At 53.1% G+C, this 230,686-nt stretch carries 206 protein-coding genes, 6 tRNA genes and 1 riboswitch (2 of these 213 running past the window's edge); of the genes, 97 read left to right on the top strand and 115 right to left on the bottom strand.

What is annotated here, in order from left to right:
- Positions 1 to 749: the 3' portion of a ferritin-like domain-containing protein gene (locus AC3CB2_RS07070; RefSeq protein ID WP_352929739.1), read on the top strand. Its footprint begins 136 nt before the window's first position; 749 of the gene's 885 nt are visible here — the last part of the coding sequence; its start codon lies beyond the left edge, outside the window; it ends in the stop codon at positions 747 to 749.
- Between the two features lie 94 nt (positions 750 to 843).
- Positions 844 to 2,130, top strand: a complete 1,287-nt coding sequence (locus tag AC3CB2_RS07075; RefSeq protein ID WP_352929736.1) for a M23 family metallopeptidase — start codon at positions 844 to 846, stop codon at positions 2,128 to 2,130.
- Positions 2,131 to 2,206: 76 nt separating this feature from the next.
- Here AC3CB2_RS07075 and prfB read toward each other — a convergent pair.
- The 3 genes from prfB to AC3CB2_RS07090 form a co-directional block, all read right to left on the bottom strand.
- Positions 2,207 to 3,338, bottom strand: a protein-coding gene (prfB, locus tag AC3CB2_RS07080; RefSeq protein ID WP_128647353.1) for a peptide chain release factor 2 whose coding sequence is annotated in 2 segments (ribosomal slippage) — positions 2,207 to 3,268 and positions 3,270 to 3,338 — 1,131 coding nt in all. Because the reading frame shifts where the segments join, the coding sequence is not laid out codon by codon here.
- Between the two features lie 151 nt (positions 3,339 to 3,489).
- A complete protein-coding gene (locus tag AC3CB2_RS07085) occupies positions 3,490 to 5,940 on the bottom strand; it encodes a penicillin-binding protein 1A (RefSeq protein WP_352929733.1) in 2,451 nt (816 codons plus the stop codon).
- Between the two features lie 267 nt (positions 5,941 to 6,207).
- A complete protein-coding gene (locus AC3CB2_RS07090) occupies positions 6,208 to 7,464 on the bottom strand; it encodes an N-acetylmuramoyl-L-alanine amidase (protein ID WP_352929730.1) in 1,257 nt (418 codons plus the stop codon).
- Positions 7,465 to 8,267: 803 nt separating this feature from the next.
- On the opposite strand from AC3CB2_RS07090, the gene AC3CB2_RS07095 reads away from it, so the two are divergent.
- Positions 8,268 to 11,336, top strand: a complete 3,069-nt coding sequence (locus AC3CB2_RS07095; RefSeq protein WP_352929727.1) for an Rne/Rng family ribonuclease — start codon at positions 8,268 to 8,270, stop codon at positions 11,334 to 11,336.
- A gap of 64 nt (positions 11,337 to 11,400) precedes the next feature.
- Here AC3CB2_RS07095 and AC3CB2_RS07100 read toward each other — a convergent pair whose 3' ends face one another.
- Positions 11,401 to 12,543 (bottom strand): pyridoxal phosphate-dependent aminotransferase, encoded by a 1,143-nt coding sequence (locus tag AC3CB2_RS07100; RefSeq protein WP_352929724.1) that lies wholly within the window; start codon positions 12,541 to 12,543, stop codon positions 11,401 to 11,403.
- Positions 12,544 to 12,728: 185 nt separating this feature from the next.
- Between AC3CB2_RS07100 and AC3CB2_RS07105 the strand changes: the two genes are divergently transcribed.
- The 5 genes from AC3CB2_RS07105 to aat all read left to right on the top strand — a co-directional run bounded on the left by AC3CB2_RS07105 (position 12,729) and on the right by aat (position 18,088).
- Entirely contained in the window at positions 12,729 to 14,171 is a 1,443-nt protein-coding gene (locus tag AC3CB2_RS07105) for a M48 family metalloprotease (protein WP_008547240.1), read from the top strand.
- A gap of 50 nt (positions 14,172 to 14,221) precedes the next feature.
- On the top strand, positions 14,222 to 14,965 hold the full coding sequence (locus AC3CB2_RS07110; protein ID WP_014285981.1) for a DsbA family protein: 744 nt from the start codon (positions 14,222 to 14,224) through the stop codon (positions 14,963 to 14,965).
- Positions 14,966 to 15,490: 525 nt separating this feature from the next.
- Positions 15,491 to 15,985, top strand: a complete 495-nt coding sequence (accB, locus tag AC3CB2_RS07115) for an acetyl-CoA carboxylase biotin carboxyl carrier protein (protein ID WP_008547175.1) — start codon at positions 15,491 to 15,493, stop codon at positions 15,983 to 15,985.
- A gap of 14 nt (positions 15,986 to 15,999) precedes the next feature.
- Positions 16,000 to 17,367, top strand: a complete 1,368-nt coding sequence (accC, locus tag AC3CB2_RS07120) for an acetyl-CoA carboxylase biotin carboxylase subunit (protein WP_008547084.1) — start codon at positions 16,000 to 16,002, stop codon at positions 17,365 to 17,367.
- 31 nt (positions 17,368 to 17,398) lie between these two features.
- A complete protein-coding gene (gene aat, locus AC3CB2_RS07125) occupies positions 17,399 to 18,088 on the top strand; it encodes a leucyl/phenylalanyl-tRNA--protein transferase (RefSeq protein ID WP_352929719.1) in 690 nt (229 codons plus the stop codon).
- A 15-nt stretch (positions 18,089 to 18,103) separates the two neighbouring features.
- Here aat and AC3CB2_RS07130 read toward each other — a convergent pair whose 3' ends face one another.
- The gene (locus AC3CB2_RS07130; RefSeq protein WP_008546745.1) at positions 18,104 to 18,649 is read right to left on the bottom strand and encodes a DUF2155 domain-containing protein; all 546 of its coding nucleotides are present in this window, start codon (positions 18,647 to 18,649) and stop codon (positions 18,104 to 18,106) included.
- Between the two features lie 391 nt (positions 18,650 to 19,040).
- On the opposite strand from AC3CB2_RS07130, the gene AC3CB2_RS07135 reads away from it, so the two are divergent.
- Positions 19,041 to 21,017 carry a mechanosensitive ion channel family protein gene (locus tag AC3CB2_RS07135; protein ID WP_352929716.1) on the top strand — a complete coding sequence of 659 codons (1,977 nt, stop codon included), beginning with the start codon at positions 19,041 to 19,043 and terminating at the stop codon, positions 21,015 to 21,017.
- Positions 21,018 to 21,073: 56 nt separating this feature from the next.
- Here AC3CB2_RS07135 and AC3CB2_RS07140 read toward each other — a convergent pair whose 3' ends face one another.
- From AC3CB2_RS07140 to AC3CB2_RS07155, 4 genes are all read right to left on the bottom strand, one after another.
- Entirely contained in the window at positions 21,074 to 23,911 is a 2,838-nt protein-coding gene (locus AC3CB2_RS07140) for a valine--tRNA ligase (RefSeq protein WP_352929713.1), read from the bottom strand.
- Positions 23,912 to 24,118: 207 nt separating this feature from the next.
- Positions 24,119 to 24,772, bottom strand: a complete 654-nt coding sequence (locus tag AC3CB2_RS07145; RefSeq protein ID WP_352929711.1) for a PopZ family protein — start codon at positions 24,770 to 24,772, stop codon at positions 24,119 to 24,121.
- Positions 24,773 to 24,994: 222 nt separating this feature from the next.
- Positions 24,995 to 26,362 carry a TolC family outer membrane protein gene (locus AC3CB2_RS07150; protein ID WP_352929708.1) on the bottom strand — a complete coding sequence of 456 codons (1,368 nt, stop codon included), beginning with the start codon at positions 26,360 to 26,362 and terminating at the stop codon, positions 24,995 to 24,997.
- Between the two features lie 459 nt (positions 26,363 to 26,821).
- Positions 26,822 to 27,481, bottom strand: coding sequence for a protein-L-isoaspartate O-methyltransferase family protein (locus AC3CB2_RS07155; protein WP_008546544.1), 660 nt, complete (start codon positions 27,479 to 27,481; stop codon positions 26,822 to 26,824).
- Between the two features lie 301 nt (positions 27,482 to 27,782).
- On the opposite strand from AC3CB2_RS07155, the gene AC3CB2_RS07160 reads away from it, so the two are divergent.
- Positions 27,783 to 27,856 (top strand) — tRNA-Cys (locus tag AC3CB2_RS07160).
- 67 nt (positions 27,857 to 27,923) lie between these two features.
- Here the strand turns inward: AC3CB2_RS07160 and AC3CB2_RS07165 are convergent.
- Positions 27,924 to 29,033, bottom strand: a complete 1,110-nt coding sequence (locus tag AC3CB2_RS07165) for a phytanoyl-CoA dioxygenase family protein (RefSeq protein WP_352929705.1) — start codon at positions 29,031 to 29,033, stop codon at positions 27,924 to 27,926.
- A 54-nt stretch (positions 29,034 to 29,087) separates the two neighbouring features.
- Between AC3CB2_RS07165 and AC3CB2_RS07170 the strand changes: the two genes are divergently transcribed.
- The 4 genes from AC3CB2_RS07170 to cbiB all read left to right on the top strand — a co-directional run bounded on the left by AC3CB2_RS07170 (position 29,088) and on the right by cbiB (position 33,263).
- On the top strand, positions 29,088 to 29,933 hold the full coding sequence (locus AC3CB2_RS07170; RefSeq protein WP_352929702.1) for a hypothetical protein: 846 nt from the start codon (positions 29,088 to 29,090) through the stop codon (positions 29,931 to 29,933).
- Between the two features lie 94 nt (positions 29,934 to 30,027).
- Positions 30,028 to 31,197, top strand: a complete 1,170-nt coding sequence (locus tag AC3CB2_RS07175) for an alkane 1-monooxygenase (RefSeq protein ID WP_352929699.1) — start codon at positions 30,028 to 30,030, stop codon at positions 31,195 to 31,197.
- An 85-nt stretch (positions 31,198 to 31,282) separates the two neighbouring features.
- The gene (cobD, locus tag AC3CB2_RS07180) at positions 31,283 to 32,305 is read left to right on the top strand and encodes a threonine-phosphate decarboxylase CobD (protein ID WP_352929696.1); all 1,023 of its coding nucleotides are present in this window, start codon (positions 31,283 to 31,285) and stop codon (positions 32,303 to 32,305) included.
- A complete protein-coding gene (cbiB, locus tag AC3CB2_RS07185; protein WP_352929693.1) occupies positions 32,292 to 33,263 on the top strand; it encodes an adenosylcobinamide-phosphate synthase CbiB in 972 nt (323 codons plus the stop codon). Before cobD ends, cbiB begins: the two co-directional genes overlap by 14 nt.
- Here cbiB and AC3CB2_RS07190 read toward each other — a convergent pair.
- From AC3CB2_RS07190 to cobU, 5 genes are read right to left on the bottom strand one after another with little or no spacing between them, the layout of a single operon-like run.
- A complete protein-coding gene (locus AC3CB2_RS07190) occupies positions 33,260 to 34,699 on the bottom strand; it encodes a cobyric acid synthase (protein WP_352929690.1) in 1,440 nt (479 codons plus the stop codon). The two genes, cbiB and AC3CB2_RS07190, sit on opposite strands and share 4 nt — an antisense overlap.
- 42 nt (positions 34,700 to 34,741) lie before the next feature.
- Entirely contained in the window at positions 34,742 to 35,371 is a 630-nt protein-coding gene (cobO, locus tag AC3CB2_RS07195) for a cob(I)yrinic acid a,c-diamide adenosyltransferase (RefSeq protein WP_008546500.1), read from the bottom strand.
- A gap of 1 nt (position 35,372) precedes the next feature.
- Positions 35,373 to 39,128 (bottom strand): cobaltochelatase subunit CobN, encoded by a 3,756-nt coding sequence (cobN, locus tag AC3CB2_RS07200; RefSeq protein WP_352929687.1) that lies wholly within the window; start codon positions 39,126 to 39,128, stop codon positions 35,373 to 35,375.
- Positions 39,128 to 40,243 carry a cobalamin biosynthesis protein CobW gene (gene cobW / locus AC3CB2_RS07205; protein ID WP_352929684.1) on the bottom strand — a complete coding sequence of 372 codons (1,116 nt, stop codon included), beginning with the start codon at positions 40,241 to 40,243 and terminating at the stop codon, positions 39,128 to 39,130. The genes cobN and cobW overlap by 1 nt, the downstream gene beginning before the upstream one ends.
- A complete protein-coding gene (cobU, locus tag AC3CB2_RS07210) occupies positions 40,240 to 40,800 on the bottom strand; it encodes a bifunctional adenosylcobinamide kinase/adenosylcobinamide-phosphate guanylyltransferase (RefSeq protein WP_352929681.1) in 561 nt (186 codons plus the stop codon). The genes cobW and cobU overlap by 4 nt, the downstream gene beginning before the upstream one ends.
- A 136-nt stretch (positions 40,801 to 40,936) precedes the next feature.
- A riboswitch (cobalamin riboswitch) is annotated at positions 40,937 to 41,147 on the bottom strand.
- Positions 41,148 to 41,405: 258 nt separating this feature from the next.
- Here cobU and AC3CB2_RS07215 point away from each other — a divergent pair.
- The 10 genes from AC3CB2_RS07215 (at position 41,406) to sseA (ending at position 48,363) form a co-directional block, all read left to right on the top strand.
- Positions 41,406 to 41,480, top strand: a tRNA-Asn gene (locus AC3CB2_RS07215).
- Between the two features lie 40 nt (positions 41,481 to 41,520).
- Positions 41,521 to 41,595, top strand: a tRNA-Asn gene (locus tag AC3CB2_RS07220).
- Positions 41,596 to 41,633: 38 nt separating this feature from the next.
- A tRNA-Asn gene (locus tag AC3CB2_RS07225) sits at positions 41,634 to 41,708 on the top strand.
- 103 nt (positions 41,709 to 41,811) lie between these two features.
- Positions 41,812 to 41,961, top strand: coding sequence for a hypothetical protein (locus AC3CB2_RS07230; protein ID WP_008546290.1), 150 nt, complete (start codon positions 41,812 to 41,814; stop codon positions 41,959 to 41,961).
- Positions 41,962 to 42,419: 458 nt separating this feature from the next.
- Positions 42,420 to 43,109: a hypothetical protein gene (locus AC3CB2_RS07235; protein ID WP_352929679.1), complete on the top strand. Its 690-nt coding sequence runs from the start codon at positions 42,420 to 42,422 to the stop codon at positions 43,107 to 43,109.
- 247 nt (positions 43,110 to 43,356) lie between these two features.
- The gene (locus AC3CB2_RS07240) at positions 43,357 to 44,394 is read left to right on the top strand and encodes a cysteine synthase A (protein ID WP_352929676.1); all 1,038 of its coding nucleotides are present in this window, start codon (positions 43,357 to 43,359) and stop codon (positions 44,392 to 44,394) included.
- 163 nt (positions 44,395 to 44,557) lie between these two features.
- Entirely contained in the window at positions 44,558 to 45,988 is a 1,431-nt protein-coding gene (gene cls, locus AC3CB2_RS07245) for a cardiolipin synthase (RefSeq protein WP_352929673.1), read from the top strand.
- A gap of 88 nt (positions 45,989 to 46,076) precedes the next feature.
- Positions 46,077 to 46,721: a LysE family translocator gene (locus tag AC3CB2_RS07250; RefSeq protein WP_352929670.1), complete on the top strand. Its 645-nt coding sequence runs from the start codon at positions 46,077 to 46,079 to the stop codon at positions 46,719 to 46,721.
- Positions 46,722 to 46,788: 67 nt separating this feature from the next.
- On the top strand, positions 46,789 to 47,514 hold the full coding sequence (locus AC3CB2_RS07255) for an alanyl-tRNA editing protein (protein WP_352929668.1): 726 nt from the start codon (positions 46,789 to 46,791) through the stop codon (positions 47,512 to 47,514).
- A 3-nt stretch (positions 47,515 to 47,517) separates the two neighbouring features.
- Positions 47,518 to 48,363 carry a 3-mercaptopyruvate sulfurtransferase gene (gene sseA, locus AC3CB2_RS07260; RefSeq protein ID WP_352929665.1) on the top strand — a complete coding sequence of 282 codons (846 nt, stop codon included), beginning with the start codon at positions 47,518 to 47,520 and terminating at the stop codon, positions 48,361 to 48,363.
- Between the two features lie 61 nt (positions 48,364 to 48,424).
- On the opposite strand, the gene AC3CB2_RS07265 is transcribed toward sseA, so the two are convergent.
- The gene (locus AC3CB2_RS07265) at positions 48,425 to 49,039 is read right to left on the bottom strand and encodes an NAD(P)H-dependent oxidoreductase (RefSeq protein ID WP_352929662.1); all 615 of its coding nucleotides are present in this window, start codon (positions 49,037 to 49,039) and stop codon (positions 48,425 to 48,427) included.
- Between the two features lie 100 nt (positions 49,040 to 49,139).
- On the opposite strand from AC3CB2_RS07265, the gene AC3CB2_RS07270 reads away from it, so the two are divergent.
- Entirely contained in the window at positions 49,140 to 49,727 is a 588-nt protein-coding gene (locus AC3CB2_RS07270) for a TetR/AcrR family transcriptional regulator (protein ID WP_352929659.1), read from the top strand.
- A 6-nt stretch (positions 49,728 to 49,733) separates the two neighbouring features.
- Here AC3CB2_RS07270 and AC3CB2_RS07275 read toward each other — a convergent pair whose 3' ends face one another.
- The gene (locus tag AC3CB2_RS07275) at positions 49,734 to 50,537 is read right to left on the bottom strand and encodes an HD domain-containing protein (protein WP_352929656.1); all 804 of its coding nucleotides are present in this window, start codon (positions 50,535 to 50,537) and stop codon (positions 49,734 to 49,736) included.
- A gap of 87 nt (positions 50,538 to 50,624) precedes the next feature.
- On the opposite strand from AC3CB2_RS07275, the gene AC3CB2_RS07280 reads away from it, so the two are divergent.
- Positions 50,625 to 51,242, top strand: a complete 618-nt coding sequence (locus tag AC3CB2_RS07280; protein ID WP_352929653.1) for a TetR/AcrR family transcriptional regulator — start codon at positions 50,625 to 50,627, stop codon at positions 51,240 to 51,242.
- A gap of 99 nt (positions 51,243 to 51,341) precedes the next feature.
- Here AC3CB2_RS07280 and AC3CB2_RS07285 read toward each other — a convergent pair whose 3' ends face one another.
- Complete coding sequence (locus tag AC3CB2_RS07285; RefSeq protein ID WP_352929650.1) at positions 51,342 to 52,370, bottom strand: hypothetical protein; 1,029 nt, start codon at positions 52,368 to 52,370, stop codon at positions 51,342 to 51,344.
- Positions 52,371 to 52,467: 97 nt separating this feature from the next.
- Here AC3CB2_RS07285 and AC3CB2_RS07290 point away from each other — a divergent pair, with 97 nt between their 5' ends.
- Positions 52,468 to 53,583: a trypsin-like serine peptidase gene (locus AC3CB2_RS07290; RefSeq protein WP_352929647.1), complete on the top strand. Its 1,116-nt coding sequence runs from the start codon at positions 52,468 to 52,470 to the stop codon at positions 53,581 to 53,583.
- A 33-nt stretch (positions 53,584 to 53,616) separates the two neighbouring features.
- Here the strand turns inward: AC3CB2_RS07290 and AC3CB2_RS07295 are convergent, their stop codons facing one another.
- The 9 genes from AC3CB2_RS07295 to AC3CB2_RS07335 form a co-directional block, all read right to left on the bottom strand.
- A complete protein-coding gene (locus AC3CB2_RS07295; RefSeq protein ID WP_352929644.1) occupies positions 53,617 to 54,420 on the bottom strand; it encodes a hypothetical protein in 804 nt (267 codons plus the stop codon).
- Positions 54,421 to 54,556: 136 nt separating this feature from the next.
- Positions 54,557 to 55,357: an amino acid ABC transporter ATP-binding protein gene (locus AC3CB2_RS07300; protein WP_008546717.1), complete on the bottom strand. Its 801-nt coding sequence runs from the start codon at positions 55,355 to 55,357 to the stop codon at positions 54,557 to 54,559.
- Between the two features lie 37 nt (positions 55,358 to 55,394).
- A complete protein-coding gene (locus tag AC3CB2_RS07305) occupies positions 55,395 to 56,513 on the bottom strand; it encodes an amino acid ABC transporter permease (protein WP_008546704.1) in 1,119 nt (372 codons plus the stop codon).
- 1 nt (position 56,514) lies between these two features.
- The gene (locus tag AC3CB2_RS07310) at positions 56,515 to 57,717 is read right to left on the bottom strand and encodes an amino acid ABC transporter permease (protein WP_014286012.1); all 1,203 of its coding nucleotides are present in this window, start codon (positions 57,715 to 57,717) and stop codon (positions 56,515 to 56,517) included.
- A gap of 85 nt (positions 57,718 to 57,802) precedes the next feature.
- Entirely contained in the window at positions 57,803 to 58,825 is a 1,023-nt protein-coding gene (locus AC3CB2_RS07315; protein ID WP_083416974.1) for an amino acid ABC transporter substrate-binding protein, read from the bottom strand.
- A gap of 578 nt (positions 58,826 to 59,403) precedes the next feature.
- Positions 59,404 to 59,721 carry a lipid-A-disaccharide synthase N-terminal domain-containing protein gene (locus AC3CB2_RS07320; protein WP_008546501.1) on the bottom strand — a complete coding sequence of 106 codons (318 nt, stop codon included), beginning with the start codon at positions 59,719 to 59,721 and terminating at the stop codon, positions 59,404 to 59,406.
- Positions 59,721 to 60,497 (bottom strand): glycosyltransferase family 2 protein, encoded by a 777-nt coding sequence (locus AC3CB2_RS07325; protein ID WP_352929638.1) that lies wholly within the window; start codon positions 60,495 to 60,497, stop codon positions 59,721 to 59,723. Before AC3CB2_RS07325 ends, AC3CB2_RS07320 begins: the two co-directional genes overlap by 1 nt.
- A 52-nt stretch (positions 60,498 to 60,549) precedes the next feature.
- Complete coding sequence (locus AC3CB2_RS07330; protein WP_352929635.1) at positions 60,550 to 61,608, bottom strand: phosphatase PAP2 family protein; 1,059 nt, start codon at positions 61,606 to 61,608, stop codon at positions 60,550 to 60,552.
- Entirely contained in the window at positions 61,605 to 63,350 is a 1,746-nt protein-coding gene (locus AC3CB2_RS07335) for an ArnT family glycosyltransferase (RefSeq protein ID WP_352929632.1), read from the bottom strand. Before AC3CB2_RS07335 ends, AC3CB2_RS07330 begins: the two co-directional genes overlap by 4 nt.
- 314 nt (positions 63,351 to 63,664) lie before the next feature.
- On the opposite strand from AC3CB2_RS07335, the gene AC3CB2_RS07340 reads away from it, so the two are divergent.
- Both AC3CB2_RS07340 and AC3CB2_RS07345 read left to right on the top strand, forming a co-directional pair.
- On the top strand, positions 63,665 to 64,219 hold the full coding sequence (locus AC3CB2_RS07340; RefSeq protein WP_208608997.1) for a CAP domain-containing protein: 555 nt from the start codon (positions 63,665 to 63,667) through the stop codon (positions 64,217 to 64,219).
- Positions 64,220 to 64,429: 210 nt separating this feature from the next.
- Positions 64,430 to 66,478, top strand: coding sequence for a M3 family metallopeptidase (locus AC3CB2_RS07345; protein ID WP_352929629.1), 2,049 nt, complete (start codon positions 64,430 to 64,432; stop codon positions 66,476 to 66,478).
- A gap of 67 nt (positions 66,479 to 66,545) precedes the next feature.
- Here the strand turns inward: AC3CB2_RS07345 and AC3CB2_RS07350 are convergent, their stop codons facing one another.
- A complete protein-coding gene (locus tag AC3CB2_RS07350; protein WP_352929626.1) occupies positions 66,546 to 66,968 on the bottom strand; it encodes a DUF423 domain-containing protein in 423 nt (140 codons plus the stop codon).
- Between the two features lie 165 nt (positions 66,969 to 67,133).
- Positions 67,134 to 68,267, bottom strand: a complete 1,134-nt coding sequence (locus tag AC3CB2_RS07355) for a choloylglycine hydrolase family protein (protein WP_352929624.1) — start codon at positions 68,265 to 68,267, stop codon at positions 67,134 to 67,136.
- Between the two features lie 792 nt (positions 68,268 to 69,059).
- Here AC3CB2_RS07355 and AC3CB2_RS07360 point away from each other — a divergent pair.
- A complete protein-coding gene (locus tag AC3CB2_RS07360; RefSeq protein ID WP_352929622.1) occupies positions 69,060 to 69,512 on the top strand; it encodes a GNAT family N-acetyltransferase in 453 nt (150 codons plus the stop codon).
- Here the strand turns inward: AC3CB2_RS07360 and AC3CB2_RS07365 are convergent.
- The 7 genes from AC3CB2_RS07365 to AC3CB2_RS07395 all read right to left on the bottom strand — a co-directional run bounded on the left by AC3CB2_RS07365 (position 69,504) and on the right by AC3CB2_RS07395 (position 76,666).
- Positions 69,504 to 69,947 carry a GNAT family N-acetyltransferase gene (locus tag AC3CB2_RS07365; RefSeq protein WP_352929620.1) on the bottom strand — a complete coding sequence of 148 codons (444 nt, stop codon included), beginning with the start codon at positions 69,945 to 69,947 and terminating at the stop codon, positions 69,504 to 69,506. The two genes, AC3CB2_RS07360 and AC3CB2_RS07365, sit on opposite strands and share 9 nt — an antisense overlap.
- A 10-nt stretch (positions 69,948 to 69,957) precedes the next feature.
- Entirely contained in the window at positions 69,958 to 70,416 is a 459-nt protein-coding gene (locus AC3CB2_RS07370) for a GNAT family N-acetyltransferase (RefSeq protein WP_352929618.1), read from the bottom strand.
- A gap of 59 nt (positions 70,417 to 70,475) precedes the next feature.
- Positions 70,476 to 72,308 (bottom strand): single-stranded-DNA-specific exonuclease RecJ, encoded by a 1,833-nt coding sequence (recJ, locus tag AC3CB2_RS07375; protein ID WP_352929615.1) that lies wholly within the window; start codon positions 72,306 to 72,308, stop codon positions 70,476 to 70,478.
- A 97-nt stretch (positions 72,309 to 72,405) separates the two neighbouring features.
- A complete protein-coding gene (glpX, locus tag AC3CB2_RS07380) occupies positions 72,406 to 73,401 on the bottom strand; it encodes a class II fructose-bisphosphatase (protein WP_008547053.1) in 996 nt (331 codons plus the stop codon).
- Between the two features lie 46 nt (positions 73,402 to 73,447).
- Complete coding sequence (locus tag AC3CB2_RS07385; RefSeq protein ID WP_352929612.1) at positions 73,448 to 74,773, bottom strand: homoserine dehydrogenase; 1,326 nt, start codon at positions 74,771 to 74,773, stop codon at positions 73,448 to 73,450.
- A 31-nt stretch (positions 74,774 to 74,804) separates the two neighbouring features.
- Positions 74,805 to 76,016: an LL-diaminopimelate aminotransferase gene (locus tag AC3CB2_RS07390; RefSeq protein WP_037035769.1), complete on the bottom strand. Its 1,212-nt coding sequence runs from the start codon at positions 76,014 to 76,016 to the stop codon at positions 74,805 to 74,807.
- Between the two features lie 320 nt (positions 76,017 to 76,336).
- Positions 76,337 to 76,666: a hypothetical protein gene (locus AC3CB2_RS07395; RefSeq protein ID WP_208608995.1), complete on the bottom strand. Its 330-nt coding sequence runs from the start codon at positions 76,664 to 76,666 to the stop codon at positions 76,337 to 76,339.
- A gap of 539 nt (positions 76,667 to 77,205) precedes the next feature.
- Here AC3CB2_RS07395 and AC3CB2_RS07400 point away from each other — a divergent pair.
- Positions 77,206 to 79,014 carry a PHA/PHB synthase family protein gene (locus AC3CB2_RS07400; protein WP_352929609.1) on the top strand — a complete coding sequence of 603 codons (1,809 nt, stop codon included), beginning with the start codon at positions 77,206 to 77,208 and terminating at the stop codon, positions 79,012 to 79,014.
- A gap of 62 nt (positions 79,015 to 79,076) precedes the next feature.
- Positions 79,077 to 79,670, top strand: coding sequence for a DUF6653 family protein (locus AC3CB2_RS07405; protein ID WP_352929607.1), 594 nt, complete (start codon positions 79,077 to 79,079; stop codon positions 79,668 to 79,670).
- Positions 79,671 to 79,675: 5 nt separating this feature from the next.
- Here the strand turns inward: AC3CB2_RS07405 and AC3CB2_RS07410 are convergent, their stop codons facing one another.
- The 4 genes from AC3CB2_RS07410 to AC3CB2_RS07425 form a co-directional block, all read right to left on the bottom strand.
- Positions 79,676 to 80,470 (bottom strand): FkbM family methyltransferase, encoded by a 795-nt coding sequence (locus tag AC3CB2_RS07410; RefSeq protein ID WP_352929605.1) that lies wholly within the window; start codon positions 80,468 to 80,470, stop codon positions 79,676 to 79,678.
- A 261-nt stretch (positions 80,471 to 80,731) separates the two neighbouring features.
- On the bottom strand, positions 80,732 to 81,208 hold the full coding sequence (gene rpsI, locus AC3CB2_RS07415; protein WP_008546672.1) for a 30S ribosomal protein S9: 477 nt from the start codon (positions 81,206 to 81,208) through the stop codon (positions 80,732 to 80,734).
- Between the two features lie 2 nt (positions 81,209 to 81,210).
- A complete protein-coding gene (rplM, locus tag AC3CB2_RS07420; protein ID WP_037035767.1) occupies positions 81,211 to 81,675 on the bottom strand; it encodes a 50S ribosomal protein L13 in 465 nt (154 codons plus the stop codon).
- A 231-nt stretch (positions 81,676 to 81,906) separates the two neighbouring features.
- Positions 81,907 to 82,401 carry a hypothetical protein gene (locus AC3CB2_RS07425; protein ID WP_014286032.1) on the bottom strand — a complete coding sequence of 165 codons (495 nt, stop codon included), beginning with the start codon at positions 82,399 to 82,401 and terminating at the stop codon, positions 81,907 to 81,909.
- Between the two features lie 285 nt (positions 82,402 to 82,686).
- Between AC3CB2_RS07425 and AC3CB2_RS07430 the strand changes: the two genes are divergently transcribed.
- The 5 genes from AC3CB2_RS07430 to AC3CB2_RS07450 all read left to right on the top strand — a co-directional run bounded on the left by AC3CB2_RS07430 (position 82,687) and on the right by AC3CB2_RS07450 (position 87,047).
- Positions 82,687 to 83,910: a hypothetical protein gene (locus AC3CB2_RS07430; protein ID WP_352929600.1), complete on the top strand. Its 1,224-nt coding sequence runs from the start codon at positions 82,687 to 82,689 to the stop codon at positions 83,908 to 83,910.
- A gap of 17 nt (positions 83,911 to 83,927) precedes the next feature.
- Positions 83,928 to 84,800, top strand: a complete 873-nt coding sequence (locus AC3CB2_RS07435) for a leucine-rich repeat domain-containing protein (protein ID WP_352929597.1) — start codon at positions 83,928 to 83,930, stop codon at positions 84,798 to 84,800.
- Positions 84,801 to 84,850: 50 nt separating this feature from the next.
- Positions 84,851 to 85,165 (top strand): hypothetical protein, encoded by a 315-nt coding sequence (locus AC3CB2_RS07440; protein ID WP_352929594.1) that lies wholly within the window; start codon positions 84,851 to 84,853, stop codon positions 85,163 to 85,165.
- A gap of 71 nt (positions 85,166 to 85,236) precedes the next feature.
- Complete coding sequence (locus AC3CB2_RS07445; RefSeq protein ID WP_352929591.1) at positions 85,237 to 86,259, top strand: GlxA family transcriptional regulator; 1,023 nt, start codon at positions 85,237 to 85,239, stop codon at positions 86,257 to 86,259.
- Positions 86,260 to 86,351: 92 nt separating this feature from the next.
- Entirely contained in the window at positions 86,352 to 87,047 is a 696-nt protein-coding gene (locus AC3CB2_RS07450; RefSeq protein ID WP_352929589.1) for a DJ-1/PfpI family protein, read from the top strand.
- A 23-nt stretch (positions 87,048 to 87,070) separates the two neighbouring features.
- Here AC3CB2_RS07450 and AC3CB2_RS07455 read toward each other — a convergent pair whose 3' ends face one another.
- Positions 87,071 to 87,529 (bottom strand): PaaI family thioesterase, encoded by a 459-nt coding sequence (locus AC3CB2_RS07455; protein ID WP_352929586.1) that lies wholly within the window; start codon positions 87,527 to 87,529, stop codon positions 87,071 to 87,073.
- 187 nt (positions 87,530 to 87,716) lie between these two features.
- Here AC3CB2_RS07455 and AC3CB2_RS07460 point away from each other — a divergent pair, with 187 nt between their 5' ends.
- From AC3CB2_RS07460 to AC3CB2_RS07475, 4 genes are all read left to right on the top strand, one after another.
- Entirely contained in the window at positions 87,717 to 88,547 is an 831-nt protein-coding gene (locus tag AC3CB2_RS07460) for an enoyl-CoA hydratase (protein ID WP_008546960.1), read from the top strand.
- A 23-nt stretch (positions 88,548 to 88,570) separates the two neighbouring features.
- On the top strand, positions 88,571 to 89,026 hold the full coding sequence (locus AC3CB2_RS07465; RefSeq protein ID WP_352929583.1) for a DUF3052 family protein: 456 nt from the start codon (positions 88,571 to 88,573) through the stop codon (positions 89,024 to 89,026).
- 7 nt (positions 89,027 to 89,033) lie between these two features.
- Positions 89,034 to 89,474 (top strand): CoA-binding protein, encoded by a 441-nt coding sequence (locus AC3CB2_RS07470; RefSeq protein ID WP_014286040.1) that lies wholly within the window; start codon positions 89,034 to 89,036, stop codon positions 89,472 to 89,474.
- A gap of 320 nt (positions 89,475 to 89,794) precedes the next feature.
- Entirely contained in the window at positions 89,795 to 91,078 is a 1,284-nt protein-coding gene (locus AC3CB2_RS07475) for an O-acetylhomoserine aminocarboxypropyltransferase (RefSeq protein ID WP_352929579.1), read from the top strand.
- A 134-nt stretch (positions 91,079 to 91,212) separates the two neighbouring features.
- On the opposite strand, the gene AC3CB2_RS07480 is transcribed toward AC3CB2_RS07475, so the two are convergent.
- Positions 91,213 to 92,298, bottom strand: a complete 1,086-nt coding sequence (locus tag AC3CB2_RS07480; protein ID WP_352929577.1) for a COX15/CtaA family protein — start codon at positions 92,296 to 92,298, stop codon at positions 91,213 to 91,215.
- A gap of 290 nt (positions 92,299 to 92,588) precedes the next feature.
- Here AC3CB2_RS07480 and AC3CB2_RS07485 point away from each other — a divergent pair, with 290 nt between their 5' ends.
- Entirely contained in the window at positions 92,589 to 92,792 is a 204-nt protein-coding gene (locus AC3CB2_RS07485; RefSeq protein ID WP_008546191.1) for a DUF2842 domain-containing protein, read from the top strand.
- 15 nt (positions 92,793 to 92,807) lie between these two features.
- On the opposite strand, the gene AC3CB2_RS07490 is transcribed toward AC3CB2_RS07485, so the two are convergent.
- Positions 92,808 to 93,800: a polysaccharide deacetylase family protein gene (locus AC3CB2_RS07490; RefSeq protein ID WP_352929573.1), complete on the bottom strand. Its 993-nt coding sequence runs from the start codon at positions 93,798 to 93,800 to the stop codon at positions 92,808 to 92,810.
- A gap of 238 nt (positions 93,801 to 94,038) precedes the next feature.
- Between AC3CB2_RS07490 and AC3CB2_RS07495 the strand changes: the two genes are divergently transcribed.
- Complete coding sequence (locus AC3CB2_RS07495; RefSeq protein ID WP_352929570.1) at positions 94,039 to 95,256, top strand: GNAT family N-acetyltransferase; 1,218 nt, start codon at positions 94,039 to 94,041, stop codon at positions 95,254 to 95,256.
- 35 nt (positions 95,257 to 95,291) lie between these two features.
- Here AC3CB2_RS07495 and AC3CB2_RS07500 read toward each other — a convergent pair whose 3' ends face one another.
- Complete coding sequence (locus AC3CB2_RS07500) at positions 95,292 to 97,649, bottom strand: GumC family protein (protein WP_352929567.1); 2,358 nt, start codon at positions 97,647 to 97,649, stop codon at positions 95,292 to 95,294.
- A 221-nt stretch (positions 97,650 to 97,870) separates the two neighbouring features.
- Here AC3CB2_RS07500 and AC3CB2_RS07505 point away from each other — a divergent pair, with 221 nt between their 5' ends.
- The 5 genes from AC3CB2_RS07505 to AC3CB2_RS07525 all read left to right on the top strand — a co-directional run bounded on the left by AC3CB2_RS07505 (position 97,871) and on the right by AC3CB2_RS07525 (position 102,879).
- Positions 97,871 to 98,428, top strand: a complete 558-nt coding sequence (locus AC3CB2_RS07505) for a polysaccharide biosynthesis/export family protein (protein WP_014286048.1) — start codon at positions 97,871 to 97,873, stop codon at positions 98,426 to 98,428.
- A gap of 183 nt (positions 98,429 to 98,611) precedes the next feature.
- Positions 98,612 to 99,826, top strand: a complete 1,215-nt coding sequence (locus tag AC3CB2_RS07510; protein WP_352929564.1) for a glycosyltransferase — start codon at positions 98,612 to 98,614, stop codon at positions 99,824 to 99,826.
- Between the two features lie 12 nt (positions 99,827 to 99,838).
- Positions 99,839 to 101,398 (top strand): undecaprenyl-phosphate glucose phosphotransferase, encoded by a 1,560-nt coding sequence (locus tag AC3CB2_RS07515; RefSeq protein ID WP_352929561.1) that lies wholly within the window; start codon positions 99,839 to 99,841, stop codon positions 101,396 to 101,398.
- Entirely contained in the window at positions 101,395 to 102,663 is a 1,269-nt protein-coding gene (locus AC3CB2_RS07520; protein ID WP_352929558.1) for an O-antigen ligase family protein, read from the top strand. Before AC3CB2_RS07515 ends, AC3CB2_RS07520 begins: the two co-directional genes overlap by 4 nt.
- Positions 102,664 to 102,802: 139 nt before the next feature.
- Positions 102,803 to 102,879 (top strand) — tRNA-Pro (locus AC3CB2_RS07525).
- Positions 102,880 to 102,894: 15 nt separating this feature from the next.
- On the opposite strand, the gene AC3CB2_RS07530 is transcribed toward AC3CB2_RS07525, so the two are convergent.
- The 4 genes from AC3CB2_RS07530 to AC3CB2_RS07545 form a co-directional block, all read right to left on the bottom strand.
- The gene (locus AC3CB2_RS07530; protein WP_352929555.1) at positions 102,895 to 103,671 is read right to left on the bottom strand and encodes a glycoside hydrolase family 108 protein; all 777 of its coding nucleotides are present in this window, start codon (positions 103,669 to 103,671) and stop codon (positions 102,895 to 102,897) included.
- Positions 103,672 to 103,763: 92 nt separating this feature from the next.
- Positions 103,764 to 104,534 (bottom strand): DUF2793 domain-containing protein, encoded by a 771-nt coding sequence (locus AC3CB2_RS07535; protein ID WP_352929552.1) that lies wholly within the window; start codon positions 104,532 to 104,534, stop codon positions 103,764 to 103,766.
- A gap of 113 nt (positions 104,535 to 104,647) precedes the next feature.
- Positions 104,648 to 104,953: a nucleoside triphosphate pyrophosphohydrolase family protein gene (locus AC3CB2_RS07540; RefSeq protein WP_008546976.1), complete on the bottom strand. Its 306-nt coding sequence runs from the start codon at positions 104,951 to 104,953 to the stop codon at positions 104,648 to 104,650.
- A gap of 258 nt (positions 104,954 to 105,211) precedes the next feature.
- Positions 105,212 to 108,274: an aminotransferase class III-fold pyridoxal phosphate-dependent enzyme gene (locus AC3CB2_RS07545; protein ID WP_352929549.1), complete on the bottom strand. Its 3,063-nt coding sequence runs from the start codon at positions 108,272 to 108,274 to the stop codon at positions 105,212 to 105,214.
- A 139-nt stretch (positions 108,275 to 108,413) separates the two neighbouring features.
- Here AC3CB2_RS07545 and AC3CB2_RS07550 point away from each other — a divergent pair, with 139 nt between their 5' ends.
- Complete coding sequence (locus tag AC3CB2_RS07550) at positions 108,414 to 108,842, top strand: Lrp/AsnC family transcriptional regulator (protein ID WP_008546341.1); 429 nt, start codon at positions 108,414 to 108,416, stop codon at positions 108,840 to 108,842.
- A 66-nt stretch (positions 108,843 to 108,908) separates the two neighbouring features.
- Here the strand turns inward: AC3CB2_RS07550 and AC3CB2_RS07555 are convergent, their stop codons facing one another.
- The 6 genes from AC3CB2_RS07555 to AC3CB2_RS07580 form a co-directional block, all read right to left on the bottom strand.
- Positions 108,909 to 109,619: a MerR family transcriptional regulator gene (locus tag AC3CB2_RS07555; protein ID WP_014286055.1), complete on the bottom strand. Its 711-nt coding sequence runs from the start codon at positions 109,617 to 109,619 to the stop codon at positions 108,909 to 108,911.
- Positions 109,620 to 109,660: 41 nt separating this feature from the next.
- Positions 109,661 to 109,972, bottom strand: a complete 312-nt coding sequence (locus tag AC3CB2_RS07560) for an integration host factor subunit alpha (protein WP_008546564.1) — start codon at positions 109,970 to 109,972, stop codon at positions 109,661 to 109,663.
- A gap of 135 nt (positions 109,973 to 110,107) precedes the next feature.
- Positions 110,108 to 111,085, bottom strand: a complete 978-nt coding sequence (locus tag AC3CB2_RS07565) for a beta-ketoacyl-ACP synthase III (RefSeq protein ID WP_008546279.1) — start codon at positions 111,083 to 111,085, stop codon at positions 110,108 to 110,110.
- Positions 111,086 to 111,095: 10 nt separating this feature from the next.
- Positions 111,096 to 112,145 carry a phosphate acyltransferase PlsX gene (gene plsX / locus AC3CB2_RS07570; RefSeq protein WP_008546257.1) on the bottom strand — a complete coding sequence of 350 codons (1,050 nt, stop codon included), beginning with the start codon at positions 112,143 to 112,145 and terminating at the stop codon, positions 111,096 to 111,098.
- A 167-nt stretch (positions 112,146 to 112,312) separates the two neighbouring features.
- A complete protein-coding gene (locus tag AC3CB2_RS07575; protein WP_352929542.1) occupies positions 112,313 to 112,885 on the bottom strand; it encodes a YceD family protein in 573 nt (190 codons plus the stop codon).
- A complete protein-coding gene (locus AC3CB2_RS07580; protein ID WP_075697056.1) occupies positions 112,878 to 113,438 on the bottom strand; it encodes a ubiquinol-cytochrome C chaperone family protein in 561 nt (186 codons plus the stop codon). Before AC3CB2_RS07580 ends, AC3CB2_RS07575 begins: the two co-directional genes overlap by 8 nt.
- Positions 113,439 to 113,565: 127 nt before the next feature.
- Between AC3CB2_RS07580 and AC3CB2_RS07585 the strand changes: the two genes are divergently transcribed.
- The 4 genes from AC3CB2_RS07585 (at position 113,566) to AC3CB2_RS07600 (ending at position 117,363) form a co-directional block, all read left to right on the top strand.
- Positions 113,566 to 114,003: an outer membrane protein assembly factor BamE gene (locus AC3CB2_RS07585; RefSeq protein ID WP_008546731.1), complete on the top strand. Its 438-nt coding sequence runs from the start codon at positions 113,566 to 113,568 to the stop codon at positions 114,001 to 114,003.
- 238 nt (positions 114,004 to 114,241) lie between these two features.
- Positions 114,242 to 115,150 carry a DUF417 family protein gene (locus AC3CB2_RS07590; RefSeq protein ID WP_352929538.1) on the top strand — a complete coding sequence of 303 codons (909 nt, stop codon included), beginning with the start codon at positions 114,242 to 114,244 and terminating at the stop codon, positions 115,148 to 115,150.
- 150 nt (positions 115,151 to 115,300) lie between these two features.
- The gene (locus AC3CB2_RS07595) at positions 115,301 to 115,720 is read left to right on the top strand and encodes an acyl-CoA thioesterase (protein WP_352929535.1); all 420 of its coding nucleotides are present in this window, start codon (positions 115,301 to 115,303) and stop codon (positions 115,718 to 115,720) included.
- A gap of 377 nt (positions 115,721 to 116,097) precedes the next feature.
- Positions 116,098 to 117,363, top strand: a complete 1,266-nt coding sequence (locus AC3CB2_RS07600; RefSeq protein WP_352929532.1) for a carbohydrate porin — start codon at positions 116,098 to 116,100, stop codon at positions 117,361 to 117,363.
- A 137-nt stretch (positions 117,364 to 117,500) separates the two neighbouring features.
- On the opposite strand, the gene AC3CB2_RS07605 is transcribed toward AC3CB2_RS07600, so the two are convergent.
- From AC3CB2_RS07605 to AC3CB2_RS07685, 17 genes are all read right to left on the bottom strand, one after another.
- Complete coding sequence (locus tag AC3CB2_RS07605; RefSeq protein WP_008546888.1) at positions 117,501 to 119,630, bottom strand: sodium-translocating pyrophosphatase; 2,130 nt, start codon at positions 119,628 to 119,630, stop codon at positions 117,501 to 117,503.
- 180 nt (positions 119,631 to 119,810) lie between these two features.
- Positions 119,811 to 121,028, bottom strand: a complete 1,218-nt coding sequence (locus tag AC3CB2_RS07610) for an MFS transporter (RefSeq protein WP_352929529.1) — start codon at positions 121,026 to 121,028, stop codon at positions 119,811 to 119,813.
- 164 nt (positions 121,029 to 121,192) lie between these two features.
- Positions 121,193 to 121,654, bottom strand: a complete 462-nt coding sequence (locus AC3CB2_RS07615; protein ID WP_352929526.1) for an NUDIX hydrolase — start codon at positions 121,652 to 121,654, stop codon at positions 121,193 to 121,195.
- A gap of 49 nt (positions 121,655 to 121,703) precedes the next feature.
- Positions 121,704 to 122,723: a thiamine-phosphate kinase gene (gene thiL / locus AC3CB2_RS07620; protein WP_352929523.1), complete on the bottom strand. Its 1,020-nt coding sequence runs from the start codon at positions 122,721 to 122,723 to the stop codon at positions 121,704 to 121,706.
- Positions 122,724 to 122,727: 4 nt separating this feature from the next.
- Positions 122,728 to 123,219: a transcription antitermination factor NusB gene (nusB, locus tag AC3CB2_RS07625; RefSeq protein WP_008546596.1), complete on the bottom strand. Its 492-nt coding sequence runs from the start codon at positions 123,217 to 123,219 to the stop codon at positions 122,728 to 122,730.
- A gap of 8 nt (positions 123,220 to 123,227) precedes the next feature.
- Complete coding sequence (gene ribH / locus AC3CB2_RS07630; RefSeq protein WP_008546707.1) at positions 123,228 to 123,677, bottom strand: 6,7-dimethyl-8-ribityllumazine synthase; 450 nt, start codon at positions 123,675 to 123,677, stop codon at positions 123,228 to 123,230.
- Positions 123,678 to 123,833: 156 nt separating this feature from the next.
- Entirely contained in the window at positions 123,834 to 124,457 is a 624-nt protein-coding gene (locus AC3CB2_RS07635) for a riboflavin synthase (RefSeq protein WP_014286067.1), read from the bottom strand.
- On the bottom strand, positions 124,458 to 125,603 hold the full coding sequence (gene ribD, locus AC3CB2_RS07640) for a bifunctional diaminohydroxyphosphoribosylaminopyrimidine deaminase/5-amino-6-(5-phosphoribosylamino)uracil reductase RibD (protein WP_352929519.1): 1,146 nt from the start codon (positions 125,601 to 125,603) through the stop codon (positions 124,458 to 124,460).
- 151 nt (positions 125,604 to 125,754) lie between these two features.
- Entirely contained in the window at positions 125,755 to 126,240 is a 486-nt protein-coding gene (gene nrdR / locus AC3CB2_RS07645) for a transcriptional regulator NrdR (RefSeq protein ID WP_037035745.1), read from the bottom strand.
- Between the two features lie 69 nt (positions 126,241 to 126,309).
- Positions 126,310 to 127,623: a serine hydroxymethyltransferase gene (gene glyA / locus AC3CB2_RS07650; protein ID WP_008546488.1), complete on the bottom strand. Its 1,314-nt coding sequence runs from the start codon at positions 127,621 to 127,623 to the stop codon at positions 126,310 to 126,312.
- 185 nt (positions 127,624 to 127,808) lie between these two features.
- Positions 127,809 to 127,994, bottom strand: coding sequence for a DUF6898 family protein (locus AC3CB2_RS07655; protein WP_014286070.1), 186 nt, complete (start codon positions 127,992 to 127,994; stop codon positions 127,809 to 127,811).
- Positions 127,995 to 128,154: 160 nt separating this feature from the next.
- Entirely contained in the window at positions 128,155 to 129,501 is a 1,347-nt protein-coding gene (locus AC3CB2_RS07660; protein ID WP_008547215.1) for a L,D-transpeptidase family protein, read from the bottom strand.
- Between the two features lie 525 nt (positions 129,502 to 130,026).
- Positions 130,027 to 130,539, bottom strand: coding sequence for a transcriptional regulator LdtR (ldtR, locus tag AC3CB2_RS07665; protein WP_008546709.1), 513 nt, complete (start codon positions 130,537 to 130,539; stop codon positions 130,027 to 130,029).
- A 155-nt stretch (positions 130,540 to 130,694) separates the two neighbouring features.
- Entirely contained in the window at positions 130,695 to 131,597 is a 903-nt protein-coding gene (mmsB, locus tag AC3CB2_RS07670; RefSeq protein ID WP_041769086.1) for a 3-hydroxyisobutyrate dehydrogenase, read from the bottom strand.
- A gap of 157 nt (positions 131,598 to 131,754) precedes the next feature.
- A complete protein-coding gene (locus AC3CB2_RS07675; RefSeq protein WP_008546554.1) occupies positions 131,755 to 132,165 on the bottom strand; it encodes a DUF6163 family protein in 411 nt (136 codons plus the stop codon).
- Between the two features lie 58 nt (positions 132,166 to 132,223).
- The gene (locus tag AC3CB2_RS07680; protein WP_208989778.1) at positions 132,224 to 133,273 is read right to left on the bottom strand and encodes an enoyl-CoA hydratase/isomerase family protein; all 1,050 of its coding nucleotides are present in this window, start codon (positions 133,271 to 133,273) and stop codon (positions 132,224 to 132,226) included.
- Positions 133,274 to 133,433: 160 nt separating this feature from the next.
- Positions 133,434 to 134,573, bottom strand: coding sequence for an isobutyryl-CoA dehydrogenase (locus tag AC3CB2_RS07685; protein WP_352929510.1), 1,140 nt, complete (start codon positions 134,571 to 134,573; stop codon positions 133,434 to 133,436).
- A 479-nt stretch (positions 134,574 to 135,052) separates the two neighbouring features.
- Here AC3CB2_RS07685 and hemB point away from each other — a divergent pair, with 479 nt between their 5' ends.
- The 5 genes from hemB (at position 135,053) to AC3CB2_RS07710 (ending at position 140,766) form a co-directional block, all read left to right on the top strand.
- A complete protein-coding gene (hemB, locus tag AC3CB2_RS07690; RefSeq protein ID WP_008547025.1) occupies positions 135,053 to 136,081 on the top strand; it encodes a porphobilinogen synthase in 1,029 nt (342 codons plus the stop codon).
- A 34-nt stretch (positions 136,082 to 136,115) separates the two neighbouring features.
- Complete coding sequence (locus tag AC3CB2_RS07695; protein WP_352929507.1) at positions 136,116 to 137,357, top strand: threonine ammonia-lyase; 1,242 nt, start codon at positions 136,116 to 136,118, stop codon at positions 137,355 to 137,357.
- Between the two features lie 219 nt (positions 137,358 to 137,576).
- Positions 137,577 to 138,065 carry an RDD family protein gene (locus AC3CB2_RS07700; protein ID WP_208608986.1) on the top strand — a complete coding sequence of 163 codons (489 nt, stop codon included), beginning with the start codon at positions 137,577 to 137,579 and terminating at the stop codon, positions 138,063 to 138,065.
- A gap of 83 nt (positions 138,066 to 138,148) precedes the next feature.
- Positions 138,149 to 139,981, top strand: coding sequence for an SLC13 family permease (locus AC3CB2_RS07705; protein ID WP_352929504.1), 1,833 nt, complete (start codon positions 138,149 to 138,151; stop codon positions 139,979 to 139,981).
- 38 nt (positions 139,982 to 140,019) lie between these two features.
- Positions 140,020 to 140,766: an arginyltransferase gene (locus AC3CB2_RS07710; RefSeq protein ID WP_352929501.1), complete on the top strand. Its 747-nt coding sequence runs from the start codon at positions 140,020 to 140,022 to the stop codon at positions 140,764 to 140,766.
- Positions 140,767 to 140,787: 21 nt separating this feature from the next.
- On the opposite strand, the gene AC3CB2_RS07715 is transcribed toward AC3CB2_RS07710, so the two are convergent.
- Positions 140,788 to 141,459, bottom strand: coding sequence for a uracil-DNA glycosylase (locus tag AC3CB2_RS07715; RefSeq protein WP_352929498.1), 672 nt, complete (start codon positions 141,457 to 141,459; stop codon positions 140,788 to 140,790).
- Positions 141,446 to 142,030: a LabA-like NYN domain-containing protein gene (locus AC3CB2_RS07720; protein WP_008547287.1), complete on the bottom strand. Its 585-nt coding sequence runs from the start codon at positions 142,028 to 142,030 to the stop codon at positions 141,446 to 141,448. The genes AC3CB2_RS07715 and AC3CB2_RS07720 overlap by 14 nt, the downstream gene beginning before the upstream one ends.
- Before the next feature lie 824 nt (positions 142,031 to 142,854).
- Between AC3CB2_RS07720 and rpoZ the strand changes: the two genes are divergently transcribed.
- From rpoZ to recO, 9 genes are all read left to right on the top strand, one after another.
- Positions 142,855 to 143,250 carry a DNA-directed RNA polymerase subunit omega gene (gene rpoZ / locus AC3CB2_RS07725; protein WP_008547174.1) on the top strand — a complete coding sequence of 132 codons (396 nt, stop codon included), beginning with the start codon at positions 142,855 to 142,857 and terminating at the stop codon, positions 143,248 to 143,250.
- Positions 143,251 to 143,346: 96 nt separating this feature from the next.
- Complete coding sequence (locus AC3CB2_RS07730) at positions 143,347 to 145,581, top strand: RelA/SpoT family protein (RefSeq protein WP_014286080.1); 2,235 nt, start codon at positions 143,347 to 143,349, stop codon at positions 145,579 to 145,581.
- 25 nt (positions 145,582 to 145,606) lie between these two features.
- Positions 145,607 to 146,200: a type I phosphoribosyltransferase gene (locus tag AC3CB2_RS07735; protein WP_008546661.1), complete on the top strand. Its 594-nt coding sequence runs from the start codon at positions 145,607 to 145,609 to the stop codon at positions 146,198 to 146,200.
- 25 nt (positions 146,201 to 146,225) lie between these two features.
- A complete protein-coding gene (locus AC3CB2_RS07740) occupies positions 146,226 to 146,810 on the top strand; it encodes a DUF2062 domain-containing protein (RefSeq protein WP_054783379.1) in 585 nt (194 codons plus the stop codon).
- A 152-nt stretch (positions 146,811 to 146,962) separates the two neighbouring features.
- Positions 146,963 to 147,382 (top strand): holo-ACP synthase, encoded by a 420-nt coding sequence (gene acpS, locus AC3CB2_RS07745; RefSeq protein ID WP_014286082.1) that lies wholly within the window; start codon positions 146,963 to 146,965, stop codon positions 147,380 to 147,382.
- Between the two features lie 145 nt (positions 147,383 to 147,527).
- Positions 147,528 to 148,277 (top strand): signal peptidase I, encoded by a 750-nt coding sequence (gene lepB, locus AC3CB2_RS07750; protein WP_008546781.1) that lies wholly within the window; start codon positions 147,528 to 147,530, stop codon positions 148,275 to 148,277.
- Between the two features lie 39 nt (positions 148,278 to 148,316).
- A complete protein-coding gene (gene rnc, locus AC3CB2_RS07755) occupies positions 148,317 to 149,024 on the top strand; it encodes a ribonuclease III (protein WP_008546396.1) in 708 nt (235 codons plus the stop codon).
- Positions 149,025 to 149,031: 7 nt separating this feature from the next.
- Entirely contained in the window at positions 149,032 to 149,994 is a 963-nt protein-coding gene (gene era / locus AC3CB2_RS07760) for a GTPase Era (RefSeq protein WP_008546420.1), read from the top strand.
- 122 nt (positions 149,995 to 150,116) lie between these two features.
- A complete protein-coding gene (gene recO, locus AC3CB2_RS07765) occupies positions 150,117 to 150,878 on the top strand; it encodes a DNA repair protein RecO (protein ID WP_352929490.1) in 762 nt (253 codons plus the stop codon).
- 12 nt (positions 150,879 to 150,890) lie between these two features.
- Here recO and AC3CB2_RS07770 read toward each other — a convergent pair whose 3' ends face one another.
- The gene (locus AC3CB2_RS07770) at positions 150,891 to 151,208 is read right to left on the bottom strand and encodes a hypothetical protein (protein WP_352929487.1); all 318 of its coding nucleotides are present in this window, start codon (positions 151,206 to 151,208) and stop codon (positions 150,891 to 150,893) included.
- Between the two features lie 12 nt (positions 151,209 to 151,220).
- Positions 151,221 to 151,559, bottom strand: a complete 339-nt coding sequence (locus AC3CB2_RS07775; RefSeq protein WP_352929484.1) for a hypothetical protein — start codon at positions 151,557 to 151,559, stop codon at positions 151,221 to 151,223.
- 291 nt (positions 151,560 to 151,850) lie between these two features.
- Between AC3CB2_RS07775 and parC the strand changes: the two genes are divergently transcribed.
- Positions 151,851 to 154,103 (top strand): DNA topoisomerase IV subunit A, encoded by a 2,253-nt coding sequence (parC, locus tag AC3CB2_RS07780; RefSeq protein ID WP_352929482.1) that lies wholly within the window; start codon positions 151,851 to 151,853, stop codon positions 154,101 to 154,103.
- A 108-nt stretch (positions 154,104 to 154,211) separates the two neighbouring features.
- Here parC and yjjX read toward each other — a convergent pair whose 3' ends face one another.
- The 4 genes from yjjX to dapA all read right to left on the bottom strand — a co-directional run bounded on the left by yjjX (position 154,212) and on the right by dapA (position 156,975).
- A complete protein-coding gene (yjjX, locus tag AC3CB2_RS07785; RefSeq protein ID WP_352929479.1) occupies positions 154,212 to 154,745 on the bottom strand; it encodes an inosine/xanthosine triphosphatase in 534 nt (177 codons plus the stop codon).
- 104 nt (positions 154,746 to 154,849) lie between these two features.
- Entirely contained in the window at positions 154,850 to 155,422 is a 573-nt protein-coding gene (pyrE, locus tag AC3CB2_RS07790; RefSeq protein WP_352929476.1) for an orotate phosphoribosyltransferase, read from the bottom strand.
- Positions 155,423 to 155,552: 130 nt separating this feature from the next.
- Positions 155,553 to 156,029 (bottom strand): SsrA-binding protein SmpB, encoded by a 477-nt coding sequence (gene smpB, locus AC3CB2_RS07795; protein WP_008547141.1) that lies wholly within the window; start codon positions 156,027 to 156,029, stop codon positions 155,553 to 155,555.
- A gap of 67 nt (positions 156,030 to 156,096) precedes the next feature.
- Positions 156,097 to 156,975, bottom strand: coding sequence for a 4-hydroxy-tetrahydrodipicolinate synthase (dapA, locus tag AC3CB2_RS07800; protein WP_008546810.1), 879 nt, complete (start codon positions 156,973 to 156,975; stop codon positions 156,097 to 156,099).
- A gap of 312 nt (positions 156,976 to 157,287) precedes the next feature.
- Here dapA and AC3CB2_RS07805 point away from each other — a divergent pair, with 312 nt between their 5' ends.
- Positions 157,288 to 159,585, top strand: coding sequence for a transglycosylase SLT domain-containing protein (locus AC3CB2_RS07805; protein ID WP_352929473.1), 2,298 nt, complete (start codon positions 157,288 to 157,290; stop codon positions 159,583 to 159,585).
- Between the two features lie 301 nt (positions 159,586 to 159,886).
- Complete coding sequence (locus AC3CB2_RS07810) at positions 159,887 to 160,792, top strand: alpha/beta fold hydrolase (RefSeq protein ID WP_352929471.1); 906 nt, start codon at positions 159,887 to 159,889, stop codon at positions 160,790 to 160,792.
- Between the two features lie 61 nt (positions 160,793 to 160,853).
- On the opposite strand, the gene AC3CB2_RS07815 is transcribed toward AC3CB2_RS07810, so the two are convergent.
- From AC3CB2_RS07815 to phnC, 8 genes are all read right to left on the bottom strand, one after another.
- Positions 160,854 to 162,086, bottom strand: a complete 1,233-nt coding sequence (locus tag AC3CB2_RS07815) for a porin (protein ID WP_352929469.1) — start codon at positions 162,084 to 162,086, stop codon at positions 160,854 to 160,856.
- A gap of 486 nt (positions 162,087 to 162,572) precedes the next feature.
- Positions 162,573 to 163,694: a porin gene (locus tag AC3CB2_RS07820; RefSeq protein WP_352929466.1), complete on the bottom strand. Its 1,122-nt coding sequence runs from the start codon at positions 163,692 to 163,694 to the stop codon at positions 162,573 to 162,575.
- 891 nt (positions 163,695 to 164,585) lie between these two features.
- Positions 164,586 to 165,671, bottom strand: a complete 1,086-nt coding sequence (locus AC3CB2_RS07825) for a porin (RefSeq protein ID WP_352929464.1) — start codon at positions 165,669 to 165,671, stop codon at positions 164,586 to 164,588.
- Between the two features lie 612 nt (positions 165,672 to 166,283).
- Positions 166,284 to 167,441, bottom strand: a complete 1,158-nt coding sequence (locus AC3CB2_RS07830; RefSeq protein ID WP_352929461.1) for a porin — start codon at positions 167,439 to 167,441, stop codon at positions 166,284 to 166,286.
- A 764-nt stretch (positions 167,442 to 168,205) separates the two neighbouring features.
- A complete protein-coding gene (gene phnE, locus AC3CB2_RS07835) occupies positions 168,206 to 169,570 on the bottom strand; it encodes a phosphonate ABC transporter, permease protein PhnE (protein WP_352929458.1) in 1,365 nt (454 codons plus the stop codon).
- 11 nt (positions 169,571 to 169,581) lie between these two features.
- Complete coding sequence (phnE, locus tag AC3CB2_RS07840) at positions 169,582 to 170,457, bottom strand: phosphonate ABC transporter, permease protein PhnE (protein ID WP_352929455.1); 876 nt, start codon at positions 170,455 to 170,457, stop codon at positions 169,582 to 169,584.
- Between the two features lie 96 nt (positions 170,458 to 170,553).
- A complete protein-coding gene (gene phnD / locus AC3CB2_RS07845; protein WP_008546699.1) occupies positions 170,554 to 171,480 on the bottom strand; it encodes a phosphonate ABC transporter substrate-binding protein in 927 nt (308 codons plus the stop codon).
- A 41-nt stretch (positions 171,481 to 171,521) separates the two neighbouring features.
- Positions 171,522 to 172,367 (bottom strand): phosphonate ABC transporter ATP-binding protein, encoded by an 846-nt coding sequence (phnC, locus tag AC3CB2_RS07850; protein ID WP_352929452.1) that lies wholly within the window; start codon positions 172,365 to 172,367, stop codon positions 171,522 to 171,524.
- Between the two features lie 170 nt (positions 172,368 to 172,537).
- On the opposite strand from phnC, the gene AC3CB2_RS07855 reads away from it, so the two are divergent.
- Positions 172,538 to 172,672, top strand: coding sequence for a hypothetical protein (locus tag AC3CB2_RS07855; RefSeq protein ID WP_352929449.1), 135 nt, complete (start codon positions 172,538 to 172,540; stop codon positions 172,670 to 172,672).
- Between the two features lie 16 nt (positions 172,673 to 172,688).
- On the opposite strand, the gene AC3CB2_RS07860 is transcribed toward AC3CB2_RS07855, so the two are convergent.
- Positions 172,689 to 172,778, bottom strand: a tRNA-Ser gene (locus tag AC3CB2_RS07860).
- Positions 172,779 to 172,989: 211 nt separating this feature from the next.
- Between AC3CB2_RS07860 and AC3CB2_RS07865 the strand changes: the two genes are divergently transcribed.
- Genes AC3CB2_RS07865 through AC3CB2_RS07880 form a run of 4 tightly spaced genes read left to right on the top strand, consistent with a single transcriptional unit; the run spans position 172,990 to position 176,681 of the window.
- Complete coding sequence (locus AC3CB2_RS07865; protein ID WP_014286104.1) at positions 172,990 to 173,697, top strand: CerR family C-terminal domain-containing protein; 708 nt, start codon at positions 172,990 to 172,992, stop codon at positions 173,695 to 173,697.
- Positions 173,690 to 174,640 carry an HlyD family secretion protein gene (locus AC3CB2_RS07870; RefSeq protein WP_352929446.1) on the top strand — a complete coding sequence of 317 codons (951 nt, stop codon included), beginning with the start codon at positions 173,690 to 173,692 and terminating at the stop codon, positions 174,638 to 174,640. The genes AC3CB2_RS07865 and AC3CB2_RS07870 overlap by 8 nt, the downstream gene beginning before the upstream one ends.
- Complete coding sequence (locus tag AC3CB2_RS07875; RefSeq protein ID WP_352929443.1) at positions 174,637 to 175,554, top strand: ABC transporter ATP-binding protein; 918 nt, start codon at positions 174,637 to 174,639, stop codon at positions 175,552 to 175,554. Before AC3CB2_RS07870 ends, AC3CB2_RS07875 begins: the two co-directional genes overlap by 4 nt.
- A complete protein-coding gene (locus tag AC3CB2_RS07880; protein ID WP_352929440.1) occupies positions 175,551 to 176,681 on the top strand; it encodes an ABC transporter permease in 1,131 nt (376 codons plus the stop codon). Before AC3CB2_RS07875 ends, AC3CB2_RS07880 begins: the two co-directional genes overlap by 4 nt.
- A 48-nt stretch (positions 176,682 to 176,729) precedes the next feature.
- Here AC3CB2_RS07880 and AC3CB2_RS07885 read toward each other — a convergent pair whose 3' ends face one another.
- Together AC3CB2_RS07885 and AC3CB2_RS07890 are read right to left on the bottom strand one after the other, a co-directional pair.
- Positions 176,730 to 179,123, bottom strand: a complete 2,394-nt coding sequence (locus tag AC3CB2_RS07885) for a PIG-L family deacetylase (protein WP_352929437.1) — start codon at positions 179,121 to 179,123, stop codon at positions 176,730 to 176,732.
- Positions 179,124 to 179,132: 9 nt separating this feature from the next.
- On the bottom strand, positions 179,133 to 180,182 hold the full coding sequence (locus tag AC3CB2_RS07890) for an ROK family protein (RefSeq protein ID WP_352929434.1): 1,050 nt from the start codon (positions 180,180 to 180,182) through the stop codon (positions 179,133 to 179,135).
- 314 nt (positions 180,183 to 180,496) lie between these two features.
- Here AC3CB2_RS07890 and AC3CB2_RS07895 point away from each other — a divergent pair, with 314 nt between their 5' ends.
- From AC3CB2_RS07895 to AC3CB2_RS07940, 10 genes are all read left to right on the top strand, one after another.
- Positions 180,497 to 181,750 carry a sugar ABC transporter substrate-binding protein gene (locus AC3CB2_RS07895; RefSeq protein ID WP_008546619.1) on the top strand — a complete coding sequence of 418 codons (1,254 nt, stop codon included), beginning with the start codon at positions 180,497 to 180,499 and terminating at the stop codon, positions 181,748 to 181,750.
- Between the two features lie 233 nt (positions 181,751 to 181,983).
- A complete protein-coding gene (locus AC3CB2_RS07900) occupies positions 181,984 to 182,877 on the top strand; it encodes a carbohydrate ABC transporter permease (RefSeq protein ID WP_352929431.1) in 894 nt (297 codons plus the stop codon).
- A 1-nt stretch (position 182,878) separates the two neighbouring features.
- Positions 182,879 to 183,757 (top strand): carbohydrate ABC transporter permease, encoded by an 879-nt coding sequence (locus tag AC3CB2_RS07905; protein WP_014286112.1) that lies wholly within the window; start codon positions 182,879 to 182,881, stop codon positions 183,755 to 183,757.
- Positions 183,754 to 185,241, top strand: a complete 1,488-nt coding sequence (gene argH, locus AC3CB2_RS07910) for an argininosuccinate lyase (protein WP_352929428.1) — start codon at positions 183,754 to 183,756, stop codon at positions 185,239 to 185,241. Before AC3CB2_RS07905 ends, argH begins: the two co-directional genes overlap by 4 nt.
- A gap of 4 nt (positions 185,242 to 185,245) precedes the next feature.
- Entirely contained in the window at positions 185,246 to 186,304 is a 1,059-nt protein-coding gene (locus tag AC3CB2_RS07915) for an ABC transporter ATP-binding protein (protein WP_352929425.1), read from the top strand.
- The gene (locus tag AC3CB2_RS07920; protein WP_008547259.1) at positions 186,301 to 187,158 is read left to right on the top strand and encodes a carbohydrate kinase family protein; all 858 of its coding nucleotides are present in this window, start codon (positions 186,301 to 186,303) and stop codon (positions 187,156 to 187,158) included. The genes AC3CB2_RS07915 and AC3CB2_RS07920 overlap by 4 nt, the downstream gene beginning before the upstream one ends.
- Positions 187,159 to 187,500: 342 nt before the next feature.
- The gene (locus tag AC3CB2_RS07925) at positions 187,501 to 188,529 is read left to right on the top strand and encodes a LacI family transcriptional regulator (RefSeq protein ID WP_352929422.1); all 1,029 of its coding nucleotides are present in this window, start codon (positions 187,501 to 187,503) and stop codon (positions 188,527 to 188,529) included.
- Between the two features lie 63 nt (positions 188,530 to 188,592).
- Positions 188,593 to 189,345: a basic amino acid ABC transporter substrate-binding protein gene (locus tag AC3CB2_RS07930; protein WP_352929419.1), complete on the top strand. Its 753-nt coding sequence runs from the start codon at positions 188,593 to 188,595 to the stop codon at positions 189,343 to 189,345.
- A gap of 123 nt (positions 189,346 to 189,468) precedes the next feature.
- On the top strand, positions 189,469 to 191,133 hold the full coding sequence (locus tag AC3CB2_RS07935; RefSeq protein WP_352929416.1) for an amino acid ABC transporter permease: 1,665 nt from the start codon (positions 189,469 to 189,471) through the stop codon (positions 191,131 to 191,133).
- Complete coding sequence (locus AC3CB2_RS07940; RefSeq protein ID WP_352929414.1) at positions 191,114 to 192,514, top strand: GH1 family beta-glucosidase; 1,401 nt, start codon at positions 191,114 to 191,116, stop codon at positions 192,512 to 192,514. The genes AC3CB2_RS07935 and AC3CB2_RS07940 overlap by 20 nt, the downstream gene beginning before the upstream one ends.
- 3 nt (positions 192,515 to 192,517) lie before the next feature.
- Here the strand turns inward: AC3CB2_RS07940 and AC3CB2_RS07945 are convergent, their stop codons facing one another.
- The 3 genes from AC3CB2_RS07945 to AC3CB2_RS07955 form a co-directional block, all read right to left on the bottom strand.
- Positions 192,518 to 193,867 carry an NAD(P)/FAD-dependent oxidoreductase gene (locus AC3CB2_RS07945; RefSeq protein WP_352929412.1) on the bottom strand — a complete coding sequence of 450 codons (1,350 nt, stop codon included), beginning with the start codon at positions 193,865 to 193,867 and terminating at the stop codon, positions 192,518 to 192,520.
- A gap of 23 nt (positions 193,868 to 193,890) precedes the next feature.
- Complete coding sequence (locus tag AC3CB2_RS07950) at positions 193,891 to 195,282, bottom strand: aspartate aminotransferase family protein (protein ID WP_352929409.1); 1,392 nt, start codon at positions 195,280 to 195,282, stop codon at positions 193,891 to 193,893.
- Positions 195,283 to 195,460: 178 nt separating this feature from the next.
- Positions 195,461 to 196,138 (bottom strand): GntR family transcriptional regulator, encoded by a 678-nt coding sequence (locus tag AC3CB2_RS07955; RefSeq protein WP_352929407.1) that lies wholly within the window; start codon positions 196,136 to 196,138, stop codon positions 195,461 to 195,463.
- 186 nt (positions 196,139 to 196,324) lie between these two features.
- Between AC3CB2_RS07955 and AC3CB2_RS07960 the strand changes: the two genes are divergently transcribed.
- The 6 genes from AC3CB2_RS07960 to AC3CB2_RS07985 all read left to right on the top strand — a co-directional run bounded on the left by AC3CB2_RS07960 (position 196,325) and on the right by AC3CB2_RS07985 (position 202,874).
- Positions 196,325 to 197,431, top strand: coding sequence for a polyamine ABC transporter substrate-binding protein (locus AC3CB2_RS07960; protein WP_425328925.1), 1,107 nt, complete (start codon positions 196,325 to 196,327; stop codon positions 197,429 to 197,431).
- A gap of 90 nt (positions 197,432 to 197,521) precedes the next feature.
- Complete coding sequence (locus AC3CB2_RS07965) at positions 197,522 to 198,670, top strand: ABC transporter ATP-binding protein (RefSeq protein ID WP_352929404.1); 1,149 nt, start codon at positions 197,522 to 197,524, stop codon at positions 198,668 to 198,670.
- A gap of 8 nt (positions 198,671 to 198,678) precedes the next feature.
- The gene (locus AC3CB2_RS07970) at positions 198,679 to 199,635 is read left to right on the top strand and encodes an ABC transporter permease subunit (protein ID WP_352929401.1); all 957 of its coding nucleotides are present in this window, start codon (positions 198,679 to 198,681) and stop codon (positions 199,633 to 199,635) included.
- The gene (locus AC3CB2_RS07975) at positions 199,632 to 200,450 is read left to right on the top strand and encodes an ABC transporter permease (RefSeq protein WP_075696999.1); all 819 of its coding nucleotides are present in this window, start codon (positions 199,632 to 199,634) and stop codon (positions 200,448 to 200,450) included. The genes AC3CB2_RS07970 and AC3CB2_RS07975 overlap by 4 nt, the downstream gene beginning before the upstream one ends.
- 14 nt (positions 200,451 to 200,464) lie before the next feature.
- A complete protein-coding gene (gene speB / locus AC3CB2_RS07980) occupies positions 200,465 to 201,442 on the top strand; it encodes an agmatinase (RefSeq protein ID WP_352929399.1) in 978 nt (325 codons plus the stop codon).
- 34 nt (positions 201,443 to 201,476) lie between these two features.
- The gene (locus AC3CB2_RS07985; RefSeq protein ID WP_352929397.1) at positions 201,477 to 202,874 is read left to right on the top strand and encodes a glutamine synthetase family protein; all 1,398 of its coding nucleotides are present in this window, start codon (positions 201,477 to 201,479) and stop codon (positions 202,872 to 202,874) included.
- Positions 202,875 to 202,946: 72 nt separating this feature from the next.
- On the opposite strand, the gene AC3CB2_RS07990 is transcribed toward AC3CB2_RS07985, so the two are convergent.
- Genes AC3CB2_RS07990 through AC3CB2_RS08005 form a run of 4 tightly spaced genes read right to left on the bottom strand, consistent with a single transcriptional unit; the run spans position 202,947 to position 206,885 of the window.
- Positions 202,947 to 203,717: an SDR family NAD(P)-dependent oxidoreductase gene (locus AC3CB2_RS07990; protein ID WP_352929395.1), complete on the bottom strand. Its 771-nt coding sequence runs from the start codon at positions 203,715 to 203,717 to the stop codon at positions 202,947 to 202,949.
- Complete coding sequence (locus AC3CB2_RS07995) at positions 203,717 to 204,655, bottom strand: SDR family oxidoreductase (protein ID WP_352929393.1); 939 nt, start codon at positions 204,653 to 204,655, stop codon at positions 203,717 to 203,719. Before AC3CB2_RS07995 ends, AC3CB2_RS07990 begins: the two co-directional genes overlap by 1 nt.
- A complete protein-coding gene (locus AC3CB2_RS08000; RefSeq protein WP_352929390.1) occupies positions 204,652 to 205,572 on the bottom strand; it encodes a bile acid:sodium symporter family protein in 921 nt (306 codons plus the stop codon). Before AC3CB2_RS08000 ends, AC3CB2_RS07995 begins: the two co-directional genes overlap by 4 nt.
- Positions 205,569 to 206,885: a flavin-containing monooxygenase gene (locus AC3CB2_RS08005; protein WP_352929388.1), complete on the bottom strand. Its 1,317-nt coding sequence runs from the start codon at positions 206,883 to 206,885 to the stop codon at positions 205,569 to 205,571. Before AC3CB2_RS08005 ends, AC3CB2_RS08000 begins: the two co-directional genes overlap by 4 nt.
- 65 nt (positions 206,886 to 206,950) lie before the next feature.
- Here AC3CB2_RS08005 and AC3CB2_RS08010 point away from each other — a divergent pair, with 65 nt between their 5' ends.
- The 4 genes from AC3CB2_RS08010 to AC3CB2_RS08025 all read left to right on the top strand — a co-directional run bounded on the left by AC3CB2_RS08010 (position 206,951) and on the right by AC3CB2_RS08025 (position 210,809).
- The gene (locus AC3CB2_RS08010; protein WP_352929386.1) at positions 206,951 to 207,649 is read left to right on the top strand and encodes a TetR/AcrR family transcriptional regulator; all 699 of its coding nucleotides are present in this window, start codon (positions 206,951 to 206,953) and stop codon (positions 207,647 to 207,649) included.
- A 276-nt stretch (positions 207,650 to 207,925) separates the two neighbouring features.
- Positions 207,926 to 208,930: a TRAP transporter substrate-binding protein DctP gene (dctP, locus tag AC3CB2_RS08015; RefSeq protein WP_352929383.1), complete on the top strand. Its 1,005-nt coding sequence runs from the start codon at positions 207,926 to 207,928 to the stop codon at positions 208,928 to 208,930.
- A 44-nt stretch (positions 208,931 to 208,974) separates the two neighbouring features.
- The gene (locus tag AC3CB2_RS08020; RefSeq protein WP_352929381.1) at positions 208,975 to 209,472 is read left to right on the top strand and encodes a TRAP transporter small permease; all 498 of its coding nucleotides are present in this window, start codon (positions 208,975 to 208,977) and stop codon (positions 209,470 to 209,472) included.
- A 23-nt stretch (positions 209,473 to 209,495) separates the two neighbouring features.
- A complete protein-coding gene (locus AC3CB2_RS08025; protein ID WP_008547157.1) occupies positions 209,496 to 210,809 on the top strand; it encodes a TRAP transporter large permease in 1,314 nt (437 codons plus the stop codon).
- A gap of 66 nt (positions 210,810 to 210,875) precedes the next feature.
- Here AC3CB2_RS08025 and AC3CB2_RS08030 read toward each other — a convergent pair whose 3' ends face one another.
- The 9 genes from AC3CB2_RS08030 to AC3CB2_RS08070 form a co-directional block, all read right to left on the bottom strand.
- Positions 210,876 to 211,658 carry an oxepin-CoA hydrolase, alternative type gene (locus AC3CB2_RS08030; protein WP_352929378.1) on the bottom strand — a complete coding sequence of 261 codons (783 nt, stop codon included), beginning with the start codon at positions 211,656 to 211,658 and terminating at the stop codon, positions 210,876 to 210,878.
- Positions 211,655 to 212,794: an acyl-CoA dehydrogenase family protein gene (locus AC3CB2_RS08035; RefSeq protein ID WP_352929376.1), complete on the bottom strand. Its 1,140-nt coding sequence runs from the start codon at positions 212,792 to 212,794 to the stop codon at positions 211,655 to 211,657. The genes AC3CB2_RS08030 and AC3CB2_RS08035 overlap by 4 nt, the downstream gene beginning before the upstream one ends.
- A 9-nt stretch (positions 212,795 to 212,803) precedes the next feature.
- The gene (locus AC3CB2_RS08040) at positions 212,804 to 214,000 is read right to left on the bottom strand and encodes an acyl-CoA dehydrogenase family protein (RefSeq protein WP_352929373.1); all 1,197 of its coding nucleotides are present in this window, start codon (positions 213,998 to 214,000) and stop codon (positions 212,804 to 212,806) included.
- A gap of 199 nt (positions 214,001 to 214,199) precedes the next feature.
- Entirely contained in the window at positions 214,200 to 215,009 is an 810-nt protein-coding gene (locus AC3CB2_RS08045) for an IclR family transcriptional regulator (protein WP_352929370.1), read from the bottom strand.
- 108 nt (positions 215,010 to 215,117) lie between these two features.
- Positions 215,118 to 215,813, bottom strand: a complete 696-nt coding sequence (locus tag AC3CB2_RS08050) for an ABC transporter ATP-binding protein (protein ID WP_352931727.1) — start codon at positions 215,811 to 215,813, stop codon at positions 215,118 to 215,120.
- A gap of 20 nt (positions 215,814 to 215,833) precedes the next feature.
- Entirely contained in the window at positions 215,834 to 216,604 is a 771-nt protein-coding gene (locus AC3CB2_RS08055; RefSeq protein ID WP_352929368.1) for an ABC transporter ATP-binding protein, read from the bottom strand.
- Positions 216,601 to 217,878 (bottom strand): branched-chain amino acid ABC transporter permease, encoded by a 1,278-nt coding sequence (locus tag AC3CB2_RS08060; protein ID WP_352929366.1) that lies wholly within the window; start codon positions 217,876 to 217,878, stop codon positions 216,601 to 216,603. Before AC3CB2_RS08060 ends, AC3CB2_RS08055 begins: the two co-directional genes overlap by 4 nt.
- Positions 217,875 to 218,807 carry a branched-chain amino acid ABC transporter permease gene (locus tag AC3CB2_RS08065; protein ID WP_075696984.1) on the bottom strand — a complete coding sequence of 311 codons (933 nt, stop codon included), beginning with the start codon at positions 218,805 to 218,807 and terminating at the stop codon, positions 217,875 to 217,877. The genes AC3CB2_RS08060 and AC3CB2_RS08065 overlap by 4 nt, the downstream gene beginning before the upstream one ends.
- Before the next feature lie 69 nt (positions 218,808 to 218,876).
- Positions 218,877 to 220,109: a branched-chain amino acid ABC transporter substrate-binding protein gene (locus AC3CB2_RS08070; protein ID WP_352929363.1), complete on the bottom strand. Its 1,233-nt coding sequence runs from the start codon at positions 220,107 to 220,109 to the stop codon at positions 218,877 to 218,879.
- Positions 220,110 to 220,416: 307 nt separating this feature from the next.
- On the opposite strand from AC3CB2_RS08070, the gene AC3CB2_RS08075 reads away from it, so the two are divergent.
- Positions 220,417 to 220,875 (top strand): type III secretion system chaperone, encoded by a 459-nt coding sequence (locus AC3CB2_RS08075; RefSeq protein ID WP_352929361.1) that lies wholly within the window; start codon positions 220,417 to 220,419, stop codon positions 220,873 to 220,875.
- A 194-nt stretch (positions 220,876 to 221,069) separates the two neighbouring features.
- A complete protein-coding gene (sctV, locus tag AC3CB2_RS08080; RefSeq protein WP_425328924.1) occupies positions 221,070 to 223,163 on the top strand; it encodes a type III secretion system export apparatus subunit SctV in 2,094 nt (697 codons plus the stop codon).
- Between the two features lie 706 nt (positions 223,164 to 223,869).
- Here sctV and AC3CB2_RS08085 read toward each other — a convergent pair.
- From AC3CB2_RS08085 to sctN, 9 genes are all read right to left on the bottom strand, one after another.
- On the bottom strand, positions 223,870 to 224,775 hold the full coding sequence (locus AC3CB2_RS08085; protein WP_352929358.1) for an alpha/beta hydrolase family protein: 906 nt from the start codon (positions 224,773 to 224,775) through the stop codon (positions 223,870 to 223,872).
- A 152-nt stretch (positions 224,776 to 224,927) separates the two neighbouring features.
- Entirely contained in the window at positions 224,928 to 226,061 is a 1,134-nt protein-coding gene (gene sctU / locus AC3CB2_RS08090; RefSeq protein WP_008547285.1) for a type III secretion system export apparatus subunit SctU, read from the bottom strand.
- Positions 226,058 to 226,900: a type III secretion system export apparatus subunit SctT gene (gene sctT / locus AC3CB2_RS08095; RefSeq protein WP_352929354.1), complete on the bottom strand. Its 843-nt coding sequence runs from the start codon at positions 226,898 to 226,900 to the stop codon at positions 226,058 to 226,060. Before sctT ends, sctU begins: the two co-directional genes overlap by 4 nt.
- A 5-nt stretch (positions 226,901 to 226,905) precedes the next feature.
- Positions 226,906 to 227,175, bottom strand: coding sequence for a type III secretion system export apparatus subunit SctS (gene sctS / locus AC3CB2_RS08100; protein ID WP_008546860.1), 270 nt, complete (start codon positions 227,173 to 227,175; stop codon positions 226,906 to 226,908).
- Between the two features lie 24 nt (positions 227,176 to 227,199).
- Positions 227,200 to 227,844, bottom strand: a complete 645-nt coding sequence (sctR, locus tag AC3CB2_RS08105) for a type III secretion system export apparatus subunit SctR (protein ID WP_041768662.1) — start codon at positions 227,842 to 227,844, stop codon at positions 227,200 to 227,202.
- A 71-nt stretch (positions 227,845 to 227,915) separates the two neighbouring features.
- Positions 227,916 to 228,968 (bottom strand): FliM/FliN family flagellar motor switch protein, encoded by a 1,053-nt coding sequence (locus AC3CB2_RS08110; RefSeq protein ID WP_352929349.1) that lies wholly within the window; start codon positions 228,966 to 228,968, stop codon positions 227,916 to 227,918.
- Entirely contained in the window at positions 228,965 to 229,714 is a 750-nt protein-coding gene (locus AC3CB2_RS08115) for a hypothetical protein (protein ID WP_352929346.1), read from the bottom strand. Before AC3CB2_RS08115 ends, AC3CB2_RS08110 begins: the two co-directional genes overlap by 4 nt.
- Positions 229,711 to 230,190: a type III secretion system stalk subunit SctO gene (sctO, locus tag AC3CB2_RS08120; RefSeq protein ID WP_075696978.1), complete on the bottom strand. Its 480-nt coding sequence runs from the start codon at positions 230,188 to 230,190 to the stop codon at positions 229,711 to 229,713. The genes AC3CB2_RS08115 and sctO overlap by 4 nt, the downstream gene beginning before the upstream one ends.
- Positions 230,187 to 230,686 carry the 3' end of a type III secretion system ATPase SctN gene (sctN, locus tag AC3CB2_RS08125; RefSeq protein WP_352929344.1) on the bottom strand. 877 nt of this gene lie beyond the right edge of the window, so only the last 500 of its 1,377 coding nucleotides appear in the window; its start codon lies beyond the right edge, outside the window; its stop codon occupies positions 230,187 to 230,189. Before sctN ends, sctO begins: the two co-directional genes overlap by 4 nt.

The raw sequence follows: 230,686 nt of genomic DNA on the forward strand, positions 1-230,686 counted from the left end.
AAGTCGCACTTGCCTACTATGTGGCCAATCAATGGTTCAAAGGGGCGCTCTCCATTTCAAGAGGATCTGCTGAAAGGCCAATGCCGGACCGCCCGGGCCGCCCGGCCACACCAGAACTACTTCCACCTCGCGATATGCCAAAGCGCGCCGTTGGCGGCAAAAACGGCAAAGTCGCCCTGCTCCACTCCTTGGCCCATATCGAGCTGAATGCCATCGATCTCACCTGGGATCTGATAGGCCGCTTCACGCATGTACCAATGCCGCGCTCTTACTACGATGATTTCGTCCGCGTAGGCCTGGAAGAGGCAAAGCACTTCACACTCATTCAGGAACGACTGACAAAGCTTGGCGCAGCGTATGGCGACCTCCCTGCCCACGATGGACTATGGCAGGCGGCTCAATCCACCGGTAAGGATCTGTTGGCCCGTCTGGCAATCATCCCACTGGTGCTGGAAGCACGCGGTCTCGACATCACACCATCCATGATCGAGAAGGCCAACGCCACGGGGGATGAAGACACAGCCAGTGTGCTGAATGTGATCTATCGGGATGAAAAAGGGCACGTTGCCTTTGGAGCAAAGTGGTTCCGCTTCATGTGTGACCGCCAACGCGTCCGCCCGGAGCCACGTTTTCAACAGCTCGTAAAACAGCATTTCAAAGGACCACTGAAGCCCCCGTTTAATGACAGGGCAAGATCTGAAGCTGGCCTCACCCCGGGCTTCTACCGCCCGCTCATCAAATTGACCTAATGATACACCGCACTTAGACTTTATTAACCATAACTAACTTTAATCGAATTTAACAAATCATTTCCAGTAGGCAAACTGAGCAAGTGGTCATCCGATGAAACTTTCTAGGTGCAGTGAGTTTTCCAGCAATTACAGTCAATTGAAGTTGGATGGTCCAATGTGGCTTTCCCGCATCACATCTGAGCTGCGCTCAATTCCGCCTGTAGCCTATTGGATTTCCGGTCTCGCTGCCACGGCTGTGGTCTCTGCAGTATTAGCAAGCAGCTTTCAGCAGTCTCTCAGCGAGATACGACTTAATTCAACATTATCCAGAGAAATAGCTCTCCGTGAAAACTATGAAAGCGAAATCCGGGACCTCAAATTTCAGCTTGGAGAGCTGAGAGGCCGTATGGATCAGGACGCTTCTGGTTTGAGCGCTCCAGCCCGTAAACAGCAAGAACTCTTGCTGCGCCAGTTCAGAGAAATCGAAGCTCTGGTAACACTGGCGGAGCAGTCCAATCTCGTCCTTTCCGCAATCCCACCGTCCCCAAAGCGCAAACCGCTCAAGAGCACAACAACTACAGCTCCAACAGCAAGTCTGTCCTACGCGCCGCAGCAGAACAGCTCTGCACCGCTGGATATTCTGGGCACTCTGTCGGGGAAAAAGGCCGCTGCTGAGCAACAAGCAGCAACACACAAAGATTTCTACTCCAAGCAAGCTCAAGGCCAACTTCTGCTGACGGCTTACACGCAAGCCGCACTGGATGACATCAAACGGGCCAACACCCTACTCAAGAAAGCTGGTGTCTCTCAGCCAGTGTTTGTCACACCTCGCTCTTCTGCTGGTGGCATCTATCAGGACATTGGAACGGCTGATCTCGACAGCAGCATGATTGCTGCCCGCCGGATCATCGAGCAACGCATTGAGTTGAACGCGAAGGTAGATGCGCTCCCATTCGGGCGGCCGCTGAACAGCTTTAACATCTCCAGCCCTTATGGGGCACGCACCGATCCATTCCTCGGCAAACCGGCAATTCACACCGGGCTCGATTTCAAAGCCAGCCGCGGTACCCCTGTGAAAGCAACCGGCGCTGGAATCGTCTCACTATCTCGCTACAACGGCGGCTATGGTCTGTCTGTAGAGATCGTTCACGACAATGGCCTGATCACCCGCTACGCCCACATGCAAAAGCTTTTGGTAAGTGAAGGTCAACGCGTCAACATGGGCGATATGGTCGGCACAGTCGGCAACACCGGCCGATCCACAGGCCCTCATCTTCACTACGAAGTGCGCCTGAACGGCAAACCAGTCAACCCAATGCGCTTCATCCGCACAGGAGACAGACTGGCGGCGATCTTCCGCCCTAAACAGCAAACCAAGGTCGCCCTCAACCTGCCGTGATATTCATTACCATGGAAAACAAAGAGCCCCGAAACTAAGTTCCGGGGCTTTTCTCATTCATTGCAGTAGATAAGATTTAGTCCAGATCTTCAACCGCAGCTGGCGCATTGCCGAAGGCGCGGTGCGCGAGCGTTGCTTCCATGAACTTGTCCAGATCACCGTCCAGAACGTCAGAAGGCGCAGTGCTTTCAACACCGGTCCGCAAATCCTTCACCAGCTGGTATGGCTGCAGAACGTAAGAGCGGATCTGGTGGCCCCAACCGATATCGGTCTTGGAGGCAGCATCCTTGTTAGCCTGCTCTTCACGGCGTTGCAACTCAGCTTCATAAAGACGCGCACGCAGCATGTCCCACGCAGTAGCGCGGTTCTTATGCTGAGAACGTTCGCTCTGACACTGAACAACAATACCAGTCGGATTGTGCGTAATACGAACAGCAGAGTCAGTCGTGTTCACGTGCTGACCACCTGCACCAGACGCACGGTAGGTATCAATGCGGCAGTCGGCCTCATTAATCTCGATATTGATGCTGTCATCAATAACCGGATAAACCCAGACAGACGCAAAGGACGTATGACGGCGCGCGTTGGAGTCATATGGGGAGATACGAACCAGACGGTGGACACCCGCTTCGGTCTTCATCCAGCCATAGGCATTCTCACCCTTCACAAGCAAAGTCGCAGACTTGATGCCAGCTTCTTCACCGTCGTTGTATTCCATCAGCTCAACTTTGTAGCCGTGCTGTTCGCCCCAACGACGATACATACGCAGCAACATGCTGGCCCAGTCCTGGCTCTCCGTACCACCCGCACCAGAGTTGATCTCGATGTAAGTGTCGTTGCCATCTGCTTCACCGGAAAGCAGAGACTGCAACTGAAGCTTGTTGACCTGCTCAAGCATAGCCTTCAGAGCACCCTCAGCCTCGTCAACGACAGACTGATCGTCCTCCATCTCGCCCATTTCAATCAGTTCCTGATTGTCAACGAGATCCTGCTCAAGCTTGCGAACGCCGTTGATGCTGTCATCAAGTTGCTGTCGTTCACGCATAAGTTTTTGCGCATTCGTCGGGTCATTCCAAAGATCTGGATCTTCAGAAAGCGCATTGAGTTCATCTAGACGGACAAGTGCGACGTCCCAGTCAAAGATGCCTCCTCAGCAGGCTTATGGCCTGCTTGATTTCGTCGACGATGGCCTCCATTTCGGCGCGCATCGGATACCTCACTGTTTTGAAAAAACTTTAATGCAGTCAATTGTACTGCGTCGGTTGCGAACATAGTCGCAGCAAATCATTTCCGCAATCAGTCAGACCACAGAAACTGTGGGCTGGTCACGCAGTTAGCATGACCAGCCCATGAAGAGTTTTAGTAAAGACCACCGGTACCGGACATAACCGCCCGCCCTGCTTCCGGAGAAAGATCCTGACGGATACCAATCTCATCCTGGAAGCCAATCACAGAGTAACTGTCTGGTGGAGATGTACCCGGCTTGAAGGACTCCAGAATAGTACCCGGAGCGCCTGCAGACGCCCGTAGACCTGTGCGGCGGTTGATGGAAACCAGACGCAAGCCGTTAGGAACGCGGAACTCAAGTGGAGGCGCATCCTGCAGCGCGTCTTTCATGAACGCTGTGAAGATTGGCGCAGCAACCTGACCACCAGTTGCACCTTTACCCATCTTGCGAGGCGTGTCGTAACCAACAAACACACCAACGGTCAGCTCAGGTGTAAAGCCCACAAACCAGGCATCACGCTCGTCGTTGGTGGTGCCAGTCTTACCAGCAACCGGACGACCAACAGCTTTAACGCCTGTCGCCGTACCACGCTGCACCACACCTTCCATCATGGAGGTGATCTGATAAGCCGTCATTGGGTCGAGCACCTGCTCGCGAGTATCGATCAGTTCAGGCTCAGCCTGATTGTCCCAATACTCTTCAGAGCAGTTGGTGCAGACCAGCTGGTCGTTCTGATAGATGGTTTCACCATAACGGTTCTGAATGCGGTCAATCAGAGTTGGCTGCACACGGCGACCACCGTTGGCCATCATGGAGTACGCGGCAGTCATACGCATCACGGTGGTTTCACCAGCACCCAGAGACATGGAGAGCACTGGCATCATGTTGTCATCAATGCCAAAGCTGCGCGCATACTCGGAAACCAGATCCATGCCCATGTCCTGAGCAAGACGCACGGTCATCACGTTTCGGGAAAGCTCAATACCTGTCCGCAGAGTGGACGGACCATAGAACTTGCCGCCGTAGTTCTGCGGCTTCCATGGGTCCTGCCCCGGTCCCTGTTCAATTTCAACCGGCGCATCCAGCACCACAGAAGACGGCGTATAGCCATTATCCAACGCCGCTGCATAAACGAATGGCTTGAAAACAGAACCCGGCTGACGCCAAGCCTGTGTCGCGCGGTTGAACTGGCTCTCTGCATAGCTGAAGCCACCAACAAGCGCGAGAACGCGGCCAGTATGCGGATCCATCGCCACCAGAGCTCCGGAAACCTCAGGAATCTGACGCAGAACATACTTACCGCTTGGCATACGCTGCACATAAACAACATCGCCTGGGTTCAGCACTTCCTGAACATTGCGCGGAGCACGGCCATTAACGCGCGCCCACTTCATGTCGCTCAGGTTTAGATCAGCACGCACGCGCTCGGTAGAAAGTTTGCGGTTCGCAAGGCGCTCCGGACGAAGTCCAACAACAGCCTTCTGATTGCTCACAGAAAGAACAACTGCACTGGTCCACTCAGGAACATCGTTCAGAGTCTGAACTTTGTCGAGAGCAGCGCCCCAGTCGCTGGAAGCGATTTCGATGTTGCCGATCGGTCCACGCCACTTGCCACGCTTATGGTCAAAGTCAACCAATCCATCACGCAGGGCTTTACGCGCTTTCAGCTGCATATCAGGATTAAGAGAGGTCCGAACGGACAAACCGTCCTCATAGAGCTTCTCTTCGCCATATTGAGCAGCCAACTGACGACGCACAGCCTCAGAGAAATACTCAGACCCTCTCACGAGGTTTCCTGTTGGACGCAGTTTCACATCCAGTGGCTTCGCTTTTGCTTCGATGCCTTCCTGAACAGAAACGTAGCCGTTCTCAACCATACGGTCGATCACCCAGTTACGACGCTCAATCGCGCGATCACGATAGCGGTATGGGTGATAGTTGGATGGGCCTTTTGGAACAGCAGCCAGATACGCAATCTCTTGCAGTTCAAGCTCATGAACAGATTTGTCAAACAGGATCAGAGACGCAGCACCAACGCCATATGCCCCTACCCCAAGGTAGATCTCGTTCAGATAAAGCTCGAGGATTTCGTCTTTGGTGAACGCCTGTTCGATGCGCAGAGCCAGCAGCGCTTCTTTAATCTTGCGCTCATACTTCTGCTCACCGGTCAAAAGGAAGTTCTTCGCCACCTGCTGCGTAATTGTAGACGCACCAACAAGGCGGCGACCAGAACCACTGTTGCGCACGTTGGTGATCACCGCACGACCAATGCCCCACGGATCAATACCAATATGCTCATAGAAGTTCTTGTCTTCCGCAGAAAGAAAAGCCTGCTTCACACGGTCAGGAATAGCCTGAATCGGAATAAACAAACGCCGCTCACGCGCGAACTCATACATGAGATGACCATCAGCAGCATGCACACGTGTCATGACTGGTGGTTCGTAATCCTTCAGCGCGGTGTAATCCGGCAGATCCTTGGTTATGTCATTGAGATAAATCCACAGTCCGGCCGCTGCAATCAGCCCCAGAACAACTGAAATCCCAAAGAGATATCCAATGAACTTCAAAAATAATCTCATATTCGGGCTCGTTTGCTTTCCCGCTAAGAATGTTCGAGTCGTGAAGCCAGCATTCCAGAGCCAGTTTCAAACGCCGTTCCTGATGCATTTCCGGTAAAGGGTCAAGAGGTCTTGGCCCGAATGAGTGCAGCAGAACCGAATCCAGACTTCACTGTTACAGTTTGGCACCCAATCGCTTTTCATTATGGCAAAGCTGAGGCAGGAACTTTGGAATTATCCCACCGCAACAGCGACATATACGCACCCGAAAAACAATCAGCCAAACAGCTATTGCTGCGCAATTCTGGCCCGAAAGAAACTGTTCGTTGCCTGAACAATCGCATCCGACACACGTTCCCGCCACTCATCAGAACCTAACATTTTCTCATCCAGATTATTGGAAAGAAATCCTAGCTCGATCAAAACGGAAGGGACATCGTGGCTTTTCAGCACCTGAAACCCCGCAGAACGAAGAGGATTTTTAATAACTGTTGTGGCGCTTTTAAGTTCTTCAACCACCAATCGTGCAAAATGGATCGAAAAATTCTTGGTTTCGCGGCGTGTCAGCTCCACAAGAATGTCCGTAACCTCTTCTGGTTCGTCAGAAAAATCCACACCGCCGATTACATCGGAATAGTTTTCACGTCGCGCCAGAGCTGCCGCCATGCGGTCAGAGGCTTTCTCTGAGAGGGTGTAGATTGAGGCACCACGCGTGGTCTCTGCCCCATTTGTGATCGAATCCGCGTGAATAGAGATAAAAAGGTCAGCATCCTTGCCACGAGCAATCTTGGTGCGCTTGCCAAGAGAAATGAACTTGTCGTCTTCACGGGTTAGATGAACCTGATAGTAGCCAAGTTTATCCAGTTTCTGTTTCAGGAACCGTGCAAAGTTGAGCACAATTGCCTTCTCCAGCGTCCCGTTACTACCCACGGCTCCGGAATCAACGCCGCCATGCCCTGGATCAATAACGATCACCGGCAGGTTGCTGTCAGCAGCTTGCGCAGGCTCCTCAGCCTTTGGTTCATCAGGAACAGAAGCTGTCGTGCCTACCGGCAAAGTCTGCGAAATCGCACGACCAACCGAAGCCTCGAACTCATCAGGGGAAGATTCGGTTAGATCAATCACCAACCGCGTCGGCTGATCCTGAACACCAGGCAGTAGAAAGGTTTTGTCCAACGCCACCGGAGAGTTCAGGTCCAGAACGACACGTGAACGTCCCTTGGAAATGGAGCCATAGCGCCAGGAACGCACAAGTCCCCGCCCCTTCGGCGTAAAATCTCGTGGAAACTCAAAGGTCACAGATGGGAGATCAATCACCAGACGATAAGGGCGAGACAAGAATGATAGGCTATAGCCAACTTCACCATCCATATCGAGAATGAAGCGCGTCCGTGCCAAATCACCGGCAACACGTGCATCCGAGACGACAGAAACTGCATTTTGCGCTGTTGCCGGGCCATTCACTGCGACGACCGCAAGAAGAGAAAACGCAAAACAATAAAAGCTGAGAGCACAGAACTGGAATGCATGACTGATGCGGCTCACCTTTTCACTCCCCTCAATAAACGCTGGCAATTTAGTTTAAATCAAGTTGAACGATTAAATGACGATTAAGCGAAAGTCACCCCGCCAAACCCTTCATTAAGCATTGATTAACAACTGCAGCTTTCGTAGCAACACACTGCCAGATCGATTTTCCCAAGCTTGCCAAGCGTCTCGATGGATCGTAAAAGGTTTACTAGGACTTCGATTTGGAATTGTTCTGTAAAGTTGTGAGCCATATTTTTTGAAGCTGATATCCTGAGATTTTCGCAGTTTTCAAGCTGATCGGAATGCTTCAAAAGCCCATATGAGCAACTTATGTCGTTTCCAGTTTGTTGATGTGGATACGATATAAACCAACCGGAAGAGCAGTCTGCTCGAGAACCAAGACAGAGTTTTGCCGTGACATTTTCGGTCATGGCGGGTTGTGAACAGTTTTTCTGTCGCTCTGGATAAGTGCTTTATCCCCGAAAATTCGGAGAGGTAGGGCAGCTAGGCGCACGAAGAGTTGTTTACTTACTGGAAGCCTGAAGAAGCGCTTCTATCTAAAGCATACCGCCTTTTGGGCGGACACAAGAGATCATTAAGGGCGAACGGTTTGTCAAAGCTACGCGCAAATACAAATGAACACACTGTAGGAAGCAGTGCGCCGACGTGTCAGTCGGTCCCTTCCTGTCGTGCTCATGCGCGCCGCCGTCTCGCCTTTTCTACTAGCAACTTAAATAACAAGTTGACCGACCTGGGGATGTACAAATCTCAGCGCCACTCGCGCCGTCTTCAGGGCTTGGTCCTAAGGAACTCACTTCATGGCAAACAAGATGCTGATAGATGCGACCCACCCGGAGGAGACCCGGGTTACGGTCGTGCGCGGGAATCGGGTTGAGGAATTTGACTTTGAAGCAGCAAACAGAAAGCAGCTTCGCGGAAATATTTATCTAGCTAAAGTCACCAGAGTAGAGCCATCTCTTCAGGCAGCATTTGTCGAGTACGGTGGCAACAGACACGGGTTCCTCGCATTCAGCGAAATCCATCCGGATTATTATCAGCTTCCGAAAGAAGATCGCGAAGCTCTTGAAGCTCAGCTTGCAGCTGAAGCCGCTGCAAACCAGCGCGAGCGCGAGCGTCGTGAAAAAGAAGAAGCTAAGCGTGAAGCTGAAATTCAGAAAGCCGCAGCTGCAAAAGCCGCAGAAGCTTCTGAAGAGGTTGTCGCTGAGCTGATTGAAGCTGAAACCAGCGCGCTTGAAGCCGAGCACGAAGCTGAAGCACTCGCCAGCATGGATGCGCCGTTCCAGGACGACAGCATCGAGGACATCGAAGCTGAAGCACCTTCTGACGAAGATGACACAGATGCAAAGACTGCTGATGAAGCTGCCGCAGAAGGTGAAAGCTCCGAGGAAACTCCTGCAGAAGAAGCTTCCGAGGAAGCCGCTCCTGTAGAGGCGACCACTTCTGAAGAAACCGCTGAGGAAGAGACTTCCGGCGAAGCGTCTGAAGAGAAGACTGAAGCAGAAGAAGAAACTGCGGAAGCAGCTTCTGACGCTGACGAGCAGGATGAAAGCGAAGACGAAGCGCAGGAAGAAGTTACCGAGCGCCCTCGCCGCCTGCGCGACAACTACAAAATTCAGGAAGTCATCAAACGCCGCCAGCTGCTGCTGGTTCAGGTGGTGAAGGAAGAGCGCGGCAACAAAGGCGCAGCTCTGACCACATACCTGTCTCTCGCTGGCCGTTATTCTGTTTTGATGCCAAACACCGATCGTGGTGGCGGGATCTCCCGTAAGATCACCAAGCCAACAGACCGCAAGCGCCTGAAGCAGGTTGCTGGTGATCTGGATGTGCCGAACGGCATGGGTGTTATCCTGCGGACCGCAGGTGCAAGCAGAACCAAGGCAGAAATCAAGCGTGACTTCGAATACCTCCTGCGCCTTTGGGAAAACGTCCGCGAACTGACCCTTGATTCAGCAGCCCCTACCCTCGTTTATGAGGAAGGCAGCCTGATCAAGCGCTCTATCCGCGACCTTTACAACAAAGACATCGATCAGGTTCTGGTTGCTGGCGAAGAAGGCTACCGTGAAGCAAAAGACTTCATGCGCATGCTGATGCCTAGCCATTCCAAGAATGTTCAGCCGTATCGTGATGCAACGCCAATCTTCACCCGTTTCGGTGTTGAGGCCCAGCTGGATGCAATGTTCTCCCCTCAGGTGACATTGAAGTCTGGCGGTTACATCGTCATCAACCAGACAGAAGCTCTGGTCGCTATCGATGTGAACTCCGGTAAGGCAACACGCGAACAGAATATTGAAGATACAGCTCAGGCAACCAACCTTGAAGCTGCTGAAGAGATCGCACGTCAGCTCCGCCTGCGTGACCTCGCCGGTCTTGTGGTTATCGACTTCATCGACATGGAAGAGAACCGTAACAACCGCGCTGTTGAGCGTCGCCTGAAGGAATGCCTGAAGTCTGACCGCGCCCGCATTCAGGTTGGCCGTATTTCTCACTTCGGCCTGCTGGAAATGTCACGTCAGCGTATCCGTACCGGCGTGCTAGAAAGCTCCTCCGTTGTATGTCCGCACTGTCATGGTTCTGGCATCGTACGTTCAGTAGAATCCGTTGCTCTGCACATCCTCCGCTCTCTGGAAGATCAACTGCTGCGCGGCTCTTCTCATAACCTGAACCTGCGCACGCCAAATGAAGTGGCAATGTACATCCTGAACCAGAAGCGCCATCACCTGATGGATCTGGAACGCCGCTTCGGCCTGGAAATCTCCATTTTTGGTGACGACAGTGTCACCGAGCAGCACTTCACTCTGGAGCGTGGTGAGCTCGCAACACCAAGCGAACGCACTCAGCCGCTGCCTGCAACCGTTCAGCCAGACACCATCTTCCCGATTGAAGAAGATGAAGACGTGATCGAGGAAGCCGCAGACGAGCAGAAGCCGGAAGCTTCTGACGAAGATGGTAACGATCGTCGTCGCCGTCGCCGCCGCCGCCGTCGTCGCGGTGGAGACAAGGCTGAAGCAGAACAGAAGCTGGACGATGCTGATCCGTCTGAAGAACAACCTTCCGATGACGAAGAAGCCGCTGAAGAAAAATCTGCGGATGCTGAAGCATCAGACACAGGTGATGATGAGGACGATCGTCGCCGCAAGCGTCGCCGCGGTCGCCGTGGCGGCCGCCGCTCACGCCGCAGAAATGCATCTGATGAAAACGGCGAGAACGCAGAAGCAGCTGAAGGCACAGAATCTTCTGAAGAAGCAGAGCGCTCCGAAGAAAGCACTGCAGATAGCGTAGAAGAAATCATCGCTGAGGCAAAATCTGAAACCGCTGAAGATGCAGCACCGGCAGAAGAAACTTCTACTCCCGCTGAAGCCACAGCGGAAACTGAAGAAGCTGCAGAAGAGCCAAAGAAAGAGACACGCAAGCCGCGTCGTCGTCGCAGAAAGCCTACTGCAGAAAAAGAAGCAGCTTCTGAAGCCAAGGAAGAAACTGAAGCACCTGCTGTGCAGGCAGAAGCTTCCGAAGACGTAGCCGTCAAAGAAGCTCCAGCTGCTGTAGAAGCACCGGTTGAACCTGTCGCAGAAGTGATTGAAGTTGCAACTGAGCCGGTAGCTGAGACAGCTGACGCTGTTGCTGAGCAGCCGAAGGAAGAAAAGCCAGCTGAAGAGCCAAAGACCGAAGCAAAGGAAGAAGCTCCTGTTGCTGAGGAAGCTCCAGCGGTAGAGGCTGCAGTAGAAGTTGAAGCTCCGACAAAGCCAAAGGCACCAACCAAGCCGGTCGTCACCTCTCACAAGGTTGTTGAAGGTGAAACCGTCGCGGTTGAGAGCGATGAAGACACACCACGCCGCACCGGCTGGTGGCAGCGCCGCTCTTTCTTCTAAGAAGATCTGAGATCAAATAAAAAGCCCGCTCATTTGAGCGGGCTTTTTTGTTGTAAGTCCGGCGCTATTTCAGCCAGCTTTCCAACCGCTCAACGGCCAGTTTGATGTCAGCCTCCTTCCCTGCAAAGGAAAAGCGCATGAACTGATGGCCGCGAGAAAGATCGAAGTCGACACCCGGTGTTGCAGCAATATGCGTTTCGGCAAGCATACGCTGACAGAACTCCATGGAGTCATTGGTCAGCTTGGAGACACCAGCATAAACATAAAAAGCACCGTCCACTGGCAGCACATCAAAGCCCAGCTGAGGCAAGTGATCCAGCAACACCTGACGGTTCGCAGCATAACCCGCCTTGATCTTCTCGTAGTCTTTCACCGCATCAAACGCAGCCGCAGCAGTCACCTGCGCCAGTTCCGGCGGTGAGATGTAAAGGCTCTGCGCAATCCGCTCAATCGGCCGCACCAACACCTCAGGCAACACCATCCAGCCGATACGCCATCCGGTCATGCAATAGTACTTGGAAAAGCTATTGACGATGATCGCCTTGTCCGTAAACCGAAGCGCAGTTTCCTCCTGCATGTCATAGGCAAGGCCGTGATAAATCTCATCTGAGATAAACCACAGATCCAACGCCTCACAAGCCTCCACCAAAGCCTTCAGCGCCTCAGGAGACATCATGGTGCCCGTCGGATTGGCCGGACTTGCCACCAACACCCCCTTGAGAGGCTTTTCCTTGTGCACCTCCTCGAGGATTTCTGGCGTCAGTGACCAGCGGGTCTCTGGCCCAACCTCAATTTCTACACACTCCAGACCCAGCACTTCGATGATATTGCGATAGGCCGGATATCCCGGAGACGTAATAGCAATCCGGTCCCCCCGATCAAAACCCGCCAGAAACGCCAGATTGAAGCCGGCAGAAGAACCGGTGGTTGCAAAGATTCGAGATTCCGGAACATCAAGCCCAAAGGTCTGCTTGTAATAGCGTGCAATGCTCTTCTTCAGCAACGGAATGCCCTGCGCCTCTGTGTAGCCCAAGCGTCCGGAGGACAGATACTCATGCGCCACCTTCAAAACCGAGTCAGGAACCGGTGCACCGGGCTGCCCAACTTCCATGTGCAGCACATGTTCACCAGCTTGCTCAAGGCGATTGGCAGCATTCAGCACTTCCATAGCTTGAAATGGCAGCACTTCACTCCGTTTTGATCCCATTAATACTGACAAATGCATTCCCTCTTATTTCTTCTTCTCAGAGCCTGTGCTTTAATTTTTCGGGCCACCTAGCAATTTTGCCTAATAACTGCCTATCTTGGGTGGTTAAGGCTTATTTGAAAGTCTATGTAGTACTTTAAGTGCGAACCGCTCTGCGCCTGCCAAGCCAACTAAGGGGACTTGACGTGCAATTTAAGAACAATGCATTGAAACGTGTGATTGAACCAGTCAAATCACAAGCAACAAAGTTTGCGCGCAATTTTCTCATCACAGCGACTGCACTTTCACTGGTTGTACCTAATGTGGCAATCACCACAGCTCAAGCTCAACAAAAGAAGGGTCTCCCCCTCGTCCGTGATGCTGAGACTGAAGATTTGCTGCGCGAATACGCCAAACCAATTTTCCGTGCTGCAGGTCTTCCTGCCAATCAGGTTGAGATTATTCTGGTCAACGACAAAAGCTTCAACGCCTTTGTGCCTGACAGCCGCAGAATGTTCATCAACCTCGGCGTCATCATGGATGCCAAAACACCCAGCGAAGTGATCGGCGTGATTGCTCACGAAACTGGCCACATCGCAGGCAATCACCTCGTTCGTATGCGTCAGGCTGCCTCCAATGCACAAATCATGTCCGTCATCGGCATGATCCTTGGTGCTGGTGCAATGGCAGCAGGTGCAACCACAGGCAACAGCTCCATCGCTCGAGGCGGTGCAGCGGCTGTATCCGGAGGTGGCGCTCTCGCACAGCGCAACTTCCTGTCCTATCGCCGCTCTGAAGAATCTGCAGCTGACCAGGCAGCACTGCGCTACCTTGATCGCGTTGGCGTTTCTGCCAAGGGCATGCTCACCACATTCGAGCGCATGGCAGATCAGGCGTTGTTCTCAGCTCAGTACGTTGATCCATACGCACTCAGCCACCCAATGCCGCGTGCCCGCTTCAACGCGCTTCAAAACAAGGCGCAAAAAAACAGGCACTTCAACAAGAAGGACCCTGAACGCCTTCAGCTGAAGCATGACATGGTCAAAGCCAAACTTCTGGCCTTCACCAGTCACAAAAACTCTGTTTATCGAGCCTACCCGGACAAAGACAAAAGCCTTGCCGCGCAGTATGCCCGCGCGATTGCCAGTATGCGCTCTGATAAGGTTTCCAAAGCCGTCAGAAAAATCGACGCGCTGATCGCGAAGGCTCCGGAGTACCCATACTTCTATGAGATCAAGGGGCAAGCCCTGCTCGAAGGCGGCAAGCCAAAAGCGGCTATTGCGCCATTTCGCAAGGCACTGGCCCTTTATCCGGGCAATCCGCATTTTGAGATCTGGCTCGGCTTCGCCATGGTCGCCTCCAATGACCAAAGGTATCTGAAAGAGGCCAAGAGCATTCTGACAAGAGCTCTTCAGAAAGACCGGTATTCCATGAACGGCTATGCCCAGCTCGCCATTGCGAACGCTCGCCTCGGCGACGTCGCAGGCGCTGATCTGGCAACAGCTCAAAGTCACATGGCCCGCGGCGATATCCGCAGCGCACAGCGCTACGCCAAGCGTGCTCAAAAAAAATTGAAGGTCGGCACACCGGCTTGGCAACAAGCTGACGATATACTGTCGGTTAAAGTGCCTCAGGTAAGACGCCGCTAACAGATCAGACAGATAAAAACCAACACCCGAACAGGGTTACAGGAGATGTCATGAATAAACTCATTCGCCGAGCTGCGATCACTTGTGCAGCAACGCTCGCTCTGCTGCCAGCAACTTTTTCTGCACAAGCAGAATCGGTGAACCGCGCTGAAGTGGAAACGATCATCAAGGAATACCTCGTTCAGAACCCTGAGATCGTGCTGGAAGCATTGCAGGAACTGGACAAACGCCGCCTTGCTGAAGAAGAAAGCGCTCGCAAAGAAGCCATCACCGGCCTTTCCGACGAGATCTACAACAGTGAATACCAGATCGTTCTCGGCAACCCAGATGGTGACGTCACCCTCGTGGAACTGTTCGACTACAACTGTGGTTACTGTAAACGCGCCCTGTCTGACCTCGTTCGCCTCGTAGACGAAGACAAGAACCTGCGCGTAGTGCTGAAAGAGTTCCCGGTTCTGGGCAAAGCCTCTCAGGAAGCTGCACGCGTTGCGATCGCAGTTGCTGAAGTTGCACCAGACAAATACGAGGACTTCCACCTCGCCCTGCTCAGCCAGCCTGGCCGTGCAAATCTGGCAAGCAGCCTGAAAGTGGCAAAAGACCTTGGCATTGCAGATGCAGATCTGGAAAAGTCCATGAAGTCCAGCCGCGCAGCTGAAACCTTCCAGGAAGTCTTCACCATCGCAGAACAGCTCGGCATCACAGGTACACCATCCTACATTCTGGGTGATGAAGTGATTGTAGGCGCTGTCGGCTACGACACTTTGAAGGAAAAAATTGCAGCAGAACGCGAGTAAGTTCATCTTAATCGCGCATATCAACGCATTTTCGCTGCTTTATCCTTAAGAACTCTGCTCAGAGCGGACAAAGGTCTTTTCCTTGGTCCGCTCTGATCATATAAGAGGGCCAGTTATGTTTATTTGTCTGGCTACACTTTACCAATACGTCAAGTAAACCTAGCTCATTACACAGAGTTTTTGAGAACAGATCGGTTGCGTAGTCGCAACTACATTTGTGTACTTCTGAGTAAATCAAAGGGAAATGTGCCTTTCTGCGCGGTTAAACATGATATTGCCTTATGCGCAGCCTAGGCACACCGGATGCATACTTTTTTAAAAGCAGCATCTCGCAACTAGAGAATTAATGGCCATCTATGCAGTTAATGACCGACTGCTTGATGCGTTCATTCACTAAGAAGATCCGTATTTTGCTCTGAGCAACTGGATTTTCACAGATTTTTAAAGGCCATCCTTGCTGCACATTCGCTTTGGGGGGCCAAACCGAAAGTTCCTGACACAAGTCAGGGCATTTCGAACTGGACGATGAAAACGATGACGAAAGAAACTAAGTTTGATCAGGAAATGATCCGCCAGCTTGCTAACGTGCTGGACGAAACCAACCTGACCGAAATCGAGGTGGAACACAAAGATCTCCGCGTTCGTGTCGCTCGTCAGCTGTCAGCAGGCGCAGTCGCGGCAGCTCCTGTTGCAGTCGCAGCTCCGGCTCCTGTAGCTGCTCCAGCACCAGCTCCTGCTGCTGCAGCGCCAGTTGAGATCGCAGTGTCTGCAGACGCAGCAAGCCATCCGGGCGCAGTGACTTCTCCAATGGTTGGTACCGCTTACCTTGCTCCAGAGCCAGGCGCAGCGCAGTTCATCGAAGTTGGTAAATCCATCAAGAAGGGTGACACCATCCTGATCGTGGAAGCTATGAAGACCATGAACCAGATCCCTGCTCCAAAAGCAGGTACTGTAACTGCAATTCTGGTTGAAGACGGTCAGCCAGTAGAATTCGGCGAACCACTCATCATCATCGAATAACAGGCGTAGTCTCTATGTTCTCCAAGATCCTCATCGCAAACCGCGGCGAGATCGCACTCCGCATCCTTCGGGCATGTAAAGAGCTGGGCATTCGCACTGTTGCGGTCCACTCCACTGCAGACGAAGACGCAATGCACGTGCGCCTTGCTGACGAAAGTGTTTGTATTGGTCCGCCGGTAGCCCGCGACAGCTACCTCAACATTCCGCAGATTCTGGCAGCCTGTGAAATCACTGGCGCCGACGCGGTGCATCCCGGTTACGGTTTCCTCTCCGAGAATGCACGCTTTGCGGAAATTCTTGAGGCACACGGCATCACCTTCATCGGCCCTACCTCAGAGCACATCCGTGTGATGGGCGATAAGATTCAGGCAAAAACCACGGCAAAAGAACTGGGTATTCCAGTCGTGCCGGGTTCTGACGGTGGTATCACTCCGGAAGATGACGTCCATGCAATTGCAAAAGAGATCGGCTATCCGGTTCTCGTAAAAGCAGCTGCAGGCGGCGGTGGTCGCGGTATGAAGGTCGCTCAGACCGCTGATGATCTGGACACTGCAATCTCAACTGCACGCTCTGAATCCAAAGCAGCTTTCGGCGACGATGCGCTGTACATGGAAAAGTACCTCGGCAAACCACGCCACATTGAAGTGCAGGTTCTGGGTGACGGTCAGGGCAACGCGATCCACCTCGGTGAGCGCGACTGTTCCTTGCAGCGTCGCCACCAGAAGGTATTCGAAGAGTGTCCTTCCCCAGCTCTGAACGAAGAGCAACGGATGGAAATCGGTGAAATCTGTGCAGAAGCGATGCGCAAGCTCAAGTATCGCGGCGCAGGTACTATCGAGTTCCTCTATGAAAACGGTGAGTTCTACTTCATTGAAATGAACACCCGTTTGCAGGTGGAACACCCTGTAACAGAAATGGTAACCGGCATTGATCTCGTGATCGAACAGATCCGCATCGCTGCAGGCTCTACCCTTTCCATCAATCAGGAAGATGTACGCTTCTCCGGTCACGCAATTGAGTGCCGTATCAACGCAGAACATCCTCTGACATTTGCTCCGTCTCCGGGCACCATCACCTACTACCACCCACCGGGCGGTCTGGGCGTGCGCGTGGATTCCGGCGTTTATCAGGGCTACAAAATTCCTCCACACTATGACAGCCTGATCGGTAAGCTGATCGTTCATGGCCGTTCTCGTGTAGAATGTATGATGCGTCTGCGTCGTGCTCTGAGCGAGTTTGTGGTTGATGGCATCAACACCACTGTTCCGCTCTTCACAGAGCTTCTGGACAACCAGGATATCGCCAACGGCGCCTATGATATCCATTGGCTGGAAAAGTTCCTGGAAGCGCACATTGCAGAACAGAACTCAGAAGAAAACTGAGGAGATTTAGGGAGGTCAAAAGCAGCCCAGCATGGAATTTAAGATTACCCCACAAATTCTGCTTAAAGCATACGCTTGTGGCATCTTTCCAATGGCTGAAACTGCGGATTCTCCTGATCTTTTCTGGATCGATCCCGAGCGGCGAGGTATCTTGCCGCTCGATTCATTTCACATCCCCAAACGGCTCGCACGAACCGTTCGCGCAGACAAGTTCATCATCCGCGCCTCCCGCAATTTCAAAGCTGTCATCTCCCACTGTGCAACCACCAATGCGGAGCGCAAGGAGACTTGGATTAATGCGGAGATCAGGAAGCTCTACACAGAGCTTTTTGCCATGGGCTATTGCCACACCGTTGAAGTTTATAACGCTTCTGACGAGCTCGTTGGCGGCCTTTATGGAGTATCACTCGGGGGAGCGTTCTTCGGCGAAAGCATGTTTTCTCTGGAGCGCGACGCCTCAAAGGTCGCGCTGGTCCATCTCTATGGACGCCTGCTCTATGGCAACTACAGGCTGCTGGACGCCCAGTTCGTGACAGAGCATCTGGAACAGTTCGGCGCCACTGAAGTTCCAAAAGAACAATACGGCAAGCTATTGGAAAATGCATTGATGGTGCATGGAGATTTCAACGCACTGCCGCAGGAAACCTCAGGCAAACTACTGCTTCAGATCATTGAGGACATGCGCCCAGACCCACCCAAAAACAAAAACGGCCTCCCGTAAGAGACCGCATCATCTTTATTGCAGGGTGGCAACAACCTTAGGCCGTGGCACCGGAATTTCGCCTGAAGAAACAAAGTCTTTACCAGCCAGCTCGTCCTCTTCGGAAACAAGCTCAACGGCAGGACCGGCATATCCTTCCGGCGGTGGAACGGATGTGGTCTTCTTACAGTTGATCAGCCAGATGTCATAGACGCTGTGCTCAACAGCATGAACGCCCGGGTTACTGGCGAACATCCAACCGCTGAAGATCCGGCGCACTTTGCTGTCCAGAGTCAGCTCATCAACCTCAATAAATGCAGTGGTTTGAGAGGCTTCTGTCAAGGGACGAGAGTTACACACGCGCGGTGTCACCTGCAGCGCACCAAACTGAACAGTCTCATCAATGTAGACATCAAACGTGGTAATACGGCCTGTGATTTTGTCGAGGCCTTTAAACACAGCAACTGGGTTATGAATTGGTGTCTGAGCTTGAGCAGGCAATGAGTAAGCTGCCCCACCAATCAACGCAGCGAGTGCGCAAGATGCAGCACGCCCAAGATATTTACGCATTGTAAAACCCATAAAACTTTCCAGCAGCTATTGATTCAATCGCCCAAGCTGTACAGGGCTTAGCACTGGAATGGCGCGGGGAAAAGGCCAGAACGAGGCAAACAGGCGGCAATCGCTGAGGAATCTCAGCTAACCCACAGGCGTTGCCCAGATGTCACGGTGGATTTTTATGGCTCACCTGCAAATTTTACTTAAATAACAAGGCGCCAATTTCCCAAATGGTCTTGTGTCACTGGTTTCATAGTACCTACTGCTGGCAACACCCGAGACCTTGATGCAACCACAGCAACAACGTGCATATCTAACCCAAGAACAACAGGCACAGAGCCTGAAGAGCCCACTTTGCGTTGGTTTGCGTTATTTATGCGTTGCACGCGTTTTTTCTGCGTTTCTTTGCGTTCTTATGTTTCTGGCACTCCCAAGCGAGGCCCCGGCCCAATCCCTCTACCAGAAGTACATCAAACAGCAGCAGAAGGAGATCCTGAAAGCGCCCTCCGAGAAGCCGGAGATGCCAGGCGATGAGAACGGCATGCCAGAGACCTTGCGCATGCCAGCAATGCCTCTGATGGAGTTCCGCGCAAAAGATATCATCGGGATGTTCCCCCTCGCCCCTGCCGATACCAGCTCCCCAAGGGCGACCCTCGACAGCTTCCTCGACATCATGGAGGAAACCAACCACCTCATTCAGGAAGCGTATGAGGAGAACACCGGCATGGGGGCGTTCTCCATGGAAACGCTCGGCATGAGCAAGAACCATGAGCGCCTGCAAAACAAGATCCACCTTGCCGAGATCCTTCTGGAGCGCGCCAGAGGCTGTTTTGACCTCTCCGGCCTTCCGAGCGCTACCAGACAGCAAACCTCTCTGGAGCTGGTTCTCCAGCTCAAAGAGATACTGGACCGCATCCCGCTGCCGCCGTTCCCAGATATCCCGGGAACCGCTGCTGGTACCTATGACTTCAATCAGGCTGGACTGGAGAATTCATGGACAATCCCGTTCACCCAGATCGTCATCACCAAGATGACAGAGGGAGCACAGCAAGGGGAATATGTCTTCTCAGCGGAAACCGTAGATCGGATTCCCGAGTTTTATGAGGAAGTGAAGAACCTTCCCTCCCGCTCCTCTATCCCGCAGGATCTCTACCACTTCTTTGCCAGCAGTCCGGGGCATCTGCTGCCTCCGGCATGGTTTTCACTGATTGAGAGCCAGCCTTCGTGGTTGCTGGAGCTTTACTACGGACAGGCCGTCTGGCAGTGGTTTGCACTGATCCTGATCACTGCTATTGCAGCAGCTATTCTGTTTGCCTTCATCAACGTCATGCGGCGCTTGCCGGATCGCAAGAAGCCGGTTCGCCGACAGGTGCTCAGCATCATCACCTCCAGCGTCATCGTTGGCTCCCTCATCTTCCTGCGTTATCTGGCCGACTATCAGATCAACATCGGCGGACCGGTCTTGCAGGTCTATGACCTGACCATCGAAACACTGGTCTGGATCGGCGCAGCTGTGATCATCTACAAAAGCCTACGCCTTCTGAGCGAACTGGTGCTTTTGAAAAATCGCGGCGCTCCCTCCATCGATCGCAGCATCATCCGCACAGCAACCCAGTTCTTCGCCATTATCTGCGCCCTTGTCCTGCTCACCTACGGCGCAACGCGACTGAACATCCCGCTCTACGGCATCATCGCCGGTATCAGTGTGGGCGGCCTTGCCATCGCCCTTGCAGCTCAGCCTACGCTGGAGAACCTGCTGGGCGGCCTGATCCTTTATGCAGACGGCATCGTGCGGGTTGGAGACTACTGCGAGTTCAACAAGATACGCGGACACGTGGAATCCATCGGCATGCGCTCCACCCGCATCAGAACCACCGATCGAACGCTGGTCACCATTCCCAACGCGGACCTTGCCAAGATGAACTTCATGAACTTCACGGCAAAGGATCACTTCCGCGTGGTCCTCAGGTTTGCACTTAAATACGACACCAGCGCCGAGCAGCTGGAAAGGCTGATCACCAAGATCAAACGCATGCTGGCCAAACATCCCCTCTCCCAACCAGACGCAGCAAAGGTGAGACTGGAGAACATCGACGAGAACGGCATCGTCATTCAGATCGAAGATAGCGTGCAGGCCGCGACCCGTGATGAGTATCTCGCCATTCAGGAAAGCATCATCATCCGCACCCTGAAACTCATTTCAGATGAGAACATCGAAGTCGCCCACCCCTTCGTCACAAACTACGGCGAAACCGGCAATCTCCAGATGCCCGAAAAAACCGTCGTGCCACCTGTAAAACCAAAACCCAAAGCCAAGGCTGAGACTAAGAAAGAGCCCAAGGCAAAAACGCCAAAGAAAAAGAAGGAACGAAAGAAGGCGAAAAAGGCTTGAACGAAAAACGCGGCCCCGAGGAGCCGCGTTTTGAATTTTGAAGAAGGATGTGAGCTTTAGCCCAGAGCTGCGAGGCGCTCCAGAGCGGCTTCCATCTTTTCCTTGCGCTCTGCAAGCTCTGCCACTTTTTCTTTTTCAGCAGCAACAACATCTTCAGGAGCTTTTGCAAGGAAACGCTCGTTTTCCAGCTTCTTGGAGATCTTGGTGAGTTCACCAACGATCTTGTCCAGAGACTTGCCTAGACGTGCCTTTTCCGCATCCAGATCAATAACACCAGCCAGCGGCAGACAAACAGTCGCTTCACCAACAACGATCTGAGCAGAGCCCTGCGGGATCTCATCAGCGGTGGTGACGCTTTCTGCACGTGCGTTCTTGATGATCGCAGCTTCGTGGATCGCCAAACGCTCTTTGGTCTGCTCAGAAGCACCGGAAAGCACAACAGGAACCTTCGCGCCCGCAGGAACGTTCATTTCAGAACGAACGGAACGGATCTGAACGATCATGTCGATCAGCCAGTTGATCTCAGCAGCAGCTTCCTCATCTTCACCAATCGGAGTTGGCCAGGAAGACAGCACCAGCATCTCATCACGCTTGGAGCCCGCAGTTTCAGCAGTACGCTGCCACAGCTCTTCGGTGATGAACGGCATGAACGGATGCAGAAGCTTCAGAATTTCGTCACGAACCCAAGCAGTGGTCGCACGAACTTCTTCCTTCGCCTCTTCATCATCGCTGTAGAAGATTGGCTTGGTCAGCTCAACATACCAGTCACAGAAGGTGTTCCAGACGAAACGGTAAGCACCACCGGCAGCATCATTGAAGCGGTACGTGTCAATTGCCTCGGAAACTTCGCGGATAGCGCGGCTGGTTTCAGTCACGATCCAGCGGTTCACAGTCTGCTTGACCAGAGCCGGATCAAAACCTTCAACCGCATGACACTCGTTCATTTCCGCAAAGCGGCACACGTTCCAAAGCTTGGTCGCAAAGTTACGGTAACCAGCAACACGGGAGGTCGCCAGTTTGATGTCGCGGCCCTGAGCTGCCATAGCGGACAGAGTGAAGCGCAGTGCATCTGCACCGTACTCTTCAATCAGCGCCAGCGGATCAATCACGTTGCCCTTGGACTTGGACATCTTAGCGCCCTTCTCGTCACGAACGAGGGCGTGGATGTAAACCGTGTCGAATGGCTCGGTCTTCATGTAATGGTTGCCCATCATCATCATCCGGGCAACCCAGAAGAAGATAATGTCAAAGCCAGTTACCAGAACGGACGTCGGGTAATAACGTGCCAGCTCTGCGGTTTTGTCAGGCCAGCCCATGGTGGAGAACGGCCACAGAGCAGAAGAGAACCAGGTGTCCAGAACGTCTTCATCGCGGTACATGGCAACAAAGTCAGCTTCACCTGCATCATGCGCAGCCAGAGCATCGTTCTGTTCCATCAGCTTAACAGGCTTGCCGTAAAATTCTGCAGCAGCCGCCAGAGCTTCTTCTTCAGTTTTTTCAACGAAGAACTTGCCTTCTGGGCCATACCACGCAGGGATACGGTGTCCCCACCACAGCTGACGGGAAATACACCACGGCTGGATGTTTTCCATCCACTCGTAATAGGTTTTATCCCAGTTTGCAGGAACAAACTTGGTGCGGCCTTCACGAACAGAAGCAATAGCAGGCTGTGCCATGGTCTTGGCATCAACATACCACTGATCGGTCAGCATAGGCTCAATCGGCACACCACCACGGTCACCATGTGGAACCATGTTCAGGTGGTCAACAACTTCATCCAGCAGGCCTTTTTCATCCAGCATGGAAACGATCAGCTTACGGGCAGCAAAACGCTCAACGCCTTCAAGCGCCTCAAGGGTCTTGGTCAGCTCGTCAGTCATCTCCAGACCGTCCATAAAGCCTTCTGCTTCACGCAGAACAATGTTGGCTTCACGGTCCATAATGGAGATCTGTGCCAGATCGTGGCGCTTACCAATGTCAAAGTCATTGAAATCGTGCGCAGGCGTAACCTTCATCGCGCCTGTACCGGTTTCAAGATCAACATAATCATCAGCAATGATTGGAATACGGCGGCCAACCAGCGGCAGAATGATATCTTTGCCCTGCAGCTCTTTAAACCGCTCATCATCCGGATGAACGATAACAGCCGTATCACCCAGCATGGTTTCCGGGCGAGTGGTCGCAATCACAATGTAATCGCGGGTCTCAAACTCGGTTGCCTTGCCTTCTTCATCAAATGCAACTGGGTGCTGGTAGGTCACACCATCCGCCAGCGGATAGCGGAAGTGCCACATGTTGCCCTGCATTTCCTTCTGCTCAACTTCCAGATCGGAAATCGCAGTCAGAAGCTTAGGATCCCAGTTCACAAGGCGCTTGTCCTTGTAAATCAGGTTCTCTTTGTAAAGGGAAACAAAGACTTCCAGAACGGCCTTGGAGAGGCCTTCATCCATGGTGAAACGCTCACGGGACCAGTCACAAGACGCACCAAGGCGCTTGAGCTGGTTGAAGATCATCCCGCCGGACTCACCTTTCCATTTCCAGACGCGCTCAACAAACGCTTCACGGCCAAGGTCACGGCGCGAGATGTTACCACCGTCAGCGGCCATCTGGCGCTCAACGACCATCTGCGTTGCGATGCCTGCGTGGTCCATACCCGGCTGCCACAGAACGTCGCGGCCGCGCATACGCTGGTAGCGAACCATAATGTCCTGCAGGGTGTTGTTGAGTGCGTGGCCCATATGCAGAGAGCCTGTCACGTTTGGCGGCGGAATCACGATTGAGTAGGTCGCAGCTCCATCTTCTGCGCCCGCACCTGCCTTAAAGGCGTCAGCCTGTTCCCAGGCTTCGTATATCCGCGGCTCAACAGAGGCCGCCTCATATGTTTTATCCAGCATACCTAAAAGCTCTTCCACTTATGGAGTTTGTCTGGTGTAAATCGGATGCACTCGCCTAAGTCAACCTTTCATGCAGTTACAGAGCATATTTGAGCGACAAATACCCAAACAGCCCACACCACAAACGGGTTTTGACAAGGTTTTCACAAAGGGAGTGATGAAGGCCGGGAGATGTGAGGGGAACTGAACGCCCCTCTCCCCGGTAAGTTATTTGCGTGAGATGCGATCGATCTCTTGGCGCACGAGCCGTTCCACCACACTTGGCAGATGTTGGTCGAGCCAGCTTTTCAGCATCGGGCGCAGCATCTCAGCAACAAGGTCCTCCAGCGTACGGGCGTTCTTGGACAGCACCGTGTTGGCAAGACCGTTAAAGGCATTGGACACAACCTGGTCTGTTGCCGTTGAAATCAGAGTTTCAGCAGGATCTTTTGCAGTAGCCGCCGCAGGTTCAAGAATGTCATCCTGTTCTGTACTGCTCAATCCAAAGGCTTCCGGTCCCGGCTGATCAAGAAACGCGATGTCACCACCGTCGTCCTTGTCCTCATCCGCAAGGCCTTCAACCATCTTCAAGGAGGAGGTTTCCTCTTCGATCTTCTCTTTTTGTGTCAGCTCAAGAACCTCAGGTTCTTCCACCTTCACCTCTTCAGGCTCAGGCGCCGGAGCTGGCTCCATTTCCGCTGGCGCATCGTCAAAGAGTTTATCCAGATCGTCCTGTGATAGTTCACGACCCGCGTCCGCTTCACTTAATGCAGCATCTGTCATTTGCTCTGCGCCACTCGCTTCGTCATCCGAAATAATTTTGCGGATCGAGCTCAGGATATCCTCCATGGAAGGCTCGTTACCTTGAGAAACAGCTCCCATGTATGTACTCCACTTCTAAACGCGTCTAATCCGCCGGCTTTCCGACTCAGTTCATTAATAAATACTTACTCAAATATAAGAGAAAAGCCGCCCCACCTGACAGCCACAGAACGGGCAAAACGCCAATTCCCACAAGGAAAACTGGTACCCTCGCAAATCCGGGCAACAAAAAAGGGAGCACAACCGGCTCCCTTCTTCAAAATTTCGTTTTATCAGAGGAACTTAACGTCCGTCCGGAGTCCGCAGACCAATCCACTTATCACGTACCAGACGGTAGTGTTCGGTTGGATCATAACGCGCACCAGTCAAGCCAAGATTGTCGTAATCCAGACGACCGATGGAGGACAGAACGGCATAAGCAGCAACCACACGGTCACGCTGTGCGGTCACGAGAGTAACACGCGCATCAACCAGATCACTCTGAGTATCCAGAACATCGAGCGTGGTACGCTGACCAACACGCTGCTCTTCAATCACACCTTCCAGAGCCAGACGAGCTGCAGCAACCTGCGCTTCAGCCGCTGTGATAGATGCGATGGACGCATTCAGCTGACCCCAGGAAGAAATCGCTTGTGCGCGAATGCTATCACGGGAGACATCAACGAGGATCTCTGTACGACCCAGATCTTCTTTTGCCTGACGAACAACGGAGTACTCACTACCGTTCTGATAGATCGGAACAGTAATACGTCCGAAGATAGAAGCAGTACGGGTTGGCTTGCCTTCTACACCTGGAAGATTTGTATCGTTATAAGATAACGTACCTTGCACATCCGCAGTCGGAAGCAGTACCCCCTCAGCGGTTTTTACAGCGAACTGCGCTGCATCAACCATGAACTGAGAAGACTGAATGGAAGGATGCTCTTCCTGACCAATAGAGATCGCTGAAGAAACAGTTTTCGGCAGCAAGCTGGTGATATTGGTGCGTGCGCTCAGATTTTTCGGGTCAATGCCGATCACCTGACGGAAAATAGCACGGCTTGTGTTCAGGTTTGCCAGAGAGGTGTTCAGCGCAGACTGCGCACGGGCACGACCGGATTCAGCCTGAGAAACATCAGTACGTGTGCCCTCACCCACATTAAAGCGGTCTTTGGAGGCACGAACTTGCTCTTCCTGGAATTTCAAATCGCTCCGGCGTAAAGAAACAAGCGCGGTGTCGCGAATAACATCCATATAGGCTGTTGCAGCCTGAAACAGAGCAGTCTGTTCTGCAAAACGCAAATCTTCACGCTGAGCACGAACAATAGATTCAGCCTGACGCGTAGAGTTCACTGTCCGGAAACCACGAAACAACGGCTGCGTAGCTTGCACGGACAGAGAATATTGGTTGTTACCACGGTAAACACCACGCGCCTCTTGCCACTGATAACCATAGTTACCACTGGCAATAATCGATGGACGCCAACCAGCCAATGCCTGCGGCACGCCTTCATCTGTCGCACGAAGCTGCGCGCGTGATGCGTTCAATGTCGGGTTATTCTGATAGGTGGCAGCCAATGCCTCTTTAATAGAGAGAGCATTCGCGCCTTGAGCACTTACAAGCAAGCCGACTACTGCAACTGCACCCGCTAACGTTTTTCGAGAAACCACTTTTAATGCCTCAAACAAGGGTCAATCTTACGAACCGCAAACCCAACACGTTCGCCGAAAGGTATAACTTATTCGGCGTTTTCCGAAACCGGCGATCAAACCGATTTTGGAAAAAAATAAATACTGCGACGAACCAGCAACATCTTATCCAGAAATCTAACTAGCCCGAATGCAGAATATCATTCCCCGGAGGCACACTAATAGAACCATTAAGATTTTACTACCGTTTTTTCGCCCAATGATTGAGACGTGGATATCTCTACATCACCAAAGCAAACGGCAGCAGCAGCCCGCAGTTCCTATTTTACCCCACCGGAGTTGGGAGTGCTTTAAACCTGCATGACCAGAAAACTGTAATTCACGTCACGAAAAGGTAAACTCATTTCAACTTTTCACAGAAAAACAAAAAAGGCGAAGGTTCCCCCTCGCCTCATTTCAACTCACTAAGCGTGAAGTCAATTAAAATTCAAAGACTTCCGGCTTCTCAAAGCCGGGCAGCGCACTTGCATGCGCGTTAAATGCAAAGCGTGAGCTCACATTACCGCCGGACTTGGTGTAAAGCTTCGCAACGCCTGCATTGCTTTCACCCTCAACCACAACCAGACGACCTTCGTCTTTCATCTGCGCAGTCAAAGCTTCCGGCAGCTGCTCAACAGAACCGTTGACCAGAATAACATCGTAAGGCGCGTCAGCCGCATAGCCCTTCGCCAGATCACCATCAATCACCGCTGCGTTTTCAATACCCAGCTGCTCAAGATTCGCAGAGGCAGCCTCAGAAAGCGCCACATCAACCTCAAGACCAACAACAGATTCAGCAAGGTAAGAAACAACCGCCACACCGTAACCAGAAGCAGCACCAACAACCAGAACAACGTCCTTGTCTGTAATGTCAGCCAGCTGAACAAGACGGCCAAAGATATGCGGCTTGAGCATTTTGCGCTCGCCGTTTTCATCTACGGACACATCTTCATCGATGTAAGCCAACTCCTGCTGGTTTTCCGGAACGAACTTTTCGCGAGGCACCTTCCCCATCGCACCAATAATGCGCAGGTCTGTAATATCATTGGTCCGCAGCTGATTATCGACCATCAGTGTTCTTTGTTCCGCGAAGTTGACCATCCTGTCCTCACTGTCTCGCAAGATTCTTTGGCTGAGAAATATCGCTCATGCTTCACAAACACAAGCTGCCACATCCGTAAAAATAAACAGTACCCTCTGTTGTTTTTCCATTTTTCAATTTTGCAATGCAAATATGAGCTTTTTCGGAGAAATTTGACGAAGGTCATGTGCAACTCAGAAATTCATGAACTCAGGTAAACCCCATAGATTTCGGTGTTTTACACAAGAGTGATACCAGAATTGAAATTGCCCGCTTGACTATCCGCCCCAAATATCAGAAAAGCCCTCTCACACCACACGGGGCCTCTTGGCGGAGTGGTGACGCAGCGGATTGCAAATCCGTGTACGCCGGTTCGATTCCGGCAGAGGCCTCCACTTTTCTTCTCCACATCGATAGTTCGACTAATCAGCGCGCTCTGCGCGAACAATGTCGCTCGCCTTCTCATAATACTGGCGGTGCGTCGATCTTTACGTGTCCGACCTCCCGATGATGGCTTGGCTTGCCGGTCAGTTTGCTTCTGAAATTCAGATAAGCCGTATAAATCTCCGATTGCCTGCCCTTGATGCCCGGCAGTGAGCGCGCGTCCAGCCCTGACCATGGAAAGTACGGTGAGCGGCGCAGATCTCCGAAAAGACCGAGACGAACACCCGGGCGTGTTGCAATGCCCCGGCGGTGGAAGCCGTGCGTATCCGCAATCACCAGCGTGTTAGCTGGCACCGCAAAACTCACGGGCTCGCCATATCCCAATTTGCGAATTGTCCTTTCACTTGCCCGGAATGAGCCCGCTGCATGCATGCCATCGCTATGATGAACTGCATCAAGGCTTTGATCGAACTCCCATTCCCGTCGTTCAGGCGTATAGCGATGAGAGCCCGGCACGTAATGAAACGGCCCATCTTCTGCCTCTACATCCTTTAAAAACAGCCAGCATTTGGAGGTGGCGTGGAAGGTATCAATGTGAAAATCCGTCTGCGGGTCTTTCTGTGTCTTGTCCAGATCCCACAAAACCGCATGCAAAAACAGGATTGGATCCGCATTATAAGAGGCCACATAACGCATCGCCTTTTGCAGGAACGGGTCATGAACCACCTGCTGCAAGCCCGGTAGGTCCTTTAAAACAGATGGCGGCAATCCGATAAACCGTGTCACCGTTTTCCCCTGCCGCATCTCACTTGCAGCAAATTCGCGAGTGGCAATCTCGTCCTGAACCCGTTTCAAAACTTCAGAAGGCAGGAAATTCTCTTTCACCAGATAGCCATTGCGATGGAAGAACTGCCGATCGTCATCATTCAGGTAATGCGCCATCTGTCTCCGGCGCAGAGCCGCCATCCGCTCTGCCCAGGCAACGCGTTTGAGATAAAACCCGCGCTCATTCAGCCAGCGACTGCCGATAATTGGGTTCTTTTTGAAGGACTTCTGCCCCATCAATGCATCAACAGCCCAGATCGGACCCTTCAGAATTCGCAGCACATCCATCCCCTTCACGACCTCAAACACCACAGAACCTGTGCAGTACCCGGTACTCTGCGTTTCCGCGCAAGCATTTGCCAATTAAACTCAAGTGGCATGCGATTGCAGCACGGCTGATTTAAGGGGCAGCTTTCTATGAGCGATATAACTGACACATCAAAAAAACGCTCTGCGCCCGCACGTCGAAAAAAGAGACGGCGCAAGGCGGAGTTTGCCTCAGAAAACGAAATGTGCGCCCATTTCATCAGCAAGCTGCCAGAGGAATGGATCGCCTACCCTGAATGGGGCAACTGGGATATCCTTCTCGTCAGAAAGTCAGACGGTTTTCAAGTCGGTATAGAAGCCAAACTGCGCCTCAATGCCAAAGTCATTTCACAGTCCGCTGAAACCGCCTATCAGGCAGATAAACCCGGCCCGGATTGCAGAGCGATCCTGATCCCGAAAGGCTCAAATCTGGATTTCCAGCCCGTCTGCAACATTCTGCAGCTGCAAATCATTGAGATTGAGAGCGAAACCTCCAAAAGCCCGAGCACGGTCAATTGGTATCGCCCCAAACTGCCAAATCCGGATCGCGCGTCACCAGCTGGCAACTTCAAGGAGTTCTATCCCCTTGAACGGCTGGAACTGCCGGAGGTTATTCCTGTTGTTGAAGCCGGCAAACCTGCGCCAATCAAGCTGACACCATGGAAAATTAAAGCCATCAAGCTGGATGTCATCTTAAAAAAGCATGGCGTCGCCACCCGCAAGCTGTTCAAGGCCCTCAGCCTCAACACCACCCTCTTCCTCTCCTCTGGCAACGGCTGGATGCAAAAAGGAAACGCACGTGGGGAATGGCTGCGCGGCCCCAACTTTCCAGATTTCCGCGTGGGCTGCGAAGAAAACTACGACGAATTGGAAAAGCGCTACAAAACGTGGTCCAAAACCCTGCCGATGGACGACATCATCAAACAGGCAGCGACAGAAGAAGAACCTGTCGCGTAATCAGCACCAATACCCACGCCAAACAACACAGTTTCGCTTTACCCAAAAAGCTGCTACCTTACCCTTAGGTAAACCTAGCATCTGGGAGGGAGCGATGGTTTTCAAAACACGGGATCAAGCAGGCAATACCACCACATACAAGGACGCAAAGCGCTATTACTGGCTGATTGCCTATGCCAGCAGCAGCGTCACGCTGATCACGGTCGCGCTCTATGCCTACACGCTGGCCACTGCAACACTCTTCATCCCTCTCATTTACTTTTTCATCGTCATCCCAGGTCTGGACGCCTTGATCGGCGAAGATCCTTACAATCCACCTGATGACGTGCTCGCCCAAATGGCAGAAGATCCGTACTACAGTCGCCTGGTCCGCTGGCTGGTCCCTTATGCATGGATCAACCTATTTGCAGGTGTCTGGCTTGTTGGCACTTACGATCTTCCACTTTGGCTAATTGCCCTCTTCGCCTTTGGCAAAGGCCTGTTCGGCTCTGGCACAATCATGCTGGCTCATGAGCTTGGCCACAAAACCAACAAGACAGATCAATGGCTGGCCAAACTGGCGCTGGCGGTGGTTGGGTACGGCCATTTCTGCATAGAACACAATCGCGGCCACCACGTGCATGTTGCAACACCGGAAGACCCGGCAAGCGCACGCATGGGAGAAAGCATCTACGCCTTTGCCCTACGAGAAATCCCGGGCGCGTTTGTGAGAGGCTGGCAAAACGAAAAGGCTCGTCTCAATCGCAAGGGCCTTAGCACATTCTCACTCCAGAACGATATCCTGCAAGGCTATGCCATCACCCTGATTGTCTTTACCATCTGCACAGCCTTATTCGGCTGGAAGGTCCTTTTCTTACTGGTAATTCAAAGTGTTGTGGCCTGGTACGGCCTGACACAGGCCAACTATGTGGAGCACTACGGCTTGCTGCGTCAGAAGGATGAAAATGGCAAGTATGAGCGCTGCCAACCGCGCCATTCATGGAACACCAACCACATTTTTTCAAACCTCAGCACCTTCCATCTGCAGCGCCATTCAGACCATCACGCCAATCCTCTGCGCCCCTATCAAACGCTGCGAAACTTCCCTGATCTGCCCAGCCTGCCAAGCGGCTACCCCGGCTGCTTCGCTTTAGCTGCAATCCCCTCACTCTGGTACAAAACCATGGACCCCAAAGTGCTGGAATGGGCTGGCGGTGACCTCAACAAGACCAATCGCGTTGATGGCTATGAACCAATGGGAGTATCTGCTGCCAACACCTGTTGAAACCGGCAGAATTCCGCAGCGATTCATAGCATTCGCAAGGGCACCCCGCTAAAACATATGAGCAAGTTTGAGCGGGGTACGACCAATGCAACATGGTGGAGATCTTTCAAAGGCAATCGCCCAGTATGGCGGCACGCCTGAGGACTGGCTGGACCTCTCCACCGGCATCAATCCCGTGGCCTATCCGGCAGCAGAACACATCACCTTACGCGGCTTGACTGAGCTGCCAACGGAAGGCGCTGAAACCACGCTACTGGAAGCTGCAAGAACAGCTTATCGCGTCCCATCTCAGAGCGGCATTACAGCAGCCCCGGGGACACAGGCGATCATCACCGCCCTCCCATCTCTGCTCGGTGCGAACTCTTCCATCTCAATCGTCAGCCCCACCTATTCTTCCCACGAAGAAAGCTGGCAACAGGCTGGCGCTGATGTCCAAAAAATTTCCGCATCAGAGGCTCACAAGGCTTCGACCCAGCATCTGTTGCTGGTGAACCCGAACAATCCCAACGGCCATATCTTCACAAAAGAAGAACTCCTTCAGCTGGCAGAAAACCAGCAAAAGGCAGGCGGTTATCTGATTGTCGATGAAGCGTTCATGGACCTTTACCCGGATGCCTCAATCATTCCGGAGCTGGATGATCAGCCGATCCTCGCCTTACGCAGCTTCGGCAAGTTCTTCGGCCTCGCCGGTGTCCGTCTGGGCTTTCTGATAGGCCCAAAAGCGATTACAGCAAAACTGCAAAGCCAGCTTGGCAGCTGGGCCGTCTCCGGTCCTGCACTGGATATCGGCAGCGCAGCCCTTTCCGACCTGCGTTGGCAAGACGAAATGCGCACCTTTCTAAAGACAGAAATGGAAATCTTCAGCGCATCCCTGCAGCAGCTGAACCTGCCAATTGTCGGCCAAACAGATCTATACATTCTGATCGACCACCCAAACGCTCACGCATTGCATAAAGCACTGGCAAAGCAGCACATCTGGGCCCGCGTATTTGACTACTCTCCAAGCTGGATGCGCCTCGGCTTATCCGCCGACAAAGCCGCCCGGCAGAGGTTAACAGCCGCACTGAAACAGTCTCTGTCAGCGATCGAAAACCATGCTGTTCTTTGAGGATACGCTTTGGATCGTTCTGCTTGCGATCCTGCTGGATGCCGTGATTGGTGACCCAAACTGGCTCTGGTCCAGACTTCCGCATCCGGTCACGTTGTTTGGCAAGCAGATTTCCCAATTGGAAAGCTGGTACAACAAAACAAGTTTCTCAGCAAAACGACGCAAAACTAACGGTGTCATAACACTACTAAGCCTGATTGCCACAGCAGGTATCGTAGGCACCCTCCTCCAAACGACTTTGGAAGGAAGCGTCTTAGGCAACATCCTGCTGGCCTTGATCGGCATGACGTTGATCGCTCAAAAGAGTCTTTACGAACATGTCGCCAGAGTGCGCGATGCATTGAGGTACTCCGGTCTGACTGAAGCACGCGAACAGGTCTCTATGATCGTCGGTCGCAATCCGGAGTATCTGGATGAAGCTGGCGTCAGCAGAGCCGCGATTGAATCGTGTTCCGAAAACTTTTCAGATGGAGTGGTCGCGCCCATTTTCTGGTTCGCCGTGTTAGGCCTGCCGGGCCTGCTCATCTACAAAGCCGTCAACACCGCGGACAGCATGATCGGCCATAAAAACGAAACCTACGAAGACTTTGGCTGGGCCTCAGCCCGATTTGATGACCTGATCAACCTGCCAGCCTCACGCCTTTCCGGCCTACTCATCGTACTTTCTGCATTCATTTCAGGCCGTGCTTACAAAGCTGCCTTTACCACCATCATCAGAGAAGCAAAGAACCATCGCTCCCCCAACGCAGGTTGGCCAGAAGCAGCTATGGCAGGTGCACTGGGCATCGCTCTGGCAGGCCCCCGCCAATATACAGAGTATCGCGTAGAAGACCCCTTCATGAACGCCAGTGGCCGTAAAGCAGCAGATGCAGATGATATCGACGGCTCACTCAAACTCATGGGCATCTCCTGCGCCCTGTTGGTTCTGCTCATTGCTGCAATCGCGTGGTTCATCTAAACCCGCGACTGAGCAATCTCCCAAAGCGCATCCAGATCAAGATGCTTTTCCAGATGGTCTGCCAACGCGTCGAGAGCTTGCTCCACGCGGTGCTCATAGCCCAACTGCGAGGCAGCACCGAAGCCCTTCAGGAAAGCAGCTCGAAACGCATCAGAGCCAAAGATGCCATGTATGTAACAACCTGAAATCAGGCCGTCTTTCGAGATCGCACCATCCACATGATCGCCCAGATCAACAAAAGGCCGCGCACAGTCAGGCCCAGATGTCCGCCCCACATGGATCTCGTAGCCGGTTACAGCTTCACCGCTTGGAATATGCCGCCCGGTCTTCTCTGTGGTTTCCTTGTGAGGTGTCAGAACCGTCTCTACGTCCAACAAACCAAGACCATCAATAGACCCCGCCTCACCTTCAATCCCTTCCGGATCAGCTATGGTCTTGCCCAGCATCTGATAGCCACCGCAAATGCCAAGCACCTGACCGCCACGACGAACATGGGCGTATAGATCAATGTCCCACCCCTGAGCGCGGAAGAAGGCCAGATCGCCAATGGTGGACTTGGTGCCCGGCAGCAAAACCACATCCGCATCAGCTGGCAACACCTCGCCCGGCAGCACAAACTCCAGCGAAACATCGGCTTCCATTCGAAGCGGGTCCAGGTCATCAAAGTTGGCAATACGGCTGATGACGGGAACGACAACCTTCAGCTTGCCGCGACTGGTACTCTCTGAAAGGTCCAGCGCATCTTCCGCTGGCAGATCCATCACTTGCGGGAACCATGGCACTACGCCGTTGCAGGGCCAGCCGGTTTTGTCCTCAATAGCCGTCACACCTGAATCAAACAGTGAGGGTTCGCCTCTAAACTTATTGATCAAAAACGACTTTATGCGTTTCACCTCATCAGGTTCCAGCACCGCATGTGTGCCCACCAACGAGGCAATGACGCCGCCGCGGTCGATATCCCCGCACAACACCACCGGGATATCAGCAGCCTCTGCAAACCCCATGTTGGCGATATCCCCGCTGCGAAGGTTGATCTCTGCAGGCGATCCAGCCCCTTCCACCAGAACCAGATCAGCCTTTGATTCAACTTCAGCAAAACTCTCCATAACATACTGGATAAGCGTGCCTTTTTGCCGACCAAACTCCGCACCGCGCAGCGTTCCAAACCGCTTGCCTTGCACAATCACCTGAGAGCCACTGTCGCTTTCTGGCTTCAACAGCACAGGATTCATATGCACGCTTGTTGCAACTTTGGCCCCGCGCGCCTGCAGCGCCTGCGCACGCCCGATTTCCCCGCCATCGGCAGTAACGGCGGCGTTGTTGGACATGTTTTGCGGTTTGAACGGCTGAACGGAAAGGCCGCGGCGGGTGAAAGCGCGGGCCAATCCGGCCACAAGAACGCTTTTGCCCACGTTGGAACCCGTGCCCTGTATCATCAGGGCTGGCTTTCTTATCCCCTTGTCTGGTGAAGGCACGATTTAAAACTCAATCCCTTCCTGCGGCTTCACGCCAGAGCGGAACGGATGCTTGATCTGCCCCATCTCAGTCACAAGATCCGCAATCTCAATCAGCTCATCCTTGGCATTACGACCAGTGATAACCACATGAACATCCTCAGGTTTTTCATCACGCAGGTACGCAACAACCTCTTCAAGCGGAATGTATTCGTAACGCAATACAATGTTCAGCTCATCCAGCAGAACCATCTTATGTTCACGAGAGCTGATCAGCTCTTTCGCTGCATCCCAGGCAGCTCGCGCAGCAGAGATATCCCGCTGACGGTCCTGCGTTTCCCACGTAAAGCCTTCGCCCATGCGCTTGATGGTGACAAGATCGGAGAAGCGGTCCAGCGCCATGCGTTCGCCGGTCTCTAACCGGCCTTTCACGAACTGCACAACAGCAACTTTATGGCCGTGCCCAAGGCTGCGGAAGATCATGCCGAAACCAGCGGTGGACTTGCCTTTCCCCTTTCCGGTATGGACGATCAGCAATCCCTTCTCGATAGTTTTCGTCGCCATGATCTTGTCACGCGCAGCTTTCTTCTTGCGCATCTTTTCCGCGTGGCGGGCGTCCAGATCTGCTTCACTCATGTCTGTCTTCGTTACCATGTTATTCCCCTCCATCCATGAGTGCGCGTCGCAACTCTAACAAATCATCATAGGCGCTGTTTCGTTTTGGCACCCACATATCTCGTTGAATGACCTCTAAAAATCGCTCGGTCATTTCCAAAAGCGCTGCGGAATTCTTCTCCGCAATAAAGTCCCGCACCTCATCATCATAAAGATATGCATCATAGAGCTGATCGAAATGATGGTGCGAAACGGCATTGGTTGTCGCCCCAAAAGCAAAAAGATAATCCAGTGTCGCCGCCATCTCAAAAGCACCTTTATACCCGTGGCGCATGACACCGGCGATCCATTTTGGATTGGCAGCTCTCCCCCTGACAACCCGCCCGATTTCTTCCGAAAGCGTGCGAATGACAGGACGTTCAGGGCGGGAATGGTCGTTGTGGTAGATGTGTGGAGCATCGCCTTTCAGCGTTTCAACCGTCGCCGCCAGACCACCCTCGAACTGATAATAGTCATCAGAATCAAGGAGATCGTGCTCTCTGTTGTCCTGATTGTGAACCACTGCATCAGCTTGGGAAAGGCGGGTGACCAGATCTTCTTTGGCTTGCTCGCCTGACCTAGATCGGCCATAGGCATAGCCGCCCCATTCAAGGAAACTCTCCGCAAAATCAGCGCGCTTATCCCACAACCTCTCATCAATCAAAGCCTGCAGGCCAGCCCCATAAGCCCCTGGTTTACTGCCAAAAATCCGAGTAGACGCCCGCTTGCGCGCCTGCCCTTCATCAACGCCTTTGGCCAGTAATCCGCCAAGCTCAGTTTGGTACCGCGCCGCTAAGGGATTGGCATCTTCCGGTTCATCCAACTCTGAGATCGCAGCAACAGCAGCATCGAACAGATGTATGAGTTGCGGGAACGCATCGCGAAAAAAGCCGGAAATTCTGAGGGTTACGTCAACTCGGGGGCGCTGGAGTTCAGAAAGCGGAACAATCTCGAATCCCGTGACGCGGCCAGAGGCCTCTTCCCACACCGGACGGGCACCAATCAGAGCCAGTGCCTGAGCGATATCATCCCCACCGGTGCGCATATTTGCCGTTCCCCAGCAGCTCATGGCGATGCTTTGCAGCCACTCCCCGTGATCCTGAAAATGACGTAGTATCAATGCGCTAGCGCTTCTCTCACCCAGCTTCCAGGCAACCTTTGTGGGAACGGAGCGAACGTCAACAGAATAAAAGTTACGCCCGGTCGGCAACACGTCAGGACGACCACGGGACGGCGCACCTGACGGCCCAGGGAGGACAAACCGGCCCGCAAGGGAGGATAACACCCCCTTTACCTCAGCAGCGCCAGACGCATCCACATTGCGTGCAATCTCTTGGCTCAACGCCTCCAACACCGCAGAAGTCGCTGTAAACTCTGAAGGAACCGCCCGCGCACCAGAAACCAGCTCAAGCGCCAGCGCTTCCAGCCGCTCAACCGTGTCCCCGCAGCTGCGCCATGGAGCCTCTAACAGCTCCTGCAAAACCATTGGCCGCGCACTTTCCCATGCCTGCTCAAATGCACAGTCCAGCGGATCAAACCCAGCCAGATTCAAATCCTCAGCAAGTGCGCGTAACAGACTGTTCTCATGAGGCTTTTCACCACGCGGCACGCGTAGCAAGGCCACCAGCAACTCTGCTCGCTGCTCGCCCTTAGGAGACTGCCCAAGAATGTGCAGACCATCACGGATTTGAAGCTCTTTCAGGTCACAAAGATAGGCATCCAGCCGCGCCAGACGGGTGTCCTCATCCATATCGGAAGTCAGACCGATATCCTTGTCCATACCCTCACGGGCAGCAACGCCAAGTATCTCTTTTCCAAGTGCTTTCAGGCGGCGATGGTCCACGCCAGCCGCGATGTAATACTCATCCAGCAGCGCTTCCAGCTCCAAAGCGGAGCCGTGGCTTTCAGCGCGGGCCAGCGGAGGGGTAAGATGATCAATGATCACCGAGGATAACCGCCGCTTGGCCTGAGAACCCTCACCGGGGTCGTTGACGATGAAAGGATAGATGTTCGGCACCGGCCCAATCACCGCCTCCGGATAACAAGCCTCTGATAAGGCTAATGCTTTTCCGGGCAGCCATTCAAGGTTGCCGTGTTTGCCAAGGTGGATAAGTGCGTCCACCTCAAAGCTATCCCGCAGCCACATGTACCAGGCGAGGTAATGATGCGGCGGAACCAGCGCCGGATCGTGATAAGTCTCTTTCGGATCAATGTTGTAGCCGCGTGCAGGCTGAATACCGACGGTCACATTGCCATAAGTCTTGAGCGCCAGCTGGAACGACCCGTCCAAAACATGCGGATCATCCTCTGGTGCACCCCAGCGTTCCTCAATCCCCTCACGCACCGCCAAAGGCAGCTGAGAAAACAACTGCTTATAACGCTCCAGCGGCAACTCTTCCCCGCCTTTGCGTTGGTTTGCGTTGCTAAGTGCATTGGTAGGACCAGCCAGCAGATCCTCTATCAACGCTTCAGAAGAACCAGGCGCATTCTCAGCAACGCCATAACCTTCTGTTTTCATGGCAGAAAGAAGATGCGCGCAGGAAGCAGGCGTATCGAGCCCCACCCCGTTTGCTATACGCCCATCCTTGTTGGGATAGTTTGCGAGCACTATGCCAACTTTGCGCTCGATTGCGTTTTTGTGTTTCAGCCGCGCCCAATTGGCCGCCAGTGTCGCCACAAACTGCACCCGGTCCGGTTTTGGTACAAAACGAACAAGCGAACATTGTGTTTTGGTATCACGGCCACCTTCTTCCTTAAACGAGATCGCCCGCGTTAAAAGACGGCCATCAATTTCCGGCAGCACAACATGCATAGCAAGGTCACGCGGGGATAAGCCCTGATCACTCTCCGCCCAGCCCTCTTCAGAGGAGGACGACAGCACAATCTGCAGAACGCATGCACCTTTATTGTCCAGCACCGTGCCGGAATGAACAGCCCCTGCGTTTGATAGGGCAAAGGCCGTGGCGTTCAGAACCACATCAGGCGGGCACTCTTCAAACACGCTGGAAACAACTGCCGCGCATTCCGCCTGTTTCAGGCTCGCCACATAAAGCACAAGCGGATTAATCCCCTGTGCCTCTAGCTCATGACATAATGCCTGTACTGGCTCTATCGCCCCGCTTTGATAAAGCGCCCGATAAAACACGATGGCTGCAACAGGACGGCTCGGGTCTTTCCAGCTCGCCTGCACATCATCCAATGAAGGAAGCGAATGCCCTTGCAACATCAGCCCGGCCCGCGGCAACGCCATAGGCTCAGAAGGCGCTTCAACAGGCAGCTCGGCAATCTGCGCCGCATAAAGCAAAGCACCGGAAAGGTTCTCCGCGCCACCTTCAATCAGATAGCGCCACAACATCTGCGCAGTTTCCAGCGGCACGGTGGAGCGTTTGGCAAGCTCCTCATCCCACTTGTCATCCCCCGGCAGCAGAACCAGCTTCACACCTTCAGCACGGGCGACCGCTTCCAGCCGCTCAACGCCGTAGCGCCAGTATTCAACGCCGCCCAACAGGCGCACCACCACAAGTTTTGAGGCTTGAATGCACTGCTCAATATAAAGGTCAACAGAGTACGGATGGGACAGCGCCAGAAAACTGGCAAGCCGCAGGGAGTAGCCCTCATGCTGGGCATGGGCCGCCGCAAGGCCAGCAAGCTCTGTGTCCGCTGCGCTTAAAAACACAACATCCGCAGGCGTCTGCCCCAGATCGACAGCCTCTTCTCCATCATCCAATCGGCGTGATTGCCCAACAAGTACGTGCATCAGGCAGAAACCAACTCAAATTCACTCAGCGCAGCATTCACACTGTGCTTGTCCAATCCTGCAAGACCAATCACAACCAGCTTGGAATGGCTTTCACTGCCAGCCGCAAACCAGGCTTCCACACGTGGGCCAACCGCCTGCACCAGCACCGGCGCCACTTTGCCTTCCACCACCACACTGCCTTTAATCCGCAGCACGCCGGAAACCTTCATGGCCGCCTCCACCTGAGCTTTCACCTCCTCAATGGAGGCAAACCGGCGGGTTGGCAGCACAAAGCTCTCAAAGTCATCATGGGAATGATCGTGATGATGATGGTGGTCGTGGTCGTGGTCGTGGTCGTGGTCGTGGTCGTGGTCGTGAGCATGCTGCGCTTCATGGTGAGAAAGACGCAAGTCCATATCATCCTCAGCCCCGGCATCCCGGCCCAGCAGAACATCCAGCGCCAGCTCTCCATGAGAGGCAGCCACAATCTCAACCCCATCGCGCAAACGACCACTGATGGTCGCCTTCACAGCGGAAAGCTCTTCCTCAGTCAAAAGATCAGCTTTGGAAAGCACAACAAGATCGGCGCAGGTCAGCTGGTCAGCAAACAGCTCCTCCACCGGGCTTTCGTGGTCCAGCGCCTCATCTGCAGCACGCTGCGCCGCAACCGCTTCTTCATCAGAAGCAACCTTGCCAGCAGCAACAGCAGGCGCATCCACCACAGTCACCACACTATCAACGGTGACGCGCGGTTTCACGGAAGGCCAGTTGAACGCCCGCACCAAGGGCTGCGGCAGCGCCAGACCAGAGGTTTCAATCACGATCACATCCGGTGCCTGCTCCCGCTCCAGAAGCATTTCCATAGTTGGCAGAAAATCATCCGCCACCGTGCAGCAGATGCAGCCATTGGCCAGCTCCACCACCTCATCCGCAGAACAATCCGGATCAGCACAGCCATTGACCAGCGATCCATCAAAACCCATCTCGCCAAATTCGTTGACGATGAGCGCAATGCGCTTGTCCTGAGCCTTCATCAAAAGGTTGCGGACCAATGTGGTTTTTCCGGCACCCAGAAAACCAGTGATAATGACGGCAGGAATTTTTTTGGAAGGCGCAGCAAAAGAAACAGTCATAGGGAAATCTCCGGAAAAACAGCAGGCTTCAGCTGCAACGGTTGACCGGCAGCAACAAACATCACGTAGTGGCAAAACTCAGCGATACGCTGGTTGAGGCGCCCGGCCTCATCACGAAAGGCGCGGGCCATGGCGTTTTCAGGCACGATGCCCATGCCCACCTCATTGCCAACAAACACAACGGGGCATGGCAAATCGGAGAGCACAGCACGCAGCTGTTCAAGCTCAACGCTCCAGTCCCGCTCGGCATGCATAAGGTTGGAAAGCCAAAGCGTCAGGCAATCAACGAGGATGGCGCGCTCCGCATGGGCATGCTCTTTCAGCACGCGCACAAGCTCCAGCGGCTCCTCAACAGTGTCCCAAAGGTCGCCCCGCTGCATCTTATGATGCGCGATACGTTCCTCCATTTCACCGTCAAAGGCCTGGCCTGTCGCAATATAAGTCGGGCGTCGCCCGCTGCTTAAAACCAGCTTTTCCGCATATGCGCTTTTCCCGGAACGAGCACCGCCCGTTACGAGACAATGACGAACGCAAAGGTCGCCGCTCTGTTCAGCCATCTGGGTTAGCTGATCAGCAAGCGCGTGGAAGCCGAAGCTTCACTCAAAGAATATGAAAGTACAGCAGCTGTCTCGCACGGAAACAGGGAAATATGTGTCATGAGCACCTCTCGCCGTCCACCCGACAGCAGTCCTATGTCAAATCATATCTCCAGCCGGTCTCCTGGCTTGCGGCTCTGTCGATCACAGCCCCTTCCCAGCCTCCAAAAAGGCCAGTGGGATTATCGCAATGATCTCGCCGCTCACAGTTGCGGGGGCAGCTGCGGCTTACTTCCATATATATGGAACCGCATTCCCGTTTAATCCTTCCGCCTGAAAGCCTCGGCACAGACGAAAAGAAACTGGAGTTCTGGGCTTAAGTGTGGGGCGCAATCAGCTCCCCTGTCAATTGTCTTTGTGAGGATTCCAACATCACCGGAAAATCAAACCCGCAAAATCCGCGGTTTTTGGAGATTTCTGGCTAACCCCCTTGGATATCTCAATAAAAAAAACGAGAAACTGTCCACAAATCGAAAAATTCCTAAAAAACGACTTGGCAAACACACCATGCCTCTGTAAAAGCCTCCTCACGCAAACGGCGAGGCAAACTCGCAAGGGTGTCATGATCCCCGGTAGCTCAGTGGTAGAGCAAGCGGCTGTTAACCGCTTGGTCGCTGGTTCGAATCCGGCCCGGGGAGCCATCCTTTCTCGTTTGCAGCCATAACGGCAAGATCATCGTGATCCCCGGTAGCTCAGTGGTAGAGCAAGCGGCTGTTAACCGCTTGGTCGCTGGTTCGAATCCGGCCCGGGGAGCCACTTTTCTTGATTGCAGCCAAATGGCGAGGACATCGTGATCCCCGGTAGCTCAGTGGTAGAGCAAGCGGCTGTTAACCGCTTGGTCGCTGGTTCGAATCCGGCCCGGGGAGCCATCCTTTCTCAAAATTCCCCTCTCCTTTAAATCAGCGTTTCATCTCACAGAATTCGTACGCGTGCGTCTAACCCTACAATAATAAAAACAGTGGGTAGAAAACCATGTTCACGCGCAGCGAAACCGCAGCACTGGCAAGTGCCGCAGGCCGAAGAAACGGAGTCCATCTGGGTAGAACTCTCTTCCGCACAAAAGCGGAGGCACTCCATTTCGCGGCAAAACTCACCCTGATCCTGCATATGGCGACCAACTAGCCGAGCGACGCCTCCCCAAATTATCGGGGAGTTCATAAGCAGGGAGAGCTGTGCATATCACGCAGCACTTAAAACAGCCCGTATCAGGCAGATGCACCCCACACAAAAGGGGCAGAAATGAAGCGCTGTTCTTTCAAAAGCTTAAGCCACTTGAAAAAATAAGTGATTTTTTTGCCAATGAGAGAAACTGAGATGCTCATCACAGTTCTCTCCATTTTGTATAGCAAATCAACACAATGAAAATTTTACATAATAGCAATTAAATAACCTGAAAGTATAAATACGCGAAACATAATTTATATACAATTATTATGGCATAGATACTCTAAGTAAATACGTATACCTCTAATGTATCTGGTGCGAATTATCATAGTCACTACTTCGTGATGACTGTGTTACTGCACACAATAAGGCGCCCCCTCTGGGAAAGTTGCTGCGTGAAAGTCAGGGAGCCATCAATGAGTAGTCTGTTTCCGCTGTGCGGTCTGCCGCACGTCTTGAATTTTCGCTTCGCAAAATCTGGTCTTCTTGCTGCCTGTCTCGCTGCGCCGCTTACGCTGGCTGCGCCTGCACTGGCAGAAACATCTCCTGCAACGGACCCGGCCACACCTTCCGGCCCGCAGCTCATTGATAAATCCGAGGACGGCAACACCTACGCCATGCCAGAGGACTATCTCGCCGTCACCGTCGCCCCCCCACCCAAAGCCCCTTATGCCGACCCGCTGGAAAGTGATCTGTCCATCTGGGTGGGTGAAGTGGAAATTCAGGGTCGCAAAACCTTGTGGGTCGAGCTGATCGATCAACACGGCGAAGTCATTTACAACTCCGAAGTCCAGCAGAACGAAACCCATCTCCTGCCAGATGGCAGGGCCATTGCGGTGACCGTGATGCAGCCAGACAGCCACAGCAAAGCCATGCAGTCGGCTGCTCTGAAGAAGGACCAGTCCCGCGTACCAACGGATGAGCGCTTTGTGGTCACCCGCAAGGAAGCTTTTGCCCCAGCGTTGGATACGCAGGTGAACCTGCTGGAGGTGCAGCCTGTTCCAGAGGAAGTCCATAATTCTTTCATGCTCCGCGCAGGAGAGAATGGTGAAATCCTCTGGAAGGCAACCAAAGACGCCATCTCATGGCTGGAAAGCAGATCCTGACAGGAACCAGCTGCGCGCAAATCGATACTCTCTCAAATCGCATTTAGCGTGCATATTCGAACCGCACACACCCCGTGAGCAATTTTATTCTCCTACGGAAGCCCGAGGAGAATAATATCCTAGTCTAACGCACCCTTTGGCAGCCCATTTCTTGTTCTTGCCGGGCCAGCACAGTAGCGTGGTCTCAAAAGGGGTCGAATACCCGCATTCTGAAATTTATCCTGATACGAGTTATTTGAGAGACACTATGGACACGCGCGCCTCTGCCATCGAAGCTATCGGCAACACCCCCCTCATTCGCCTCAAAGGCCCTTCTGAGCGTACCGGCTGTGAAATCCTCGGCAAAGCTGAGTTCATGAACCCGGGCCAGTCCGTCAAGGACCGCGCTGCGCTCTTCATCATCCGTGATGCTGTCAAACGCGGCACCCTGAAGCCAGGCGGCATCATTGTGGAAGGCACCGCAGGCAACACCGGCATCGGCCTCGCACTGGTCGGCAACGCACTGGGCTACCGCTCTGTCATCGTCATTCCCGAGACCCAGTCTCAGGAAAAGAAAGACATGCTGCGCATTGCAGGTGCTGAGCTGATCGAAGTTCCGGCGGTTCCTTACAAGAATCCAAACAACTACATCAAAGTCTCCCAGCGCATCGCTGAAGAGCTGAACAAGACCCATCCGCAGGGCGCCATCTGGGCCAACCAGTTTGACAATGTCGCCAACCGTCAGGGCCACATTGAAACCACCGCTCAGGAAATCTGGCAGCAGACCGACGGCAAAGTCGACGGCTTCATCTGCGCAGTGGGCACAGGCGGCACACTGGCGGGCACCGGCATCGGCCTGAAGGAAAAGAACCCGAACATCAAGATCGGCCTCGCAGATCCGCACGGCGCAGCGCTTTACAACTACTACGCCCACGGCGAGCTGAAGTCCGAAGGCTCCTCCATCTCAGAGGGCATCGGTCAGGGCCGCATCACCGCGAATCTGGAAGACGCGCCGATCGACATCCCTTACCGCATCTCTGATGAGGAAGGCCTACTGATCAACTTTGAACTGCTGCAGAATGAAGGCCTCTGCCTCGGCGGCTCCTCCGGCATCAACGTGGCTGGAGCTGTTCGTCTGGCAAAAGAACTTGGCCCAGGCCACACCATCGTGACCGTGCTGTGTGATTATGGCACCCGCTATCAGGGCAAGATGTTCAACCCAACATTCCTGCGCGAAAAAGGCCTGCCAGTGCCAGAGTGGATGGAACGCAAATCCGACATCGCCATCCCGTTCGAAGCAGCCTGATTGGCTTGAGGCGCCCGCTTTAGGGCGCCAGCTTTCCAGAAAGCCCCAACAGGCTCCGGCAACCTGCCCTTAACGGAAAGCATTGCAAAATTCGCCAAGAGGTTTTGACCAATCCTCTTGGCACAGCTATAAGTAGGTCCTCGCATTACAGGAGTTGTAACGCTTGGAATCTTCATTCAGCCTCCTCTCCCTGATCGCTCTATTCAGTGTATTTTTCTACGCATTGGCAGTGGTTTGTGCCATTCGCGAGATCATGTACTCCCGCACCTCGCAAGGCAGCATTGCCTGGCTGCTCTCCCTGTTTTTCATCCCCATGCCCACAGTCCCGCTTTACTTCATCTTCGCGTGGAAACGGCTGGATGATTACATCGAAGTACGCGACGACATCTCCCAGATCGAGGCCGACGTCCTCAACCGCCACACTCCTTATGTAGACGGCGCAGCCAGCAGTCACTGGCCCGTTCATACCCGTGTGGCCTCCGTCCCGTTTCTGGAAAACAACTCCTGCGACCTGCTCATCGATGGCCCGGCCATGTTCGCCTCCATCATCGAAGGCATCCGCACCGCAGAAAAGCACGTGCTCGTCCAGTTCTTCATCATTCGCGAAGACAGCATCGGACTGGAGCTGGCAGACGCTCTCATTGAGCGCGCCAAAGCAGGCCTGCGCGTTTGCCTGCTTTATGATGATATCGGCTCCCGCTCCCTCTCAACCCAGTACATCACGCGCCTGCAGGACGCTGGCGTCCGCGTCAGCGCGTTTAACAAACGCCACCGCCTCATGCGTATGCTGGGCCCAATGCGCCTCAACTACCGCAATCACCGCAAGGTGGTGGTCACAGACAGCAAGCACTGCTGGATCGGCGGCCACAACATCGGCGAAGAGTATCTCGGCCTCTCAGAAACATTCGGCCATTGGCGCGACACCCACGTAAAAGTCTCCGGCCCCGCAGCTCTTGCTGCTACACTCTCCTTCAGCGAAGACTGGCAGTTCGCCACCGGCAAAACCCTGCAACTGGAACTACCGGGCAGCTTCCCAAAGGCAGATGGTGAGAGCGTCATGGTCATGCCGACCGGCCCTGCCGACATTCAGGAAGACTGTGCCATCACTTTCGTGGAGAGCATTGCACGCGCCAAAGATCGCCTCTGGATCGTCAGCCCCTACTTCGTGCCGGGCATTGAAGTCCTCACAGCGCTCTACGCAGCCGCTCTGCGCGGCGTTGACGTACGCATCCTGCTGCCGGAAAAAGCCGACCACTGGCTCGTCTGGCTCGCCAGCTACGCCCATGCAGACAACCTCGCCAGCCATGGCATCAAGGTCTACCGATATCTGGAAGGCTTCCTGCACGAGAAGGTCATCCTCATCGACAATGAGCTGGCTGGCATCGGCACAGTCAACTTCGACAACCGCTCCTTCAACATCAACTTCGAAATCACCTTGTGGTTCACCGGCCAGAACATGATCAAGAAAACAGAAGAGATGCTGCAGCAGGATTTCAAGGGCGCCCGCCAGACCGACCGCCTCGAACTCAACAACCGCCGCTACGCCTTCCGCGTCCTCGCCCAGGCCGCCCGTCTGTTCTCACCAATACTTTAGTTTTGATGAGGACAGTTCAGTAGACTTGCACACGGGCAGTAAAATACGTTAGGGCCAATTGAGAATAATAACCCAGAGGGCCTTTCGCATGTATTTTGTGCCTGAACTAAGTGTGATGGCGGGTTTCACCGTTGCTGCCTTCATCCTGTCCATCACCCCTGGACCGGACATGACCTTCTTCATGAGCAAAACGCTCACACAGGGCCGAAAAGCTGGACTGATGGCCATTGTTGGCGCAACAAACGGCGTGATGATCCACGCGTTCCTTGCTGCCGTTGGCATCTCCGCCCTGCTCGCTGCCTCCGAGTTTGCTTTCCAGATCCTCAAAACTGTTGGCGCGCTTTATCTGGTTTATCTGGCCTTCCAGATCCTGCGCAACGGCTCTGCGCTGTCACTGGAAGAAGGCGAAGCCTCTCGCGAAACCGCCAGAGCCATCTGGGTGAAAGCCGTGACGATCAACCTGCTCAACCCGAAGGTTGTGCTGTTCTTCGTGACCTTCCTGCCTCAGTTTGTGTCTGCATCAGATCCATACGCAACCTCCAAACTGCTGTTCCTTGGCTTCTTCTTCATTCTGCTGAACGTGCCAAGCAGTCTGGTCATGGTGTTTGGTGCTTCTGCCGTATCCAAGTTCCTGCGCAACTCCCCACGCGTGATGCGCATCCTCGATTACTCTTTTGCGGGCATCATGGCCGCCTTTGCAGTCAAATTGCTTAGCGCACGCTCAACCGTTTAAGACATCAATTTAAGGTGCGCCCAATCATTTCACGGCGCACCTTTCCCTATCCATTTGAGATTATTCCATGACAGAACATTTGTACCGAGAAGATGCCTACCTGCGCAGCAGTGAAGCAGCTGTAAATGAAATCACACCAGAAGGCGGCATCATTCTGGACCGGACCTGCTTCTACCCCAATGGCGGCGGCCAGCCGGGCGACAGTGGCTCTATTGAGCTGGAAGACGGCACCCGTATTCCAATTGCCACCACCGTTTATTCCAAGGATCGCACCCAGATCGTGCATGTGCCAGCAGAAGGCACGCAGCTGCCAGCAGCCTTGAGCGCAGGCGCAAAGGTCACCGCGCACGTTGATTGGGAAACCCGCTACAAGCGCATGCGCGTCCACACAGCCCTGCACCTGCTTTCCGTCGTGCTGCCATTCCCGGTCACAGGCGGTCAGATCAGCGATGGCACAGGCCGTCTGGACTTCGACATTCCGGAAGCCGCACTAGACAAGGAAGAGCTCACCAGCAAGCTTCAGGAGCTCATTGCTGGCGATTATGCCGTCACGCAGGAATGGATCACCGACGAAGAGCTGGAAGCCAATCCCGGCCTTGTAAAGACCATGAGTGTAAAACCACCAATGGGCAGCGGACGGGTAAGACTGGTAAGAATTGGCGAGAACGTTGATTTGCAGCCATGCGGTGGCACACATGTGTCCCAAACCGCACAGATCGGAACCGCTGCAATCACTAAGATTGAGAAAAAAGGCCGTCAAAACAGACGCGTCCGCATCCAGTTGGAGGACTAACACATGGCGCAGGATCCAATTGTCTCAGTAAGCTGGCTCAAGGACCACCTTGATGCACCCGATGTGGTCATCATTGATGCCTCCTGGTACCTGCCTGCCATGGAGCGCAATGCCAAAAAGGAATACGAGCAAGAGCACATTCCCGGCGCTGTCTTCATGGACATTGATGAAGTCTCCGACCAGAGCTCCCCGCTTCCGCATATGATGCCGGAGCCACACGTGTTCTCATCCAAAATGCGCAAGATGGGTATCGGCGACGGCCAGACCATCGTGGTCTATGACGGTGCAGGCATCTTCTCAGCCGCACGCGTCTGGTGGATGTTCCGCGCCTTTGGCGTTGAAAGCGTCTTCGTTCTGGATGGCGGCCTGCCAGCCTGGAAAGAAGAAGGCTACCCACTCACCGATGAAGTTCCAACCCGTCTGGAGCGCCACTTCACAGCCATGCTCAACCACGACATGGTGCGCAATCTGGATGAAGTGCAGGACGCACTGGACAGCAACAGCCACCTTGTTCTGGACGCCCGCGCACCAGAGCGCTTCAAAGGTCTGGCACCCGAGCCACGCGAAGGCGTTCGCGCCGGTCACATGCCAGGGGCTCTCAACCTGCCATTCGGCCTGCTGCTGAACGAAGGCAAACTCCGCTCCAAGGAAGACCTGCAGAACATCTTCAAGCAGGTCGGCGTGGATGCTTCCACCCCGGTGATCACCTCTTGCGGCTCCGGCGTAACCGCTGCCGTTATCACGCTGGCACTGGAGCAGGTCGGCTTTAGCAAAAACGCGCTTTATGACGGTTCCTGGACCGAATGGGGCTCCAGCGAAAAGACAGAAGTCATCAGCGAACCAGCCTGAATTAAACCAGAATCACATTCGCAAGAAAGCCCTGCAAGTCATTGACCTGCAGGGCTTTTGTTTAGGCGACAGTCAACTCTTCCTGCTTGGCAAGCGCATCCTGCTCACCCAGCTGAGCCGCCTCAGCAATCCATGCGGCACGCTCTTCCTCAGTTGACAGATAAGTCGGTGAGAACATGCGGAAGCTGTGGTTTTCAAACCCGACAAAATCGAGAATCTGCAGTCCCATCACTGTGTCGTGAGCCCGATTATAGAGCTCATCGTAGTAGTTCGACGCGGTATCACTGGTGATCAGCACCCGGGCACTCCGCCCTTTCAGCAGCTTCGCTGGCAGCTCTTCACCCTCCACAATCTGGAACGCAAACCCCGGCAGCAAAGTACGGTCCAGCATCCCTTTCATCGCCCCCGGCATACCGCCCCACCACAGCGGATACACAGGCACCCAATGCGTGCACCAGGTCAGGTTCTCCTGAAACGCAACCAGATCCGGCTCCAGCCCCTGTCCACCTTTGTAATCTCCAGACCGCAAACCCGCATCAAACGCCATCGCACTCAGGTTCATCACACGAACCTCTGCCCCCGCCTTGCGCGCAGCATCCGCATAGGCCTCAGCAAGAGCATGCCCGAGACGATCTTCTCCGAGATGACCGCTAAACACAAAAATTCGGTTTGTCATGGGAACTCCATTTATTTGACTGCGGTCAATTTATTTTCAAAATATGACTGGAGTCAATTTATTTTTTGACCATAGTCACTTTATTGAATTTGAGGGAACCATGCTTCAGGGCAAACAAAAACGAGCACAAGAAACCCGCCAGCGCATTCTGGTGGCCGCCACGGACCTGTTCAATCAGGGCAACTTCAACGCGGTCAGCACAGAGAGCATCGCGGAGCAGGCCAATGTCTCCAAAGGCACGCTCTTCGCCCACTTCGGGGACAAGCTCGGCCTGTTTGCAGAGATCGGTTTGAAGGAGCTTAAAACCTGCGTGGATACCCTGCACGAGGAAGCTGAAGCAAGCTCAGCAAGTGGCCGCGAGCAGTTGAATCACTCTCTCATGAAGATTCTGCAGTACTTTGAAAAACAACCAGAATTTCTGCGCATCTTCATCGACGTCGCAGGATGGGAAAAAGGCAGTCGAGCGGAAAACTTCCTCGAAGTCGCCGGAGGCATCGACAAGCTGTTTCAGCGCTTCATCGAGAAAGGCCAGCAGGATAAATCCATCCGCACCATGGATCCAAAACTGGGCGCTGTTTCCGTGCGCGCCTTCATGATCCATGCCGCCATCAGCCGCGTCTGCGGCGAGTATCCAACCACGGAAGAGCAGCATACCGAAGTGGGCAAACTGCTCTCCCTCGTACTCTGATCAGCGCTACACGCCGTACACATCAAACGCAGTTTTAGGCATTTTGCCGCCTGTGAGTTTCGTCAGTACATAGGGCCGCGTGCCCTTCATATGGTGTGCAGTTTCAAACTCCAGCGCCTCAATCACCCCGTCCCGCGGGTGCTTGTGCATAATCTGCTCTACGCTGGATTTCGTCATCCGCCGATGCCCGGCACCAAACAGATCACACATGGCTCCCCGGTTCACCAGATACGCCTCACCTCCATGAGCACGCGCCGACACATAGGCATTCAGATGCAGCGCAATCGCATCTCCCACCTTGTGCACCGTGTTCCTGGCATGCCCGCAGCTGGTAAGATGATTACACGCCACTTCCGCCCCAGAAATCGCAAAGCAGCACTCATGCACTTGCGTCTGGCGATTGTTGATCAGCCCGCTGTCATGCAAAATCGCAGCAGAGAACAACAATTCCCGATCAAACGGCACACCTGCATACTCACCCAGCAGCACCCCAAACAGATAAGTCCGCCAACTGTGGTGCAACAGCCTTACATCATGGGTCTCCGCCGCAAAATCCAGACTATCGCGCACCAATGAAGTCTCTGAGGGCAACAACGCCTCCAGCTCTGCGGATACCGGCGACAGCAAACCCAGCCGATCCTTCACCGTATCACCCAGATCCACCAGCTGCGTGCGCACCAGATTGCCAACAAGCTTCAAATGCTCCAGCTGCGTCATCCGCCCTTTGCTGTAAGCACCTGTTCTCTGGCCCCAGTTCAGGCTTCCCATCACACGCTCAGAGGCTCCACAATCCTTTGCCGTTCCAGACATAACGCACTCTTCCAATTACAAAAATAATTATGTACCGTATCGCATCAATATTTAGAGCTCAATATTTTTATGCGAAGCAGTACATAAATGAGTACATCACGACCACGCGGGCGCCCCCGCCTCTATGATAAAGAGACCGCCCTAACCACAATGCAGCGTATTTTCTGGGAAAACGGCTTCTCTGCCACCAGCCTGGACCAGATCTCTGCGGAAACTGGAATCAACCGCCCAAGCCTTTATGCCGCCTTTGGCTCCAAGAAGGACATGTACATAAAATGTCTGCAGCATTTCGCAGAGATGATGGGCAAACGCACCGAAAACGCCATCCTCTCCGAGCCAGACCTCTCCAAAGGCCTTGAGAAGGTCTTCATGAAAGCCATGGAGATTTACCGGCCAGAAGCCTCCATGGAAGACGGTGGCCCGCTCGGCTGCTTTGTCACCTGCACCGCCCCTGCAGAGGCCGGTGCGGATGAGGAGATCAGGGAAGTCCTGAGAATGGTCCTCGACACCATCGACCAGTCCATGCGCGAAACCGTTGAAGTCGCGATCAAAGATCAGAAAATCCAGCCAAGACAAAACGCCGAGATCACCGGCAACCTGCTGGGGTGCCTGCTCAACGGCCTTTCCCTACGTGCCCGCTCAGGCACCTCGCGCGAGGAACTGCAACTCACTGCCAAAGCAGGCATCTCTCAGATCCTCGCCTAGCGCCGACAAGAACACCTCACACAACACGCCGCCCCATCGGCAAAAAAGAGAGCACCGGTTTTTAGCACCGGTGCTCTCACGTCAACTCACCTGCTTGGTTTAGGTCATGGCGCCATGAGCAACCAGCGCCTGATCAATCGCCATCTTGAACCGGCCCGCAACCTTGGCAAAGCCATCAGACGTGCCGTGGATCTCATCCACCCAATCCGTCAGGTTCGGCATGGCACCCCGGCAATCCACCACAATCACATTGGCATCCGCAGCCGCCAGACCATCCAGCATGGTGTAAAGCTCATCCAGCATGGCGCTGATGATCTTCCGCCCCAACACACTCGGGATGTTGCGGTCAGACAACGGCTCTCCCAGCCACTCATCCTTGGCCGCATGCAGCGGATCGCGTGTATCTCCCTGCCATTTGTAAGGGAACACGTAATCATAGCCATGCACGAACACAGGCATGTTCTGCAGCTCAGAAACCCCGCGAATATCGCTGATCACTCGCTCATACGCCCCTTTCAGAAAAGCAAGCTTCTCCTCAAAGGCCGCGCGATTGATATGTCCGTCCACATCGTTGATATCGCCGTTGAAGTCCTGAAGAATATCAAAGAGAACAGCAACGCCCGTATCCGGATCTTCGCCGATAATGTCATTACCGGCAGCTGAGAACAGGAAGCCGGAGACCTTGTCCTTGTAGTCATAAAGCGCGGAGAGATATTCCCGCCGCCGGGCACGGTCCGGACCGTAGACCATGTTCTGCGCTGTATCTCCCGCAGCACCCAGCGAGTAGATGTTGTAGTGCTCGCTCAGATGATCAATCACATCGTCAATGATAATTGGAAACTGGAACCAGCTGTCCCCTTCAGAGATCAGCATAGGCCTTTCAGGATGATCCTTCATGGCTTCTTTGAAGCGCCAGTACCGACGAATGCGGGAGGCCCAGTTACCGATCTGAAGAGCATTCTCAAACTCCTCATCAATCTCGGTCATCTCCACCAGTTCCGGTTTCACTTGGAACTGTATGTCGAATGCACCCGTATGCCGAACAACCCTGCAGTATTTCAGCAGTTGTTCTTCAGGGACACTCGGATCACGAGCTAACTTCAAAAACTCATCATATGTAATTTTCATAGTATTCCCCCTCTACGATTAACTATTAAACTTTACACAAGAGGTGAGTTTACGGTTAAGCTTGCCATATGCAGATAACAATTTAAAGGTACATTTCATGACCCTTAAATTACAGAATTTAAACAGTGTATTACTTGAAAAAGCAGCCCAACGACTAAGAGACCGAAGCGGGGAATTAAAAAAGACCCGCAGCGCAATTCTGGCAGGAACTCAGGCAGAAACAGACAGCAAGGAACGGTTGGCCCTCTACAATCAACGCGCTGCCACGCTGGCCATGTCCGAAGGTCAAACCACGCCCGTTCAGAGCCCGATCTTTGAAGAAGAAAAGCCAGACCTCACCAGCATTGGCAAGGAAGCCCTGATCGGCACGCAAAACGATTTGCTCCCCATCGAGTTTTTTGAGTACGGCCTCTATGCCGCTCGTTCTGTTGGCAGAATTGAGCACGTCGAAGGACTGAGGTTCGGCACAGGCTTTCTGGTAGGCCATGGCCTGATGATGACCAACCATCATGTTCTCAGCACGCCAGAAGACGCCAAAGCCCACTTCTTTGAGCTTGGCGCAGAGACCAACCGCATTGGCAACCAAACCCCTTCAAAGATCTGCTCCATCGATCCGGATCGTTTTTTCTGGGCCAGTGAGGAGCTGGACATCGCAGTGGTGGCTGTGGTGGATGAAGATCCTGGCTTCATTCCACTGGATCATTACGGATGGCATGCCCTCATCCGCCAGCAAGGCAAAATCAAGAAAGGAGATCCGATTAATATCATTCAGCATCCCCTTGGTCGCAACAAAGCCGTGGTCGTTCATAACAACCACCTTCTGCATATTGAAAATGGAACTGATGCACACATGTTTTGCTGGTACTCGGGCGATACACAGAAAGGCAGCTCCGGTTCTCCCGTCTTCAACAACCGCTGGGAAGTTGTCGCCGTCCACCATATGGCCGTACCGCAAACCAACGCTGATGGCACCATTCTGGACAAACACGGCAATCCTCTTACCCGAGCTCAAGCACGCCGCAGTCCATCCCTCATCGCCTACGCCGCCAACGAAGGCATCCGTACCTCCCGCATTGTCAGCGCACTGGAAGCCGCCCAGTTCACCAAAGCCCACCACGCCGACATCCGAGACTTCCTCCTAAAATCCTGGAGCAGCCCCGGCGCCCACCGCCGAGGCCTGCGCGCCGCCGTAAGAAGCGCATCGGCTTTGTAGCTCCACGGCATCATTTAGTGGCAGGAACGCAGATTACGCACCCAACCGAATCCAGATGCCCGGAAACTCATAGGAGTTGGGACCAATCTTTGTGGCAGGCTTTGCGGAAGGGCTGGTTTGCAGCTTGAAGTTACCGGTGGTCGCAATTTCAAGAACATCACCTGTCGCCGGATCATAGATCATGGCCTTGTCCGTGTCCGTCAGATGACGCGTGCCAGCAACCCAGTGCATTGTACTGGTACCCGCATATTGCACCAGAATGAGGTTTACCTGATTAGTCTGGAAGGGAATGCTAGTCACAGTAGACTGCGTCACAGTCTGACTAAGTTTATTCTGGATCAAGTCTTCTTCACGATTGAAGAGATAACCACCAGCTGCATTCAGAACCTTGAAGTTGTTGAACAGCGCTTTGCCGAACGCGGTGTAATAAGTAATGTTCTTTGCCAAACCCGGGGCAATAGTTTTAGCAACAGCAACCATGCCCGACGGACTGTTCTCCAAATCAAGTGTCCCATCGTTCTCTTTATAAAGAGCGGTCGGGTTTGGTGAGGCAGTCAGATCAAGTTCCAGATTCCCCGAAACTTTGTAGGTCTGCGTCGTTACCACCTCAGCAATCTGCAAGCGATGATAAATAAGATGGCTCAGCCGCCACAAATTGATGCGTCCAGGATCAGTTGTGACATCATAGCCTTTGGTGAGATCAGCCGCATTGAGCGTATTGACGTCTGTTGCCTTGGGCAGAAAGCCAAGTTGTGCAAGAGCCGCGTTCACGCAGTAAGCACCACAGGATTTAGGAGAATGCTGGACGATACCAGCATAAAGATCAAAGTCTGCCATTTTTGTTTTTCCTTGTTGAGAGCAATGCTCTGCAAGGAAAGACGTGACAGGTCCTGTGCTGTGAAAGATGCCTGCGAACAAAACAAAAAAAGCCCCGCTTCAACAGCGAGGCTTTGAATTTGGAACTCTGACCAGATCAGTGGTTGAGGATCTGGGAGAGGAACAGCTGAGTACGCTCATGCTGCGGATTGGTGAAGAATGGCTCTGGCTCATTCTGCTCAACAATCTGGCCCTGATCCATGAAGATCACGCGGTTCGCCACTTTCCGGGCAAAGCCCATTTCGTGGGTCACGCAGAGCATGGTCATGCCCTCTTCCGCCAGACCGATCATCACGTCCAGCACTTCCTTGATCATCTCAGGGTCAAGCGCAGAGGTTGGCTCATCAAACAGCATGACCTTCGGGTTCATGCAGAGCGAACGGGCAATCGCCACACGCTGCTGCTGACCACCGGAAAGCTGACCAGGATACTTGTTGGCCTGCTCAGGGATCTTCACGCGCTCAAGATAGTGCATCGCAATCTCTTCAGCCTGCTTCTTTGGCATCTTGCGAACCCAGATTGGAGCCAGTGTACAGTTCTCCAGAATGGTCAGATGCGGGAACAGGTTGAAGTGCTGGAAGCACATACCCACTTCGCGGCGGATCTCATCAATCTTCTTAAGGTCAGAAGTCAGCTCGATACCGTCAACAACGATACGGCCCTTCTGATGTTCCTCAAGGCGGTTGATGCAGCGGATCATGGTGGATTTACCAGAACCGGACGGGCCACAGATAACGATACGTTCGCCGCGCATAACCTTTAGGTTAATGTCACGCAGAACGTGGAAGTCTCCGTACCACTTGTTCATACCTGTAATCTCGATAGCCACATCGGTATCGGATACATGCATTTTAGAGCGGTCCGCCTGGATATCTTCAGCGAGGTTTACGTCACTCATTTTTATAACTCCGAATTTTTAGGCATGCACCAGGCGACTAGCGATGGCCGGTATGCAGTTTGCGTTCCAAATACATCGAATATCGGGACATTGCAAAGCAGAAGATAAAGAACATGAACGCGATAAACGCATAAAGTTCCACAAAGATACCATTCCAACGTTGGTCAGCAAGCGTAGGCGCAACCAGTCCGAGAGGATCCATAAGGCCAATGATCAGCACCAGAGTGGTGTCCTTAAACAGGCCGATAAAGGTATTCACGATTCCTGGGATGGAGATTTTCAGCGCTTGCGGCAGAATAATCAGACGCATGCTCTGCCAATAACTCAGCCCCAACGCATCCGCAGCCTCGTACTGTCCCTTAGGCAATGCCGCCAGACCACCACGGATAACCTCCGCCATGTAAGCACTGGCAAACAGCGTCACCATAATGACAACACGCAGCACGATGTCGAAGTTCACGCCCTTCGGTAGGAAGTAGTTGAGCAGCACGTGCGCAACAAACAGAAGGGTAATGAGCGGCACACCGCGGATGAATTCAATGAAGATCACAGCCAGTGACTTCACGATCGGCAGGTTAGAGCTACGGGACAGCGCCAGTACAATACCAATCGGCAGAGAGAACGAGATACCTGAAACACCAATGATCATGGTCAGCAGCAGACCACCAAGCTTGGTGGAGGACACTGGTTCAAGACCAAAACCACCCCAGATCAGCCAGAACGCCACAAATGGGTAGGTCATGGAGGCCATCAACGCAGCACCGCGCTTCGGCATGCCATCCCAAAGCGCAGGAACCAGAGCCACAAACAGCAGTACGAAGGCCAAGATTGGACGCCAGTACAGCTCAGTTGGGTAGAAGCCAAACAGGAACTGATGATAACGCTCACGAATAACCGCCCAGCACGCACCATTTTCTGTCAGCGCACGGCACTCATCCAGAGAGTTTGCATTCCACACGGAATTGACAAACGCCCAGTTAAAGATGCCAGGAACCGTCGAGAACACCACAAAGACGGAAACCAGCGTCAAAATAGTGTTCAGCGGTGAGGAGAACAGGTTCTCACGAGCCCAGCCAACCGCACCAGTTGTGCCCTGGGGAGGCGGCAACTGAGGCTTTTCAGAGGTCGCGACATAGGCAAAAGTGTTTTCACTCATCTTAGCGCCCCTTCAGCTTTACGGATTCGTTGTAAACGTTCATCACAGCTGAAATGCTTAGCGAAATCAGCAGATACGTTGCCATGAGCAGCAACATACATTCCATCTCACGACCGGTCTGGTTCAGCGTAATACCGCCGAGCGTACCCGTCAGATCCATATAACCAACCGCAATCGCCAGAGACGAGTTCTTGGTGATGTTCAGGTAGTTGGAGATCATTGGCGGAATAATGATGCGCAGGGACTGCGGCAGAACAACAAGGCTCATGGTCCGTCTTGGACGAAGGCCAAGCGCATAAGCAGCTTCTGTCTGCCCCTTACTGATCGCCATAATACCCGCGCGCACAATCTCCGCAACAAATGCAGCAGAGTAGATGGAAAGCGCAAACCACAGAGCAATCAGCGGCGTACCAACTTTCAGGCCACCCTTCAGGTTGAAGCGACCAGCAACAGGGTAATCAAGACCAATCGGCATGCCAGAAGCAAAGTAAGCCAGCACGGTCGGTACAATCAGGATCGCCAGAGAGATATAGCCAACTGGCAAAATCTGGCCAGTTGCTTCCTGACGCTGACGCGCCCAACGACGGAAGACAAAAATACCCGCGATGGAAGCCAGTAGGACTGCAACAACAATCTGGTAGCCACCGTCAAACGTCAGTCCTGGAATGTAGAAGCCACGGTTTGTTGCATAAACCGCCCCTTCAATAACTGGTGCTTTGACAGCCTGCTTTGGTGTCGGAAACACGTGAATGAAGACAGCGTACCAAGCCAGAATTTGCAGCAGCAGCGGTACGTTACGAACGCCTTCAATGTAAACCGCCATCAAACGGGAAACGACCCAGTTATTGGAGAGACGCAGAACACCGACAAATACGCCGATGATAGTCGCAGTCACACACGCAAGAAACGCAACCAGAAGCGTGTTGAGCAAGCCGACAAGAGCCGCTTTCCAGTGACCGGAAGCGGAGGTGTAGTTCACCAGGACCTGACCAATGTCATAGCCTGCTGGTTCGTATAAGAATCCGAAATTGAAATCTTTGCCAAGTGCTTCGAGGTTCTCGACAGCATTGCTGATGAGCATCATCACAACTGACAGAGCAACGACAAGCGCGATAATCTGGATCGTATAGGATCTGTATCGAGCATCTCGCCACAGTTGCGACAACTGGAAGCTATTATCGGCTGGTACGGTTGAAGTGCTCATAAGTAGCCCGCCTTATTTATTATGCTTAGAAAAAAGGGCGCTGTTATCCTGCAACAGCGCCCCCTTTTGTCAGATCTCGATCAGATCAACGGAATGGAGGTGCGTACTGCAGACCACCTTCAGTCCACATAGCATTCAGACCACGAGCAAGGTTAACTTTGGTCTGTGTACCGAGGTGACGCTCGAACACTTCACCGTAGTTACCAACTGCTTTGATAGCTACGAGAGCGAAGTCGTTACCCAGACCAACGGATGCACCCATTTCGCCGGAAGCACCAAGCAGACGCAGAACTTCTGGGTCTTTGGAGTTCGCAGCCATTTCGTCTGCATTCGCAGCGGTGATGCCTTTTTCTTCAGCAATCTTCAGCGCGTTCAGAACCCAGCGGCCAATGTCTGCCCACTGATCGTCGCCATGACGGACAAGCGGACCGAGTGGCTCTTTGGAGATGATTTCAGGCAGAACGATGTGGTCGTCTGCGTTCTCGAAAGTCGCGCGCGATGCAGCCAGACCGGAAGCATCGGTGGTGTACACGTCACAAGCATCTGCAAGGTAGTTTGCACGACCTTCAGTGTTTGTCTCGATGGACAGTGGCTCGTAAGACATGCCTTCAGCTGTGAAGTAGTCAGACAGGTTCAGCTCTGTAGTTGTACCGGTCTGGATACAAACGGTTGCACCGTCCAGCTCTTTAGCAGAAGCAACGCCGAGGGACTTCTTCACCATGAAGCCCTGACCGTCGTAATAGCTCACACCCAGGAAGGTGAACTTCAGGTCAGCGTCACGGGAGAATGTCCAGGTGGTGTTACGGGACAGGATGTCTACCTCACCGGAAGCCAGCGCAGTAAAGCGGGTCTTACCAGTGGTTGGAGAGAACTCAACAGCATCCGCGTCACCCAGAACAGCAGCAGCTACCGCACGGCAGTAGTCAACGTCGAAGCCCTGCCACTTGCCGTTTTCGTCAGTGTAGGAAAAGCCTGCAAGACCAGTAGAAACCGCACAACGCAGTTTGCCGCGCTCTTGCACGTCTTCAAGAGTGCCAGCGGAAGCTGCGGACAAAGAAGTCGCTGCGAACGCTGCACCCAGCGCAACTGGAAGGATCATTTTTTTCATAGAATTGGAGCCTCTTTTTTTGTCCAATTTTAAAATTCATCACCGGAAGTAGCAGGCTGTTCCCTTTCTCCTAGGAAAACATCCGAAACAAACACGTCAGCGCGTGCCCTTAAAGCCCCCCTATTGGCTTCAACCACTCCTCATCAAGCATTCGATGATATTTCTCTAAAAACGTCAAGAGGTTTTTATTAATAAGTTAGTCTACGAGGTGATATTCATCAACGATTGCAAAGTTTCTATGCAAATTATATCTCAAATGCATGCGATTTAACCATTAATCAAAATCGAGAAATATAGTTACGTATACGCATACAAACAAATTAATCCAAACAATACTGAAATAGAGAGGAAATATTACTTAGATTACAAGCGCAATGAAAAAACTAACCTTGAAAACTGAGCGCAAATTCGGAGCAATTTTCTTCAAAAATACGTATTTCACACTAACCTTTACAATCAATATGCACAAATAATACGCAATTTTACGAAAAACCCACGAGGAAGTCTATCTTCCCCATGGGCAAATAGCGTTCAGCAATTTAATTGCATTCTGGTTGCATTTATTGCGGATAAATCGCCTAGAAATTCGGATCCTGGCGTTTTTCCTTGTAGATAAGCCATAGATTTCGGAAATAAATGATCAAACCGAGGCCTTGTCCCGCAATAAAAACAGGATCCTTCTTGACGATTGCGTAAGTCAGAAGCAGCGATCCGCCTCCGATAGAAAAGAACCAAAAGGCCACTGGGACGATGGAACGTCCCACCCGCTCAGAAGCAATCCATTGGATCATGAAGCGCATCATAAACATGAACTGCGCCACAAACCCCCAAAGAACCCAAAAGTCCCACTGGGCTACAAAGACGTCGTAAACCCATTCATAAAGACCAGCCAGCATCAATGTGCCTCCTTCGCTGGAGACTTATCCGACTCAGTCACCATCACCACTTCGGGAATAACTTTCCGGCGACGGCGCAACCACCACACGCCAAAGAGATCCAATACACCCACCAGCGCCCGATCGAAGATCCCATATTTGGAAACACCGTGCTCACGCTCCCGGTCCACTACATCCACATGAACAACGTCATATCCCTCACGGATTACAAGGGCTGGCAGGAAACGATGCCAACTGTCAAAGTATGGGAGCTTCAAAAACACATCCCGGCGAAGCAGCTTCAGACCACATCCGCTGTCACGCGTGTTGTCTTTCAGAATCGCCCCACGCAGTTTGTTGGCAGCTTTGGACGCATAGCGCTTGAAAACACTGGCCTTACGACCCAGCCGCTGTCCAGCAGCAAGCCCCACACGCTCACCACCCTTTTCCATCGCGGCAAGCATCTCCCGGTAGTAGATAGGATTGTTCTGCCCGTCCCCATCAATCGTAGCCACATAAGTGCCACGCGCATGAAGCAGCCCGGTTCGAACAGAACAACTCTGCCCACCAGACCGCTTATGATGGATCACCCGTAAGTAACAGTTTTTCTCCGCATATTGCTGGAGCACATCAAGACTGTCGTCAGTCGACCCATCATCAACAACGACCGCTTCAAACCGATACTCTTTCAGAGCTTCAGCAATCTCATCCAAAAGCGGAGGAAGATTATCTCTCTCATTCTTCGCAGGGATAACGACGCTTACGTCGATTTTCTGTACAGCGGCACTCTTGGTCATTTCAGCTACCCCTACCCTGAGACGGAACTCCGTTCAGGCCAGGGATAAAAACCTAGTTAGCCCGGAGTGTCTCCGATTGTTCTTGTACGGGAGAAGAACTGCCAGATCGCGCTGCACGCCAGTTCCGCAAGCATATTGAAGCTGAGAAACTGCTCATGATGGGCTGCACACCACCTTTGCTATCGAAGGCAAACCCAAGTCGCCGACGCGCCATCCATCGCGCACAGCAATAAGAAAATGCTCCGCCAATGATGATACCAGCCACCACATCACTCGGATAATGGGCACCAACAATCACTCGACTTGCAGCAATCCAAAGCCCCAACACGGCAAGCAACCACCGCAGCCTCGGTGCAATCAGCGCCAGAGCGACGATGAGAGCACCAGCTGTTGTCGAATGTCCGCTTGGAAGGCTAGAAAGCTTTGCTTCCCATGCAAAAAAGTCGAAATACAACGGCCCCGTTTCATCAAACAAAGTCGGCCTTGCTCGCCCAATATTCCATTTCAAAGCAATGGCAAGCAACCCGCTCGCAGCGACAACAAAGAACAGATAACTCCCGTATATCGTCAAATACGACACTGCCATCTTTCTACGAAACGCACGGGGCTGCCAGCCTCCAAAAATCATTGCTAGAATCCATAGTCCTGTCGGAATGAGAACCCAATCAGACTTACCTACATCGGTAATCACTTCAAAAATATCATGGTAGGCAACAGGCAGTTGCCGCGCCCAGATCGGACTGCTGTGATCAAGGAAAACCATAGCCAATCCGCAAAGCGCAATAAGCAATGCTGCAATATTCTGAGGTTTGACGAGAGGCGGCAAAGCGGTTGTATCTCCGACACTTCGCTTCTTTCGATTACGCATAATCGCTCGCACCTGCTTCAACTGCATCCGCGCGTTGCCACCAGCAACCTGCATTAAAGCGCGCAGCCGATGGAAGAAAGACTGCTTGGTCTGTTCACCTTCCTCACGACTGCCTTCAGTTTCTGTCTGCCGCTCTTCCCACTCAGCATCGACAGCATCACGGTCCAGATCAGCCTGTTGTTCGTTTCTCTGTTTTTCCCGTACAGGGCGCTCTAAAATGTCTATGGAGCCGTCATCAATCATTGCGCCGCCCCACCCGCAGAAAAAATATGTACCAGCAATGTTTTACCGCCATTGATATTCAGGCCGGATACGCTTGATACCTCTGAAGCCTTCATCCCCAACCGAAGAGCTTCTGCATCAAACCGATCCAGCTGCCGTCCTTCTACCAGCACAATTCTGCAGGTCCCGGAGGACACGCCCGTCTCCTGCCCTCCATTGGCCAGAAAACGCGCTGCAGCTTCTGCGCCAAGTAGCTTTGTTTGCGTGCCCTGCAAAAATACGAAGCTGGGCTCATAGAAACCTGCTGTAGCTATCTCTTTCCGCTCACACCCCGGAAGCTGCTCAATCGCCTCCACCAGACGCGAGGAAATCCAGATTGTTGACAATGCCGGGCCTGAAAATGCCCAGAAGCCAACGAACATCAGCACTGCGGAAACACTTGCACTTGGCAATACAGAAACAAGCTTTCCTTCAAACAGCTTAGAAGTGGCTGATAACGCAGCAATGACAGCCAGCCCACACAACACAACACCGGGCGGAGACGGCCATAGATCAAGCAGCAAAGGTCCGACAACAACGGCAATCGCGATGCCCAGCGGCACCAGCAAAAACAAAGCAGCAGAAGCAAATCGCCAGCCAACACCGGCACTCGCTGCTCTATCTGCCATCACCACGCCTGCCACCAGCAACGCCAGAACAGGCATCATGGGCAAAGTGTAATGAGGCAGCTTTGTTGAAACCAATTCAAACACGACCCACGACGGGATCAGCCAACACAACAAGAATCTATAACAAAATTTATTCAATTCTTGCCTAATCCCTTTGAAAGTCACAAGGAGAAAAGAAGGGATTGGCCAGAAAATAATGAAACTGATTAACAGATGCGTCAGCGGCGGAGCCCCATGAGACTCCCGTCCAGTCCCTACTTTGCCCCACAGATCTCCACCTAGTGCATCCCTGAAGAAGGCACCGTCAGTCTCAATGTAGATAGCCACCAACCACGGCGAGACCAGCGCAAGAAACAGCAGCATGCCCGTAATCGGCGCCAGCCCTCGTAGCCAGAAAACCTTTCGCTCCCAAAGGCATAAAGACAAAACCGTCAAACCGCTGACCATGAGAATGATTGGGCCTTTGATCAGGGTGCCCAGCGCCAGTCCCAACCAGAATAACAAAGCCGACGACCACACCGCTGATCGTTGTTGAGCAAGCCATATCCGCGCCAACGCTCCTTGTGAGAGCATCACACAAGCCAGCAGCACTGCATCCGTTTTCGCTAAATGTGCTTCAACATTTAAGATGAGAGCCAGAGCGACCAGCAACGCCGCAATAAAACTCTCTTGTTCCCTGAAAAAGGCACGTGCTGTCCAGTAACTCAGCAAGACTGCGGCTATCGCCCCAAGAACGGAGGGTACTCGATAAACCCAGATTGGCGCGGTCTCTCCATATCCCAGAAGCTTGGCCACACCCACCTGAGCCCAATAGATGCCTATGGGCTTCTTATTGCGCGCAAGCTCCTGAAAATGAATGGATACATAATTGCCCGTCTCCATCATTTGCTTTGAAGCCTGCGCAAATCGAGGCTCATCACGGTCCAAGGGTGGAACAGACGTTAGACCCGGTAGATAAAGACATAAACACACAACCAGCAAAACAAAGGGTGCCAGCCAGTCACGCCCAACAATGCGAAGCCACCATGCTATGGGCTCGGACGATCCAGCTTCGTTACCATCCATGGGTACTGCAAGATTCATTTGCGCAGACATAACCGCCCTGCTGCCCTCCACGCTCTCGGGAAAAACGGAGCTAAGAGCAAAATGCTCCCCCGAAACAATAAGCAGCACATCATCTAGAACCCATTCCCCAAAACTCCTCACTCAATACTTGCACCATCCAATGCTTGGACTGCACCGTTGGTTTGGAAGCTGAAGACGACCTGAAACGCAGGCTCTCAGCCTCTTCGGATTGGCCGAGACCAAATGAAACTGGGAATTACGTGGATTAATCCTGGGCAGTACAGTTTCGGCCCAAATTCCGCCCTAAAATGAATTCGACTAATCGGGCATTTCGGGAAAAGCGCGTGACATTGGAATTTAAGGGAACTGCAGCCCTGCTGCTGGCTGCAATGCTGTCTGGCTGTGCAAGTCTGGGTATCGATAGTGCGGAAGACGTTGAGCTGCAGCACATCGCAATCAACAAACAAGAAGCTCTGCGCCAGACCAACGCATGGCGTGCCAAACACGCCCTACCCCCAATCAAGCTCGATCCGCATCTCACGGAAGTTTCGCAGGATATGGCAGACCACATCGCCAGCCTGGATTCCCTGAAGACACGGCGTCATTCTTCCTCCAGCCTGCTCAGTCGAACCCAGTCCAATGGCTACAAATCCTATGCAGGAGCTGAGAACCTCGGCGCTGGCTACGCCAACATTTCAGCGGCAATGACCGGATGGAAAACCTCCCCGGATCACAACAAGAACCTGCTCAACAAGCACGTCACCCACATGGGCATTGCGCGCACTAACAGGACAGACGGCACCTACAGGAACTTCTGGGTGATGACCCTGGCCGCTCCTCAGAAACCCGTCACTGCGACTGGCTTTACCACGGTCTCTCTACCGTTCCCTGTTCAATAGAGCCCCGCAAACAGGAACTGCGCGGGGGATTTTTCTCCGCCCTTCCTTTACGCAAGTCCTGTTAGCACCCATATTCAGATCTCTACCGCCTATTCCTGCACGAGGCATCCTTCCCGCAGGCATTTGCGACCATTTATGAGTGACAGCTGTTTGACTCTTTCTGCATTTCAGAAAGAGTAAGACGCTTTTACGTTTCATCGGAGATTGAATATGAGCGAGACCGCAAAGGTTCTTCTGCAAGATTGGAAAACCCCGTTTGGACTTCCGCCGTTCTCACAGATCAAGCCGGAAGACTTTGAGGGTGCTTTTGAAGAAGCCTTTAAGGCAGGCGAAGACAATATCCATCGCATTGCTCAAAATCCTGAAGAACCGACATTTGAAAACACCATCGCAGCTCTGGAGCTGGCAGAAGAAGCCCTCGAGCAAGTCGCAAGCGTGTTCTTCAACCTCTCCTCGGCTGATACCAACGAAACCCTGCAGCAAGTTGAGCGCAGCGTTTCTCCCAAACTGGCTGCCTATAACACCAAAAAACTCCTCAACCCGGCGCTCTTCAAGCGCGTTGAGACGCTGATGGCGAAGAAAGACGCACTCGGCCTGACACCTGAGCAGGACCGTGTGCTGGAACGTTACTACTCCATCTTCCACCGCGCAGGTGCTGGCCTTGATGAGACCGGCAAGTCCCGCATTGCGGAGATTAATGAACGCCTTGCCACGCTGGGCACCAGCTTTGCGCAGAACGTTCTGGCTGATGAAGCCTCCTATAAGCTGGTTCTGGAGGATGAGAGCGATCTGGAAGGTCTACCTGAGTTCCTCGTCAAAGCTGCTAGTGCTGCAGCTGAAGAGCGCGGTGAATCAGGCAAGTACGCCATCACCCTCTCCCGTTCCTCCATTGAGCCATTCCTGCAATTCTCCAAACGCCGTGACCTGCGCGAAGAAGCTTTCAACGCATGGGCGAAGCGCGGTGACAATGCAGGCGAAACCAACAACTCTGCTATCGTGCGCGAGACCGTGCAACTGCGGAACGAAAAGGCTAAGCTTTTGGGTTTTGAAAGCTTTGCCGCCTTCAAGCTCGATGATGTGATGGCCAAGACCACCGGCGCAGTCGATGACCTGCTCACCAACGTCTGGGGCCCGGCCAAAGCACGAGCACTGGAAGAAGCTGCCGATCTGCAGGACATGGCACAGTCCGAAGGCGATAACATCGAGATCGCTCCATGGGACTGGCGCTATTACTCTGAGAAAGTGCGCAGCGCCAAGCATGATCTGGATGAAGCGGAAATCAAACCGTACTTCCAGCTGGATCAGATGATCGATGCAGCCTTCTACACCGCAACCCGTCTGTTTGGACTCACCTTCAAGGAACTGCAGGGACAGGATGTTTATCATCCCGATGTGCGTGTCTTTGAGGTCTTTGATAAGAACGGTAATCACCTCGGCATCTTTATCGGCGACTACTTTGCCCGCGCATCCAAGCGCTCCGGTGCTTGGATGAGTGCCTTCCGCTCTCAGCAAAAGCTGAAAGGCGATATCCGTCCAATCATCGTCAACGTGATGAACTTCTCAAAAGCGCCAGAAGGCGAACAACCCCTCCTGACCTTTGATGATGCACGCACGCTGTTCCACGAGTTTGGTCATGGCCTCCACGGCCTCATGTCCAACGTCACCCACCCGCTTGTGTCCGGCACCAGCGTAGCCCGCGACTTTGTGGAACTGCCGTCCCAGCTCTTCGAACACTGGCTGGCGCAACCAGAGATCCTGAAGAAATTCGCCCGTCACTATCAAACTGGCGAAGTCATTCCAGAAGAGCTTCTGGAGCGCCTGCTGGCAGCAGCAAACTTCAATCAGGGCTTTGCCACTGTCGAGTATCTGGCAACTGCTATTGTCGACATGGCGATCCATAAGGAAGACGAGCTGGACAATCTTGATCCGGCCCAGATGGAAAAGAAGATCTTAGAGGGCATCGGTATGCCAAAAGAGATCATCATGCGTCACCGTATCCCGCACCTCCTTCATGCCTTTGCTGGGGACGGATACTCCGCAGGCTACTACAGCTACCTCTGGTCTGAGGTCATGGATGCAGATGCGTTCGAAGCATTCGAAGAAACCGGCGATGCATTTGATCCGGACACAGCCGCCAAGCTGGAAAAGTTCATCTATGCGGCTGGCGGCTCTCAGGATCCGGCAAAGGCCTACATGGACTTCCGTGGCAAGATGCCATCCATTGATCCATTGCTGAAAGGCCGTGGACTGGTCAACTAGGCGTCAACTACCAAACCCAGACATCAAAAAAGGGCGGACCAATCGGTTCGCCCTTTACTGTGATGGGCTACGAGCCTCTCATCATCCTGTTCAGGCCGGTCAGGAACACAAACAGCCATCCCAGTATCATCAGCATCCCGCCTGTTGGTGCTGCAAAATCAAACAGCTTCTCACCAACAAACAACCGCTGGGCAAGATCACCACAGAACAGACCAACCCCGGCAAACAGCAGCAACATAGCAAAGGCAATGCCTTTGGAGTTTGTAAGGCCATGTGCAACACCAAGCCCAACAAAGGCGGCAGCATGCATCATGGAGATTTGAGAAATAATGCCCAGATACTGATTATCTATCGCATGAGAGCTGGCAGCTGAGCTCAGGATCGCAATGACACCGCAAAAACCACCAAGCGCCAATCCAAGACCAAGACCTTGTCCGAGTTTGGTGCGAGGCTGCTCTGCAGGCACCGCTTCACTTGCACTCTCCGGCATGGCTGCTCCTTAATGTCCTATTCCAAATCACATACTGCGCGAAACACTTACACGCATCAACTGCATATAGGATAACCATCAAAAATTGCAAAACCTTCAGCAAACGGATTTAAATTGCAATGCGAAGGAAGGCTGCAAAGGACCGGCCTCAACAGCCTCCATAGGTTACTTCGCTAGATCTGCCAGATTACTGAATGGATCTGACACCATTGGTTTCAAACTGGTCGCTTCTGTGCCATTCACATCAAAATCATCAAAGGTCACGGAGTTGAAGTTCATGGCATCCAACGCACGCACATAATATGTGGCTTCATTCAAATCAGCCATAACAGACCACTGGGTGTAGTCCGGGCCATCATCAGCTCCCGCATCAGGATCACTATCACGCGCAAAGCCCTTAGGGATGTCGAAGTTATTCAAAATATGACCGGCAACATTCAGGTTCTCTTTTGAGGTGTCTTTAACCTCCGCACTGTTGACATAGGTGGTCACTCTCACAAAACGTGATGGCGGTGTTACATCACCCGGCACACCTAACATCCCCGAACCTTGACCCAATGGAGACAGCTCACCTTCAGGGAACTTTTTCGCGGCTGTATTGATGGGCGTTAAGTTCACATAGTTGCGCAGGTTAGTCATGTGCCAATCGAACTGCGGTGAGTTGGTCATGACACCCAGTTCATTGTCATAAATCTTCAAGCCATCATCCACTGGCTCAATCACAATAGATTTCCCAGAACGGTCATGAATGGTGAAATGGAGCGGTGGTATCTCTCCAAGAACCTTAAATTCAATGTCGACCAGCTTGACTGACTTGACGGCCTCTTTCACCTCTTCAACAGTCTCAAACTGCGAAAGCACCCAAACCAGGAAGTTAATCGGCGCAAGCTCTCCATCAGCTCCGCTTGATGTTGCTTCAGAATACTTAGCAAAACCAGGGAAGTAGAGAGCACCAGCGGCAAGCCCGGCTTCATTTACGCCATCAACAATCGCAGTCTGCTCTCCTCTGATATCCATTCCAATGACAGCATACTTGCTTGTCCAGCTCGTCCCCTCCCACTCTTTGCCATCCTCCAGAATACCTGCACTGGTGATTTTATAGTTTCGTGGGATGAGAGAAACGGTCGATTCAGTTTCAAATCCAAACTCCATCGTCCGCCCATACACACGGCTATCATCTTTGGCCGTCACCACAAAACTGGTGCAAGCGGATGAACCGACAACAGGTGAAATCAAAAGGGCAGTTGAACACAATCCAGTCAGCACAACGCGCTGCAGTCTTGAAAACAAAGATGGCATGCTAAGCTCCTTTTTTGCTTTTGCATGGGCATCGTCCTCAGTGTTCTCCAAAAAATGCATAACGCCTGCATCAGATTGAAGCGAGGCTTAGCAAGAGCTTTCACTCTGAGTTTCAAACCACTCATCGCTGCTAGGCAGAAAGATCAAAACCAACTCAGCTGTTTCAGCTTAAGAACGATCTGCTTTGAGTCCACCCAAGTTCACACGACAGCACTGCAACCTCCATACGGTGAGGCAACACAAGGAGCACCGCATGGTCTGCCATGCAGCGTTGAGCCAGAATTCCCAAAGATTGGGATGAGCAAGGCGACAGGCAATGCCTGCGCATATGGTAAATTAGTGAGTCTTCAGCATCGGCTGTCGCCTTGCCCGGGCGTTTTTGCAGGAGGCTAAGGCCAGGATCCAAAAGACACTTGGAAGACCTGAAGCGGTTGGAAAGCCTCAGGTCTCAGTGCTGGCGCCCTCTGGTCTGGCCGGACATCCGCTATCCCTCAACACTGTTGGTGAAAGGGGAACCTCCACGAACCCGCTGGATGATACGTTACCTCACCCAGTAGCCCCGCCCGGCTCACACCAGCCTGAGGGGCGTTCCCACAAGCTGCCCGTTCGCATGAACCTGCAACTCAGTATGCAGGCATTTTCAGAAAGGGGGATAAGTTCGCTGAAGGAAGATGATCAAACAGCCTGATCCCACATACCTACCGCAGCTCATGGCCTTAATTGTTGGCTCTCAAAAGCCCCTTCTGCGATACTGTTCATCAAACAGCAAACGGGCGGGTGATGCAGGAAACTTTGACTATCTCAAATCTGGCTGATGTTCCTCAGTTTTTGGAAGCAGCTGCCAAGGGCATGTGGCAGGAATGGTGGGAGGAAGAAGGCCACCCGATTGAAGACGTGTATGACGAACTGCAAAAAAGCTTAGGCCCGGAAGCTCTGCCCACAACACTGATCGCCCATCAAGGTGATGAGTTTCACGGCATGGTCATGCTCGTGCAGTCAGATATGAGCAAACGCCCTCAATATACGCCTTGGCAGGCTTCACTTTGGATCTCACCTGATTACAGAAGAAGAGGTCTTGGCGCGCGGCTGACAAAAGAGCTGGAAACAGTGGCCACTCAACAAGGACACCCTCACCTCTACCTCTTCGCAAAACTGAGCCTTCGCAGTTTTTACGAAGGATTGGGCTGGCAGTGCATTGAAGCCGATGTCAGCGGAGTGGATATCTTTCGCAAAGACTTAAGGTAAAGCAGGAGGCCGTTTCATGAGCACCTTGTGCAGCCCGGGTCCATAACCGTTCTCTTCAACACGCTCAGCGATAAATCCCATTTTCTCATAGAAGGGCCGAGTGTGCTGAGAGGTATCAATATGGACCGCCTGATCCGGACAGTCTTCCGCAATGCGCTCCAGCCGATACTGAACCAGAGCCTTGCCAATGCCCTGACCATGCAAATCACGGCGCACCATCCCCCAGGAAAGTCCCACTCCTTTTGCCCCGCGGAAATAGCCGCCAGACCCAACAACCTGCCCCGCTTTCACGGCAACGAAGTAAGGATCACTCAGTCTCTTCAGATCCTGAGCAAACTCATACAGCTCCTCAGGCATAAAGAAGCGAGGAACATTGCTCAGAAAGATCTCCCTGCATGCAGCAAAATCGGCCTGTTCATATCTGCGAATGTCCATCAGTCGACTTTCATAGATCCTCAAGGGTAAACCGCATCACCGGCAGTGTACGCCCAACCGGAAGCGATGGTTGAGTGCCCACCTCTTCAGCCCCCATGCGTTCATAAAACCCTTTTGCGTTAGGGTCCGAGACAATCGTAAGTTCGGGAAGTTTTTGCTCGCGCAGCCAGTTCTGGATGAAAGAAAACATGAGCCGGCCCGCACCTTGGCCCATCAGTCTCGGAGAAACCCAGAAGTCCTCAAGCTCACAGCTCTGGTCACCTTCTACTGAGATAGAAAAAACACCAGCAACGCTGCCATTCTCTTCCAGAACCCAGAAATGACGGCTCGCCAGAACATCTTCATCCACCAACAGATCAGGCAGCCACGCGGACATCATCTCCTCAGAATAACCCCAGTGGCGCTTTGCAGAGAGGATGACCTCATTCATCTCAGAAAGATGCTGCGGTGTTGCTGCGATGATATTCAAAGACTTCCCCCTCTCACGATACAGGATCAGCTCTCGTCACGCACCAACACCCTCAACAACTAGGCGCCAAACTGGCCTTTGGATGGGTCTGCAACATCAATGATGCGCAAAGACGGTTTCGCCTGCCCCTGCCATGTATCAACACTCAAACTTCCGGCAATATGTAAGGGCTTGCCGCGTGATTGTAAGAGCGCTTTGCCGTGTGGCTGGTCTTCCGCCTTAAAGGCGATTGCCTTCAGGTTGGTTCCGTCATTGCCGCCAAGCGTCACACTCACATGTCCTTGTCCGACAACTTTGGAGAACTTGATTGGTACCGATGGCAAAGCAAAAACAGGTTCTGCATGAGATGCCCCGTAAGGCCCTGCCTGTTCCAGCATATCAAGCAGGCTCAGGTTTGCTCCAGCCGGTGTCAGCACGCCATCAATGGTCAGCTCATGATCAGCAGAGGCTTGCTCCACATCCTCACCAAGCTGCTCAGTCAAAAACGCTTCAAACTCAGGAACTTTGTCTTTCTGGATGGTCAGGCCAGCAGCCATCGCATGGCCACCACCTTTCACAAGCAAGCCAGCCTCAACAGCAGCCCGCACAGCAGAGCCCAGATCAACGCCCATGATCGAGCGACCAGAACCTGTGCCAACACCCTGCTCATTGAACGCCATAGCAAAGGCAGGACGGCGATAACGCTCTTTCAGGCGGGACGCAATGAGACCCACAACACCCGGATGCCAACCATCAGCACCGGTCAGCAGAACAGCAGGAGGAACAGCGCCTTCCATCTTCTGGAACGCCTGGCCCTCGCCCTCTTCCAGCATGACCGCTTCCATCGCCTGCCGTTCCTGATTGAGCCGCTCCAGCGTGGCAGCAATACGCTCCCCTTCTGCTCGGTCATCAGAAGACAGCAGTTTCATGCCAAGAGCAGAATCGCCAATACGGCCACCGGCGTTAATGCGCGGCCCGAGCATATAGCCCAGATGATACGGCGTCGGCTTACCGCTCAACCGCGAAATGTCGGCAAGGCAGGAAAGTCCAATGTTCTCGCGCCGCGCCATCACTTTAAGCCCCTGCACCACATAAGCGCGGTTCAGGCCCTTCAGCGGCACCACATCACAGACGGTACCAAGCGCTACAAGATCCAACAGGTCCATGAGACGCGGCTCTGCTCGTTGGGCAAAGGCCCCACGACGGCGCAACTCGCGATTAAGCCCGACGAGGAACAGGAAGGTCACACCGACAGCCGCCAGATGCCCCTGTCCGGACAAATCATCCTGACGATTGGCATTCACCAGCGCATGGACTTCCGGAAAGTTCTCATCCACCTGGTGGTGATCCAGAACCACAACCTCAAGCCCAAGACGCTTGGCTTCTTCAAATGCTTCGAACGAAGTGGAACCACAGTCCACAGTGATCAGCAGCCGCGCACCACCTGCATGTAGTTGATTGATGGCTGTCGGGTTTGGTCCGTAGCCGTCAATGATACGATCGGGAATGTAGACGTCCGGCTCCACACCCAGCTGCATCAGATAACGCTTCAGCAGCGCAGACGAAGTGGCCCCATCCACGTCATAGTCACCAAAGACGGCGATCTTCACGCCAGCCTGCAAAGCATCGGCAACGCGCGCGCAGGCTTTGTCCATATCCACCAGTTTGGATGGGTCAGGCATCAGGTCTTTAATGGAAGGGTTTAGGAAACCGGAGGCGTCCTCCAGTGGAACACTGCGCCCGGCAAGCACACGCCCAACCACTTCAGGCAGTTCCGTTCTCTGTGCAATGGCAAGCGCCTGTGAAAGCCCCTGATCATCCAGCCGCTCACGCCATACACGTGCGCTCAAGGACTTTTTGACACCAAGAACGACACGTCGCTCAGCACTGGTTGCATCCAATGTCATAACCATAGAAAGAAACTGCCCGATATCTCATAGAAATGCAAAAGCGGACGAGTGTTTGTTACACCCGCCCGCTTTCATCAATTAGCTCGGTGAAAGACCGAAATCAATCCAGATGGAACTTTTCCAACTGGGTATGCTTCGCTTCAATGAAACGAACAGTACCGGTCGTGGAGCGCATCACAACAGTGTGGGTAGTGATGTTGTCACGGCCCAGCTTCACACCCTTCAGGAAGTTACCAGTGGTCACACCGGTCGCAGCAAACAGAACGTCTCCGCCAGCCATTTCTTCCATGGTGTATTTGCGATTGATATCGTCAATACCCATACGGCCTGCGCGTTCAACCTGCTCTTCGCGGGTGATCACAAGACGGCCCTGCATCTGACCACCGATACAGCGCAGAGCTGCAGCAGCCAGAACACCTTCAGGTGCACCACCAATACCAACGTAAAGATCGATACCGGTCTCTTCAGGATCAGTGGTGTAAATAATGCCAGCAACGTCACCATCACCAATCAGGTAGATGGAAGCACCGGTTGCGCGAATGTCGTCAATCAGCTTGGCATGACGCGGACGGTCCAGCACACAGACGGTCACGTCTTTAACGTCACAGCCTTTTGCTTTTGCAACAGCTGCAAGGTTTTCCTGAATTGGACGGTCCAGATCGATGGTACCTTCAGGATATCCAGGACCGATCGCGATCTTGTCCATGTAGCTGTCAGGCGCGTTCAGCAGGCCACCTTCTGGTGCCAGCGCAATTACAGCAATGGAGTTTGGCATGTTCTTCGCGCAGATCGTGGTACCTTCCAGCGGATCCAGTGCGATATCAACCTTTGGCCCGTCTTTGGTGCCGACCTTTTCGCCAATGTAGAGCATCGGCGCTTCATCACGTTCCCCTTCACCAATCACGACGGTTCCGTCGATTGGCAGCTGGTTCAGTTCGCGGCGCATTGCGTCCACAGCAGCCTGGTCAGCTGCCTTTTCATCGCCCCGTCCACGAAGCCGCGCTGCAGATACAGCAGCACGTTCCGTAACACGTGCAAGTTCCAGTGTCAGAATACGGTCAAGAACGTCAGTTGCGTCCTGATGACTATCCGCCATTTAAACCTCTCGGGTGTCCTGTTTTCACGTTAAACGTGAGGAAGTTTTATTTCAGGTTCTCTATTCGTAACATCTGTGGCTTACCAGAGGTTACATTTTCAGCAGCAATTGCATCCAGAGCTTCGCGCACAGCCAGTTCAGTGGTCTCGTGCGTGATAAGGATAACACTTCGCGGTGCTGCAGGATCGCTTACACCATCCTTATCATTTCTGGAATGCGGTCCACGTTGGACAATAGACTCAAGTGAGATGCCTTTGTCCGCCATACAGCGCGCAATTGTGGCAAAAGTACCGGCAACATCCAAAACAGCCAGACGGATGTAATAACCACCTTCATGCGCTCGCATACGCGCTGGAACATATGTCTCCAGTGTTGTCGCAGACTGACTAAACACCGGCATAGAAACATTGCGGGCAATGTCGACAATATCAGAGATCACGGAGGACGCTGTCGCATCACCGCCTGCACCCGGTCCAACCAGCACCACTTCGCCAACCGCATCGCCATCAACAGCAACAGCGTTCAGCACGCCATCGATGCGGGCGATCGCAGAAGACTTTGGCACCATGGTCGGGTGAACACGCTGCTCAATGCCCGTATCTGTGCGCTGAGCAACACCCAGCAGCTTAATGCGGTAACCAAGCTCGTCCGCGGCACGAATGTCAGCTGTGGTGATGGAGGTAATCCCCTCCACATAGATCGCATCCGCATTCACTTCGCAGCCAAATGCAAGGCTGGTGAGCAGAGCAAGCTTGTGAGCGGTATCAAACCCTTCGATGTCAAAGGTCGGATCAGCTTCTGCATAACCAAGACGCTGCGCATCAGCAAGACATTCTGCAAACGACAGTCCTTCACGCTCCATACGGGTGAGGATGTAGTTACAGGTACCATTCATGATGCCGTAAACGCGGGACACATCATTGCCCGCAAGGCTCTCACGCATGGTCTTGATGATTGGAATACCGCCGGCAGCAGCAGCCTCATAGTTCAGGCTCACGCCCTTGTCTTCCGCAAGGCGGGAGAGCATAACTGCATGCTTGGCCAGCAGCGCTTTGTTGGCTGTGACAACGTGTTTGCCGGTTTCCAAAGCGGTGCGAACACTCACCTCAGCCGGACCGTCCTCGCCGCCAATCAGCTCTACAAAAACGTCAATCCCGTCGAACTTGGCAAGTTCAACGGGATCTTCAAACCAGGTCAATCCATCCAGATTAACACCACGATCTTTAGAGCGGCTGCGAGCACTCACAGCCACTACTTTGATAGGTCGGCCACATCGATTGGCAAGAACGTTCGCCTTAGCCTCGAGGATACGCACCAACGAAGCACCGACGGTTCCAAGACCAGCAACGCCAACTTTCAAAATATCAGTCATAAATACCCAGTATCTGTAGGTGGGCGGGCGCCTAAGCGCCCGATTTACTCAATTCCTTGGAATTGCTACCCGCGTCTTCAAAAAACTTTCGAATGCCACGTGCGGCCTGGCGGATACGCTGTTCGTTCTCAACCAGTCCGATACGTACAAAACCTTCACCGTGTTCACCAAAGCCGATTCCCGGAGCAACCGCCACATCTGCCTTTTCAATAAGCAGCTTGGAGAACTCCAAAGACCCTAGATGCTTGAACTGGTCTGGAATTGGAGCCCAGGCAAACATGGATGCTTCCGGAGCAGGAATATCCCAACCGGCGCGTCCAAAAGAGTCGATCAGCACATCACGGCGCTTCTTGTAGATCTCGCGCGTTTCACGAATGCAGTCGTCTGATCCGTTCAGCGCGGTCGCAGCAGCTACCTGAATTGGCGTGAACGCACCGTAATCCAGATAGGACTTCACACGAGCAAGAGCCGCAATCAGACGTTCATTACCAACTGCAAAGCCCATGCGCCACCCCGGCATGGAGAAGGTTTTGGACAAAGAGGTAAACTCAACAGCAATATCCTCTGCCCCTTCCACCTGAAGGATGCTTGGCGGAGGCACATCGCCGAAGTAGATCTCAGAGTACGCCAGATCAGAAAGCACATAGATCTCATGCTTGCGCGCAAACGCCACCACATCGCGGTAGAAGTCCAGATCAGCAACACTTGCTGTCGGGTTTGCAGGGAAGCACAGAATAATTGCAATCGGCTTAGGGATAGAGTGAACCACTGCCCGCTCCAGCGCCTCAAAAAGCTCTGGTCCCGGAGTTGCCGGGATGGAACGCAGCGAACCACCTGCCATCAGGAAGCCGAAGGCATGAATTGGATAGGACGGATTAGGGACAAGCACCACATCACCCGGCGCGGTAATCGCCTGGGCCATATTGGCAAACCCTTCCTTGGAACCCAGTGTCGCAACAACCTGCGTGTCCGGGTTCAGCTTTACACCAAAGCGACGCTCATAATAGCCAGCCTGTGCCTTACGCAGTCCCGGAATCCCTTTGGATGCGGAATAGCGATGTGTGCGCGGATTCTGCACAGTCTCCACCAGCTTATCGACAATATGCTTCGGAGTAGGCAAATCAGGGTTGCCCATACCCATGTCGATAATATCGGCGCCTGCCGCTCGCGCTTTGGCTTTCAGACGATTGACCTGTTCAAAGACATATGGCGGGAGCCGGCGTGTCTTGTGAAAGTCGTCCATGACGCGAGCCTCACTTTCTTCAGTATTTAGCGTTTCAAGCTATATTTTGATTTCCATTCAAAACCGGCCACGAGTCATTAAGGCCAAGTTTCCACGGCCTTTTAGCAGGTGCGAACATTTTTCGCATCATTCATGAGGCATAAACCCGACATTTTTTTAAAGTTTTCAAAGAAGACTGGAAACTTTAAATCCAACAAAAAAGCCGCAGGATTCTGCGGCTTATGGTCGAATATGCGATTTCAACTTGAGAATTTAGACGGCTTTCCGCACAAAATGCACAACTAAAGGTGCATTCGCTAACTCCGTGAGAATGCGAAAGATTATTGCGTCTGCGCAGCCTGAGATTGTTGCGCTTGCTCACCAGCAATCTGTTTCAGCTGGTCGGCGCTGCTCTCAAAGGTGTTGCCAATGCCAGCTCTGCGCTTACTTTCAGAGGAAATTGCAAGCAGATTGGCTTCGGAAGCAGCCCGCTGTTCCGGCGAAAGCAGATCGCTGGAGACTTCAGGTGGAAGTTCAGCAATACCAGTCTGCTTGGTACCGTTGCCCTTCTCGATCGCTTCATACACCGTCAAAGATTCGCCAAATGCACAACCTCCAACAAAACCTGCCAGCACGACTGCGCTGCAAACTCGTTGAAACTTAAGCAACATCTGGAACCTCGCGTTTGATCCGTCTACTACACAACAGCAGAGCACTTAACTTTAATTAAAATGCACTTAGCAGTTGCGTCATCCGTAGTCCACATATATTACCCTGTTAACAACACATAGTTTATTACTCTAGGGCACTTCTTATTTACTGAATACAGAACACGATATACTCAAATCATAACCGATAAATATTAAGAAGAAATATCTCAAGAAATCAGAGTATTCCAAGTTTTCCTCAAGAGTTAAACATCTCCATAAAACTTAAGAATAACCCAAAACTTCTCACAGTTCCGTAAGATCACTTTACTTGCTAAATACCTACTAAGAATCCGCCTAAGGACTAAGACGGGCCACACAGATTTTCACGTGCCTGTCAAAATTCTTAGGGATATACTCATTATGCCGTTTTTGTAGGTTAAGAGACCGCCGATAACGCATGAGTGTATGCGGCATGTTTTTGAGTGCGGATAGCGGACACTGAATGTGGTTGGGTCTGGCGAGTATCTACCAGACACCTGATACGAGGACTGAGCAGGCAAATGACCGGTGAAGACACCAATCCAATGTTGCAGTACATCCTCAATAATCCTGAGGAATTTGCCAAAAACCTCTCTGAAATAGCCGAGAACGGCGGCAAGGCTCTGGCAGCCTATCTGGAACCCCGCGAAAAAGGCGAGGCAGCAACCGGAGGCACCGAAGAGCTCAACGCAGTGGTCAAGACCCTCGCAGAGGTCGGTAACTACTGGATGAAAGACCCTTCCCGCGCCATTGAAGCTCAAACGAAGCTCTGGTCCGGCTACATGAACATCTGGAATTCCACACTCAAGCGCATGGCAGGCGAAGACAGTGAGCCCATCGTTGCTCCGTCCAATGCAGACAAGCGTTTTAAAGACAGCCAGTGGGATGACAACAACTTCTTTGACTTCATCAAGCAGATGTACCTGCAAACCAGCAACTGGGCTGAGGAGCTGGTAGAAGGCGCCGAAGATCTGGACGACCACACGCGCCACAAGGCTGGCTTCTATGTGAAGCAGATCTCTAACGCTATGTCGCCCTCCAACTTCATCCTGACAAATCCGGAGTTGCTGCGCGAAACCATGTCCTCAAACGGCAGCAACCTCGTAAAAGGCATGAAGCTGCTGGCAGAAGACATAAAAGCTGGCCACGGCGACCTGCGAATCCGTCAGACCGATCCGGACAAATTCGAAGTTGGCGTCAACGTTGCCGTGACACCTGGTAAAATCGTCGAGCAAAACGACGTCTGCCAGCTGATCCAGTACACCCCAACCACTGAGACGGTTCTGAAGCGGCCACTGCTGATCGTTCCGCCATGGATCAACAAGTACTACATCCTTGATCTCAATCAGGAAAAGTCATTCATCAGATGGGCAGTCGATCAGGGCCACACGGTCTTCGTCATTTCATGGATCAACCCGGATGAGAAGCAGGCGCAAAAGAGCTTCGAGCACTATATGCGCGATGGTATCCTGAACTCTCTGGAGCGCATTCGCAAAACCACCCAGCAGTCTACGGTCAATGCCATTGGCTACTGCGTAGGCGGCACACTGCTCGCAGCAACCCTCGCCTATCTGGCAAGAATAGGCGAAGAAGACCGCATCTCCTCCGCAACCTTCCTCACCACACAAGTGGACTTCACTCATGCAGGTGACCTGAAGGTCTTTGTAGATGAAGAGCAGATCGAAATTCTCGAGCATCGCATGGGGCAGAAGGGCTATCTGGACGGCTCCAAGATGGCGACCGCCTTCAACATGCTGCGCTCCAATGACCTGATCTGGCCCTACGTGGTCAACAACTATCTGCGCGGCAAAGATCCATTCCCGTTTGACCTCCTCTACTGGAATGCCGACAGCACCCGCATGCCGGCAGCCAATCACTCCTATTATCTGCGCAACTGCTACCACAAGAACGCACTTGCTGAAGGTGAGATGGAACTGGCCGGGGAAAAACTGGATCTGAGTGAAGTTCAGATCCCGGTCTACAATCTGGCAACAAAAGAAGACCACATTGCTCCCGCAAAATCCGTCTTCAAAGGCTGCGGCTGTTTTGGTGGACCTGTTGAGTATGTACTGAGTGGCTCAGGCCATATCGCTGGCGTCGTAAACCCACCATCCAAAGAGAAGTACCAGTACTGGACCGGCAACAAACCGGAAGGCTCTCTGGATGATTGGATGCAGAACGCATCTGAAACTGCGGGCTCATGGTGGCCACACTGGCAAAAATGGATTACATCTCAGGATGATAATCGGGTAAAAGCACGCAAGCCGGGCGCACGCCGTACAAAAATATTGGAAGACGCACCAGGCAGTTATGTTAAGGTGCGCATATAACGAGAACACGCAGTGAGTCTGTCTGAAGCCACGCTGTTCTCATGGAATGAATGGAGGACAACGTGGCAGGCGATCCTAAGCTTTCGCAGATGCAACCGCAGAAAATCGGCGGATGGGATCCTAGACACGTTCGCCACCTGAACACCCAAAGTGCTGCGCTGACACGCCTGAACAAGCCAAAGAGCCTGCTTGTTCGCGCCCTTGTCCTGCCTGCATTACTCGCACCGCTCTGGTATCAGCCTACCCTTGGCTGGTTCTGGGCAGTTGCATTATCCGTTGCAGCAGTTGCGTGGGTCTGGATCATTCCACCCTTTGGCAAAAAGAACGTCGGCGCACAAACCTGGACGCAAAAGGCTATTTTGGGCGAACGCATGTGGCTCAACCGCATGTTCATTCCAATCCCGGCGCCCTACCACCAGAAAGCCCTCGCCCTCCTGGCCGTCGGCCTGATTGCAGTTGGCCTGGCCATCTGGGCAGCAGCAACCAACAACCTGCCTCTCATGCTCACAGGCGGCATCATCGCCTATGTCGCCAAGTTCGCCTCACTCTTTGTGATGGTGAAAATCTTCGAGCACATGAAAAACGCCCACCCGCTCTACAAAAGCTGGCGCAACGTACCAGTCAACGACAACAGCCTGAAAGCGAAAGCCGGCTGAACCAGCTAAATCAGCAAAGGTTCATCGGCATCTTCCGCGGCCTCAGCCGCTAGCGCAACCCGTTCATCATGCCCCACTCGAACGAACCAATAGTCGATACCTGAAAGCTCCGGCTGCACCACTTCATATCCGTACGCAGACAGAAACTTGATCAACGCATCCTGCTGCGCGGGCCTGTGATTATGTTCAATGCAGAGAAAGTCAAACGTCCGGCGCGAGAAGTCGATCCCCTTCAGAACCTCCAGCTCGCTCCCTTCCGTGTCGATGGAAATGAACGCGACATGATCCGGAACACCATGTGCGATCAAGACATCCTCAGTCCGCGCGATCGGCACCTCAATCTCACGCCCTGGCTTATCGCCCACCTGCACCACTGAAGCCATGCCCGAGTATTCTGGCGTATCAGCACAAAAGAACTTCAGCGCCCCTCCTCCGGAACTCCAGGCAGCCCGCTTATCCAGATGAGCATCACGCGCAGCATCAATACGCTCCCAGCAATCCGGATTAGGCTCCACCAGCAAACCAGACCACCCAAGCGCCTTCTCAAACAGAAAGCTGTTGGAGAGATGCGTTCCATCACCAACACCAATTTCAACAAAGTAGCCCGGCTGCTGCTCATACTGCGGAAACAGCTTGAGAAAATGAAGCTCCTGAAAACGCTGAGCACGGCTGTGAAGGAAATACTGCTCGGCCAAACGAGCAAGCCGCAGATCATGCAGCCCCAACTGCAGAACCTCTCCGAGCCGCCGCATATTGGAGAAGTCTTTATGCTCTTTAAGATAAAGAACCCTGAGAGCCATCAGGTTCCTCTTATCTAGCCGCAAAGCCAGACGAGCAAGTGTCCCGCTTCGTTTATGCGGTGCCAATGCCATCAAAAATGCTGAGAGAAACTTTCGCAACCACTGGACCACCGCAGAACTCCGCCGCTGTTTTCATCCAACGTGGCAGCTAAAGCAGTCCGCAACAACTCCGCAATCTCAGTAACCGCAAAGCATAGGCCAAACACAAAAAGGGCCGCCAAATGGCAGCCCTTTCCGTATAACTGTTTCCAGTATCGCGTATTAGCGCTTGGAGAACTGGAAGGAACGACGAGCTTTACGCTTACCGTACTTCTTACGTTCAACAACACGGCTATCGCGAGTAAGGAAGCCTTCTTTCTTAAGCACAGCGCGCAGCTCTGGCTCATAGAAAGTCAGTGCTTTGGAGATGCCGTGACGAACAGCACCAGCCTGACCGGAAAGACCACCACCAGCAACGGTAACGTTGATGTCGTACTGACCATCACGCTCGGTGAGCATGATTGGCTGACGCAGGATCAGCTGAAGTACTGGACGAGCGAAGTACTCGTTGTACTCTTTGCCGTTTACAACGATTTTGCCGGTGCCTGGCTTGATCCATACACGTGCGATAGCGTCTTTACGCTTACCGGTTGCGTATGCACGGCCTTGTGCGTCGAGCTTCTGAACATGTACAGGAGCTTCGTTCTCAGCAGGGGCGATTGCGCCGCCCAGTTCCTCAAGGGACTGTAGCTCAGACATAATTAACCCCTCTTCGCATTTTTAGGATTCATGGCTTTAACGTCTACCACTTCTGGAGACTGGCCATCATGCGGATGCTCTGCAGAAGCATAAACACGCAGGTTACGCAGCTGCGCACGGGAAAGAGGACCACCTGGCATCATGCGCTGAACAGCTTTTTCCAGAACGCGCTCTGGGAAACGGCCTTCGATCAGCTGACGTGCAGTGCGCTCTTTGATACCGCCAGGGTAACCAGTGTGCCAGTAGTACTTCTTGCTCTGGTATTTTTTACCAGTCAGTACAACTTTATCAGCGTTGATGATGATTACGTTGTCACCATCGTCGATGTGCGGGGTGTAGGTCGGCTTGTGCTTGCCGCGCAGACGGTTTGCGATGAATGCTGCCAGACGGCCAACAACAACGCCTTCTGCGTCGATCAAGATCCACTTCTTGTCGACCTCAGCCACTTTAGTGGAATGAGTCTTCATAAGATCTACCGTAGTTTTGACGGTTAAAATTCTTGGGAGAAATGCGTTCAGGCCCGAAAGAGCAGCTAAACGTGATAGCTCCGTGTAGGAACGGGTAGATACGCGAGGTTGCGCACCGCGTCAAGAGCAAAAAATTACACGCTCAAGCAAATTAATCAATAAAATCAAATAGATACAAAATAGGTATTATAATACCACACTTTTTCCGCATGAATCTGAAGATTCTTAAGCTCAGGAAACTCCGGCAGCACGCGCAGCCGTCAAAATAAGGTCATCAACCTGCAACTCATAGAAGACCCAGTTGGCACTATAGCAGCTGACATAATAGCCAACGCCCGCGAGGGCTACACGATATTCACGCAAATTGATCGGAGTAAAATGTGTTGGGTAAAAGAACCGCCACCGGCTGCGGGTCAAACGGGTTGTCAGCGTTGCATTCGCCAGAAGCAGGTTGAAGAACACCAGACTCACAAAAACGATCGGGTCACCAATAAACGAGGTGTCCTGATAGAACATGGTCTCCCGGAACTCGGCAAACACCCGTGGCTCGCTGGCCACGTACAGATCGAAAAAGGCTGGCACAGCCAGTATCAGAAGGATGTTCAGTGCAAGAAAGCCGATATAGCCGATCGTGGCGAGTAAGGAACCGAACCGCAGCGGCACCAAAAGGAAATCAAAAATGAAACCGAAAAACGCACGATAGAACACCAGCCCGCTCCCACTCACGCCGTTTCTCTCAGGTCTCCCCTCCTTCAAAAAACGGCCTTTGGCTTTAGTCCCTGAATTTTAAGTGGCTTTTTGCTTTTGGATCAACCAACAATTCAACTTTCAGGCAAATTTAATTCAAAAAATTCAATAAGCTGAGAGTTTTAGGCACTTCAACGCAGTGCACTTTTATGGAGCATATGTCTCCTGCATTGGATAACATGGGAAGAACACATTTCCATGCGGTAATCATCGAATCGATTACTCAATCCAAGATTGTTTTTTCAAACAAGTGTTTTCCTGAATATGCGCCTCTCTCTATTTTCCTTCATGGCGGCCTTAAGCGCCACTTCTGCCTTTGCCCAAACACCTCCACTTCAGATCATTATCGAAGCAGATAAGACCCACCCTGAAGTCGCAACGGCAACAATCACGCTCCCAGCGGAGCAAGAGATCACACTGCAAGCACCGCGCACGCAGTCTCAACCAAGCGACACCAACGCGCTGCAACTCATGTGCGATGGAGTTGAAGTCCTTGAGCCGTACGAGCGAGCCCTTGCATGCAGAAAGCTGCAATGGAACGTCACCTTTCAAAATCCGCGAGAGACCCCACTGGCCGTAGCAAACCAGCAAAACCTCTATTCCCCTCACGGATGGTGGAGCATCACGGAATGGGATGACATTCCTCATCTCAAAACCGCTTCAACAGTCAAAGTGTGCGGCAAAGTCCAAGGGGGTGACACCACACTTAAATGCGCAGCTCTGCCAACAGAGAATGAACCACCCCTCATCCTCTCTTGGGGTGATGCTGCAATGACTCTAAGAACCAACCAAACCACCCTGACGCTCTACAAAGACGATCCGACAGAAGCTCTAAAAGCCGACAACCTCCCTGCCCTTCAAAAACAGTTTGAGTATCTAAAAAGCATCCTTGCCGCTCCGACTACACCGGAGCAGAACATTGATCTGGTGTGGGTCGCCATAGACAAGAAGCTGGGACACATCGCTGGTGCAGCCGGCAAACAGGCATTTCTGGCCAACTTCGCCACAAGCGAGGGAACTGCATCTGCAGAGGACATCACCAAGCTTCATTGGGTTTCCGTCCATGAACTGTTCCACCTGCTGGCAACTACACCAAATCCGCTCTGGATCTCAGAGAGCCTTGCTCAGTACTACGGCTATAAGTCGCTCAAAGTGGCTGGCATCCACTCTGAAAGCCCTATGGATCAATGGCAGGTTTTCAAAGAGCGTTTTCCGCATGCTGCAACAGGCCTGTATGAAGCACATCAGAAAGTCACAGGCGACAACGATCCAAGCTACTACCCACTGTTTTCCGTCAAAGGAGCAGCGTTCTGGCAAGTGGTTGATGAGGAGCTTCAACAGCAAGGAACATCATTAGATCAGCTCATGACAACATTTGAGGAGCTGCGGCAGCCCTCTCACGAGTTGCCTCAATCCCTGCTCAACGCACTCAAACATTCCATTTCAGATAATCGCCTTCAGGAACTACAACAACAGTTCCTCCTCTAAAGAAGACCGGTAACGTGATGATAAAAGACAAACTCGATTTTCTGCCGTTAGATACCATCCGACACCGGAAAGATGGCATCCCTTGCGCAGTTGCTAAAAGCGGCAATCTCACAGATTTGGCCCTGACGAAGTGCGGGCTAACCGCAGTTCCCAGCGAAGTCTTTACACACGAGGTGCTGGAAAGCCTTTATCTCGGCGAGAATGCCATCTCAGAAGTCCCCGACGAGATCTTACGCCTAACCAACCTCAGAGAACTCTATATCTACGGCTGCAAACTCCACCGATTACCTGACACACTCACTCAGTTGAGCCAACTCCAGATTCTAGACCTCAGTCACCAACCACTGGAATGCTTGCCGTCCAACATCGGCGCTCTGAAGCAACTGCGTGTGCTTTACGCCAGCAACACTGTCATGACAGAGCTACCAAACAGCATCGGAGAACTGACAGCACTGGAGTATTTTGGGTGTACAGACAACAACATCCGACAGCTTCCTGAAAGCATTGGTCAGTTAAAGAGCCTCTGGGAGCTCCGTCTCTATGGCAACGGCTTGAAGGAGCTTCCGCAGACATTCAGCAAGCTCTCAGGTTTACGAGAGGCCTACCTGCGCAACAACGCACTCACCAAACTGCCGCCCAACATAAGTGAGCTGAAGCAGCTGGAAATTCTGGATTTGCGTAACAATCAGATCAACCGGTTGCCAGAAGACATCGGAGGCCTCACAAACCTCTACCAGCTAGATCTGCGCGCAAACCCACTTGAAGAACTGCCCAATTCAATGAAGAACCTGACAAACTTGCGCAAACTGGATCTACGCTGGACACGCCTGACAGAAGAGCCAGACTGGTTCCGTGATCTACGTGCTCAAGGCACACTGATCTATCTTTAGCCCCTTAAAAACAAAGGTAGCGATGCCTCTCACCTATCTTATCATAGGGAATGCACCGCTATCTCATCATCATCCTGTCAGTTCTGCTGGTTGGCATCTGGAACGCACAAGCGCAGGAAAGCAAATTCCGTAAACGGCCTCGCAGCCTGTTCAAACAACCGGATTGCTACTGCACCAACCGCGGCAAACGCATAGAACTCGGCGACTTCTCCTGCCTTTACGTCGATGGCACATCCTACCTCGCCCAATGCCAAATGGCCCTCAACAACCCCATGTGGCGCAAAATCCAGGACGGCTGCCCAACAACACGGCTGGAGATCAAGCAGCAGACATCTAAGATCCTGCAAAAGGCCAAGAGCAACTAACGAAACGAACTGGCAGAAAACGAGGGGTCGTTGTCATTGTGCCAGCACGAACCTCGTTTATAGTCAGTGTCATGCAAAAGACACCGACTGCCACCTCTCATGACTCAGGAACGCACAACACACCAAAGCTCGTTCTTATGGTGGTCTTCGACGGAGCCATTGCTACAGATATTGCAGGACCACTAGATATCTTTGCGTCTGCCTCACTTATGAAAAACGAGCAGCCTTCCACCTACCAAGTTGAAGTCGTTTCACTGCATGGAGGCCTTGTAACCACCTGGCCCACAAACATTCAGATGATGAGTAAGGCATTCAGTGAGTTTGAGAACAGAGCAATCGATACGCTTCTGATAGCTGGCGGTGCGCACAAGTCATCAGTCATCGAAAATCAGCCGTTTATTGACTGCATCAGGAAGGCGGCTCAAAGAGCCCGACGTGTTGCATCAATCTGCACCGGAACCTTTGCTTTGGCTCAGGCAGGATTACTTGATGAAAGAGCCGCAACCACACACTGGAATTGGGCCGAACAGCTTCAGGAGCGCTACCCGAAGATAAAGGTGCAACCCGATGCGATCTACAAGAAGGACGGTAAGCTCTACAGCTCCGCTGGCATGACCGCAGGAATCGACCTTGCGCTCGCACTGACTGAGGAAGACCTCGGGCGGGAGACTGCACTCAAAATTGCGCAGTATTCTGTCATGTTCTTAAAACGCCCGGGCGGGCAATCTCAGTTCAGCTCTGTCTTGTCCTACCAGAAAAGCGATGATGCACGCATGATCGCACTTCAGGAGTGGATTCTAGCCAATCTGCAACAAAGCCTCTCAGTCGATCGCATGGCAGAATTCTTGAACATGGCACCCAGAACGTTCGCCCGCTTTTTCAAGAAACATGTCGGCACCTCGCCAGCAAAGTATGTTGAGGAGATCCGCCTGAACACGGCGCGCCAATACATCGAGAACCCACGAACATCAATAAATGAGGTTGTCAGGCGATGTGGCTTTGAGAATGGCGAGAAAATGCGCCGCAGCTTCATACGCAACTTAGGCATCAGCCCGCAGGATTACCGCAACAGATTCTGTAGCAGCCAACTCTAAAACACCAACAACGAAGGCATTGGTGCAACCCGGAGCTTCTCCGGGAATGGATCTTTGCGCCCTGATCACTAAACAAACAGAGAGGAACCCTCATGAAAAAGCTAAAAACAGGTCTCTTCCTTTATCCCGGCATGACCATGCTGGATGCCTACGGGCCCCTTCAATTCCTGGCGTTTGTAAGAGGTTTAGAGACCTTTACGTTTGCTGAAAGCAGCGCCCCTCTGCCCTGCGACGCTGGGATTCAGCTGGTGCCTGATTATAGTTTTGAGGACCGTCCGGAAATCGATATTCTACTTGTTCCCGGTGCTGGAAACCCACTTGAGCAGATGCAAAATCCGCGCGTTCTGGAGCACCTGCGCCAAGCCGGCGAAAACGCACAATATGTCACATCTGTCTGCTCAGGAGCTCTGATACTGGCAGAAGCCGGCTTACTGGATGGATACGAAGCAGCAACCCATTGGGCTTATCGGGAAACCCTGGAAAAACTGGCGGATGTTACAGTCGTCAACAAACGCGTTTCAGTTGACCGAAATCGTATCACTGGTGGAGGCGTGACCGCGGGAATAGACTTCGCCCTGTCTCTCACAGCAGAACTGTTCGGGCCTGAAGAAGCACAGCTTCTGCAGTTGATGTTTGAGTACCACCCCGAACCACCTTTCAACTCCGGTTCACCAGAGACCGCCAGCGCAGAAGCTGTAAAAATAGCCAGACACGAGATCACTTCTATCGCACCGGATCTGATGCAGTACGCCGAGGAGCGAAGTATCGCAAGAACGCTAACAGCGTAAACTCGCTCAACACAGTGTGTCCCTTACCCCTTAAATGAGGCCGGTGGAATGGAATAGGTTGCGGTGGCGTGTGCAATCAGGTCATCGCTGCCTTCGCGGATGATTTCGCAATCCATTACCACAAGGCGCTTGCCACCTTTCAGAATACGGCATGTGGCGATCATATCGCCCGCCTCAGCTTTGCGCAGGAAGTTGATATTGATGTTGGTGGTCACCGCAAGCGCATGTAGCCCCAAATTCCCAAGCAGAACCACATAGGCAGCATAATCCACCAGCGCCATCAAGGATGGGCCAGAAACAGTCCCACCCGGACGCAGATGAACATCCCCTGCCTTCAACCTGACAATGGCTTTTCCCGGTAGAATCTCGTCGATGAAATATGCGCGCCCCAGCGCATGCATCTGCGGGAATGCCTTGTCCAGAAATTCCGTCAATTCTGCCGGACTAAACTTAACAGCAGGCGCCGCCACCTCACTGGTCATGAAGTCCCTCCTCCTCATGCAAGCCGACATACTGATATATGAGACTGCGATTTACCAGCTGAACAAAAGTTCTAAACCGTTGCGCTAGGCTCAAGTTTTGTTCACTCTGTGATTTAACACTTAATCAAGGCCAGATAGCCTGCTAAAGGCATCTCAACGACTATTTTAAGCACGATGGAGATCCACCATGTCTGACGCAGACACCGCAAAAGATCAGAGCGAAGCAGAGCGTCCAATGCTCGGCAAACTGCTGCACAATGGTGTTCAGCGTATCGTCATGCAGCGCCCGGAGCGTATGAACGCATTGTCCATGGCCATGATGAAAGAGCTTTGCGCCGCCTTGGATGAAGCCGCAGCCAACCCGGAAGTTCGCGTTGTCCTGCTCGGTGCAGAAGGCAAGGTGTTCTGCGCAGGCCATGACTTGAAAGAACTGACCGCAGCTCGCGCGGAAGCCGACGGTGGCAAAGCCTTCTACCAGCAGACATTCGATCAATGCGCTGAACTGATGCAAAAGATTGTGAACCTGCCAAAACCAGTCATCGCAGTTGTTACGGGTGTCGCTACGGCAGCAGGCTGCCAGCTCGTCGCCTCTTGCGACCTTGCTCTGGCACTCGACACAGCAACCTTCTGCACGCCTGGCGTCAACATCGGTCTCTTCTGCTCCACCCCAATGGTTGCCCTCACCCGCAACATAGGCCGCAAACAGGCTATGGAAATGTTGCTGACCGGTGAAAGCATCGATGCCTCCACCGCAAAAGAGTACGGTCTGATCAACCGCGTGGTACAGGCAGATTATCTGGAAGTTGTGGTGCAGAAATATGCTGAAGTCATCGGCTCTAAATCTGCCCTGACAGTCAAAACCGGCAAGGAAGCCTTCTACAAGCAGGCAGATATGCCATTGGCAGAAGCGTACGCTTACACCTCCAAGGTCATGGCAGAAAATATGCTGGCCAATGACGCAGAAGAAGGCATCAGCGCATTCCTGCAAAAGCGTACTCCAGAATGGAAAGACAGCTGATCAGCTAACAAGGAGCGACAAGCATGGCAGCCGGGTATTCAAAAAGATCGCTAGCTCAAAAACTAGGTCTGAAACCCGGCATGCACTGTTGGTGGCACAACATGCCGCAGAGCGTTTCCGATGAAATTACCGCAGGAGTTGACGATCTGGTCCTCCTACCCACTCTGGAAACCGGCGTAAGCACTGCCCATATCTTTGTAACAGGTCAAAGCGAACTGGCAGATCTGCTGGGTAAGCTGCGCATGAAACTGGATGCAGACGGCATGATCTGGGTGTCATGGCCCAAGAAAGCATCCAAAGTCCCCTCTGAGGTGACTGAAGATACAGTAAGAGAAATTTGCCTGCCTATGGGACTGGTCGACATCAAGGTCTGCGCCGTTGATGCAGTCTGGTCCGGTCTTAAACTTGTCATTCGCAAGGAGCTGCGTGCCGCGCATCGGCAAAGGCAGCAGGCAGCCAGAGAAATTGCAGAGAGTTGATAAGAATATGAACCACGATCACTATTCCGACGATTACATTCAGAACATTCTGGAAAGCACCAAGACAATCGCGTTGGTCGGCGCCAGCAACAAGCCGGAGCGTGCCAGCTTCCGCGTGCTGGGCTACCTGCTGGAGCAAGGCTACACCGTCTATCCAATCAATCCAGGACAGGCTGGCACCGAAATCGCAGGCGCAAAAGTCTACGCATCCCTGAGTGATCTGCCTGAAGCGGTCGACATGATTGATGTCTTCCGTAACTCAGAAGCTGCTGGCGGTGTCATCGATGAGGCCATCGCACTGCCAACACCTCCCAAAGCCATCTGGCTTCAGCTGGGTGTGAGAAACGACGACGCAGCTGCACGGGCAGAAGAAAAGGGAATCAAAGTGGTTATGGACCGATGCCCAAAGATCGAAATCCCGCGCCTAGCATCTGTTGCAGCCAGCTAAACACGCATTTTTATGCGCTCTCGGAGCCTTACACCTGAGAGCGCATTTCACTTCTTAGAATGATTTTCCAATCCCTCACCACTAAAGCAAACAGAATTTCAAGCATCAGATAGCCGTCATATTGCTTGAGCTTTCTGCAAGAGTGAAGCGCGCTCATCTTTCCCTTCTGCGCTTGCCAACCTGCGGTTGCCCCCTCATAGTTCCTAGCGGGAAATTATATAAATTTCAGCAGAGAATGACGCGCCTGTTCCAAGGGTTTGCATGCCATGCACCTTGCGCAGCACCGCTCCATCCTGCAAGCGCATTGAAAGGACTGCCTCATGAGCGAGAACACCCCAGGCTTTGATACCCTTGCAATTCACGCAGGCGCGAAACCAGACCCAACCACAGGCGCACGCGCAACACCAATCTACCAAACCACCTCATTTGTGTTTGATGATGTAGACCACGCAGCTTCCCTGTTCGGTCTTCAGGCGTTTGGCAACATCTACACCCGCATCACCAACCCAACCACAGCAGTGCTTGAAGAGCGCGTCGCAACCCTGGAAGGCGGCACAGCAGCTCTGGCAGTGGCATCCGGTCATGCTGCACAGCTCCTCACCTTCCACGCGCTCATGACACCGGGCTGCAACATCGTTGCCTCCAAGCGCATGTATGGTGGCACCATCAACCAGCTCAACCATTCCTTCAAGAGCTTCGGCTGGGACGTGAAGTGGGCGGAAGGTCTGGATGGACAGAGCTTTGCGGATCAGATCGACGAAAACACCCGTGCCGTGTTCATTGAAAGTGTTGCCAATCCAGGTGGTGTGGTCATGGACATTGAGGGCATCTCAGCCGTTGCCAAAGAAGCTGGCGTCCCGCTGATCGTCGACAACACCATGGCAACACCATACCTCTGCCAGCCAATCAAGCACGGTGCAGACATCGTCCTCCACTCCCTGACCAAGTTCATGGGCGGCCACGGCAACTCCATGGGCGGTGCGATTGTTGATGCAGGCACATTCGACTGGGCAGCCTCCGGCAAGTACCCAATGCTGACCGAGCCGCGCCCTGAATACAACGACATGCGCCTCTTTGAGACCTTCGGAAGCATCGCCTTCGCAATCTGCTGCCGCGTCCTCGGCCTGCGCGATCTTGGCCCGGCAATCTCACCGCAGAACGCCTTCATGCTGATCACCGGCATCGAAACGCTGGCCCTGCGTATGCAAAAGCACTCTGACAACGCGCTGAAGGTCGCCGAGTTCCTGCAAGGCCATCCAGCCGTCAGCTGGGTATCCTACGCTGGCCTCGCAAACGATCCGTTCTATCAGGCACATCAGAAGTACTGCCCAAAGGGCGCAGGCGCTGTCTTCACCTTCGGCCTAAAAGGCGGATATGAAGCAGGCGTAGAGCTGGTGAAAGATCTGGAACTGTTCTCTCACCTTGCCAACATCGGCGACACCCGCTCACTCGTCATCCACCCGGCTTCAACCACCCACCGCCAGCTTTCTGACGAACAGAAAACAGCAGCAGGGGCTGGTCCGGACGTGGTGCGCGTCTCCATCGGCATTGAAGATGCTGCAGACATCATCGCAGACCTGAAACAGGCACTTGAGAACGCATAATTCTCAAATAAATCAAATACTTGAGATTGAAAAATGAATCAATCTCCAAGCTTTAGCTCAAAAAACAAGAAAGGCGCCCTAAGAGGCGCCTTTTTCGATTCCACATCAATCACTTATTCCAGAAATCGGAATCACTATCTGAGCGCAGCTTCCTTTTCCCGACGCAGCAGGCAAACCTGCTCAACAGCCAACGCAAGAACAATCAGCGCCATCGCCTGATGTGCCAATGCGCGATCCATTGGAACCATGCCGAGCAAAGTCACAACGCCAAGGAAAACCTGAATGACAATCGCAACCATCAACCAGCTGGCATTCTGCTTCAACGCAGCATCCCGGTTCCAGCGCATCAGATAAAAGCTCTGCAGGAAAACAGCCACAACCAACACGTAGGCAATCATGCGATGCTGGAACTGCACCATCATCACATTCTCAAAGAAGTTGATCCACCAAGGAGACATGATGAACAGACCAGATGGGATAATCTGCCCATCCATCAGCGGCCATGTGTTGAAGGTCAGACCCGCATTCAGGCCAGCAACCAACGCCCCAAGGAACAGCTGGAAAAGCACCAGAGCAACCAAACCATACGCCCCCATCAGCCCATCACCAAACACATCCCAGCCATCACGCTTCAACTCAGGACGTCGCTTGAGAACGCCAGCAAGGTAATAGAGATAGGCGAACAGAATACACGCCACACTCAAATGCACGGCAAGACGGTACTGGCTCACATCAACCCGGTTCACCAGCCCTGAAGCCACCATCCACCAGCCAATCGCACCTTGCAGACCACCCAGCAGAAACGCGATCACAAGCCGTGGCTTCAACCAGGAACTGACCTGTCCGCGTGCCCAGAACCAAACCAATGGGATGAAGAAGAACAGACCGATCACGCGGCCTAGCAGGCGATGCCCCCACTCCCACCAGAAGATGCCCTTGAACTCATCAAGCGTCATCCCCTCATTGAGAACCTTGTACTGAGGGATCTGCTTGTACTTCTCAAACTCCTCCTCCCACTCAGCTGCATTCAGCGGCGGAATAGCACCGTGAATTGGTTTCCATTCAGTGATGGAAAGGCCGGAATCCGTCAGACGGGTCGCCCCACCAACAACAACCATGGCCAAAATCAAAAAGCAGATGAACAGCAACCACACACGAATTTGCCTGCGGTTGGATAGGTCTTGAGCGGAAAGATCTGAAGTGTAGAACGGAGTAGACATGACACCTATTCGAAGAGCTTGTTTGCCCCTATATATGTCAGATCCGCAGCCAAATCAGGAAAAATACGCAGATCCTCACAGCAGTCTAGACAAATTACCTAGAATTTGCAGGCGAAAGCAGGCCACTCAATAGCGCAGCGCTGTCATAGACTTAGAGGCGCTCCAGCAGGATCAGATCAGCAAGACCTGCAAATTGTCTGCAAGATCCTCTTGAAAAATATATGCATTTTGAACTATGGCTTGCGCGGAAAAGAAGAGCCCAATGCAATGAGGCTTTCAAGGAGAACTATATGGCTTCGCCAGTGCGCCGCTTCATCGGTATGATTTTTCTGGTCACGTTTGTGGTCGTCTATGTCTTCGTCGCCATGGTGATTGGCGATCTGACAATGGCAGACAAACACTGGTCCCTTAAGCTGATCTTCTTCGCAATCGCTGGTCTGATCTGGGTTATCCCGGCAGGCATGATCATCAGCTGGACCTATAAGAAGCGCTAGGTTTTCTAGCGCTCGTTACCTCTGCAATAAGGACCGGGCACGTTTCACCGCGTGATAAGCCGCAAAGGCTGCCCCGGTCAGGTACACATCAACCATCCTCTGGTTTTGATGCAGTCCATTCAGAGAGACCCGCGGTAAATGATAGGGCCGCTCCAGATTCTTCGCAGAGAGCGTTCCAGGCTGCGTTGTAACAGCCGCCGCAAACCCAAGTTCCTCCGCCACAGCTTCACACCGCCGGTCAACCGCCTCTGCAAACCCGTAAGGGTAAGCCAACATGGTCGGCCTCTTGCCAAGCCGCGCAAGCATTTCCTCCTGCCCGGCCTGTATATGCTGCCGGATCTCTTCCTCAGTAGAAAGCCGCGCCAACATCGGATGGGTATCCGTATGAGCACCCAGGCTCACCAGAGGGTCCTGAGCAAGCTCTTTCAGCTCCTCAAAGGAAAGAATAAGCTCCTGACACAGCGCTCGCCAGTCATGGCCGTATCGCTCTGCAGCTTCCCGAACAACGTCTCTTTGAGCGGTCTCAGGTACTTCGCTGATCAGCATGCAGCGTGAAGCTTCAAAGGCAGCTTCCTTAAGCTCAAGCGACGAACAATCATAGGTAAACTGCCGCTCACCAAATCGCAGAGAAACACTCGTATTCTCGGCAATGAGTTGCTCCAGAATAATCCACCAGAGCTCAGAGTTATGGTTGCTGTATTCGCTACTGATGAAGATCGTGAAAGGGACGTTCAGCTCCTTCAGGATGGGGTAAGCCACATCACGATTGTCTTTGTAGCCATCATCAAACGTCAGAACAGCAAACCTGGAGGCAGACTTCTCACTTGCCCGAAGCCGCTCAAGCGCAACATCCAATGATACAAACTCGTATCCAGAAGCCCGCACCTGTTTGACGGTATCTCGAAGAAACTCCGGCGTGACCTCCAAGAGTTTATTGGGCTGAAAAGCACGATCCGATGCGGGCAGCACGCGGTGCAGCGTAAAAATAACACCATCGCCAGCGGTCACCCCTTTAAAAAAACGAGCGGGACCACGACTGCTAAAAAGATAACTCGCGCAACTAATAAATAAATGTTTGAAGGATTTCCGCACGGAGACCCCCTAGTTCCCAACCGAAATTGTATCAAATTGTAACTGGGAATTATTTACGATTAATTTCAATTTGGGTTGCTCTACATAGTTAGGTTTGAGATTCATTAAGAGCTTGGAACTAATAATTCCTTGTATTTTATTTAGGGCATTCTCAATGGTACTTCCTCAATCCACCGAAAAAAGCGAGAGCACATCATGCGCAGATCGCAAGACCACGCTGGATTTGGACCAACTTACCTTTCAGATTTACACCGGCAATGATTTGCAACAATTGCGAGCAGACTGGCTGGCACTGGAAGCAGAGGCCCAAGGAAGTGCGTATCACGCCTATGAATGGTGCAAAAGCTGGGCGCAACACGTGGCTGCTTCCGAAAAAGCCACAGCGCTAATTGTTGCTGGATACATCAACGAGAAACTCCACGTTCTGCTCCCCCTCGCCCTTCATCAGTGTCATCTGGCGAAAACGACAAGATGGCTTGGCGAGGAGATTTTCAACCAGAACACAGGGTATTGGTCAAAGGAGTTGTTGGCCGCACCACAAGCGCATTTCCTCCGCCCTCGCCTGTTTGCTGCACTGAAGGCATGGGGAGTTGATCTTATTCACCTGGGCAACATGAGCTTTAAGGTGGAAGCCGCCGACAATCCTCTGGTGCGCATGGACGACACCACCAGCACCAACGCAATCTATCCGTTTGAGCTGACAGGTCCGGCAGAAGAATTCATCAAAGCAAAACGCTCCAAAGCCGCCCGCAAGAAGCACCGCAGCAAACTGAACAAGCTACAGTCTCTCGGCGCACTCACCTTCACAAACGAAGTAACCCGCGAAGGTGCGTCAGCCACTGTGGACGCGATGATCAAACAACGCGAAGTGCGGCAAGCCGAAACCGGCATTCCGACAGCTTTTGCATTACCCAACTACCAAAGCTTCGCAAGAGAGGCCTTCGCTGATTTGGCAAAAGAGGACAGCCCAACAACTCCGCTGATCTATAGCCTGAAACTTGATGATGAGATCATCAGCACCTGCCTCAGCCTCAAATCCGGAAACCGCATCTACTGTTATTGCACATCCATCATCAGCGGAGACCTGATGCGTTACAGCCCGGGCGAGCTGCTTATGCAACACGTGATTGAGGACATGTGCGAGGAAGGCCTGAAAGTCTTTGATTTCGGCTTAGGAGAAGAACGCTTCAAACTGGCCTGGGCTGAACCAGAGTATCTCAAAGACTGGATTGAGCCCCTTACCTTAAAAGGCAAGCTCGCAGCAGCTCTAGAAAGCGCTAAACTCAGCTCAAAACGCAAGCTCAGAAACAACCAGAGCTTCTGGCAGCTATACCGCCGCATCCGCGGAATGTTCGCCCGCCTACAGCACTAAAATTCTTTTGAGAATAAGCTGTTAAATGGCAGCCCTTACGCCGCCATATCAACCTGCAACCACGCCGCAGCTTCATTGCTGACCACACGCTCCACCTCTACAGGTGCCTTGGTGTGCTTTTCCAGGATAGAGAGCGCTTTTTCCAGTTCTGGCCCTGCAGGAGAACCATCTGTCGCAATAATCACACGATCTGCTTCAGAGAGCATCTGCGCGCAAATTAGGCTTGGCTCAATAAGGCCAAGATCAGCGACAATCACATCATAAGTCAGATCAAGCGCTTCCATGATGAGGTTATAACGGCCACCATAGACCACCTCATCCCGAATAGGCATGACACCAGATTGTATCACGTGTGCACGGGAAACCGGATCGCGGTGGATCACATTCGTGAAGGCAGCTTCCCCTTCCAACAACTCAGAAAAGCCCGGCTTGAGCGGCTCTGATCCATCTTCTGACTGCGGAACATCACCAACTTCCTCAAGTGGTGTTTCCTTTAGGATAGACTGAGCACCTTCACCACCCTCGGAGCGCACTTCAACAACCACTGGCATGATGCCACGAGCAGCAATTTTGCGAGTGCAGCTCAGAGCTACACGAGAAGAAAGGCTTTCATCCTCAACGCTAAGCACAACAACCCGGCTCACCTTTTCCAGCTGGTTCGCATTGTCTGCCTTCACTTCTTTCAAAGCGAGGGATGGAACGTCAACTTCGTGCTCTTCTTCGTCCTGCTCTTCATCAAACTCTTCAGTTTCATCGACAACGGTTTCGTCTTCCACGTCATCATGAAGCTCAGCCTGCTCTTCTGTCAGCTCGTCTTCAGCAATCTCTTCCTCCTCAGGAGTTGACTTGTCTTCCTCTTCTTCAAAAGATGGCTTCAGCTCAACAGGAGGGGCAGCAACTGCATGGCTGCGGGTTGTTGCATCAACCACGCTTTCCAACGCATTTGATGTCGCTGTCCCGATAGACTCTTTCGGATTGGCCGCAGGCGCTGCTGGTGTCGCAAAAGACTCACGGCGCAGCACTTCACCAGAGATCAACGCTCGGACAATGCTCCACAGACATCCTAGGAAGAACGCAGCGAAGCCAGCAATAGCAGCGAGTGCAGATGGTTTACGACCTGATGGTTCGCTAGGCACAGACGCACGGGAAATCACTCGAGAGTCAGCATTCAGAACACCAACACCTTGCAGAACCTCCGCTTCCCGAAGGCTCACCAGCAACTGGTTCAGCTGCTCTTCTTTAGAGCGCGCTTCACGTTCTAGTTCCTGCAAACGCACCTGATCAGCGCCAGAACGAGCCGCTTCTTTCTTCAACTCATTCACTTGCGCGTTCAAGGCAACATAACGGTCCTGAGCGATCTTGGCGTCATTCTCAAGACCAATAACAATCTTCTCAGCTTCAGCGCGGATCTGGCGATCATACCCACGCAGCTGAGAGCGCAGAGCTTTGATCTGCGGGTGGTTCGGCAGCAAAGTGGTGGAAAGCTCAGCAATACGGTTCTCCAACGCCAGCTGACGCTCCCGCAAACGCTGAATAAGCGACGAGTTCAGAACCTGCGTTGCAGTTTCCAAGGATCCACCATTCTCCAACAAAGACCGGATCTGCTTAGCCTGCGCTTCAGCCTGAGACTTTGCCACGATGGCAGCGGAGACCTGAGAGTTCAGCTCTGACAACTGCTGCTGATTGAGTGTTCTGTTTTCAGACCCCAACAACAAATCAGCACCAGAGCGAAACTCAGCAACTTTCTGCTGCGCAGCCTCAACCTCATTCTCAAGACGAGCAACCTGAGGAGCAAGCGCATCCGCTGTATTGTTGGTCACTGCCCGCTTCGCGTTATCCTGCAGTGTGCGGTACTCATTGACCACGGTGTTCGCAACACGCGCAGCCAGCTCCGGGTCCTTGCTGGTAAAGCGAACCGCAATCACGCGGGAGCCGTCCACCTGATAAACATCCAGATTGCTGGTGAACTTGTTCAGAAGACGCTCAGCTTTACTCACCTGATTGGAAGTTGGCTCAAACCCGACGGAGGTCATCAGCCGATCAACAAGACCCGGCTCACTCTTGGAAGCAAACACACTGTTGTTTTCAAGATCAAGCTTCTGAACAACATGGCGCGCCAGATCGCGCGATTGCAGCAACTGAACCTGGCTGGCGATACCTTCTTTATCTAAGAGGGAGCGTTCCTGCTCACTGTTCCGGATCTGCCCCGGCAGCACAATCTTCGCAGTATCGATAAGGACTTTGGATTCACTGGTGTATTTCGCGGTCTGCTTGCTGGCCAGATAGAAGGTGCCAAAAGCGACCAGCGCTGCAAACGGGATCACCCAAAGGAGTCCCTTCAGCACTTTTTTGAACAGCACGCCCATATCAAGAAAGACATCTTCTTGCGGCACAGCCCACTTCCCCACTCAATACAAAGCCCGAAACAATTTTCTGCGCACAAGAATGCATAGACAGGGTAACCAAGTTATTAAGCACCTTAATCAAATGCTGGAAAGAAATGACAAAGAGCCCAACAATTCTTACAAAATTAATTGGAGGATAATTACAATATTTATATTCTGTTAACCTTGAGCGCCGAAATATACTCCCAATGAATTTAAAGGATTTCGTAATGCGCCCGCGCCTACTAGCAGTTATTGCTGGCTTAACTCTGTTAACGAGTTGTTCATCTTATAAAAAGCCAGAACCTGCTTTCCATGAGGAACTGGTCCAGCCTTACACGCTTGCCGCGAGTGACGAAGTCCGCATCATTGTTTTTGGACAGGCTGATCTGTCCAACACCTATAAGATTGATCAGGGTGGCAGCCTCGCCTTTCCACTCATCGGGCAAGTCAACGCAAACGGCAAAACACCCAAGCAACTGGCAAGCATGATCCGCGCACGTCTGAAGAACGGCTTCATCCGCGATCCGGATGTCTCTGTAGAAGTCGCCGTCTATCGTCCAATTTTCGTTATGGGCGAAGTCAGAAACGCAGGCCAGTACGCCTATCTTCCAGGCATGACAGTGCAGAACGCCATCGCAACAGCCGGTGGCTTCACAGCACGCGCACGCCAGCAGGATGTAGATCTGACCCGCCAACTGGGTGCTGAAGTGACCAACGGCGTTGTTCCAATCACAGCTCCAGTCCGTCCGGGGGACACGCTGTATGTGCACGAGCGGCTCTTTTAAAATTAAGAGCATGCACTCTACATGCCTTTGCGTCTTGTTAAGCTAAAACCGCAGGTTAAGAGTTAATTAACCCTGTCGATTAACAGGTCAAACAGTATTTTAAGCTAGCAATAAACTCAGTTGCGCGGCGGTCTGTGCTGGGGAGCATCAGACCATGCATGCGCGGTGGGGAGTTTGCTGCGGATGTCTACGGACAAGCTGAAAATCGTTCATTGCATACGTGCGCCTTTGGGCGGCGCGTTTCGCCATCTTATGGATCTGGTCGAAGAGCAGATTGAGATGGGTCACGAGCTCGGCATCGTCTGCGCCTCTAACGGTATTCCACCCTCTTCATTGGCACAGTTGGAAACACTCAAACCCAGACTTTCTCTGGGTTTAATCACCGTCCCAATGGCGCGGGCGCTCGCTCCCAAAGACCTGTTCAGCTTCTTCAAACTGCTCAAACATCTTGCTCCTTTAAAGCCAGATGTCCTGCACGGCCATGGTGCCAAGGGTGGAGTATGGGCACGCACAATCGGCACGGCGCTTAAACTACGCGGTCTCCCAACCAGACGTGTTTACAGTCCTCACGGCGGAAGTCTGCACTACGACTTTTCCAGCACCTCAGGCAAGGTCTACATCACGCTTGAGAAGCTCTTGAGACCGCTCACAGACTCACTTGTGTTTACCAGTGCGTTTGAGAAAGCCGCTTATCAACAAAAGATCGGCATGAAGGGCGAACGCCCAGACAGCAAGATCGTTCATAACGGCCTGAGAGAAACTGAGTTCGGGCAAAGCCCAGTTGATGAGGACGCTGCTGATCTTCTGTTTGTCGGCGAGCTGCGCCTACTCAAAGGAGTAGATCTGCTCATCAACGCCATTGATGACCTGCATCGCAACACCAACTCTAGGCCAACCCTGGCCATTGTCGGCAACGGACCGGATCGTGCGCTCTTTGAGCAAATGGTCAGCGACAGGAACCTCCAGGCCTACATCACGTTTCATGGCTTCCAGAAACTCGATCAGGCTCTCCCCTTGGGAAAAACGGCTGTCATTCCGTCCAGAGCAGAGGCCCTTCCCTACATTGTGCTGGAGCTGCTTGCCGCTCAAAAGCCACTGATCACAACCCGTGTTGGCGGCATTCCTGAAATCTATGCGCAGCACAAGAAGACACTCGTTCAACCAGACGACCAGCAAGCCCTGACAAACGCTGTCAGCTGGGCGTTGTCGCATACGGATGAACAGATCGAGTTGAGCCTGCAACTGCAGGACCATCTCAAATCCAATTTCACTCTGTCGCAAATGGCGCAGAGCATAACCCAACTTTATCAACCCGTTCAAAGTGCGAAGAACGAACTGGCAGACGCTTCACAGCAGTCTCAACAGTCCGCGCTGCACTCACCAGAAAAACTCACTTAGGCGCACGGCAACATGGTCAAACATCGCTTCAATGTAATTGAGAGTGGCCCGTCACCTGACGACAAAACCACGACAGACGGTCACCTAGCATCTGCGACGCACAACGAAGACGTCACAATCAGCAATCTTTCCAAGGATGCATTGGAGGTGGCTGCAACCCTGCGCACCAACACCATCTCCAAATCCGTTTTTGATGGCTTCATGCGCACCGCAGACGCGGCCTTGATCGTCATCACGGGGATTGTCGCATACTTAAGCGGAGCAGCCTTGGACATCCCGCCTCTTTGGCAGATCTTTGCGCTGTTCGAAGCCTCCATGATCGGCATTATGCTGTTTCAGATGGCAGACCTTTATCAGGCCAACGCCCTGCAAAAGGTGGTTGCGCAAGTTATGCGGCTGATCACAGCATGGGCGCTTGTGTTCGCCGCTCTGATCACATCTCTGCTTCTGATCCTGCCTTCCGCAGAAATTCCGCAGGCGTTCTTGCTGAAGTGGTTTGTCAGCGGCGCTGCTGTCCTGACCATCTTCAGAATGGTCATGCGCGGTTTCATCGTGCGCTGGACACGCATGGGCCGCCTGAGCCGCCGAGCAGTTCTGGTGGGCGGCGGACAAGCAGCTGCTGACCTTATTGCAGAGCTGGAGCGCCAGCCAAACAATGACATCGAAATCTGCGGCATCTTTGATGATCGTTCCAACGACCGCTCCCCACCGAGCGTCGCCGGCTATCAGAAGCTCGGCAACGTTTCTGATCTGGTGGAGTTTGCCCGCATCGCGCAGATCGACATGCTGCTGGTGACAATCCCGATCCGTGCAGAAAAGCGCATCATTCAGCTACTGGAGAAACTCTGGGTGCTGCCGGTTGATATCCGCCTATCCGCACACGCAGATAAACTCCGCTTCCGTCAAAGAGCATCGTCCTTCGTTGGCACCGTGCCATTCGTCGATGTTCTGGAAAAGCCAATTGCGGATTGGGACACCATCGCCAAACGGGCATTCGACATCTTCTTTGCCAGCCTGTCGCTGATCGCCCTCTCCCCTGTCATGCTGATCACGGCACTGCTGATCAAGCTGGACAGTTCTGGACCGGTCATCTTCCGCCAGAAGCGCTATGGCTTTAACAACGAGCTGATCGACGTCTTTAAATTCCGTTCCATGTATCACGACATGACTGACGCGAACGCCTCCAAACTGGTGACCAAAGGCGATCCACGCGTCACCAAGGTTGGCCGTATCATCCGCAAGACATCCATCGATGAACTTCCGCAGCTCATCAACGTGCTGATGGGTCAGCTGTCACTGGTCGGCCCACGCCCTCATGCCCTTTCCGCAAAGGCCGAAAACCGCCTCTATGAAAATGTGGTGGATGGGTACTTTGCACGCCACAAAGTGAAGCCAGGCGTGACAGGTTGGGCGCAGATCAAAGGTTGGCGCGGAGAGACAGACACAGAAGACAAGATCCAGAAACGTGTCGAATGCGACATTTATTATATCGAGAACTGGTCTGTTTTCTTTGATCTTTATATCTTGATTAAAACACCGTTCTGCCTTCTGGAAACGGAAAACGCATATTGACCGACCTATCGCGCCCTCACGATGGTATCGGACGCACGCGCCCCTTCTGGCACGTGCCTCTGACGATCGGCACAGAAACAATTGCCCGCGCGCTGTTGTTTCTGACCGCGTCCGTGAGCGCGCTCGTCATCATAGAACCGGCTCCATATGACCTGCTCATCGCACTCTTGCTGGTGGGCTGGTCCTTCTTTGGATTGGAACTGCGTAAAGACATCCTGCCGCTTCTGATCCTACTGTGTTTCTATATCGTAGGCGGCATCATGGCTTTGCCTGCGGCGGCAGACACCAAAGAAGCTGTCATCTTCTACGCAGTCACGGTCTTCCTAGCCTTCTCGTCTTTCCTCTACGCAGCAACACTCTCCGCAAAAATCGAGCGGATTGAGGCGATTGAGAAGGGATACATGCTCGCAGCCCTATTTGCGACGCTGCTGGCCCTTGCTGGATACTTCAACGCCTTCCCCGGAGCGTATGACCAGTTCACCCTGTATGGCCGCGCCAAAGGTACCTTCAAAGACCCAAACGTCTACGGTCCGTTCCTGCTGCTGCCGACGCTGCTGATCACCTACGACATCCTGACCAAACCCCTGAAGGAGAACATCCTCAAAGCAGGCATCTTGCTAGTCTTGTTGCTCGGCGCTTTCCTCTCCTTCTCCCGCGCAGCCTGGGGCATGACGCTCGGCGGCGCACTCATGGTCTTCCTGCTCGTCTTCATCAACGAGCGTCGTTCAGTGCCACGGTTGAAACTCCTCGGCATACTTGGCCTCGCAGGTATCGGCCTTATTGTGGCGCTTTTGGCAATCCTTTCCATTGAATCGATCTCGGAGATGTTCACTCTCCGCGCCAAGCTCGTGCAGGACTACGACGGTGCTCGTCTGGGCCGTTTTGGCCGCTGGGGAGAAGGTTTCACGCTTGTCACAGAACGTCCATTTGGCCTTGGTGTTGGTGGGTTTAACTCCATCTTCCCGGAGGATGAGCACAACGCCTATCTGAAGGCCTTTACAACCTACGGGTGGCTTGGTGGCCTCTCCTATGTAACGCTCGTTTTCTGGACACTGATCAAAGCTTTGCCACTGGTTTTCAAACCACGTCCATGGCAGAAATACATCGTCTGCACCTACGTTGCATTCCTGCTACACGCTTGTGTTAGCTTCATTATTGACAGTGACCACTGGCGCCACTACTTCCTGCTGCTCGGCATCCTGTGGGCCATCATTGCAGCGGAATCCGGCATTTCCCGCTACAGGCGTTTTCCACCAGCACAATAACGCCAGCCGCATTTGATCCTTGATCAGACAACCTGAATTAGGTAGGAAAGTTGTAAGGATAAGCCGTTAAGGCTACTCCTGAAATAGGAATACTTGCATGTGCGGTCCCCGCATCCAGGCGCAAGTATCCTCATAGGTTCGGGTAGTAGCGCAGCCTGGTAGCGCACTTCACTGGGGGTGAAGGGGTCGTCGGTTCAAATCCGGCCTACCCGACCATTTTTCTTCTACTCCTCAGGCTTCCCGTGTTCTCTGCACCAGCAGATAGCCACCTACACCCACGCCAATCAGCAGTGAAAGAGCAAACGCCCATTGTACGGGGCCAGAGCCAGCAAGCATTCCTGCCAAGCCAGAAACAGCCGCCGCAGCTTTGCTCAAACCTTCCGGTGTCATCAATGCATTGATCGCACCAGTCTCCTGCCCCAGCGCTTTTGCCCCCTGCCCGCGATCAAACCCATCCAGAACTGGCACTGTTTGTTTGTGCTTGCCACGATCTTCCATAAGCTTGAGCGACTTTTCCTGCACCTCCCGCACCCGGCGAGACCAACCGTTCTTGTTGTAAGGCCAGTTCCGCAACCGCTTCATAAAAGCCAACCTTCGAGCCGAAAGCTCATTCACCAGATAAACCACAGGACGTTGCTTGATCGCAGCAAGCGTCTTCAAGCCAATCACACCATCAACACCCACCCCAAGGATCGTCTGAAGTGTCTTCACGGCCCGCGCAGGACCGGAATTAACCGCAAAGTCAAAAAGCGCATAATCCAGACCAACCGGCAAACGATCCCCTTGCACAGCATCCCAATACTGCGCCCGATAGATCTCGACAGCCTCAGACTGACTCAGCGCCTGAACTTCTTCCACACTTACCTTTCGTTCCCGCCACGCACTCAATGTGCCCTGCGTGATCCCGTAATGTGTTGGCCCTCCCGGATCCGCTTTGCGGTTGCGATGGGCAAACCCACCTTCAGTGTGAAGCAAATCAGCGATAATCAGGTCAAACGTAAACTTCATCAGCATCTCCCAACAAAAAAGGAGGCTTGAGGCCTCCATCGGAACACAAAAAAGACCGCAGAAGCGGCCTCAGAAAATTCAAATAGATATGATCAGCTCTGCGGCACGACCGGCAGGAAGTAATGCAAGGAAAGCCTGAGCTTCCCGCCAGTGAAGGCGCCTCCATTCGCCGTGACTCGAACAGGCGTATCTGCATAGAACGCTGTCGGCCCAATCACCCCGGCATTGTTTGAGCCAGCAGTCACTCCCAGCGAACCACCAAACTTGCTGGTCTCATCCGCGATCCCACAATCATAGGAACTCGCGCCGGTGATGGCCTCTGTCACACGCGTAGAAACGCAAAAGACGATTGCTCGGGAGGGAATGTGAAGAGTGCTGTCGGTATAGCTACCGGAAAGAGTAATCAGTTCATCAACGGTCACGAACTGGCTCTGTGCCTTATGCGCACTTTCGCTAAGCACCGTCGTTTCCTGCTGAAATGCGGCACCGCCTGTAGTGCTATCAACGCCTAGTCCTGTAACGGAAGAGAACCCTACCCAGCCACCGCCGGAATAAACACGCATGGCACCCAGGCTTTGCACCCAGGCAGCCCAGCCCTCAACAGGTGCCAGAAAGCGCCAGACACCACCGTCAAAGGCTGCGATTGTGTACTCATGCCCAGCAAAGGTGCCCGTGGCACCAGCAGGTACGATATAGCGCTCCCCCTCATCAGGGTCCGCAGGAGGCGCGCTCACGCTGTCGGAAACAACAGCAAGCTGCACCACCAGATCAACGAGCGCCAAGGCCTCGTTATGTGTCACATGCTTTTGTGCTTGAGCAGCTGCCAGAACCGGCAGCTTTAAATGTGTCGTCCATTCACTCATCAAGATCCCCATAGATCGCCTAGCCTACGCAAAAGCGTATCATTCAGCGCAGCGAGGGGGATAAGTCTTGATGAAACCGTAAGGCCTGTCAGCCGGCGGCTTAGGCTGATGCCTTAAGCGACATGACGACCGGTACCATCACCAGCCAGTGACCAGATGCGGGTGCGGTTACGTGCCATTTTTTCATCAACAGCAAAGGAAAGCTCGGCACCATGCAGACCAACGAGGCGATGCAAAAGAATAGCAATTTCAGCAGCATCAGCTGCAACATCACGCGCACTGTCACCGCTTTCGACTGCCATTTGCAGAGCTGCCAGCTCTTCTCGCGCCCGCTCAATCAATGCATTCAGATCAGCCACCTGACCAAAGGTTCTCTCACCCCAGGCGGTAATGCTTGCACTGCTTTCAATGGTTACCATGTTCGCCCACCTTCAAACTCTGGGGCCTGTTCCCGCAAGATTGGTAAGCCAACCCAATTGAAAACAAACCCGAAACACCAAACCGGAGCACTCAGTATGTTGCGATCTTGAGCGACGCCTCCGGACATTGAACATGAAATGAACTCACGCTTACCCCTATCCAGTTAGCCCTCAGGAAAAAGAAAAAGCGGAGACAACCTCCTGTCCCCGCCTATTCTTCAGGTAAAAAAGGCCAGACTTTGGCCCTTTTTTGATAGTTTACATGGTTTCCAGAGCCGAAACGGACTCATTCATGGCCTGATCGAGCACGTCCAGCAAGTAATCCGCATTTTCCTTAGAAAAAATCATCGGTGGGCGCATCTTCAACACATTGTCATAGGGCCCTTCAGTGCCCATCAAGATGCCCAGATCCTTGGCACGGTTCGCTACACGCTTGGCCATATCCGTTGCAGGCTCCTTGGTTTTGCGGTCTTTCACAAGCTCCACACCAAGGAACAAGCCCATGCCGCGCACATCGCCAATGAACTCATACTTCTCCATCATCTTGCGGAAGCCAGATAGAATATAGTCGCCAACCACACGAGCATTCTCACGCAGTCCATCCCGCTCAATAACATTGAGAACAGAAAGCCCAACCGCGCAGGAAACCGGATTGCCGCCAAACGTGTTGAAGTACTCCATACCGTTGTTGAAGCTCTTCGCCACCTCGCGCGTGGTAACGAGAGCGGCCATAGGATGACCGTTACCAATAGGCTTGCCCATGGTCACAACATCAGGCGTCACACCCTGGGTTTCAAAAGCCCACCAGTGAGAACCAACCCGGCCAAAGCCAACCTGCACCTCATCAGCCACACACAAACCACCCTCAGCGCGGATCAGCTTGTAAACCTCATCCAGATATCCGTCCGGCATGAACACCTGACCAGCCACACTTGGAATTGATTCAGCAATGAAGAAAGCTGGTGCACGACCTTGTTTCCTCATCAGATCCAGCTGCTCAGCTACGCTCTGCACATAACGCGCAGTGATCTCTTCAGGTGCCCAGTCTGCAGGAGCGCGATAAGCATCAGGAATGGCAGCCTCAAACACGTGGTCGGGCCGTCCCTTCCCGCCATTGCGCTTGTATTTGTAAGGGCTCAGCGCAATCAGCTCAGGTGTAGTGCCATGATAAGCCCAGTCCAAAACCACCGCATCCCGGCGGCCCGTATGCGCTTCGGCCATACGGATCATCAGGCTGTTCGCCTCACTGCCCGTACACACAAAAGACGCAACAGCCAGATCATCCGGCAATGTAGCCGTCAGCCGTTCGGAGTACTCCACGATGTTGTCATGTAGATAACGTGTATTGGTATTCAGCAGGCCTGCCTGATGAGAAAGCGCCTCAACCACCTCCGGATGTGCATGCCCCAGATGACAAACATTGTTGAAGCAATCCAGATATGCTCGTCCGCGATGGTCAATCAGATAGGCGCCTTCACCCCGCACAAACTTGATCGGCTCGCTGTAGGAGATGGAAAGGTTCGGCAGCAGGTTCTGGCGGCGCGACGACACAATCTCATCAATAGAACGCCCGTCACTGCCCAATGTCTCTTGAGGAAGTCCGGCAAAATCAATTGCGGATGGGAACAGATCCGCCCACACATCAAGATACTTTTCCTCCCCAACACCAAGGATCTCCTCAGCGCTCAAAGAAACATCCGCTGAAAGCTGCAAGTGCAGATGAGGTGCCCAGCCGCCATTCTCATCTTCAGCGCCAAGATACCCGACCGTCTCACCAGCTTTAACGACATCGCCCGTCTTTAATCGGCTGGCCGCCTCATGCGCCATATGTCCCCACAGGCTCACAAAGGGCTGTCCGCAGTCCGTCTCATGGTCCAGCGCAATCATGCAGCCATAGCCAAGCGGATCGGTCTCAATCACAACAGAACGGACCTTGCCATCCATAGGCGCACGAACGCGGGTGCCAGATGGAAGGAACAGATCAAACCCTAGGTGATTACGGCGGCGCTCACCTTCGATAAAGCGGCTCTCAAAAAAGTCGGAGGAATAAACACTGCGACTTTCACCCCATGGGCCGATGCCCAGCTCCACATTGTGAGCTTCACAATAATCTTCCCACCACTCCTGCGCAGCTTCCGGCTGGCGATCCCGGGACTTCACAGTCATCTCATTTTGAGGATCTCCATAGGGCACCATGGCCTTGGACATCAACTTTGGATGACGCTCAAACAGACCAGCAAAGGAGTTGCGGTTCTTCGCACAGAACTCAGCAACTCTCCGCGCGCCCGGCACCGCCTCAAACCCGCAGGCCTTGCGCAGGATTGCCGTCGCAAACGCTGGCTTCATGCTGTAAAGTTTGTAGAGCAGGTTCCATGCTGGCGCTTCACTGACTGCCAGATAAGGATTGTCTTCAGTCTCGTCTTTCCGAAGCGCAGAAAGGCTCACACTGGTCACAAGCCGCATGGCAATCAGGTCAAAGAGAAGATCAACCTCCCCCTCTTCCAACGGATACTCCGCATGATAAGCCGCAGCCAGATCCGCTGCAGAACCAATCGGATCAGCCACCTCCATAATCGTATAGGCCGCCGCAATCGCAACTTCCGCAATCACCGGCGTGTGCAAGCTGTCCCCGAAATCAATCAGACCGCACACACGGGAATGATCATCAGGATCGACCAGCACATTCCAGTCATTAGCGTCATTGTGAATGACAGCTGCCCGTAGGCCTGCGAGCTTGGGAGCAACCAGACGATCAAAGCGCTCACTGAAGTACTCCACAATACGCCGGCGATCAGGATCGCCAATGGCGGTCAACCGATCACGCGCATCACCAGCCGCACGAAGATCCCATTCAAAACTGCGCAGAGCTCCCGGATGCACGAACCCGCGAAGCGCTTTGTCCATCTTGCCAAGCAAAGTGCCAAGGCTGGCAACAACGCCCTCCTCCCGCTTGGTTTCAGCCAGCGGCACGCCCGTCACCCACGAAACCACGCGCATTGCATGCTGTGCTCCATCTGACCCAACGACACTTTGCGTGGCACCGCCGTCATTTGTCAGGCGCAGTCGCGGCATTGGCAGCTCTGGCGCAGAAACAGCAAGATGCTGCAGCATAGCCGTCTGAAAGCCAGTCTCTGCCTCAGGCTCGCTGGAATTGACGATCTTTACAGTCCAGCGCGTTCCATCCTCCGCATCAAGGCGATGGTTCTGGTCGCGCTCACTTTCCAGCGGCGACAAGGTACCTTTCAGCTCCCAATGCTTACTCAGCAACTCAGCAATGGTTTCACGGTCAAAATTCGGGGCGGGATGGCTAATATCAGTCATGGGTCTCTCCGGTTGGCCCGAATATATCCCACCCTGATATTTCAGAATACCGACTTTATGTCAGTTGCGCCGACACTATGTCGCGATTAATAAGTATTTTAACGGCACTCTTCCTGAAAGCCCGCTTTAAGGACCACCAATGCTCGACGCCACCGACCGCGAGATCATCGCGATCCTCTCCAAAGAAGCCCGCATTCCGATCAAAACACTGGCTGCGCGCATCAACCTGTCCCGCAGCGCCACCAGCGAGCGCATAACCCGGCTGGAGAATAACGGTACAATCCGCGGCTACAGAGCAGACATCGGCGGTCTCGATCCAACCCACATCTCCGCCTTCCTCTTCATCCGCCTCTCCCGCACACCCATGCGCGAAATTCTGGACGTGCTGGCTGCTTTCCCGGAAGTGAAGCGGGTTAGTTCTGTCAGTGGTGAGCTGGATCTGGTGGTTGAGGTGGTTGCCCCATCCATGGAAGTGCTCAACAACGTGCGCGATGCAATCGCCTCCACTGATGGTGTGAAGGACCTGACAACCACTGTCATTTTGCGGGATGAGTTTCAGCGCACCTGAAACGACAAAGGGCGCCGACTGCATGAAACAGTGAACGCCCTAAACCTTGAAATCAGATCGACCTGACTAGCGTGCCTGATCCAGCATACGCTTACATTCCAGCAGCTCAAACAGCGTGGACTGCAGACGGTCCACATCGTCTTTGGAAAGACCAGGTGCAGCAGCCTCTTCCTTTTCAGAACCCATCAGACGGTCCATGAAGCCAAAGGCACCATGCCCCCCTTTGCCACCCGCCTCTGGTTCATCATCTGGCAACAAACCAGATGGTAGCGGCATTTGTGGCTCAGGTTCACTTTCAAGCGGAAGATCTGCCTGTGTTTCTGCAGGCCGCTCCGCAACCCAATCTTCCTGAGGCTCATAAACATCCTGCGCAGGTGCCATCACAGCCTGAGCCACAGCAGCTTCCGCTGCACTGCGTACAGAATGATCAGAAACCTGGGATGGATCAGGAGCAACGCCTACAGGCGTGGAAGCGCTGGATGAGGTCGGGATGACAACGCCACCGCCCTCTTTCCAAACGTCCATAACGACGCGCACGCCTTGCTCTCGCAAAATACGTTGCACGCCTTTAATCGTATAGCCTTCCCCATAGAGCAAATGGCGGATACCGCGCAAAAGCTCAAGGTCGTCAGGTCTGTAGTAGCGGCGACCACCACCTCGTTTCAGAGGCCTGATCTGGGTAAATCGAGTTTCCCAGAACCGCAGAACATGCTGCGGCAGATCCAGTTCGCTTGCTACTTCACTAATTGTTCGGAACGCGTCGGCGCTCTTCTCCACGATGCAGACCCTCTAAACCTTATTATTTTTGGGGCAGCAAATTAGCTGGCGCCCTCAACCAGTGCATCGTTGATGCGCTGCTTAAGAACATTGCTTGGCTTGAACACCATAACCCGGCGTGGAGAAATCGGAACTTCCTCGCCTGTTTTTGGGTTACGGCCAATGCGTTCACCTTTCGAGCGAACAACAAAAGAGCCAAAACTAGACAGTTTGACAGACTCGCCATTTTCCAGGCTTGCAGAAATCTCTGCGAGCACCTGCTCGACGAGTTCGGCAGATTCAGTCCGAGATAGGCCGACCTTCTGGTAAACCGCTTCACATAAATCAGCGCGGGTTACAGTGTGACTACCCATTCCACCCTCCTCCGGTAAAGCCATGATCCGTAAGAATAAAGCTTGCTTTCAACAAGTTACGGTATGGCCAACCGGCGTCAGGGTCAACAGCTCATTTGCTAAGAATTGCAACCCTCTGGGGTTTTTTGCTGCTTTTTACCACTTAAGGAGCACTGAACCCCAGGTAAAGCCGCCACCCATGGCTTCCAGCATGATCAGATCACCCTTTTTGACCTTGCCAGCTTTTACAATGCTGTCCAGTGCCAAAGGAATCGATGCTGCTGAAGTGTTGCCGTGTTGGGAAACTGTTTTCACTACCTTTTCAGGAGCGATTCCGAGTTTCTTGGCGGACGCATCAATAATGCGCTGGTTCGCCTGGTGCGGAACAAACCAGTCCAGATCTTCCGCAGATGTGCCAGTGGCATCAAAGGCAGCTTCAATCACGTCGGTGACCATGCCAACCGCGTGCTTGAACACTTCTTTGCCCTGCATACGCAGATGACCTGCTGTGCCAGTGGTGGAAGGACCACCATCCACGTAAAGCTTCTCTTTATGACGACCATCAGAACGCAGCTGACAAGTCAGAACACCGCTCTCGTCAATGGAAGGCTCGCCTTCCTGCGCTTCCATCACAACAGCGCCAGCGCCATCGCCAAACAGAACGCAGGTCGTCCGGTCTTCCCAGTCCAGAATGCGGGAGAAAGTCTCAGCGCCAATCACAAGCGCACGCTTTGCCAGACCGCCACGCAGATAGGCATCCGCAGTGGTCACAGCATAAACGAAGCCGGAGCACACAGCCTGAACGTCAAACGCAAAACCGTGGTTGATGCCAAGCGCAGCCTGAACAGCAACAGCCGTTGCCGGGAAAGTGTTGTCAGGTGTGGAAGTTGCCAGAACGATCAGATCGATGTCCTGCGCATCAACACCGGCATTTTCTAGCGCAGCCTTGGCAGCATTCACTGCAAGGTGAGAGGTAAACTCGCCTTCTGCAGCAATGTGACGGTTCTTGATCCCGGTACGCTGAACGATCCACTCATCCGAAGTGTCAACAATCTCGGTAAGCTGCTGGTTAGTAAGTGCTTTCTCAGGCAGATAGCTGCCACAGCCCAAAAATACAGAGCGAAGTGCCTTCACTTTAAACCCTTCAGTTTTCTTCAGCCTCTGAGAAACGACCACGATGGTAGTTTGCCAGATCGTCAGAGATCTTTTTAATCAGTTCATTCTTGGCCATATCGTAGGCCAGTTCAACGGCAGCAGCAAAACCTTCGGCATCTGTTCCACCATGGCTTTTGATCACAATGCCATTCAGCCCGAGGAACACACCGCCATTCACTTTACGTGGGTCCATCTTCGCGCGCAGACGTTCAAACGCACCGCGTGCAAAAAGATAACCAATCTTCGCCATGAGCGTACGACTCATAGCAGCTCGCAGATAGCCAGCAAACTGTTTTGCTGTGCCTTCCGCTGTCTTGAGCGCAATATTACCTGCAAAACCTTCGGTGACCACAACGTCAACCGTGCCCTTGCCGATGTCATCACCTTCAACAAAGCCGGAGTAAACAAGGTTTGGAGGAGAAAGGTCACGCAGCATCTTGCCCGCGGTCCGTACTTCCTCAACACCCTTCACTTCCTCAACGCCAATGTTGAGAAGGCCAACTGTAGGCTGGCTGACACCGTGGACAGAACGCGCCATCGCGCCGCCCAGAATTGCAAAATCAATCAGCTGCTGAGCATCCGCACCAATAGTCGCACCCACATCAAGAACGATGGATTCTCCGCGCAGTGTTGGCCAGATCGCAGCAATCGCAGGCCGCTCAATGCCAGACATGGTGCGCAGGCAGAACTTGGACATGGCCATCAGCGCGCCGGTGTTACCGGCAGAAACCGCAACATGAGCCTCAGAGTTCTTCACCGCAGCAATGGAGTTCCACATGGAAGACTTCCCGCGCCCCTTACGAAGGGCCTGGCTGGGCTTTTCATCCATTCCAATGGAAACATCACAGTGATGAACGACAGATGCCTGTTTCAGACGAGGGTATTCCTCGAGCATTGGCTCGATGACCTTGGCATCACCGAAAAGCAGGAACTCGATATTCGGGCAGCGTTGCAAAACCAGATCAGCACCTGGCAACACCACCTCAACACCGTAATCCCCTCCCATAGCATCAAGAGAAATACGTATTTTTTCAGACATTTCCAATTTCTTGCCTTGTCCCAACAAAGTCTGCCCTTGTATCGGCAGACCTTGGAATAGTTAAGAGCATTTTCCCTATGTTCAGTGGAAATGCGCGTCGCGAAGATACTCGATTATAAACGTCTCGCAACACCCACCTCCAAAAAACCTTTGCAGCAGTCTAAGAATTACTTTTTGCCTTTAAGGGCCTCTAGCGCAGCAAAGGGAGAAGGCTTTTGCTCTTCATCCTGTTTTAGTTCTTCCTCTGGGTCCGGAGCATATTTCTCATCCATTTCAACCCCTTCAGCCCGAGGGAATGGATCAAGACCCAAAGCAAAATGTTCACAAATGACCGCTCCGAGATCCACCTGCGGCCCGTCGAAATAGTCCGGTGGATCGCTCTCATCAATATCCAGATCTACTTCCAAGGTATCATCGTCACTGCGACGTCGCCCCCGGGAATCTTGCTCTGGCAAAAATGTACGGTCGAACTCTTCATCGATCATGCAATCAACGGGTTCGAGTGTCACGACACATTGCTGGATGGCTTTGGCACGAATGTGGCCACGCACGGCCAATCCATCACGGCGCCATGGGCGCACCTCAAGGTCCACATCCAGTTCCGGCAGCTCAAGCAGATCATAGGCCTTGGCGATTTGCGCCCGCTCACTCTCATTCAAAGAGAGTTTCAGATGCTTGGTTTTGTTACCAAGTCGCGTCGCATCAAATTGATAAGCCCACGGGTAATCAGTATCAGCCATTACTGGCGCTTTCCCTTATAAGTTCTGTTTTTGGAGCCACAAATTTGACGTCGCCCGCAAGAATTTCTGATGTAGGAAGGGCAGCAAGGCCTTCCACCGCTTCATGCATGTAATGAACCAGCGCCTTTATCGCAACTGCTTCCCCGCTCTGCCCATAGATGTTTCTCATAAAGGCCTCAAATAGAGCGGCATTGTCCTTGTTTTCCAAAGCCTGCATGTAGCTGGTGGTACGCCCATAAAACGATTCGACCATAATCCGGACACGTTTGCGCACGCCTTCATCACCAATACCCAGCTCGCGCATGCTCTGGTCCATATCCTGAAAAAAATAATCGAATACAGCCTGTGCAAATTTTCGGGACGCCTTATCTTCGCCTCTTAACCGGTGAAAGACACAAAAAGCGTGCAAAACAATCATCTCGAAGCGACCTTCGCTCGTATCAGGTATACCATAGTGCTGATAAAACACTGGTAGTCGTGCCTGCGCGACGATCCGCTCGTAAGTTGTTCTGACGGATGTGTCTTTACGTCGACGGAAAAAACCGAAGATCATGGCACCTCTCTTGCGCTTGTCGAGTTACTTGTGTCCCTGCCACGTCGGTGGCATAAGCACAAGTCTGAATCTAAACCGCTTGCTTGCTGTATTTTGCCAGCATTTGCAAGCCAACAGGATGTTTGGAATGTTTGCATTTGCGCGCCGTACTGTGTTCCTTGCTTGTTTGAGCCTGCCACTTGCCGGCTGCTTCACCCAGACACTAACGCATGGCCAGGTGGTTTCACCTGATGCAATTCAAGATGTACAGGTCGGTTCCAGCCGTGAGCAGGTTGAACTTCTCCTTGGTAGCCCGTCCACAACATCTAATCTGGACGGTGAAGCTTACTATTATATCTCTCAAAAGAGCGAAACAGTGGCATTCTGGTCCCCATCCATCGTGGATCAGCGCGTTGTCGCAGTTTACTTTGATAAAGATGGTTACGTGAAATCTGTTGCTGACTACGGCATCGAAGACGGGAAGGTCTTTGATTACCTTGGCAGAAAAACACGCACCGGCGGTGCTGATTATGGTCTCCTGACGCAGATCCTGCGTGGAGCTGCAAACCCATCAATCGGCCTCTAAACTGCCTGCATTCAATTGAAAAAACGGCGTCTCTCGCAGGCGCCGTTTTTTTGTGCGCAAACTCCAGCAAAAAAGCCCGCACTTCAGTTCCCACCAAACTCTAAGTTTCACTCTTAAAATAACGCCGGTGTTATTGGAGGTTTGCTACATGTGATCCTGTATTGAGGAGTTATACGCATTCTGGCCGTCTTCTTCCGTGGTTTCTTCAAGGCCTCAACGACAAACGCGAAGTAAAATCATGACGCAAGCTTCTTCTCCCCTCAAAAGAATTACAGATATACGTCCCTCCGAAAACGCTCTCTTTGTCTACCTCTCCCTCGTCACCGCAACCTATCTGATCTGGCTGGGTCTGCTGAAGTTCACAGCACCAGAACATCAGCAAATTGAGTTTTGGCTGGGCAACAGCCCGCTCTTCAGCTGGCTCGTTGCAGCCCTCGGCGCACCAGTGACAGGCGTTTTGATGGCCCTCTTTGAAGTTCCAGCTGGCATTCTGGTCCTGCTCGGTCTCAAAGATCGCCGTCTCGGCATCCTCGGCTGCTTGATGGCCATGCTGATCTTCCTGCTGAACTTCCTTTACCTGTTCACAAACCCCGTCTGGATGGATGCTCTTGGCGGCTTCCCGATCATCGGCTCAGGTCAAAACCTCCTCAAGTACCTCTCCATGTTCGCCGTGCCGACCTACATTCTGGGCCATCACATGCAGGCAGCGGGAAAAGACAAGACAGCTGGCTCCTTCAAAAAGCTCGCCGTCTACGCAAGCTTTGCCGGTATTGCGCTGGTCATGGGCTGGATCGGTGCCATGAAGTTCTATGAGTTTGAAGCTCAGGGCATCGTCCGTCTGATGGAATCCAACTTCCTCTTCAGCTGGACCTATCAGGTCTGGGATGTGCAGGGTGCCTCCAACTTCATCGGTATTGTAGAATGGATCTTCCTGCTTCTGCTGCTTTGCCTGCCATTCAACCGTTTCCTTGGCGGTCTGGGAGTCCTCGGCATTGCCGCTACAGCATTCGGCACCCTCACCTTCATGTTCTCAGTACCAGGTTGGGATGCAGATTCCTTCTTCCCTCTCCTCAACCGCACTGGCGTGTTCGTGCTGAAGGACCAGTTCCTCCTCGCAGCCGCCATCATCCTCTGGAAGAACTACTGATCGGAACATATTCTGAAAGATACAATGAGCCGGTGCCTGTGTTTAGGTGCCGGCTTTTTTGTACGCGTGCAAACGTAGCCGACAGTCGTAATGACCTGCTGCCAGCTTCCCAATAGGCTGGATGAGACAGCAATCATATTGGAAACAAAGATGTTTGAGACATATCGCGGGATCGTTTATCCGCAGCACGAAGACCACATGGGGCACATGAATGTGGCGTGGTACACCTCCAAATTTGACGAAGCCACCTGGCACATGCTCGCCCACATCGGCATTACACCCGCTTATATTCGCGAGAAAAATAAGGGCATGGCAGCGCTGGAGATCACCTATAAATACCTCGCCGAAGTCTCCGCTGGTGACCTGCTCGTCGTACGGTCCCAGATCAAAGAACTCCGCGATAAAACCATCCTCTTCCAACACACCATGTTTGAGGCGATCAACGACACCCCAGTCGCAACTATGCAGGCTGTGGGCGTGCACATGGACCGTGAAATCAGAAAGTCCTGCCCGTTACCTGCGCACGTAAAAGAGCGCTGCGAAACCTTGCTTCTGGAACCAACAGCCTAAGCGGCCACCTCAATTTTACTTAGCAGGTTTCAGATAGCAGCAGGCGAGAGAACAACCGACTATACTCACCCTATTGAGTGAATCTGAGTACGGCATGTAGCCCTGCTGCATACCGAAAGGATGCGGGCATATTCTTTGAAATCTGCGGCGTTTTCGCAAAGAGGATGGGTTCCATCTGAAGCGTATTCCCGAAAAGCAGTTCCGGCTTTCGGTACGCTTTGAAGTGAAAACTTAGAGCGCGGCACGTGAATACAAATGAACGTGACAAGCTCTAAAGACTGGAGCATGCCATGTGATCGAAGGAGGTTGCGGGCTGTTCCGGAGTTTCTCTGTTTGCTGAGCCAGTTTAGGGGAACCTGCTTTTGCGAGCGTTCAAGATGCCTGCCCCACTCAAACGCAGGTCGTCAGTTCTATGGTGTATCGCGGTTGCCAGCACATGCCTGACACCCAGCACAGAACTACGCGCACAAGACAGCAGCAACTGGCCGCTTGTCTGGGCTCAATGGCACAACAAAACCCGAGACTGGGGCGGCATCCGCACGGACCTCTCCGATAAGGGCCTCGACCTCGGTGTTCTCTATACGCAGGATGTCGCCGCAAACCCAGCAGGCGGCATGAAGCAAAGCCTGACCTATGGCGGACGTCTGGAAGGCATGGCCAAGCTGGACTTCGACAAAATCTTCGGCATCAAAAACAGCAGCCTGCACTACATCATGTATCAAGGTCTGGGTCAGGGCCTTTCGCAGGAAGCCATTGGCAACGACTTTGGCGTCACGCAGATCTTCTCCAGTGACATCCTTGCCATCGCCAACCTGAGCCTTCAGCAAAAGCTCTACCATGATCAGGTCTACCTCTCTGCTGGCCGCCTCGCGGTGGGAGACATCTTCGCACGTGATGATACCTTCGCATATTACCTCAACGGCGCCCTCAACAGCACGCCGGGCCAGCTCCTCATCAACCAACCTGCTTTCACCACCTACCCCTTCAACACATGGGGAGTGGCTGGTACCTACACCTTCCCTGACAACCAGTATGTCGGCCTGGGTGTTTACGATGCCAACGTCGATGATCTGAACAACGCCGAACACGGCTTCAACTTCCGCTTTCAGCCAGAAGGCAATGTGCTGGTGGTTGGTCAGGTGGGTGTCAATCCGGGCAAGGATGATACAAGCCAGTTTCTTCCCGGCCACTATCAGCTCGGCGCCTACTACAACAGCGGCACCGTGGATGTGCTTGGCGACAGTACAGAAACACGAGAGGGCAACTGGGGCCTCTACGGGATAGCCCGTCAGATGGTCTATCAGGAGGAAGGAGACCAGGGCTTGAGCCTCTGGGGCCTCTTCACCATGGCACCCCAGCAAGCCATCAACACCCAGCCCTACGGCGTCAGTGGCGGCTTCTTCTATCAGGGTCTGCTCCCCAACCGCGACGACGACGTCACCGCAGGCGCGTTCATCCTCGGCTTTTACAGCGACAACCTCGTCAACCAGTCCTACGAGCTCGTCTTCGAGTTCGCCCATCGCTACCAGTTCCGCGACTGGTCCTACCTCACGCTGGACTTCCAGTACGTGGTCAACCCCGCTGGCAACGACGACATCCCGGATGCATGGGTCTTCGGAACAGAGTTTTCAGTAAAGTTCTGACCAGCTCTTACACGCACCAGAACAGCAAAAAGCCCGGCCTTCTCAGACCGGGCTTCTTAATTTCAGATCAGATCAAACTTAGCGCATATCCCCGAAAAGTGGTTTCGGTATTCGGATAAGGATATGCGCCAGCAAACTCAGTGTGCCAGAACTGCCAGAAGCAGAAGAGCAACGATGTTTGTGATCTTGATCATTGGGTTCACAGCTGGACCAGCAGTGTCCTTGTAAGGATCACCAACGGTATCACCTGTCACCGCAGCTTTGTGAGCGTCAGAGCCCTTACCGCCGTGGTTTCCGTCTTCGATGTACTTCTTCGCGTTATCCCACGCACCGCCACCAGCGGTCATGGAAAGCGCAACGAAGAGACCGGTCACGATCACACCCAGCAGCATCGCGCCCAGGGATGCGAACGCATTCGCCTTACCTGCAATCGCGTTGATGACAAAGTAGATCACAATCGGAGACAGAACCGGCAACAGAGAAGGAACAATCATTTCCTTGATCGCTGCTTTGGTCAGCATATCAACCGCACGGCCATAATCAGGGCGTTCTTCACCCTTCATGATGCCAGGCTTTTCTTTGAACTGACGGCGAACTTCTTCAACCACCGCACCAGCGGCACGGCCCACAGCGGTCATTGCAATACCGCCGAACAGGAATGGCAGAAGACCACCAAAGAACAGGCCAACCACCACATATGGATTGGACAGTGAGAAGTCGATGGACGCCTCAGTCATACCCTGGAAGTAGGTGAACTGATCAGAGTTCGCCACGAAGAACTTCAGATCCTCAGTGTAGGCTGTAAACAACACCAGCGCACCAAGACCAGCAGAACCAATCGCGTAGCCTTTGGTCACAGCCTTTGTGGTGTTACCAACAGCATCCAGCGCATCGGTGGTGTCACGAACTTCTGCAGGCAGCTCAGCCATTTCGGCAATACCACCAGCGTTGTCCGTTACAGGACCAAACGCATCAAGCGCAACAACCATACCGGCCAGCGCCAGCATAGTGGTCACCGCAATCGCAATACCGAACAGACCGGCAAGCTGATACGTCACGATGATACCAGCGATGATCACCAGCGCAGGCAGAGCGGTGGATTCCATGGAAACCGCCAGACCCTGAATGACGTTGGTACCATGACCGGTTTCAGAGGCCTTTGCGATCGCACGCACAGGACGGAAACCAGTACCGGTGTAGTACTCCGTGATCCAGATGATCAGGCCAGTCACAACAAGACCGGAAACGCCGCAGAGGAACAAGGCCATCGGCGTAAAGCTCAAGCCATTGCCCATTGTCAGCACTGTATCCATTCCACCAAATACCCAATGGGTCAGCGGATAAAGAATGATCAGTGAGATCACAGCTGTTGCGATGAAGCCCTTATACAGCGCCCCCATAATGGAGTTGGAAGCACCAAGGCGGACAAAGAATGTACCGATGATGGAAGCTACGGAACAAACACCGCAGATCAGCATTGGATACAGCATCGCTGCCTGAAGGTCAGCAGTTCCGGCAAAGTAGATCGCTGCAAGAACCATGGTCGCAACCAGCGTCACAGCGTAGGTTTCAAACAAGTCAGCGGCCATACCGGCACAGTCACCAACGTTGTCACCCACATTATCAGCAATGGTTGCAGGGTTGCGCGGATCATCCTCAGGAATACCGGCTTCCACCTTACCAACAAGGTCACCACCCACGTCTGCGCCTTTGGTGAAGATACCACCGCCAAGACGGGCGAAGATGGAGATCAGGGATGCGCCAAAGCCCAGAGCCACGAGTGCGTCAATCACGGTTCTGGAAGTTGGGTCCATACCCATAGGACCGGTGAGGATGAGATAGTAAACGGAAACGCCCAGGAGAGCGAGACCAGCCACAAACATCCCAGTGATAGCACCGGAGCGGAATGCAATAGAGAGCCCTGCCCCCAGGCTCTGGCTTGCAGCTTGTGCAGTGCGAACGTTTGCCCGTACGGAGACGAGCATTCCAATAAATCCTGCGGCGCCGGAAAGAACGGCACCAATAACAAATCCGATAGCTACAGTGATGGACAGCAGATAAGCAACGATTACGAAGATAACAACGCCAACAATTGCGACACTGGTGTACTGACGAGTGAGGTACGCCTGAGCGCCCTCTTGGATGGCACCAGCAATCTCCTGCATCTTCGCAGAGCCAGTGTCAGCAGCCATCACGCTTTGAATTGCCCAAATGCCGTAAACGACAGATAGCAAACCGCACGCAATGGTAACGATAAGTTCAGTCATATTTCCTCCCCTAAGGGTACCCTGCTACTTATGTGTGTGTTCGTAGCAAAATCCGCACTGCACTTGTGTAAATTAACGCACACAGTGACGGTATATACCTGTCACTATCCGTCAAGTTGCTTTTGCGCGGTAGTGGAAGGAAACACGTATGTTGAAAGGAGAGAAATTATTTGGAATTATTCAAACTTTAACTTCCCGTTTTTCAGTAAACATCAGTGACACAACAAGAAATAGACATAAGATAACGAACGGGAACACCATTAGGTTGACAGTTTCCCAACCAAACACGTTTAACAATTTCCCTGAGGAAAACGAGGCAGTTGCTACTAAACCAAAGACGAAGAAGTCGTTTATGGACTGGACTCTGTTTTGTTCTTCTGGTCGGTAAGTTTGCGTGAGCAAAGCGGATGCCCCGACGAAAGAAAAGTTCCAACCAAGTCCAAGTAAAATCAGGGAACTCCAGAAAATCCAACGTTCTAGTCCCGTAAGGCCAACCAGCGCGCACACTGCGTAAAGCAGGAATCCAGCTCCGATAACAGCGCCATGGCCGAATCGGCTGATCAAACTACCCGTAATAAAGCTCGGTGCGAACATGGCAATCACGTGCCATTGGATGCCCAACGCCGCATCTGAGTTGGTTAACCCACATGCCACCATGGCCAGAGGTGCAGATGTCATGATCAGGTTCATGATTGCGTAACTGATCATTCCACATCCGACCGCCACGAAGAACTTTTGTTGCTTCAAAATCTCCGAAAGCGGGCGTCCCCGTTCATGCTTTTCTGCTTTCGGCGGCAGCGGTATTTCCAAAAACGCTACAAAAAACAAACCGATAAGCATCAAAACGCCCTGAGCAAGGTACGTTCCGACAAAAAGAAACGGCTCAAACATGCCTTGAGTAAGAATAACGGTCTGCGGCCCGACCACTCCTGCAAGAATCCCCCCGGTCAAAACCCAGGAAATCGCTTTGGGCTTAAAGGCAGGGCTCGCCGTATCAGCAGCTGCAAACCGCGCCTGCTGTGTAAAGGCCATCACAAACCCACTGCCCAAAGTGGAGATGCACAGCAGTATAAAGCTGCCAATATAAGCAGCATAAGCGGCCAGCAACGAACAAAGAACACCAAACAACAGGGCTCCAACAAGCCCGGCACGGCGCCCAAAGCTTCGCATAATCATGCCAGCAGGGAGCGTACCAATCGCCGTCCCAAGCACGAAAGCTGTCACCGGCAATGTGGCAAGCGACTTGTCTTCAACAAGCAGAACAGAGGCAAGAATGGATGTGGTTGCAAAAATAATGGGAGGCACACCACCGGCGAACGACTGCGCAAGCGCCAAAAGCAGAGCATTGCGCTTTGCCAAACCGTCATCAACCAACGGAGCCGCCATAGTATTTGCCATAATGTAAATCTTTCAAAGAATGCAGGTAGGAACCGACAGCCTAATCAATTCCACGTAATGAGCAACCATAGAGCTCACCAGATCATCTGCAACTTTGGGAGATATACGCACAACTCGATGAGAATACGTCATGCAAGGCATTTTTTGTCGATTATAGTGGCAGCTTAAACTTCCTGGCTCGATCCAGAAAGGAACTGTGAGACCACTTTTGCAAGCTGCTCAGGATAGATAATCTCTTCACTCTGATGAAGTTCATCCAACGCCCACCATTTATAGGATTTGATAATCTTGCTCGTTGGATGGTCTAAACGATCACGCGCAATCTCAAAACGCTGAGTACGGACCAGATAATAACGTTCATGAGCCTGAACCCATTCACCAGAGCCCATTTGAAACTGCGCTGATCTGCGAAACACATCCTTATCGAGTTCAACCTCAAGGCCTGTCTCCTCAAGCAGTTCCCGTCGCGCAGCCTGCTCAAAGGTTTCACCCGGATCAAGTGCACCGCCCGGTGTCGTCCAGTGAGTAGCTATTTTGGGATCTCTTCTCGTCCAATCATATCGAAACAAGAGGATACGATCAGCTTCATCAATTACGAAAAGGCGCGCAGCCGGGCGTTCTCTCATGTTCAACACTCAAAGCAACTAAAGAACCTGAAAAGAGCAGAATTCCAAATCAAAAATGCCGGAAACCTGCAGCGCCATGAAGCGCATAAGCCTCGCCATTCAGGCTCAAAGAAATCATATCCTCGGAAACATCAGCAGCAGAAAGCACGCCAATCTGAGTACAGCGCAATCCCGCTTCCTGCAAGGCCACTTCAAAGGCCACCGCATTCTCAGGCATCACAGCCGCAAGGATCTCGTAGTCATCCCCGCCCGTAATCGCAGTCTCACGAAACGCGGTATCTTTTGCAATCATAGCGGAGGCAGCATCAGAAAGTGGCACATTCTCCAGCCTGACAGCAGCCTGAACGTGCGATGTCCGGCACATGTGGCCAAGGTCAGCAATCAACCCATCTGAGATATCCATCGCAGCAACAGCATAATCACGAAGCGCAGAAACGGCAGCAACGCGCGGCTGAGGCAACAGATAGCGGTTCAGTAGAAAATCACAATGCTCAGCAGAAAGCTCAAGCTCGCCAACGAGTTCATCGTCCAACCGCAACTTCAAACCAAGCGCAGCATCACCGATGGTGCCGGTCACATAAAGCAATGCACCGGCAACGGCCTCATTGCGCCGAACCACCTGCCCTTTTGGCACCTGACCAAACGCAGTGACGGAAAGCAGCGGGCCTTGCGGGCAGGAAATCGTATCCCCGCCAAGCAGATCAATCTGGAACTGATCCTGAACCAGTTTCAAGCCGCGGCAGAACTCAGCAACCCACTCTTCGCCAATCTCTTTGGAGAGCCCAAGGCCCAGCAGATAGCCCTTGGGCTCTGCACCTTTTGCGGCCAGATCGGAAAGGTTCACACCAAGCGCTTTTTGCGCAACTTCAAAGGGAGGATCGTTTTTAAAAAAATGAACCCCTGCCATCAGCATGTCCTTGGTCACAACCAATTCACATCCGGTGTCAGGGGTAAAAACAGCAGCATCATCTTGCAGATGCACAGCGCCTGCGCTGGTGGCGAGCGGCGCAAAATAGCGCTCAATAAGCGAGAACTCTCCCGGTCTGGAACTGGCAGCTTTCTCGCTCATGGAATTAGTCTTCGAATTCGGACTGACGCAGCTCGCGAGCCAGACGGTTCATGATACCGTTGACCAGACGTGCCTCATCTCCTTCATAGAAGGACTTCGCAACATCAATGTACTCATTGATGATCACACGGGCCGGAACGTCTTTCTTGCGCAGGAACTCTGCACAGCCAACGCGAAGGATCGCACGCAGTGTGGTGTCGATGCGCTTCAGCGGCCAGTCTTCAGAAAGCGCTGTGTGAATGCGAGGGTCAATGCGCAGCTGGTCTTCGAACACAGCCTGCACCAGATCGCGGAACCACGCAGGATCCGCATCGCGGTACTGCTCGCCGTCCACTTCCTGACCAAGGCGGTAAGCTTCGTACTCGTTCAGCACATCATTCAGACGCGCACCAGTGATTTCCATCTGATACACGGCCTGAACAGCAGCCAACCGGGCAACACCGCGTTTGTTAGCGGGCCTTACTTCAGCGTTTTTCTTGTTGTTTTCAGTTGTCATTCTAAACCTTACACACCGAACCGGTCGCGCACGTCAATCATAGCAAGACAAGCTTCGGCAGCACCGCCGCCCTTGTTCTTCTTGGAAACGCTTGCGCGTGCCCATGCCTGATCATCGTTCTCAACTGTCTGGATACCGTTACCAACTGCAACATTTGCATCCACAGAAAGATCCATGATCGCACGAGCCGACTCGTTAGAAACGATGTCGTAATGGGTGGTTTCACCGCGAATTACAACACCGAGCAATACAAAACCGTCATAATCTGCTTCGCCATTTTCCATTGCGGTTAACGCCATGGAAAGCGCAGCAGGAATTTCGAGCACACCAGGAACAGCCAGTCGAGAGATTTTCGCCCCTTCACGCTCCAGCACATCTGCAGCACCTTCGTACAGGGCATCTGCCAGATCTTCGTAAAAACGTGCTTCAATAACAAGAATGTGCGGAACCGCGCTCATTTTAATTCTCCTAATGCCAACCAGTTCTTTTCGCTGCATCAATCAGCAAAGCTGGTTAAGGCCACGGGCACTCACAGTACCCACGTATGTGCGCTCAGGAACCACGCCCCAAGCGAAATGTCCAGTTATTTCCTGCGGAATTTTTTGGCTATAAGGCTATTTTGCAATTTCTGCAAGACTTGGAAACTCTGCAAGACGCGCAACGTACCGTGCCATCATGTCCACTTCCAAGTTTATCTCATCCCCTTGTGCCCTGTCGGACCACGTGGTCACTTCCAGAGTGTGTGGAATGAGGAACACGGAAAATGTGTTTCCTTCAGCCTCGTTCACCGTCAAAGAGGTGCCATCCAGCGCAACAGATCCCTTTTTCGGGATGAACCGTGCAAACTCAGGAGCACACTCAAATTTCAGATAAACGCTCTCAGGGTGTTCGGTCCGCTCCACAATGGTAGCCTTGCCATCCACATGACCCAGAACAAGGTGACCACCCAGCTCCGCGCCCATGGAAAGGGAACGTTCCAGATTAACCCGCTTGCCGACGCTCCAGTCCTTCACAGTGGTCAGAGCCAGTGTCTCAGCAGCAGATTCAACGGTAAACCAGTTCTGCTCGCCGTCGCGACCTTTCGCAACAACAGTGTGGCAGACGCCGGAACAGGCGATGGACGCGCCAATTTCAATCCCGTCAGGATCGTAAACAGTTCCAATTTTCGCTCTCTGACCTGCAGCAATCTGCTCCAGCTCAAGGATTGTTCCAACGTCACTAACGATGCCCGTAAACACCTAGAACCTCTCTTTTGGCGTATACCGCCACAACAGATCTTCACCCACATGGCGCAGCATCTGCTTGTTATAACCGTCTTGCAAACTCTCCAGACCTTCAAAGCCGAATGGCAAAAGGCCGTCAGAACCAACCGTGCTGGTTCCCTGGAAAATCAAAAGCTCATCCACCAGATCCTGCTGAAGCAGACCGTGCGCCAGTTCAGCACCGCCCTCTACCATGATCTGGGAGAGACCATGCATGTAAAGCGCATCCAGTGCCTTATCAAGACATACCTTGCCATTTCTGAGGCAGTCATTGACGATAACTGTCACACCTTCCCGCTCAAGCGCGCTGACACGATGATCCGGCGCATTATCGCCAATCACCACCCACAAAGAATTGCTCTCTGCGTTCTGCACCAACTTCGAGGAAAGCGGAATACGCGCCTGACTGTCAAACACCACCGGCTGCGGCGATCGATGCGCCATGCCCGGCAAGCGAACAGACAGTTCCGGATCATCTTCCAGAACTGTACCGATGCCCACCACAATCGCATCCATCTGCGCGCGCATGGCATGCACCAGCTGGCGTGACAGCGGGCTGGAGATCGCCACCTGCCCTGCACCGCGCCTGCCGATATATCCATCCTTGGAAACAGCCATCTTGAGCTGCACAAACGGGCGTTCATTGAGGATACGGGAGATATGACCGCGCACAGCTTCACGGCATTCTTTCTCAAGAACGCCAATCAGCACTTCTACGCCGCCTTCTTCCAAAATCTTCTTGCCGCGCCCTGCCACTGCCGGATTTGGATCCGCCGTGCCATAAACAACGCGGCTGACACCTGCAGCCACCAGCGCCCGCGCACAAGGGCCAGTCCGGCCGTAATGCGCACACGGCTCAAGGGTCACATACGCAGTCGCGCCCTGGGCATGCTCGCCAGCATCCTTGATGGCCAGCACTTCAGCGTGAGAGCCACCCGGAGGCAACGTCGCCCCCTGCCCCACGATGACCGGGCCATCACCAAAATCTTTTGTCAGGATTGCACCAACCGGAGGATTGGGCCATGTGCGGCCCTTTGCGCGAATGCCATAGCTGAGTGCGGCCGCCATAAAGCGTTCGTGCTCAGCTCGCTCCTTTGCATTTAATGCTTTGTGACCAGACAAAGCTGTCCCCCTGCCAGCGCTAAAGCGTATCGCCGAAAAGTGTCCGCCGGTTTTCGGATAAAGATACGCGAACTGCTTTAAAGCGTATTCCTCAAATGGATTTGACGTAACCCGAACAGAATATACGTCACAGACAACGAAAAGCCAGAGCTTAGGTCCGCGGTGGCATCATCAGCGGATCAACATCCGCATCGGAAAGCTCATCCAGCAGAGCCTCGAAATCCTTGGCTTCACGGAAATTCTTGTAAACAGAAGCGAACCGCACATAAGCCACATCGTCAAGGGTTTTCAGCCCTTCCATGACCAAATGACCAATATCTTCCGCCACAACATCGCTCTCACCGGAACTTTCCAGTTGGCGAACCAGTCCGCTCACCATGCGCTCGATACGCTCAGGCTCCACCGGACGTTTGCGGGTTGCGATCAAAACAGAGCGCATCAGCTTTTCGCGGTCAAACGGCACGCGACGCCCATTGCGCTTAATAACGGTCAGCTCGCGCAGCTGAACACGTTCAAAGGTGGTAAAACGACCACCACAAGTCTGGCAGACTCTGCGTCGACGGATAGCTGTATTATCCTCGGTTGGGCGTGAATCCTTCACCTGGGTGTCCTCACCCCCGCAATACGGACAACGCATCTCGCCTGCCTCCTTAACTAAACACTGAAGAACCGCCGAAGGGATCTCCGGCGGTTCTTCTCGTTTAAATTAGTTTTTGTAGATTGGGAACCGGGCAGTAAGGGCCAGTACCTTCTCTTTGACCTGTGCTTCCACAGCTTCGTTGCCGTCAACGGAATTTGTCTTACGCAGACCTTCCAGAACCTCGGTAATCAGCTTACCGATTTCACGGAATTCTTCCTTGCCGAAGCCGCGGGATGTACCAGCAGGCGTACCAAGGCGGATACCGGAAGTGATGGTCGGCTTCTGAGGATCAAGCGGAACACCGTTCTTGTTACAGGTGATGTTCGCACGGCCCAGAGAAATCTCTGCATTCTTACCGGTCAGGTTCATTGGACGCAGGTCAACCAGCATCAGGTGCGTGTCGGTACCACCGGAAACGATGTCCAGACCACCTTCAACAAGGGTCTCTGCCAGAACCTGTGCGTTCTCAACAACGTCTTTTGCGTAGGTCTTGAACTCAGGACGCAGCGCTTCACCGAAGGCAACAGCCTTACCAGCGATCACGTGCATCAGAGGACCACCCTGCAGACCTGGGAAGATCGCGGAGTTGATTTTCTTCGCAATGTCAGCGTCGTTGGTCACAACCAGACCACCACGAGGACCACGAAGGGTCTTGTGGGTGGTGGATGTTGCAACATGTGCATGCGGGAACGGGCTTGGGTGCTGACCACCCGCAACCAGACCTGCAAAGTGCGCCATGTCGACCCACAGGTACGCGCCCACTTCGTCAGCGATTGCGCGGAATGCAGCAAAGTCGATCTCACGGGAGTATGCAGAACCGCCAGCGATGATGATCTTTGGCTGATGTTCTTTTGCAAGCTCGCGCACTTCGTCCATGTTGATGCGGCCAGTGTCGGTGTTCAGGCCGTACTGAACAGCGTTGAACCACTTACCGGACATGTTAGGACGTGCACCGTGTGTCAGGTGACCACCCGCATCAAGGCTCATGCCGAGCAGAGTGTCGCCTGGTTTAGCCAGCGCAAGAAGAACAGACTGGTTAGCCTGGGAACCGGAGTTCGCCTGCACGTTTGCAAACTCACAGCCGAACAGTGTCTTCACACGATCGATCGCAAGCTGCTCAACAATGTCGACATACTCACAACCACCGTAGTAACGGCGGCCAGGGTAACCTTCAGCGTATTTGTTGGTCAGAACGGAACCCTGTGCTTCCAGCACAGCGCGGGACACGATATTTTCCGAAGCGATGAGTTCAATCTCGTTCTGCTGACGAGAAAGCTCTTTATTGATTGCCTCGAGAAGCTCTGGGTCACCAGAAGCCAGGCTACCTGTAAAGAACTCTGGGTAGAGCGGCGTCGTAATTGGACTATCCGATACGGACATAGGTGGACCTCATTACAAGGTTGGAGCAACAAACTGACGAAACGTCCCAATATCGTTTCGCATTCCGATCCCCGACAAGTTGTAGCTTCGGGTGCTTAGCCCATTAACATATAGGGGGTAATGAACCAAGCTTTGTTCATAGGAATTGCGCAATAGTATTGCCGCCATCACCCAAAATTTATGAATTACGCATCTTGAGGTTGTAATTTACGTTCCAGCTTACGGAGCGCCAGTTGTTTCAGATGCGATTCGCTCGCATTACGAGGCCCCACCACAAACACCTCAACACCGCTCTGAGCACAGATTGCAGACATGCGAACGGAGTTGCCGATAACACGCGCTTCAAAGTAGACCTGTCCCAGTTTTGCCATAGAGCCCCTCACCTTACCTCTTCAGGATTCGTAAACTGCATCAGCATTTTTAGCAGCATGCGACGCAACACGCAGGCCTGTCAGCGATCACATCCCCAAAAGAAAAGGCCGCCTCGATAGACACCGGAAGCGACCTTTAACTCGAAACTATGAAGCCTACTTACTGAGCAGAGGCCTGAGCCAGCGGATCAACGCTTGCTGAGTACAGACCATCCTTGTCGTAGATGTCATCACGGAAGTGAACCATGCCATCGCTAAGCGCCCATGCAGTCACATAGGACAGGTGCAGCGGAATGCGGCTCTTCATCTTCACATCCAGACGCTCACCAGAGTTGATAGTCGCATCCACGCGGGAGCGGGTCCACTCAGGTGTGGTTGAGCCCAGCAACCATGTCACCAGCTCACGCACATTCTGTACGCGCACACAGCCGGAAGAATGGAAGCGATAACCTTCGCCGAACAGGGACTGCTCTGGCGTGTCATGCAGGTAAACCTGATGGGTGTTGTTGAAGTTGATACGGATGCTGCCCATGGAGTTGCCTTCGCCTGGCTCCTGCGTAAAGCGATACTTGGTCGCCTCATCCGTGTTCCAGTCGATCTCCTGCCACTGCTTCTCTTTTCCATACCAGTCGAAGATATGGATGTTGTTCTTCGCCAGGTACTGCGGATCCTTCTGCATTTTCGGAATAAGATCTTTCCGGATAATGCTGACAGGAACAGTCCAGTACGGGTTGAAGTTCACCTCATAGATCGCAGAGCTCAGGATTGGAGACTGGCGATCCTGCTTGCCAACAACAGCAGTGTGACGGGAACGAACGCGGCCATTCTCGACAACCTCAATACGAGCTGCCGGAATGTTCACGTTCACATAGGTGTCTGACACATTATCAGCCAGAGCGGAAACGCGCTCCAGATTGGTACGCAGCTGCTGCAAACGCACCTCAACAGGCACATTCATGGCAATCACAGTCGCGCGGCCCACAACACCATCCGGTGTCAGGCCATGGCGCAGCTGGAAACGGCGCACAGCTGAATCAACATAGCTGTCAAAAACTTCAGAAACACCAGCATGCTGCGCCATGTCGCCGGAAACAATCAGGCGCTGTCGCAGAGAAGCAATCGCCGGAGCGCGCATACCAATGCGCAGAACCTTTTTGGTAGAAACTTCAGGCCAGCCACCATTGAGGGCGATACGCTCATAATCGAGAATCGCGTCAATCATGTACTGGGTGGTCTGCTTGGAGATAATCGGCGCCACAAAGTCGATCTGCTCCAGAGATGAAACACCCTCATCAAAGGTGTCTTCCCACTCTGTGCCCTGACCAACAATCGGCTGCTCTGTGACGACCGGAGCTGGCTCGGTCACAGCTTGCTGGATGTTTCCGCTGTAGGAAAGCAACCCAGGAACTTTAACCTGCGCCTGTGCGGACATCATACCTGCAGAAAGACCCGTACTCACAACGAGAGCAAGAGCAAGTTTGCTGCGGTTTAAAAGAGGTGCCAACACGAAATAGTTCTCCTAGCAATCAATCGTCCCGTAAGATTCCATGCGAACTTGGTAAACAGAGACTTAACATGGCAAATCTACATGGCATTATCTGCGCAAACTCGCAAGACTTCCGCCAAAACTCGGGGAGGAACATCTGTTGGTGAATTAGAGAAAGTGATCGGCTCCCTGAACAAATCAGAGTTGACAGTTTCTAAATTTCAAAAAACCAACAGTACTTTTTCAGCCCGAAAAGTGAGCAAGTGTCTTCCTCACTCAATGTGACCGTTTAATGGCTATTTACCCTAAGTGGGAAAAAGGTGGCTGCTGTGCAGGTGTTCGTTCCGACCTAGTGCAAGAAAGCAACAATCAGGCCGACTTACTCACAGATGGCTGTTGCGAGGCTGGCCTGCCCTTCTGCCAGCGCGCCTGAAACCACATCTGAACCTGCCAGGCATTGAACCGGTAGTTTCATCCAGACAAGCAAAAACACCGCTCCCGGTTTCGGAAGCGGTGTTTTTTGAAAGGTCAGAAACCACTCTGAAATCAGAGACGGTAGAGGATTTGATCTGTCCAGAAGCGTTCCAGACGACGTAGGGACCGGTTTAGCTCCTCAAAGTTCTCGGTTGAGAGCTCACCAACCTGCTCAACAGAAAGGATATGACGACTATAAAGATCGTCAACAATCTGAGCAATTTCACGTCCTTTGTCCGTCAGGCTCACACGTACGGAACGGCGATCCATCTGGGAACGTTCATGATTGATGTATCCGGTTTCTACGAGCTTCTTAAGGTTATAAGAAACGTTAGAACCTAGATAATAACCGCGAGTACGAAGCTCGCCTGCAGTCAGCTCGGCGTCGCCGATGTTGAAAAGAAGCAGCGCCTGAACGCTGTTCACATCGGAACGACCCATCCGGTCAAACTCATCTTTGATGACGTCAAGAAGGCGACGATGCAAACGCTCAATGAGCGTAAGTGCCTCAAGGTACGCAGGCTTCAGCCCTACCGTTTCTTCTTCTTGCGCCAAGACCTCAACGGCCCTGTTTGTATTGATCATCTGGTTGCGCCTCATGTCCATATTTTTCGTGCGTTCGTATTTTTATCAGCACTTGAAGCAAATTTACGCGACCGCTTCTAAGAACCGCTTAAGAGACACGATGAATTATTTCTTAATCACTAGCAAGCGTGTAGACCTTTCCGTTAACCCTCTGTTTACCCTGACTTCCGAAGCAAGTGGATGATGCCGGAGAAGTCGACGTTTTCCCCGCCATTGTTACAGTATTCCTCATAAAGGCGAGCCGCTTTTTCACCCATAGGTGTATTCGCCCCACTCGAATCTGCTGCCTCTTCCGCCAGTAACAAATCTTTAAGCATCATTGGCGCTGCAAAGCCGGGTTTGTATTCATTGTTGGCTGGCGAAGTCGGGACCGGCCCGGGAATCGGGCAGTAAGAGGTCAAAGACCAACACTGACCAGAGGACTTGGAGGAGATGTCATAAAGCTTCTGTGGGTCCAGACCCAGCTTCTCAGCCAAAACAAACGCCTCGCAGGTACCGATCATCGAAATACCAAGCAACATGTTGTTACAGATCTTTGCCGCCTGCCCAGCGCCAGCATCACCAGCATGAACAATTGAGGCTCCCATGATATCCAGGAGCGGTTTAGCCCGTTCAAATGCAGCATCAGGCCCACCAACCATAAAGGTCAATGTGCCGTTCGCAGCACCCACAATACCACCGGAAACCGGAGCATCGACCATGTCCATGCCAGCTTCGCTCGCTGCTTTTGCAACATCGCGGCTGCTGTCCACATCGATAGTCGAGCTATCAATAAACAGCGTGCCCTTTGGTGCATGCGCAAGAATGCCATCCGCGCCCGTATAAACGGCGCGAACATGCTTCCCTGCTGGCAGCATGGTAACAACAGCCTGAACGTCGCGGACTGCTTCAACCGCGGATGTGGCAACCTGCCCACCTGCGGCCTGAAACGCAGCACGCGCCTCTTCAGAAAGATCTACACCGACGACTTCATGTCCGGCTTTGACAAGATTTGCAGCCATAGGGCCGCCCATATTGCCAAGACCAATAAAAGCAACGCGAAGAACAGTTTCTCCCATTGCATCCTCCCGAAAATCGCCGTCCGTCTGGATTTTGAACATTTAGAACTTGCCCGAAGCTGATCACCTAGGGTTCGCTCAGATCAAATTGACGTGAACGGCCGTTTGCAAAACGATAAATTTCAATGAGTTACAGACCAAACACGACTTTGGTCGATCAGGCCCGCTCCTCTCGCTCTGCAAGATAAAGCAGAACGAGGTAAACGGCGATTGCACTGATGTAGAATACCACCTCGGTCGGACTACGACCAAAGACCATGGGAAACACGGAATACATCACCACCTGGGCCAGTGAGCGGAACAGCCACATGACTGTTCCCCAGCTGGAAAGCAGCCACAAACCGATAGCTGTTACCAGATCAAGAATCGCGAAAAAGATAATGGTGGACTGCACTTGCACGCCCACATCCTCAAACGGCATGCCATCAATCAGGCGTACACCGATAATCGCGCTCCAGTAGTTGAGGCCAGCAAACAGCATGAAGACAGCAAGCAGCCTGACATACGCATGCAGCAAAAACTGAAAGGAGGGTACCCTCTTCATCAGCTCTACAAAAACGCCAGGCATACTCTTAGCTCCACCTTACTCATCCGCCTCAACAACAGGCAGGAGGCCCCTCGCCCCGTTAAAATACGAGGTCACCCCCCTTCGGTGACATAAAATGGGCCTCAACATCAACTGTTTTTATTTCATCAAGGCTTGAATGCTGCCATTTAGGTGCATGATCCTTATCGATAATCACAGCTCGCACACCTTCATAGAAGTCCTTGCCCAGCAGGATCTGTGAGACGATCCGATGCTCCATAATCATGCAGTCCTTCATGGAAAGCCCTTCACCGCGCCGCACCTGCTGGAAGGCCACTTCCATGCTCAGCGGGGAACGCTTTGAGATCGTATCCAGTGCAGCAGCTGCAAAATCATCATGCTCTGAGCCCAAAAGCTTGCGCAGACGATCCACAACTTCCAGCGTGCTCTCAGCACCAAAGCACTCATCCACCACATCTGCTTTGGCATGCAGCGGTGCAGGTCCCGGATCAAACGCATAGCGCGCCAGTACAGGCTCCACATCCTGCGCCTCGCACAGCGCCTCTTCCAAAGCCGCCATATCGTCCCGCTTCACCGCATGGGTGAGAATGCCGGTCCAGTAACAATCCGCCTGCTTCAGACGCTCACCTGTCATGGCGCAGTACATGCCTGTGTTCTGAGGCATCTTCGGCAGGAAGTGACTGCCGCCCACATCCGGGAAGAAGCCAATCGCTGTCTCCGGCATCGCAAACAAGGTTTTCTCACTGCCAACGCGATAAGCCCCATGCACAGAGATACCAACACCGCCACCCATCACGATCCCATCGATCAACGCGATCAACGGCTTAGGGTAGCTCTCCATGTAGGTGTTCAGGCGGTACTCATCCGCAAAGAACGGCAGGCTCTTGTCGATATTCTCCGGACCGTTTTCAGCCACCTGACGAATATCACCGCCTGCACAGAAGGCTTTCTCGCTGTTACTCTTGATGAGAACATGATGGACCGCATCATCAATCAGCCAACGCTCCAGCTGCCGATGCATGGCAACACACATCTCATGTGTCAGAGCATTCAGCGCCTTCGGGCGATTGAGAATGATCAGGCCCGCATGGCCTTTCTCTTCAAAAAGAACATCAGTAGTTTCGGACAAGACATCCCCCACATATTCCTGTTGCACAGCGCACCTATTCATTTGCTAAAAATGTTAGGCGTATCTCCGCGCAGTAGACACCGAGTTTCGGGCAAAGATACGCAACACGGGAGCCAAAGCAGCTCCCTCAATTCATCCTATGAAGAACCAGCTAGGCAGCTCAAGCCTTCATCAGCTCACGCGCCACGATGACGCGCATGATCTCGTTGGTACCTTCCAAAATCTGATGCACCCGCAAGTCACGCAGATGACGCTCCAGCGGATAATCCTTCAGATAACCGTAACCACCGTGGATCTGCAGCGCTTCATTGACCACCTTAAAGCCCGTATCCGTCGCAAGACGCTTGGCCATCGCCGCCATCTTGGTCGCCTGAGGATCTTTCTGATCCAGCATGTAAGCCGCTTTGTGCAGCAGCAGCCGCGCTGCTTCCAGCTCAGTTGCCATATCCGCTACCTTGAACTGCAACGCCTGAAACTGCGCCAGAGACCGCCCGAACTGCTTGCGCTCATCCATATACTGCAGCGCCCGGTCCAGACAGAACTGCGCCCCGCCAAGAGAACAGGCACCAATGTTCAGACGGCCACCATCGAGCCCTGCCATCGCAATAGAAAAGCCCTGCCCTTCTTCACCGACCAGATTGGCAACCGGCACACGGCAATCCTCAAAGATCACCTGGGCCGTCGGCTGACTGCACCAACCCAGCTTATGCTCGTTGGCACCAAAGGAGAGACCCGGCGCATCCTTCTCAACAACGATACAGGATATCCCCTTCGGCCCATCCTCACCGGTACGCACCATGCAGACATAAACATCCGACACACCACCACCGGAAATAAAGGACTTGGAACCGTTGATCACATAATGATCCCCGTCCCGCACAGCCCGCGTTCTCAAGGAAGCCGCATCAGAACCAGCACCCGGCTCGGTCAGGCAATAACTCGCCACTTTCTCCATGCTGCAAAGATCAGGGAGAAATCTCTGCCGCAGCTCATCAGACCCAAACCGGTCCAGCATACCCGCTGCCATATTATGGATAGAAAGAAACGCAGACGTGGAAACACAACCCTTGGAAAGCTCTTCAAAGATCAACGCCCCATCAAGCCGCCCCAACTGAGAGCCGCCCACATCTTCACGCACATAAAGTCCGCCCAGACCCAGCGCAGCCGCCTTGCGAAGCACATCCAGAGGGAAATGAGAGTTCGCATCCCACTCCGCTGCAAAAGGCGCCATCTCCTCCTGCGCAAACCCGGCAGCCATATCAACAAAGGCACGTTGATCTTCGTTCAGTTCAAATTCCATGGAATCCGTCCTCCCAGCCAACGGCCTCCCACAACCATCAGCCCCAATATTGAAGTAATTGCGTCAATCGGTAGACCCGCACCCAAACTGCGTCAATTCTCGGAAAGACCAAGATAAGACCAATTGCTCAGTCAAAACAGCGCCCCGTACACAACAACGTTCAAAAAACGCAAAGCTTTCAAACCAACGCAACAAATCGCGCAAAGCTGAAACCAGCGTCCAATTCTGGAGTGATTCCCCACTTGTTCCCGTTGCGTTTCCAATCTGCTGAGGGGATAACAAGGTCGTCCACTATTAAATTGCACGGAAAGCGAAAACCTTTCTGCGATTCTAAAGAAGCTTTGGAACACAAAAAGAATTTGAGTTTTATCAAGCAAACACACCGTGCTATCTGACATCAAATGCCCTAGTAGTTTTGAGTAAGCCGTCGCTCTCAGCTCTACGAGAGCGCCAACAACCAGTCATTCAGGTGAGTTACCATGCCGTTTGCCAATGAATCGCATTCTTCCGTAGACATGAACCAGATTTTGAACGGCCGCCGAATGCGTCGCAATCGTCACAGCGATTGGTCCCGTCGCCTCATCCGCGAAAACACAATCACCACTGATGACCTGATCTGGCCGATCTTTCTGATTGATGGCGAAAAGAAAACAGAACCAGTTGCTTCCATGCCGGGCGTTGAGCGGTACTCTGTCGATATGGCAGTGCGCGCCGCTGAGCAGGCAGCAGAACTGGGCATTCCGGTTATTGCCCTGTTCCCGAACACAGATCCAGACCTGCGCGACGAAATGGGCACCGAAGCGCTGAATGACAGCAACCTCACCTGCCGCGCTCTTCAGGCGATCAAGGCAGAAGGTTTCCCTGTTGGTCTGATGACGGACGTCGCGCTCGATCCCTACACCTCTCACGGCCACGACGGCCTGATGGCTGGTGATAAGATCATCAACGACGAAACCGTCGACCAGCTCTGCCGTCAGGCGCTTATTCAGGCAGAAGCAGGCTCTGACATCATTGCTCCATCCGACATGATGGATGGTCGTATCGGCGCGATCCGCTATGCGCTGGACAATCAGGGCTTTGAGAACCTGCAGATCATGGCGTATTCCGCAAAATACGCTTCCGCCTTTTACGGCCCGTTCCGCGACGCTGTTGGCTCCAATGCAAATCTGAAGGGCGACAAGCGCACTTATCAGATGGACCCGGCCAACACAGACGAAGCACTGAAAGAAGCAGAGCTGGATCTGGCAGAAGGCGCGGACATGATCATGGTAAAGCCTGGCATGCCGTACCTCGATATTCTCCGCCGCATCAAAGATACCTTCCTTGCCCCAACCTATGCCTATCAGGTCTCCGGTGAGTACGCGATGATTTGCGCAGCAGCTCAAAACGGCTGGATGGACAAGGACAAGGCGATGATGGAAAGCCTGATGGCCTTCAAACGCGCCGGTGCAGATGGTGTCTTAACCTACTTTGCACCTGAACTTGCGAAAAAACTGAACGGCAAATAAAGCCCGTAAAACAAGACACCTGCGAGAACAAAACATGCCAAAGGTGGCCTCACCTCTTCTCACCCTGTCCAACATTGAAGAGGCTGCAAACAACATCAAGGGCGCGGTGATTTCAACACCGCTCCTGCCAGCAGCTCAACTGGATGCCATCACCGGTGCCTCCGTTTTCGTCAAATACGAGAACATGCAGGCCACCAACGCATTCAAAGAGCGCGGCGCCCTGAACAAGCTGCTTCACCTGACAGAAGAAGAAAAGAGCCGCGGCGTGATTGCCATGTCCGCAGGCAACCACGCACAGGCCGTGGCTTTGCACGCACAGCGCCTTGGCATTCCCGCTCTCATAGTCATGCCCAACGGCACGCCCTATGTGAAGGTGGAGGCAACCAAAGCCTATGGCGCCAAAGTCGTCCTCGCAGGCGAAACCGTCGACGATGCTAAGAAAGAAGCCGACCGCCTCTCTGAGGAACACGGCTACATCTGGGTCCACCCGTTCGATGATTTGCAGGTCATTGCAGGCCAAGGCACCATTGCCCTTGAAATGCTGAGGGATCAGCCGGATCTGGACACTCTGATCGTACCAGTCGGTGGCGGCGGAATGATCTCTGGCATCGCAGTCGCAGCCAAGGCGATCAATCCGGATATTGAAATCATCGGTGTTGAAAGCGAGCTCTACCCATCCATGTACGCCGCCCTGCGCGACGAACCGATGGAATGTGGCGGCAACTCGCTGGCAGAAGGCATCGCAGTGAAAGTACCCGGCACTTACACCCAGCAGCTGGTCAAAGAATATGTCGATGACATCCTGCTGGTCAGTGAAAGCCAGATTGAGGAAGCTATCAACATCTTCCTCACCCGCCTGAAAACCGTGGCCGAAGGCGCTGGAGCAGCTGGCCTTGCAGCCATGTGCGCTCATCCAGAGCGCTTCAAAGGCAAAAAAGTTGGGCTTGTCCTCTGCGGCGGCAACATTAATCCACGTCTGCTGGCTTCCATCGCACTGCGCCAGTTGGTTCGCCTCGGCAACATCATTCACATCCGCTGCAACATCCCGGATCGCCCGGGCATCCTCGGCGAAATCTCAACCACCATTGGCCAGCTGGGCGGCAACATTCTGGAAGTCTCCCACCACCGCCTGTTCCTCGATGTCTCAGTCAAAGGGGCAACACTGGATGTAGCTATTGAGACCCGCGATAACCAGCATGCCAAAGAGATCATCGCGGCACTGGAAGCCGGAGATATCCACGTCACGTTGCTCTCTTCCGGTGAGATGCGGTTCTAGGCTTATCCACGCCTAACAATACGACGAGCAATCAGAACAAGCGCCAGACTCTCCCGTTGGCGCTTGTGCAACTATTTTGATCCGAGCAAAATTATCCTCACATGCCGGATTCTACAAAAATAGTTTACTACTCCCGCTTGAAACTTGAAAATGCACACCCAATTCTACTGAAAGACGCTGGGGAAGACCTCAGCACAGTTGAATCTAACCGAGGAAGAAATGAGCCAGCAAGTGAGCGCGCACCCCAACACTTATTATGATCCCTACCTTAATCCGCACCTGTTTGATGGTGTGCGGAAAAAGCGGATCTTTGCGTGCGTGATTGATATCATCGCGATCACCGTTCTCTCTGGTATCGCTTACTTCGTCGTTGGCTTTCTCGGCATCCTGACGCTTGGCCTTGCATGGCTGTTATTCCCTGCAATCTGGCCACTTGTTGCCCTTGCCTACACCGCATTTTCACTGGGCGGATACAACTCTGCAACACCGGGTATGCGCGCGTTTGGGCTGGAAATGCGCCTGCAGAATGGTGGCCGCCCGTATCCGCTCTACGCGGCAATCCACGTCCTGCTCTTTTATTTCTCGGTAACAATACTCAGCCCTTTTGTCCTCATAGTCTCATTGTTTAGTGACCAAAAGCGACTGCTCCATGATATCGTGCTAGGTGCCGTTATTATGAATTCCCCGGTGGATAGTCTGCATCGATAACAAACCAATGATGCAACGTGCAGTGACGAACCCGCCCGGACCCTCTAATAACGTGTGAAAGAGTAGCACGAGCGGGGACGCGCATGGAGAACCTGAACATACCGATGATCCTGACCTTTGTGATCATCGGATTCACGATTGTCCTTTATGCGCTAGAACGCATCGCCATCGAAATCGTAGCACTTGGCTCCATCGTAGCCCTCATGCTGCTGTTCATGGCTTTCCCACATTCACTCAATGGATCACCGATCAGGCCGGAGGATTTTCTCTCCGGCTTTTCCAATCAGGCCCTGATCACGGTGATCTGCCTGCTCATTGTCGGGCAAGGCCTCTTCCAGACAGACGCGCTCGACAAACCCGCTCAGGCCATCCTGCGCATGTCAAAACAGCGCCGCTGGCTCGCAACCGGACCGCTACTTATCACCGTCGGCATCGTCAGCGCATTTTTGAACAACACGCCTGTCGTGGTCATCACACTGCCGATTTTGACCACTGTGGCCGCCGCGCATAGCACCTCATCCTCACGTTTTCTTATGCCCCTCTCATTCATTACGATCCTGGGCGGCATGACAACAATGATCGGCTCTTCTACCAACCTGCTCGTCGCCAACGTGGCCAACGCAACCGGCGAAGTCCGCATCAATTTCTTCACTTTCACCGCATTCGGCGCCATTCTGGCAGCCGTTGGTGCTGTCTATGTTCTGTTCGTTCTGCCACGCGTGCTCAAACCGCGCCAAACCATGGCAGAGGAGTTCACCGGCAAAGACGGACGGCAGTTTATTGCACAGATTCCAATAGTTTACGGCCACCCACTGGTTGGTGAAAAAGCCGTTGCAGGCATGTTCCCTGCCCTTAAAGAGATGACTGTTCGCCTGATCCAGCGCGGCGAACGCCCGCTCCTGCCTCCGTTCGAAGAGGTCCAGTTGCAGCCGGGCGATACCGTGATCGTCGCCGCCACCCGCGACACCCTCACCCGCGCCATCAGCCAACGCCACCCCCTCCTTCCAGCAGATGCAAACGAAAGCCCGACCAGCGAAGCAGAGCACGCTTCGCCATCCGGCACCCTCACCCTCGCTGAAGCAGTTATTGCCCCCGGTTCACGCCTGATTGGCCGCACGCTTTCCATGACAAGTTTCCACGCTGATACCGGCTGTGTGGTGACTGGATTGCAGCGCCGTAGCCGCATGCCACGCATGCCGATGACTGATATCCGTATGGAATCTGGGGATGTTTTGCTAATCGCTGGCAACCGGGAAGAAATCAACCGTCTGCGCGGTAACCGAGATGTCCTCCTCATGGACTGGTCCGCAACCGAGCTGCCTCAACGACAATATGCCCGCCGCGCACTGGCCATTTTTGTTGCCATGATCACGCTTGCTGTCACCGGAGTTGTACCGATTATGGTCGCCTCCGTTGCTGCAACCTTTGCCATGATCACCTTCGGCTGCCTCAACATCCGCCAGACCCTGCGTACCATCGACAGCCGCATCTTCATGCTGATCGGCGCCTCGATCGCAGCCTCTCTGGCATTGGAAGCAACCGGTGGTGACGATGCCATCGCCTCGGCACTTCTCAACATCGCCGATGGCCGATCACCGGCATTTGTCCTCTCCTTGCTCTTTGCTGTTGTCGCTGTCTTAACCAACTTACTCAGCAACAACGCAACTGCGGTGCTGTTTACGCCCATTGCAATCGAAATGGCGCACCGGGTTGGTGTACCTGTCGAGCCCTTCATTGTTTGCCTGATTTTTGCGGCAAACTGCTCTTTTGCAACGCCAATCGGGTATCAAACAAACCTCATCGTTATGGGGCCGGGTCACTATCGGTTCTCAGATTTCCTCTTCGCCGGCACACCTCTCGCCATAATCATATGGTTGACCTTCTCATTTGCAGCTCCTTACTATTATAATCTGTAAGGCCAGCGACAAATAAAGAAGAGAGAGGGACGCGCTAGGTGACACGGCAAGCCTATGATAACCCGCAGTTTTATCTGACTGCCCCCACGGATTGCCCCTACCTGCCAGATCGTAAAGAACGCAAAGTCTTCACGCATCTTGTTGGACCCAATGCACCTGCGCTCAACGACGTTCTCACACAAGGTGGCTTCCGTCGCTCCCAGAACATCGCCTATCGTCCTGCCTGCGAGGATTGCCGCGCCTGCGTCTCTATCCGTGTCTGCGCCCAGGAGTTCAAGTGGACCAAGTCGCTCAAGCGCGCCTGGAAAGACAATCAGGATCTCATTGGCACTGAGCTGCCACCCGGCCCCTCAACAGAGCAATATGATCTGTTCCATGAATATTTAAATGCCCGCCACACCAATGGCGGCATGACAGAGATGTCCCCGGGCGACTATTCCATGATGGTCGAAGATACGCACGTCGACACAGCCATCATCGAGTACCGCCGCCGAGGCCCAAACTCCTTCCTGTCCGGCGAAGGAGAAGGCCCACTTATCGGCGTCGCCCTCACCGACCGCCTCTGCGATGGCCTCTCTATGGTTTACTCCTTCTTCGACCATTCCCAAACCACCCGAAGCCTCGGCACCTTTATGATCCTTGATCATATCGCCCGCGCCCAACACCTCGGCCTGCCCTATGTCTATCTGGGATACTGGGTCGAAGGCTCACCGAAGATGGCGTATAAAGAGCGCTTCAAGCCACAGGAACACCTTGGCTCCCAGGGCTGGGAACGCCAGGACTAGCCTAAGCTTTTCGCTGATTTACTAAAGAGAACTCAAGTACTCGCGCACGCGCATAAACACAGCCGTAAACTGCTCGGCTGTGATCCGCCGTGTATTCACGTTGTACTGAGAACAATGGAAGCTGGAAAACATTCTGAGAGAAGGCGTGAGCTGAGTTTCACGATTATGCCCGAACGGATAGTCCTTCAGCTTCAACTCAAAAGCCTTCAGCAACTCTTCATGCGCCGTCCGCCCAACAGCCACAACAGCCCGCGTCTGGTTGCTCACCAGCATGGAATCCAGAAAGAATGGCCGACAGGTTCTAATTTCCGCAGGTTTTGGCGCATTTTTCGGCGGCATGCACTTCACCACATTGGTGATCCGCACATCCAGAGGCTCAATCCCAAACTCTGGCGCCGCCACATCTTTGTAAGAGGCAAACCCACTCGCCGTCAGAGCGCCATTGAGCATTTCGCCGGAAAAATCACCAAAGAACGGGATACCGGTGCGATTACCACCTTTGTGCCCCGGAGCCAGCCCCACAACAATGAGAGAGGCATCAACAGGACCATAGTCCAGCACAGGCGCATTGTGCCAATCAGTGTGAAGCTCGCGCAACTCCGCCCTATACGCAACAAGCCGGGAACAGAGTGGACACTCTCTCCCCGGCTTCTGCAAACTTTCGATACCGTGACAGACCTTAGTAGTCGTCATCTCCGATCTCATCATCCTCGTCTTCAACACGTGGTGGGCGCTCGTTTGGGTCACGACCAACACGTTGCATCAACGTGGAAAGTTCGATGAAGTGGTCCGCTTGACGGCGCAGATCATCAGCAATCATTGGAGGCTGTGTCTGAAGTGTAGAAACAACAGAAACCTTGCGACCACGACGCTGCAGCGCTTCAACCAGAGAACGGAAGTCACCATCACCAGAGAACAGAACGATATGGTCAACATGATCAATCAACTGCATGGCGTCCACAGCCAGCTCGATATCCATGTTGCCTTTAATTTTGCGACGTCCTGCTGAATCCACGAATTCCTTAACAGGTTTGGTAACGACCTTGTAGCCATTGTAGTCCAGCCAATCGATCAATGGACGAATGGAGGAGTACTCCTGCTCTTCCACCAGCGCTGTGTAATAGTAAGCGCGTAGCAGGTAGCCCTTTGATTGGAATTCTTTCAAGAGACGCTTGTAATCGATGTCGAAACCAATTGCTTTCGCCGTCGAATAAAGGTTCGCTCCATCAATGAATAAAGCAATCTTTTCGCGGGGATCAAACATATTATTTTTAGCCTTTCCGCTGCACAGACGCGTAAGTCAGTAACTTGTTATAAGCAATCACTTTCTGGACATGCCTGTTTGCTGTCGTGACATGTCTAGAATGTATGCCGTTCTAATTGACCCGGTTGCACTCTACGTTAAATCGAATACGCATTCGTTACGGACAAACATAAAACCTTGTCCCTCAGCGTATATATTGCATTGGTCTAGTTAATATCGGACCAATACAGTTCGATTCACCGGCCAGAAACTAAAACAAGATGAATGAAATTTACAGATGTCATCTTGCATAAATTAACAGGAACCCACCAAATATTCCCACTTTATATTATAGTTCCAGTTTAGCTTAGAAACAAACCACCGGATATAGATACTAACGGTTCCAATAGAAACAAGGTTTCCTTGTTTTTTCGGATCTAGGGCATTCCAAGAATATCTGGACCAGAATTTCGGTTAATTCTAATTTGTTATTTTTTTTCATCTATTCCAATTCCAGTGTACAAAACGGATCTTGAAACTCACTCAGGAGTTGAAGATTTGAAAATTCGTTCCTCCAGAAAAACTAACAATAAAAAACTAATCCGACTTAGCACTGCACACTAAAGCAGCCCTTCACAATAGTATTGAAGTTAAAATCAAGCGCATTAGACCTAAAGCCCCAATTTTTCTCTGGCCTAATCTTAAGCGGCTCCAGACTGGAAAATTTCTCCTTTCATAATAAGATGTAAAGGAGTTGCACAAAAAATACAGAAACGGCTCTTGCCTTAAAACAAGAAGCATTCTATGAGTGGCCTCTGAATTCCCAGATATTACGGAGTGATCGAATGGCACGTGTGACCGTCGAAGATTGCGTCGACAAGGTCGAAAACCGGTTTGAGCTGGTTCTGCTTGCCAGCCATCGCGCCCGGATGATTTCCAGTGGCTCGCCGCTGACAATCGACCGCGACAACGATAAGAACCCGGTTGTTGCGCTTCGCGAAATCGCTGAAGAAACAGTGAGCCCTGAGGACTTGAAAGAAGACCTCATTCACTCTCTTCAGAAGTTCGTGGAAGTGGACGAGCCGGAAGCAGAAACAGCACCAATGGTTCCCAGCGACCCACAACAACTTCAAATCAATGCAGTTGACGATTCAGAAGTCGAATTCGACAGCATTACTGAAGAAGACCTGCTGAAGGGGCTTGAAGGCCTGGTACCGCCGGAACGTTCCGACGACTACTAATCGCCCTCACGCAAGATGTCGGCGTCGGCCGGGCCGGCGCCTCGCATTTTCAGGTCCGGCCCTAGCTTATTTGCATAGTGAAGCGGCCGCCCGAAAATGATGCGTCAATACGAACTTGTTGAGAGAGTAACCAGCTACAATCCTGATACGGATGAAGCGCTGCTCAACAAGGCATATGTTTATGCCATGCAAAAGCATGGTACCCAGACCCGCGCCTCTGGGGATCCTTATATTTCCCACCCTCTCGAAGTTGCAGCCATCCTCACCGACATGAAGTTGGATGATGCGACCATTGCTGTTGCTCTGCTTCATGACACCATTGAAGACACCGATGCCACACGTGCTGAAATTGATCGCATGTTTGGTGAGGAAATCGGCAAGCTCGTAGAGGGCCTGACCAAGATCCAGCGACTGGATCTGGTTTCCCGCAAAGCCAAACAGGCTGAAAACTTCCGCAAGCTTCTGCTTGCCATCGCTGATGACGTCCGCGTTCTCCTTGTAAAACTGGCCGATCGCCTGCACAACATGCGCACCCTGCACCACATGCGGGAAGACAAGCGCATCCGCATTGCTGAAGAGACCATGGAGATCTATGCGCCACTCGCAGGCCGCATGGGTATGCAGGACATCCGCGATGAACTTGAAGACATCTCCTTCGAGACCCTCTATCCGGATGCTCGCAACACCATCCGTGAACGCCTTGCGATCCTGCACAGCAAGAACGAAGGCCTGATCACAGACATTGAGGAAGACCTTACACAGCGCCTCGCTGAGCAAGGCATCACTGCCAAAATCAGCGGACGTGAAAAGCGTGCTTACTCCATCTTCCGTAAAATGGAAGAAAAGTCCCTCGGTTTCGAGCAGCTCTCAGACATTTACGGCTTCCGCGCAATCGTTCCTGCACTGGAAGATTGCTACCGCGTACTGGGCGTCATCCATACAGCTTGGCCGTGCGTGCCAGGCCGCTTCAAGGATTACATCTCCACGCCGAAGCAGAACGACTACCGCTCTATCCACACAACAGTGGTGGGACCAAAGCGTCAGCGTGTTGAACTGCAGATCCGCACTCAAGCCATGCACCGCATCGCAGAAAACGGCATCGCGGCACATGCACTTTATAAAGACGGCGTCACGGGGGGCCGCAACATTCAGTCCATGACCGCGGAATCTCGCGCTTATGGCTGGCTGCGCGGCACCATTGACCTGTTGGCACAAGGTGAATCTCCGGAAGAGTTCCTCGAGCACACAAAGCTTGAGCTCTTCCACGATCAGGTCTTCTGCTTCACACCAAAAGGCCGCCTGATCGCACTGCCACGCGGCGCGACACCGATCGACTTCGCTTACGCGGTCCATACGGACATCGGCAACACCTGCGTTGGCTGTAAGATCAACGGACGCATCTCCTCGCTGGTCACCGAGCTGACCAACGGTGACGAGGTCGACATCGTGCGCTCTCAAGCGCAGACCCCTCCTCCAGCTTGGGAAAACATCGCTGTCACCGGTAAGGCACGCTCTGCCATCCGCAAAGCGACCAAAGCCTCCGCCCGCCAGCAATACGGCGGCCTCGGCAAGCACATTCTGGAACGCGCGTTCTCTCATGCAGGCAAGGACTTTGATGAAGCTGCTCTGGAAGCACATATCAAGAAGTTCAATCTGGAGTCCACACTCGACCTGCTCGTCGCAGTAGGCCGCGGTGACATTCAGGCAGGTGCAGTCCTCGAAGTCGCGTATCCGGACTATGCGCCAGCACAAGGCACTGACCGCAATACAAGCACCCCTCCAGCAGGCTCAGCCTCTGAAGGCTGGTTCGATCTGGATAAGGGTAGTTCAGTCAAATTCAAGATCCCTGAGGGGTCTGAGGACGGTGCAAAGAACGGCTCCCTGCCGATCCGCACAAGCGTTTCCGGCTCTCTTCCAGTACGCTTCGCCCCAAGCGGCGGTGCAGTACCGGGCGACCGTATCGTTGGCATTCTGACACCGGGTGTTGGCATCACCATCTACCCGATCCAGTCTCCGGATTTGAAGGAGTTCGACGATCAGCCAGAGCGCTGGCTCGACGTTCGCTGGGACATTGACCCGAACGCACCAGAGCGCTTCCCAGCGCAAATCAGTGTGTTTGCAGTCAACGAACCGGGATCACTTGCGGCTATCACCAAAGTAATTGGCGACCATCGCGGCAACATTGATAATATCAAAATGATCCGCAAAGCCTCTGATTTTCACGAGATGCTAATTGATCTTGAGGTATGGGATTTGAAGCACCTGAATCTGATCCTGAACCAGCTGCGTGCCAAACCCAATGTCTCCGAAGCGCAAAGGGTGAATGGCTAGCCGCTGATAATAAAAAGGAAAACCCATGGGCCCAAATGCAGTCCTGGACGTTTTCAGAGAAACAGACGCCCTGAAGGAAGGCCACTTCGTTCTTCCTTCAGGCTGGCATGGCTCAGCCTACCTTCAACGACAAAAGCTGCTTGAGTATCCCGACAAAGTCGAGATACTCGCCTCCGAGCTGGTCAAAAAAATCGCCGCTCATCAACTCCTGAACTTCTCCCATTTCGTTGCCCCCAGCTTAGGTGGGCTCATCGTTGGCCTGCAAACTGCAAGAATCATGCAGAAAAGTGCCCTATGGTTACGTCGCGAGGGCGGTGCGCTGACCACAGGCCCGGCAACCATCCCTCCAAAGTCAAATGTATTTATAGTTCAGGATGTTGTAGGAACAGGTCATCTATGCCTATCCACAATTGAGGCCTTGCAGTCACTGTCTCTTAACACCGTAGGTGTTGGTTGTTTTATCGACAGGAGTCTTGAGGATACAGACTTGGGAGTACCGCTAATATCTCTTGCTCCATTAAAACTGCCGGTGTATGCAGCCGAGAATGTACCAAAGGAACTCGCTGAGATACCGGCCATAGAAACAACCCCTGTCGAGCCATTCACCTGGCACGATTGAGAATAAGCAAAGTACTTGAACCGAAATGATTTTTAAACGGCGGGATAAACCAACAAGAATAGAACGTATCCGCGTGGCTGTCTGGCCGCGTCACAGTTGGTCTCGCTCATTCAGGTACTTTTCAAAGCGCGTCCTGCGCCTCTCAGCAAGCCCTCAAAAGGTGGCTGCAGGGTTCGCAGCCGGTGCGGCTGCTTCATTCACACCGTTCATCGGCTTTCACTTCATTCTCAGCTTCGTTCTGGCCTACATCCTGCGCGGCAACCTTTTAGCCGCCGCATTGGGCACAGCAGTTGGCAATCCGCTCACCTTCCCGTTTATCTGGGCCAGCACCTACAAGGTCGGCCTTTACATCATGGCTGAAGGCGATCGCCCACTACCGCATTTTGGCGATAAACTCGATCACTCCATGCTGTCCCAATCGCTGGACACCATCTGGCCAATCCTCAAACCGATGCTGATTGGCTCGATCCCGCTGGGTCTTGTCGCAGGCGTATTCTTCTACTTTGTTGTTCTGGGTTCTGTGTCTACCTACCAGAAAGCCCGTGAACACCGCTTCCGCCTGAAAAGAAAACTGGCAGCAAGAAGCAAAAAAGCAGATCAGGACAAATAAAAGCGGGCAGCTGGTAAAGCGCCTCACCCCTGATCAGATGAACAAGAAGCTCAAACGCTCCTTGAAAAAGCATTGCACCTGAACAACTTACTCTGAAGGCTTGTGGGTTTTCCGCTCACGCGCCAATATATCCGTCAATCAACGAGGCACAGATGATTATTGGCATTGGCAGCGATCTGAGCGACATCCGCAGAATAGAGAAAACGCTCTCCCGTTTTCCTGATCGCTTCACAAAGCGCGTCTTCACAGACGTTGAACGCGCAAAGGCAGAAGGGCGCGCAAACAAGGCAGCGACCTATGCAAAGCGCTTCGCCGCCAAAGAAGCCTGCTCCAAGGCTTTGGGTACCGGCCTGTCCATGGGTGTCGCCTGGAAAGAGATGGGCGTGGTCAATCTGCCAAGCGGCAAGCCAACTCTGCACCTGACTGGCGGCGCGAAAGAAAGACTGGATAAACTTGTGCCAAAAGGCTTTGTGCCACGAATTGACCTTACAATTACGGATGATTACCCGCTGGCTCAGGCATTTGTGGTCATTTCGGCCTGGCCGGAGGACTGGCCCGGCCTAGAGCCGTGAAAACGTAAATGAACTGGATTGCAGAAGTGGTCTTGAACCGCTAAGAGATCCACCTATGTGAATTTTATTGTCTGGGGACTGACTCGCCTTAACAAAGTGATGGGCACCGGGCCAAGCGAGTATTCTCTTACTACGAAGGATGAACATGAGCCAATCCAAAGAAAAGGAGCAGGAAGGCGGCGTATATGAGACCATTAAGGTCATCGCCCAAGCACTGCTGCTCGCTCTGGTTGTTAGAACATTTCTTTTTCAGCCATTTTTTATTCCTTCGGGCTCCATGAAAGACACTTTGCTCATTGGCGACTACCTGTTTGTCTCCAAGTATAGCTACGGCTATTCAAAGTACTCCTTCCCGTTTGGACTGGCACCGTTCGAAGGCCGCATCTGGAGCTCACCGCCAGAGCGTGGTGAAATTGCTGTCTTCAAACTGCCGAAAGACAATTCTACAGATTACATCAAACGTGTGATTGGCCTGCCGGGCGACGAAATTCAGATGATCAACGGTGTGCTGCACATCAACGGCGAAGCTGTTGAGCGCAAGCGCATTGACGATTACATCGAAAAAGATGCCTACGGCAACATCCACAAAATCCCGCGCTACATTGAGACATTACCGAATGGCGTGAGCTATCAGACTCTTGATATCACAACCAATGGCTCGCTGGACAACACACCCGTTTATCACGTACCAGCAGATCGCTATTTCATGATGGGCGACAACAGGGACAATTCGCAGGACAGCCGCGTTCTTTCTGAAGTGGGCTATGTCCCGTTCGAGAACTTTATCGGCCGCGCTGAGATCATCTTCTTCTCCGTTGAAGACGATCAGCCAGCATGGATGTTCTGGAAATGGCCTTGGACCGTTCGCTGGGATCGACTTGGTGACGTACTCTAACAAGCCTGCAGCGCAGGCTTTGAAGGAATTAGCCGGAATATGAGCAGAAGAAAAAGACCGGTATCTGACGCAGCGCTGGAAGAGCGCATTGGCTACAAGTTCACGAACAAGGAACTCCTTGTTCGTGCGCTGACTCATGCCAGTGCCCTTCCGGTTGCCAAGGCTTCTTTGCAAAGCTACCAGCGCCTTGAGTTTCTTGGCGACCGCGTGCTTGGCCTTGCGATTGCGACAATGCTGGAAGAAAACTTCCCTAAAGCGGATGAAGGGGAACTTGCTCGTCGCCTGAACCAGCTTGTGAAGCGGGAAACCTGTGCTGAGGTCTCTAAGGTCATTGGCATTGGCCAGCACATGCGCGTGGGCGAAGCTGAGGCGCACACTGGCGGCAGAACCAAAACGGCAATTCTTGCAGACATGTGCGAGAGCCTGATTGCAGCAATTTACCTTGATAGCGGATTTGACGAAGCAGAGAACTTCATCAAGCGCTATTTTGCTGAAAGAATGGTATCTTACACAGGCCCGTTGCGAGACGCCAAAACAACGCTTCAGGAGTGGGCGCAGTCCAAAGGACGCCCTACCCCGCAATACGAAACAATCTCTCGCAGTGGTCCCGACCACGCCCCGATCTTCAAGATCCGCGTCAACGTGGAAGGTGTGGACCCGGGCGAAGCAGTCGGAAGCTCAAAGCGCATCGCTGAACAGTCCGCTGCCGAGAACATCCTGCGCCGCGAAGGCGTATGGAGCGAATAGGTCTTAAATGAACGACGAAAACAACAACAACGACGACCTGCCGGAAGGCTTCAACTTCGGCCTGGCACCGGTCAACGAAAACTCACGCGCTGGCTTTGTCGCGTTGATTGGCGCGCCAAATGCGGGCAAGTCTACGCTGCTGAACCAGTTGGTTGGCACAAAAGTCTCAATCGTCACCCACAAGGTGCAGACCACCCGCGCAATCGTACGCGGCGTTGCCATTGAGGACGACAGCCAGGTTATCTTCGTTGACACCCCAGGCATCTTCCGCCCGAAACGCCGTCTCGACCGCGCTATGGTTGACACAGCTTGGGGCGGCGCAAAAGACGCTGACGTGGTGGCCGTGCTCATCGATGCCAAGAAAGGCATCAATGAAGCTGTTGAGCGCATCCTGAACGAACTGGAGCACATCAAGCTTCCAAAAGTTCTGATCCTCAACAAGATCGACATCACCAAGCGTGAGCAGCTTCTGGAGCTGGCAGCAAAAGCCAACGAGTACACCAAGTTCGACCAGACCTTCATGGTCTCCGCCATCAATGGCTCCGGCACCAAGGACATTCTGAAGTACTTCTCAGAGCAGATGCCAAAGGGCCCATGGCTCTACCCGGAAGATCAGGCCTCCGACATTCCTCTGCGGATGCTGGCAGCTGAGATCACCCGTGAGAAGCTCTACCTGCGCCTTCATGAGGAACTGCCGTACATTTCTACCGTCGAGACCGACAAGTGGGAAGACAAGAAGGACGGCTCCATCCGCATCGAGCAGACCATCTTTGTTGAGCGCGACAGCCAGAAGTCCATCGTGCTGGGTAAGAACGGTCAGACCATCAAGGCAATCTCCAAAGCAGCTCGTGAAGAGCTCACAGAAGCTTTCGAGACCAAGGTCCATCTCTTTGTGTTTGTGAAAGTGCGCGAGAACTGGTCAGACGATCCAGAGCGTTACCGCAACATGGGACTGGACTTCCCACACTAAAGCGTATCACTGAAAAGTGGGAACCGGTTTTCAGATCAAGATACGCAAAAACAAAGGCTAAAGCAGTTCGTGTGCTTCAACGAAAATGCGAACTGCTTTAACTTTTCACAGGCAAGTTCAAGATGCAGTGGCAAGCAGAAGGCATCGTCATTGGAACGCGCAAGCAGGGTGAAAACAACATCCTGCTTGAAGTCCTGACGCCTGACAAAGGCCGCTGTCTTGGTTTGGTGCGCGGCGGTCGATCGCGCCGCCAGCAACCTGCCCTTCAACTGGGCAACCACCTCAATCTCACATGGCGCGCCAGACTGGATGAGCATCTGGGCTTCTTCACCGTTGAGCCCTTACAGCTCCGCGCGGCCCACCTCATGCAAACAGCACGCGCCATTCACGGTCTGCAAAGCCTGTGCGCACAGATCCGTCTGCTGCCAGAGCGCGATCCGCACCCCAATCTGTTCCATGCGCTGGATGTCATCCTCGACCATCTGGAAGATCCGCAAATCGGCGCAGCGCTTGTGCTGCGTTTTGAGCTGGAACTGCTCAATGAGCTCGGGTTTGGTCTGGACCTGACAGAATGCGCGGCCACCGGCACCACTGATGAGCTGATCTGGGTCTCCCCCAAATCCGGCAGAGCCGTCTGCAAAACCGCAGGCCAGCCTTATGCCAGCAAGCTCCTGACCCTGCCAGAGTTCCTGAAGGCTCCACAGGCACGTCTTTCACAAAACATCCAGATCTCAAAAGGTGATATGGAAGCCGGCTTCTCACTCACCGGATACTTCCTCTTCAAATACATCTACGAGCCGCGCAGCATTCCCTGGCCGCCAGCACGCGACAGCTACGTGACAGCGCTCAAGAAAGACTTCGCCGAGCTCTCAGACATGAGCTAAGAATCCGCAGCCTCAGTCTGACTGCGGCCCATTTCCACCCGGCAGAACAATCACCGGCCCAGTGCTATCCCCTCCCAGCGGAACATAACGCTTTTGGGGCGGCGGCACATAAGGATGCTGATCCTCTGGCGGAGGCTGAAACCAACTGCGAAGAACACCCGGCGCTTCAACAACCGTATTCTGCTCTGCCCATTCAGTTGGGGCAGTCTGCTGCGTCGAGCCTTGAGGGACGGATCTCTCAGAATCTGCTGCATGACTGCAAGCAGAAACTGCAACCACCCCAAACGCCATCACAAATCCTTTGACCGTAAGCGCCTGCATAAACTGCATCAGTTCTCCTCCCTACTTCTTCTTGGTTTTACCTTCAGGGATCACGAGTGTGGGGCTGTTGCTCTTCCCACCCAGTGGAATGCGGATTTCAGACTGAGCAGGCTCTTGCTTCTTGGCTGTCTGCTTAGGATCCTTCTTCGGATCAGTCGCAGCAGCTTTGGGATCTGCCTTGGAGGTTTTCGTGGTTGCCTTCGACTTGTCCGCATCAGCCTTTTTGTCTGACTTTGGGAACTCCAACTTGATCTGCGGAGAAGACTTGCTGGAATCAGCCAACACCTCAGGCGCAGCCAAGAGGCTGCCTGCAAATGCAACAGTGGCGAACACGGAAAGAGTTTTCTTATAATTCAACATCTTATCTCCCTGCCAATAACAATATCCTGCCATTTCCTGGGCTTAGGGTAGTCGAGCAAGTATCAGGCTGACTTAAACCCACGCAGCGAATTCGAGCGTTGGTCGAAACCAGTTGTTACCGCTGCTATTTGCGGTTGATTAAGGAGGGTTACGTATCCACGGCAGTGAGTCGCAAAACACATGCTCATCACACAGGACTAAACCTTGAAAAAGCGCTGTTTTCTGAGGATTTCATAGGCAGAACGGTGCGTTAGCATGGACAGAACAAGCCAAGAACGATAACCAAGTGTCATGGGACAGGAAGTGATTGGCCAGGATGGCCCGGAAACAATCAATCTTAAAGATGCACTGGAAGAGCGCTACCTCAGCTACGCTCTGACAACCATCATGCATCGCGCACTGCCAGATGTACGCGATGGCCTGAAGCCAGTGCACCGTCGTATTCTCTACGGCATGCGCCTTTTGAAGCTCGATCCTAATCAGGGCTTTAAGAAGTGTGCGCGTGTTGTCGGTGACGTCATGGGTAAATACCACCCGCACGGTGACGCCGCCATTTACGACGCTCTTGTCCGCCTCGCGCAGGATTTTTCCGTGCGTTATCCGATGGTGGACGGTCAGGGCAACTTCGGCAACATCGACGGCGATAGCGCCGCTGCGATGCGTTACACCGAAGCGCGCATGACTGATGTGGCCACCCGCATTCTGGATGGCCTCAACGAGAACGCTGTCGACTTCCGCGAAACCTACGATGGTCTGGATTCTGAACCAGTTGTTCTGCCGGGCAGCTTCCCGAACCTTCTGGCCAACGGCTCAACAGGCATCGCGGTGGGTATGGCAACTTCCATCCCACCACACAACGTGCACGAACTCTGCAACGCCTGTCAGCATCTGATTTCAAAGCCGGATGCTGAAGTGGAAGAGCTGCTGGAGTTCATCAAAGGTCCGGATTTCCCGACTGGCGGCACCATCGTCAACGACCAAGGCTCCATTCTGGAGGCTTACAAAACTGGCCGAGGTAGTTTCCGCACCCGCGCCAAATGGCACAAGGAAGAAGGCGCCCGCGGCACCTACAACATTGTCGTCACCGAAATTCCTTATCTCGTTCAGAAGTCCCGCCTGATCGAGAAAATCGCTGAACTCCTCATGGCGCGCAAACTGCCGCTGCTGGATGATATTCGCGATGAATCTGCTGAAGACGTGCGCGTGGTTCTCGTACCACGTAACAAGAACGTTGACCCTGAACTGCTCATGGCTTCCCTGTTCAAGCTGACGGACCTGGAAAACCGGTTCTCGCTGAACATGAACGTCCTGTCCAAAGGCGTCGTGCCAAAGGTCATGAGCCTCAAGGACGTTCTGCAGGAGTGGCTTGAGCACCAGAAAGAAGTTCTGGTTCGCCGTTCCAACCACAGACTGGACCAGATCAACCACCGTCTTGAGGTTCTGGAAGGCTATCTGGTTGCCTACCTGAACATCGACGAAGTGATCCGCATCATCCGCGAAGAAGATGATGCCAAGGCGTCCCTGATCAAAGCCTTCGACCTGACAGAAGTTCAGGCCGAAGCGATCCTGAACATGCGCCTGCGCTCCTTGCGCAAGCTCGAAGAGTTCGAGATCAAGAAAGAACACGACAAGCTCTCCAAAGAGAAAGCTGGTCTGGAGGCCCTCCTCGCTTCTGACAAGAAGCAGTGGAACCGCGTTTCCAAACAAGTCGGCGAAATTGGCAAGGCCTACGGCCCTGAAACCGAAATCGGTGCGCGCCGCACAGACTTCGGCACAGCTGACGATCGTGATCTGGAAGAGATCAATCAGGCTATGATCGAGAAAGAACCAATCACGGTTGTTATCTCCGAAAAAGGCTGGATCAGAACGCTGAAGGGCCATGTACAGGATGTGACCAACCTCGCCTTCAAGCAAGGCGATCAGCTGCACTTGTCCTTCCATGCAGAGACGACCAGCAAGATCCTGATCTTCACCAGCGGCGGCAAGTTCTACACCCTCGGCGCAGATAAGCTGCCGGGTGGTCGCGGCCACGGCGAACCGATCCGCCTGATGCTGGATATGGACGAGACACAGGAAATCGTCAGCGCCTTCGTACACGATCCAGAACGCAAGCTCCTTATGTCCACCGACGGAGCCTATGGTTTTGTCGTTCAGGAAAAAGATGTGATTGCCAACACCCGCAAAGGGAAGCAGGTCCTCAACGTGACAGCTCCTGCAAAAGCAGTTCTGTGCGTACCGGCTATTGGAGATTATGTCGCGGTCATCGGCCACAACAGAAAACTCCTCACCTTCCCGCTTGCACAAATCGCAGTCATGACACGCGGTCGCGGTGTGCGTCTGCAGCGCTACAGAGACGGTGGCATTTCCGATATCAAGACCTTCGCTTCCGAAGAAGGCCTGACTTGGACAGATGCATCCGGTCGCATCTTCAAGCGCACCCTGGAAGAAATGCAGGACTGGCGCGGAGACCGTGGCCAGGCCGGGCGCCTGCCACCAAACGGCTTCCCACGAACCAACAAATTCGATGGAAGTTCAACAGGTTAACGCGAAATTCGGAATCAAACTCTTCGCAGTTTTGCAAGCATCTACAAAAACAGAGCCTAAATGGCTCTGTTTTTCGTTTCGGGTGAATCATAGTCTCAGCAACACCGGCTAAGTGACTCTAAACGCAGGAGATCTGAACGGCAGCAGCGCACAAAACAGCGTATCGACATAAACGGACTGCCGGGTCATCCTATCTCGCGTCAGCAATCCAAAAGCACCGCCTTTGTGCTTGATGTTCTCCGTGCCAAAAATCTCATCAATCGCATGCCCCAGCTCTACACCAGAGCGTACCAGCTGCATCACTTTGTCTGGCAGCGGAAGCAGCATGGAGCGGCTTGCTGAGACCTGCCCTTCACGGGAAATCACAACCATCCAGGCAAAGGTGTAGGCAATGCCGTGCAGCTCACAAATGCCGCCTTCCAGCCCCACACCAAAGTCCGCATCGGCCTCTGCTTCCAACGCATTTTCCGCACGCTGAACAGCACCCTGACGCGTCTCCTCATCACTCATCGGCTGGTCAGCAACGCCAGATGGCACACTGGCCGAAACCAGATCAATCTCATCTGCAGGGAACTGAGCCCTGAACGCCTCAAGCGTCGCATTTACCTTGACCGGATTTTGAGAGGCAACAACAACTTTCATTAAAACACTCCAGAACAATCAGAGTTCTCTGGCCTACACTTTGGGCAATCAGAAACAGACCTCAACACACGCACAAGCAAGGGCAAAATCACACCTGACCTATCTCACTGACGCTCCATTTGCCTCGCTTGATCACCAAACGGCGCTTCAAGATCACTCCGCGTGAAAACGGGATAAACAGGCAGCTCAGGCGCAGCTTGGATTGCCGGAGCCCCTTCACCGCGCCAGATGGCACAAATAACGGCCCGAACATCTGCCCCTTCTTGCTTAGCTAACTGCAAAGCATCAGCAACAGCCCCACCAGTAGAGATAACATCTTCAACGAAGACCACCTTTCGCCCGGTCAGATCCTGCCCTTCGATCGCACGGCATGTACCGTAAGATTTAGGCTCTTTTCGAACAAACGCTGCAGGAAGACCAGTTTCCAGAGACAGCGCAGTAACAAGCGGGACACCGCCAAGCTCAAGGCCAGCGATGATTTCCGTATCTGACGGAAGCAACGCGCTCATGGCTTGTGCGAGTGGTCGCAGAATGTGGGGAAGTCCTTCGAAGCTGTATTTATCGAAGTAACGATCAGAAACCTGCCCGGAACGAAGTACAAACTCACCTTCGAGTGTTGCAACTTCTGCAATTTGCCGCGCCAGATCGGGCAACAACAACTTCGTTTCACTAGACATCTGCTCCACCTCCAAGTTCAGTTGCCCCTTCTTAAAAGGAATGCAACTTTCCGGCAAGTTTTCGCAGCAGTCTTAATTGAGCAGGTGTAAGGAAAGGAGCTGGAGCATCACCAGCAAAACTTGAGATGCTCTAGCCGTTTTTCAGCAGACGTTGCTTTTCGCGATTCCAGTCCCGCGTCTTTTCAGTCTGGCGTTTATCGTGGGCTTTTTTACCCCGAGCCAGCGCAACTTCCATTTTCGCCCGTCCATCTTCATTGAAGTAGATCTTCAACGGCACGATGGTCTTGCCTTCCTTCTGAACAGCAGCAAACAGCTTGTTCAGTTCCCGGCGATGCATCAGCAGTTTACGTGGACGGCGAGGCTCATGGTTAAACCGGTTACCCTGCGTGTATTCAGGGATGTAGATGTTGTAGACCATCATCTCACCCTGATATTCAGCAGCATAGCTTTCGGCGATGTTGCTTTTGCCTTGGCGAAGAGACTTAACTTCAGTCCCCTTCAGCTCAATGCCAGCCTCAAACACATCTTCAATTTCGTAGTTAAAACGGGCCTTCCGGTTATCCGCAACAACCTTGCGCCCGGGAACGCCACCTTTTTTGGCAGCCATTTCTTTTCCTTATTTCACTCAATAAAAGCCTCCGCGCACACTCATATAAGGTGCGCGGAGCAATAGCTTAGTTGATCAGGCCTGCATGAACCATAGCCTTGCGAATGCTATCCTGAGTTTCTTCAGTCACCTGAACCAGTGGCAAGCGCAGCTCGTTCTCCATTTTACCAAGCAGAGACAGAGCATACTTTGGACCAGCTGGGTTCGGCTCAATGAAGAGAGCCTGATGCAGCGGTGCAAGACGATCCTGAATGGACAGCGCAGTCGCGTAATCACCCGCCAGGCAAGCTTCCTGGAACTGAGAGCACAATGCAGGAGCAATGTTCGCAGTCACAGAGATGCAACCATTACCACCATGAGCGTTAAAGCCAAGCGCTGTGATATCTTCACCAGAAAGCTGGATGAAGTCCTTGCCACACAGATGGCGCTGCTCAGATGCGCGCGCAAGGTTCGCCGTCGCATCTTTCACACCAACAATATTGTCCACTTCATGGAACAACTCAGCCATGGTCTGACTTTCCATATCAATAATGGAACGACCTGGAATATTGTAAATGAATATCGGCAGATCTACAGACGCAGCAATCGCTTTGAAATGCGCCTTCAAACCAGCCTGATTTGGCTTGTTGTAGTATGGCGTAACAGACAAAATCGCATCCGCGCCCACTTCCTGAGCGTGCTGCGCAAATTCAATTGCCTCAACCGGGTTGTTAGAGCCAGCGCCTGCCATGACAGGAACGCGGCCCGCAGAAACCTCAACTGCCATCTGGATGACACGCTTGTGCTCATCAAAAGAAAGTGTTGGGCTTTCACCGGTTGTTCCCACGGGCACCAACCCGTGGGTGCCCTGTTTTATCTGCCAATCCACGAATTCCCGGAAGGCCTTCTCATCCACTTTGCCATCCTTGAAAGGTGTGACAAGTGCTGGAATTGATCCTCTAAACATCTCAGGTTCCTCGTTGGATTACATATATACAGAGCAAAATTTGCCAGTGCCCTCAAAGGGGTGGCATACAATAATGTGATCTAGCCTATCTCGGCAACATCACCAAGAGTTTCTCTTATAAGATTCGGGAATTTTTTTGTGCTCATATTTAGGCCAGTTTCACAGGTGAGTATTACGGGCCCTTCGGCAAAACATTAAACAGATATTTACCCTGTTTGTGGCAAGCAGAATGAGGGACTTTTTGGGAATTAAACCGTCCGGTGCGTTTTTGCCGGATTAACAGCACTCAGGTGAGACGGGCCGACGAGTAGTATGCGTATCCGTGAGTTTCTTTTAGTATCGACACGTGTTAGTGCGATTGCCATTGCCACGACATTTTCCGCATCGGCATTTTCTGCTGTATCCTCTTTGAATCACAGCGTAATTCCAGCTCCGAACCCTGCAAAGGTTGTGCGCACCGCCGCCCTGAGCACGCAGCATGCTGCTGTGCAAAGCGGATCACGTGCCGCCACACCGCGCTCCAAGCCACCCGTGATCGGCAAGGGCTATGCAGGCGGAACGAACAACACTCAACTGTCCAGTTATGCCCCGGCAGCACCTGCTGCCAATGGCCCGGCACAGGTTTCAGGCCGCCCTTCCAGCCCACAAAATGCGCTGGAAGCGACCGCCGCGCTGACAAGTTCTTATCCACAGGGATTGAGCACAGCTCAAGCAACAGGGTCCGTTGAACCACTCAAAACAGTGCTCCAGCACGTCAAAGCCGGACGTTTGAATGAAGCGCTGCGCGCCCGCAATGCATTGCCGAACAATCTTGACCGCCGTCTGGCAGATTGGTTCATCATGCTGCGCGGTGGCCCGCAAACACCTGTCACTCACATCGCCCAGTTCGCCGCAGATGCCCCGCACTGGCCAACAGCCAAAGTCGTGCGCGCGCGCGGAGAAGCCGCCCTCGCCGCGTCCACTCTGACACCAGATCAGATCATTGCAGCATTCGGCTCTACTGTGCCTGAAACCAATGACGGTAAACTGGCTCTCGCAAAAGCACATCTGGCCAAAGGCAACCGCAATGAAGCTGCTAAGCTCATTCGCCCGCTTTGGCAAACCACAGCATTTGAAACAGAAGACGAAGCTGCCATCCGCAAGGCATTTGGCAGCCTCCTTCGCCAGAAAGATCACCGCTTAAGAGCAGAAATGCTTCTGTATCGCGACAGAGCAAAAGGCGCTGAACGCCTGCTTTCAGAGCTCTCCCGCGATGAACAGACATATATAAAGGCACGCATCGCCAGTATCCGCAAAAACGGCAATGCACTCAGCAAGTTAAAGAGCGTTCCGCACTCTATGAAATCAGACAGTAACTACCAGTTTGCGTTGATCCAGCACTACCGCTTGCAAGGTGACTACAACACCGCTGCCAAGCTGATGGAAGCCGCTCCAACGGACCCAAAGGTTCTGCTGAAGGGTGACAGCTGGTGGAAGCAACGCCGCGACATTTCCCGCGAGATGATCGAAGCAGGACAGCCGCGCCGCGCCTATAACATCGCCGCCAATCACGCCGCAGAATCTCCGGGCATGATTGTTGAGGCCGAGTTCCACGCAGGCTGGTTCGCTCTGCGCTATGTGGGCGATCCACGCCTTGCTGAACCTCACTTCAAACGCATCGCGAAACTGGGCAAAACCTCCCAGACCCTTTCCCGTGCCTATTACTGGCTGGGCCGTACCCGCGAAGCATTGAAGGACACAGAAGGCGCCATCTCCTATTATCAGCAGGCCGGTGCTTTCCAGACCTCCTATTACGGACAGCTGGCCCTCGCCAAGCTCGGCATCAACCAAATGCCATTGGCATCCCTGCCAGAAGTGACGTCAGCAGATCGGAACGCATTCAACAGCAACGAGCTCGTTCAGGCGATCAAACGACTGGACGAAGCCGGACTGCACAATGATACACTGTTGTTTTATACGCACTTGGCACGCACACTTCCGACCAACGGGCAAATCCGGCTCCTCACAGAGCTTGCAGAGTCCCGGGGCGTCTATCAGTGGGCCACCATGGTTGGTCGTCTGGCGCAGGCTGAACGAGTGGAAGCCGCACCGCTGGCTTACCCAACCAACGCAATTCCGCGCAAAACGCGCATCACAAAAGGTGTAGAAAAACCAGTCGTTTACGCGATCGCTCGACAAGAGAGCTCATTTAACCCAAAAGCACGCAGCAGTGCAGGCGCATTGGGGTTACTTCAGCTCATGCCGGGGACAGCACGCGACACTGCACGCAATCTCGGCGTCTCCTACAAGAAGTCTCGCCTGACCTCTGACCCAGCCTACAATGCCACACTCGGCGCTGCATTCCTGGGTGAACTGGTAGAAGAATTTGGCGGCTCCTACATCCTCACCTTCGCAGCTTACAATGCTGGCAAGAACAAGGTGAAGGAGTGGATTGAGCGCTTCGGCGATCCTCGCGACCCAAAGGTTGATCCAATTGATTGGGTTGAATCAATCCCTTACGGCGAAACACGCAACTACGTGCAACGCATTACAGAGAACCTGCAGGTCTATCGCTACAAGCTTGAAAACAAGCCCCTGACCATCACGCAGGATCTTACACGTGGGTACTGATCGCTTTCTTAAGCATTAATTTTTCAAAGAAGCCCGGCAATCATGTCGGGCTTTTTTGCATCTGAAACCGAACATCAACCTTTACCAAGCGAATGCCAGCCCTACTCTCAACTTTGACAAGACAGGTGAACAAACCTGCCCTATGGTGAGGATAACCACCCAGCGAGTCATCAGGCACCTGTTACAAAGCGTAGTTACGACAAGCGCCTGAACAACACTTTTGAGCAATAGTCAGAAGCCGGAAAACAAACCGGACAGCTCTGCTTTCGCTGGAAACGCAGAAGCATTTCGGGAGGATTTTATGCTTCAAGCCTCTGATTACATTGATGTTGATCTTCAAAACCTGACAGGCACAACCCGTTTCACCTGGAAAGCCAGCGACGGCCTCACACTCTCCGCAAACATCTGGGAACCAGAAAGTCCCCGCGACCCAACAGTCCTCTGCCTGCCCGGCCTCACGAGAAACACGAGAGATTTCTTCCACTTAGCAAACTTCTTGAAAGAAAACGGCCTGCGCGTTATCGCCATGGATTACCGCGGCCGCGGCCATTCAGACCATTCTGAGGACTATGAAAGCTACAGCCTTGAGCAGGAAGCGGACGACATCGACCGCGGCATTGAAGCCCTTGGCCTCACCCAGTTTGCCCTGGTCGGAACCTCCCGCGGCGGCCTTCATTCCTTCTCTATGGCACAGTGCCACCCGGAGCGCCTTTTGTCCGTTGTTATCAACGACATAGGTCCTGTCATCGAACCACCTGCACTTGATGACATTGTCACCGCTGTTGGCACAGTCATGTCACAACCGAGCATGAAAATCGCAGCAGAACGCCTGGCCTTCATACACGGCACAACCTTCACCGCCATGTCTGAAGCAGACTGGATAACCTTTGCCAATCAATTATATACCCCCATTTCAGAGGGCGTAACTCTTCGCTACGACAAACGCTTGGGCGACACTATCCGCGGAGAACACAAGGCCGCCCCAGAAGAGGACCTCTGGCCGTCTTTCAACGCCATGAAGCCCATTCCACACCTCCTGCTCCACGGCGAAAACTCGCGCCTTCTTTCAACAAACACCGTCGAAAAGATGCAACAACACCATGAAAACATGGAACTTTTGACGGTGCCCGATCAAGGCCACGCCCCACTTCTATGGGACAACCTCAGTCAGGATCGCATTCTGAGCTTCATTCTCAAACACGCCTAAGCAAAAAAGAGGAGTTGGATCTTGCAATCCAACTCCCAAGTTCTTCAAGAAACTCTATATTTTAGAAAGTCGTCTGAACCCTGAAGAGCGCACTCGCCTCATCAAAATCCTTCTCATCATCAGGAGACGTTCTGGAGTATCCGAGATCAACCCCCATCTCCATACCAGCGACCGGTGACCAGACCAGATCCCAATCCAACGCAAACCGATCAAAGTCTGAAAGCGCCGCACCTGTCGGCGTATCAACCACCGCATAACTCGCATCAAAGTCAGTTCTCACCTCCGGCGTCACATAGTGTGTGAACCCACCGGAGAAGGACAGCGCCTCGGTCTTCCGTGTATCTCCATTGATGTAATAGGCGTCAAAAACCTCATCATCATCAATGCCTACGTAAGAAACAGCACCATTTGCATACTGGAACTGCAAAGCCATAGCGTCCTGACCACCCAGTTGCGGTAGGTTAATAATAGCCCCTGCCCCCATGGCCCAACCAATATCGCCTGGAACATAAGCAGCTTCTGGCCGAATGTTGGTTACAGCAGCTGCAAGCTTGGCACTGCCCCAATCCCCATCCATACGGAAAGCGGCAATCGCATCCGGCGCCTTGTTACCAGCCTTACCATTCTCACTGGCAACACCCGTAAACACACCATGTGCCCGATAAACCGGATCTTCGATGGAAACGGTCACAGACACACCACCATCAAACACTTCGGTATAAGCCGCAGCCCATGAGTTGGTATCAGACCAGTCCCGATGCACCGCCCCAAACGTTGCACCAGTAAAGAAGTCAAACAGAGATCCCGTCCGGCCGATCGTGAAACCACCAAACTGAATGTACGCCTTGTTCAAATCCATCTCCGGAGACTCTCCATACCGTTCAGTATCGGAGTCTACAGTGGCACGTAGCTCTGAAAACGTACGAACAAAGCCAAACTCAGTCTCAGATCGCGCATCCATACGGATGTAGGACCGCGCCCGGAAGCGCATAGAGTTCAGATCACGCCCCTTAGGACCATCATCAACCACCCCACCCCAGTTATTGGGCTTTTTCGGGAACCGGCGATACTGCGCATCCGTCCGCACGCGCCCACTCAACCGCAGGCATGTTTGTGTTCCTGGAATAAAGAAAAAGCCCTCTCCGTAAGCATCACAAACCTGAACGTAGTCCAGCGGCTCCACCAGATTAAGTGGCTCAGGCTCAGCTTCAAAAACAGGTTTAGGCAAGTCAGTCGCCTGTGCTGCTACTCCGAATGACAGCAAGACCGGCAGGAATATTAGCTTCTTCGTCATGGTATCGAACCTCCATCCGTCACTCGGAGTAGTCGAACACCCACAAATGCGCCGCTATTAATCGGCTGCAATGACTACCCCTGTGCAACTAGACAATTACGCCAAGGTTCAATTTTCGCAATTACTATGGATTAGGCAGGATTTTCTCACCCAATCGAAACGAGCAAAGGATTTAACTGAGCAAAATAGTGCGGATTAAGAGATCACCCAATCGGATTACTCATTGAGAACTTAAGTACCACGCACAAATGGGAAAGCCCGACGGGTTGGAACCGCCGGGCCTGAGAGACTGATTGAAAGATCAGGATATATGAACTTCAACCAGATATAGATTAGAAGGTTTTGACCAAAACCAAAACTCATAAAATCTTGAAGTAGTACCTTCCTATACCCCCTGCACATGCAAGTCTGTGGCAGGTATCACATCAAGGCTTTATACAAACGGTCCCGGCGACGCCGCCGCCGAGACCCTCAATCTAAGAGATCTTAGAAGGAGTACTGCAGACGAGTAGCAATTTTTGCTTCGTCAGAGTCAACGTTGTTTGCTTCAGAACGTGCCCAACCAGCGTCCAGGATCATAGAGAGACCAGCAACTGGAGAGTAAGTCAGAGAACCGTTAACAACAGTTTTAGAGAACTCATCGTTGTTGTCATCTTCAGTAGAAGCATAAGAAGCGTCAAGTGCACCGGTTAGCATGTCTGTCATGGCAACTTTTACACCAGCACCAACAACAAATCCGCGAGCATCGTCACCCTGAGTTACATCACCACCAGCAGCATCAATCAGAGTAAGAGCATCTGCCGCATATGCAGCACCCAGACCGAAGGTTACTTTGTCAGTAGCTGCGATTTCGGCAGAACCAGATACAGCAAAGCCGCGCTCATCTTGAGCGTAAGCGAAAGATGCTGCAGACAGATTTGCAGAGAACATGCCCTGAGCAACACCGAGAGTTGCAATGTAGTTCAACTCTTTTGAAGCAGTTTTAGCGTCGAAGTAAGCGTTTGCATCTTCAACAGCGAACTCAGCAGTGAAACCGTTACCCAAAGAAGCAGCAACATTAACACCCAGGCCGTCTTCACCACCAGAGCTGATACCGATTACGCCAATGGAAGAGAAACCGCCAAACTGTGTCCAAGCAGAACCAGTACGACCTGCGGTTACAGTAACGTTATCAAAACCAAGCTGAACATATGTGTTACCGGTAGAAATTGTCTTCTCACCGAGGTCGTTCCACTCTGCTTCAAATTCAGTGTGTGTTTTGATTGTAGCGAACTCAGTGAATGCTACAGCATCAAAGTACACGAAACCTTCTGCTTTTGCAGAGTGTGCATTTGCATAAGAAACTTCTTCATTCCAAGCGCCAGCATTAGCAATGGTCTGAGTGTCATCGTAAGATTCAGTCAGGTCATGTGAAGTAAGAGTTACGCGAGTCTTACCGGAAATAGACAGGCAAACGTCTTTGCCTGGCAGCTTGAAGTAGCCAGCGCCAGCTGCAGAGCATACTTCTACGTATTCTACTGGCTCTGCAACTACTGGAAGGTCAGCAGCCATTGCTGGAGTAGCAGCTGCAGCAGCAGATGCCGCGATAGCGAGTTTCTTGAAGTTCATCACAAGCTTCCCATAAATTAGGATTTTAAACTTTATTTAAAACAGATCATCAAACCGCAATTCAGGTGCGAACACCGTCATCAAACGTCTCTGAACTGTCCCCGTGAACCTCCTGCCTCAATTCAAGCGCCTACTTGAAGAGAAAGCCCCCTGAAGGTTCGTGAGGAAAAATTACAATGTTTGGAGTTTTAGGCAAGCCCACTTGTGTTTTGCTCTTGCCCATTTCTACTTGTGAGTTTTTACATGTGTCTTTTTGACAACACGACAATTAGGCAAGTCCAACACCGGCTCTCAGTAGTTCGAAGGGCTCAACCCCTGACAAACAGATAAATTTGAGCTACCAAACTTTGAAAATATATTGAATTTCATCGATATATATCAATTATTTAAAGAGATAAAACGCACATTCACTCACTCAGCAAAAATCAACTAAAGTTATCAGCACAACTGCGGCTACGAGTGGAATCTTGAATGAACATTCAATGTGAATAAAAGCCTCATAGAATTAGGCAAATCACTTCGATATCATCGATCAAGAGTTCATTAAGCACCTTGACTAATCTAATAACACTTCCTTGAAAGGCACCTTCCCACGAAGGAACAAGCAACTCAAACTAGATATACGCTTATACTAGGAGCATAGATTTTAAAGGCTGTAAGACACGTCCTGACAATGAAACAGCTGCTAACTTCAACAACTAGCTGCAGCCCAGCCCTACACACAAGTATGAAATCAGATTACCGAAAAGCGTCTACAGTTAGCATCTTTATGCTAAACACCTATACAGCCCTTCATAAACATCTTTGAACAAAAAAAAGCCTCGATAACCGTAGTTATCGAGGCTTTCGGCGTTAGATAGCGATTTAAACCATCAAACTTTTCACACCAGATTAGAAGGTGTACTGTACGCGTGCACCAATCTTAGAGATATCGGTAGCTTTAACGTCGTCAGCATCTGCCTGTTCCCAGCCAGCAGCAACAGCGAACACCAGGCCTGCAACTGGAGCGTATGCAACAGAACCGTTCACAGCAAAGCGTGTAGAATCGATGTCATTATCCAGTGCCAAGTAAGACATATCCAACTGAGTGGAAACTGTGTCGGTCAGGGATGTCTGGAAACCAGCAGCCAGTGAGTAACCAGTCGCGTCTGCTTCAGAAACATCGATGTATTCGCCTGCTTCATCAGCATACTGAGCCTGGAAAGTAACTTCAGTACCTTCTTTCAGCATGTCGAGGTTGAATACAGCAGTTGCACCTACACCATATCCGTAATCATCATGACCTGCGCGATCATGCAGAACACCAGCCAGTTTGAAAGAACCCCAACCCTGAGACACCTGGAGTGCACCAAGAAGGTCAGCAGCATTCTCTTCACCGCCACGGTAAGTAGAATCCTGAGCAGCAACAGATGCAGTTACGCCATTTCCGAGATCAGCGGTGAACTGAACCTGAAGAGCAGAACTATCAGACAGATCTGTATCTACAGGGCCAATGTAAGTGTAACCGGTGAAGGAATCGAAGAGAGAAGCCGTACGACCAAAGAGGAAGGAACCGTAACCGGTGCCGAGCTGCAGGTACACGTCACCAGCGTCAATGCTTGCATTTGTAGTGTCGTCAGACCAAGACGCAGTCAACTCTGTGTAGGTTTTGATTGTACCAATTTCAGAGTTAGTCATTGAAGTGAAGTACAGATAGCCTTTTGCGTAAGCATCGTACTCATCGCCATCATTAGAATTGCCATCGTCATCACGATCGCCTTTCTCAGCAGAAAGATTGCCAGATACAACCTGTGCACGAATACGACCGCCGAGTTTGATGCATGTGTCTTTGCCTGGCAGCTTGAAGAAGCCTGCGCCAAATGCGTCACATGCCTGTACATAGTCAACTGGTTCAGCTGCTACTGGCAGATCTGCTGCCTGAGATGAAGTTGCAACTGCAGCAGCTGCTGCAGCGAGTGCAAGAGTCTTAACGTTCATAATCCTGACCTTCCAATGTCTCTCAATAGAAAGAAGAAATTGGTGTGACCTGTTTGGAGCAGCTCACATCTCCTCTTTTCCCAGCGACACGAGAACCTGAGAGGCTTGCCCAAAATTTGGCAAAGCAATCAATCGGCTCGACCGCGTCGATGGACATATTGATGCCCGACGAGATGGAAGATCGCAATATAAACCTAGTAGTTTGAAAGGGGAGAAACATCACCACGTGAAAGTAGTGTGTTTTTTTTGACACAACGGCTTCATGGAGGGCATCACCCATACAAGCCGCGCATCTCAAGTCACAACCATTCTAATAACAGCTAACAAGCTGATTTTGCTAAATTATTTACACTAAAACGTGACATAACCTAATAGTATTCACTATTAAAAAAAATCAAATCCGATGCACATTTGAAAAAAAAGGCGCTCTGGGGATTAAAATGCCGACTAGAATTTAACAGGCAAATTGAAAAGACAAATAGGCAAGCCCCCTACACTCATCAGCTTCTTCAAACAGAGGAACCCGGTGGTTTTGGACACCACCGGGAATGAGAGTCATTGGAAAATCAGGATTATTGAATGTCCAATGGAGGTCTAAGGCTTAAGTCAGCCTTAGAAAGAACGCTGTACGCGGAAGTTCAAGACACCAGCATCTTTTTTAGATTCACCATCAAGATCATCCTGCTTCCAGCCAGCACCAGCAGAGAACAACAGACCTGAAACTGGACGGTACTCCAGAGTACCGGCTACAACGACCTGATTGAAGTCAACATCGCCAGCACCAGCTTCAACATCAAGGTAGGAAGCTTCTACGCCGGAAGACAGCTCACTTGTCCAGTTGTGCTTATAACCACCTGCAACAGACCACGCTTTGTTGGTTTCAATGTCGCCATCAGCATCAAGGACTGCGTCAGCAATATCACTTCCGGCGCCAACATAAGCCATTGCACCGTCCGCATAAGCAGCCTGGAAGTTAACCACATCGCCAGGAGCAATCATGTCAAGATTGAAACCAACAGCACCGGCAACAGCGTATCCAACTTCAGAGGAGTCACGGCCAACTGATGTATCAACTTTGGTTACAGCACCAGAAAGACCAGCATAGCCCCACCCTTGGTTCAACAGAACCTTCGCAACGAAGGAAGGAAGAGTGTTACCTGCTTTATTAAGTTCAGGAGCACCGACTTCTACGCCTTGTTCACGGTCAGCGTTGTCTTCAATAGACGCAGCAATCGTCAGGCCGTTACCCAGCGCGTGGGTATAAGATGCCTGCCATACGGTGTCGTCAGCCAAATGGCGGTCAAACAGATTGGAAGCAAGTTCACCAGTCCAGAGGTCAAATGCAGAAGTCGCAAGACCAAAAGTGAAACCACCGATCTGAACATAACCTTTGTCCAGCTTAACACCGTCAGAGCCGCGTGAGTCGGAGTTAGAAGTGTACTGGAAGTCCATATATGTACGGATCAAGCCCAGCTCAGACTGTGTACGGGTATCAATACGCAGGTTCGCACGGGAACGGAAGTTGTGGTTGTTGTCTTCTCTGCTGTAATCTTCATCGTCCAGCAAATCTGTGAAACGTGCTTCAACACGGATACGACCGCCGATTTTGATTGCAGTCTCAGTACCTGGCAGTACGAAGAAGCCTGCGCCGTATGCGTCGTTGATGCGTACGTAGTCTACTGGCGCGATGTCAGCTGGAAGATCAGCAGCCTGAGCGGAAGTTGCAGCAGCTGCAGCAGCGGCTGCGATTGCGATAGCCTTAAAGTTCATAATTCTAACTTTCTTTAAAACCAGAGCAGCTCGACCCTATGTCGATCCCTGACCACTCTGGCTCCCCACTTGCGCTTGCCGATCAAATCAATGTTTGAAACAGTGATTTTCTCAGCGGACACCGTCATGTGTGCCCTGCGCTGTTCACATCATCAATATTTGTGATATTTAGATTTTAATCAATAATTCAAATGGAGTTTGAATTTTGTGAAATAGCGATGTGACACAATTAACACACTAAATATGAAGGAATATAAAGCGTTTTAGCTTCATCGCAGAGCGCTCTCAAAGAGAAACTGAAGCAACTCGCGAGTAAAAATACATCATATTTTATGATGTTAAGAATTCACTGATCCATCCAAGTCATACTGGCTACAACCCGAGCACCTTCGCCCCATAACTCTATATTTTCTGCAGCAAAAATCGGTGAGTCGAGCTTAGAAATACATACCTAAACACGAAATCCGAGATCAAACTCATCACACACATATCATAATATAATTATATAAATAATTTTGATAGATAATATAGCACCAAATACATCAAATTGATATAATTCAACAATATCAAATAGTTAAATCATAAATTCACTTCAAATCCGCACATCCAAACCTAAATGCACTTTTTGACAAGTACTGTGCGCAATGTGGACAAGCCTCCCCACAACCCGTTTCTCTCGATAAAACGCACCAGAAAACAGCACTCAACACAAAAGGGCAGCCACTTGTGTGACTGCCCTCTTCAATCAAAACCGTGCTTAAGACTTAGGCTTGTCCCTCAATCAGCTTCCTGCGCAACCATCCCGAGAGTTGATCCATCAACATCACGACAATAATAATAAGGAAGATAAGGTAGAGCGTGTTCTCCCAATCTTGCCGCGTACGCATTGTCTCAATCAGCTTGAGACCAATGCCCCCTGCTCCCAGCGCCCCAATCACCGTCGCGCTGCGAGTGTTACTCTCCAGATAATAAAGCATCTGAGAAATGAAGAGCGGCAGAATTTGCGGAAACAGTCCGAACCGATATTTCTGAACCGGAGAAGCGCCGGTTGCCTGAACACCTTCGGCCTGCTTCTTATCCGCATTCTCGATCGCTTCAGAGAACAGCTTACCGAATGTCCCCGTATCCGTGAAGAAGATCGCAAAGATACCAGAAAGAGGTCCCAACCCAAACGCTCGGATAAAGATCAGTGACCAGATCAGCATGTCGACTCCGCGCAGGAAGTCGAAGAACCGCCGTACACCTGTCCGCGCCAGTCGAACCGGGTTCACATTCGCTGCAGCAGCAAACGCCAATGGCAAAGCCAAAATGCCGGCAATCAGTGTCCCAACCACAGCCATGATCAAAGTCTGTAGCAAAGCAAAATAGACTTCGCCATGTTGCCACTCACTGTTTGTCCAAAACTCATTGAACATAAAGCGTAGGTTGGAGATGTCCGGATCAATCCTGTCAGAAGAGAATGCCAGCGAAAGCAGCTCCCCCGAACTCAGCCCATTCAGTTTGCTGTCAAAGTCGAACCAGAAGTTCTCCCAGCCCACAAAATAGCGATGCACCTCAACCTTGCTCTTCGTCAGCCAGATACGGGTATAAAAAGAGGGGCGCGCATTCACCTGTGTCTTGGAAACCTTAAGCCAGTCAGCCTCCGCACCAGACACAAACTGCGGTGCACCATCTCCAACCTTGAAAACAAAGTCCTGCTCATAAGAAGGATGGGTATAGGTCACTAACCCATCACCAAACCGCAGCACTCCATCTCCGCCGAGATCGAAGGTGGTTTGACCGCCAGACTGAGCAATCCAGTTCGGCTGCTCTTTATATATAGAGCGTCGATTGCCTTCTAAGCTCACAACAAAGCCTTGATCCGCTTTCTTGAACTGATACTTCGCGTGCACTTTGTGAGCATAAGCATCCAGCGCAAACAACTGCGCCATGTCCCCACGCGCTTTTTCAATCACGCCCGGAACACCAAAGGCAAAGAAGCAAATCACGAGATAGACGACAACGAGCAGAGAAAGCCCCGGCCCCAGCAGTCGCTTTTTCCATCCCTGCTCAATGATACCCGGATAAAGAGTATCCAACCGCTGCGCATCATCGGAAAGCGCGGCATCTGATAAACGAACATCTGTCATAGCGCGCTCCCTCAAACCTGACTTGTCTGACCAATCAGCTTCTGCCGCATCCACCCGCTCAGGTAATCAATGGACGTGATAGAAATGACCAGCATGAAGATAATGACGAGAATGTCGGCACCGTAGTTCCAATCCACCACCATTTTCAGCTCGGCTCCAAGGCCACCTGCCCCCACAAATCCAAGGATGGCCGAGGCGCGAACATTCACCTCCAGGCGCAACAATCCATAAGAAAGAAAGTTCGGCAGCACCTGAGGCAGAATGCCAAAGCGGATTTGCTCCAGCCAATTACCGCCCACACTGCGGATCCCCTCAACAGCCTTCAGGTCACAGTTCTCATTCACCTCAGAAAACTGCTTGGCCAAAGCTCCAATCGTGTGCGTGGTCACTGCAATCACTGCAGCAACCGGGCTCGGCCCGAAAATCAGCACCAGCAAAAGCGCAATCACGATTTCAGGAAACGCACGGAAGATATCCATCACACGGCGCATAACACCAACAATATACCGGTTGCTCACCAGATTGCGGCTGGCCACAAAACTCAGCGCACCACCAAGAAAGAAAGCCAGAAGCGTAGAGACCAGCGCAATGTTCACTGTCTCCAGAAGATAAGGGAGGTATTGAAGCACAAGCCCGAAGAGACCAACCAATCCCTTTTCATAGGCCCCGACGAAAAGCTCTACCGGATAATCAAAGAATTTATCCAACCCGGCCCAAAAGCCACCGGAGTTCGCCTCGTCGGCAATATATAAGCCGCCGAAAATGCTCAAAGCACAAAGCCCGAGCAGTGTTATTGTATAAAGAGTACGGCGCCGGGCAACTCGCTCATAGGCCTGAGAGATTTCGGCCAGACGGGAAGCTTCGGCAAGCGCCAGATGAGCGGCCACTTCAACATCCTCCAAACAGGAAAAAACTGAGAGCCCTCGCGACCCTCATAAAGAAAGGGCGCGGTGAGATCCGCGCCCTTCAATAATCAATGAGAGTTAGTTAGCTTTTTTCGCTTCAATCTTACGGCGGCGCGCTTCAACAATGGTCTTGTAGAAGTCATGGTTCACATCCACGAAGTCAGCATACTCACCGCCCTGTGCGGAGTAGAAACACTCGGTGTTGTCGGTCACCATGGACTTCAACGAGGCAACAACCTTCTGTTTCACATCAGCTGGCAGAGACTTACGTACTACAAGCGGACCATTCGGGATCAGAGGTGACTTCCACACCTGAACCAGATCGGACATATCAACCATGCCCTTATCAACCATCTTACGCAGGTTGCCGGAGGTGTAGCCCTCTTCCCACTCACCAACGCCGGATGCCCAGGTCACACCACCATCAACATCACCATTCAAAACAGCCAAAACATTCTGCTCATGACCACCAGAGAACTGAGTAGACGCGAAGTACTCATCCAGCTTCAGGCCCATTTCATCAAAAGCAACGGAAGGCACCAGATAGCCTGAGGTCGAGTTTGGGTCAGCAAAGCCCATGCGCTTACCCTTCATGTCTTCCAGAGTTTCAATGCCGGAATCTGCACGCGCCACCATCACAGAGTAGTAGCCAGTCGCACCATCCGTCTGCTTGGTGGTCAGCACAGGCTCAACCGCATCTGGAGCAGAAAGGTAAACTGCGGAATAGCCAGAAGCGCCAAGCTCAGCATAATCCAGGTTTCCACCCTTCAGGCCCTCAATGGTGCCAGCATAGTCCGCTGCCGGGAAAAGCTTGACCGGAACACCAAGAAGCTTTTCAAAACGATCAACCAGACACTGGTTGGAACGAAGACGATCTGCTTCGTTCTCTCCACCAAGAATACCAATGCGGAACTCGGTGATTTTCTCTTCAGCCAGAGCCACAGGCGCAGCAAGAAGGGTTGTGCTGACAGCAAGAGCTGCAGCAACTTTAGCGACGATTTTCATCAGAGCACTCCAATATCAGAATAAAAATCTAAAACCCGCTGCTACTCAGCAGCAGAGACGACAGGTGAAGCCTCACGTGTCGCCAGTTCCAGGGCAGCGATCTTTGCACCTTCGCTGCCAAGAGACGTAGAGGTCATCCCCTCCTCAAAGCTCTCATCTGCGCCGTAAATCTCACGGGCAACGCTGGTGGAAAGCTCATCTGGCTTCCCATCAAACACAATCTCACCGTCACGCATGCCAATCACGCGGTCGCAGTAGTTGCGAGCAGTATCAAGAGTATGGAGATTACAAATAACTGTCAGGCCATCTTCGGTGTTGATCGCCTTCAGCGCATCCATCACCACCTGCGCATTCATCGGATCAAGCGATGCAATCGGCTCATCCGCCAGCAGCATTTTCGGCTCCTGCATCAAAGCCCGGGCAATCGCCACACGCTGCTGCTGACCACCAGAAAGATTTTCTGCTCGCTTCAAAGCCGTTTCGGCGATACCCAAACGCTCAAGCTTCAAAAGGGCCTGCACCCGTTCTTCCCGGGTAAACAGCTTAAGCATGCTGGAAACAGTGTCATGTGCATTGAGCCGGCCAAGCATCACATTGGTCAGAACATCAAGCCGCGGCACAAGGTTGAACTGCTGAAAGATCATGGCACAGTCACGCTGCCATCTGCGCTTATGCGCGCCTTGCAGAGCCAGCACATCCACGCCATCGACAAGAACCCGCCCATCTGTGGCAGGCGTCAACCGGTTGATCATCCGCAGCAAGGTCGACTTGCCTGCACCAGAGCGACCAATGATGCCTATCATCTGGGGCTTCTCGACAATAAAGCTTGCGCCTTTTACAGCAACATGCGCCCCGAATTCTTTTCTAACGCCTTCAAACTGGATCAAGAGTTCAACCCCGGTGCCTGTTAAAATTTCACGTACTAGGCACACGCGATTGTTACAGACAAATGACGCCTCTCCTCAAACCCACCCCGTCAAAAAACCGTCACACCCCACTTCCCCAACCAAGCTGGCAAAACAAGCAGTGCATTACGTTTTTGTGACAAAGAGGGGAAATGCATCAGCGCGTAGGCGCACCTGCAAGATATGCAGAGTTAGAAGAAGAATCGAAAAAGGTGGAAGCTCTTGGCGCGATGACCACAGCAACAAGCTCAACACCAACAGCTCCAACTGACGATATTCAACTCTAAACATGTAAAGGGAAGATGGCGGACACGGAGGGATTCGAACCCTCGAGACCCTTCCGGGCCTACTCCCTTAGCAGGGGAGCGCCTTCGACCACTCGGCCACGTGTCCATGCCCGGGTAGATACCCACGAACCATCTGAAATTCAAGAGCAAGTAGCAACTGTAGCTGTGGAAACAGAAAATACCCTGTGTAGAAACTGCAAAACATCGCAGACCTCCCCGATTTCTCCTTAGCCAGAAATTTTGGGCACCCTCTTTACAAGAAAACAAAACAGGCGTAAATTTCAATCAAACGATTGATTGAATAAGAAGGTGTCATCATGTCAAACACCCCTACCCCTGACGAACTGCGCGAAGCGCTGGCATCTGACACGCCCTCCGCAAAGACAAAACGGGATCTGATTGAATCTGCCCTCTACCACTTCGGCCACGAAGGGTACGCCGGCACCTCAACCCGCTCCATCGCGCAAACCGCAAAAACGAACATCGCCTCGATCGCCTACCACTTTGATGGCAAGGCCGGATTGAAGCGGGCCTGCATCAACTTTGTCGCCATGGCCATTGGAGATGTGCTCTCGGTCATCCTGAACAGAAAGCTCACGGACATCGAGCACCTGTCGCCAGAAGAAGCGCGCGCCAAAATTCTGGAGATGATCGACCGCATGATCACCTTCACCCAGACCAATAAGCGTGCAGAGCTGGTGATCGGGTTTATGCTGAAGGAAGTGCTCCACTCTCCTGATGAGATCGACACGCTCTATCACATGCTCTTTGAACCGCTGATGGACCGCGTCACCGCCCTCTTCAGCCGCGCCACTGGACAGCCCGTCACGTCGGATGAGCTGAAGCTCGCCATCTTCGCCATGATCGGCCAGCTGCTTTACATCCGTCTGGCCCGCCCACTGGTGCTCAAGCGCATGGGGTGGCAGGCCGTTGGCCCGGATGAGCTGGCGCAGATCAAGGCGATCCTGACACGCTCCATCAATGCCCTCCTCGATGATTTGTCGAAAGGCCCGGACCATGCTTAATGTCTGCGCACTTCCCATTGTTGCTGGGTGGGTCGCGTTTTGTGCGCCAGAACCCAACCTGACAGCCGGCTATGTAGAAGGAGAGTACCTCAAGCTTGCGCCCGTGGAACTCTCCGAGATCGCTGATGTGAAGGTGGAAGAAGGAGAACTGGTCAAGAAGGGTCAGCTCATCGCCGTGCTGGAAGCCTCTGATGCCACCATGAAGCTGGCTGAAGCAAAAGCACAGCTGCAGCAGACACTCGCCTCGCTGAACGACCTCAAGCTTGGCAAACGCCCGGAAGAGATTGACGTGCTGAACGCCACGCTGCGCTCAGCACAGGCGCAGGCCAAACATTCCCAGAACGTCTACGACAGATATCAGGGTCTGCTCTCCCGCAAGGTCATCTCGCAAGCGCAGTTTGATGAGGTGGAAACCGCCCTTCTCGTAGCACAGGCCCGCATCACTGAGCTGAAGGCCCAGCTTTCCGTTGCCAAACTGCCAGCCCGTGAGGACCAGATCGCCGCAGCTGAAAGCCAGTATGAAATGGCAAAAGCCAAGGTTGATCTGGCAGAATGGCTGCTGGAGAAGCGTAAAATCTACGCTCCAGAAGATGCCAAGGTCACAGACGTGTTCTTGCACTCTGGTGAAATGGCAGGCCCGACGGCTCCTGTTGCCAGCCTGTTGCCCGTCAACTCCATCAAGCTGCACTTTTATGTGCCGGAAGAGCACTACGGCCAGCTGAAGCTTGGCACCAAATTCAATGCCCGATGCTCCGGTTGCACCACGCTGCAAGCCCTGCAGATCACCCATATTGCAGAAGGCCCGGAATTTACACCGCCTGTCATCTATTCTTTAGAGACACGGGAGAAACTGGTCTACGAAATACAGGCCAAGCCCATCACCACGCATTCTCAGTTGAGACCCGGTCAGATTTTTGACGTTGATCTGGACAGCTTGCAATGAACGCAATCGAAGTCACAGGCCTGACAAAACGCTTTGGCGACAAGTTGGTCGTCAACAATGTCTCGCTTAAAGTCAAATCAGGTGAAATAGTTGGCTTCCTTGGACCCAACGGCTCAGGCAAAACCACCAGCATCCGTATGATGTGCGGTCTGCTGCGGCCAGACGAAGGTCACGGTCAGGTGCTGGGCTACGATCTGATCAAAGACCGCCTGCTGATCAAAAGCCAGGTCGGCTACATGACGCAGAAGTTCTCGTTCTACGAAGACTTGACCATCGAAGAGAACCTGAGCTTTGTAGCGCGGCTTTATAATCTGAAGCCCGTCAAGAAACACACAACCGAAACACTCGAAAAGCTTGGCTTGCTTTCTCGCCGCAATCAGCTGGCTGGCGAACTGTCAGGGGGGTGGAAGCAGCGCCTTGCTCTGGCAGCCTGCACCATGCACAAACCTAAACTGCTTCTGCTGGACGAACCCACCGCAGGCGTTGACCCCAAAGCCCGCCGCGACTTCTGGGAGGAAATCCACCGCCTCGCCGCTGATGGCATGACGGTGCTGGTCTCCACCCATTACATGGATGAAGCAGAACGCTGCCATCGCATCACCTATATCTCTTACGGCGAACTTCTGGCCGATGGCTCCCTGCATGATGTCATCGCAGATGCCGGACTGCACACATACTCACTCACTGGCCCCAATCTTGAACGGTTCATTCCAGAGCTTCAAAACAACAAAGGTGTGCAGCAAGTCGCGCCATTCGGCAACTCTCTGCACGTCACAGGAACAGACCTTCAGGCCCTGAAACGCGCGCTCAAACCACTTGAGCAGCACGAAGACATCCAGATCGAAGAATCAGAAACCAATCTGGAAGATGTCTTCATCAAGTTCATGAGCGACAGCACGGACAACATGCAATGAGCAGCATCTTCTCCCTACAGCGGCTCTTTGCCATGCTCATCAAAGAGTTCATCCAGATGCGCCGCGATCGTGTCACCTTCGCCATGATGCTCGGCATACCGCTGGTCCAGCTTGTGCTGTTTGGCTACGCCATCAACAATGACCCACGCGGCCTGCCAACAGCGCTGGTCTCTCTGGCAAATGATCCCTACTCCCGCGCAGCAGTCACCGCACTGGAGAACTCCCAGTACTTCAAGTTCACGGATAGAGACCTCTCTCCGTCTGAAGCTCGCACTCTTCTTAGAAAAGGCGAAGTCACCTTTGTGGTGACGATCCCGAGCGACTTTGCCAAGCAGGCAGAAGCAGGAACACCCAACGCTCTCATTGAGGCAGATGCAACAGATCCGGCAGCCTCCGGTGCGGCAGTGGCCTCCGCCCCCTCCATCATTGAACGCGCCGTTGCCTCCGTGAAGCAAAAGAACCCCAGCCTGAAGCAGGATCTTTTGAAGTCCAGCACGATCATTCATCGCAAATACAATCCGGAAGGCATCACCCAGTACAACATCGTGCCCGGCCTGCTTGGCGTTATCCTGCAGCTGACACTGGTGATGATGACGAGCATTGCCCTCACCCGCGAGACCGAACGCGGCACCATGGAGAACCTGCTGGCCATGCCCGCTTCTCCCTTTGAGATCATGTGCGGCAAGGTCCTGCCCTATCTGGCCGTGGGCGCAGTTCAGGTCGCTGTGGTGCTGGTTGCGGGTCGCATCCTGTTCAGCATTCCGTTTGAGGGTGACCTGATGCTGCTCATTGGCGCTATTCTGGTATTCGTGCTCTCACTGGTGCTGCTGGGGTACTTCATCTCAACCATCGCCCGCACTCAAATGCAGGCCATGCAGATGACGTTCTTCTTCTTCCTGCCATCCTTGTTACTCTCCGGCTTCATGTTCCCTTATGCAGGCATGCCGGGCTGGGCGCAGGCATTGGGCGAGATCTTTCCGCTCACCCATTTCCTCAGAGTGGTCCGCGCGATCCTGCTCAAAGGAGCGGAATGGAATGAGATTTCCGTCAGCGTCTACACGCTCTTCCTTTTCGTTGCCGTGCTCCTGATGCTGGCCCTCAAGAGATTCAAACGCACGCTGGACTAAGACAAGAAACAAAAGAGGCGCTGAATTCCAGCGCCTCTTTTTTGTTCATCAGCTCGCTTCCAAAGCCTCAGCTCTTTGGGAGTTTTCTCCCTCTCCTGAGTCATTTGAGACAAGGTTTGCCATCAGGCGGAAGGCACCTGGCACCAGCTTCTCCATCTGGTGATGCAGAATAAGCGAGGTATGAATGTGCTGGCCTTGCCCAAACACACCGGAAAGCAGAATGCCCTGGTGAGGCGCTTCATCCGGGTCTGCTATCTCCAGCAGCGGCTCATAAGCTTCATCCCAGCTCTTAGCAAAGTACAGCCCGCGTTCTTTGTGCCAGTTCGCCCAATCCGTCTCACCAATGGCGTTCGGCTGGTTGAGCAAATCATGCTGCGGGTTCAGGTAGCGTACCTCTGCATTTTCATCAGTCACCCGCCAGCGCAGGCTCGGCGAGCCAATCTCAAGCCGTTTCAGCGGAAGTTTGTCCGCATCCCAGCGATCCCATGGGCGATGATAAAGCGTGATCAGACGGCCACCGGCCTTCACCCAGTCATGAATCTCTTCAATCCCGTCATGCAGATCCTGCCTGTTGCGGAACGCGAAGATACCAATCACCAGAGTGTCCAACACTTGCAGGCGCTGCGCACTCAGCTCTCCAGCAGACAGCTCTACCACATCAGCACCAATGTCACCGAGCCATTTGCCAACCCGGTCATTACCACTGCCAACGTAGCCAACACGCTGAGCCGCAAGACGGGCCTCCACCACGCAAACACGGATTGTTGCTGGTGTAACTCGCACCCTCTGGCTCACATGCGGATAGGAAACCACATGCACCGTGTGAGCGGGCTCTCCATCTTGCAAGATTGGCAGCTCATAAAGCCCGTCGGCCACATTGTCTGGCAATGCCAGCTGGAACACACCATCGTCTGAGCGCACTTGCCAGCCATCCGGCACATCAAGTGACAAGCCGGAAGCATTGCCACTCACAGCAACACTGAGAGAACGCCCCGCCAACGCGCTGTTGAGCACGAAGTTGGTTTCATCAAGTTCCACCACATGACTTGGCAAAACAACAGGCTCCACCTCAAACGCAAGCCGCGTTTCAACCTCCACCCCGTGGGATGTAAACTGAAGCTTTGCGCAAGGTGCCTGAAGAACATCTGGCTTATAAATCGCAGGATACGGATCGCTGGTTGCAGCGTCTGCACTCACCTGCACACGGCCCTCTTGCACGCTCCACCCGTCAGGCAGATCCAGCTCATAGCGCACGGCATCGCGGTTACATTCAAACGTAACCTCTGCGGTATCACCACGCTTCAGCTGATCCTGAGAGAGACGAAGCGAGGCAACAATGCCTTCGGACAGCTCCAGCACTTTCGCCAGTTGCAGCTCTTTGCGCTGCAAGCGGTGCAGAACCTCATCACGCGCCGCTTCCGGACACTCATCCTGAGCCTTGCGAACCAGCTTCAGTGCCTGTGCCGCCGCCGCTCCAATCATGGCGCGGTTTGGGAATGCCTCAATCGCATCCAGGCAGTGGTCGTGCGCCTTGTCCAAAAGAGCGCCCAAGGCAGGTGCTCCAGCAAAGGAGGCAAGCTCCGAAAGATCACGCGGCAGGTTGTCAGAAAGAGACTGCTCCTCCGTGCCAACGGTGCTTTCCGCCAGATGCAACGGCCAGACGTTGTTGGTGCTGTAATTCCGCCAGCGTCCCATGCCTTGCGTTTTGTGGAACGCACGCGATTGCTCGCCAATCTGCGCCCAGCTCCAGCCGGTGACTTCTTCCTCGCCATTGCCATCAAACTCAAGCGTCGCAGGTGGTGGCGGAACCTCATCATCATACGCCCCACCGGCGCCAGACCAGGCTGGCAGATAAAGCTTCTTCACCGTCCAGCACGGCAGATCAACATCAGGGAAATCAGGATCAGCCGCCGCTTTCATCACTTCAAACGCAGCCTGTGTCATGGCGCGATGGTGACCATGCTGGCCGGGAATGTTCAGAAAGGTCGGGCTGATGATGTCCGGACGCTCCTGCCGGATAATCTCAACAAACCGCTTCAGCGTGCGCTGATGCCCCCATTTGCCAAGTGTCTCCACTCCGCTCTTCGAGAACCCGAAGTCGAAGATATCATCCTTAGCATTTTCAGAGAGCCAGTACATGCGCATGTTCAGCACATCGCAGGCTTTTTCCATCTCAGCCGTGCGCAGAACACCGAGGTTCTCAGTGGCCTCAGTGCCAATATCATTCTGTCCGCCCTCACCGCGGTTAGCGCAAGCATAAGACAACGCAATTCCGTCACGAAGACCGATGGCCGCCAGCATTTCAGAAATCTCATCATCCGGATGAGCACCCGTATTCATGAAGGAGACTGTTGACTTGAGCGGCTGCAAGGCACGCCAAAGCTCCACCATCCGCACATGTTGCTTATGCGCGGCAATACGTTCTTGATCTGAAAGTGGCATCTCGTCCCCTCAGGCTACCTTCGAAATACTTGGAATATACGTGTCGTGAATAATCAGGGCCGCTGCGCCAAGAGCAGCCGTCATCCAACCGGAGGCACCACGTACCACGCGCGGCAAAGTCCGGTCAGCGCGAACGGAAACCGTCGCATCAATCAGATCCAGCTTATCAATCAGCCGTTCCAACAATTCCGGCGGCATGGCACCACCCAGAATAACAGCCTCCGGATCAAACAGATTCTCCAGCGTGCCAATGGCCTGTGCCAGCGGATCAGCTGCTTCACTAATCCACTCTTCCAGATCAGGATCATTGGCAGCCAGCAGATCAGAAAGATCCTTCTGGCTCTCCGCAGACTTGCCACGCTTTTGCAAAAACTCGCTGGCCGCCATACGGCTGGTATAGGTTTCAAGGCACCCACGATTGCCACAGGAGCAAAGCCGTCCGCCCCGTTCTACAACCACGTGCCCCAGTTCTCCCGCGTTGCCAAACGCACCGCGCAGGATCTCTCCATTGGAGATCACACCAAGGCCAAGGCCAGTCCCGAAATAAACAAAACAGAAGGATTGCAGCTCCGTCGCCGAGCCCGTGGTCTGCTCCGCAATCGCCGCCGCCGTCGCATCATTTTCCACCCGCACCGGCACCTGCAGCACGTCTTCAAACAGCGCCTGCGGGTCTTTATCATCCCAGCCAACCAGCTCCGCTTTACCTGCACCGGTTAATCCCACGCGTCCAAACGGACCCGGCATAACGATTCCCGCACCCAGAACAGGTGGCGCGTTCTTGCCAATGGACGAAAGCGCCTCATCACAGGCTGCTTTCACCGCAGGCAGAACAACAGCCGGTTCACTGCTCTCGATATGTATGCGTTTGGTATAAAGCGTATCGCCGAGAAAGTTCACCAGCGCGCATAAAATCGCGTTGGGGCGAACCTCAACCCCAAGCGCCACGGCGCCTGCCGGGTTCAGCGTGTATTGCACCGCGGGCAGTCCGCGTCCTTTTGTCTGGCGTTCACCAGCAAGAATCAGCGCCTCACCTTCCAACTCCGCTATGATGTTACTCATCGCTTGTGTGGACAAACCGGTCAGGCGGGCAAGTTCTGCACGCCCCAGTTTACCATGGGAACGTAAGTGTCCGAGAACGACTTTCCTATTGTGAAGTCGAGTTCTTTCAGCGTTTGAGCCAATGATTTTAAGTGGTGCTTTTCGATGCATATCTATCCATTAATTCAAAACACTTGAATATTCAACTTAATTGAATTAAATCTGTTCAGCATTGTGAAATATTAAGAGAAGAACATTTCTTTTCGCAATTTATCAAAAGAAGCTGGGGCGAGGAATAGAGGGCAGCTCCGACTTTAGGACTTAGGAGAGGGTCAATGAAGCAATTGAAAAAGTGGATGCTGGGGGCAACCACCGCAGCTTGCGCAATGTATGCGGCAGGCAGCGCACAGGCAGTAGAAATTGAGTACTGGCAGTATTTCTTTGAGCCACGCGTCAAAGCAATGGAAACCCTGATCGAGAACTTCGAGAAGGCAAATCCGGACATCACCGTCAAGATGACCCACTTCCCGTATGCGGATTACCGCACGAAAGTGGCAGCAGCGATCCCTGCAGGTCAGGGCCCGGATGTGGTGCAGCTGTTCTATGGCTGGCTAAACGACTACGTCAACGCGCAGCTCATCCAGCCGCTACCAAACGACGTATTCCCGCCAGCTGAAATCGAAGCTGAGTTCTTCCCAATGGTTCAGGCCATGAAGCGCGGCGATCAGTACATGGCTCTGCCAACCGCAGTGCGCTCACTGGCTCTGTTCTACAACAAGCGCCTCTTCGACAAAGCTGGCATCGACGGCCCGCCGAAAACACTGGACGAGCTGGTTGAAACCGCCAAGAAACTCACCCAGACAGACGGCGCTGGCAACCTGTCCACCGTGGGCATCACCACTGGCATGAACGCGCAGGACCACCACTGGTTCCGCGAAGTGCTCGTACGCCAGTTCGGTGGCGATCCATACATGGATAACTACAAAAAGGTGAACTACAACACAGACGCTGGTAAAGCCGCTCTGAAGTACTACTCCGATCTTGAGTTCACCCACAAAGTGACCGCAGCAGGCTTCATGGATGAGCCGCAGGCAGCCTTCAAGGCAGGCCGCGCAGGCATGCACATCGATGGCTCCTTCCGCATCGGCGCACTCAACAAGGTCCGCGGCCTCAAGTGGGGCGTGGCAGAACTGCCAGCAGCTGCTGACGGAACCCAGTCCAACTACTCCTCCTACTGGGTCAACGGCATCACCTCCAAGGCAACCGGCGAGAAGTACGACGCAGCCGTCAAGTTCATGAAATACGTGACCTCCGATGAGGCTATGCAGGTCTGGCTCGACACCGTTGGCGAACTTCCTGCAAAGCCATCCGCTGCGATGACCGATGCAAACGCAAACCACGAAGTCTACGGCCCGTTCATCAAGGGTCTCGGCTATGCAAAGACAACCATCTTTGCCAACGAAAGTGGTCAGCGTCAGGCTCTGATGGACATGGTTGGCCGTATGCGTCTTGAAAGTCAGTCTGCTGAAGATTCCCTTGCTCAGGCAGCAGGCGAAGAGCAGAAGATCCTCGACGACTACTACAACTAAGCGTCTAAAACCGCTGCATCTCCAAAGATTGGAACCCGTTCTTCGGAAGAGGCGCGACGCAAAACAAAAGCATGTGAGGGCGATCTCTTTGCCCTCACATCTCAAGGTCAGCATATAGGGCAAAGGCTCTTTCAGCAGAGCCACAAAACACCTTAAAACAAAGAGTTAGAGCAGTCTCATGAATCATATTGTGAGCAAACTGCTGCAATTCCGGCTATAATCAGGGGGCGGTTTTGGGGATTTATAAAAGGCTCTCGATCTCACAAAAGCAGATCGTCTGGGCATGGGGGCTACTCGCCATCCCGATCGTTTTTTATGTGGTTGTGCGCTTCTATCCAACAGCGAACGCCATTCTGCTCTCTTTTCAGGAATGGAACCTGCTTGGCTCCCGCAGTTGGGCCGGGTTCGACAACTACATAAAGCTTTTCAGCGATCCAACCTTCTGGAAAGTGTTCGCCAACACCTTCCTCTATCTGATACTGGGAACACCAACTTCCCTGCTTCTGGCATTTGTGATCGCGTTCCATCTGGATAAGCTGCGCTTCATGCACGGCACCATCCGCGCACTGTACTTCCTGCCATTCATGACCAGCGCTGTGGCTATGGCATGGGTCTGGCGCTGGTTCTACCAGCCGGTTCCAATCGGCGTCTTCAACAACGCTCTGGCAACCTTCGGCATTCCGCAGATCCCGTTCCTGAACTCCACCACCTACGCCCTGCCGTCCATTCTGGCACCGGCCATTTGGGCAGGTCTCGGGTTCCAGGTCATCATCTTCATGGCCGGCCTGCGCGCCATTCCGCAAACCTATTATGAAGCAGCCCGCATTGATGGCATCTCCGCCTGGGAAACCTTGACTGAGATCACCATCCCGCTGCTCAAGCCAACCATCGTCTTTCTGGTTGTCTTCTCCTCCATCGGCTTCCTGCGCATCTTCGATCAGGTCTTCAACATGACCACGAACGATCCCGGCGGCCCGCTCAACTCCACCAAGCCGTTGGTTCTGATGATCTACGACACGGCCTTCAACTCTTTTGACATGGGGTATGCGGCAGCACAAACGGTTGTCCTGTTCACCGTTCTGCTCGTCGTCAGCCTGCTGCAACTGCGCGTCATGAGGGACAAGTAATATGGCTTTTTCAGAAACACTGGACACAGGCAAGAGCGCTGCATCCCTGCGCAGCTCAGCCCGCAGAAAACGCAGTCAGGCGCAGTTCATCCGCTGGCTCCTGCTGTTTGCAGGCGGCATCGCCATGATCATGCCAATCGTGTTCATGCTGTCCACGTCCTTCAAATACCCGTTTGAGGTCTACAACTTGAACCTCATCCCGGAAGAACCAACCATCGAGAACTACACCTACGTTCTGGAAGATGGCCGCTTCTTCGGCTGGTTCACCAACTCCCTGCTCATCGCCACCATTACAACCATCTGTAATGTGCTGTTTGACAGCCTCGTCGGCTACGTCCTGTGCAAGTACACCTTCCCGGGCCGTTACATCATCTTCATCGCCATTCTGTCGACCCTGATGATCCCGACCGAAATGCTGGTAATTCCGTGGTACCTGATGAGCTCCACATTCGGTTGGCTCGACACCTATTGGGGCATCATGTTCCCCGGCCTCATGACCGCCTTCGGCACCTTCCTCATGAAGCAGTTCTTTGAAACTGTACCGGACGACTTCCTTGAAGCCGCACGCATTGATGGCCTCAACGAACTGCAGATCTGGTGGACCGTGGCCATGCCGCTGGTGCGCCCTGCTCTGGCAGCTCTGGCAATCTTCGTGTTCCTCGGCAACTGGACAGCCTTCATCTGGCCACTCATCGTCACCAACAGTCAGGAAATGTACACCCTGCCCGTTGGCCTCACCACCTTCTCAGTCGAAGCACAGGTGGAGTGGGAGCTGATCATGACCGGCGCAGCAATCTCAACCATCCCGACCCTGATCGTATTCCTGGTGTTCCAGCGCTACATCATTCGCGGCGTAGTAATGGCAGGGCTTAAAGGATGATCGACAGTTCCAAGTTCCCTCATCCGGTCTACAAAGACACCGTGCTCGCACCGCTCTTTGAAGGGGTGAAAGCACACCACACCACCTCGATCACACAGATCAATCAGGCGCATCTGGTGATGCTGTGTGAGACCGGCATCGTGCCACTGGAAACCGGCAAGCAAATCGCCAAGGCACTGGTCGAGATCGAGAAAGATCTGGCTGACGCTGATCCGGAATACACCGGCGAGTACGAAGACTACTTCTTCCTCGTGGAAGCTGAGCTGAAGAAACGTCTGGGCCCGGACATTGCTGGCATGCTGCACACAGCCCGCTCGCGCAATGACATGGACCACACGGTCTTCAAACTGGCACTGGCCAAACGCTGTGACGCCCTCACCCAGCAAGCCCTGCACCTGTGTGATGTGCTGATCAGAAAAGCCGAGATCGAGAAGGAAACGCTGATCGTTGCCTACACCCACGGGCAACCGGCACAGCCATCCACCTTCGGCCATTACCTGTCCGCAGCATTGGAAGTATTGCTGCGCGATCTGGAGCGCCTGAAGCTGGCAAGAGCTGGCATTGACCACTGCCCAATGGGCGCGGCAGCCATCACCACCTCAGGCTTCCCGATCAATCGCGAACGCATGGCAGAGCTGCTGGGCTTCAGTGAGCCCCTGCTCAACTCCTATGGCTGCATTGCCTCAGTAGATTACGTGACTGGCCTTTACTCGGCCATGAAGCTCATGTTCCTGCATCTGGGCCGCGTCATTCAGGACATGCAGTTCTGGAGCGCGTTTGAGGTCAGCCAGCTCTACGTGCCAAACAGTTTGGTGCAGATCTCATCCATCATGCCGCAAAAGCGCAATCCGGTGCCGATTGAGCACTTGCGCCATCTGGCCTCCGTCACCGTTGGCCGCTGCGATGCAATTGTCGGCACCATGCACAACACTCCGTTCACAGACATGAACGATAGTGAGGGTGAAGTGCAGCAGGCTGGTTACGCCGCCTTTGAAAGCGGCAGCCGTGTGTTGGATCTGTTTGCAGCGCTCATTGCGGCAAGCTCTATCAATGAGGAGCGCGTTGCAAAGAATACGGACGCCTCCTGCATCACCATCACAGAGCTGGCAGACACACTGGTGCGTGAGGAAGGTCTCTCCTTCCGTCAGGCCCATGAGATTGCAGCAGAAACAGCCAAGGCGGTGATCGCAGAACAAAAGCCTTTGCGTGATGGTTTCGACCCGTTTGGCAAGGCCTTTGAGGCCCATGCGCAAAGGGTCTCCCGCATGAGCGAAGATCAGTTCATGCATGCTGTCAGCGCTGAAAATTTCGTTGCCATTCGCACCCGCCCCGGCGGGCCAGCTCCAAGTGCATTGGACGCTGCTTTAGAAACCTACAAGCAGTCCGCCAAGGCATTGAGAGCCAATAACAAATCATTTGTAGATCAAAGCGCGCAGGCCACCAAGGTGCGCAGCGCTGCTTTTGCAAAACTAGTGCAGGAGTGATCGATTGACCACCGTATCTCTAAACAATCTCGTTAAGTCCTACGGGAACACGCAGGTCCTGCATGGCATCAATCTGGACATCCAGTCCGGCGAGTTCGTTGTTCTGGTTGGCCCGTCCGGCTGCGGCAAGTCCACCACCCTGCGCATGATCGCAGGTCTGGAGGAAGTCTCCGCTGGCGACATCCGCATTGGCGGTGATGTCGTCAACGACTTGGAGCCCAAAGAGCGCAACATCGCCATGGTGTTCCAGAACTATGCGATCTACCCGCACATGTCCGTGCGCAAAAACATCGGCTTCGGACTGCGCACCTCCAAACTCTCCAAGGAAGAGAAGGATGCCCGCATCGATGAGGTGGCAGGCATTCTGGAACTCACTGACCTGCTCGACAGAAAGCCTAACCAGCTTTCCGGTGGTCAGCGTCAGCGTGTTGCCATTGGCCGCGCCATGGTCCGTGATCCAGCCGCCTTCCTGTTCGACGAGCCGCTGTCTAACCTTGACGCGCAGCTACGCACTCAGATGCGACTGGAGATCAAGAAGCTCCACCAACGCGTTGGCAACACGATCATTTTCGTAACCCACGATCAGGTGGAAGCCATGACCATGGCAGACCGCATCGTGATCATGAAAGACGGTCATATCCAGCAGGTCGGCACGCCGTTTGAGGTCTTCTACGAGCCAGCCAACATCTTCGTGGCTCAGTTCATCGGCGCTCCATCCATGAACATGCTCAAAGGCATTGTGAAGGGCGAAGCCATCGCGCTGGAGAACGGCACAGCCATTCAGCTGCCAACCACCAAGCTCAACGAAGACCAGAAGGTCGCCGTTGGCCTACGCCCGGATGCCCTGCTCGTTCAGGAAGGCGAAGGCCTGTTCTCCGGCGAAGTCTCCGTGATTGAGCCTCTTGGCACCGACACCCTCGCCTACGTGAAGGTGGGCGATGAGGAAGTCATTGCAAAAGCCTCTGGCAGAACACCACCTGCCGTTGGCGATATCGTTCACCTGCATGCAGCACCTGAAGCCATTCACTTGTTTGATGCAGACACCGGGGAGGCTATCCGGTGACCTCAAAAGAAACCGATGGGGCAATCGTCTGTGCGGGACGGGTTTATTGCGACCTCATCTTTACAGGGCTCACCGAACTGCCACGGCTAGGCGAAGAAACCTACGCCAAGGATCTGGCAGTTGAACCCGGAGGCGGCGGTTTCATCACCGCTGCCAACCTTTCCGCGTTGGGCCACAAAACCACGCTGCTGGCGTCCATGCCCGGCGGCCCGTTTGGCTCTGCGATCCTTGAAAAGATGCAGCGCAGCGGTGTCGACCTGAGCCTGTCGCCGTACGATCAGGCCAATGGTGCACAGGTCACAGCCGTGATCGGCTGTCTGGAAGACCGCGCCTTCCTGACCAAGCGCAATGGCACCGCCGTTCCAAGAGACATGCTGGATGCCTTCAGCGCCTCAAAAGCCAGACACCTGCACATTGGCGAGCTGGCAACATTGCAGGAGCTGCCAGAACTTCTGGAGATCGCTAAAGCGGCTGGCATGACCGTCTCACTGGATTGCTCCTGGGATCAGAATTGCCTGCTCAATGGAGACGTTCAGGACCTCATCGCACAGGTGGACCTGTTCCTGCCCAACGAAATGGAAGCTGAGCATCTGGGCTACCTGAAAGATCCGGCCAACTGCCCGACCCTCACAGTGGTCAAGAAAGGCAAGGCAGGCGCAACTGCCATAACGCCAGATGGCGAGATCACCGTCGCCGCCGATCCGGTACCAGTGGTCGACACCACCGGTGCAGGCGATGCCTTCAATGCCGGGTTCTTAAGCTCGTGGCTACGCGGTGCAGACATTGAAACCTGCCTGCACGACGGGAATAAGTGCGGCGCAGCCGCTGTCATGCGCGTTGGCGGCGCACCTTAATCAAACAAGAAGGGTCACGATCACCGTGGCCCTTATCCCCCTTCTATCCCCGCATCTCTTAATCTTAAGCATCGCTTGCGGACGCAGCACATATGCGCGCGTCACGGCATAACCGATGAACGCACCCTTTTGCCTCTTCAACGCAATTTTTACAAATCAACGCACATTGCAACGCAAAAAATTAAAACGTATTTCCTGATTTCATAGGGAGTCGCCAACATGACCAAAAATCCTATATTTTCAGCCATTCTTGACAGATCAAAATTTTGATTCCTAAAATACAAACGTTTCAATTATTGCTTTTTCGGTTCCGGAAGAGCGCATACTGTCGGATTTCATAAAGTGGCTCGCGCAACAATCAAAACCATCGCTCAAAAAGCTGACCTTTCCGTCGGCACCGTCTCCAGAGCTTTGAAGGATTGCTCCTCAGTCAAGGACAAGACCAAGGAACGCGTGCGCCAAATCGCCGAGGAAATCGGTTACGTCCGCAACCTCGACGGCCTGCGTTTGCGCACTGGCCGCACCTACTCCGTCGCCGTTGTCATGACCACACCAACCACCGGCAGCCATGAATGGGAAGGCGTTGAATACACCAATATTCTCAATGGCATAATGGGAGCCCTGCGCGGCACCATGTACCGCGCTGCGATCTATCCGGTTGATGATTTCGACAGCAGCTTTCAGGAAATTCGCAATATCGTCGAGCAGCGTCTGGCCGATGGCATCATCATCTCAGGCACCCGCCCCGATGACGCCCGCATCAGCTATATGCTGGAAAAAGACTTTCCATTCGTCACCTACGGTATGAGCGAGCACTTCACGCCCTACTCCTATGTGGACGCAAACTCCCAGCAAATGTCCTATGAGGCCACCGCCCGCCTCCTCCGCCTCGGCCACACCAACATCGTCACTATCAACCCACCAGACGAGCTGATGTACTCAAAACAGCGCCAGCGCGGTTACCTGCGAGCGCTGGAGGACGCGGGGATAAAAATAACAGCAGATTTCATCGCCACCGGACCACTCACACCGGAGTTCGGCAAGGCAACCGTTAAAGCATTGTATAATCACAACAATAAACCAACCGCCTATATTTGCGCCAACGAAGCAAGCGCACTCGGCGTGCTGTCCGCCTTTCACGAACTGGGCATAGAGTTCGGCAAGGATGCGATCGTCAACGCCACCGACGACATCAACGTCAGTGCATATTTCACCCCACCGATCACGACATATTACCTGCCCATTGAAGAAACCAGCAAGGCTCTCGGCGAGTTCATCATTCGCCGCATAGAGGGAGAGCCGGCACAAGACCTCCAAAGAATGGTCATGCCACAACTGATCGAACGGCAGGACGACCGCCTGAAATCTTAGACGTCAGGCACACGCGGCCCAGCGCTCTGGCTAGGCCAAGCAAAATTATGAGGAGAGCATAATATGTTACGTGAATTTATTGCCGCGACAGTATTTGGAACCATGATGATCGCAGGCGCACAGGCCGCAGATCTGGGAGGACATGTCCTCAAAGTCGGCTCAGACACCACCTACCCGCCAATGGAAACCGTTGATGAGAAAACCGGCGAAATCGTTGGGTTTGACGTAGATATCATGGACGCCATCTGCGCGAAAATTAATTGTAAGGCAGAGTTTGTAACCACTGCATGGGATGGCATTTTTGCGGCGCTGGTTCAGGGCGAATTCGACGTGGTCATGTCCGGTGTTTCCATCACGGACGAGCGCAAGAAAACCATGGACTTCTCTGATCCATACCTCGTTGTCAGTCAGGCAATCCTGCTGCGCGTCGAAGATGAAGGCACTTCGCTGGATGCCTTCCAGAGCGGCGGCAAAACACTCGCAGCCCAAACCGGCACCACCAACGCCCAATTGGCTGAAAAACTCGTCACACGCGACAACACCCGCCTCTACGACACCTTCGCAGCCGCCATTCTGGCCCTTCAAAACGCTGACGTTGACGGCGTGATCATCGACGGAACCTCCGCCCACGCCTACGAGCAGGAGTTTGCCGGCGAACTGACAGCTGCAATCAAAGGCCTGGAATCCGACCCACTCGGCATCGTGTTCCAGAAAGGCTCTCCAATGGTTGACGCCTTCAACGAAGGCCTCGAACAGATCAAAGCAGACGGCACATGGGATGCCCTCGTCGCCAAGTACTGGGGCGTTGAGAACTAATCTCTTTAGGCACCTCGACTAAACCTCCGGGGCGGGCCTGTTCCCTGCGAGCAGCCCGCTCTCCCAATGTATCGAAGCGATCCACGAAACACATCAACCCATTGATGTGAGTGGAGGATTCCCGTGAATGTCTTAAGAACACTGCGGCCCAGCAATGTCATCCTCATTGCTGCAATGCCTTTCATCATCTACCTGTTTGTATCGACCAACAATTACAAGCGCTCAATCTACGCCATTGTCGGCATCGGAGAGAACGCCAGCACGCTGTTCGCAAGCTTCCTCTGCGCGCTCGCAGTCTTCTGCGCAGGCTTCTGGCTGGCCTACTCTCTGCTGAAAAATCCAGAGAAAAGCAAAGCCAGCCAACTCGGTCAGAATGCAGCTCTCATTATCTACCTTACGCTTCTGGCACTGATCGCCACCAATATCGTAGACCTGTCCATCTTCGTAGACTCCATCGTCGCCAACAGCGTTGATCCTTACACATCCGATCTCATTCAAAAGGCCGTCAGACCACGCCAGCTTACGCCTGAAGCCCAGGTACTGGTGCTCAGCATTTTCTCCAAAGCAACCTTTGCCTACCTGATTGCCTCACTTGGCCTTCTACTGATTCATTTTCTCAGCAAGTCAAAGCAAACTCTTGTTTCTTTAAGCAAATATGCGTTGACCCTACTGCTCTTAACCAATGCACTTGGAGCGTTCTACATCCTGTTCGTAGCCCATGCCGGATTTGCAGCGGGCCTGATGGTGACACTAAGAGCAGCATTCTTCGCCTACTTTGCCTCCATGATCCTCGGACTGATCTGGGCTGGCCTGCAAAGCCTTGAGAAGAAGAAACACACCAACCTCTTCTATTCCATCGCAGCGCTGATCTTCTTCGGCCTCTGCGCCTTCTTCACCATGCAGCCGCAGCAATCCTACAGCCTGATCGGCTCTCTGGAAGGCCGCGTCGCCATCATCAAGGGTACACCACAACCAGTCACCGACCAGATCCGTTTCGGAGAGTATGACGGCGCCAACCACACCAGCATCGACATCCGCAGCGTGAAGGATCCGAACCACGCACTGGTCACCATTAAAAAGAACAAACGTGTATCAGCAGCCTTCATTCCGACTGAGGCCGTTCCAGCCGATGCAAACCTCCTCTGGCAAACATCGTTCCTACCAGATGAAAGCAAGTACCCCGCCATCACATTTGGCGTGCTCGGCTTCTTCACCATGCTACTGGTGATCTGCTCGATCTACCGTGCCGAGCACCCTCTCGCCATCGCTGCAGAGTTCTTCATCGACACCGTCCGCGGCATTCCAATGCTGGTGATCATCCTCTACGTTGGCTTGCCCCTCAGCGGTGCCATCAAGAGCGCATCGGATGGAGCAATCAACCTTTCCAACATGACCCGCGGCATCGTCGCCATTTCTATCGGCTACTCCGCCTACATGGCAGAGATCTTCCGCGCTGGCATTCTGGCCGTCCCCAAAGGACAGATCGAAGCGGCCAGAAGCCTTGGTCTAAGCCGTTGGCAAGTCGCACGTTTTGTGGTGCTACCTCAGGCCCTGTCCATCGTCATACCGCCGCTAGGTAATGAGTTCATCGCCATGCTCAAGGACACATCCTTGCTGTCCATTCTCTCTGTTCGCGACGTCACACAACGAATGAGAGAGTTTCAGGCGAGCAGCTTTTTACCCTTCGCCCCGTTCAACTCCGCTGCAATTCTTTATGTGGTCCTCACACTGGGCGCAGCCAGCATAATCAAATCAATCGAGAGACGTTATGAGCGCAAATCACACTAATAAACTGGAGCGCCTCCAACAGCTGGCAAACTCCATCAGCCTCCCCAAAGATATGGTGCTAGGCGCAGCAACCGCCTCCTACCAGATCGAAGGCGCTGTCAACGAAGGTGGCCGCGGCCCAACCGTCTGGGATCACTTCACCCACATCCCCGGCAACATCGCAGATGGCACTAACGGCGACATCGCCTGCGATCATTATCATCGGTTGGAAGAAGACGTCGCCCTGATGAAAGAGCTCGGCCTCACCGGCTACCGCTTCTCCATCTGTTGGTCACGCATCCTGCCGAACGGCAGAGGTCCAATAAACGAGGAAGGCCTTGCCTTCTACGAGCGCCTGACAGACTTGTTGCTGGAGGCAGGCATCACACCCTACGCGACGCTGTATCACTGGGATCTACCACTCCCCTTACAGGAAGAAGGTAACGGCTGGCTGCACAGAGGCCTCGCGGACGACTACGTCCACTATGCCGACATCACAACAAAGCGACTGGGCACAAAGATCAAACACTGGACCACATTCAACGAGCTCTTCACCTTCACATGGTGGGGCTATGGATTGAAGGAGGATGCCCCCGGCCTTGGTGGTGGAGCAAAAGCAGCACTGGCCGCCAGCCACCACGCCCTCCTCGCCCATGGCAAAGCAGTGCCAGTCATCCGCGAGAACGTCCCAGACGCACAGATCGGCATCGTCCTGGACCTGAACCCGGTCACACCAGCCAGCAATGCCCCGGCAGATATTGACGCTGCACGGCGCTTCGAAGGTTGTCAGAACCGCTGGTATCTGGATGCCGTCTTCAAAGGTCAATATCCTGCTGACATGCTGGAGACCTACAAAGACGCCTTACCAGCCATTGAACCCGGAGATCTTAACGAGATCGCGCAGCCACTCGATTACCTCGGCATCAACATCTACCGCAGATCTATCATTGAGGATGGAACGGAGTTCGCACCCGTCAACTTCCAACGGTATTTTCCAGAAGGTCAGTACACTCAGATGGGCTGGGAAGTGTATCCTCAGTGCCTCTATGACATCCTCCAGTACGTCAACACCAACTACTCGCCGAAGCAACTCTACATCACGGAGAACGGCGCAGCATTTCCAGATACGGTGGAGGCAGATGGCAGCATTCAGGATTGGGACCGCAGCACCTATGTGCTCACCCATCTGGAACAAGCTGCCAGAGCTATTGAGGATGGCATCCCGCTCAAGGGCTACTTCTGTTGGACCCTCATGGACAACTTCGAATGGGCAGAAGGCTACTTGCCACGCTTTGGCCTGATCCACGTGGACTTCGAAACTCAAAAGCGCACGATCAAACAGAGCGGCAAGCTTTACGCCATGGTCGCCAGCCAACGGCAAGGCACACTGCAGGAAAGTTGAGGCCTAAAACATACGGTCTTTCAACTTAAACCACGTGTAACTGAGAGCAAGAAGATGGCGCCGCATAGGTCCAAACGGAAACTGTGTCGGCGCCGCTTTCAGAAACGCTGGATATGCTAAGTTGGTCGTCTCACCCAACATCTCATGGACAATCAACCGTCCGGCATAAGTCGCCATAGCCACACCGTTACCGTGATACCCAAAGGCTGCATAAAGACCGGATGTATTGGGCAAAGCCCCAACAAACGGCACCAGATTGTTTGTAAGACACGCCAGCCCAGACCAAAAATCAGGCGTCTCCACCTTCGCCCATTCCGGGAACATTCGCTCAAAGTCTCGCCGCGCCGCTTGTCTCATCCGCTCTCGCGCCAGAGGCGCCGCGCTCACACTACCACGCATGCCAAACATCATCCGATTGTCCGGCAGCAGACGGAAGTAATGCAGCAATGTCCGCGTGTCATAAGCCATCTGATTGGAGAACCAGCCCTGACGCTTGAGCTCTTCCTCAGAAAGCAGGCGCGTCATCAGGATATTGGATTGCACCGGAAGATACTTCCCAGCCAGCCACTCCGGCATGTTTTCAGAAGAATATCCGTTGGTGGCCAGCAACACCTTCTGCGCACGCAAATGCCCCCTGCGCGCTTTAAGTACATATTGCCCATCATCTGCAGGCACGATGCCAAGCACTTCAGTTTGCTCGTAAAACCGTGCACCTTGAGCCTTCACCGCAGCAGCAAGACCACGCGCGTACTTGTAAGGATGCAAGGCAAACCCAACAGGAATTGTCAGGCCAGCGGAGAGCCCGCACGCGTTCATGCCGAGTTCAGTCAGCTCATCCTTGTCATGGAAATGACAGCTAATCCCGTAGCGTTTTTGAATGTCGGCAGCCGTATCTTTCAGCTGATCAACACGCCGCGGTTTATGCGCCAAGACCGTTTCGCCATTAGAGGTCACATCAGCATCGATCTCATACTGATCCAGCAGCTCCGCAACAAGATCAATGGCAGCTCGCTCCGCGTAAAAATACCGCCGTGCCTCAACCTCGCCGTAGCGTCGGATCAGCTCATCATCTTCCGCAATGGTGCCACCCAGACAGCAGAAGCCACCATTGCGACCTGAAGCGCCCCAGCCAATATACTGGGCATCCAGCACAACAACATCAACGCCTTGCTGAGCAAGCTTCAGCGCAGCAGACAGGCCCGTATAGCCACCACCAACAATCGCAACCTCGCAGGAGTGTTCCTCCTGCAAAGGCTCACCCAAAACGTCTGGTTCAAATGCACGATGCCAGAAGTTCTGTGCCACCGGTTGCTGACCATAAGCATCAGTCTGAAATATGCGCTGCAAACTCAATCGAGTCTGTGCCTCCCCAAAAGCTACTTGATGCCTTGAGCAGTAACATCAGCAGCCGTCATATCCAACGCACGATGTGCCTTTTCAATCAGCTCATCCACCTCACTGCGCGTGATGACCAGCGGCGGCGAGATGATCATGCTGTCACCAACATGGCGCATCACCAACCCGCTCTCAAAGCAATGATCACGGCAGATGGTGCCAACAGTTCCTCTTTCAGCTTCAAACGAAGCACGGTGTGCTTTGTCCGGGGAAAGCTCCAGAGCCCCAACCAGTCCACAAATCCGCGCCTCTCCAACCAGAGGATGCTCTCCCAGCACCTTCCACTTCTCTGCCAGATACGGCCCTGTATCAGTCGCCACTCGTTCAGGCAGTCGTTCATTCTCAATGATCTCAAGGTTCGCCAATGCTGCCGCACACGCAGCTGGATGCGCTGAGTAGGTAAAGCCGTGGTAGAACTCGCCGCCATGCTCAATAAAGCCCTTGGCAACTTTCTCACTCACCACAACAGCACCAATCGGCAGATAGCCGGAAGACAGCCCTTTGGCGATCGGCATCAGATCTGGTTTGAAGTTGAATGTCTGTGAACCAAACCAGTTACCAGTCCGCCCAAACCCACAAATCACCTCATCCGCAATCAGCAGAACATTTCGTTCCCGGCAGATCCGCTGAATCTCTGGCCAGTATGTCTCCGGCGGAATAACAACACCGCCCGCCCCCTGAATAGGCTCACCAATAAACGCGGCCACGTTGTCTTCGCCAAGGCGCTCTATCTCCGCTTCCAGCTCGCGCGCCCGCATCAGACCAAACTCGGCGGGGTCCATGTCTCCGCCTTCGCCATACCAGTAAGGCTGGTTGATGTGGGTGATATCAGGAATAGGCAACCCGCCCTGCGCATGCATCGCACTCATACCGCCCAGACTGGCCCCAGCCATGGTGGACCCATGATAAGCGTTATGACGGGAGATGATGGTCTTCTTGGTCGGCTTGCCTTCGCTCGCCCAATAATGCCGCACCATGCGCACCACAGTATCATTGGCCTCTGATCCGGAGCCTGCAAAGAATACATGATCCAGATGGTCCGGTGCCAGTTGGGCGATCTTCTCTGCAAGCGCAATGGCCGGCGGGTGTGAAGTCTGGAAAAACGTATTGTAGTAAGGCAGCTGCTGCATCTGCCGATGAACCGCCTCGATGATCTCCGTACGGCCATATCCCACATTCACGCACCAGAGCCCGGCCATACCATCAAGGATTTTGTGTCCCTCAGAATCCCAGAGATAAACACCCTCAGCCCGCGTAATCACGCGTGTACCTTTGGCATTGAGAGACTTGGTATCTGTAAACGGATGCAGATGGTGGGCTGCATCTTTTTCCTGAAGAACATGGGTTGGCGGAAGATTAGCGATATAGTCCATGGGGGTCTTTCCTTCAGAAACGTACCTGCCGCGCAATCCGGGCAAGAGAAGCAAACTCCCCATTATTTTGTGATCACAAATGAGAGAGAGTCAATCTCTATGTCTCAAACCGGACCACCATCTCCGTCTTGCCAGTTCGCTCTCACACCATACAAAGACCGCGTGAAGCAACAGATCATCAGGCTTTTTCAGAAAGACTGAGAGACTCTCGGATGAACCCCATCCCTTGCGCAATGTCCTCTTCCAAAGCAGTTTGCAGTGCTTTCTGATCTCGTGCTTTGAGCGCTTCCAAAGCCTGTTTGTGCTGGTCTTCCAGATTCGCGGTGCCAGATCGACCATAAACAAGACGCATGAATGGACCGAACTGAACCCATAGGTTTTTGACGAGCTTGATAAGAACTTCAGATCGACTTTTGGAGTACAGATAAAAATGAAACTCGTAGTTTCCGCGCATGTATCCTTCGACGTCGCCTGTCTCCAAGGCAAGATCTATCTGATCATCAATATCTTGCAGCGTCTTTATATCATCATCACCCAAATGGAGCAGAGCCTTGGACGCAAGTTCTACTTCCAGCAGGCGGCGAGCAGACCAGATTTCATCAACGATCTCTTGGGAAACATCAGGAATGGAAACGCGTCTATTGCCGTGTAATTCCAGCGCATTTTCTGCAATCAGGCGCCGCACGGCCTCGCGCACCGGCATGGCGCTCACCCCCAGCTCGTCCGCCAGACCACGCAGGGTCACAGCCTTGCCCGGAAGAAAGCCGCCAAACAAAATCCGCTCCCGCAACTGCCGGTAAACCTGCTCATGTACCGGTATGCCAGCATCAGCTACAACAGCACTTTGTAAAGTCATCTTACTCATGAAAGAACTATAGAAGCCTGCGAACCAGCTGCAAAGATAATTTGATCACAAACTATTGCCTAGCTGAGAATTCTGTGGTCATCTTTCAAAACAGGCACACAAAAAAGAACAACGGAGACTGCCGGATCCAGACAGGCCAGCACCAATGCTGCGCAGCAATTTGAGGGGGAAGATGAAATGAGCTCAAACTTCAAGTCCAGACTGACGGGAACTGTGGCAACCGCGATGATGGTTGCACTCGCAGCCAGCGCAGCACAGGCAGAGGGCATCGTCAATGTCTACAACTGGTCAGACTACATCGACGAGAGCGTCCTGAAGGATTTCGAAGCTGAAACCGGCATCAAGGTCAATTACGACGTCTTCGATTCAAACGAGGTACTGGAAACCAAACTGCTCGCAGGCACCACTGGCTACGACATCGTTGTTCCAACCGGCAGCTTTCTCTCCCGCCAGATTCAAGCTGGCGTCTTCCAGAAGCTGGACAAGGATGCCCTTCCCAATCTGAAGAACATGTGGTCTGTCGTCTCTGACAGAACTTCCATCTACGATCCGGGCAACGCTTATTCCATCAACTACATGTGGGGCACCACCGGCATCGGCTACAATGTTGAAGCCGCCGCCAAGCGTCTGGATGGCAAGCCGGTCGACAGCTGGGAAATCATCTTCAATCCGGAAATCCTCGCCAAATTTCAGGACTGCGGCATTCATATGCTGGACGCTCCAACAGAGCTCATCCCGGCAGCCCTCAACCACCTTGGCCTGAACCCGGACAGCCACGACAAAGCGGAAATTGAGAAAGCAGCAGAGCTGCTCAAAACCATCCGTCCATACGTACAGAAATTCCACAGCTCCGAGTACATCAACGCCCTTGCCAACGGCGACATCTGCCTCGCAATCGGCTGGTCCGGCGACGTGTTTCAGGCGCGTGACCGTGCTGCTGAAGCGGACAATGGTGTTACCGTGAACTACATCATCCCGAAGGAAGGCGCCTTGATGTGGTTTGACCAGATGGCAATCCCCACAGATGCAGCCAACTCTAAGGAGGCGCATATGTTCCTCGATTACATCATGCGCCCGGATGTCATCGCCAAGGCCTCCAACTACGTGGTCTACGCCAACGGCAACAAAGCCTCTCATGAGTATCTGGATCAGGAAGTGCTGGAAGATACAGCGGTGTATCCTGATGAAGCGACTATGGAAAACCTATACGTCACAACCCCTTACCCGCCAAAAATTCAGCGCGTTGTGACCCGTGCCTGGACCGCTGTGAAATCCGGTCAGTAACTCCTGGCTACCGCGGGCAATCTTCATTGCCCGCGCGCCTCCCATGTTTCCTCGGAAGCGCAATGAAAACAGAGAGTGGAGCGGGCCACTATGGAAACTCTGGTCAACACGCAACCAGTCTGCAAATTCGCACCTTGGGAAGATCCCACCCAGGAACCCTTGGTGCGTTTTGAAAATGTCACGAAGAAGTTCGGTGACTTCACTGCCATCGAGGATCTGACGCTCAACATTTACGAGCGCGAGTTCTTTGCCCTTCTCGGCCCGTCCGGCTGCGGCAAAACCACCATGATGCGTATGTTGGCTGGCTTTGAATACCCCACAGCAGGCAACATCATGCTCGGCCAGAGCAATCTACAAAAAGCCCCGCCTCACAAGCGGCCCGTCAATATGATGTTCCAGTCCTACGCCCTTTTCCCACACATGACGGTGGAACAGAACATCGGCTTCGGCTTGAAGCAGGAAAAGACACCTAAGCCCGAAATCAGGCGACGTGTAGAAGAAATGCTGTCGCTGGTGCAGCTGGAGCCCTTTGCCAAACGCAAGCCACACCAACTCTCAGGCGGCCAGAAGCAGCGCGTTGCCCTTGCCCGCTCTCTTGCCAAAAAACCCAAACTCCTCCTGCTGGATGAACCCCTCGGCGCGCTGGATCGCAAGCTGCGCGAGCAGACCCAGTTTGAGCTGATGAACATTCAGGAACAACTCGGCCTCACCTTCGTCATCGTCACGCACGATCAGGAAGAAGCCATGACGGTAGCCAGCCGCATCGCCGTGATGGACCACGGCAAGATCGTGCAAGTCGCCACACCCGCTGAAATCTACGAGTACCCGAACTCCCGTTATTCCGCTGACTTCCTTGGCGACGTAAATATCATCGAAGGCCGCATCGACGTCACCACGGGCGAAACAGCCAGCCTCCACTGGGCTGATGGCGAGACGCCACTAGCCGTCTCAACCAAACTGCGCCCACAATCCGGCACCACAGCATGGCTTGCCGTACGCCCGGAAAAGCTACGCATCTCCAAGGATAAACCAGAGAACACAGACAACTGCGTGAAAGGCGAAGTCTGGGATATCGGCTACACCGGCAACATCTCCACCTACCATGTCAAAGCTTCCAACGGCACGATCCTGAAAGCGCAGGTGTCCAACCGCGAACACCTCGCCGACCGCCCGATTACATGGGAAGACACAGTCTACGTCTACTGGGAAAAAGGCGCTGGCGTCTTTCTGGAAACGTGAGGTAAGCCATGGCCGTTGCAGACATCACCTCACCCACTGAAGAAACGCAGGATATCGCCAATCTGGACACAGGCTGGGGCCGCAAACTGCTCATTGCAGTCCCATACATCTGGCTCCTGATCTTCTTCCTCGCGCCATTCGTGATCGTTCTCAAAATCTCCCTGTCAGATGTCATCCTTGCACGCCCACCCTACTTCCCAACCTTCGACTTTGCTGAAGGCTGGCAAGGCTTCTGGGCCATGCTGCAGGCGTTTGATCTGGAGAACTATGTCTGGCTCACAGAAGACGCTCTCTATCTTAACTCCTACCTGAGCAGTTTAAAGATCGCCTCAGCCTCAACCCTGCTGACCCTCGCAATTGGCTACCCGATAGCCTACTCCATGGCCAAAGCCCCCAAGGAGTGGCGAGCAACACTGCTGATGTTGGTGATCCTGCCCTTCTGGACCAGCTTCCTCATCCGCGTTTACGCATGGATCGGCATTCTGAAAAAGGAAGGCTTCCTCAATTACTTCCTGCTCTGGACAGGTATCATTGATGAACCACTGACGATCCTGAACACAGACACCGCCATCTACATCGGCATCGTCTATTCCTACCTGCCCTTCATGGTGCTGCCACTTTATGCCGTGCTGGAAAAACTGGATGGATCGCTGCTGGAAGCGGCAACTGATCTTGGCTGCTCTCCCATGAAAGCCTTCTGGGTGATCACACTTCCACTCTCCCTGCCCGGAGTGTGGGCTGGTTGCTTCCTCGTCTTCATTCCTGCAGTGGGTGAGTTTGTCATTCCGGACATTCTGGGCGGCTCCAGCACTATCATGATCGGCAAAACGCTCTGGGTGGAATTCTTCTCCAACAGAGACTGGCCAGTGGCCTCAGCAGTGGCAGTCCTGCTGCTGCTCATGTTGATCCTGCCCATCATCCTGTTCCAGAAACAACAGGAAAAACAAGCGGAGGCCAGCCAATGACCCGCTTCAACTGGTTCAACACCACAACGCTCACACTCGGCTTTGCCTTCCTGTATCTGCCGATCATCCTGCTGATGATCTACTCTTTCAATGAATCCAGACTGGTCACCGTTTGGGCAGGTTTTTCTACCAAATGGTATCAGTCGGTCTTCTTCAATGAGAGTTTCATCAACGCCGCCTGGGTTACACTGCGCGTCGGTTTCATCTCCGCAAGCGTCGCCACCGTACTCGGCACCATGGCTGCACTCGTGCTCAACCGCGCTGGACCGTTTCATGGCAAAACCCTGTTCACAGGCATGATCTACGCCCCCATGGTCATGCCAGAGGTCATCACCGGCCTGTCACTACTCCTGCTCTTCGTCTCGCTGGACTTCACCCGCGGCTTCTGGACAGTCACACTGGCCCACATCACCTTCTCCATGTGCTATGCAGCCGTTGTCGTCTCCGCTCGTCTGGTGACCTTTGAACGCAGCCTTGAGGAAGCCGCGCTGGATCTGGGCTGCACCCGCTTTTCAGCCTTTATGCAGGTGACACTGCCCATCATCTTTCCGGCCATTCTGGCCGCTTGGCTGTTGGCCTTCACCCTGTCGCTGGATGATCTGGTCATCGCTTCCTTCGCCTCCGGCCCCGGCGCAACAACATTGCCCATGAAAATCTATTCTCAGGTGCGCATTGGCGTTTCACCTGAAATCAATGCCCTGTCTTCCATCCTCATCGCTGTCGTTGCTGTTGGTGTGGTCACTGCCTCGCTGGTCACAAAACAGGCACAGGTCAAGCGCATGAAGGAAGAACGACTGGCCATAAGCTCAACCTGATCGAGGAACGAAACGTGTCTGATGTAAAACACCCATCCTCGCTGGATGAATACTCGCATGGAGATCTGGCCTACACCCGCTCCACGCCCTACGGCACCATAGCTGAATCCAGCTATGCCGGTGCGCTCAGTTTCATGCGCCGCAAGTTCACGAAAGACCTGACTGGCGCTGATGTCGCCGTTCTGGGCATTCCATTCGACACCTCGGTCAGCAACAGACCGGGTTGCCGATTTGGCCCACGCGCCATCAGGCAAGCCTCCTCCATTCTGGCGTGGGATCATGCATGGGGCTGGTCTTTCGACCCGTTCGACCGCCTTGCCGTTATCGATTACGGCGATTTCATCTTCGACCCCGGCTATCCCATGAGCGTACCGGAGGAACTAGAGCGACAGGCTGCCAAAGTTCTGAAAGCAGATGTCGCCACGCTCATGCTGGGCGGAGACCACTTCAGCACCTACCCCATGCTCAAGGCACATGCCCAAAAGCACGGGCCCTTGTCCCTCATCCAGTTTGATGCCCACAGCGATACATGGACGGACAACTCCACCCGCATCGACCACGGCACCATGTTCTACAGAGCAGTGAAAGACGGCTTGATCAACCCGGAAACATCGATACAGGTTGGTATCAGAACCAACAATGAAGACACGCAGGGCCTCACCACAATTACGGCGGACTGGGTGCGTAATAACGGGGCGCAGGCCACCATTGAGCGCATGCATGCAGTCACCGGACAAACCGCCTGCTATATCAGTTTCGACATCGACTGCCTTGACCCAGCCTTTGCTCCGGGTACAGGCACACCAGTGGTCGGCGGCCTGAACACCGGAGAAACACGCGAGATCCTGCGCGGCCTTGCCGGAGTAAACCTGAAAGGCATGGACCTTGTGGAAGTGGCGCCTGCCTACGACCATGCTGAAATCACGGCCCTTGCCGGAGCCACATTAGCGCTGGACCTGCTATGCATCTACGCCAGCCAGACCACCAGATAAAACAACAGACTAGATCACGACCAGAAGAGTTCGCATGCCTACCCTGACAGCTGTAAAGCCGCAATTGGATCAGTTTCGCCTAGAAGCCGATGCCTTCCTGAAACAACACCCGGATCTGGAAAAGATCGAGATCCTCTACGCAGGTTTCTGCGGCCCGCTCAGAGGCAAATGGCTGCCTGCCGAAATGCTGCAAAAGCTGGCAGAAGGCGGTGTCCGTCTGCCTCTCTCAACGGTCGCCTTGGACATATGGGGCGTCGATGTTCCGGCAACTGGCCTCGCCATTGAACGCGGCGATCCGGACGGTGTCTGCATTCCTGTTCCCGGAACTTTGAAGCTCGTGCCATGGGCCAAAGTACCAACCGCACAGGTGCTGGTGACACTCTTTGAAATTGATGATCAAAAACCAACTCCGCTGGACCCACGCTACGTGTTGGAAACCGTGGAGAAGAAATTCCAGAACGAGCGCCTGACACCCGTTGTCGCCACGGAGCTGGAGTTTTACTTCATCGATATTGAACCCGGCCCAACTGGTCTGCCACTTCCACCTTACATTCCCGGCACCAATCAACGCCTGGAAGCTTCGCAGATTTATGATCTGGACATCATGGCCCAGTTTGAACCTCTCCTTATGGAGATCAATCAGGCCTGCAAAATTCAGGATATCCCGGCAGACACCACCATTTCCGAGTTCGGCCACGGCCAGTTCGAGATCAACCTCTTACACGTGCCAAGCGCGGTGGAAGCGGCAGATCATTGCCTGATGTTCAAACGCGTTGTTCGTCACATCGCCCGCAAACACGGCATGGATGTCACGTTCATGTCCAAGCCATACGGCGAAGAAACCGGCAGCGGCTTCCACGTTCACGCCAGCCTGCTGGATGCGCAAGGCACAAACATCTTTAGTGGCACAGCAGAAGAAGCTAATTCCGCGCTCCGCAATGCCATCGGCGGCCTGCTGGAAACCATGCTGGACATGCAAATTCTGTTTGCCCCACACGCCAATTCCTATCGCCGCCTGCAACCCGGCTCCTACGCCCCCATCACCTGCTGCTGGGGCTATGATCACCGCGCCACTGCCATTCGCGTGCCCGCAACGCGCGGCAAAGGCGCACGGCTGGAACACCGCGTGGCTGGCGCAGATGCAAACCCCTATCTGGTTGTTGCAGCCATTCTGGAAGGCATTCATCTTGGCCTTGAGAACCAAAGCAACCCCGGCATGCCCATCACACTGGAAGCAGACCTGACACAGTATGACCACCTCACCGGAAACTGGGAGGTCGCCATCCAGACATGGCTGCAAAGCAAAGCCGCCGAGCAGATGAGTACAGAAGAGTTCCACCGCATGTATGGCACCAGCAGAACAGCGGAATACGAGGTGTTCGCAACAACGATCACAGGGTTTGAGTGTCAGACCTACGCCAGGAAGGTCTGACACATCATTGGAGGCGTGGTCCCTGTGTTGGAAGCTAAAGTATAGCCGGGGACCAGCCTCAAATCGCAGAGCCTAACTCGGCTCCTTGATGTTCCGCTCCATCAGCTTTTGATAGGCGCGTGGAGACACCCGGTTCAGCCACCATGCCAGACTGGCGACACGTCCAACAGGCTTCATGCGGGTCTTGCGTTCATAGGCTTTGTAGATGATCTCTGCCGCCCGCTCTGCGCTCATGTAGTCAACACCATCCGTTGAAGATCCCGGACGCACCAGCCCGTTCTCCTGCTTCTCAGCCCGGCCTACATTGGTTGCCACAAACGAAGGCGCAGCAATAAGTGTATGCACTCCATAAGATTTTTCCTCTGATCGCAATGAGCTGAAGAACCCTTCCAACGCATGCTTGCTGGCCGCATAAGCTGTCCGTTTGATAAGCGGAGAAAACCCCGCAACAGAAGAGATCGCCAGATGGCACCCTTTGGAGGCCCGCACTGCTTTCAGAAAAGCCCGCGCCGTATGTACTGCCCCAAAATAGTTCACATCCAACACCTTGCGATGTGCACTCAGATCCATATCCGCAAACAGCCCGATATGCGTAATGCCTGCATTATAAACCACCAGATCGATGCTTGGACGCTCTGCAAGAACCTTTTCAGCCACCTGCTCAACAGCACCACCATCGGTCAGGTCACAAGCATAGATGCTCTGCCTCTCATGGCTGCCAAGAGCCTCCAGCCCTGGCCCTGGCAAATCCAGCAGAACCGTATGCCAGTTCTCCCGCTGCAACCGGGCCGCAAGCGCCTGCCCCAGTCCACCGGCACCACCCGTTATAACCGCTGTCTTCATCAAAGCCCCACAGATACGCGCCAATGTTCAAACACCTCTGCACTCGTCTTCTCCGGCGTGTAACCGAACTCGGACTTCAGCCGATCATTGGCCAGCACAGGACGATATTGCAGAAACCGAACCTGCTCCGGCCCATAGCGCGACAACCGCAGCGGCTTTGCAACGCCCAAGACAAGCTTGAGCAACCAGGACGGCAACTTCAGAACCGGCTTTCTCAGCACCTCACCAAGCTGCTGCAAAGACACCGACCCATCCCCGGCAACGTTATAAATCCCAGCTGGCGCCTCAGTTGCAGCACGCAGCAGGATGCGGGCAAGATCTTGCGTCCAGATAAACACGAAGGCACTGTCTGATCCGGCAATGCCAAGCAGCCGAGGTTTATGGAAGAGTGAGGTGATCTGGTTATCCATACCAGCCCCAAGCACTGTCCCAACCCGTAGCACCACCTGCTCCAGCTCAGGCGCCTCATCTCGTGCTTTGGCAAGTGCCTTTTCCACCAGACGCTTGTGATAGGAGTACGCAAACTCCTTGTTCCCACGAATGCCATCCTCTTCGCGCAATGGAACCGGATTGTCAGCATGATACCCATAAGCAGCACCGGAAGAGGTCACCACCAACCGCTTCACGCCAGATCGGATCGCACCATCAATCACGGCCTGCGTGCCTTCCACATCAACCAGATACTCAATCTCCCGTGTGGAGGTCGCTGATGGCGTCACAATGGAGGCCAGATGCACAATCACATCCGGTCGCTCTTCCTCAATCACGGCAACAACTCTATCCGTGGTTACGTCCAACATCCGATATCGGGCAGTCTCAGGCAGATCAGCAGGCTCTCGGATATCGGTTGCAACAACCTCAAGATCCGTCTGCGCCAGCTCCTTCAGGAATGCTTGCCCAACACCGCCCGCAGCACCTGTTATCAGCAGTTTGGTCATAGCGTTGCCTCCGCCGGAACCTTCACCGCCTTACGCGCCATGAAACTGGCCAGCGCCAGACCGCTGATCGCATGCCAGATCCCCCAGGCCGCCGCCACAACAGACATACCACCCAACCCGCCAAAGAAGCTGAAGATCAGCACCAGCCCAAGACCAGAGTTCTGAATGCCCGTCTCTATGGTGATCGCCCGCCGGTCATAAGCCGACACGCCCGCAATCGTCGCAAGCGTATAGCCTGCAGCCAGCGCCAGTCCGTTATGAAAGATCACCAAAGCGGCTACAGCACCAACATAGGCCAGAAAGAAGTTCCAGTTCGCTACCAGCGCAATGAAGATGAAGCCGATGAAGATCCCCATGGACGCCAACCGTAAAGGCTGGCGGATTTTCGCAGCAAGGCGTGGCTTCACCCGATTGAGCAGAATGCCAAGAAACAGCGGCAACACCAGCATGAAGCAAACCGTAATCGCAACCGAAAGCTTATCGATATGCGTCTCCTGCAAGATCGCCCGCGTCGGCCCATAAAGACTACCCCAGAACGCAATATTAAACGGCGTCGCGACGATCGCCCCCACTGTTGCAAAGGCCGTCATGGAAACAGAAAGCGCCGCATTGCCGCCCGCCCGGTGCGTGATGAAGTTGGAGATATTGCCACCCGGGCACGCCGCCACCAGAATAAGCCCCAGCGCGATAGAGGGCCTTGGCTGCACCAGCAGCACCAGCAGAAACGTCAAGCTCGGCAACACCAGAAACTGCGAGCACAGGCCAATCACCACCGGCTTGGGCGCCAACGTCAAACGCTTGAAGTCTGCAGGGCAGAGATCGATTGCAATGGAGAACATCACAATCGCCAGAATGCCATTGAGCAGCGTCAGAGAGCCAGAGTTGAAGTTGAGAACAACAAGGTCAATGTCACTCATGCCATCTCCCTCTTCAGCGCCTGCGTTCGTTTGTTGAGCGCGGAGCGATAACTCTGCTTGTCCACGTAGTAGGCCATACGCGCCAGTTTCAGGTAGTTCATCCCCCCAGTTTCACGCGCAAATCCATTGGCCTTCTCCGCTTTGATCGCTTCTGCCGCAGCGCTGCCATCCTTAAGCCCTCGCAGATACCGCGCAACCAGCTCCGCCTGCTCATGCCTCCCCTGCCAGCCCAGACCGGTCGCCTCAATCATACCCATCACAAACAGATCATTCCGTTCAGGATGCATGCAATTCAGGAACAGATGCGGCGCATCACCCTGCCAGTTCAAAAGCTCTTTATCGATGAAGGGGTAATACAGCTTGTAACCAGTGGCCGCAACAATCAGATCATATTCCGCTTCTTCACCATCACGGAACCGCACCGTGTTTCCATCCAGCTCCTTGATATCTGCGCGAATGCCAATATCACCGTGGCCGGCATGGTAGAGAATGAGCGAGTTCACCACCGGATGGCTCTCATAAAGCGCGTAGTCTGGCTTTGGGAAACCATAGGCCTGCGGATCACCAACAAACCATTTTAGCAGCATCTGATCCACACGCCGCTTCAGCCACAACGGCAGTTTCACCGCACCGCCCATCGTGTCTGCCGGTTTACCGAAAACATACTTGGGAACAAAGTAGTAGCCACGCCGCATGGAGATATCGCAGTGAATGCCATGATGGATCGCATCAACGGCAATATCGCAACCTGAGTTGCCCGCCCCAACAATCAGCACCCGCTTGCCCGCAAACTGCTGCGCACTCTTGTATTTGCAGGAGTGGATCAGCTCTCCGGCAAACTCACCGTCAAACGCTGGCATATTTGGTTCTGAGAGCGTCCCATTCGCAATCAGCACCCCGGCAAACTCAGCTGAATGATCTCCGTCCTGATCTTTCCAGCTGACGGTCCACCCCTCACCGTCACCACCCAGCGGAGCAATACGGGTCACTTCCGCCCCAAAGTGATAGCGCCGCCTCAAATCAAACTGTTCGGCAAAATCCTGAAAGTATGTTTTCAGCTCACGATGACCAGGAAATTCGGCGATATGATCGCCCATCGGAAAGTCCGTAAACTCGGTCATCTTCTTGGATGAAATCAGATGCGCGGACTCGTACATGGTCGATTTGGGACCATCAATATCCCAAAGCCCACCCACATCGCTGTGCAGCTCAAAACCCTGAAAATCTATTCCCTGCTCAATAAGTATCTTCGCCGTGGCAAGCCCCATCGGCCCTGCCCCGATTAAGGCATAGCTCTCCTTTGAAATATTCACTGTTCGTCCCCCCTCAGAACTACAATTAGATTGAACAGTCGTACAAAATAAGGCAAGCTCTTTTTATGATTAAGAAGATTTCGCAGGAAAAACAAAGACAAAGAGCGCCCTCAAAAAGCTCTTTGGAGACGCGCCAGAAGATTCTCGACGCAGCTGAACACCTGTTTGCCTTTCGCAGTTATGACGCGGCATCCATCAGAGATATCGCTCAAAGAGCGGACGTGAAGCTGGGCCTCGTAAACCACCACTTCGGCTCAAAGGAAGATCTGTTTTTCAAAACAGTCGAGCGCCGCGCTGAGGAGTTGGCCCGCCTTCGTCTGGATGCACTGGAGCTGCTAAAAGCATCCGGAGAGGCGATCACCCTCAGAGGTATTCTGGAGGCCTTTTTCTACCCTTATCTGGACAAGGCCGAAAACAGCGGCCCCGGCTGGCTCGCATATGCCCGGCTGGTGGCCATGGTCTCAGCGGAAGAACGCTGGAGTACGATCTCCAGAGCTTGCTTTGATCCCACTGCAAAAGTGTTTCTCACAGAGATCGCAAAGCTCTACCCAGAAACAGACCTTCGCAAAGTCTCCGCCACCTTTGTCTTTTCCATCTCCTCCCAAATCGCCCTGTGCACCTCTGCCTGGCGTGTGGATGCGATGGCCGGTAAAGATCACACCTCTAGCATTGCTGAGTTAAAGACCTTGCTCGTGGACTTCGCCACGGCAGGCATCCATAGCGCACTGTCACAACAGGCACGCAATATATCTGCAAATGCATAGATAAAACGCTATAGTTTAATTATTTTAAGCTTGAACATATATGTAATTGTATGTACCCTCCATCTATTATTAGGGCTTAAGCAATAGGTTACAGAGCGCATTTCATATAAAAAGACGTGTTAAGAGCGATTTTGCAAACTGACAAACCAACTCAGATTCATCAGGAAAAATCAGCGTTAGACTGAGCTCACCAGAGCATTTGGATCCAGCATTGACGAGAGCCCGCAGACAATTGCGCCAAACCTACGGAACACCGGCGCAATCTGGGAGGGATCTATGAAATTCAATTCTTTAAAACGTGCATTTGCATCTGTTGTAATGGGTGCAGCACTTCCATCCATGTTGTTTGCCGGCTCCGCGCAGGCAGAAGAAATTCTCAAAGCAGTTTCAGCATTTCCAAAACCGCTTGCCTTCACCCAGTCCTTTATGGGCTATGTAGATCTGGTCAACGAACGTGGCAAAGGCGTCGTGCAAATCCAGCATATCGGCGGCCCGGAAGTCTTCCCTTCCAACCAGCAAGTGGCAGCCGTTGAGCGCGGTATCGTAGACATTCATTACGGCCCGGCCGGATATCACCTTGGCTCTATGCCGGAAGCCGATGCGTGGCTCGGCTCCACCATCACAGCCGCTGAAGGACGTAAAAACGGCGGCTTTGCGCTGATGGAAAAAGCCTTCAAAGATCGTCTCGGCGTCAAGCTCATGGCCCACATCGATTCTGGTATCAAGTTTCACATCTACACCATCGGTGAACCGCAAAAACGCGCAGATGGCAGTGTGGACCTGACAGGCAAACGCCTGCGCACCTCACCCGTTTACAAAAGCTTCTTCGAAGCACTGGACGCCATTCCCGTTTCAGCCCCTGTGCCAGACATCTACACCGGCCTGGAACGCAACGTGTTTGACGGTGCAGGCTGGCCAATCGTCGCCATTCAGGACCTTTCATGGGACAAGTTCCTGAAATACCGCGTTGATCCGGGCTTCCTGCAAACAGACCTTTCTATCGTAATGAGCCCGGCCAAGTGGGACAGCTTGAGCCCGGAAGCTCAGAAAATCCTGCAGGATGCAGCCATTGAGTACGAGCAGAAGTCCTACGATCAGTTCCAGACCATCATCGCTGCCACAGACACCAAAGTGCAGGAAGATGGCATGACTATTGTTCGCCTGGAAGGCAAAGCTGCCGACGACTATCTGGACAAAGCCTATGACGCTGTCTGGAACCGCATGAAGGCCAGCAACTCTCCGCTCTATGAAGAGCTGAAGAAAGCCTACTACCAGCGTTAAACATGGAAGGGGCTTCAGCCCCTTTCTCCTTGCAGAGAGAACCCATGTCTCTTCCCAAAATCTACTCCGGTCTCATCACCGGCCTTGCGGTGATTGGCGCCCTTTCCTTCGTGTTCATGACCTTTGCAATCGTGATCAACGTGATCCTGCGCAACACCGGGCAACAGCCCATACAGGCGACCACAGCTCTGATCGAATACTCCCTGCTGTTCGCCACTATGGCCGGAGCACCGTGGCTGGTCCGTCAGGGCGGGCATATCGCCATCACCTCGTTCACCAGCTTTCTGCCTCCTGCCATGAAAACGGCATTAGGTCGCGCAGTATTGCTCGCCTCCGCCACCATTCTTGCCGTGCTCAGCTGGCGGGCCACTTTACTGACAGCGCAAATGTGGGAACGCGGCACCAATGACATCAGATCAATCGCCATTCCCTCATGGATCCTTTACGCCTTCCTTGCCGCTGGTTTCGGTTTAATGGCACTTGAGTTCTTCAGGCTGCTGCTTCGCGGAGATATCTACTCCGGCGAAAGCGCACAGCACTAACACCAAAGAAAAGGACCACACCTATGGACTGGCACCTTTCTCTGGTCGCAATGTTCACCACCATTCTGGCTTTGATGGCCATCGGCATGCCCGTTGCCGTCGCCTTCCTGACGATCAACCTGTTGGGGACGCTCTACTTTATGGGCGGTCTGAGCGGCATTGATCAGCTCATCGCCAACTCCACCACCTCCATCACCAACTTCTCACTGGTACCTGTACCTTTGTTTCTGGTGATGGGAGAGCTGCTGTTTCACACCGGCCTTGCCATGCGTGTGTTTGATGCGCTCGACAAATGTTTCGGCGGCATCAAAGGCCGCCTCTCCTACATGACTGTGGTTGGCGGAACAGTCTTCGCAACGTTGTCCGGCTCCTCCATGGCCAACACCGCCATGCTTGGGTCAACCTTGATGCCAGATATGGTCAAGCGCGGATACAAACCACACATGATCATGGGCCCAATCGTTGCCACCGGCGGCCTCGCCATGATCATCCCACCCTCATCTCTGGCCGTTCTGCTGGGCTCCATCGGACGCATCGATGTGGGCGCACTGCTGATCGCAGGTATGATCCCCGGCCTCTTACTGGCGCTCATGTTCATCCTCGTCATCCGCACCCAGATCTCACTGGACCCAGCTTCAGCCCCCGGCCACCCGGATGTGAAAGCCTCTGTGCCGGAAATGATCAAAGCCGTCACCTTCGACGTGCTGCCTATGGGATTGGTCATCTTTGCAGTAGTGGGCCTGATCCTGCTGGGATGGGCAACACCGTCAGAATCTGCTGCATTCGGTGTGCTGGCAGTAGCCTTCCTCGCAGCGCTCTACAAAAAGTTGACTATTGAAGCGATCACCAAATCTCTCCGCGGTGCACTGATCGTTTCAACGCTTATGCTGACGATCATCATCGGCTCCACCACCTTCTCGCAGATCCTGGCATTTTCCGGAGCCTCTTCGGGCCTGATCATGTGGTCATCTGGCTTTGATCTCAACGCCTACACCATGTTGGCCATCCTGTTCCTGACACTCGTGTTCCTTGGCATGTTTATGGATCAGCTTTCCATCATGATGCTGACCCTGCCGGTCTTCATGCCGCTGGTCAGCCTCTACGGGTTTGATCAGGTCTGGTTCGGCGTTGTCATGCTGCTGGCGCTGGAGTTGAGCCTCGCAACGCCGCCATTTGGTCTGCTGCTGTTTGTGATGGTGGGTGTCAGCCCAAAAGGAACCACCATCGGCAACGTGGCGTGGGCCGCTTTGCCTTACATACTCTGTACACTCGCCCTGATTGTCGTGCTTGCCATTTTCCCTGAGCTGGCAACGTGGTTACCTCAAATCACACGATAAAACGGGCTCAACTGGCCTTGAAGCGGATCACCTGCTTCAGGGCTTTTTCTTTTCTTCAGGTCTCACCTAGTCAAACTCTGGCAAGCGCCCTTCCAGAAAGGCATTGATCCCTTCCTGGGCTTCATCGCCACCCAGCGCCTCCGCCATGGTGTCCCGCTCCAGATCCATCTGAGCTTCAAAACTGTTGCTGTCAGACGCTGCAACCAACCGTTTGATTGAAGCCTGAGCCCCAGCCGGACCTTGCGTAAGACGATCTGCCAGCAAGCTCGCCTCAACCAAAGCTGGCTTATCACTGAGCACATTCACAACACCCAACTGATGAAGCTGTTCAGCTGAAACCGGTTGTCCCAACAGACACATTTCAGTGAGCAGCTGCCGGGGGATCAGACGAGAAAGCGAAGCCGTCGCCCCACCATCCGGCACCAATCCCACCTTCACATAGGCCAGCGTAAACTCCGCCTGTCGATCCGCCACTACGAAGTCACAAGCCAAAGCCAGAGACACACCAGCCCCTGCTGCACCACCATCGACCGCCGCAATCACCGGCTTCGCACAGCTTCTCACTTTCCTCACCAGATTATGGAGCTTTTCAATATTATTTTTTCGCTCAGAAATCGTCATCTCGCGGCGCTTGACCAGCGTGTTCAGATCTCCACCCGCACAGAAGTAACCGCCTTCCCCCATCAGGATGACAGAACGGATCTCGGCCTCCTCATTGGCCAAATCCAGCGCCTGCGAAAGCCCATCATAATACTCTGGCGAAAGCGCATTGCGGCGGGAGGAGTTGCAGTTCATGACGATGAGACGATCAGCTTTCCGCTCAATGCTGACAAGAGAAACCCGCTTCATCCTGAGATCTCCGTAGCAGCTTCCGCCTGCATAACGCCAACAAAGCGCTCCAGGTGGTAATCCACATCACCCAGCTGATGGTCGATCATCATCAGGCGTTTCGCATAGTGGCCCAGAGCGTATTCCTCAGTCATTCCGATCCCGCCATGCAGCTGGATGGTTTCTTCACAAACCAACTGAGCGACCCGGCCAATCAGATTCTTCGCTGCACTCACATGCTTGTCCCGTAAGGGCGGCTCGGCAGACAGCTGCCCGGCCACATTGATCAGCGCAGAGCGAGCCTGCTCAATCTCAATGAGGACAGTCGACATCCGGTGCTGGAGCGCCTGAAACTTGCCCAGCGCCCGGCCAAACTGCGTTCGCACACGCAAGTACTCAACCGTCAGATCCTTCGCCACTTCCATTGCCCCGACAGCCTCAGCACACAGCGCAACAACACCAGCAGCACGCGCAGCTTCCAGAGCAGGAAGAACAGCCTGCGAAGTTCCCAGACGCGCGGAAGCTGGAACCTCCACATTCACCAGCGCAATGTCGCTGGCGTAATAACCATCCAGATTGGGATAGGAGTACCGCTCCACACCCGCAGCATCAGCATCCACCACAAACAGCAGCAAGCCTTCATCACCACGTGCACTCACAATCAACTTGTCCGCACCCGGTCCGCCAATCACCACGCTCTTGGTGCCATTCAGCCGATACCTATCACCAATCCGCTCAGCCTTCGTTTCCACCGCGTCCAGATCATAACGCGACTGAGGTTCTTCCAGTGCGGACACGACCTTCAGATCACCAGCGATCACCTCCCCAATCATCACCTTCTGCGCATCAGAACCAAGTGCGCTGAGCAAGTGACCTGCCATAACGCCAGACGCCATCAGTGGTTCCACACAGGCAGCACGGCCCAGCTCCTCAAACACAACGGCTATGTCAAAGCCGCCGCCGCCAAAGCCGCCGTCTGCTTCCGCAAACAGTGCACCGATCACCCCAAGCTCAGCAAAATCACTCCAGACCTTCTCCGAGCAGCCTTGCCCATGAGAAACGGAAGCAGAGCGCTGCTCACTGCCATAATTATCAGAAAGATAGCGATGCAACGTCTCCTGAAGCATCCGCCGTTCTTCGCTATGATTAAAATCCATGGAACGCTCCTAGAGACCAAGAATGGCTTTGCTGATGATGTTGCGCTGGATCTCGTTGGATCCACCGAAGATGGAAAGCTTGCGGTTGTTGAAGTAGGCCGGGCTCACAGAGGAAGCATAATCCGGCCCCACACCTTGCGCATTCGCACCGCTATCTAATGCTTCAGACACAAACGGCATGGCATAGCGCCCAACCGCCCGCCGTGTCAGATCATTAATCGCCTGCCGGATTTCCGTGCCCTTAATCTTCAGCATAGAACTCTCCGCCCCCGGCGCTTGCCCAGCTGCCGCCTTGGCAATCATGCGCAGGTTGGTGGTCGTCATTGCCATCAGATCAATCTCAATCTGCGCAATCCGCCCTGCAAAATACGGGTTCTCCAACAAAGGCTTTCCACCTGACATCTGCTTGGTGCAGATCTCCTTCAGATGAGCCAGCCCTGCAGTCGAAAAGCCAACACCCGCAATATTGGTACGCTCGTGGGTCAGCAGGTATTTGGCGTAGGTCCAGCCCTTGTTCTCCTCCCCAACAAGGTTGCTCACCGGCACCCGCACGTCCTCAAAAAACACCTCATTCACTTCCTGTCCGCCATCTATCAGCGTGATGGGCCGAACAGTGACGCCCGGCGTCTTCATATCAATCAGCAGAAATGAGATGCCTTCCTGCGCTTTAACCTCAGCATCCGTGCGCACAAGGCAGAAGATCCAATCTGCATGCTGTCCCAGTGTAGTCCAGGTTTTTTGACCGTTGACAACATAGTGGTCACCATCGCGAACAGCACGGGTCTTCAGTGAGGCCAGATCAGAGCCTGCCTGAGGTTCCGAATAGCCCTGACACCACCAATCCGTGCCATCCAGAATGCGGGGAAGAAAATGATCCTGCTGGGCCTTGCTGCCAAACTTCATAAGCACTGGCGCCAGCATGGAGAGCCCAAAAGGGATCGTCCGCGGCGCATGAGCAAGACAAAGCTCCTCCTCAAAGATATGCCGATAGACTGCATTCCAGCCCGTACCGCCATGCTCAACAGGCCAGTTGTTCGCCAACCAGCCGCGCTTGTTCAGCGTCGCATGCCAATCTTCATGATCTGTCTTGGAAAGACGCTTACCCAGTCGGACTTTTTCCGAAAGTGTCGGCGAAAGGTTCTCCTTCAAAAAAGCACGAACCTCATCACGAAACGCCAACTCATCAGCTGAATAGTTCAAGTCCATTTGCCGCCCTCCCCGCTTCACTGGACACAACTGTCGGGAAAGACTGGTACAGAACAAACCACCTCACCCCATCATAAGGTCAGAGTATCGCGCGCCCAGATTATTTCAATATGTAATTTACAATTCCATTATGCAGAATTTAAAGAATACCCATAGCGGGCTGCACGCCAATAACAGACAGAAGAAACGGGAAGAATACTCAGCCGCGGTTCACCAGAACGGAAGGCAAGCCAAGAGCACGCTCAAGCTCTTTCACCCTGTCACGCAGCTTAGGCCCAACCTCATCCCGCATCCGCTCATAACTCAGTATATCCGGCGTGGCACCACAGCTGATCGCAACCGGCTCGCCAAAGTCGTAGGAGCGGAACCCGGTTGAAACCGCATTGATGTTCTCAGCGTAGCGCTTATCTTCATCAACAATCACAAAGCCTTGCGCCAGCAACTGAGAGTACCCCGCAGCTCGAACAACCTCCAAGTCCTCAACAGAGATGCCCTCATCACGCCCGTGCACACGCTCGCACACCTGCTTGAATTCCTGATCAGACACGCTAGCCAGATAAGCATGGCCTGAAGATGAGCCGGTGATCGGAATACGGTGCCCTACTTCCAGCCAGATGGCAGGTACACCCTTTGGTCGCCATGTCTTGGTCAGCAGCATCTTGTTTTCATCAAGCACCGCAAGCAGCGCAAGCGTACCCGTTTCATCCGCCAGTTGCTGCATCATCGGGTTGGCCGCTTCAATGAAGGACACAGAGGCGCTTGCAATGTTGCCCAGCGCAAGAGCGGCAGGACCAAACCGGTACCGGTCATGCCGCCGTGCATGACTAAGGTAGCCAAGCTGCTGCAGGGTGAAGGTCAACCGAGAAACTGTAGACTTAGGGATTCCGGTGCGCTGCGAGATCTCCTGATTGCCAAGGCCATCATCAGAAGCCCGAAAAGCCCGCAAAACCTGCAGTCCACGCGCCAGCGTTGTTGCAAACCGCCGGTCTTTTTCTTCATGTCCCGTCAACGCTCAAACCCCGTCCCAATCAGTCACACCCATTTGCCTAGCATAGATCACAGTCCTCAAAGAACACCCGCAAAGCGTGTAGCCACACTTCTCCAAGAAAAAGGAGGATCACACCTCCAGCCATTCCCGCCGGATATCATCTCGCGCCCGGAACTCATCAGGCGTACCATGATAAACAATCTCCCCATGCCCCATCACATAGACCTGCTGCGCAATCTTCAGCGCAATGGAGAGCTTCTGCTCCACCAGTAGGATGGAAACACCAGCTCGCGCAATCTCGGCGATAAGTTCCCCCACTTGCGTTACGATCTTTGGTGCAAGACCTTCTGTCGGTTCGTCAATGATGATCAAATCCGGATCACCCATCAGCGTCCGGCATATGGTCAGCATTTGCTTCTCACCGCCAGAAAGCACCCCCGCAGCCGTATCTGCCCGTGATTTGAGATTGGGGAACATGTCGAGCATCTGTTCAATGCTCCACTTACCTGGCTTGCGCATATCCTTGATGCCAAGCAGCAGATTATCCCGCACACTCATCATGGGAAAGATATCGCGGTTCTCCGGCACATACCCTAGCCCCTTACGCGCAATGCTGTGGCTTGGCTGGCCGGAGATGTTCTCACCTTTAAACCAGATGTCTCCCTTCGGCGCCACCTCCCCCATAATCGCTTTGGCGGTGGTGGAACGCCCGACACCATTGCGCCCCAGCAATGCCGTCACACTGCCTTTGGGCACATCCATACTCACCCCGCGCAACACATGGCTTTTGCCATAAAACGCATGCAGGTCGCGGACTTTCAGCATTTCATTTGAAACAAGAGTGCTCATGCCGTCACCTCCGCGAAATCTGCCTCATCTCCCAGATACGCCTCCCGAACCCGCTCATTTCCGCGGATCTCCTCTGGCGTTCCCGTTGCGATGATCTCGCCATAGACAAGTACGGAAATCCGATCAGACAGCCCAAAGACAACTCCCATATCATGCTCCACAATGAGCAGGGTTTTGCCTTCCGTTGCCATCTCAATTAGCTCAATCGCCCGGTCGGTTTCAGAGTGGCTCATGCCCGCTGTCGGCTCATCCAGCAAGATCACATCAGCTCCACCCGCAATGGTGATTGCAATCTCCAAAGTGCGCTGGTCCGCATAGGTCAGAAGGACGGCAGGCACATCAGCTTTCTCTGTCAGTCCAACCTTCTCCAGCACTTCTGCCGTCTTGCGTTGCACTTCTCTCAAGTTGCCGATGTTGCGCCAGAAGCTATGCCCGTAGCCAAGTGACCACAGCACCCCGCAGCGCACATTCTCCCGCACGGACATGTTGGCGAAGATGTTGGAGACCTGAAAACTCCGCGACAGCCCAAGTCGGTTGATCTCATAGGGCTTCAGACCGGAGATCTGCCGCCCCCCCAGACTGATTGATCCGGAACTTGGCGGAAACGATCCGGAGATCAGGTTAAACAATGTAGACTTGCCAGCCCCATTAGGTCCAATGATCGCATGCCGCTCTCCTCGTGCAATCTCCAGAGATACCCCTTCAATGATCTTTGCAGGACCAAAGCTTTTGCGTACATCCGTCAGCTGTAAAGCAGGAGCTGTCATGAGCCAGTTCCTCCCTGTCTGGAAAGCACTCTGAGCAAGCCCATACCGACACACGCCAGCACTAGGCCAACACCCCATGGCATCACCTGATCTGGCGCCAGATGCCAGCCAAACGGCTCAAACGCTTCGCCAAAACCATTGGAATGACGAACAGCCAGTTCCACCAGCACAACAACACCAGCTGAAGCAAGCAGCGCAGAAACCAGATAAGCCCCGAGCCGGAGGAACTCCTTCACTCCCAAAGAACTCTTGAAAGCATTCGCCCCACTCAGCAACAAACCAGCAAGACCACCCGGCGCAAACAGGATCATCCCGATAAACAGCAAGCCCAGATAAAGCAGCCAGGCCTCTGAGTAATCAGAGAGATTGGACTGCATATAAGTGAGCACCACAGCGCCAAGGATCGGACCTGCGAAATAGCGCGCACCACCAATGTAAGCCATCAAAAGCACTAAGCCGGATGGCACCACACTCAGGCTCTCCGGCGTAAAGATCTCATAGTTCACCGCAGACATACCGCCCGCCAAACCAGCAAACCCACCAGCCGCAATGAACACCAGATAGCGAACCCGGTTGGGGTTATAGCCCACAAACTGCACCCGTTCCGGATTGTCCCGCACCGCCTGCGCCAACTTGCCAAGCGGCGTTCGCGTGAAGGCATACATCAGCGCGGTACCAAGAAACGTCCAGAACGCGATGAACCAGTAAACCTCGCCCAGAGGACCAAGCGACAAACCAAACAGCTCAATGCCATTCATCCGGTCACCCGTAATCCCCTCTTCTCCGCCAAACACGCTGATAAACATGAACCCGGCAGCAGCTACAAGCTCAGCAATGCCAAGCGAAATCATGGCAAACGGCACTCCAGCCCGCCGGCAGGATGGCCAGCCGATGACGGCTCCTGCCAGTGCTCCGCCAGCAAAACCCACCAATGGCAAAGCAAACATGGGAAACGCCGCCCAGATGCCGCCATCGTAGCTCGCGTTCTCAATGGCGTTCATTGCATGCATCGCCGCATAGCCGCCAAGACCAAAGTAAACCGCATGGCCAAACGAAAGCATGCCCGCCTGCCCCAGCAACATATTGTAGGAGAGTGCAAAAACCATGTTGATGCCAATGGCGTTGAACAGCGACAGCCAAGTTCTGGAAGGCTCAAACAGCGGAATGCTTAAAAGGATCAATGCAAGCAGCAGGAGCGGCAATACCCGCGTTGCAAACTTGTAGCGCGCACTCGGCGCCAGATCAGGCAACCGGTCAAGACTGTAGTCGGTCAAAACTCACGCTCCCCCATCAGGCCGCGCGGACGCAGCATCAACATCAAAACCAGAAGAATGAATGGCAACATGGGCGCCAGAGACGCAATCGTGATGCGCCCGATGTCTCCATCCGCACTCAATCCTGCAAACGAGAAGATCTCTGCAAAGCTGGCATCAATGGAAATGGCGAAGGTCTGCAAGAAGCCAATCAGCAAGCTGGCGATAAACGCCCCCTCCAGACTGCCCATGCCACCAACCACGACCACCACGAAGACAATCGGCCCGATGGAAAACGCCATGGACGGTTCGGTCACCAGATAGTTGCCACCAATCACGCCGGCCAACCCCGCAAGCGCACATCCAGCCGCAAACACCAGCATGAAAATCCGTGGCACGTTATGCCCAAGATGAGACACCATATGTGGATGCGTCAGCGATGCCTGAATGATAAGCCCGATCCGAGTACGCTTCAGCAGGTACCACAGTCCCGCCAGCATCCCGATGGACACAGCCAGCATGAAAATCCGGTAAGCCGGATATTGGGAGCCGAAAAGTTCAAAGAGAGAAAAATTCAGCTCCGACGGTATCTCGTAGGCAACAGCAAACTTGCCCCAAATGATCTTCACCAGCTCTTCAATCACATAAGCCAGCCCGAAGGTGAAAAGCAGCTCGGCCACATGCCCGCTGGCGTGCACTTTGCGCAAGCCCCACTTTTCAACGCAAGCTCCAGCGGCTCCAACGCAAATCGGCGCCAGAAATAACGCAAACCAGAATCCGGTGTGCTGGCCAAGGGTAAAAGCAAAGTAGGCACCCAGCATGTAAAAGCTGGCATGGGCCATATTAAGAACGCCCATCATACTGAAAATCAACGTCAATCCGCTGGACAGCATGAAGAGCAACAGGCCATAGATCAGCCCGTTGAGCAGAGCAAAAACAACCGTCTCCATAACATCCCCTAGAAAACTGGGCGTGCTCAGACCCGATTGCCCGAGCACACCATTGATCAGACGAGAATGTTAGGAAGGACGACGCATCTTACACGTAGTCGGTGTTTCAGTCGCCGCTGCCGGAATGGTGATATCTGTCTTGAACCCGTAACCGGTGTTCTCGACATCACGGGCAACACCTTCAGAAAACGTAGAGATATAAAGCGGTTGCATCAGCTGATGGTCATCCGCCCGCATGGTCACCTCACCATAGGGTGTCTCATAAGTCATGCCTTCCAGCGCCGCAGCAATCTTGGGAACGTCCACCGCCCCCACACCATCAACCGCTTTATCCAGCATGTTCATCAGCGTGAAAACACGCTCATAATAGTAATCGAGGCTGTTGGTTTTCTCAAAATCATCCACCCGCGCCATCTGCTTCTCAGAAGCTTCAATATTTTCATGGAACTCGGTGATCTGTTTCACCAGCCCGACCGCACTTTGCCCCATCGCAGTCGGGGCCCCAAGACCTCCGCCATAGAACGTCAGATACGGCACAGTATGACCAGACGCATTGGCCGCCTTCACCAGCAGGGTCATATCTGTCCCCCAGTTACCGGTGAACACAACATCAGCCTTCGCGCTCATCATCTTTTGAACGTAAGGCGTAAAATCCTTAACCTTGCCAATAGGATGAAGCTCAGCTCCAACAATCTTGATGTCCGGGCGTTTCTCCTCAATCATGGACTTCGCAGCAGCCGTGAATGCCCGCCCATAGGAGTAATCCTGCGCCAGAATGTAAGCGGACTTGATGTCTTTCTGATCCCGCAACCAGTCCGTCAGACCTGCCATTTTCATGTCCACATGCGCATCAAACCGGAAGTGCCAGTAGTTGCACTTTTTGTTGGTGAGCGCCGGATCAACCGCCGCATAGTTTAGGAAAAGTACCTCTTCTCCCGGATTACGCTTATTGTGTTTGGCAATCGCATCCGTCAAAGCATTAGCAACACTCGACCCATTCCCCTGCGCGATAAAGCGAACACCCTGATCAATCGCCTTCTGCAGCTGTACAAGGCTCTCCTTCGGATTAATTTTATTATCAAAAGCAACCACTTCCACCTGCATGCCGCCCATGCCACCTGCAGCATTGATCTCATCCGCAGCATACCGGAAGTGCTTCAACCCAGCATCACCCGTGCTCCCAAACGGACCAGACAACGGATCAATATAGCCAATCTTGATTGTCTCAGCTTCCGCAGAGAGAACTCCACCGGAAAGCAGAAGTGCGGTTAGACTAGTTTTCCAGAAAACACCTTTAGACAAAACAACCCCTCCCCTAAAATGATTTTTCTTTATAATTTTATTAAGGCAATGAGATCGGCAACACGTTCTATTGTCAAGCAATAAGTAAAACTCAATTCTACATAGTGACTTAAGCCAGTTTCACATCCATTTCACATGTGATTCAGCCGCAGAAAGTCTTCATCACAAGTAACTCCGCAACAGTATTGTATGCGGCGTGCAATTTTCTTCTTCAGACACCAGTACTTTGTATCAAACAGCACAACACCTGCATGAGACGCACCCTACAGAATAACCCAGATAAATCAGTAGAGTTAGGGACTGTCGAATGGACAACTTCAAAATCATTCACGACTTGATGGTTGAAGTCGGGCCGCTTCTGGAAGCCTTGGAAATATCAGAGTACGCCGAAGCAAAAACCTGGACCATTCTTCTGGAAGATTTCCTGCTCATTCTGGAGAGTGATGAGGACAACAGTATCCTCCACATCTCCACAATCCTCGCTGCCCCAACACCGGAAGCGCGGCAGGAAACCTACCGCAAAGTCCTCTACTATTCCGGCGAGCAACAGGCAGAACACAACTATCGCGTTGGTCTTGTTGAGAAAGATGGCGATCTTGCGCTGATCAAGACCGAGTACACCAACAACCTCGACAAAAACAAACTCTACACCACCCTCAGAAACTTCGTCAGCGAAGCGGCGAAGCTCAACGACATGATCGAGACCAGCGCTACACCCCAAATCGCGCTGACTGAAAACACCGGCGAGATCATCTTACCTGCATAATTGGCATTTCCGTGCAGGGAAAACCCGAAATCATCTCTTAAATTTTTACTCAAGTGTTTGCTGCGGCACACCTGTGGCTTTTTCCAATTGTTAGAAGCGAAAGGTGAGTTGGCCTGAAAGCAAGAGCAGGCTGAAATCAGGAGCAGGACGTGCAAAAAATCTTTCAAACGATGTCGCAGAGAAATGACGTTCTCTTGGCATTTCTGTTGATCGCAATCGTATTCATGATGATCCTTCCGTTGCCGACGGTTCTCGTGGATACGCTGATTGCCATCAACCTCAGCCTTGCAGCAATCCTGCTCATGGCCGCGCTCTACCTGAAGGATGTTGTCGCCCTTTCGGCGTTCCCGTCCATCTTGCTTCTGACAACCCTCTTTCGCTTGTCGCTGTCCATCACAACGACCCGTCTGATCCTGCTGAAAGCCGATGCCGGTGAAATCATCGACACCTTCGGCAACTTCGTGGTGCAAGGCAATCTGGTCGTCGGTATTGTTATCTTCCTGATCCTCACCATCGTAAACTTCCTTGTGATCACCAAGGGCTCCGAACGCGTGGCAGAGGTTTCCGCCCGCTTCTCCCTTGATGCGATGCCGGGCAAGCAGATGTCTATCGACTCTGACATGCGTGCCGGCCAGATCGAGCTGGACGAAGCAAAGCGTCGCCGCTCCAAGCTGGAAAAAGAAAGCCAGCTTTATGGTTCCATGGACGGCGCCATGAAGTTCGTGAAGGGCGATGCCATCGCGGGCCTGATCATCACCGCCGTTAACATCATCGGCGGCGTCATCATCGGCACCTCCCAGCATGGTATGAGCGCCGTTGACGCGCTGGATCGCTACACCATCCTCACCATTGGTGATGGTCTGGTAGCGCAGATCCCAGCTCTGTTCATCTCCATCACCGCTGGCTTCATGGTTACCCGCGTAAGCACCGATGACTCCAGCGATCTTGGCTCTGACATCGCCAAACAGTTGAACGGTGAACCAAAAGCCCTGATGATCGCAGCAGCCATCATGGTTGGCTTCGCGCTGATCCCTGGCTTCCCTTCTGTTATCTTCCTGCTGCTGGCAGCTATCTTTGGTTCCATCGCTTACTTTGCAATGCGTCGGACCAAAACCCAATCCGCGAAGAAAGACTCTCAGCAACTCTCGGCTTTTGCCCCGGCTATAGCGCCGGAAGGTGAAGCGCAGATGATGCCAGATGAAGACATGGCAACCGAGGTGGAAGCTGCACAGGATCTGGCGATTACCATCACGGTTCCTTTGATCGTCGATATCTCATCATCCGTACGCTCCACCCTCAACCCGAAGAAGCTGGACAGAGAAGTCGCAAAGGTTCGCAAAGCGCTTTACTTCGATCTCGGCGTCCCTTTCCCAGGCATCAAGCTGCGCCTGAACGAAAGCCTGCCTGAAGGCGAGTATCGCATCCTCGTCAACGAGGTGCCGGTTGCCCGTGGCGCTACCCGTTCTGGTTACTTCATTGCCCGCGAAACGCCGCCAAACCTTGCCATGTTCAACATCCCTTACGAGGAAGGTGACAGCTTCTTGCCGAACACCCCATCCTTCTGGGTGAGCAACAGACACTTTGAGCAGGCAACCCGCGCAGGCATTCAAACCCTGACCCTGACCGGCATGCTCAGCCTGCATCTGGCTCATGTCCTCAAACAGCACGCGGCAGAGTTCCTCGGCATTCAGGAATGCATGTTCCTGCTCAAGCACATGGAAAGCGACTTTGACGAGCTAGTGCGCGAAGTAAACCGCGCCGTCCCGCTCATTTCACTCGCTGATGTTCTCAAACGACTGGTGCGTGAAGATATCTCCATCCGTGACATGCGCACAATTCTTCAGGCCATCGTAGAATGGGGCCAGAAGGAAAAAGATCCGCTCATGCTGACGGAACACATCCGCATGGCATTGAGCCGCTACATCACGCACAAGTACTCCGCAGGCCAGCACATCATCCCGGCGTACCTCATCGACAAAGACATCGAGGACGAAGTGCGCGGTGCAATCAGACAGACCAGCGGCGCGTCCTATCTGGCTCTGTCACCGGACACCCACCGCCAGCTCATCACCGTCATGCGCAGTGCCATTGGCGATAATCTGGCACACAACGGCATTGCTCCGGTAATCCTGGTGCCAATGGATATCCGCCGGTTCTTCCGCAAAGTGATCGAGCGTGATTACGCGGATCTGGCAGTGCTCTCCTTCCAGGAGCTGGCACCAAACGCAAACATCCAGCCACTAGAGAAAATCAGTTTACGCGGCAAGGTTGGCACCCTACCAGCCTGATCCCCGAATACCGCGTAAAACCTGCCCTTTGCCCGGGCAGTGAAGGTGGAACCCGAATAACCAAAATCAGAAGCCCCAACTTCGGGTAATCGGGTTCCACCTATTCCTCAGAAATCTTCACATTTCGGGAAGATGTCGTCTTGTTCTGACGCCATCTTCATCAAGCAACTTTCTCTGCAATAGCCCTACAACAAGCACCAAAAGCACCGCATGACCTGTCATGCAGTGGGGAAGCTAAGATCCCGAAAAACGGGGAGAGCAAGGCGAGCAGGCAGTGCCTGCGCATTGTAAATAAGTTAGTTTCTTCGGCATTGGCTGCTCGCCTCGCCCGGGCGTTTTTGTATGAAACAAGATCTCCGCCGAAAGGCATTGGGAGCAGGTGCTTACCCATCAGGATCAGCCCTCACAAAGCACAAGGCTTTGCTTGGAACCTCCCCCTCTGAGCAGTTGCTATCTGGAACAGTTTGACCTGTCCATGACAGCTGCAGCTGCCAGTGTAGACGCCCATCGGGTGACCAGCTTCCGCTTGGTCCCTGCACTAAAGACTTTCAAGGGGTGTTTCAACGGACCCGCCGGATGATGCGTTACTTCACCCGGTAGCCCCGCCCAGCCCACGCCGCACTGACGGTCGGTCCGCCAGCTGCCCGTTTACATGAACATGAGTTAAGTATGGGGCTAGCGGACCTAAGGGGAATAACTTTTCCGCTCAAGGCATTACGCGCTTAAGGAATGGCTCCACAACATGGCCCCAAATCTCAGGTCCGTTATCCCAAAGAAACACGCCATGACCTTTTTCACCATCTAGTGGCAAAATAACAAGTTCCTGCTCTGCATCACTCTCTGATGTAAAAGCTTCAAAATAGAACTGAGCTAATTTAGGGCTAAATAACTCATCATTATCTGCATAAATCCAGAGAACAGGCACTTTTACGGTAGAGCCGTACGCTCTGAAATCACGCTCAACCCGATCTGTATTGCCTAGTTTATAACGGTTGATTGCTCCAGCTCCGGGAGCGAACGTGACGACACCAAGAACACCTTCAGGCGCTTTACTGGCAACACCAAGAACGCCATTACCTCCCGCAGAAAGCCCAACAAGAACAACTTTATCATTTGCAACAAACTGTTGCTTCCGAAAATAACTAACAGCACTCTTGATATCGTGAATGGTCTCTTCAAAAAGCTCAAGCGCATAAGATGAGTTATCTCCCTTCACAACAGAACGCACGCCTTCAGAACGCCCATATCCCCGGCGAATGACCACGGCAACAGCATATCCCCGGGCCAGAAACCACCTGATCGCAGCATCAGGCCGAAAGTCATAAGCACCATCAGTTGGCGCATCCGCCGCCATACCGTGGTTGAAGACTGCCAGAGGAAGCGGCCCCTCTCCATCCGGCTTAAAAACAGTTGCCTCAAGCGTGATTGTCCCACTGCCATCTTCCAACTCAACCGGTACACGCCAGACCTGCATATTGAGTTCACCAAGTGGCTCACCGATCGCACCAGCCTTAAATTCAACAGCCTCTCCGAATGTCGGTAAGGCCAAAGACACACCGATGATGGCGAAAGCACCCGCCAGCCAACATCGTTTTTTGAATATAGAAAACATAGCAAACTCATTTGAAATACAATTGAATTACAAACCAATTGCAAATGAAGCACGATTCCTTAACTGCGGCAAGTTGTGTTTTTTAAGAGATGCAGCCAACACAACTCCTCAGGACAAAGGAGCCTTAGCCTTTTCGGAAAGATAACAGGATCTTAGTTTGGCTTATCTTCGCCCGTCTTTTTCTCATGTTCAAGATCGATCACACCGCGTTCAAGCGGTCCGTTGTAAAGGATGTCTTTGTTCTGATCGATCCAGACAAGGATCTCCGCAACCGCAGCAAACATGTCCTGCGGAATGAGTTCTTCAATCTGCACTTCTGCATGTAGCATGCGGGCAAGTTTCACATTGGCAAAGATCGGCACACCAGCGGCCTCAGCTTCCGCACGCATTTTTAGCGCAGTCAGATCAAGCCCCTTGGCAACAACCAGTGGAACAGCAACTTCATCCGGGCGATAGGAGATCGCAACGGCATAGTGGGTCGGGTTCACAACCACCGCACTGGCTTTACGCGTGTTCTCCAGATTATCGCTCATCAGGATTTCCTGAGAAATCCGCTTCCGCTGCCCTTTAATCTCAGGACTACCCTCAGACTCTTTATGTTCCCGCTTCACCTCTTCCTTGGTCATCTTCAAGCTCTTGATGTGCGTATGCTTCTGAAACATGAAGTCCAGGATCGCCACGCCCACAAACGCCAGAAACGAAATCCCGAGGATCAGTTTCATGATCGCACCACTGATGTTTGTGATGCAGGGAATGCCGCAGGAGAGAGAGTTGATGTAAGCGCCAATGGCATACTTCACGGTAAAGTACAGCATGGTACTGAGCAGAACGATTTTCAGGATCGATTTAAGAACCTGCACCACCTGCTTGAGAGAGAAGATACGCTTGAAGCCCTCTGCCGGACTGATCTTACTCAGCTTGGGCATGATGCTGTCGACAGCCCACAGAAAGCCAAACTGCACAAAGTTGCCGAAGATACCAGCAGCAATCGCAACACCGATCAACGGCAGGACGATATCCATGAAAGTGGAGAAGACACCAAATACGCCTTCTCCGGCGGAAGAGGAAAAGTCACGCCGCGTTGCCAGATCGGCAAGATCGTCCATCAACCCAACAAGCTTGGAAAAGTTCAGATCCCAGGAGAACCAGAGATAAGCAATCACCGAAAACAACGAGATCGTCGTCGTCACCTCGGTACTCTTCGCCACCTGCCCTTTCTCACGAGATTCACGTTCTCGTTTGGGGGTGGGGAGTTCGGTCTTTTCGCCAGAACTCTGCCCACTCATGGACCGACCTCCAGCTTCTGATCCTGATAGATCTCCTGCCCCTTCTCAAAAATACCGAACATCTCATCCGTAAACAGCTTCAGCTCAACCTGATGCTCCGCCGCTTCCGGCAGCAGGAAGGAGAGGTAGAAGGTAAGCAGAATGACAGCCACGCCACTCTTGATCGGCATCGCCAGAATGAACACCTGAATTTGCGGATCAAACCGACTGATAATCGCCAGCGCAAACTCTGAGAGGAACATCAGAATAACCAGCGGCGCTGCCATAATGAACATCAGGCGCATGGCATTATCGAAGATGGACAGGATCAACTCAGGAAACTCTTCCGGCAACACAGGCACAAACTCGGTGACCGGAAAGATCATGTAGGAGTTATAGACCAGCGTCAGAATGAAGAAGAAGCCTGGTGTCAGGAAGAGGTAGAGAATAAACGCACGGGAGAACAAGTCCCCGATCGGCGAGCTTTCGTTGCCCAGCATCGGATCAATACTGGACGCAACAGCTGCACCGCGCTGGTTGTCGATCAACGTACCCGCAGACTGCACCGCCCACAGCAGACAAGAGATCGTGTAGCCAATCAGAAATCCGATGGCATACTCCTTGAAGAAGTAGACGATAAACATCGAGCCGGTTGGCGAAAACCCGTCCACGTACTGCAGGTTATAAGGGTAAAGCGGGATCGCAATCACCATGACAACCACGTTGCGCGCCATGCGCGACATGAGCGTGGCATTAAACAGCTGGGACGTTGCAAACACCGCGAAAATGCGCGGAAACGTCAGCAACAACACCAGAAAGGCGTCACGATGGAGTGAGGTGATCTCCGCAATCAGGTTCATCGGCGTTACCTGACCAGTGTCGGGAAGTCGTCAAACAACGCCTGCGTGAAACCGATGGTCTCCGACCCAAGAAAGCTGGACATCATGAACAGCGTCAGCGCCACCGCAATCAGCTTCACACCAAACTGGATCGTCTGTTCCTGCATCTGCGTCAGTGCCTGCAGCAAGGACACCGCAAGACCAACCAGCGAAGCCACGATGATCGGCGGCAAAGACAACATCATCACAAGGATCATGGCCTCGGAAATGCGGTAGACGGCGTCTTCTGGTGACATAGGCTACTCCTCTCACATTTCCGGTTAAACGTAGGTCTTGATCAGACCAAGGATCAGGCGTGACCACCCATCAACAGCCACAAACAGGAACAGCTTGAACGGCAGCGAAATGGTCAGCGGCGACACCATCATCATGCCCATGGCGAGCAGGATGTTGGAGACCACAAGGTCAATCGCAAGGAACGGCAGATAAAGCAGAAAGCCAATCTCAAAGGCCTCCCGAAGCTGAGAAACCGTGTAAGCCGGCAGCAGGATCGCAATGCTATCCGCACTCATGCTGTCAGCAACTTCCGCAGGCCACAGCTGGCGGGAAGCTTCCAGAAAGAACGCCTTTTCCTTGCTGTCCGCATGCTTGGCCAAAAACTCTTCCAGCGGCCCTTTGGCGGCAACGAAGGTCGTCTTCATATCCTCCACCGTGGCGATGGAGTAATTCCCCTTCTCCAAAATCTCGAAGGTCTGGAGGAAGACCGGCAGCATGATGTAGCCAGACAGAATAATCGCCAGAGCATTCAACGCCATGTTCGGTGGAATCTGCTGCACACCCAGCGCGTTACGCACCAGCAGCAAGACCACTGAAAGCTTGATAAAGGACGTGGCAACAATGGCCAGAAACGGGACAAGGGCCACGACCACAAGTGCCAATATGAGCGTGAATGGATCAGACGTCATCAGCAAATCTCTGGTTGGGCACCTTCAAGGCGCCTCTGGTTTTCGTTGGCTTTGGCGTGACCTAAAGCAGCTTAAAGGCCTGCGCCCCGATCAGTTTTGGAAATGCGCAGCGCAACGCGCTCATCAATCTGCACCAGATGCCCCTTGGCAATCCGCTTGCCCGCAGCACGCACATAAACAGGCGTTTCTTCATTGAGTGCAGGCACATCAATGTTCACCAGCGTTCCAGCCGCCCAGCTCTCAAGCTCAGCAATGGAAATCTCACGCTCATCCACCTCAAAACGCACCGGTACGCTCATCTGGGAAAGATCTATGGACCCGATCTCTTCCGCGCCTGTTTCAGCAGCTTGCTCTGCGTTCATCTGTTCGGCTAACTCACTCATACCATTTACACTTTCAATTCGTTCGCAGCCCCATCCCTGCTCCACCAGCACCAGGTGATGACGGCTGAGCGGCCCGTCCACAGTGATGCGTTGCCCAAGCGCAGGCGCATCCAGAACGACAAGATCTCCGCTGCGCAAATTGGCAACATCCGCACTCGGCAAAGCCGCTTCGCAAAGGGTCAGGCTGATGGAGGTGTTCAGTTGCTCACGAACAGCGCGCCACGCAGGCTGAGCAGTCAGCGGCAAACCACCCAGCAAACTAGAAAGCGCATCCGGCCTCACACCAACTTTTGCCAGAACCGCAGGCCCACCAATCTCACCATACCGAACCGAGAACCAGCTCAGTTGCTCTAGCTCACCAACGGATAGCAGCGCAGAAACGGCTTGGAACGGCAGTTCGGCCTGAACCTTGGTAAAGTCCGCAGGCAGCTCATTGCGCAGGTTGGAAACAATGCCCTCAATCAGCGCATCACGCAGCCCGGCATCCAGCTCCAGAACATCCGCATAAGCCAGTGGTACACTCAGCTGAGCCTCAAACGGAAAATCTTCCAGAACAAGCACAGCAGTCGCGCCGGTATCCCCACGCAGCATGCAGCCTTGCGCAAAGGACGAAGGCGCCTCGCTCATCTGAAAGTTCAGCGTGTGGGTGCTCTCAATCGTGATATCCTGCTCCGCATAGCTGAGCGCAGCGTTCCAATAGTCAAGCGGATCTGTTTTAGTTTGATAATTCAATGTATTCATGACGTGGTGCTGTTCCCCGCAAAGATTGAGGAAAGTCCCATCATGGAAGAAGAACCGGCATCAACGCTCTCAATCTCCTGCTGTTCCAGTCGATCAAGAACACGGATTTTCCGGTCTGGAAAACGCTGCTGCAATGTGCTCATGAGCCCCTGCGCGGCAGCCTGAACCTCACCTGCAATCCGGTCACCAGTGACACGTTCCAAAACAACCGCAAGTCCACCTTGCGTAGACATCACCTTCAGACCAGCAAGACCAAAGCGGTTGGCATCAAGAGAGAGGCTCAAAACGCGCCCGTCACTCTTATCCGCCATGGCTTCCGCCCGCATGGCCTGCTCAATCTGGTTGGCAATCGCCGTCATCGCCTTATCAACGCGCGCTTCTGTCGAGGTCTGACGCACGGAGCTGAACAGCTCGGAAGGGTTGGAGACGGAAATAGTGCGGGCTTCAGCCGGATCAGACGCAGCCAGCAATCGCGCCTGGCTCAGGTCCAGCGGGTCAGTCTGCCCTTGCTGCGATCCTTCGCCCTCATCCTGCATAGCGTCTTTGGCGAGAACCGGAACGGATTTGCCCTCAGCAGTGCGCAACTGTTCCTGAAACAGGCTGACATCATGACGGTTAAGCCCGTCAGAGAACCTGTTACCCTGCTGCTTGCCGGACATTTTGCCATGCTCTCGCGGCTGCTTGCCACGGATACTTTCAAGATTTTGCTGCTGCTCAAGAGGCTGCGAACCCTGAGAAACCTTCATACTTCCACTTGCCTTCGCCCGGAAAACTGCTCCTCGATCTCCTGCTCCTCCGCAGCCTCCATCAAGGCATTGGCTTCACTCCGAAGATCATCCGCAACCTTTCCATACTTATCTTTGATGCGAAGTGCTTTTTGATACTCAAGGCGGGCGGCATCCGCATTTTTAAGTGCGCGATCATAAACATAGGCCGCGCGTTCCGCTGCGTCCTCCAGCTTTTTCACCGCATTTTCAAGGATCTGCGCCTGCTCTTTCACTTTGTCGAGATCATCGGTTGAGATGACCTTCTTGATGATTTCCTCGTAAAGCGCATCTTGCTTGGCAGGCAGCGCGGCGCGCTCATCCGCAGCCGTCTTGCGCTTCTGTTCCAGCTGCTCTTTGGCGCGCCGGACCTTCTCCAGCTCAGCATTCAGTTCACGCTGAGCCTTTTGCTCCTTAAGTGTCTTGACCAGATGTAGCTTTTTTATCTGGTTGATCACGCAACTGTGCTCTTCAGCTTGCCAAGGGCAACATCAAACCCATCAAACTCATCCGTGCGCTGCTGCAAGAACTCCTTGATCGGTTTGTTCTTGGCAATCGCCAGATCAGCCTCTGAATCCGCCCCCTTCTGATACTCACCAATCTGCACCAGCAGCTCAACTTCCTCATACTTTGCCAGCAAGGAGTTCACCTTGCCGGACATCTCGCGATGTTCAGGGGAAATCACTGCCGTCATCACACGGCTTTTGGAGTTCAGAATATCAATGGCCGGATAATGGTTGGCAGCAGCCAGCTTGCGCGAAAGCACGATGTGTCCATCCAGAATGGACCGCGTTTCATCAGAAACCGGCTCATTCATGTCATCGCCTTCCATCAGCACTGTATAGAACGCGGTAATTGAGCCCTTATCATTCATGCCAGCCCGCTCCATCAGGCGCGGCAGCGTGGCAAACACAGAGGGCGGAAAACCACGACGGGTTGGCGGCTCGCCAACAG

The organism is Pseudovibrio sp. SCP20, assembly GCF_057774105.1.

Excerpts from the sequence above, each read along its gene's own strand:
- AC3CB2_RS07075 (WP_352929736.1), top strand. The coding sequence starts at position 844 with ATGAAACTTTCTAGGTGCAGTGAGTTTTCCAGCAATTACAGTCAATTG.
- AC3CB2_RS07085 (WP_352929733.1), bottom strand. The coding sequence starts at position 5,940 with ATGAGATTATTTTTGAAGTTCATTGGATATCTCTTTGGGATTTCAGTT.
- AC3CB2_RS07095 (WP_352929727.1), top strand. The coding sequence starts at position 8,268 with ATGGCAAACAAGATGCTGATAGATGCGACCCACCCGGAGGAGACCCGG.
- AC3CB2_RS07100 (WP_352929724.1), bottom strand. The coding sequence starts at position 12,543 with ATGGGATCAAAACGGAGTGAAGTGCTGCCATTTCAAGCTATGGAAGTG.
- AC3CB2_RS07110 (WP_014285981.1), top strand. The coding sequence starts at position 14,222 with ATGAATAAACTCATTCGCCGAGCTGCGATCACTTGTGCAGCAACGCTC.
- accB (WP_008547175.1), top strand. The coding sequence starts at position 15,491 with ATGAAAACGATGACGAAAGAAACTAAGTTTGATCAGGAAATGATCCGC.
- accC (WP_008547084.1), top strand. The coding sequence starts at position 16,000 with ATGTTCTCCAAGATCCTCATCGCAAACCGCGGCGAGATCGCACTCCGC.
- aat (WP_352929719.1), top strand. The coding sequence starts at position 17,399 with ATGGAATTTAAGATTACCCCACAAATTCTGCTTAAAGCATACGCTTGT.
- AC3CB2_RS07130 (WP_008546745.1), bottom strand. The coding sequence starts at position 18,649 with ATGGGTTTTACAATGCGTAAATATCTTGGGCGTGCTGCATCTTGCGCA.
- AC3CB2_RS07135 (WP_352929716.1), top strand. The coding sequence starts at position 19,041 with ATGTTTCTGGCACTCCCAAGCGAGGCCCCGGCCCAATCCCTCTACCAG.
- AC3CB2_RS07140 (WP_352929713.1), bottom strand. The coding sequence starts at position 23,911 with ATGCTGGATAAAACATATGAGGCGGCCTCTGTTGAGCCGCGGATATAC.
- AC3CB2_RS07145 (WP_352929711.1), bottom strand. The coding sequence starts at position 24,772 with ATGGGAGCTGTTTCTCAAGGTAACGAGCCTTCCATGGAGGATATCCTG.
- AC3CB2_RS07155 (WP_008546544.1), bottom strand. The coding sequence starts at position 27,481 with ATGGTCAACTTCGCGGAACAAAGAACACTGATGGTCGATAATCAGCTG.
- AC3CB2_RS07170 (WP_352929702.1), top strand. The coding sequence starts at position 29,088 with ATGAGCGATATAACTGACACATCAAAAAAACGCTCTGCGCCCGCACGT.
- AC3CB2_RS07175 (WP_352929699.1), top strand. The coding sequence starts at position 30,028 with ATGGTTTTCAAAACACGGGATCAAGCAGGCAATACCACCACATACAAG.
- cobD (WP_352929696.1), top strand. The coding sequence starts at position 31,283 with ATGCAACATGGTGGAGATCTTTCAAAGGCAATCGCCCAGTATGGCGGC.
- cbiB (WP_352929693.1), top strand. The coding sequence starts at position 32,292 with ATGCTGTTCTTTGAGGATACGCTTTGGATCGTTCTGCTTGCGATCCTG.
- AC3CB2_RS07190 (WP_352929690.1), bottom strand. The coding sequence starts at position 34,699 with ATGATACAGGGCACGGGTTCCAACGTGGGCAAAAGCGTTCTTGTGGCC.
- cobO (WP_008546500.1), bottom strand. The coding sequence starts at position 35,371 with ATGGTAACGAAGACAGACATGAGTGAAGCAGATCTGGACGCCCGCCAC.
- cobN (WP_352929687.1), bottom strand. The coding sequence starts at position 39,128 with ATGCACGTACTTGTTGGGCAATCACGCCGATTGGATGATGGAGAAGAG.
- cobW (WP_352929684.1), bottom strand. The coding sequence starts at position 40,243 with ATGACTGTTTCTTTTGCTGCGCCTTCCAAAAAAATTCCTGCCGTCATT.
- cobU (WP_352929681.1), bottom strand. The coding sequence starts at position 40,800 with ATGGCTGAACAGAGCGGCGACCTTTGCGTTCGTCATTGTCTCGTAACG.
- AC3CB2_RS07230 (WP_008546290.1), top strand. The coding sequence starts at position 41,812 with ATGTTCACGCGCAGCGAAACCGCAGCACTGGCAAGTGCCGCAGGCCGA.
- AC3CB2_RS07235 (WP_352929679.1), top strand. The coding sequence starts at position 42,420 with ATGAGTAGTCTGTTTCCGCTGTGCGGTCTGCCGCACGTCTTGAATTTT.
- AC3CB2_RS07240 (WP_352929676.1), top strand. The coding sequence starts at position 43,357 with ATGGACACGCGCGCCTCTGCCATCGAAGCTATCGGCAACACCCCCCTC.
- AC3CB2_RS07250 (WP_352929670.1), top strand. The coding sequence starts at position 46,077 with ATGTATTTTGTGCCTGAACTAAGTGTGATGGCGGGTTTCACCGTTGCT.
- AC3CB2_RS07255 (WP_352929668.1), top strand. The coding sequence starts at position 46,789 with ATGACAGAACATTTGTACCGAGAAGATGCCTACCTGCGCAGCAGTGAA.
- sseA (WP_352929665.1), top strand. The coding sequence starts at position 47,518 with ATGGCGCAGGATCCAATTGTCTCAGTAAGCTGGCTCAAGGACCACCTT.
- AC3CB2_RS07265 (WP_352929662.1), bottom strand. The coding sequence starts at position 49,039 with ATGACAAACCGAATTTTTGTGTTTAGCGGTCATCTCGGAGAAGATCGT.
- AC3CB2_RS07270 (WP_352929659.1), top strand. The coding sequence starts at position 49,140 with ATGCTTCAGGGCAAACAAAAACGAGCACAAGAAACCCGCCAGCGCATT.
- AC3CB2_RS07275 (WP_352929656.1), bottom strand. The coding sequence starts at position 50,537 with ATGTCTGGAACGGCAAAGGATTGTGGAGCCTCTGAGCGTGTGATGGGA.
- AC3CB2_RS07280 (WP_352929653.1), top strand. The coding sequence starts at position 50,625 with ATGAGTACATCACGACCACGCGGGCGCCCCCGCCTCTATGATAAAGAG.
- AC3CB2_RS07285 (WP_352929650.1), bottom strand. The coding sequence starts at position 52,370 with ATGAAAATTACATATGATGAGTTTTTGAAGTTAGCTCGTGATCCGAGT.
- AC3CB2_RS07290 (WP_352929647.1), top strand. The coding sequence starts at position 52,468 with ATGACCCTTAAATTACAGAATTTAAACAGTGTATTACTTGAAAAAGCA.
- AC3CB2_RS07295 (WP_352929644.1), bottom strand. The coding sequence starts at position 54,420 with ATGGCAGACTTTGATCTTTATGCTGGTATCGTCCAGCATTCTCCTAAA.
- AC3CB2_RS07300 (WP_008546717.1), bottom strand. The coding sequence starts at position 55,357 with ATGAGTGACGTAAACCTCGCTGAAGATATCCAGGCGGACCGCTCTAAA.
- AC3CB2_RS07305 (WP_008546704.1), bottom strand. The coding sequence starts at position 56,513 with ATGAGTGAAAACACTTTTGCCTATGTCGCGACCTCTGAAAAGCCTCAG.
- AC3CB2_RS07310 (WP_014286012.1), bottom strand. The coding sequence starts at position 57,717 with ATGAGCACTTCAACCGTACCAGCCGATAATAGCTTCCAGTTGTCGCAA.
- AC3CB2_RS07315 (WP_083416974.1), bottom strand. The coding sequence starts at position 58,825 with ATGAAAAAAATGATCCTTCCAGTTGCGCTGGGTGCAGCGTTCGCAGCG.
- AC3CB2_RS07320 (WP_008546501.1), bottom strand. The coding sequence starts at position 59,721 with ATGCTGGCTGGTCTTTATGAATGGGTTTACGACGTCTTTGTAGCCCAG.
- AC3CB2_RS07325 (WP_352929638.1), bottom strand. The coding sequence starts at position 60,497 with ATGACCAAGAGTGCCGCTGTACAGAAAATCGACGTAAGCGTCGTTATC.
- AC3CB2_RS07330 (WP_352929635.1), bottom strand. The coding sequence starts at position 61,608 with ATGATTGATGACGGCTCCATAGACATTTTAGAGCGCCCTGTACGGGAA.
- AC3CB2_RS07335 (WP_352929632.1), bottom strand. The coding sequence starts at position 63,350 with ATGTCTGCGCAAATGAATCTTGCAGTACCCATGGATGGTAACGAAGCT.
- AC3CB2_RS07345 (WP_352929629.1), top strand. The coding sequence starts at position 64,430 with ATGAGCGAGACCGCAAAGGTTCTTCTGCAAGATTGGAAAACCCCGTTT.
- AC3CB2_RS07350 (WP_352929626.1), bottom strand. The coding sequence starts at position 66,968 with ATGCCGGAGAGTGCAAGTGAAGCGGTGCCTGCAGAGCAGCCTCGCACC.
- AC3CB2_RS07355 (WP_352929624.1), bottom strand. The coding sequence starts at position 68,267 with ATGCCATCTTTGTTTTCAAGACTGCAGCGCGTTGTGCTGACTGGATTG.
- AC3CB2_RS07365 (WP_352929620.1), bottom strand. The coding sequence starts at position 69,947 with ATGGACATTCGCAGATATGAACAGGCCGATTTTGCTGCATGCAGGGAG.
- recJ (WP_352929615.1), bottom strand. The coding sequence starts at position 72,308 with ATGGTTATGACATTGGATGCAACCAGTGCTGAGCGACGTGTCGTTCTT.
- glpX (WP_008547053.1), bottom strand. The coding sequence starts at position 73,401 with ATGGCGGATAGTCATCAGGACGCAACTGACGTTCTTGACCGTATTCTG.
- AC3CB2_RS07385 (WP_352929612.1), bottom strand. The coding sequence starts at position 74,773 with ATGACTGATATTTTGAAAGTTGGCGTTGCTGGTCTTGGAACCGTCGGT.
- AC3CB2_RS07390 (WP_037035769.1), bottom strand. The coding sequence starts at position 76,016 with ATGGACGACTTTCACAAGACACGCCGGCTCCCGCCATATGTCTTTGAA.
- AC3CB2_RS07395 (WP_208608995.1), bottom strand. The coding sequence starts at position 76,666 with ATGTTGCTTAAGTTTCAACGAGTTTGCAGCGCAGTCGTGCTGGCAGGT.
- AC3CB2_RS07400 (WP_352929609.1), top strand. The coding sequence starts at position 77,206 with ATGACCGGTGAAGACACCAATCCAATGTTGCAGTACATCCTCAATAAT.
- AC3CB2_RS07410 (WP_352929605.1), bottom strand. The coding sequence starts at position 80,470 with ATGGCTCTCAGGGTTCTTTATCTTAAAGAGCATAAAGACTTCTCCAAT.
- rpsI (WP_008546672.1), bottom strand. The coding sequence starts at position 81,208 with ATGTCTGAGCTACAGTCCCTTGAGGAACTGGGCGGCGCAATCGCCCCT.
- rplM (WP_037035767.1), bottom strand. The coding sequence starts at position 81,675 with ATGAAGACTCATTCCACTAAAGTGGCTGAGGTCGACAAGAAGTGGATC.
- AC3CB2_RS07430 (WP_352929600.1), top strand. The coding sequence starts at position 82,687 with ATGCGCCTCTCTCTATTTTCCTTCATGGCGGCCTTAAGCGCCACTTCT.
- AC3CB2_RS07435 (WP_352929597.1), top strand. The coding sequence starts at position 83,928 with ATGATAAAAGACAAACTCGATTTTCTGCCGTTAGATACCATCCGACAC.
- AC3CB2_RS07440 (WP_352929594.1), top strand. The coding sequence starts at position 84,851 with ATGCACCGCTATCTCATCATCATCCTGTCAGTTCTGCTGGTTGGCATC.
- AC3CB2_RS07445 (WP_352929591.1), top strand. The coding sequence starts at position 85,237 with ATGCAAAAGACACCGACTGCCACCTCTCATGACTCAGGAACGCACAAC.
- AC3CB2_RS07450 (WP_352929589.1), top strand. The coding sequence starts at position 86,352 with ATGAAAAAGCTAAAAACAGGTCTCTTCCTTTATCCCGGCATGACCATG.
- AC3CB2_RS07455 (WP_352929586.1), bottom strand. The coding sequence starts at position 87,529 with ATGACCAGTGAGGTGGCGGCGCCTGCTGTTAAGTTTAGTCCGGCAGAA.
- AC3CB2_RS07460 (WP_008546960.1), top strand. The coding sequence starts at position 87,717 with ATGTCTGACGCAGACACCGCAAAAGATCAGAGCGAAGCAGAGCGTCCA.
- AC3CB2_RS07465 (WP_352929583.1), top strand. The coding sequence starts at position 88,571 with ATGGCAGCCGGGTATTCAAAAAGATCGCTAGCTCAAAAACTAGGTCTG.
- AC3CB2_RS07470 (WP_014286040.1), top strand. The coding sequence starts at position 89,034 with ATGAACCACGATCACTATTCCGACGATTACATTCAGAACATTCTGGAA.
- AC3CB2_RS07475 (WP_352929579.1), top strand. The coding sequence starts at position 89,795 with ATGAGCGAGAACACCCCAGGCTTTGATACCCTTGCAATTCACGCAGGC.
- AC3CB2_RS07480 (WP_352929577.1), bottom strand. The coding sequence starts at position 92,298 with ATGTCTACTCCGTTCTACACTTCAGATCTTTCCGCTCAAGACCTATCC.
- AC3CB2_RS07485 (WP_008546191.1), top strand. The coding sequence starts at position 92,589 with ATGGCTTCGCCAGTGCGCCGCTTCATCGGTATGATTTTTCTGGTCACG.
- AC3CB2_RS07495 (WP_352929570.1), top strand. The coding sequence starts at position 94,039 with ATGGTACTTCCTCAATCCACCGAAAAAAGCGAGAGCACATCATGCGCA.
- AC3CB2_RS07505 (WP_014286048.1), top strand. The coding sequence starts at position 97,871 with ATGCGCCCGCGCCTACTAGCAGTTATTGCTGGCTTAACTCTGTTAACG.
- AC3CB2_RS07510 (WP_352929564.1), top strand. The coding sequence starts at position 98,612 with ATGTCTACGGACAAGCTGAAAATCGTTCATTGCATACGTGCGCCTTTG.
- AC3CB2_RS07515 (WP_352929561.1), top strand. The coding sequence starts at position 99,839 with ATGGTCAAACATCGCTTCAATGTAATTGAGAGTGGCCCGTCACCTGAC.
- AC3CB2_RS07530 (WP_352929555.1), bottom strand. The coding sequence starts at position 103,671 with ATGAAGTTTACGTTTGACCTGATTATCGCTGATTTGCTTCACACTGAA.
- AC3CB2_RS07535 (WP_352929552.1), bottom strand. The coding sequence starts at position 104,534 with ATGAGTGAATGGACGACACATTTAAAGCTGCCGGTTCTGGCAGCTGCT.
- AC3CB2_RS07540 (WP_008546976.1), bottom strand. The coding sequence starts at position 104,953 with ATGGTAACCATTGAAAGCAGTGCAAGCATTACCGCCTGGGGTGAGAGA.
- AC3CB2_RS07545 (WP_352929549.1), bottom strand. The coding sequence starts at position 108,274 with ATGACTGATATTAGCCATCCCGCCCCGAATTTTGACCGTGAAACCATT.
- AC3CB2_RS07550 (WP_008546341.1), top strand. The coding sequence starts at position 108,414 with ATGCTCGACGCCACCGACCGCGAGATCATCGCGATCCTCTCCAAAGAA.
- AC3CB2_RS07560 (WP_008546564.1), bottom strand. The coding sequence starts at position 109,972 with ATGGGTAGTCACACTGTAACCCGCGCTGATTTATGTGAAGCGGTTTAC.
- plsX (WP_008546257.1), bottom strand. The coding sequence starts at position 112,145 with ATGTCTGAAAAAATACGTATTTCTCTTGATGCTATGGGAGGGGATTAC.
- AC3CB2_RS07575 (WP_352929542.1), bottom strand. The coding sequence starts at position 112,885 with ATGGCTGATACTGATTACCCGTGGGCTTATCAATTTGATGCGACGCGA.
- AC3CB2_RS07580 (WP_075697056.1), bottom strand. The coding sequence starts at position 113,438 with ATGATCTTCGGTTTTTTCCGTCGACGTAAAGACACATCCGTCAGAACA.
- AC3CB2_RS07585 (WP_008546731.1), top strand. The coding sequence starts at position 113,566 with ATGTTTGCATTTGCGCGCCGTACTGTGTTCCTTGCTTGTTTGAGCCTG.
- AC3CB2_RS07590 (WP_352929538.1), top strand. The coding sequence starts at position 114,242 with ATGACGCAAGCTTCTTCTCCCCTCAAAAGAATTACAGATATACGTCCC.
- AC3CB2_RS07595 (WP_352929535.1), top strand. The coding sequence starts at position 115,301 with ATGTTTGAGACATATCGCGGGATCGTTTATCCGCAGCACGAAGACCAC.
- AC3CB2_RS07600 (WP_352929532.1), top strand. The coding sequence starts at position 116,098 with ATGCCTGCCCCACTCAAACGCAGGTCGTCAGTTCTATGGTGTATCGCG.
- AC3CB2_RS07605 (WP_008546888.1), bottom strand. The coding sequence starts at position 119,630 with ATGACTGAACTTATCGTTACCATTGCGTGCGGTTTGCTATCTGTCGTT.
- AC3CB2_RS07610 (WP_352929529.1), bottom strand. The coding sequence starts at position 121,028 with ATGGCAAATACTATGGCGGCTCCGTTGGTTGATGACGGTTTGGCAAAG.
- AC3CB2_RS07615 (WP_352929526.1), bottom strand. The coding sequence starts at position 121,654 with ATGAGAGAACGCCCGGCTGCGCGCCTTTTCGTAATTGATGAAGCTGAT.
- thiL (WP_352929523.1), bottom strand. The coding sequence starts at position 122,723 with ATGAGCGAGAAAGCTGCCAGTTCCAGACCGGGAGAGTTCTCGCTTATT.
- nusB (WP_008546596.1), bottom strand. The coding sequence starts at position 123,219 with ATGACAACTGAAAACAACAAGAAAAACGCTGAAGTAAGGCCCGCTAAC.
- ribH (WP_008546707.1), bottom strand. The coding sequence starts at position 123,677 with ATGAGCGCGGTTCCGCACATTCTTGTTATTGAAGCACGTTTTTACGAA.
- nrdR (WP_037035745.1), bottom strand. The coding sequence starts at position 126,240 with ATGCGTTGTCCGTATTGCGGGGGTGAGGACACCCAGGTGAAGGATTCA.
- glyA (WP_008546488.1), bottom strand. The coding sequence starts at position 127,623 with ATGTCCGTATCGGATAGTCCAATTACGACGCCGCTCTACCCAGAGTTC.
- AC3CB2_RS07655 (WP_014286070.1), bottom strand. The coding sequence starts at position 127,994 with ATGGCAAAACTGGGACAGGTCTACTTTGAAGCGCGTGTTATCGGCAAC.
- ldtR (WP_008546709.1), bottom strand. The coding sequence starts at position 130,539 with ATGATCAATACAAACAGGGCCGTTGAGGTCTTGGCGCAAGAAGAAGAA.
- mmsB (WP_041769086.1), bottom strand. The coding sequence starts at position 131,597 with ATGGGAGAAACTGTTCTTCGCGTTGCTTTTATTGGTCTTGGCAATATG.
- AC3CB2_RS07675 (WP_008546554.1), bottom strand. The coding sequence starts at position 132,165 with ATGCCTGGCGTTTTTGTAGAGCTGATGAAGAGGGTACCCTCCTTTCAG.
- AC3CB2_RS07685 (WP_352929510.1), bottom strand. The coding sequence starts at position 134,573 with ATGGAATTTGAACTGAACGAAGATCAACGTGCCTTTGTTGATATGGCT.
- hemB (WP_008547025.1), top strand. The coding sequence starts at position 135,053 with ATGCCGTTTGCCAATGAATCGCATTCTTCCGTAGACATGAACCAGATT.
- AC3CB2_RS07695 (WP_352929507.1), top strand. The coding sequence starts at position 136,116 with ATGCCAAAGGTGGCCTCACCTCTTCTCACCCTGTCCAACATTGAAGAG.
- AC3CB2_RS07700 (WP_208608986.1), top strand. The coding sequence starts at position 137,577 with ATGAGCCAGCAAGTGAGCGCGCACCCCAACACTTATTATGATCCCTAC.
- AC3CB2_RS07705 (WP_352929504.1), top strand. The coding sequence starts at position 138,149 with ATGGAGAACCTGAACATACCGATGATCCTGACCTTTGTGATCATCGGA.
- AC3CB2_RS07715 (WP_352929498.1), bottom strand. The coding sequence starts at position 141,459 with ATGACGACTACTAAGGTCTGTCACGGTATCGAAAGTTTGCAGAAGCCG.
- AC3CB2_RS07720 (WP_008547287.1), bottom strand. The coding sequence starts at position 142,030 with ATGTTTGATCCCCGCGAAAAGATTGCTTTATTCATTGATGGAGCGAAC.
- rpoZ (WP_008547174.1), top strand. The coding sequence starts at position 142,855 with ATGGCACGTGTGACCGTCGAAGATTGCGTCGACAAGGTCGAAAACCGG.
- AC3CB2_RS07730 (WP_014286080.1), top strand. The coding sequence starts at position 143,347 with ATGATGCGTCAATACGAACTTGTTGAGAGAGTAACCAGCTACAATCCT.
- AC3CB2_RS07735 (WP_008546661.1), top strand. The coding sequence starts at position 145,607 with ATGGGCCCAAATGCAGTCCTGGACGTTTTCAGAGAAACAGACGCCCTG.
- AC3CB2_RS07740 (WP_054783379.1), top strand. The coding sequence starts at position 146,226 with ATGATTTTTAAACGGCGGGATAAACCAACAAGAATAGAACGTATCCGC.
- acpS (WP_014286082.1), top strand. The coding sequence starts at position 146,963 with ATGATTATTGGCATTGGCAGCGATCTGAGCGACATCCGCAGAATAGAG.
- lepB (WP_008546781.1), top strand. The coding sequence starts at position 147,528 with ATGAGCCAATCCAAAGAAAAGGAGCAGGAAGGCGGCGTATATGAGACC.
- rnc (WP_008546396.1), top strand. The coding sequence starts at position 148,317 with ATGAGCAGAAGAAAAAGACCGGTATCTGACGCAGCGCTGGAAGAGCGC.
- era (WP_008546420.1), top strand. The coding sequence starts at position 149,032 with ATGAACGACGAAAACAACAACAACGACGACCTGCCGGAAGGCTTCAAC.
- recO (WP_352929490.1), top strand. The coding sequence starts at position 150,117 with ATGCAGTGGCAAGCAGAAGGCATCGTCATTGGAACGCGCAAGCAGGGT.
- AC3CB2_RS07770 (WP_352929487.1), bottom strand. The coding sequence starts at position 151,208 with ATGCAGTTTATGCAGGCGCTTACGGTCAAAGGATTTGTGATGGCGTTT.
- AC3CB2_RS07775 (WP_352929484.1), bottom strand. The coding sequence starts at position 151,559 with ATGTTGAATTATAAGAAAACTCTTTCCGTGTTCGCCACTGTTGCATTT.
- parC (WP_352929482.1), top strand. The coding sequence starts at position 151,851 with ATGGGACAGGAAGTGATTGGCCAGGATGGCCCGGAAACAATCAATCTT.
- yjjX (WP_352929479.1), bottom strand. The coding sequence starts at position 154,745 with ATGAAAGTTGTTGTTGCCTCTCAAAATCCGGTCAAGGTAAATGCGACG.
- pyrE (WP_352929476.1), bottom strand. The coding sequence starts at position 155,422 with ATGTCTAGTGAAACGAAGTTGTTGTTGCCCGATCTGGCGCGGCAAATT.
- smpB (WP_008547141.1), bottom strand. The coding sequence starts at position 156,029 with ATGGCTGCCAAAAAAGGTGGCGTTCCCGGGCGCAAGGTTGTTGCGGAT.
- dapA (WP_008546810.1), bottom strand. The coding sequence starts at position 156,975 with ATGTTTAGAGGATCAATTCCAGCACTTGTCACACCTTTCAAGGATGGC.
- AC3CB2_RS07805 (WP_352929473.1), top strand. The coding sequence starts at position 157,288 with ATGCGTATCCGTGAGTTTCTTTTAGTATCGACACGTGTTAGTGCGATT.
- AC3CB2_RS07810 (WP_352929471.1), top strand. The coding sequence starts at position 159,887 with ATGCTTCAAGCCTCTGATTACATTGATGTTGATCTTCAAAACCTGACA.
- AC3CB2_RS07815 (WP_352929469.1), bottom strand. The coding sequence starts at position 162,086 with ATGACGAAGAAGCTAATATTCCTGCCGGTCTTGCTGTCATTCGGAGTA.
- AC3CB2_RS07820 (WP_352929466.1), bottom strand. The coding sequence starts at position 163,694 with ATGAACTTCAAGAAACTCGCTATCGCGGCATCTGCTGCTGCAGCTGCT.
- AC3CB2_RS07825 (WP_352929464.1), bottom strand. The coding sequence starts at position 165,671 with ATGAACGTTAAGACTCTTGCACTCGCTGCAGCAGCTGCTGCAGTTGCA.
- AC3CB2_RS07830 (WP_352929461.1), bottom strand. The coding sequence starts at position 167,441 with ATGAACTTTAAGGCTATCGCAATCGCAGCCGCTGCTGCAGCTGCTGCA.
- phnE (WP_352929458.1), bottom strand. The coding sequence starts at position 169,570 with ATGACAGATGTTCGTTTATCAGATGCCGCGCTTTCCGATGATGCGCAG.
- phnD (WP_008546699.1), bottom strand. The coding sequence starts at position 171,480 with ATGAAAATCGTCGCTAAAGTTGCTGCAGCTCTTGCTGTCAGCACAACC.
- AC3CB2_RS07855 (WP_352929449.1), top strand. The coding sequence starts at position 172,538 with ATGCATCAGCGCGTAGGCGCACCTGCAAGATATGCAGAGTTAGAAGAA.
- AC3CB2_RS07865 (WP_014286104.1), top strand. The coding sequence starts at position 172,990 with ATGTCAAACACCCCTACCCCTGACGAACTGCGCGAAGCGCTGGCATCT.
- AC3CB2_RS07870 (WP_352929446.1), top strand. The coding sequence starts at position 173,690 with ATGCTTAATGTCTGCGCACTTCCCATTGTTGCTGGGTGGGTCGCGTTT.
- AC3CB2_RS07875 (WP_352929443.1), top strand. The coding sequence starts at position 174,637 with ATGAACGCAATCGAAGTCACAGGCCTGACAAAACGCTTTGGCGACAAG.
- AC3CB2_RS07880 (WP_352929440.1), top strand. The coding sequence starts at position 175,551 with ATGAGCAGCATCTTCTCCCTACAGCGGCTCTTTGCCATGCTCATCAAA.
- AC3CB2_RS07885 (WP_352929437.1), bottom strand. The coding sequence starts at position 179,123 with ATGCCACTTTCAGATCAAGAACGTATTGCCGCGCATAAGCAACATGTG.
- AC3CB2_RS07890 (WP_352929434.1), bottom strand. The coding sequence starts at position 180,182 with ATGAGTAACATCATAGCGGAGTTGGAAGGTGAGGCGCTGATTCTTGCT.
- AC3CB2_RS07895 (WP_008546619.1), top strand. The coding sequence starts at position 180,497 with ATGAAGCAATTGAAAAAGTGGATGCTGGGGGCAACCACCGCAGCTTGC.
- AC3CB2_RS07905 (WP_014286112.1), top strand. The coding sequence starts at position 182,879 with ATGGCTTTTTCAGAAACACTGGACACAGGCAAGAGCGCTGCATCCCTG.
- argH (WP_352929428.1), top strand. The coding sequence starts at position 183,754 with ATGATCGACAGTTCCAAGTTCCCTCATCCGGTCTACAAAGACACCGTG.
- AC3CB2_RS07930 (WP_352929419.1), top strand. The coding sequence starts at position 188,593 with ATGTTACGTGAATTTATTGCCGCGACAGTATTTGGAACCATGATGATC.
- AC3CB2_RS07940 (WP_352929414.1), top strand. The coding sequence starts at position 191,114 with ATGAGCGCAAATCACACTAATAAACTGGAGCGCCTCCAACAGCTGGCA.
- AC3CB2_RS07950 (WP_352929409.1), bottom strand. The coding sequence starts at position 195,282 with ATGGACTATATCGCTAATCTTCCGCCAACCCATGTTCTTCAGGAAAAA.
- AC3CB2_RS07955 (WP_352929407.1), bottom strand. The coding sequence starts at position 196,138 with ATGACTTTACAAAGTGCTGTTGTAGCTGATGCTGGCATACCGGTACAT.
- AC3CB2_RS07960 (WP_425328925.1), top strand. The coding sequence starts at position 196,325 with ATGAGCTCAAACTTCAAGTCCAGACTGACGGGAACTGTGGCAACCGCG.
- AC3CB2_RS07965 (WP_352929404.1), top strand. The coding sequence starts at position 197,522 with ATGGAAACTCTGGTCAACACGCAACCAGTCTGCAAATTCGCACCTTGG.
- AC3CB2_RS07970 (WP_352929401.1), top strand. The coding sequence starts at position 198,679 with ATGGCCGTTGCAGACATCACCTCACCCACTGAAGAAACGCAGGATATC.
- AC3CB2_RS07975 (WP_075696999.1), top strand. The coding sequence starts at position 199,632 with ATGACCCGCTTCAACTGGTTCAACACCACAACGCTCACACTCGGCTTT.
- AC3CB2_RS07985 (WP_352929397.1), top strand. The coding sequence starts at position 201,477 with ATGCCTACCCTGACAGCTGTAAAGCCGCAATTGGATCAGTTTCGCCTA.
- AC3CB2_RS07990 (WP_352929395.1), bottom strand. The coding sequence starts at position 203,717 with ATGAAGACAGCGGTTATAACGGGTGGTGCCGGTGGACTGGGGCAGGCG.
- AC3CB2_RS07995 (WP_352929393.1), bottom strand. The coding sequence starts at position 204,655 with ATGACCAAACTGCTGATAACAGGTGCTGCGGGCGGTGTTGGGCAAGCA.
- AC3CB2_RS08000 (WP_352929390.1), bottom strand. The coding sequence starts at position 205,572 with ATGAGTGACATTGACCTTGTTGTTCTCAACTTCAACTCTGGCTCTCTG.
- AC3CB2_RS08010 (WP_352929386.1), top strand. The coding sequence starts at position 206,951 with ATGATTAAGAAGATTTCGCAGGAAAAACAAAGACAAAGAGCGCCCTCA.
- dctP (WP_352929383.1), top strand. The coding sequence starts at position 207,926 with ATGAAATTCAATTCTTTAAAACGTGCATTTGCATCTGTTGTAATGGGT.
- AC3CB2_RS08020 (WP_352929381.1), top strand. The coding sequence starts at position 208,975 with ATGTCTCTTCCCAAAATCTACTCCGGTCTCATCACCGGCCTTGCGGTG.
- AC3CB2_RS08025 (WP_008547157.1), top strand. The coding sequence starts at position 209,496 with ATGGACTGGCACCTTTCTCTGGTCGCAATGTTCACCACCATTCTGGCT.
- AC3CB2_RS08030 (WP_352929378.1), bottom strand. The coding sequence starts at position 211,658 with ATGAAGCGGGTTTCTCTTGTCAGCATTGAGCGGAAAGCTGATCGTCTC.
- AC3CB2_RS08035 (WP_352929376.1), bottom strand. The coding sequence starts at position 212,794 with ATGGATTTTAATCATAGCGAAGAACGGCGGATGCTTCAGGAGACGTTG.
- AC3CB2_RS08040 (WP_352929373.1), bottom strand. The coding sequence starts at position 214,000 with ATGGACTTGAACTATTCAGCTGATGAGTTGGCGTTTCGTGATGAGGTT.
- AC3CB2_RS08050 (WP_352931727.1), bottom strand. The coding sequence starts at position 215,813 with ATGCTGAAAGTCCGCGACCTGCATGCGTTTTATGGCAAAAGCCATGTG.
- AC3CB2_RS08055 (WP_352929368.1), bottom strand. The coding sequence starts at position 216,604 with ATGACAGCTCCTGCTTTACAGCTGACGGATGTACGCAAAAGCTTTGGT.
- AC3CB2_RS08065 (WP_075696984.1), bottom strand. The coding sequence starts at position 218,807 with ATGGAGACGGTTGTTTTTGCTCTGCTCAACGGGCTGATCTATGGCCTG.
- AC3CB2_RS08075 (WP_352929361.1), top strand. The coding sequence starts at position 220,417 with ATGGACAACTTCAAAATCATTCACGACTTGATGGTTGAAGTCGGGCCG.
- AC3CB2_RS08085 (WP_352929358.1), bottom strand. The coding sequence starts at position 224,775 with ATGTTTTCTATATTCAAAAAACGATGTTGGCTGGCGGGTGCTTTCGCC.
- sctU (WP_008547285.1), bottom strand. The coding sequence starts at position 226,061 with ATGAGTGGGCAGAGTTCTGGCGAAAAGACCGAACTCCCCACCCCCAAA.
- sctT (WP_352929354.1), bottom strand. The coding sequence starts at position 226,900 with ATGAACCTGATTGCGGAGATCACCTCACTCCATCGTGACGCCTTTCTG.
- sctS (WP_008546860.1), bottom strand. The coding sequence starts at position 227,175 with ATGTCACCAGAAGACGCCGTCTACCGCATTTCCGAGGCCATGATCCTT.
- sctR (WP_041768662.1), bottom strand. The coding sequence starts at position 227,844 with ATGACGTCTGATCCATTCACGCTCATATTGGCACTTGTGGTCGTGGCC.
- AC3CB2_RS08110 (WP_352929349.1), bottom strand. The coding sequence starts at position 228,968 with ATGAATACATTGAATTATCAAACTAAAACAGATCCGCTTGACTATTGG.
- AC3CB2_RS08115 (WP_352929346.1), bottom strand. The coding sequence starts at position 229,714 with ATGAAGGTTTCTCAGGGTTCGCAGCCTCTTGAGCAGCAGCAAAATCTT.